Raw genomic sequence first — 230,686 nt, forward strand, 5'->3', positions numbered from 1 at the left:
ATCGCCGCGATCGCGGCCTGAGGCCGGCCCAGTTTTGGCTTCAAGACTCGCGGTCCTGTAAGGCTGTTTTTACACGACCAAGACCCAAAGCGGACATCGCCCTAGTCGGGAGGCGCTCAACATGCTTTGATGAGCCCCAAAGCGAACGCCGGGGCAAGCAAATGCGGTACCTAGTGTTGGGCGCTGGAGGCACCGGTGGCTATTTCGGCGGCCGCCTCGCCGAGAGTGGGGCTGATGTTACGTTTCTCGTCCGCGATGGACATCGCAAGAGCCTTTCTGAGCAAGGGTTGCGGATCGAGAGCCAATTCGGGGACGCACAAATAGCAGTCAAAACGGTGGTCGCGGCGGAGGTAGCGCCGGTTTATGACGCGGTGATCCTGACCTGCAAGGCATATGATCTCGATACTGCAGTCGCGGCAATCGCGCCCGCCGTAGCATCTAACGGCTATGTCCTTCCATTCTTGAACGGCATTGCGCATATCGACGTGCTGAATAAGAAATTTGGCCCGCACCGAGTGCTTGGTGGCACGGCAAAAATACAGGCGACGATCTTGCCTGATGGTGCGATCCGGCAGTTCAACGACTGGCGAACGCTTACCTTTGGCGAGCAATCGGGGGAGATGACGGAACGCGTGAGAGAATTGGCCACGCTGTTCGAGACTGCGAAGGGCGTGGAGGTCCTCGCGGTCGCCGATATCGTTCAACGAATGTGGGAAAAGCTGGTCCATCTCTCGACTGCAGCCGCCATGACCTGCCTCATGCGGGCAAATGTCGGCGAGATTATTCGCACCCCATATGGCCGGGACCTTTTTCTCGACCAGCTTCGTTGCGGCGCTGCCATCGCTGCGGCCAACGGGCACGCGCCCAGCGCGGCCTTCATGAAATCGTGGGAGGACACGTTCTCCCAGCAGGACTCTATGTACTCCACGTCGATGTTGCGCGACATCGAACGTGGCGGGCAGACCGAGGTGGAGCACATCCTCGGCTTCATGCTTGGCAAGGCGGAGAAGGCGAAGATACCGTGCAACACGCTGTTGCTCGCCTACACCAACGTCAAGGCTTTCGAGCAACGGCGCGCTGCAGGGCGCTCGTCCTGATTGCTTTACCGATGTCCGGTTCTGGCCCTTACCCGAACAAAGGTAATCCCGTCGTGATGGGCCGCGCTCGCCGCCGACCGCTTGTGACCTAAAGCGGTCGTTTTGATTTAAATCAACGCCCATCAACCGGCATCTCCTTTCTTGCTCCTGATGACGCAGTCACACAAGAGATTCAACGTCACGCTTGCGGTTCGTCGCGCGATGATCGCGACGAATGACCAGAAAGTGTTTCGCACTTATGGGCCGAACGGTAGCGCCTGGAAGTGCGAGCGCAATGGCGTCTCGCCGCGCATGCTCTGGAAACTGCTCGCGAACGAACTGATAGAGGACGAGCCACAGAGGACAGTCACGACAGCCGCACCCGCAACCATCCGCATGCGCTTGACTAAGGTTGGACTAGATATTTTAAAAGCGAGCTTAGACGGGAAAGCGCCAAAGAGCTCATAATGATCTTCGACACGTGCGAGTCGGACTGCCGCAGGTGCCGGTATTTGCTGCAGCACCATTTTCACGTTTCGGTCGTGTCAGGCTGTCGTCAGCTTTCTAAGATTGAAAATTGGCTTCAGCTGCAGAGTGTTAGCTAGTTCATAATTTTGTGGTGCCTGCGAGCTTAAGCTTTTCGAGACAAACGCTCGGGAGGCAACGATGACACCCGGCTGGCTCATTGTCCTTGTGACGATCGCCTCTATCTCCTTTCTGACCGTTGTGACTTGATCATTCTTGGTGCTTGGTAGGCAGCTGAAGAGTATCGTCGAGAGCGCTCTGAAGGGGCGCCCACGGACCGACGCGACCTCATATTGGTCGAAGCTCGATTGGGTGCGGCATGGATTGCCCGAAGTGCGGCAGATTCAACCTAGAGGGAAAGAAGGTCTGCGGCGATTGCGGCGCGGCGCTATCCTTTCGCTGCCCCGCGTGCGGAGCCGACAATCCGAAAGGAAAGAACTTCTGTGGTGACTGCGGTGCGGCGCTCACGCCAACAGTACTGCCGCAAGTCACGGCGGCTGCCGGCGCATCGACCTCGATAACGTCACGGGTCACCGAGCGTTCGAGCTTATCACCCGTACCAAGTTCTTCCGCCGAGCGCCGCCAGCTCACAGTTATGTTCTGCGACCTTGTCGGCTCGACAGCGCTTGCGACGAAGCTCGACCCAGAAGATCTACGGGACATAATCGCCAAGTACCGCGATAGCGTAGCGGCGGTCGTCCGCAAATACGGAGGAACCATCAGCCGCTACATCGGAGATGGCATGCTCATCCTCTTCGGCCATCCCTCTGCGCATGAGGACGATGCCGAACGCAGCGTGCGCGCTGCGCTTGAGATCGCCGCGACCAGGCATGTGCCTGGAGGGCCGCCCGAGTTCGAGCTGCGGGTTCGTCTTGGACTCGCGACTGGTCTCGTCATCGTAGGTGATCTTATCGGCAGCGAGGCTGCAGAAACACAGGCGGTCCTTGGCGAGACGCCGAACCTTGCTGCTAGGCTGCAGGCGCTCGCTGAACCAGATGGCGTGGTCATCGCTGAGGACACGCGACGGCTCATCGGCGGGCTTTTTGACTATGAAAACCTCGGCGCGGTGACTCTGAAAGGCTTTGCCGCCCCAGTGCAAGCCTGGCGGGTGCTTCATGAGGGAACGGCAGAAAGCCGCTTCGAGGCGTTGCACCCTTCGATGCTCGCTCCGCTGACAGGGCGTGAGGAAGAACTGGCGCGACTGGAGCGGGGCTGGGACCTTGCGAAGGCGGATAGCGGCCAAGTAATGCTGCTCGTCGGCGAGGCTGGCATTGGCAAGTCGCGCCTCGTTGCGGCTCTCCAAGAGCGTATCGAGCGCGAGCCGCACACCTTCTTGCGATATTTCTGCTCGCCTCATCATCAGGAAAGTGCGCTCTATCCCTTCACCGCTCAACTCCAGCGAGCTGCTGGTTTCGATCGTGAGGACGCGCCAACAGTGAAGCTCAAAAAGCTCCGGCTGCTACTATCCCCAGCATTGCCGTCCGACGAGGACGTGGCGATCCTGGCCGAGTTGCTGTCGATTCCCAGCGGTGACCTGTATCTGCCGGTTGCTGCTACGCCGCAACAAAAGAAAGAGAGAAGCTTCGCCGCTCTGGTCCGCCAGCTTGAAGTTCTTGCAGAAAAACACCCAGTCATGGTCGTGTTCGAGGACATGCAGTGGATCGATCCGAGCTCGCGCGAGCTGCTGGACCGGACGGTCGATCGCGTAGCAAGCTTGCCAGTTTTGGTCCTGATCACCTACCGCCCCGAGCTCCAGTTGATATGGAGCGGAAAGCCGCACGTCAGTTTGCTTGTGATGAACCGGCTGGACCAGAAAGCGGGTGCCTCGCTGATCCGAAGCGTGGCCGGTAGCCGGACGTTGCCGACCGAAATTGTTAATGAGATTGCTGAACGAACGGATGGCGTGCCGTTGTTCGTTGAGGAGTTGACCAAAGCGGTGCTCGAGACAAGCAACGAGGGGATCCCGCGAGCCATCTCCTTCGCGCCGCTACCCGGACTTGCTGTGCCGGCCACGCTCCATGCTTCATTGATGGCGCGGCTCGACCGGATCGGTCCGATAGCCAAGGAAGTGGCGCAGATCGGCGCGGCCATCGGCCGCGAGTTCTCCTACGACCTGCTTGCCGCCGTTGTACAGCGATGCGACAATGAGCTGCAGGCTGCAATTGATCGGCTAATCAATGCCGAGCTCATGTTTGGGCGCGGCGAACCGCCTGACGCCAATTTCTTGTTCAAACACGCACTGATCCAAGATGCGGCGTACGGCACGCTGTTGCGCAGCCAACGCCGCGAGCTGCACGCCCGAATTGTGGGCGCGCTTGAGGAGAGGCTCTATAAGGGCATTCAAGAGCGACCGGAGATCCTAGCCCATCATTGCACGCATGCAGGTCTGATCGAAAAGGCAGTGTCGTATTGGCAGGAAGCCGGTGAGCGCTCAAAAGCTCGATCGGCAATGACAGAAGCAATCGCGCAGATGCGAAAAGCGCTCGATCTGCTATCCCATCTGCCCGATACCGCCGGACGCCAAGGCATCGAAGCCGACCTCCAGCTCGCACTCGGCGGCGCACTGATCGCTGCGAAGGGACATGCGGCCGAAGAGACCGGCAAGGCTTATGCCCGGGCTCGCCGCCTTTGCGAGTTACTGAACGATAGGCCGAACCTGCTCAAGACGCTTTGGGGGCAGTTCGTGCACTATCATGTGCGGGGCGAAACGGACCGATCGCATCGCATCGCTGAGGAACTGCTAGATTTGGCCGGACGACAGAACGATGCGGCCATTCTTGTCGCCGGTCATCGGGCTGTCGGCGACAGCTGCCTTCATCGCGGGCAATTGGCCTTGGCGCGCGTCCATCTCGAGCGGGGGCTTGCCCTTTACGATCCGTCGCAGCAGCGCTCTTTGACGGCACTGTTCGCAGAAAACGCCCGCGTGGCGATGCTTTCGTTCCTCTCGCTAACCTATAGCCTTCTTGGATTTCCCGATCAGGCGCTTGTTCAGAGCAGTGAGGCAATCTCGGAGGCGCGCGGGTCGTCCCATCCGATCAGCCTTGCCTTCGCGCTGAGCGTCGCTTGCCGGTTGCATTTTGTCCTCGATGACGCGGGTATGGTCGCGCAACTGGCAGAGGAGCTAGTTGCGCTAACCTCGGAGCAGCGATTTGCCTTCTTTCTCGCGATGGGGACCGCCTATCGCGGTTGGACGATGGCCGAAGCCGGCGACGCCGAGGCCGGGGTGAATTTACTGCGACACGGTATCGAGGGATTCCAGGCGTCCGGCGCAGCATGGACTCTTCCGTTCTACCTTGCGCAGCTCGCGGCAGCCGAGGCAAAGAGAGCACGATTTGAAACCGGCCTCGATCAACTCTCCGACGCCTTAGCACTAACCCAGAAATTGGGGGTGCGATGGTTCGAGGCCGAGCTGCATCGGCGACGAGGCGACTTGATGCTGACGGCTCGGCCGGACGCCGAGGCCGAGGCTGAGGCCGAGTTTCGACGCGCCATTGCTATTGCTCGCCAACAGGAGGCGAAACTCTGGGAGGTCCGCTCTGCCGTCACTCTCGCCCGACTCTGGCGCCGCCAGGGCAAGGGTGATGAAGCACGCGACCTTCTCGCCCCGGTCTACGATTGGTTCGACGAGGGCTTCGATGTTCGCGACTTGAAGGACAGCAAGGCACTCTTAGAAGAACTCTGCACCTAGCACGAAGCTATCTCCGAGCTCGCAGGCACGGCATCTCAATACCTTCACTCCTCACACGCAAGGTTGTGCATCGAGCTGCCCGGAGCAGGGGCAAGTGGTGAAATGCTCCATGAACGAGTCTGCGCGCTCGCCAGCCGCGAAAATCGTGCTGCAGTAGCTAGGCGGCTATCTGGGGTATAGCGGACGTGGCGCCAACCTATTCGCAAAGGCAACTTGTGAACCCATCTGCGAAGTTGAGCATCGGCGGACGAAGGTCCGGTCATTACATTACAGCGCGCCCTGAGCTCAACCTGAGTTCTTCGCAGTTTGACCTTCAACGGACGTTTACCTGGGGTCGCTTCCCGCCAATTAACTTAAGGATATAATCTGGCCAGCCTCCAGTCGGACTGCTGCCAGGTTCAGACCAATGAAGCGGTGGCGCTCAGTCAGAATTATCTGCACGGTTGTCACTGCGGGCCTGCTGGGTGCCGGGGCCCTTGTCGTCGGCCAGTCACGCGTGCCGGCAGAAGCCATTGCATTCTCGGTAACACGTACACCGGAGCTTATGGAACGCGCGTGGGACCTGCCGGTGGCCTCCACATTCCACAGGAACGTGAACTGGCAATCAAATAGCTCTCGTTGCGGACCTGCGGCTGTTGCGAATGCGTATGGGTCACTCGGCGAGACGGCAAACACGGAGGGTAAGGTGTTGGCCGGCACCGGGCGGTGCTGGACGGGCTTATGCATCCTGGGTCTCACGCTTGACGAACTGGCCGAGGTGGCGCGGACCAACACAAGCCGCAAAGTCATGGTCTTGCGTAATCTCAGCGAGGCCCAGTTTCTGGAACATTTGCGTCGCTCCAACGATCCTGGCCGACGCTACATCGTGAATTTCAATCGCGCGCAAATTTTTGGGGCTGGTGTTGGACACCATTCGCCCATTGGCGGCTATCTGGAAGCCGAAGATTTAGTTTTCGTGCTCGATGTCAATTCCAATTACCAGCCATGGCTAGTCGAGCGAAAGCGGCTGTTCGCAGCTGTGAATACGTATGATGGCGATAAGAAGCGCGGGCTGCTGCTGATCGAGTAATTGAAAATTCCTGCGACCTGTCACGTACAACCCTGGGCTGAAGAAGGCGAACGAGGCGGTGGAGGACCAGGCGCGCCCATTAAAGTGTGCACGCCGAGCGTTGCTGCCCCTGCGGCGGCCAGCTGACTCCTTTGTCGCGCGAAATACTCAAGCGCAACATCGCGGCGGTCGCGTTCGGAAACAACTTCGAACCCTGCCGTGTTAAGCGCATTCCGATAATGCACGGAGGATGCGATCGCGTTGGTAGCCGAAGTGCCTGCCCATGGATGCGGATAGGACAGCTCGCCGTCGCCGGTTAACATCACGTCGTAGATGGCGAAGCGCGCGCCTGGGCGCAGCACCCGTGCTATCTCTTCGAAGAGCGCACTCTTGTCGGTGACATTCATTCCGACATGCAACATATATGCGGCAGAGAAAGACCCGTTTGAAAACGGGAGCGACAAAGCATTACCTTGTTGCAATGACACACGATCATGGAGATGAAGCCATCCGGACATTCCGGTTTCGATATAGTCGCGCGCATGCCGGTCACACGGCAGTCATAGCGGGCGGCGATTTGGTGGGTCCGCCAAGCCGACTGAACGTCGGCTGTTGGCCCACTTGGACCTCCCGTTAGGTCCGGTATTCCGCTGCTATCAGGGGCACAGCGGACCTCGCGCGCCCGATTCCGACGAGGGCTGATGAGCAAATCTGGTTCACTGCGATTTTACGCAAGCGGCCTCGGCCAAGTAGCGGCGACCGAAAACCTCACCAGTGGCCGTTTACGGCCGAGGCCGTTGAAAGTCCGCCTTATCGAGCGACAAGGTCGGAGAGCCTTGATACCCTCGCGCCATCGGCGCCGCGGGCATGCTGCCGCACCACAACCTCGCGTTCTCGGCCATAAGCGTCGCGGAGCATAATCAGAAACCGAGCCCGATCGGCTCGCGAAAGCGCTTGCCATCCTCGCCAAACCTGCTCCAGCGCGGTCATGGGCGTCTATCCTACTGAACTCCCAACCATATCTCACCGAACAAAATCGAAAAAGCCGCAGCCAGATATGCGGAAAGCAGAGAGGTTTATCGGAGCTGTTCATCCTTCGAGCGATGGGCCCCGAAGATCCAATTGAGAGCCTCGGGCGGCCGGACATCTTGACGGTACAAGTCCAGACGCAGGTCGTCGTGCGTACCGTCTAGGCTAATCGTTCCTTCCCTAAGGCGGATCACGATTTGCACGTCCGCACCATCGGCTTGGAGACAGGCAACATAGGCATCGACGCGCTGCTGATCCATGTGGAGCTTTGCCTCGTCTAACCACGGTCCTATTGCGGCAATTAGGTTTTCGGTTGCAGTCATGCCCGTTCTCTCCCCGATGAGGGTGCGGCCGTTGCAGCCCGCGGCACGCGATGCAACGCCTGACCTTAGACTTCGAAACGTAGGCCTTCGTTCCAAGCTCGCAGGGCCGTTTTCGGCTCGAAGTCTACCGATAGGCCAGAGGGTATTTCTTAATGGATCATCGCCGCCGCACGGCGCGACACGCTGGCTGCGGCCCGCGCGCGTCTGCTAGGCGATCTTCGTGGCCCCGTAGTTGCCCAGGTAAACCGCGTCTCAAGCTGCGCTTCGGAGGACCCGCCAAAGCGCCAACACAAATTTCCAGAGTGGCCGGGACGGCGCACCGTCCTGGCGATCCGGCGCGGCCGAGGGTACGTCGCCGTCCAATTCGGTCAGGCGCCCCACCATGCCTTCCAGCCGCGATGGTAGCGGGGTGAGATCGTCCGTGAGGGTGCCGCGAAGTCGCTCACCAATTTCGTTGCAGATCGCCCGACGATGCTCCACGGGCGCGGTCGAAGGGGTATCTGTCATGGCTGCCACCGTTGGCCTTGACGTGCACCGCCTCCTTGCCGTGCACGGATATCCTGCCGCCACCGTAGTAACGAGCGACATGCCACCTTGATCCCGGCTTCGCACTAATACCGCTGCTCCGAACGTCCAAAGTTCTCCGATCGGCAATCGGGCTCCCGTGCTATCATGTTCGCCCGCGTGGGCTTAGGAGGCAAGAAATGTCTACCTACCTGCGATTACAAACCGTCGATTTAAAGCCGGAAATGGTCAGCCGCATCACGGCAGCTTACGAGCAGGCGCTCCATACGCTTTGTGTCCAGGATCGCGACGACCCACTCACGGAAATGGTCGCAAGCAAGATCATCAAGATCGCGCAAACGGAGGTCCTCGCCCCGGCACAAATTGCGACTTTGGCGATCAAGGAACTCGAAATGCGTTAGGCATCTTTGCCTAACGCGCTTGGAACTGAAACATTCCCGACTTCGGCAGGTTGGCTATTGGGCTTCGGGGCTTCGCAATATGCGAGGCACGCTATGACGCCTCTACCACCGGGCGAAGCAATTCTCACTGTCGGCATTATGAGCTGCCCTAATCGAGGTTGCGCTTTTCGCCTCGATCGGGATGTTCTGATAGACGCGCGCGGCGGTTTGGCCGGGAGGACGACTCAATCCCGGCCAACATTTTTGCATCGTTCGCAACCACGGACCTGCCCGCAACGGAACCAATTTTCAGCGAAAACAATTGTCTTGTCGTCAGCGATGGGAGGATCATCGCCATGAGGATCAAATATCTCTCCGCGATTGTAATAGCTGTTCTTGCCGCTGGTACCGGGCTGGCCGTCAATTCTCTCGGCTCGCTGCCTACCGAAACGCAGTCCACGCCGAACACGCAAGTGGCAGACCGACTAGCTGCCTCGGTTGATCCATTCTTGCTTCGGTACGGTGGCTAACAGGCGGCGTTGCAGCCAACAGTGCTTGCATCCAGTGGTAATTCATTTCGCGCTGTGGTTGGATTTTTATTCGCGCAGCAGCGATCTTGAGTTGTTTGACGAAGTTTTGCTGAAACAGAAGGCTGCTATGCTAGATTTTAGGTAACTAGCCCTGTTCCGTTTTTGCACCGACAAGCAAGTTAGCTGATCATCCTTTGAAGTTTGACGCAGCCTGTGGATGGGCTCACATCGGGCAGCATCGCTGGGGCTTAGAAACTCGGAATATCTCATAGCGATACTCAAACGATGGGGGCCCCCATGCCCGCCATATTCAACCTGCTCTATCGCGAATACTGCCGCGCCCGCCTCGCTGAAATGCGGAAACAGCTTCTGATTGCCAGACAAAGTCCTGAAGGCTTGCAAGCCGATTATGTTCGTGCTGATCAGGATAGCGTTGGCAGGACAGACACGCAGCATGAAATCTATTACGGCGCGCCGAATTGAAGCGGCCGCGAGACATGGACTCTCCTTGACGTCGTTGCGCTCGTCCCTGACCATTTTCGTTTTGCTGGCTCTCGGGGTTTGGTAGGCGGCGCAGTGCGCGCTTGCGTCATGGCTACGCTGGCTGCGCTTGGGCACAGGCAAATGCGACAGCCGTGAATTTCAAGTATGTCCTTAGTCCCGCAGAGGCGCGGAGACGATACGCTGGCATGGAAAGCACTTGTAGACCCGTACAGCCTGCCGATCCACGATTGCGCGCAACGCTCCTACCGGTACCATTTCACGTCAATTCTCGCAGACAGGAGGTGGCGGGGCGTTGCAGTCGGCTCGATTCATGCGACTAAGCGCATACCCGAAGCCGGGACCGGCGAACACTTGGGAAAATACGGGTGGCAGAAGCCGCGGTTGGCACTTCAGCTATTGAAGGGAAACCGGACGGTGGACGCCGCTTGCTTTTGCCGCCGCTTTTTGACCCCAAGCGGACCTTGCTCGCCGCCGCCCCGCAAATGCAGCTATGCCGCTCACACAGTCATATGACAAAGTGATAGATTGTTCGCGCCCCGCGTGATCCTTGGAGGGCACATGCGACGGCGGGAGTTCATCGCGGGTACGGCGATCACCGCAGCCCTGAGCTTCGCAAAGCCTGTTTACGCTCAGACCGATGCTCGGTCGCCGGGCATAAAACGGATCGCGATCGTCCATACCGCCGAAAAGCCCGAGGGAATGACTATCAACGGTCGCCTGACGTTCAAAGCCTATTTTGGGGAGTTGAAGAGGCTTGGCTATGTTGAAGGACAAAACCTGCTCGTGGACCGGTATTCGGCGCTCGGACAGTCCGAACACTATGGAGACTTGGCTCGCACAATCGTTGCCAGTCATCCTGATTTGATCATCTCGCTTTCCGGCCCGATTGCACGCCAGTTGAAGCCCCTGACCACTACAATTCCAATATTAGTTAGCAGCGGTGACCCGGTCGCCGGCGGAGTTGTGACGAACCTGGCCAGACCGGATGGAAATATCACTGGAGTGAGTGTTGATGCGGGATTGGGAGTATACGACAAGCGTCTGCAATTCCTTAGCGAGACGGTGCGAAACCTACGCAATGTGCGGGTGCTCATTCCTTCATCTGCGACGATGTTTTGGGAAACGGGTCTCGCACCGCTCCGAGAAGCCGCAGGCCGGGTTGGTATTCGGATTGCCGCTGTATTGCTCAGCGAGAAGCTCGACGGAGCAGCGTATGAGCGGGTGTTCGATGAAATGGAAACAGACCGCGTTGACGGTCTCATGGTTGCGCATCAGGGCGAACACCTTACGAACCGTCAACTAATCGCTGATCTAGCTGCCAAACACCGTCTGCCTGCTGTCTACCCTCATCGTGAATTCGTCGATGTGGGCGGTCTGCTGAGTTACGGCACTGACCTTGGGGACGCCATGCTTCGCCTTGCCGATATGACCGATCAAGTGATGAAAGGCGCAAAACCGGCTGGCATCCCGTTTTACCAGCAAATCAAATTCGAGCTGGTGCTCAATCGAACAACGGCAAAGTCGCTTGGGCTGGAATTTCCGGTGAGTTTGTTGGCTGTCGCCGACGAGGTGATCGAATAGCGCTTCATATCTGCTGCAGCGGCACTGGAGGCGGGCTTAGCGAGCGCTGCAAGTTTCAAGGATTGGGCGCAAGCCGGTTTGCTTTTAGCATACGGCGCTGACACCCGAGATCTCTTTCGCAGACCAGCTAGTTTCGTTGACAAGATATCAAAGGAGCAAAGCCCGCCGAACCGCCCGTCGAACAACCAATCAAGTTTGAATTGGTCGTCAATTGCCAAACTGCCGGAGCGCTCGGTCTGACCGTGCCACCGTCCGTGCTCGCCCGTGCCGACGAGATAATCGAATGAGCTCTGCGTGCATGAGTCAGTTGAGACACCTGAGTTCCGCTTAGCGGGTCGGTACGGACCTTGATTGCTCAGGCCAAGTTTTCGCCTTTTGACCCTAAGCCGACTTGGGCGACGGTCAGTGGCCCGCCTTAGATTTGCGAGTGGCTCAGTTTGAGTAAGTTACTCAAAGAATAATTACTTCTCGCTGCGTATCAAAAGATACAGAACCAAATCCAGGCTGTGTCATTATCCCTTCATCACGGACCGGACCTCGGCTTTTATCCGTGACGAGAACGCCGATTGCGCTCCCGCCTTCCTCCAATGGAAAGGAGCGCGTTATGACGGTCATTCGTCGGCGTCGTTTCAAGCAAACTAAGGCACTTAAAGAACGGCTTCTCGAAGAGGCTCACAAACTCTTGGAGGAGGCTAGGTTGCTGCCGCACGGACCGGTGCGCGACGCGGCATTAAGAAGAGCGAGGCAAGCAGAGACAGCCGCTCACATGGACGATTGGCTTAACTCGCCCGGCCTACAGCCGCCGAAGAAGGACGATCTCCCGGGGCCGACGTAAGGCCTCCGACCACGACGCTTTTTCAATCCAGCGGCGGCCGTTCTTGTAGTGTGGTAGCGGATGGACCGCGGCATGCTTCAAGAGCACTTAGCGATAGCGGAGCGCCACATTGCCCTTGGCGTGAAGCTTCTTGCCAAACAAGGAAGCGCTGATCGCCGAGCTGGAACGGCATAGCCATGATACCAAGGGCGCAAGGGACGTGCTGGCCACAATGGTGGAAAACGCAGTCCCTCCATATAGACGACCGGGACCGCATCTTGAGGGAATTGGGACAGTAGGCCCCTTGATCTAGATCAAGGGCCACCAGCGTCTCCGGTCAAGCTTGAGGCATGGATGACCCTAAACCAGAGGCACATGCCGCCCCCAAGCCGACGCGATTGGAAAAGGCCCGGCGCATCATCGAGGAGTACGCGGCCGAACTCGGCGAGATGATCAAGAAGCTCCGCCAAAAGCTGAATTAAGCCGCTTAGGTCGGAGCCAAGGCCCGCGCGAACTTCCGCTCATGGCCCGATGGCGAAGTTCGGTTTGGCTCAGATATGGTCTGCTGATCGGGGCACACCCGAAGTGACACGGCGCCGTTCAAACCGGCGCTTTTGACCCTAACCAGACGTCAGCTCGGCTAATAACTTCTTGCCCGCCCCTAAGCTAACCTCCGCTCCGTTTCGGCCGCGCCTCTTTGCGTCGGCCTCCATTTGCAAATGGCTGATCTCCCGACGTTCGAGAGTCCAATGCGGACGCAGAGTCTTTGCGCCTCGATTAAATGTGCGGTAGTAGGGAATGCAATCTATCGAAATTGAAAAAGGCCGCCGGTATATAGCCGGCGGCCTCCGCGCTAACGTGGTTTGCTGGGCGACGCGCAACTACAGATCGATGCTAACTGCGATATTGCGGCCCGTTAGTTCGGCAATCTTCATTCCGTCAGCCTGGATCTGCGCAAACTCCGGGTCCTTTGCCACGGCTTCCTGCACTCTGCCGTAGACTTCCCAATTGGCGTAGCGTGTCGAGACCAGCAACTCGCCTGCCCAAGGGCCAGTGTGGAAACGAGACAGCCGAAGAAACTCGGCACCGTGTTTCTCGAAGATTTTCTTCGCCTGCCGTACAATCCTGGTCATTTCCTCGGCCTTGTCGGTTTTGAAGCGAGTGAATTGAACGATCGGCATTGGCTACCTCCATCGTGGTGTAAAATGTAAGAGGCATGTATCGAGCTAGGTTTGAGGAGCGAACCTCATCGCAATCTCGATGAGAGTTAGTCTTCATCACTTGATCTTGGTTCAAGCTCCATAAGCGACAACAATTCTGCCCCTTCCTTGACGGGTGGGCTCGCATCCATGCAGCCTGAGGCAGGTGAGCTGAAATCAGATCTGCCGCTCAGCCTAACTATTTGCCGGGATGGCGCAGGCGTTTGTTGAGGTTCGCCGCTTGACGAAGTCATCCTCGCAGGGAAGAAGGCCCAACGTCAGTATGCCTCCACCGAGCCTGACAGCGCAAAACGCACGAGCGGCTCTTAAAAATCGAGCTCGACGGCGGCGAGGACTTTTTCAACAGAATCGGCCCGTAGCTGACCTTTCACGCGAACCACAGTCGCGGCCGCTATTCGGCGTAGACCGGACCAGTCCTGAAAGAGGGTTGAAGTCGCAGCTTGACCCGTAGCGGGCACTGTCGAACAAAATTCGTCCCTCCGCTTCCGGTAGTTCGTTTCTAATAGACTCCGGTCGCTCGTAAGAGTTCTAATAGCGCGTTGCTCTACTTCACAATGGGAGGAACTCACATGAGAGAACTCTTGGTGATAGCGGGCTTGATTGCATTCTCATTGCCGGCGTCGGCGCAAGACACGCCGACGCGGGTTACGCCAGATGCGCTTACGTGGGCGGAGAACCCGGCCTTTCCGAAGGGCGTCCAGATTGCAACTCTTGTGGGCGACCCGACGAAAGCAGGGGATGTGGTCGTCTTGCGGATCAAGTTTCCCCCCAACTTTCAAATGCCGCCGCACACTCATCCCTATTCCGAAGTTGTGACGATCATCAGCGGCAACGTCGGGACCAGCCATGGCGAAAAATTCGAGAAGAAAGGCGAGCTGTTAAAGCCCGGCTCGTTGTGGGTTTATCCGGCAAAACACGCTCACTACGCCTGGACCGGAAATGAGGAGGGGATTCTCCAAGTTCAGTTCGTCGGTCCTGGAGGCATCGATTACATCAACCCAGCAGACGATCCGCGCAAGAAGTAGTCGCAGACCCAGCGTCTGATGCGACCCGGCGCTTCCGAAATCGAGGATGCGCACAGCTGACTCATGCCGACTCGTGGCCCGACCGGGAAGTTCGGTGCGCCTCTAAGAAGGTCGGCTTGTCAGGCAGACAGGAAATCGGCGGCCCCCGGTCCGACCGACGCAAATGACCCATAACGGAACTGGGAATCGCACTACGGATCGGATGACCATCGGCGCGTCGTCGGCTAGACTGGTTTCCCAGTTACCGAACCGGAACGGGTGTGGGCATGGCCCGGACGCTCGCCGCCATCGTCGCCGCCGACGTTGTCGGCTATAGCCGACTAATGGGTGACGACGAGGCGAAGACTTTGGCGGCGCTCAAGACGCATCGACGAGAATTGATCGATCCCAAGATTGCCGAGCACCAGGGCCGCATCGTCAAGACTACGGGCGATGGCCTTCTGATCGAATTCCAGAGCGTGGTCGAAGCCGTGCAATGCGCCGTCGAAGTTCAGAGCGCAATGCAGGATCGCAATAAGGACTTGCCGGATGACGGTCGCATCGAATTTCGCGTCGGCATCAAGCTCGGGGACATTATCATCGACGGCGACGATATTTATGGCGATGGCGTCAACGTCGCGGCAAGGCTCGAAGCGCTCGCATTAACGTATGTAGCTCGCGATCTCGGAGGAGGCGCGGCCTTAATCGATCGCGCGCTAGTGCTCAATTCCAATTTGGCCCAGGCGTGGTTTTGGGGTGGTTGGGTGAAAATCTGGCTAGGTGAGCCCGAGGCAGCGATCTCTCGCTTCGAGCGCGCAATGCGTCAAAGCCCACTTGATCCGTGGGCCATAGGAATGAGGGCCGGAATGGCGCATGCACATTTCTTTCTCGGCCGTTGGCCGAAGCGGCATCGTGGGCGGCAATGGCATTCCAAGACAATCCAGACTTTCAACCCGGGCTACGGATCAGCGCTGCAAGCAATGCAATGGCCGGACGGCCGGAGCAGCAAAGGCAGTGGCGCGGCTGCGGCAATTACATCCCGCGCTACGGGTTTCCAATCTCAGAGAGGTACTTGGCCTAATCGACGCGCCGAAGACATCTCGCGATACGAAGAAGGATTGAGAAGAGCCGGGCTACCGGAATGACATAGCTGTTGGTGACAACGAATAACTGCAATTTTCGCAGTTGGCCCATCGCTTCCGTTAGGGTGTCGCGGCGAGATGTCCGGAGTGGCGGGTAAACCGGGAACGCCCGACCGCCGGTCAAAACGGCGCTTTTGACCCGAATGGAACTACTGGAAAGTCCATTAATCATCAAGGATGCTCCAGTCGGGAGGCGGAGTTATGGGGCGCGCGTATGCACTCGCCCAGATACTGGCAGATGCGAGCGGAGGAGTTTCGCACCAAAGCGGACAATGCCGAGCATGGGCAGACAAAGGCGCGCTGCGCAAGGTCGCTAACAACTATGACGAACTAGCCCGACGGGCCGAACGTATTCGCACAGTTCAAGACGCAGCAGAGTAGCTGCGTCGCCAGCAGCACATCTCAGTATTGCGAGCGCATCTAGAGGCGGAGCTTGAGGCTGAGCTTCGACTCGCCGAACGCTGATACAGAACCGGTGAGCACCGCACGGTGTTAACGATTCATGCCGAGGGAGATCGCCATAACACTGTGGTCTCTAGCCGCCGCCGGCGTCATGGCGTTCGGCATGGCTGCATTCGTAGCTTTTCGCTAACTCCTCCAGAGCGAAGCATGGATCGCGCGATGCTCCAGCAGCACTTGGCTATCCGACGCGAGCCGCGCTCGGCGGCGCACTCCGCCGCCTCCGCGCCGCCGCAGTACAGCTCGCCGACGCCAGCGACCACGGCGGTACGAAGGCCCTTTATCTCCGCGATCCCGACGGCAACGGCGTCGAACTCTACTGGGATCGACCAGAAAAGGAATGGCCGCGCAATCCTGGCGGCTCGTTGAAGATCGTCAGCAAGCCGCTCGATGTCGAAAATTTGGCCGCGACCGGAGCGTCCGGCACCAATGTTCAGCAAGGATAGTCTGCGTCTGGACGAGAGAGGCGCTTGGCTGATCTGTCACTCTGAGGATTTGGTCGTCCCGTCAGCTTTGGGCCATAGCGGAATCACAAGCCGGCGATCCCCGGTCTATCGCCTCACCCCCCATCGCATCAGAACGTACGGGACAGCGAAACTGAGCACGACCAGAGCCGTTCCGAGGTTCTTCCATTCCCGAGGGCTATAGCCCCAGAGTACATACTCGACGTGAGACGCATAGTAGACAAGAGGGCATACAACGGCGAAGCCAATTACGCCGGCTAAGACTGCCTCGCGCGGCTCCAATACCTCATACCACTCTGGCTCTTTCATCGCCGGCCCTGGTAACGAGTACTTCTTGCGTCAATTACGATACGATATTCGCATGAATGTAGGCCAAATATGCTTGCCTTCAGGGTGAGCAGATCTAGTCCGTTATGCCTCACAGAGCGGAAGTCACTCCGACGAGGCGTCACTTCGCTGATGGGCCCATATGAGGAGTCATCAGTTGGAGAAAGCGAGGGAGTGGCGAAAATGAAACAAAAGCGCAAACTGCCGCCGCAGCCAGAGCACACGCTGCTCGCGACTGTGAAATCGGTCACGGTAAGTTACTACGTGGGAAACCACGGCGATGGTGTCTCCGACGAAGCCATCACCGATGTGCTTTGCGACATCCTTGCGATGACGCCAAATATGCCCGACAATCTCCGCAAGGAAGTGACCTGCTCGCTCATGTGCTCGCGCCAATATGGTCGCGCATGATCCTGACGAAAAAGGGCTGGCCGAGCATTGGCAAAGGGCAGACCGTTCCGGAAATGCCTTTCTTACTCAACATGCGGCTCGGCAAGGAAGGAGGATTGTTCTCCGCCTACCTGCCCGAGGCTGCATACTGGGCGTTGCAAGCCGACTTGAAGAGCGGGCGGTTGAAGTTCATTGAGGCGAATTTCATCAGGCCGCGGCATGGCTATGGTGAACTGACGAGTATCTACTTCTCGGAAACCCCGCCGGAGAAACCGTGAGCAGCATCCGCAAGCATGGCCGTGCGGCCGCCACTTGCTCTTCGCCCCGGTAAATGGGTGCGAGCCGTTTACCGGCCAATACGCGAGCCTGCGGGGTCCTCCAATTGGCCTCGCTGACAGCGCACAGGCGGCGCTCCTATCAAATCAAACCGGAAAATCACCCGGGCGAAATATCCTCGAAGGGAGCGGTCGCGCGTCCCCGCCTCTCAAGGGCCGTGTCGGAGGACCCGCCAAAACGCGGATACGAAATTCCGGAATAGTGGGGGTCGCGCATCGGGCACGGCCGACGGTGCGTCACCATCCAATTCGGTTAGGCGTTTTAACATGCCTTCCAGATGCGATGGTAGCGGGTTGAGATCGTCCGTGAGGGTGCCGCGAAGGTGCTCACCAATCTCATTGCAGATCGCCCGGCGATGCTCCGGATGATCTAAATCGGGGGAATGGACCAGGGGCGCGGTCGGAGGGGAGTCCACCATGTCTGCCACCGTTGGCCTTGACGTGCACCGCCTCCTTTGCCGTGCACGGATATCCTGCCGCCGTGGTAACGCGCGACATGCCCCCCTTGATCCGGGCTTTGCACTGACACCGCCGGGCGTCCGAAGTTCTCCGATCGGCAATCGGGTTCCCATGCTATCATGTTCGCCCGCGTGGGCTTAGGAGGCAAGAAATGTCTACCTACCTGCGATTACAAACCGCCGATTTAAACCCGGAAATGGTCAGCCGCATCACGGCAGCTTACGAGCAGGCGCTCCATACGCTTTGTGTCCAGGATCGCGACGACCCACTCACGGAAATGGTCGCAAGTAAGATCATCAAGATCGCGCAAACGGAGGTCCTCCCCCCGGCACAAATTGCGGCTTTGGCGATCAAGGAACTCGAAATGCGTTAGGCGTCTTTGCCTAACGCGCCTGGAACTGAAACATTCCCGACTTCGGCAGGTTGGCTATTGGGCTTCGGGGCTTCGCAATATAGGCCGCAAACCGGACGCAGGGCTGCGCTTGCCACGACCACCGCCGCTTGTGACCCACAGCCGTCGCTCCCCGGTTGCCGGCACCTGTTCCGATGGCTTTACGGTACTGGCTGCCCCAGTGCTAATTTGAATTTCGGCAGTGGCCTAAATCACTTAGGGAACAACTTATGATACATTGTCGCCTAATCTATGAAGGCAATTGCTAGGTGCAGAAGGTGCGATCAGCTGGACGAGAAGCTCCAGCACTACCGCAGGATTGCGAACGGGTAGGCGACAAGCTTACTACTGCAGCCCTCGAAAATCTGGCCGAGCAATACGCGGCCCAAAAACTGGCGATGCACCCGAAGGCCGAGGAAGCGATCTATCGTCCCTAGCTAGGAGGGCGGAACACTTGGATTGAATGTACATTAATTAGCATGAACGGACCAATTCAGGGGATTGGCGTAATGGGTATCGAGCGTATGCACCCGCCGAGCTACTGGCAGATGCGAGCGGAGGAGTTTCGAACCAAGGCCGACAATTGCGAGCATCCTGAGACAAGGAAGAGCTTACGCAATGCCGCCAAGACCTACGAGGAACTCGCCCGCCGTGCCGAGCAGATCCGCACCGTCCAAGACGCAGCGGAGTAGGCGGTTAGGAACAGGGACGACTAACCTGTGTTAATCGGCAATGCCGAGATACTTTTTCAACGTTCATAGCGCAGAGCCGATGACACAGGAGAGGATTTGCCGGACGACGAAGCGGCGTGGCACGAGGCTACGGCCTTTGTTGCTGAAGTCTTGAAGGACATCTACGGGAGGTTTCGCCCCGTGGCAAGAATGGTCGCTTGAGGTGACGGACGAAGCCGGGAGGCCGATCTTCTTCATCAACATTGGATCTAGGAAAATAAATTAAGGCTGCGTCAGCTTAACGGCCTCGCCGTTTTTAGAGGAATTCCGCTCGTGGCCCATCTGCGAAGTTGCGCCGCGGAGGTCCGCTCATCGCGCCAGAGCGGACCAGATTTGCTCACCTGAGTTCTTCGCATTTTGACCCATGGCGGACGTTCGCTCCCCGGAGCATCGCCCAGCCTCGAAGCATGTGGAATGTGACGGATATCACAGAGCCTCTGCTTGCCTTTCGGTAGGTTATGCTAGGCTGCGCACATATTATCGGGGACTGTAATGGGCGCTCTTCGTTGGTTGTCTTTGTTCGTTTCCATCTGGCTCGTGTGCGGTTCAGCCAACGCCGAGCGTCGTATAGCGCTGGTGATGGGCAACTCGGCCTATAAAAGCGTACCAAAGCTCTCCAACCCGGCGAACGATGCCGCCTTGGTCGGCGGCATGCTCAAGAAGGCCGGGTTCGACTGGATCGACATCAGAACCGATCTCAATGCGGCCGAGATGCGCAAAGCCCTGCGTGACTTCGGCGGGCGAGCGCGAGATGCAGAAGTTGCCGTCATCTACTACGCTGGTCATGGCATCGAGCTAGACGGAACAAACTACCTCATTCCGACTGATGCGGCTCTTGAGACCGACAGTGACGTTCTCGATGAGACGGTAGCGCTTGACCGAGCGCTGTTCGCCGTCGAGCCTGCCAAACAGCTTCGGCTCATCGTTCTGGACGCTTGCCGCGACAATCCCTTTGCCAAGTCCATGAAGCGCACGGTTGCTGCCCGTGCCATTGGCCGCGGTCTCGCCAAGGTAGAGCCGACCAGCCCAAATACAATGATAGCGTTCGCCGCGAAGGCCGGGTCTACGGCTTCTGATGGCGATTCCAAGAACAGTCCGTTTGCGGCAGCGCTTGTCGAGCGACTGCCAACACCGGGTCTCGACCTGCGCAAGGCGTTCGGCTTCGTCCGAGACGATGTTTTGAAGAACACCAGCTATAAGCAGGAGCCGTATGTCTACGGCTCGCTTGGCGGCGATGATGTGCCGCTAGTTGCAGCGAAACCGACAGCTACCGGACGCGCGATGTACGTTGTCGCCCGCATCTTAGGCTCCCGGGAGCGATGACCAGACCCATACAACGTGGAACTGTGTTTGCTGTTCCGCCACCTTGAGATAGTATACTATTCTTAGTTGTGCGCCTTAAGAAGCAGTCCGACGTGGCTTGGGGCGTTGGTCTTTTCGTACTGCCGCCGGAGCGCCAATCTTCATTTCTACCGCAAATCTGACGCAGACGCTGGCAGTCCAGACGGCGCACGATGGCAAGGTTCACGGTGAGCAACGCTTAGCGCGAGGCGAGATACTGTTTACGGTCGTGCAAGCAGTAGGAGCTGTCCTGGCCCGAGGCGGTCGTTTTGATTTAAATCAACGCAAGCCAATTGGCATCGCCTTTCTTGCTATTGATGAGGCATTCGGAGCCCAAGAGATTCAACGTTACGCCTGCGGTTCGCCGCGCGATGATTGCGACGAATGACCCAGAAAGTGTTTCGCATTTATGGACCGAACGGCAGCTCATGGAAGGGCGAGCGAAACGGCGTCTCGCCGCGCGTGCTCTGGAAACTGCTCGCGAACGAACTGATAGAAGACGAGCCAATGCCCCGCCGGTCGTAGCCGCAACCATCCGCATGCGCCTGAGTAAGCTTGGGCTCGACACTCTAAAAGCGAGTTTAGACGGGAAAAATGAGGGGAGTACTGCGAAAAAGCTGATAACGCTCTTCGCCATGAGAGTCACTTTTGCAGCCGATCTATGCTTCAGTTCATATGCCCGCTCGTGGCCAATCAGCGAAGTTGCGCGTGGTCTAACGGAGATCCGCTCATTGCGGCAGAGCGGACGAGATTTGCTCAAGACAGTCTGAGCCTGCACTCAAACCCCTCAACCGCCCGGGTCGAAATCATCCTTGCGGTCGCCAGCGCCTGAGGCGGGGATGTGAGCACCGTCGGCGTCTGTGATCTCCTCAAGCATCGACGTGGTCAGCAACCACGGCAGAACGAAATGTGTAGCAGTAATGCTGTCGCAATTTGGCTTGCCATTTGGAATTTTACGAGCGAGATCAAAGTGTTTCTCGCTTCGTGGAGCTGGGGGGGCAGGCAGAAGTCTGTCGCGGATGGCGGATGCAACACTTTTGATCTAGCCACTTTCAATGAGCCCGACTGAACCGCTACGATGCCTTCACCAGAGAGCTTAGGAGCGCACATGAGACGGCGGGAGTTCATCACGCTTCTTGCCGGCGCGGCACCTCTGTGGCCGCTTGCGGCGAGCGCGCAACGTTCAGCGGCACCTGTTATTGGTGTGCTGTCGGTGGGTTCCCCTGACGTGGCGAGTCCCTATGACGCAGCATTCGAAAGAGGTCTTGCGGAGAGGGGGTACGTAGTTGGAAGAAACGTTACGATAGAGCGTAGGTGGGCACGAGGAAACCACAGTAGGCTTCTGGAGCTCGCTCAGGAGCTCTTGCATTTCAACCCAGCGCTGATCATCGGAGGGGGCAATGTGGTTGCGCTCGCGGCAAGGAAGGTAACTTCAACCACTCCGATCGTATTCATAATCGCGTCAGACCCCGTGAAGCTCGGACTCGCAAAGAGCTTCGCTCATCCCGGCGGCAACGCCACGGGCATATCTATGATGACAGCGAGACTTGTCCTCAAGCGTCTCGAACTGATCCAGGAGATGCTCCAACAAAAGGCTACCGTCGGATTTTTGGTAAACCCTGACAATCAAGACTTGCTTCAGGAAATTGACGAAATTGCCCGCTCGACCGGGCGGACCTTGAAAGTAGCCAAGGCGCGCAACCAAGATGAACTAGAACCCGCTTTCCGGCACCTTGTTAGTGCTCAAGTCGGGGCGGTCCTCGTCGGCAACGATGCGATATTTTTCAACCTGCGTGCGCAACTTGTCGCATTGGCTGATCGTCATTCGCTTCCGGCGTCCTATGAATTCCGCGAATTTCCGGCCGCCGGTGGCCTGATGAGCTACGGGCCGAGCCTTGTCGCAACTTTTGAAAAAGCCGGCACTTACGCCGCGCGAATCTTAGGAGGCGCTCGGCCGGAGGATTTGCCCATTCAGCAGCCCACGGAGTTCAGTTTGGTTCTCAACTCAGCAACCGCGCGCTCCCTAGGTATCAAAATCCCGCCATCACTGCTCGCCCGTGCAGACGAGGTGATCGAATAAGGCTCTACGTCCGATGTCGGCCTGCAGCGATCTTGTCGCGCGTCCGCCGACCTTCTGCTTTTGACCTTGGCTGTGTGAAAACGCCGAGATAGATGAGAGCGATAGAAGAAGTTGTTCGTCCAAGGCCGATCTAGCGCTCATGTTCGCAAGCGACTTCGAGTTAGACGGCGAACTGAAGAACGCTATTCTATCCGTCTTTCGCATTCTCGCGTTTTTACACAGCCAGGACCCAAAGCAGAACAGCTCCTCATCTTAGCGGCTTACGACGGGCAGTGTGACCTCGAGCGTCGAACCCCGAGGCCCTGATTTGGCAAGAACGAGGCGGCCCTCATACCTCCGATGATCGTGCGGCAGATCGCCAATCCCAATCCCATGCCCTCCGGCTTGGTCGTGAAGAATGGATCGAAGATGCGGTCCTCGTTCTGTGGGGCCACTCCGGTGCCGGTATCCTGAATGGACAAGAGAACGGTCCCGTTTCGCACAACCCGCGTGCCGATGTTCAATCGGCGGCCGTCGCGAAGGGTGGATGCCATCGCCTCGATGGCGTTCTTGAGTAAGTTCAGAATGACCTGCTGCAACTGTACCGGATCGGCATTGACGAAGGATTCTTCGACCTCAAACTCCGTCATGACGATCACCTCGTTGGCTCGCAAGTCGTGTTGCAAAAGCCGCAGCACCTGGCCTACGACGTTGTCGATGCTGATCAGGGCGGGCTTGTCGATCGCATCCTTGAACAAGCTGCGAACGCTTGTGATAGTCTCGTTGACCCTTAGTCCGGCTTCTACGATTTCCCTGAGGATCGCTCTGACCTCTTCCAGCCAGGGACGGTGCGCGTCCAGCTCCCGCTGAGCGGTTTCTGCATTCAGTGGATCCAAGCGGCGAATTGATCTCATGAGCAATCGCGGCAGTGGCAGCATCGATGCTCACGAAGCGGTTTCCGCGCTCGCGGCGCTGCATCACCAAGGCACTGGCCAGCCGCGAATAGAGCACTGTCATTTCCGTGACCAGGACGGACAGCAGCAGGCAGCTTGCAACCAGGGCAAATCCACGAGCGGTGTACCAACCTACGGAAAATCGAGCAGCGCCCGCGTAAGCCGCAACCAAAAAGTTAGGAATCGCCGCGAACACTGTCACCATCAACCAGAGATCGAGCACCGTGCGCCTGCGGATGAAAAGCACCAGGAGTACGGTGCTCCCCAGTATCGTGAGGCCGATGTTGATTTGATTGCTAAGTCGCGTCTGCAGCATGAGACCCGTGGTGAAGAACTGCGGCAGATGCTGGACTTCGTCTATCGCCAGCCATGACAACAGAGCTATCGTTCCTAACACACATGCGAGCGTGATCGCGATGTCGGCCATTCTCCATTCTAACGACAGATTGCCTCTTTCCTTGAGCAGCGCATAGGCAAGAATGCTGAGGGGAAATGTTGTGTGCCAAAGCACGAAAAACCAAGCCGGCGTGGTGTAGGTGTCGCCGATAAGCCCGTTGGGTGCATAGCTGCCTGTAAAACTCAGTGTTTGCCGAAAGGCAAACGAGCTGGCGAAAATGTATCCGCTAGCAATGAGCAACAAAGCGCGCCGCGGCCGCACCCAATATTGAGCGAACAGGAGGGTTGCAGTCAGCAGATCTGCTGCACTCATGACCGTCTGAACAAGGGGAAGAAAACTATCTATCCGACCAATTTGTACATTCGCCAAGGGAGTGACAAACACCCAGACGATCAGCATGGCGGCCACGACAGCCAAGGCCACCGCTCGATGTCGTGGGGTATATGGCATCAAAGCGACCACCAGCGGCAGCTCGTGGTCTCCGGCTATCGTAAGTTGGCGCGGATTCGCGTTCACATCTCACCTTCGTGACGGATGTTCGCACCTATCGGATGTTTGAGAGGTGGCCAAATGTCTACAACGCCGCCGCTTCTGACCCATCGCGAACGACAAGCAGCAAAGCGCCGCGACGAAAAAGTTCGACTGCAGCTCTATCATTTGTTAAGGCTCGGGATAAAGTAGTAAGAGTCGCCGGTAGAGGCCGCTATGCAGGTGATCTGGTAATGATCCGCGTTCGTTTCCTGCGTAATGCGCAGGAAAAAACACAATGAATACGTCAGATGAGTGTCGGGCGCTGGCTGCGAATTATCGGCTGCGGGCCGCCGGCGACGCGGTGTCTCTGAGGAGAGCCGCTGTGTTGAGGAATATTGCAAAAAGCCTTGCGGCGCTCGCGAGCCAATACGAGATATTAGAGAGCATCATCGCGGAGGAGAAACCTTAGAGAGGAGCAACGGGCTCTTCTGCTTATGGCCCAACTGCGAAGTTGCGCCGCATCTGCCGGACGTCCGCTCACCGCTCCTCAATGGACATCGCGCGATAGCACAGGGCGCTGGGCTCCGTTGCTTTTGGCACTCTCACGGGATTGACTGCCAAGCCAATGAGGAACAGGCTGTATTACGTCATCACCCGCCACCTGCCTTCAATGTTACCGCGAGAAGAACATCTCAAACTGAGCAAGGAAGCCGCGCTCGCGCTTCTGAGCGCAGGCCGTATGCGCGAGGCGGTTTCTTCGATGATGACGAATATCGTCAAGAGCCCGAGCAGCGCATTGCCTCATGAAATCCATGCATTCGGCATCTGTGCTGCTGCGGCTGGCGACACAAGGGCGGTGCGAGAATACATTTTCTTCAAAATACCTGCTGGTCATTGGTCAATCCTCCTGCACCATGGCCGCAATCCAACACCACGGTAGATTGTAAGACGGTTCAGGCGGCGGCACCAAATGGACTTTGGCAAGGAGGCCCGGGATGTCGCTTATTGGCCCGTGCTGACCTTAGCCTGAAGCGCAAGGGTGTCCGCTTCCGACAGGTGACCCGACCAAGTTCATGCTGGTCAACGAGGGCTGCCTTTGACCCGGAGCAGAAGTCAGCCTCCACATAGGTCAATTGTTGAACCAACACCTAATCGGCTCGCTTCCTACAATTAGCTCGGACAGAGCGGATGGAAAGGAGCGCTGAAATGCAAGTTCTCTTTGGCACTTCCGTTCAAGCAAGTACGCAAAGGATAGCGCTAAGATGATTGATGCAACGCCGGCAAAGTACGGCCACCGTTCGCCACTCATTGAGCACTCCGTAGCAGAAGCGTTGGCAATCGTCGAACGGGGCTGATCCGGCTGTCAGCCCGTGCTCGTCGATCCAGGCTCCAATGCCAGTATCGCCGTTCGGGCGTGAATTATTCCCCGGCCTTGGTTCTGATAATGTACCGCTTTGATACTGCCGCCGCCCGGCCTCGTCAGATGTGAATTGGTTCACGTCCTGGCAAATGTTTTTGCTCGCCTCGCTCAACCTGAGCGGTCGCTTCTGCGACGGCGCAAGTGGCCTGTGTCGGCCTTGCACCGGCAGACCTCCTTCATGAAGCTGCCAAGGGTCGCCTTTGCCCCAGCGGTCCCTCTCAGGTTGGATCCGGAGCAAAATTGAACTAAGCTAACGGCCCCTTTGGGGACACCGCATGAAACGCCGACATTTCATGACGCTTGTGGGAGGAGCGGCATTGATTTGGCCGGCGCTGTCGCTTGGACAGCAATCGCCAAGGGTTTGGAAGATCGGGTATCTGGGATTTGGCGAAGCATCGAGCTGGGCGAGCGAAGTGAAGGCTTTCCGCGCCGGTCTTCGCGATCTAGGATACGTCGAGGGCAGGAATCTCAGAATTGATTTTCAATGGGCTGATCGAGTCGATCAAACCTTTGATCTCGCAAAGCAACTCATCGACAGGAAGGTCGACGTCATTTTCGCGCCTGCGTCCACCCAGGTAGGGCCCGCCCGGCGCGCAACTGCCACTATTCCCATCGTTTTCGCTCAGCACGCAGACCCGGTCGGGCTTGGAGACGTAACGAGCCTCCCGCGGCCCGGTGGCAATATAACGGGCATGTCCATGCTTCTCACAGAAGTGTCCGTGAAAGAACTCGAGATCTTGAAGGAAATACTTCCCGGTGCCAAGCGCGTCGGCTTGCTCTGGAATCCAACCACACCTTCGCATCCGACCGCTGTTGAGGCGGTCGATCGCGCAGCACGAACGCTCGGAGTGGAGCTCGTGCCTGCTTCAGCCAGCACCGTCTCAGAAGTTCAGGACGGATTTCAAGCCATGGCGCACAATCAATGCAACGGCGTTCTAGTCCTGTCATCGCCTCTATACACCGTGCAAGCTGAGCTGGTGGCCGAACTTCAAATGAAGCATCGGTTGCCTGCCATATTCGCAAATAGGGCCAACGTGAAGGCGGGCGGCCTGGCCAGCTACGGGGCGGATCTAGACGATCTCTATAAGCGTGCCGCCTTCTACATCGACAAAATCTTTAAGGGAGCTACGCCTGCTGAATTGCCGGTGGAGCAAGCTTCGAAATATTTCATGGTTCTCAACTCAAAGACGGCGAGGGCTCTGGGCGTCAATGTTTCCCCTATGCTGTTGGCCCGCGTAGATGAAGTAATCGAATGAGTCGCAAAGTTGCGATGCACGAGTCTGCTTGTGGCCCTTAGCCGAACGATGGTAATCCCGTCGTGATGTCCGTTATCGTCGGTAGAGCAGACGCGGGGCCGCGCTCGCCGGACGACCGCTTATGACCCCGTTGCAGAAGAAAGTCGGAGTTCTCTAAGCTCATGGCAGAGGCATTATTTGATTTAGATCAATTGGCCAATCGGTACCCGTCGAACTGTCGAGCCATGACGCCAACCGACGAACGAGGCCCAAACAGGGAGACACCTCCCGAACCTACGCGCCTTCAGGAGGCACGACGGGTCATCGAGGAATACATGGAAAGTCTGCGGGAGGTCATCAAGAAGCTCCGCCGCAAAATGAATTGAGGTGCTGTCCGTCCTAAGCCAATGGCCCAAGCGTCATTTGGTGCGGCGCAGTCAAGTCGCTCAATGACTTTGAAGATCAAATGCGTGCAGCTTTTTCCGGTTTAGAATGTTGATTTCGCGTTGGTTGGCCTCAGTAAACTCGAGTACGCCGGCCCGACGCAGTCGCGACAATGCACGGGAAACAGTTTCAATGGTCAGCCCAAGGTAGTCCGCAATATCACGGCGCGTCATTGGCAAGGCCATCACGCCGGTAGGGATGCTTCGCTGATCCATTTCTATTAAGAATGCCGCGACGCGCTCGACGGCATCCTTGCGACCCAGAAGAAGCATGTGATCTTCAGCATGTTGCAGATTTTTCGTGGTTAGGCCGAGTAGCTCTCGCGCGAGTACGCTGTCACTCTGAGCAGCATCATCAAGCCTGTGGCGCTTCAGGAGCCGTACGGTGGTCTGAACTATGGCTTCTGCTGTGAACCGGTGGAAATCACCGTTCACCAATCCAAAGATGTCCCCAGAGAGATGAAATGCGCCTATTTGTCGCCGCCCATCATTGAGCATTTTGTAGCTCCGAGCGGCTCCTAGCTTGATCTGGTATATATACTCGGCAGGCTCTCCCTCGCCGAAGATTTCAGTGCCTTTTTGGTAGGTGAACTCGCTCAGGCAAACGAGCTGGTTCGAACTGCTCGATATACCGAGATCACTGAGCGTGGTTGGCCGATTAGTCCCATCGGTTGAAGTGCGCACAAACATCGGCCCCCCAAATGTGCATGCTCTATACATTTCAGAGGCTAGTTCACGCCTGTCCTTATAGTCATTGTACTAAAGGACAAGACCCGATTGCTGCGCTGTTTGAGAGAAGTCCGAGAACTCTCGTAGCTAAAGTTTGGGATCATACCTTCGCGGCTTTCGGCACAAGGCAGAAGATGGCGTCCGAGGGGATGGAAGACGTCTGGTCATTGATGAGGGGCCCGACGGTCGCGTTACTTTGAGCCTCGAAAACTTACGATACGGCTCAAAGACGTCGTCCAGCCAAGCCAGTCCGAACGCAGTGATGCCACCTCTAACAAGCCCAACTGACGGACGGCGGACGTCTGCAATTGGCCCGATGGCGAAGTTCGGTTTGGCTCAGATATGGTCTTCTGATCGGGGCACACCGGAAGTGACATGGCGCCGGACGCGGCGGCGAGGTCAATATTATGATCAGTCGATTTCCATGTCCGCACTTCCGGCGTCGGCTGGGGCCCGCGAAATCCGCAATCGGCTTGGCCACGATTTTGGCCCGACGCAGTTGGACCATATCCGGCAACACGCGCCGCGACTGATACCGATCATGATCAAGTTCATCCATAACGATATCACCCCCGTGCTGGAGCAGCTGCGCATCCTCTGGACGACATCCAACGCGCGTCCATAATTTTACGCTGCCGCCGCGCGATCCTCTTTGTTGGCCCCGCGCATCGTCCAGATACCAGCGAAGGCGAACAGCGGACGATCCCCGCTAAGCGCGGACCAGACAACGGCCCTTCTTCTTGGTTTCGGGGTTCGGCTCCGAAAGTATGGGTCGGGAACTCTACTACTAGCAGCAGGGCATTGGGGCGTAGGCGCTACGAGCATCAAGCGTGGCGCGGCCGGCTTGTCAGAGTAGCCTATGCTCGGGGCTGCGCAGCGGTGAATGCCCATGAATCGCATTTTCCTCGCCATCATCGCTTTGACGTTGATATTACTTCTCGGCGCAATCAGCCGTCGTTGATCAAGTATGCTGACCTGTCTCACGACCGCACCGTTGGTTTCGTCGGCTCACGACAGAATAGCCGGCGAGAGCCCTCTGCTGCTCTTCTTGAGCAACATACGTTGCGGCGGGAACGAGGTGCAGTAAACCCTCGCTTATAATTCCGAGCGAGATCGGCCAAGCTGGAAGATTGGGAAGTCTCAGGAACGGTCTCATCAGGGTGGCGTTTCTGCACAATAGGCTGAGGGAGTCATCGACACAAACGTTGGAGAACCAAAGATGGCAAACCCGCGTCCGGAAGAGAGATCGACGCAAAACATGGAAGAAGCAGCCCGCCGTACAGGCGAGAGGGCTGCGGAGCAGACTACGCGCATCGGGCAAGCGCGGCTGAAGCCGGCGAAGAAGTGGCACGGGCCAGTGCTGATATGCTCAAGCAAAATGTTGAGACGTTACAGCAGACCTGGCGCTCCAGCCTCGAGGCGGCGACCTCACTAATGGGACGGTCAAGCCAGCAATTTAGCCGCACGCTTGGCTTATCTGAAGAAGATGCGCAAAAGGAAACGGCGGCAACCGAACGGTCAGCTCGCAACGCGCAGACGCTCCTTTACAGTGGTACAGCCGCCGCCAAATTGATGGGGGAATGTCCCAAGAGTACCTCCAGATGGTTCGTCAACAATTTGAGAAGCACATCGAGCACTTGAACAGGTTGTGGACCTGCCGAACTCCACAGGACTTTGCGGCGGTGCAGAGTGACATGGTACGGGAGACAGTGGAGACCGCTCTGGAAAGCAGCCGTCGTATTGCCGACTTGTCGCTCAAAATGGCTGACGATACCGGGAAGCAGATTAAAAAAACTATGGATCAGATCCCACGCTAAGCAGGGCGGACTTGTTCAACGGAGAGAGCGGCAGGGGGCAAGCCGCTCTTGCCGCCCCGGCGAATTCAGCGCGATTTTCGTTTGCGCGTTCGCTTGCGACTGAGGCGTTTGGCACGACGCCGGGTGGAAGCTGCGGCTTCAGCGCGATCTCTGCCGGGGCGAACTCGGCGTCGGCGATGGACATTCCGGGGCTTCCAATACTCAAGGCCCGCAGTGATTGCGGACGTACCGGGTCACACCCTACCGCGCAGGGGTCGCCATCTCCAGTATTTAGTTAAAAGAGAGTTAAGATTGATCGGGCCGGCTTCAGGCCGACTGCAGCAAGGGCGTGCGGACGATCAGGCGGACGAGATCATCGCGTGACGGATCTCGACCTCGGCGGCTCATTGATTTGACTCCAGGTAAGATTGCCGGCGTTTGCCGCGGCCTTCCTTCGGTATTGCTCAACAATCTTGTCTCCCGATGCGCCAGCCATCAGGCTTGTACCGGCCTTCGCTGCCGCCAGCACTTTTTCACTTACCATGCGCTGGGCTTCACGTTGGGCCGCTTTGCCACCGCGCATCAACTTCGCTAGGCGCAGTCCGATCACGCGATTGCTTTCTAGCCCCAGCATCATCCAGTTCCACATGCTGCGATATTCCTAGCAAGGCGAATAACTTCGGATCACATCAACGACCACGGTGTGCGCGGTGTTCAAAGCCGGGTGGCTTGCTACGGCGATGGTTCTAGGTTTCCTCGAGGGCGCGTGCGGGGCCCCGGTTATTTTCGTCCTCGAACTGATTAGGAGAAGGCGAGAAGCGCCCTCGCGCCGGACAACTGCGCGCTCAGGATCATCAACGCGATAGGGAGCAGCGGCCTCTGCCGAAAGGAATAAACATTCCAAATCTTCTGAAATTCGCACTCCTTTTGCGGGTTCGCTCCACGTCCCGCTCATATTTGAACCATTAAAGTGCTCGCGACGGCCTCCACAACTGGAGGAAGCGAGCACGTGCAAATGAGGACCAGATCGAAATGCGGGTACTAATCGTCGACGACCATCCCGTTGTCCTGACCGGCTGCCGGGCCTTGTTCGCTTCGGACCCTTCCGTCACGATCCTGGAGGCTTCCGATGCAAAGGAGGGCCACCGTGTGTACTTGCAGAAGCATCCCGACGTCACCGTGGTTGACGTGTGGCTTCCCGACCTTACCGGCTTCGAGTTGACCCGGCGAATCCGCTGGGATGATCCTGCCGCCAAAATAGTCATGCTCAGCGAGAGTGAGGATCCGGCGTTCGTGATGCGCGCTGTGGAGATGGACATTCAGGGATATGTCTCAAAGAGCGATGATCTCCGGCTCCTGGCCAAGGCCATTCGGAAGGTTGCAGCCGGGGAGCGCTTCGTCTCACCGCGTCTGGCGGAAGCGACGACGTTCGCGGGCGCGGCGATCAAGGCCAGTCCCTTGACGCAGATGAGCCCACGCGAACTTGAGATCCTGCGGCATTTGGGGCGTGGCGACCGCATTTCAGAAGTCGCGTCCGAACTCGGCATCTCCTATAAAACCGTTGCCAACACGACCTCCATGCTGAAGTCCAAGCTCGGCGCTAGAAATCACTCCGACCTGGTCCGGATCGCAGTCGAGATCGATTTGCACCGGTGACCGGGATTCTGCTTTTGGCAGTTTTCACGCAGCAGCGACATCGGAGAGAGTCCTGCTCACTGTTGGCACTTGAGCGGCACGACCTCTGACGCGCGCGCGCGACGGCGAAGAGGGCGAGCCATATGAAGTTATCCCCACGAACTGATTGAACTCATCGTCAGAAGCGTCCGCACGACCCCCATTAGACAATTTGGAACCCAATCGGCCGAGCGGAGTTAAGTCGCCGCTTCTCATGTTGTGTTGCGAGGCCGAGCGAGGGAAGCCCATGCGTCGCATTCGACTTGTAATAGCAGATCGACGTCCCATTGTTCTGCAGGGTTTTGCATCGCTACTCGGAGCGCAGCCCGATTTCGAAGTAGTTGCGTGCTGTCTTGATGGAGCTAGTTGCCCTGCGGCGATTCGTAGCTTGACGCCCGACGTGGTGTTACTGGAGGACGGGTTCACCGATGTAACCGCGTCCGATATCCTCGCTGTCGTGGACGACGAAGCCCTTTCCTCCCGGCTGGTGTTCTTCACTGCGACTGTCGCCTGCGGCAATCTTGCCAGGGCACTGGCGACCGGTACTTGCGGTGCGATTTCGATGAACGCCAAGCCAGAAGCGCTGGTGCAGTTCCTGAGGCTGGGAAAACCGGGGTCAGACCTGGCGAGTGTCGGCAACGAAGCTAATGGTATCGCCTCGTTCGGCAATAATGTTCTGGCGCTTCTGACCGTCAACGAGCGGACGATCATGGATCTCATCGCCGAAGGTTTGTCGGACAGTGAAATTGCTCGGGTGTTCGGTGTCTCTTTGGGGATCGTTAGGACTCACATCGACCACGCGCGCCAAAAGCTTGGAATCAACAGCCGGCACGAGCTCGCCGCGCTGGCACTGTCGCGCCGTTATGGCGCGATGAGTATTCTGACAGTTGCGATCCTGGCAGCGTTGGATGTTCGCCCGGTCACGCCGCAACCGAAAGTTCCACGATCAAGGTCGCAAATGGCGGCGCGGAGATCGTCACCTTTAAAATCAGCCGCAAGGAAGCTGTATCAGGTGGCACCCCGGCCAGAGGCGCGAGCAAGGACCGCGCCGGCGCCGCAACTGGGACGTCATCGTCGACCGGCAAACTCGTCGACCCCGTGGCCGAGGTTGCCGCGAGCCAATTTGCGCAGGCAGCACTCAACGCGCCGAGGCCGGGTTCGAGCAGCTACAGCATCTTCATGGTTGCAGCTTTCGCCGCCTTGATCTACGAGCTCGATGGTGTCAGCCACGCCGCGCAGGCGTTCGATTTCGGCGATGACATTGTCACTTCATCTACCGCAAGCGACGCCAACGGACTGACATCCGCACTTCCCGGCTTCGCAAATTCCGGCGGCACGGCCGTGTACGATAGGGCATTCGAGTTCGCCCAAGGCGATACAATCGCCACAGACGGCAGCGAGCTTTATGTCGGCAATGCCCATGGGGAGGATAGCGGCAGTGCCCGAGAAATTCCTATTCCCCGAGGTTCCGGAACCGTTGATGTTGTTGCGGCGGCCGCGAGCGAAGCCTCGCAAAGTGACCCAACGCAGACAGGCCGGGATAACGGATCAAATCAGGGAACCGATTTGCGCGCTTCCGACAACAGCTCCGAAGCCGCTAAGCGTGAGGCCCCGGGAGACGATTTAAATCACGGTCAATCGCAGAAGGCCCTGCATGAATCCGACAACGCCTCCGGAGCCGCCAAGGGGCACGCCAAGCATGAGGCCCCGGGAGAAGATTCGAATCGCGAACAGGCGTACGGCGATTTGCAGACTTTTGAAGATGGCTCCGCGGCCGGCAAGCAACACGCACAGCATCCACAGGCAAGTGATTTAGATACTGGCAAACCGCAGCAGAATATACCAACGGCGTTGGTAAATTCTGCCAACGACGCACATTCGGCCTTGAAGATTAAGACTGAAGGAAGGGGCGGGCCTTCTTCCGAAAACGCAGATCAGGCCAAATCAGCCGTTGGGACCGAGCTTGGCGATTCCTTTCGTTTTAAGAGTGGCGCCGACAATACGTCTTCAGAAATGTATGACCTTCAACAACTGAGCCACGGAAATCGCAAAGCCTATGGAGATGGTCAGCATTCCGTTGCACGCGAGGGGCCGGAGCTGGTCCAGGATGCTGACGGAATTGTTATTGCAGATGCGCACCACGATCACTCATGGCACGCCAATCTCCATGCGGCTCACGATCTGATTGTTTAGCAATTCACTAATCCCACGGCCGGGTCGTGGTTCAAACGCTTTTTTGCCCTGCTGACATCGCAATGCGCAGTTGACGCGATCATCCCCGAGACGCTCAAGTGCTACGATGATGGAGGAATCGAACAGTAGGAAATCGCTGCATTCTGTCTAGTGCTCGACCTGTTCAATCATGCCGCCGCCGAAAGGCGAGCCGGCGCTGCAGAGCGGCACCTCCGATCAAGCGCCGACGGAAGTCCCAACCCCAAGCTTAGAGGGGCCCAGAAAACTTGACCTGGACGTGACAGAAAAGAAAAAAGCCGCCCTGCGGCGGCCAGTTTCAGAAACTTCCTTCTTCTATTTATTTCTTGAGGGCGTCAGCGGCATCCCGCGCGGCGTCCTTCACGTCTCCCGCAGCGTTGTGGGCGGATCCCTTGGCCTTATCCATCTTGCTTTCGGCCTCCAGGTCCTTGTCGCCAGTAAGCTTGCCTGCACCCTCTTTGATCGCGCCTTTTGCCTTGTCGGCGGCGCCCTTTACATGTTCACGGTCCATGATCGTTATCCTTTCTTGCCCGAAGACGAACACAACGAAACCGTTGCGCGGTCGTTCCTGCGAGACGCGCACCTCTCGTGCACATCAAGATTTGGCCGTGCCGGCGGGCGAAGAACATAGATTGCGTTCGATCCTGCAAGCTTCTGCGTGAAATGTGTCAACGCTGCGGTCGCAAGTGTTCACCAGTGCGGAAATGTTCGGGATGCGCACGTTGATGAAGCGGCGGGGCCTGGGAGAAACAGCCACGCGATACCTATCTCTGGTATTGCTCATCGTACTGCCAGTTATATCGATACCTGCTGCCGCCCAGCAGAAAACCGAGGCGACGTCACAATCCGGTGTTGCTCAAAATGTGCAAACTGAAGCTGATAAAGGCGTAAAAGCCCGCAATTCCGGCAAATCCGGCTATGTTGGCGATCAGGACCTGCCTGGCGCGGCTTCTCATGCAGCGGGCGAGACAACCAACACGGGCGGACTACAACGGGTAGCAGTGCGCCAGTTAGTCAATCAAACATCATAGCTCGCAGGCCGACTACAACGCTTCCTTGAAGGATGGCTCTGCGCCAAAGAAATAGCCGCCTTTGACGACCGCCTTGGAAGAGAGATCGCCGGCCATCTGTCAGCGGCACCATGAACCAGCTATGAGCGAAGATATAGCGGGGAGAGAGGCGAAATGCTTCTTTGAAGTGGGCTTCAGTCTCAGCCCTGCGACCCATATACAGCTTGGCGCCGCCAATTTGCGCCTCGGCCAAATTGCAATCCAGCGCCAACGCTCTTTCAAACTCAGCGATGCCCTGAACCACGCGGTTGGTGCAGACTAGCACGCACCCCAAGGCCAGGCATAGGCACGCAAACTTTCGGACTACTTTCTATCCTGGTTCGAGCCCAGGCCTGGTCTCCAGTCGCTTGGGGCGTGTTCATCCCTTCTGGAGCACAGCCGACAAGCCTGGACCATCGTTCAAGATCGAAAAAACTTCCCGCGGCGACAGATGGGCAGCCGCCTGCTCGAAGCTATCGCTCGCATCGATCTTAGCGCGGCCGACCGCCAGGTTGGCGTCGATCATGTCGGGACGGGCGGCGCGAGGAGGCGGCAACTGCGCGAGGTGGAAGGCTAAGAGCGCGGCGCTTTCGCGCAGCTCCACCAAAGCGGGTTTGATGCCGATCTCCGCCACCGCGCCCAATTCGTTGGCCCGGAGCAGCACCGCAGGCGGCTCTCGGTCTTCAGGAGTGACAAACAGCTGGCTGGACGCGGGCTTGGCCGTCAGCGCTCCGATGGGAACGGCGAACAGCAGTCCAATGATGACTGGCGACATCCACAGCAGAAGGGGCAGCGAAACGGCGTATGCGCTTGCCGCCATCGCAATGCCGCACAAGGTCGGGATGCCGTACCTCCGATAGAGCTCGCGGCGCTCCACCGTGCCGTCGTCCCGCCTTTGCGTCTGCCAGCCGGCGTCGCGGCCGGCCAGAATCTCTACGACCGCGATCGATTGAAAGATCATCATCACTGGCGCCATCAATGCGGAGACGATCACCTCCGCGAAAACTCCGGCCGAGGCACGCAACGCGCCGCCGAATTGACGTCTCACCGAGCCTCGCATCCAAACGAGCGCAAGGCTGAGCAGCTTCGGCAAGAGCAGAAGTCCCATCGTTGCGACGAACACCCAAATGGCGAGCACGGGATCCTGGGCGGGCCAAGTCGGAAACAACGAGAAACCCTTCGGAAAATACTCCGGACGCACGAAGCGAGCCTGCAACGAGGTCAGCATCCCTAGCAGCAGGAACAGCAGCCACAGAGGTGCTGTCAAATATGCCCCGATCCCCACCATAAAATGCAGGCGCGACACCCAGTGGAGACCGCGAGCAGGCACGACAGCGAGATGCTGAAGATTGCCCTGACACCAGCGTCGGTCCCGCGCCGCGAAGTCGAGCAGCGAGGGTGGTACCTCTTCGTAGCTTCCGCCGAGCGTCGGCTGCATGTAGATGCCCCATCCGGCCCGCCGCATCAGCGCAGCCTCGACGAAATCATGGCTTAGGATGTGCCCACCGAACGGCTTGCGCCCGCGCAGCTGTGGCAGCGCCGCCGCTTCGGCGAACGCCTTCACCCGGATGATCGCGTTGTGACCCCAGTAGTTGCCTTCGGAGCCGTGCCACCAGGCGACGCCGGCGGCGATCATCGGCCCGTACAGCCGGCCCGCGAATTGCTGGACGCGGCTGAACAGACTTCGCGCGTTGACGATCATCGGGAGTGTCTGGACGAGCCCGGCGCTCGGATTGCTCTCGATGGCATGGACCAATCGGACAATGGTCTGCCCGCTCATGAGACTATCAGCGTCGAGCACGATCATGAAGTCGTAGACGCCGCCGAACCGCGTGATCCACTCGGAGATGTTGCCGGCCTTCCGGGCCGTGTTGTCGGCGCGGTGACGATAGTATAGCCGCGTTCCCACGGCCTGACGCAGCGCGAGCAGAGCTTTCTCTTCCGCGACCCAGATATCCGGATCAGTGCTGTCGCTCAGAACGTACCAGTCGAACAGCTTTCCGTGCGAGGTCGTCTCCAAGGATTCAAAGATCGCACGAAGCCGCGCGGCCAATCGATGCGGGTCTTCGTTATAGGTGGGAAGCAGCATGGCGGTGCGGCTTGTGATGGTCAGCAGTTCCGCGCCGGGCACCAAGGCGCCTTCGTCCCGACGATGGGCCAGCAGCACAAAAAAGCCGGCGAGTGAGGAGGCGAACGAAAACGCAACCCAAGCGAGCAAGACCAGGAAGATCGCCAGCACCATGGCTTCGAGGACCGTGACGCCGCCGACCTCCAGCACGCGATACATCTCGTACCCGCCCGCGCCCGTGAGCACCGCCGTCGAGAGCAGAATCAGGCCGCGCCGCCCAGCCATCGTGGTGGCAATCGGCGCAGGAGCACGGTCCGAGGCCGGGTTCTTTCCGAGGTCGCCAGGAGCCATCGGAAGCGGCGACTCGCGCGGCAGCAGGCGTTGGTTCGTGATATCGCCCCCTGTCGATCGCGTGGCTCGGCTCAGGGTGCCCATCGGTAGACCCAGACTTCGGACAAGGGCTTGTCGCCCTCGGTCAGAAACGCCCGCAGTTCGATCGGCTCTCCTTTCACTTGGCACTGGAAGCTCAGCCGCCATCCACCCGTATAGGGGTTGGGCTGCGTGACGATGTTCTTCACCTCGGACTTATCAGCCTTCACCACGCCTTTGACGCCGGCAGGATCGATGCCCTTCAGATTCTCACCGACCAGGTCGAGGACGAAGAGGCGCGTGTCCTCGCCCCTCGCGCCTATCCCGCTTCGCGTGAAGCGGGCGAGCGAATGCGCCTTCGGGCTATCCGGCCCCCAATGCAGTCGATAGGTGTAGTTGTGTTCGCCCTTGGCCTGAAGCGGGTTCTTTGGCCACCAGAATGCGGCGATGTTGTCGTGGACCTCTTCCTTGGTCGGGATCTCGAACAGCATGACGCCGCCCTCGCCCCAATCCCCGATCGGCTCCATCCAGAGACTCGGGCGTTTTTCGAAGCTGGACTCGATGTCCTGATAAGCGAAGAAATTTCGCTCTCGCTGCATCAGCCCGAATCCGCGGGGATTGAGATCCTTAAAGGTGCTGATCTGCAGATCGCGGGGGTTGCTTAGCGGCCGCCAGAGGCTTTCGCCCTTCCCATTGAAGATCGCAAGGCCGTCGGAATCGTGGACCGATGGCCGGAAGTCGTCGATGTCGTTGCGGTCGTTCGGACCGTAGAAGAACATGCTGGTCATGGGCGCGAGCCCGGCCCGCTGAACTTCGACGCGCGGGTAGACCGACATTTCGACGTCGAACACAGTGGTTTCGCCCGGCCGCACGGTGAAGCGGTAGCTCGCCGCGCAACTTTTGCTATCGAGCAAGGCATGGACGACCATCGAGGTCGCGCCCGGCGCCGGCCGCTCGAGCCAGAACGCCTTGAACAGTGGAAATTCCTCCCCCTTGGCTTCGCCGGTATCGATCGAAAGTCCTCGGGCGGAGAGCCCGTACGTCTGCCCCTTGGCCACGGCTCGGAAATAGCTCGCGCCCAGGAAGACGCAAACCTCGTCGTAATAGTCGGCGCGATTCAAGGGCACGTGGATGCGGAAGCCGGCGAACCCGAGGTCAGCCTCCTCGAACGCCGGGACCTTCTCGCCAAATGAAAAGTCTTCCTTGCGGTACTTGAGTTCGGTGGCCCTTCCGTCCACGACCTCGAAGATGGTCACCCGGTTTTTGTAGAAGAAGCCGCGATGGAAGAACTGCGCTTCGAACGGAAGTTTCTTACCGCGCCAGAGCGCGCGTTCGGGCAGGAAACGGATGGAACGGTACTGATCGTAATCGAGATCCTTCAAGCCGCTCGGCAGCTTCTCGTCCGGCGCCTCGTGGGGTTTGCCCGCCAGCATACGGGCGAGGTCCCTCACGGTGGAGGGACCGAACGCGCCCTCCGGCAGGCCAGCAGCAGCGAAACTGCTCCGCGAAGCGAGCAACAACGCCGGCAGCAACGCCGACCCTCGAACAAGCTGGCGTCGGTTCACGGGTTCTCCTACTCGCTACTGCTGTTGCGGCCAAGCAACGGCCACCGCGCCCGCGAGTTCCACCCGACCGGCCATCCCTGGCGGGAAGCTGCCCAATCACGGGCGTCCGCCGGAAGCCGGGGTTCCGGGTGCCTCAAAACGAGCTCCTTGATCAAGTTCAACGGCTGCGCGCCGCGATCAATGCGGCAGGCGCCGCGATCGCGCGGGGTCAATTACCGCCAGAAACGGGACTCGCGCATGCGTTCGCGATTTGCCCGGTCTCTTGCTATCAACGTCCTTGACTTCCGACGCGGTCGCGCAGTCTGGCGTGAGGGCTGTCCACGGTAACAATGGCTGATGGCAGCCCCAACGGTAAGAGGGACAGAGGCCGTTGAGCCTGTAGTGGATCGATAACGGGCGCGGAACTGGCCGATTGCCAAGTTTCCAGTGCCATTCATCAACGTCTGATCAAGCTGCCTTGGCCCCCCTGCCAGCGGCCCCAGCTCCACGCACCTCTGGAGTTGGGGCTTTTTTTAACCGAGACTAGCGCGCACCTGTTCGAATGGATCCCTTCGCCAAGCTTGCAGGCACCAAAGTTAGGTCAACCGCGATCCTGAGCGGACATGTCGTTTCTGCTCCCCTTTCGGCGAACGCCTCTGACCTTCACGGATGCCCGCTGAGCGCCGCTTGACCCATTGCAGACATGCTCCCCTATCATCCTAAGGGAGTGGACGATGTGTACACTTTAGCACTTTAAGTCAGCGGCCCATTCGGAGGAGTAGGCTCTTCTCATGGAAAGAGAACTTCGCCGCCTCGAACGGAACGCCCGTCATCAAGCAGCTATGTCTGCTGACGAGCGCACAAGGGCTGCACTACTAGAAATCGCTGAAGAATACCGTTTGCGCGCGGAATTCTTGGAATCGGGGAACCGCCAGCCGGGTTGACTCCCCCGCGCCTGAACAACACTATCTGCCATCATCGCCCGGTCCGTGGCTTCAATCGGTGACTGAGAGACCCGTTGTGCTCCCTCCTACTCAGATAGGGAGCAGAGGGTCATGCCGATTTCACGCATGGTTACGAACATCGATCTCACCGGCGAACAACAACACGTTCTTGAACTGGCCTTCAACCACGCCCTCCGCAAGTTGGAATTGGTAGATCGAAGCGATCCGCTCTGTGATCTCCTCGCCAAGAGGATGATCGAAATTCATATGCGCGGCGTTACTGATGCGGTAGCATTGGCCGAAATCACCGTTCGAGAAATCAGAGCGTCGAAACCGTAGGAACTCTTGGCCCGCGGCTCAGATTGGCCGCCTCCCTGGGGCCAAGCGCACGTCAGTCAACGTATCTCGTCTCGGTTAGATCGGTTTTGTAACGTGACGCCCCGCATTAGCGCGGGTAACCTCGCTCTATGAGCGAAACATGAGCAACCTCCTCGAACGAGCCGACGAAGCCATTGCTGAGAGCCGAAGGCTGCAAAGGCAGAACCAGTCCCTCATTGCAGAGAGCCGTTACTGGTTTCAGCACCGAGCGGGTGAAGGTCCACCCCCCAAGTAGTCCTGAGAGGACCGAGTGAAGGTCCGCTTGTGGCCCTGAGCCGAACAACGAACGCGCCGTCGCCACGTCGGCTGTTTAAGGGAGACCTGACCTTGCGCGAGTGCTGAGCAGCTTTTGACCCCAGCCGTCCTGCGCCACGCTCCGCATTTGCGACGCAGCATTTGCACACGCTGTGGGTACAACCATCGAAACGTGATACTCTGCGGAACCGGCGGGAGTTCATAGCGGGCACCGCGGCAATACTCGTTTCGCCAAGGCGTTCGGGGGCGCAGGGGATACCTCGGCGAATTGGTTTCCTCGGCGCTTGGGCGGATGAGCCGGCTAGCGATCCAGCTCACGCCGCATGGCTCAGGGGCTTGCGCGAGAAGGGCTGGATCGAGGGCAAGAACCTGCTTGTCGAATATCGTTATGCCCGGGATCGACTGCCAGCTTTAGCCGCCGAATTGATCGCTCTAGCTCCCGATCTGCGCGAACTGGTCTCTGGCGCCTCGAAGGTTGCGATCCTAGTCAATCCGGATAACCCCATACACCGGTTGGCATTAGCCGAGGAGATACCCCGCACAGCGCGAGGGTTAAGCATGGCTCTGCCGATTGTCGAGGCAACCAAGGCCGAAGAACTCGACACCGCCTTTGCCTCGGCCTCCGCCCAGCGCGCCGTTGCAATCATTGTCCTTGGCGATTATTTGACTGTTTTCGAGTCTCCGCGAGTGATCGCACTTGCGGCCGAACCTCAACTGCCCGCGATTCATCTCTTTCGGCAATTCGCCAATTTGGTCGTCTACGGTCCTGATTTAGCCGACATCTGGCGTCGTGCAGGCAGCTATCTCGATAAGATCCTCAAAGGCACCAAGCCTGCCGATCTGCCGGTAGAGCAGCCAACCAAACTCGAACTCGTAAGAAGACTGCCAAGGCGCTTGGCCTCACTGTGCCGCCCTCGCTGCTGAGCCGTGCTGACGATGACGAGGTGATCGAATGAAGCGCGGTTTGCTGCGATGCGTGAGTCCGGAAGTGGCCCATCGGCGAAGTTGCGTAACTTGCACGACAACAGCGCCCGTTACAGCGCTAAAATTTTTCGTCACCCTCCTGAAACTTTTTTGCTCGTGGCAGATTTTTTGATCGCCGCAGACATGGCGGCGGGGGCGCCTTCGGGGCCCCGCAATCAAGGCGGGCGCCGGAAGGTGTCCGGGGCCAGCTCGTATCCAACTTGCTCTTTGGAGGACTTGGCTATGAGGTATGATTGGACTCCCCTGTGGAGGTCGACCATTGGGTTCGACCACCTGTTTGACGTTCTCGACGAGGTCCAGCGGACCGCCGAAGAGACTTATCCCCCTTATAACATCGAGCGGCTCGACGAGAACCGCTTCCAAATCTCGGTGGCGCTCGCCGGCTTCTCACCGGACGAGGTGGGCCTTACGATGGAGCGGAATGTCCTGACGTTGGAAGGCCATAAGGCCGAGAAGGACGAGAAGACCTTTCTGCATCGCGGAATGTCGACACGATCGTTCAAGCGCCAGTTCACCCTGGCTGACCACGTCGAGGTCAAAGGCGCGCACTTCGAGAACGGTCTGTTGGTCATCGAGCTTCAACGCGAGATTCCCGAGGCCATGAAGCCGCGGCGCATCGCCATCGCTGGCGCAAGCGCCGGGCAAGTCAAGCAGATCGAGGGCAAGGCCGCCTGACCTACCCGCGGCTGGGTTCCGACCGTCGCCGCGCGGGTGCGCGGCCACCTTAATGCGTCTTATGATGGGAGGTTAGCCATGCGGACGACGCCCGCACGCGACAACGTCTTCGATTTCAATGCTCTTCTTCACCCCGGCGCGGTGTTCTCGCATCCGGGCGAGGTCGTCGCTGACCCGAATTTGAGTCTGGCCGAGAAGCGCGCCATCCTTGCGTCATGGGCCTCTGATGCCTCGGCGATCGCGTCCTGTCCAGCGTTACGCTCGCCGGACGGACTAACGGAGCCGGTTCATATCGACGAGATTCTGGAAGCGCTACGCGCGCTAGACGGAAACGGACCGCGCAACCCAAACCGCCGGGGGTAAGCCGATGCGTCTGCGCTCGACCGAACGTTGCGCAGCGGCGTGAGCGAGGGTCTGCAAATGATTCCATGATTGACGTCACACAGTTGCTTCCAGGTCGCTTCTATTGGGTCCTTGTGCGCTCAAGCACGAAAACTCCCGAGTGGCAGCCGGCACGCTTCACCGGCGCTACTTGCCAAGGCGACGGCGCCACGTGGGACTTCATCGGCTTCAATCGCGACGTCGGTCATCATTTCGTCGAGGTCGTCGACATCGGCGCAGAACTACTGTCCCAAACGGTCGCGTTAAGATGCCTACGAAGCCTAGCGACAGCGCAGCTATCGATCCGCTGCGCGGATTCCCTATGTCTGTACAATCGCTGCGGCCCTGGCCTTTCTGCGGCGGTTCGGAGGTTTGAATCAACGGCGACATCGATCCAAAATTCGTAGTATGTAAGGAATGTTCAGCTTTCGGGCCCAATGCGCCGACCGTTAGGCAGGCGGCCGAGCGCTGGAACAAACGCATCAGCCCCTAAGGCGAAGTCAACCCTCCGGCTATCTAGCTCTCAATCAGCGGCCGAACAACCAGGCTTAGAGCGTGGCGGTCGCCGCTGCCGCGCGCTGTGCCAAGAGATCATCTCGTCCATCACCTGTTTGCCACGCGCAAATCCGCCAACGTGCCTGCTCCGCGCCGCTCAATCTCCGCATACGGGATTCAGCCGCAGCGATGTCCGCTCGTGGCTCGTGGCTGACCTTCGATTACGGCCCAGAGACGTCCGGTTTTGGTAGATGCCGAACTTCGTCGAGCGAGCTGCCGAGAGCTGGATTTTCCGCAAAGGCGACGTGATGCGTCGCAGTTTGACTGCGCCAACTTGCGCAACATCTTCTGCGCTTCGGCGACGAGCTTGGCGCAGGTCCAATGTCAGGACAGCTGACGTGCCACGCCGGCCAGGTCCGTCTCTGGTTTTTTCCGAGACGGAATTCCATAGTTGGCCTGAGTGAACAGGTCTAGAATGCGCGCCTCGCAAGGTTAGTTCTCGCGTGGAGGCAGGTCATGATGAAGACGCCATTCGCACTCGTGGCTACGGCTGTGCTGGGCTTTTCGTTTGCGCAACCTTCGTTGGCAGAATCGGACAGCGATCAGCTCGGCACGGTGCATTTCGAAACGTCGTGCAAGCCAGAGGCGCAGAAGCTTTTCGACCGCGGGATGCTGTACCAGCACTCGTTCTGGTACCGCGCGTCGCAGCACGCGTTCGGAGATGCTCTGAAGGCCGATCCGGAGTGCGGCATCGCCTATTGGGGCATTGCCCTCAGCCTCTTGTGGAATCCTCACGTTCCCACCCCCGCGAAAAACCTCGCCGAGGGCGCTGACGCGATCGCAAAAGGGAAGCTCATGGGCGCGAAGACCCAGCGCGAACGTGACTACCTCGATGCGCTCAGCGCCATGTACGCCGACCACGACAAGGTCGATCATCGTACGCGCATGCTGGCTTACGCCAAGGCCATGGAGCAACTTGCGCACCGCTATCAAGACGATGACGAAGCGCAGATCTACTATGCGCTGGCCCTAAACACCTCGGCGTCGCCGGCCGACAAAGCCTATACCAACCAGCTCAAGGGTGCGGCAATCCTTGAGCCGATCGCAATACGTCAGCCCCAACATCCCGGCGTGGCGCACTATTTGATCCATCTTTACGATTATCCGCCAATTGCCGAGAAAGGGCTCGAGGCTGCGCGACGCTACGCCAAGGTCGCACCAGCGGCCGCACACGCCCAGCATATGCCGTCCCACATCTTTACCCGCGTCGGTTACTGGAAGGAGTCGATTGCTTCCAATATCGAATCGTCGCGTGTGGCGAGAGCGGACAAAGAGGGCCACGATCAGCTGCATGCAATGGACTACCTGGTCTACGCCTATCTGCAACTCGGGCAGGACGAGAAGGCAGCAGCCGTTGTCGAGGAGATGAAGGGGGTCACGGGCTTCACCGAGACTTTTATCGCCGGGCCATACGCGCTGGCCGCCTCGCCGGCACGCTATGCAGTGGAGCGCGGCGATTGGAAGGCTGCTGCGGCGCTTGAGGTTCGTCCCAGCCCGCTGCCTCACGTGCAGGCGGTAACCTATTTCGTGCGGGCGCTGGGCGCCGCCCGTGCGGGCGAACCAGAAGCCGCCAAGGCCGATATCGCCAAACTCGCCGAACTGCGCGACAAGTTGCGTGCCTCCAGGGACACCTATTGGGCGGAACAAGTCGAAATTGAGCGGCAGGTTGCGACGGCCTGGCAGCTTTACGCCGAAGACAAACGTGACGCTGCGCTGAACGCGATGAGTGCCGCCGCCGCTGCCGAGGACAAGACGGAGAAGCATCCGGTCACGCCGGGAGTGCCTAAACCGGCGCGCGAACTCTATGGAGAAATGCTGCTTGAGAGCGGCAAGGCCAATGAAGCACTTGGGGCATTTGAAGCAACGCTGGGGAAGGAGCCAAACCGGCTCGGCGCTTACGTAGGCGCAGCCAGGGCGGCGGAAAAGTCCGGCGAATCCAACAAGGCTCAGCAATACTATAACAAGGTCATAGCGATCGCTGATGCAGCCGATAGTACCCGAACCGAAGTTGCCGAGGCGCGGGCATTTGTGATGAAGCGCTGAGAAACGGGCACGTGAGGCATGGGAGCACACGTGAAATCAATATTGCTGGCGATCATTCTGGGCGCTCTTGCGAGTGCGGGACACGCTCAATCGCTCCAGCTTGTCGGATATTCCGGCCACCTCGGCGAATGGGAGTTGACAGCCACCGTCACGGAAGCGGGCTCCGACCACGTCATAAAGGAATACTCCGGACCATTGACGATGAAGCACGTCGGATTGTGCACTCAGGATGGTCCGGAGGAGAGGGTCGGCGAAATACGCCTTCGCATGTCAGTGTTGACATCGCAATTGAACGCGACGTTTTCGTTTTCTGGTGTCGAATGCACCTATAGCGGACGGCTGTCAGATTACTACACAGGCACAATGAATTGCCCTGATCAGCAGCCGGTTCCGCTCAAGCTCTGGGTAAAATAGTTGCGTCGGGAAATAGCCTGGTTCTTGGGGGAAGGAACGGGCACTGCGCTGATCGCGAGTTAAGAGAAGTCACACCTCGGCAGTTGCAGAACGGCGCGTCGGAGCGCTGACGAACGATTTTGCGATCGCATGTGCCCGGTCGATGAAAAGCTGAACAACCGGGCTGACGGTGCGGTTCTTCAAACGAAAGATGGCGATCGGCATTGGTTGGATAAGCAGATCGATCGGCAGCACCTTGAGCGAGCGATGCTGGGTGGTAAACCACAGCACCGAGTCATGGAGAATTGTCAAAAACCGTCCGGTCCCCAGCAAATGCAAGCGCAGCTGCGTCGAGAATGAGGTGATGCTCGGCTTGGGTAATTCCAAACCATGTGCGCAGAAGCCTTTCTCAATATATGAGTTGACGACACTGTTCGTGGGGAAAGATATCCAGGGTTCGTTCATCAATTCGGTTAGCGTGATCTTGCGGCGGCGAGCCCATCGACTATCTGCACTTGCCACAAGGCGGAAGGCGTCCTGGCAGAGAACGTCCACGGCCACGTCCTCCTCGGACACTGGCTTGAAGAGGCGCCCCAGCAGCAGATCAACGCTGCGCTCCCGCAACTCTCGAAACTCCTGTTCGCCGGGCTGCGCTGCGATTACAGACACGGACACTTTGGGATATCGCCGGGACAGCTCATCGAGAACGGCAGGCACAAATCCGGCCATCAATGACTCTGGAACGCCGATCCGGACTTCTCCGGCTGTCGGATCGGCCAAAAATTCGATGTCTTTAATTCCTTGCTTCAGCTCATCGAAGATTACGTCCCCGCGCTTAAGTAATGCACGAGCGTAAATCGTAGGCTCGACACCTCTTCGGCTTCGATCAAGAAGGCGTACTCCCAACGTGCCCTCCAGGCTAGCGATCGCCTCTGATACTGCAGGCTGAGACATTCCGAGATAAGCCGCACCCTTGGCCATACTGCCTCGGTGAACCACGGTAAAAAGGATGTGCAGGTCCCGCAATTTGAGCCGACGACTGAGGCGGCTCTCCCAGTTCAGGATCGGGCTGGCCATCGACCTTCCCTATACCGATAGAGGAAAATTCCCGGTTCTCTTTATATCAAATCGCGCGGACTATGCAGCCGCACTCTCGCGTGCCCCCGTTCAGCGAGGAGGAAAGCGCCATGAGCCGGCTTGGCACATTCGCATTGACCGCTATCGCGCTTCTATGGCTTGTCTTGCCCTCGGGCGATGCGGCCGGACAGCACGAAGCGTTAAAAGAGCAACTCGTCGGCACTTGGGCCTACGTGACGGTCGATGTTGTCCGTCCCGAGGGTAGTCGAGTGCCGCTGTACGGCCCAAACCCGTCAGGCCTCGCAAGCTTTGATGCCAACGGCCGCTATCTGCTGCTCACTGCCCGCACTGGCATACCCAAATTCGCTTCCAACAATCGCAATGAAGGCACCGCCGAGGAGAATAAGGCCGTTGTGCAAGGCTCAATTGCTCACTTCGTCTCGGAGAGAATGCCCACCTGCGGCGCGCCGATGCGCGCTTGCCACTGCCCGCGCGAGGCGCTGTGCCGCCACTGCTGGAGGCCGTAGGCCACCGCATCCGCGGCGCTGCCGAATTGATGAATCGCTGGCTTGAGCTCCCTGACGTTCTTCCCAAGCGAAGCGCCCATTGACTAAAGGCGGCGGGGTCGTGCGGATCGATTGTGGGATGCGGCTCGTGCAAATGTCTCGGCTGCGCCTCAATTCGTGTGTGTGCTGTTAAAACAGCGATTGTGAATGGTTGCTCTGCTTAGATCTGTTGACCATGAGGCGCCGTTAACTTTCGTTATGAAGCGGATCTTCGGGCGACAGCCGAAGTACGCAACGAGCATCCAAAACCGGGCGAGGTCGTCAGAGTAAACTGAGTAAGCAACTGGACAAGGCCAAGCTGGGCCGACATTCCTCGCCGCGCGCCTCTGCCCATTCAACGATCGTCCGAGATCAACCTTAGTTGTTGCATATCCTCATCAAATTAAGAAAAGAAACGCGATGGGATTTAAGCGCAGGCGGACCCTCGCAATAGCGGCCGGTTTGCAGCGAGCCGCTGCGCTCGATGCCCATAAACATGTATCTGGACTCAGTCGCTTCCTTGCTGCGATCGAAGCTGTTCGGGATCGGCAGGATGCTTCGGCTCCCATCTCCTCGATCACCGCAAGTCACTGCTGCTGGTGCATCGTGTCGTGCGCAATGAGGTAGCTCAGCATGTCCTGCATGCCGGTGTCGCTCGTCGAATTGTAGAGACGTCCGACGAGCGTGCGTCCGGTGGATTTGGCCGCGACGTTGCAATACATGTCGGCCCGAGATTGCAGCTGGCGTAGATGTGCGAGCAGTCGAACGGCACGCCTTCGCAATTGGCTGGGACCGACAGGCCGGTCGAGAGCAAATGCCGATGCAACATTCCCTCAACGACGACGCCTCGGGTCGTCACCGACTTTTAGCTGGGATGCGAAGACAAGTAGCAATCGGTTGCCCAGCAATCGACCTTGAATATCGACGAACGTCTTATGTATGCCGTGAGGAATCCAGGTTAGCAGTTTCGATGTCGGTCCTGATCTTGTCGCAGGCAAAGCTCGACAACGAAGAGGCGATAGCGAACCACGTTGAGGACTGTTTTCATTTGAAAACAGCCGCTAAATTATTGAACTTATTAGAAGGCATTTGAGCCCCTTTTCCAGACCCGCTTTGAAGTCATTGAAATCACGCAGGTGTTGGTTCCGCCATTCGGAGGTTCGATCCTTCCCGCAGCAGCCAGCCTCGAGGTCGCGGCTCTATCTTGTAGCTCCATCTCGCCGAGGTCTTGCACGCCGGACGTCGGCCTCGCGGTAGTCAATTGCGCGACGTCGGGGCAGCCAAGCTATAGGAACCGCTCGCCGGGGCGCCGGTTTCCACGTCATGAAGAAGCCCTTAGCGCCCCGTCCAAAAGCTGCACCCGGGCTGACGCCGGCTCTCGAGCGGAATATCCACGCTCTGGTCGAACGAAGGAAGCGCGAGCAATCCGACGCGTCTATTCAGCAAAAGGTCGCCGATGCGATTACTTCGTTCACCGGCAGCATGCAGTTTGTTTACCTGCACTTATTCGCTTTTGGATTTTGGATAGCCGCAAACCTCGGATGGCTTCCAGGAATTGTGCCATGGGATCAGAGCTTTGTAGTGCTCGCTATGATTGCCTCTGTAGAGGCAATCTTTCTTTCGACCTTTGTTCTGATCTCTCAAAATCGTATGGCGGCCGAAGCGGATAGAAGAGCGGAGTTGGATCTGCAGATCAGTCTCCTCACCGAACATGAGATCACGAAGGTGGTCGCGCTCCTGGATGAAATGGCCCGAAAAATGGAGATAGATTCCCGGCAGAACGAAGAGCTTCAGGAAGCCGCCTCAGATATCGCGCCGGAGCGCGTTCTCGACAAGATCGAAGAGAGCAAGGACTAAGCGGGCGCAACAGCGCTCCTGCCGCAAGCCGCCAGAGCCGGAATGAGCGCTTCTGGCTCTCAGCTGGCTATTCGGGACTGAGCAGGCTGCGCGCCGGACCTCTCTTTCGCTGCGCGAGAGCTGGCACGAGCGCCGGTGGCTCGCCCGCGATGCGCATTGCGAAATAGGCGATCGTGGCTTGAAGACCATCCTTCAGTGCCACCCGCGGGCGCCATCCCAACAGCCGCATAGCGGTGTCAATGACGGGCTTGCGGCGCTTTGGATCGTCTTTTGGCAGCGCCTCGAAGCGGAGCGGCGAGGCCGAGTCCGTATACGTCAGAACCTCTCGGGCTATAGCTTCGATCGTCACCTCGTGCGGATTGCCGAGGTTGCAGGGACCGGTCACCGATGAGGAGCTTTCCATCAGCAACTGGAGGCCTCGCACGAGATCATCGACGAAGCAGAAGCTTCTGGTCTGCGTACCGCCACCATAGATCGTAATCGGCTCCCCGCGCAGGGCCTGCACGATGAAGTTGGAGACGACACGGCCATCGTTCTCCAGCATGCGTGGGCCGTAGGTGTTGAAGATGCGCGCCACCTTGATCTCGGTCTCCCGCGTGCGGTTATAGTCGAACATCAGTGTTTCGGCGGCGCGCTTGCCCTCGTCGTAGCAGGCTCGTGGCCCGATTGGGTTGACGTTACCGAGATAGGATTCCGGCTGTGGGTGCACCTCCGGATCACCGTAGACTTCGCTCGTGGAAGCTTGCAGGACGCGGGCACCCTTCCGGTGCGCGAGCTCGAGCAGGTTGATGGTACCGAGCACGCATGTCTTCATCGTGCCGACCGGATCCTTCTGATAATGCCGGGGCGAAGCTGGGCAGGCGAGGCTGTAAATGCGGTCAATTTCCCCGTCGATCTCGATCTCCTCCTGCACGTCATGCTCGATGAACCGGAAGTTCGGATGGTTCAGCAGTGGCCTGATGTTGTCGATGCTCCCCGTGAAGAGATTGTCAAGGCAGATCACGGCGTTGCCATGTTGCAAAAGAGAATCGCAGAGATGAGAGCCGATGAAGCCGGCACCGCCAGCAATGAGCGCGGTCGGCGAGCGGCGGAGCGTAGGAATGCGGGTCTGGAGTTTCATTGCAGGCTCTCTTCGGCGACTTGAAAGGGACGGCTGGCGGCAGGCCGCGAGGATTTGCGGCGGCGGTGCGCGGCTGCTTCGGCGTAGTAATCCTCCAGCTGGCAGGCCCGGTGATCGGCGGTGTGACCGGTCAGAACGCGTCGGCGAGCGCATTCCGCAATAGTGCGCCGACGCTCCTCGGGCATGTCGCGCAGGATCTCGATGACGTCGCGCGGGCTTGAGGCCAGCAGGATTTCCCGCGACGGTGCGAAGATTGTTTCGATACCCGGCCAATGGTCAGAGATCACGGGCGTGCCGCAGGCAGCGGCTTCGAACAGGCGAACGCTCGGCGAAAAACCCAGCGCACGCATGTCGGCGCGGGTCGCGTTGAGGGTGAATCGCTGTTCCGCATAGAACCCCGGGTGCTGTTTTGGCGCGAGGTGCTCGATCCGCACGACATTATCGGGCCAGACGATATCAGCGGGATATTGCGCCCCTGCGACCGCGAACTGCTCTGACGACAGCGTGCGCGCCGGGGACAGGAGCAGCTGTTCGAGGATGGACTGCCGGTCCTCACTATAGGTCCCGAGATAGCCGAGGGCCCATCTAACCTCCGCCTGTTGCGGAGCGTAAGCCACAGTGTCGGCGCTGCAATAGAGAACCCGGGCCATCGGGCTTCCATACCGCTCCTCGATCATGTTGGGCACGGGCCCGCCGGCGAATGACAGATAGAGGTCGAAGCGTGGGATCATTGCGGCTGACAGGTAGTTCAGGCCTTCGTCGAGCCTCGCGAGCGTTACGGGCGTGTCGATGTCATAGAACGCGGTGATTCCCCGCGCCTGACTCGTGATCCACTCGGAAACGGCAATGCCGTCGGGCACATAAGAACCGATGATGACGAGGTCGGCGCCCCGGATCAGCTTACCGAAGCGGCGAGGCACGTCCTTCAGCGACTGGTAAAGCTCGACCGTCCACGACGACGGCTTGGTCAGATCGCGATGCTCGCGATACCAGGGGACGTCGCGCTCGAGGAAGGTGACATGGTGACCACGTCGCGCCAGGCCCTCGATCAGGGCGCGATAGGTCGTGGCGTGACCATTGCCCCACGACGATGTGACCGAAAGACCGACGACGACGATACTGAGGTTCATTCTGCTGCCTCGATGCGCGAGCTGCTTCCGACAAAGAGTTGGTTGAACTGGCGGGCGCGATGCCAATAGGTGTGTTGGCTCAGGACGCGTGCGCGGGCACGGTTGGCGATCGCGGCGGCGCGATCGGCGCAGAGCGCGCTGAGATGGCCCGCCACCTCAGCTCCACTCGCAGCCACCAGCACCTCGCGATCCGGCTCGAGAAAATGGTCGATACCCGGCCATTGATCGGTGATCAGGCAGGCGCCGGCCCCGATCGCCTCGAACACCCGCGTCGGCGGCGAGAAGCCGTAGCGCGCCATGCTGTCGCGATTGACGTTGAGGGTGGCAAGTCCGGAGCCGAAGAAAGCGTTGTGCTCGCCGGTGCCGACATGACCGATCTTGCGGAGATTGCTTGCCGTGTCCTTGGTCTCCCAGCCGGAGCCGCCGAGCAGGAACGACTTGTCCGGCAGCGCGAGTGCGACGTCGAGAAAGAAGTGTTCGACCCGCTGTTCGCGATCAGGCAGGCGGTTTGCCAGCAGGCTGAGATCGCAGGCGAAGTTCGGTCTTGGCGGGAACGGAAAATGCGTCTCAGGATCAAGCGCGTTGTAGATAGGTACGCAGTCCCGCACGCCCATGGCGCGGTAAGCCGACACGACGCCGTCGCCGCCGCCGTAGGTCAGCACCATGTCGTAGGAGGGAATCGCACCGCGCAGATGATGGCTCGGATCGTTCGCCATCGCTTCGAGAGTGGCGGGGGCATCGACATCCCAGTAGATCCGTAGGGTCCGGGCGGGCAGGGCCGCAACCGCGATCTCCAGCTCCTCATCGAAGACGCCGACGCCGCTGGCCTTGATCAGCATGTCGGCCGATCGCGCCGCCGCATCGAGAGAGCCGCGCCAGCCATCGGACGTTGCGGGGTAGACGACGACCCTAGCCCAATCGGGATCGGCGATGTCGCGATGGGCCTGCCGCTCGAACGCGTCGGGCTCGAAGAAGGTGATGTCGTGTCCGAGCGCCGCAATCTGCTTGAGCATGCCGCGATAATAGGTGGCGGCACCGTTCCAGTAGGACGAGACGAGGCTGGATCCGAAGAAGCAGATCTTCATGCGGAGGCTCCACTGTATCGCAGAGGCCGGGACGAATCGTCAGAGGCGCGAATGGCCTCCACAATGCCCACGAGCTGTTGCGCGCGATGACGGCAAGTATGGCGCTCGCGGATCGTCCGCAGCCCCGCGACCAGCATGGCGGCGGACATTTCCCGATCATCGAGCACGGAACGGAGCGCGCGCTTCATCTCTTCGCCACTGGCGGCCTGGAGATAGGCGCCGTCAGGAAACAGGCCTTCCACGTCGGACCAGGGGGCCGAGACCAGGGGAATGCCGCAGGCGAGCGCCTCGAACACCCGAATGGTGGGGATGCCCGGAAGCGAGCGCACATAGGGCCCGCGAGGAACGTGAACGGTCGCGCGCGCTCCCGCGAAGGCGACCGGCGCCCAGTGCGCCGGCAGCCAGCCTCCATAGCGGATGCCCGCGGCCTGGATGGTCTGGAGAGCGGCATCAGAGTAGCGAACGCCGTAGACGCTCGCGCTCAACTTCAGTTCAGCAACGGGCTCGACCAGAAACTCGTTGAGTTCGGCGCTGCGTTCGCCGTCGCCCCAATTGCCGATCCAGACCAGATCGTCGGTGCGCTCGATATGCGGCAAGGGGTGATACATGGTCGTGTCGGCTGCCTCGTGCCAGGTATAAGCACGGTCTGCCCAGCCGAGATTCATGTAGATCTGACGAAGCACCTCGCCGAAGGCGAGCACGCCGTCGAACGCGTCGAGGTCGAAGTGCGCGAGCTCGTCCGGCGCGGTGACCGCCCGATGATGGGTGTCGTGGAACAGCAGCGTGAAGGGGGCGCCGTGCGCGCGGCTATATCCGATCTGCCCGATCACGTCGGGCGAATTCCATTCGTGCACGACGACGAGATCGGCACCATCCAGAGCCTCATCGAAATCGAGTGAAGCATCGTAGCGACGAATGGAGATGCCGGGGAAGAGCCGGCCGATGTCTTGCAGGGCCTGACTGCCGCTTTCGCGGATGGCATTCAACCGGCTCCAGCCATCGACCGGCTCGAACACCACGACCTCGTGGCCGAGTGCATGCAGCTCGCGGGCATAGCCGCGCAGGAAATGGGCGTTGCCGTTGTTCCAGCAGGAGGTGAATGCGTGGTAGAACAGAACGCATTTCATGCGCGCACCTCGATCTGACCGGCTTGCGTTGACCTGCGATCAGAGGCGTGCAGCCCCTCGTAGAGCTTGAGATAGGCGCTGGTCGTGCGCGCCAGGGAATAGGTCAGGGAATGTTCATACGCCGCGCGTTGCAGGCGCGTCCTTTCGAGATCATCGGCGCAGAGTTTGACGAGGATTCGGTGCAAGGCCTGACTGTCGCCGGCATCGAAGAACAGCGCTGCTCCGCTCCACAATTCCCGGAACGTTGGAATATCCGACAGCACGAGCGCGCAGCCGGCGGCGGCCGCCTCCAGAACGGAGAGGCCGAACGGCTCGTACAGCGCTGGGCTGACGAAGATTGCTGCGTGTCGGAGATGTTCGCGCAGGGCGCTGTGCGGCAATGGACCAAGCCAGGCGATGCCGAGGGGATCCATCTCGGCCGGGCCCGCGACCTCGACCGGCCAATCCAGTCCTGGCGCAGCCTCAGCCAAGACTTCGATATTCTTGGCACGATCCCACAGGCGGCCGGCCGCGAAGATCAGCTCCCGCTTTCGGCTTGGCGCGGCGCCAGCCGCAATCCCATTCCAGATCACGGCGCCGGGAGAGCGCGGGTGATAGATCTCAACGATGTCATCGTGAAAGGACTGGCTCGGGCAAACCCATGCCTGCGTATTGTTGAGCGCAGCGGCCACCCGGTCCGTGTAACGCGCCCATCGGGGCTCCCCGAGCCATGCCGAATCCTGGCAGGCCAGCGCCCATGAGTTGACGCAGGAATGCGCGACGAGAACGGTCGGCGCATGCCACGGCAGGGTTGCCTCCCGAAAACTGTTGAGGTGGGCGACGTCGGGCCTGAGCCTCGCTTCGAGGCCGGCGAGGACACGTTCGGCCTTGGGAAAGTCGCGTCCTTCCGGATCTTGCCACTCCAAAGCGAGGTCGGTTTCGACGAGGCGGACTCGAGAGTCGCGCAGCATCTCGCGCTGGTCGGCGCGCGCGGGCGGGCCCATGGTTGCCAAGGTAACTTCGGCGCCCGAGGCGGCAAGGCTCGCGGCGAGGGCGCAGGAATAGGTCCATACGCCCCCGACGGTGTCGGTCGTCATCAGGATTTTGATGTCCGCATCTCGGCTCATGGCGCCACCGGATGTTCGAGGGCATCGAGGGGCATCGGCCGATCGTTCTGCACGTCGCTGAACTGGTCGTACATTCCGAGATAATGCCGGTGCGCGCGCTCCCAGGCGAAATCGTCGGCTTCGCCCCACAGCTTTCGGTAATCCGGCGAGCCGGGATAAGGGTAGAGCGGGACTGGGTCGTTGGCCCAAATGCCGGCATCCTGCATCTTGCGGCGCCAGCGCTGCACCACGGGATCCTCGTCCTCGGGCACCTCGATCAGATTGGCCTGTACGAAGGGGACGTGGCGCCGGGCCTCGACCAGCCGGTCAGCAAGCTGATCGGTGGTCATCTTGCAGTTCTTGGCGAGCGCCGCCCGTCCCTCGACCGTGAGGCTCTCGATTCCAGCCTCGATCGAAACGCAGCCGGCGCGGCCGAGCAGCGCGAGCATGTCTGGCTTCCAGAGATCGATCCGCGTCTGCACGCCGAATTTGATGCCGCGCGTGCTCAGCCCTTCCAGCAGTTCTGCATTCGGAAGGAATATCTCGTCGATGAAGTAGATATATTCGACGCCTTGGCCGCGCAGGCTGTCGATCTCATCAAGGATGATCGCGGGAGGGCGCTTGCGGTAGGCGTTGCGGAAATTCTCCTTGGCGCAGAACGTACAGTTGTAGGGGCATCCCCGCGAAGCCTCGACCTCCGCGCCGGGGCCGACCGGCTCGGCGTCGAAACGGTGATGGTGGTGATGATGACGCCGGATCATCTCGTCCGGCCAAGCGAGCGCCGGCTGATCCCTGAACTCGACAGCTTGAGGACCGCCATTGACGCGGATTGAGCCACCGTCGGCAAAGCACAGACCGGGAAAGTCTCGCTCGCCGTTTGCGAGCCTCAACAAGGATCCTTCGCATTCGCCCATTACGACCAGGTCGACGCCGAGCTTCCTGAGCGCCGCCCGTGGGGTCGTTGAGCCGTGCGGACCTACTGCGGCCAGGACTGGCGCGAGATCCCGCGCCGCCGATGCGAGCTCCTGCGGAACGCGCAGCTCCGGTGGCGCGCAACGCCAGAACAGATAGGTCGGCGCCGTCGTGATGACGATCATGTCGGGCTCGAATGCACGCAGTTCGGCCTCGATGTCCCGCAACGACAGATCGAACATGTGCGCATCGAGCAACAGCGTCCGGTGCCCGGCCGCTCTCAGATAATCCTCGGAGATGCCGAGCTCGAGCGGAAGGTGGGAGGACCGGCACCCGAAATAGATGCTGCCGCCGAAATCCCAATTCGGATTGATCAGGGCGACGCGCCTCATGCCAGGGCCTCGCGGTTACCCCGAGCTGCTCCAAAACGACTGTCGAGCCAGGCGTGGAGCGAGCGGAGGCCCTCCGTCAGCGAAACCCGCGGTGCCCAACCGAGTGCGGTCGACAAAGCACGGTTGTCGGTGACGTACCAGGGCTGATCGCCCGGACGCCAATCGGCAAAGCTGTAAGCGATTTCACGACCGGCCAGTTCCGTGATATGGTCGATGAGCTCGCGAAGGCTGACCGCGTTGGCGGGCCCGCCGCCGAGATTGAATACGCGTCCCCGCGCTAGCGCGATGCGATCGAGCACCGCGAGCCAGGCCGCGGCGGCATCCGACACGTGCAAGGCGTCGCGAACCTGATAGCCATCACCATAGATCGTCAACGGCTTGCCGCGGATCGCGCTCAGCAGGAAGTGCGCGATCCAGCCCTGATCCTCAGTGCCGAACTGGCGGGGGCCGTAGATGCAGCTCATGCGCATCACCACGGTCTGGAGCCCGTAGACTCGCGCATAGTCATGGACGTACTGATCGGCGGTTCCCTTGGAGCAGCCATAGGGGCTGTAGAAGTCGAGGGGCGCGTTCTCGGAGATGCCGTCCGCCAGCAGGGCGCTAGTGGGCGTATAACGACGGCCGGTGAGGGCGATCTCACTGTCCTCGATCAGGCGGCCATAGACCTTGTTGGTGGACGCGAATACGATCGGCGCGGTGCTGTTGTGAAGCCGAACCGCTTCGAGCACGTTCAGGGTGCCGCGTGCGTTGATCTCGAAATCGGCAGCGGGATCGCTCACGCTGTCCGTGACGGCGACCTGAGCTGCCAAATGCAGCACGGCGCGGGCATCGCGTACGGCGTCGATCACCGGGATCAGCTCGCGGACGTCGGCCACTGCGATGGTGATGAGGTCGCCGTGCCTTGATTTCAGCCATTGCGCGTTCTCGCGCACGCCCGCGCGAGCTAGATTGTCCAGCACCAATACACGCTCGCCGCGCTTCGCCAGCCGGTCGGCAAGATTACAGCCGATGAAGCCGCAACCTCCGGTGATTAGCACGGGCCTGCTATCTTGCTCATTCATCACGCAACCAACCCTCGTTGTAGCAGCTCCTGCGTAGCCCGCTCGGCCTGGTCGTCGGCAACCTGGTCTGCGAGATAATCCGCGAGTTCCTCCAGGCCGTCCTTGAAGGACACATGCGGCTCGAAGCCGAGAAGGTCGCGCGATTTGCCGATGTCTGCGAAGCAGTGCCTGATGTCGCCGGCGCGGTATTTGAGCGTGATCTCGGGCGCGATATCGCTGTGTCCCATGACCTCGGCGAGGTCCTCGGCCACCGACAGGATGGTGCGGCTTTGGCCCGAGCCGACGTTGAAGACATCAAGCGCATGTTCGGCTTCCAGCGCGATGCGGCAGGCACGGGCGACATCATGCACGTGAACGAAATCGCGACGTTGCTCGCCATCCTCGAACACGAGCGGGGGGCGCCCGTTGAGGAGCCGCGCGGCGAAGATGGCAAGCACGCCGGTATAAGGATTCGACAGGGCCTGACGGGGGCCGAAAACATTGAAGAAGCGCAGCGCGACGGTCGGAATACCGTAAGCCTTGCCGGTGATCAGGCACATGCGTTCCTGTGCATACTTGTTCAGCGCATAGATCGAGCTGAGTGAAGGCAACTTGGTCTCCGGCGTAGGCACCGGCTCGAGCGGATGCCCGGCCGTGTCGCGCAACCCCCATTCCCCTCGGCGGAGCTGTTCGATTGATCGTTCGTCGCAGGCAACGACGCTTTGATCGGGCCTGCGATAGAGGCCTTCGCCATAGATGCTCATGGACGAGGCGACGACCAACCGTTCGACGGGGCGCTTCGACAAGGCTTGGAGCAGTACGGCGGTGCCCAGCTCATTCGTCCGCACATAGGGCTCAATGTCGTACATGCTCTGGCCGACGCCAACGGCGGAAGCGAGATGCAGCACCATGTCGGCGCCGCGCAGCGCGTGGTCCACGGCAAGGCTGTCGGTGACGTCGCCAACGACGAGTTCGGCATCGTCGGCGAGATAGGTCGGGCGCTGGCGGTTGCTGCCGTGAACCTGCGGCGAAAGGTTGTCGAGCAGACGGACTTCGTAGCCCGCCGCCAGCAGAATGTCCGTCGCATGAGAGCCGATGAAGCCCGCGCCCCCCGTAATCAATACCCGCGTCATTCACCGCTCCGTGCAACCTTAAGACCGATCCGCTCGGATCGGTCGATGATGTCTGGTGAAGCGCACCTTGCTGACTGGTCGGATGACCTGCGCGCCGGTCACGTATGGACTCAGAAGCAATGCGAGGAATGTTCGTTCCTCGGAATTGTACAAACGAATATTTCTATAACCTGGATCAATAACCCAAGTGAATCGGTGTGCTGACGACGTCTAGAAATGCACCCCGTGAAGCGGCTGGGGCAGGTCAAGATGCCTTGCCGCGGTGGCGCCGATATCGGCAAAGCCGGCGCGGCGGCCGACGGGAGAAGAAGATTGCGTCGTCCAGGCCAGGATTGGCACCTGCTCGCGAGTGTGATCGGTGCCGCTCCAGGTGGGATCGCAGCCGTGATCGGCGGTGATGATGAGAAGATCATCGCTGCGCAATCGGGACAATAGTTCGGGCAGGCGATCGTCGAAGGCTTCCAGTGCCGTGGCATAGCCGGTAACGTCTCGGCGGTGGCCGTAGAGCGTGTCGAAGTCGATGAAGTTGGCGAACAGCAATCCGCCATCCGCAAGGCTCGCCAGTCCCCTCAGTGTGGCATCGAAGAGCGCCATGTTGCCATCGCCGCGCAAGTTTCGCCCTGTCGCGCGATGAGCAAAGATGTCGTCGATCTTGCCGATGGTCACGATGTCACGGCCGGCGCTCGCGGCGTGGTCCAGGATGGTGTTTTCAGGGGGCAGCACGGAAAAATCGCGCCGGTGCGCCGTCCGCTTGAAGTCGCTCGCGCTTGTGCCGACGAAAGGGCGGGCAATGACGCGGCCGATGTTGAGGGGATTGATCAGTCGTCTTGCGATTGCGCAAATCTCGTACAGACGTTCGAGCCCGAAAGTCTGCTCATGCGCTGCGATCTGGAACACGCTGTCGGCTGAGGTGTAGCAGATCGGCATTCCCGTTCGCATGTGGCGCTCGCCGAACTCTGCGATGATCTCTGTACCGGACGCGTGGCAATCTCCATGGATCCCGGGTAGCGCGGCCTGATCGCACAATGCGTTCGTCAGATCCGCGGGAAAGCAGGGCTTGGTTCGGGGGAAATAGCCCCATTCGAACGGGACCGGCACTCCGGAGATCTCCCAATGGCCCGACGGTGTATCCTTGCCCTTCGAGATTTCGCTTGCGCAGCCAAATTGCCGGTGCTCGACCGGACCGTCCAGGCCCGGCGGCACGCGACCGTTAGCGAGGCTGCAGGCTTGGCCAAGGCCCAGCGCGACGAGATTCGGCAGATAGAGCGGACCCTCGCGGGCGTTGCTGTCGGCCCGCCCAGCCGCGCACGCGTCCGCGATGTGACCGACGGTGTTGGCGCCATCGTCGCCATAGCGTGCGGCATCCGGCGCACCGCCGATGCCGACGGAGTCCATGACCAGGATCAGGGCACGCATGTTGGCTCTCCGATGGGAGGATCGGCCGATGCTGGCGAGGCGGCAAGACCGGTCTTCGAGCAGTAACGATCGACCATCGATGCGCAGAAATCGGCGAATTCATTGACATCGAGCGGCGGGCTGGTGTGATGCGGCTCGATGCCTCGATGCTCAGGCGTGAAGCAGAACGTGACGGTGACCTGAAATTCCGCCAGCGTCTCCATCTGGCGGTCGAACCAATCTAGCGCATTCGGACGGAAACTGTCAGCCCATGACAGGCCAGTCCTGAGATGGGTCACGCCGAGACGGCGCATCCATTGCACGGCATTGTCGAGGCGATGATCCTCAAAGTGAAACCACTGGCACAGCCCCATGGCCGGGGCATAGGCGCCGAACAGGTTGGCGGCCGCCTTCGGCGTGCCATCCTCGCGCAGCAGGCCCATGTGGAAATGCCTGTAATAGGACGAGCCCTCAGCTTCCTTGTGCCGCGTCGTGGCTTCCCATGCGGAGGGAAGGTCATAAAGGCTGTACCAGTGAATGCGCGGCGCGCGGCCGATCAGGAGCTCGGCGGTGCGCAACAGGCCCCAGGCCTGCACCTCTTCGGCGCCGAACGAGGAGACGCCGACCTCGGTGACCCAGACGGGAAGCGCGGTGACCGCCTTGATCTCCTCGATCTTGGCCGGCCACTCGCCGATCCGCCACAGGTTCCAGTCGAGCGGAAAGCCGTGTACGGCGACCGCGTGGAAATGGTCGAGAACGTCGCGGCTCTGCATTTTCCGCATGAAGGAGGGGTCGATCGGCGAGATGCCGCCAAGCACGATGGGCAGCGCGGGCCGAGTACTGCGGATCGCCTTGCCGGCCGCAATGGCAAGGTCCGCGAACATGGACCAATCCGGATCGATCTGAAGATCCCAATGTGATTTGTTGTTCGGCTCGTTCCAGATCTTGGCGGCCTCGATCATCAGCTAGTACTCCGGGATGGATAGACGGGACCGTCGATTTGAGGCCGATCGGTTCGCCTGCAGAGGTAGACTTCCTCCTCAGGATGTGCGGTGATCGCGAAGCCGGCGCTGCGCAGCATGGCCTCAACGCAGGCCCGGTTCGGCACCCACCAATTGGTGGGATCGTCGGCATATTTGTGCTCGATGAAGTGCAGCTTGGGATAGCCGGCGGAATCGAACTGGTCGGTGGTCCAGAAATCGTAATTCTTGTCGATCGTATCGACATGGCTGGTGCCGCGCTGCATCGACTGGAACAGCAGGAGATCCGTGGCGACGTGCTCATGGATGAGATCCAGCGCCAGCAGCGGATGACGCAGATGATAGAGCACGCCCATGAAGATCACGAGATCGAACTTCTCGCGGAGCTGTCCGACGTCGTAGGTCGACATCTGGCGGAATTCGATCCTGAGGCCGTTCACCTCGGCGGCGAAGCGGGCCTGAGCGAGGTACTCCTCGTCGGTATCGAGGCCAAGCACGCGCTCGGCGCCCCGCCGCTTCATCTCCATGGCGTAGAAGCCGGCATTGCAGCCGATGTCGAGTACGCTCTTGCCGTCGAGCCGGTCCGGTATGATTCCCGCGAAGCGGCGCCATTTCACGTTGGGATAGTCGCCCAGGAAGTGGGTGGGGGCGGTCGGCACACCGTTGAGGTCGAGATTGTGAAACCACGGCCCGAGCGCGTCGATGCGCCTGCGAATTTCCTCGCGCGTGAGTAGCGCTCTCGTCATGCAGTCGCTCCATTCTCCATTGCAGCGATCGGTCGAGTTCCATCCGCGGCGTCAGCCCGCAATCTCGATCGACTGTCGGCGCCTGTGCTCTCCGCAAGGAGCGCCATTGCCGTGCGATAGCCGCCGACGGTCCCGATATCGACATAGGACTCGCCTGCCTTGATCCCGATGCCACTGCCGCCGGCCTGGAGATAAGCATTGACCAACGTGCCGAAATATTCGTCCCGCTGGTCCCGGTCGATCCAGAGTTCGTGCAGTTCGCGGAAGCCGTGGGCGGACATCCTGAATGCGCCCCAGATCCATCGCGATGATGGGTTCGATTGCTTGACCTGGATCTCCCGCACGCTATCGCCGTCGAGCACGACGGCGTCGAAGAATTCCGGACGCTCGACGGGGAAGAGCAGGAAGGAGAGGTGGGTCTCGGGCAGCGCCCGCAAGGCGGCTTTTGGAAACCACACGGTGTCGGGCAGGCCGACGACGATGTCCTCCTCTTGGCCGACCACGGTACCGGCCCTGAAGACGGCGTCACATAGGCCGGATGCGTCGGGCTGGACGACATAAGCGAGCTGGGCACTGCCATAATGATCGCCGAAATATTCCAGAATGTCGGATTTTCCCGGCGAGATCACGAAGCAGATCTTGTCCGCGCCGCCGAGGATCAGGCGCTCCAGCAGATACTCGGAGACCGCGCAGGGCCGCTCGGTGCCATCGTCGCACCGGCTGCCGACGGGCAGCAACTCCTTGGAGAAAGCCAGCGGCTGGATACGACTGCCGCGGCCCGCGGCCGGAACGATGCCCCACATGTCAGGCCTCCTCGGATTGCTGGTAACGCGCACCGCTGGATACCGCCTGCTCGAGCAGCGCCACCAGCTCGCGCGCCCGTATGTCGGATGTATGCTGATCCATCGTCCGCTCATAGGCGTATCTGGCGATGGTTTGGAGCTCGGCGCTCGACATCGCCAGCACGGCCAAGGCGTCCTTTGCGCCGCGAGCGATCAGGATCTCCCTGCCGGGCGTGAAGAACTCTTCGATGCCCGGCCAGTCGTCGCTCAGGAGCGGGACACCGCAGGCCGCGGCCTCGAACAGACGGCCGGAGGGGCACCAGCCCATTTCAGCCATGGCTTTGCGCGTGACGTTGAGGGTCAGGCGCGAGGACGCGAAGAACGGCGCATGCTCCGATGGCGGCAGATGCCGCACGAAGTAGATGTTTGGCGACCACGGAAAGTCGTCAGGATATTGGGCTCCGCCGATCAGGAAACGCAGGTCATGCCGCGCTCGTGCCGGTTCGACGAATAGCGCTTCGAGCCCGTGCTGGCGGTCTTCGGAGTAGGTGCCGAGATAGGACAGATCCGCGCGGTAGTGCGGTTGAGGCGGCACCGGTCGATGAATATCGCTATCGACGTGGCCGTATAGAGGGCGGATGTCGCGGGCGCCGAGCCGCTCGCGGAATTCGTGGATAACGCGCGGTCCGCCCGTGAAGCTGAGGACGAGCGGGAAATCACGTAGACCTCGCGCCCCGATATAAGGAACGGACGTTCCTGCCATGAGCCGGGCCAACGTGATCGGAGTGTCCAGATCATAGAAGACGGGAACGGCGCGCCCTTCGGACATGATCAGGTCGGTCGCCGCAATTGCGTCGGGACAGTAGGACGTCACGATCGCGATATCGGCATCTCCTATGTCGCTGCGGGCGAGGGAGCGGGTCTCCTCCCAATTCGAGAACAGCTGCAGTTGGCCGCCCGGCAATTCATTGTAGTCCCGGGCGCCGGCATAATAGGGCACGTCGCGCTCGTAAAAGACAACAGTGTGGCCGAGACGCGTCAGATGTTTGCAGAGGCCGCGCCAGAGTGTGGCGTGGCCGTTGCCCCAGGAGGACGAGATCGTCAGTCCAAAAATGACGATCTTCACGCCGGCACCCGTTGGTTGATCCCGGTAATCCTGAACCCGCCTCTGTCAGCGCTGAGAGTGCTGATGCTGGATGGATCGATCTTGATCGAGAGGAAGTCGTCAAGACGCCTGCGTGCGTAATGCAGCAGCGCCGCACGGATCGGCTCGGCATGACTGACGGCGATGACGGCGCCAGTCGAATGGTCGTTGCGCAATTGCTCCAAATGGCCGACGACACGCTTCTGGAGCGACCGCATGCTCTCGCCTCCGGGTGGGCGGGTGCTGCCGCGCCGCCTGTTCCAGCGTGACCATCGCGGATCCCTGCCGAGTTCCTCGAACGATCGTCCGGTCCATTCGCCATAGTCGAGCTCGTCGAGCGCGGGGACGATCTCGATCGGCGATCCGAAGTGCGCCGCAAGAATGGAGGCCGATTGCATGCAGCGCCGCTGCGGGCTCGACTGGATCAAGGCAGGCTGCGGACTGACGTTGGTCGCACAACGCGCGACTTCCTCGCAACCGATGTCATCAAGTGTGACGCCGTTCATCCGGCCGCACAACGTGTGGCCGAGCAGGGCGTGGTGACCATGGCGGACAAGATGGATGATCCCGACCATTAGCTGTACGCCTTGTCGTCGATGAAGGCGCGCGTCCGCCGTCCAGCCTCTTCGTCGGTGAACTGCTGCGGCGGCGATTTCATGAAATAGCTCGAAGGGCCGGTCAGGGCGCCGCCCTGGCCGCGGTCCATGGCGAGTTTTGCGCAGCGGACCGCGTCGATCACGACGCCCGCCGAGTTCGGTGAGTCCCACACTTCGAGCTTGACCTCGGCGCTCAGCGGCACGCCGCCGAACGTCGTGCCTTCGAGCCGGATGAAGGCGAGCTTGCGATCGGTCAGCCAGGGTACGTGGTCGCTCGGCCCGACGTGAATGTTGTCGGGATCCATCGGGACGTCGAACTGGCTGGTGACCGCCTGGGTCTTGGATATCTTCTTCGAAGTCAGCCGCTCGCGTTCCAGCATATTCTTGAAATCGGTGTTTCCGCCGATATTAAGCTGATATGTGCGGTCCAGCCGCACGCCGCGGTCGCGAAACAGATTGGTAAGCACGCGGTGCACGATAGTCGCGCCGACCTGGCTCTTGATATCGTCGCCGATGATCGGAAGGCCGGCATCGTCGAACCGCCGCCGCCAGTCCGGATTTGAGGCGATGAAGACAGGGATGCAATTGACGTAACCGCAGCCGGCTTCGATCGCGCGTGCCGCATACCATTCGCTTGCGCGTTGTGAGCCGACGGGCAGGTAGGACACCAGAACGTCGGTGCGCGACATCGCCAGGACTTCCGAAACATCGGCCTCCGGCACGTCAGCGACCGGAACGTCATCTTCGAGATAATGACCGATGCCGTCCATCACCGGGCCACGTTGAACAACCACGCCAGTCTGATCGACATCAGCGAAGCGATGCGTGTTGTTTGGCTTGGCGAAGATGGCATCGGCGACGTCGCGCCCGACCTTGCCGGCGTTGACGTCGAAGGCCGATGCGATCTGGATATCGTTGATGTGGTACCCGCCGAGGTCGACGTTCATCAGGCCGGGCACAGGCTCGTTCGACTTGGCGTTCCGATAGTAGGTGAGACCCTGGACGAAGGAGCTTGCGCAGTTGCCGACGCCGACGATACCGACGCGTACGCGCCGCCTGTCCTGAAGACGGGAGTGCATGGACGAAAACCTCCGGAAAAACGCGCTGCGTCAGCGTAAGTAGGTCGGCGAACGTGCCGGAAGGTATATTCGTTCCTGCTTCCAAGCCGCTATGCCTGCGCGCGGATCGATTCCGGGCAAGAAAATGCACCGGGCTTAACCTGGGATAGAATCCGGGGCTGCATGAAAGGAACGAAGATCATCTTGGATGAAGATGAAGAAGATGATGCAGGTCGTCTCGCATCAGCCGCCTCGCGCCGTAAAGAACAAATCTTGCCGACCCGCGTTTCACGGCAGATGGTTCGATGCTATGCCGTGACATTGCCGGACCTACCAACACGCGAGGTGCCGCATGACATCCAAAAGCCAGAGCAGCGAAGCCCAGCAGACCACCGACCACGCCGCGATCCGCAAATGGGTGGATGAGCGCAGTGGCCAGCCGGCGACGGTCAAGGCAACCGAGGAGGACGGGCATGCCGGCATCCTGCGTATCGATTTCGATCCGCCGGATGAGGGACCCGACCGTATCGGCTGGGGCGAATTCTTCGAGAAATTCGATCAGGCTGATATTGCCTTCCTGCACCAGGACCGGACCAGCGACGGCAAGCTGAGCCGTTTCCACAAATTCGTCCGCCGCTAGCCGGATCGCCGGCGATGGCGAACGACTGGGTGGAGGCGATGCGCGCGGGCGATTTCGCGCGCGCCTGGGCCATTAACGACCGCGATCTGGCAGTGCTGGCCTATCCGCCAAAGCACACCGGCCCGCGTCATCTCCAGCGGATCTGGCGTGGAGAGCCGCTCACGGACAGGCACGTGCTGGTGCGCTGCTACCACGGGCTCGGCGACACCCTCCAGTTTCTGCGCTTCATGCAGCCTCTCCGCGACTTGGCGCGCAGCGTCACGGTCTGGTGTCAGGCCGGACTGTTGCCGCTGGTGGAGCGCACGACAGGCGTCGATCGCGCACTTGCGCTCCATGAGGGGACGCCCGAAACAGATTTCGAGGTGGATATAGAGATTATGGAGGTACCGCACGCTCTCAAGGTCGGACGAGAGCAAGTCGAGATGCCCGCGCCATATTTGACCCTGCCGGCAAGGAGCACGCCTGTTTCAGTCGACGGCGAAGTTCTGGCCGTCGGCCTGGTCTGGGAAGTTGGCCAATGGGACAAGCGACGGGCGATTGCGCCCGCAATGCTGCGACATCTCGCTGTCCCTGGCGTAGCGCTTCACTCGCTTCAGAGGGATGCGCCAGCTGAAGATCTCATCCCGATCGGCGCATGCGACATCAGTACGCCGGACATCCCGACCCTTGGCCATCTTCTGTGCCAGCTCGATCTGGCCATTTGCGTAGATACCATGGTCGCACATCTCGCGGGCGCGCTCGGATGCGAGGCCTGGGTGCTGCTGCACGCCGACTGTGACTGGCGGTGGCCGTCATCAGGGTGCCGTTCACTTTGGTATCCGAGCTTGCGGTTGTTTCGTCAAAAGGCGGCCGGCGACTGGGGCGCTGTGATCTCTGAAGTGGCCGAAGCATTGCGGGGGCGTGCGAACTGCAGCAAAGGGTCGCATAAATACCGTCAGGCCGGCACGACGGCGGCTTTAGCCGATTCCAATTGGGCCGGCCGCGCGCTTTGATCGCACGGCCGGATGCCGAGATAGTCGGGCTCGAAGCCCGCCAGCCGAACCAGCCCGGGCCAGTCCGAGATCACCAGAGTCTTGCCCTGCCATTTCAACAGGTTGCCTTGCCGTAATTCCTGGATGGTACGGTTGGCGTGGACGGGAGAGATGCTGCAGGCCGCGGCGAGGTCGGATTGGGTGAAGGGCGAAGACAACCTCAAATCCTTGGCGAGCCCGACATTTTGCAGTCGCGTGGTGATCTCGCAGAGCAGGTGGGCCACTCGTGTCAACGCATCCCGGCTGCCGAGATTGATCGTCCAGTTGCGCTGTATGGCGTGGTCACGAAGCAGTATCAGCAGCAGGGTACGCGACAACGCAGACGAGCGAGCTGATAGTTCGCGGAAGAAGCGATGTGGCACGAGCGCGACAACGGCGGGGCCGAGCGCAATGAGGTTGCCGTTGATGCGGGGCCGGTAGAGTGTCTGGAGGTCAGCGATGTCGCCGGGCACAGAGATCGATGTGATCTGCCCGTTTGCTCGCTGGGCATCCTGCCAGGACAGATAACCCTGGAGCAGCACGCAGCATTGATGGCTGTCATCGCCGTGGCGCAGGATCGCCTGATGTGAATTGAGGTGCGCGATTGTGCTCGGCATCTCTGCCAGCAGATCGAGATCGTGGGCGGTCACGTCACCGAGACTCGCCAGGTGATCGGCGAGCCTGGAAAAGGCAAATCCAGTCTGCATTGGTCTTCCGATCGCCCGCGCCTCCACCAACTCTGACTCAAATGGAAAAGGGCAGGCAATAACCTGTGATACGGTCTATCGATTCATGCGTATTCGACCTTCGACGATCTTCAATGTTCCCACTGAAACGAGATCACACTAGGAGGCCGCTGCGAGCCACGCGAAAATTTATCTACGGGTCGCTCGATCTTTAACAATGTTTAATCTCCCCCGTCCCCGTTGCCTTAGTCGGGGGTCTTTCAGTGGAGGCGGCTTCGATGTTAGACACCGATACGACGGCGATTTTGCGCGCCATGCTCGAGGAAGTTGCGAAAGCATCTCCCGTCGCGAGATTGGTGCCCGGACTCACGTGGCCTCGAAGCTTCTGCTCTTGACGACCTCAGGCAGGCCGGTTCCAGGGCTTTGTCCGAAGCCTCCGTCGCGCGGAGGTAAAGGTGAGAGGAACGAGCGTCCTATCTGGAAATTTGAGCAAGGTCTCCATCGGAAGACGCTCATGCACGAAGTTGATGCCTCCTCACTCACTGCTACCCTGACGAGGGCCACGGACGACATCTGGATCGTCGACGATGCACCCATCAGTGCAGCGGGCTTGCGCCTGCCTGTTCGCATGACGGTCATCCGGTTGTCGAACGGCGACCTTATCCTGCACTCGCCGGTGCGATATTCGCGAGCTCTGCGCGATGAGCTGGAACGTCTGGGTTCGATCGAATATTTGATGGCGCCGAACGTTGCGCATTGGACGTTTTTGCCTGCTTGGCAGAGAGAGTTGCCGCAAGCACGGACCTTCGCGGCGCGCGGACTTTCGGCGCGGAAGCAGGCACGCGAGGCCGGCCTTCGCATTGATCGCGAGCTTGGCGAGACCACCCCTGAAGAGTGGGCGGTCGAGCCCGAGACCGTCTCGTTGCAGGCCCCGATATTTTCCGAGGTGGAGATATTCGACAAACGGAGCCGCACATTGGTCCTGACGGATCTCGTGCAAAATCTCGATCCTCATCATCTTCCTCCCTCAAACCAGACCGCCGCAAGCCTGCTTGGCATCGCCAAGCCGGACGGGATGGCACCGATCTATTTGCGGATGTTGTTGCGCCTGGGCGGCCGTTCCGTCCAAGCCGCGGCAGAGCGGCTCGTGGGCCTTGCGCCCGAGCGGGTCATTTTTGCCCACGGCGACTGGTTCGAAAACGGCGGCACACAGCGTCTCGGCCGGTCACTGCGATGGCTGCTTCCTAGGAGCACTTCGCGATCGCCGACCCGGTCAATGGCAGGCACGCGCGTGGTCATTACGGGGGCATCCAGCGGAATAGGCCGGGCTGCGGCGCTGGCATTTGCGCGGGAAGGGGCGAGCGTGGCGCTCGCCGCGCGGCGCGGCGAGGTCCTGAGTGGCCTAGCGGCGGAGTGCGAGGCGCTGGGAGGCCGCGCCGTGGAAGTCCCGACCGACGTTAGCGATGCCGAAGCGGTGCAGCGACTGGCCAGGCAGGCGGAGGACGCCTTCGGCGGGATCGACGTCTGGATTAACAATGCCGGCACGGGTGTGTTCGGCGCCTACCAGGACGCCGATCTTGCACTTCATCGCCGTACTGTTGAGGTCAATCTGCTGGGAGCCATGCACGGCGCCTTCGCAGTGCTTCCGATCTTCCTGCGCCAGAAGCGAGGCATCCTGATCAACAATATCTCGCTTGGGGGATGGGCGCCGACACCGTTCGCTGCGGCCTATACCGCAAGCAAGTTCGGCCTGCGGGGATTCACGGCAAGCCTGCGGCAGGAGCTCGGGGCACATCCTCACATCCATGTCTGCGGTGTGTTCCCGGCGATGGTGGATACGCCGGGATTCGTCCACGGCGCCAACATGTCCGGGAAGAGGCTCGATCCGGGCCCGTTGTTGTACCAGTCCGAAGACGTTGCCCAGACCTTTTTGAACTTGGTTCGCGCGCCACGCGATGAAATGGCCGTCGGGTGGCCGGCCCGTGCCGGTCAGATGGCCTACGCCGTGGCGCCGAAGCTGACCGAGGATTTGCTCGGAGGCGCCTTCCGGTTTCTCTTGTCGCGCGCGCGACGGGCTCCGATCAGCGAGGGAAGCATGATCGAGGCATCTCCGCCGGGCACGTCGGTCGACGGAGGTTGGCTGGCGCGGAAGCAGCTTCCGCCGGCTGGGGTCATCAGCACAGGGCTAGCTGTGCTTGGAATAGCAGCGTGTGCGGCCTTCGCAGCCTTGGCAGTTGCTCGTCCGCGCCGGCAGAACAGGATAAGACGTCGCCGAGCATACACGCATCGTACCGACGGGCATCATGGCAGCGCGTAGGCCCGCACGTAGTCACCGAGCTTGGTGCCGAACGAGCCGTGCCCGCCATCGACCGTCACGACATATTGCTTGCCGCCTGCCTCATATGTCATCGGCGTGGATTGACCGCCGGCGGGAAGGCGATCCTGCCAGAGCTGCTTGCCGTCGCGGACGTCGAACGCCCTGATGTAGTCGTCCATCGTCCCCGTGATGAAGACGACGCCCCCCCGCGGTCACGGTCGGTCCGCCCAGCATGGGAACCCCGAGCTTGAACGGCAGCGGGAGCGGGGCCTGGTCGCGGATCGTGCCGATGCGGTGCTGCCACACCACCTTATGCGTCTTGAGGTCAATGGCGGCGATATTGCCCCAGGGCGGGGCAAGGCAAGGGATGCCGAGCGGCGACAGGAAGATGCCGAGATCGATGCCGTAGGGTGCGCCGTACATCGGCTGCACGCCGAGCTCGGTGCCAGGTGGATGCGCCGCGTTCGGCGCGGCGGGATTGTCCTTCTCGCGCGGCACGAGGCGCGAGACGAAGGAAATGGATTGCGGATTTGCGATGGCGATCTGGCGCTGCGGGTCGACTGCGATGCCGCCCCACTCGAACATGCCGAAATCGCCGGGGAACACCAGCGTGCCTTGCTCCGAGGGTGGCGTGAACGGTCCCTCGTAGCGGAGACGCCCAAACTTGATGCGACAGGCCAGCTGGTCGAACATTGTGCTGCCTCACATCTCCGCGCCCGTCAGCACGCCGGGCGGACGGAAGCTCAGCCCCGAGAAGGGTTGGGTAGGAGACAGCCTGTCGCCGGGCGCGGCGCCCTGCGGCACCGGCTTCTCCGGCGCGGGCACCAGTTGATGTCCGTCGCGACGGTCGAGCACGAAGATGTCGCCGGTCTTCGCCGGAATGTAGATCGCAGGCGTGGTGCCGCTATTCGAACGCAGATCGACCAGGCTCGGCTGCGAGGGCATGTCCATGTCCCAGAGATCGTGATGCACGTTCTGGAATGACCAGCGCAGCTTCCCGGTCGTGATGTCGAGTGCGATCAGCGCTGAATCGTAGCGCTCCTTGTCAGGCGAACGGCCACCGCCCAGATATCCGGAGAGCTCGAGCCGAGCGGGATATAGACGAGCCCGAGATTTTCATCGACCGCCGAGATGCTCCACGAATTCGGTGAGCCCGCCGTGAAATGGTGTGAGGCCGACGGCATCTCGTTCGGATCGGGATTGCCTGCGTCGAAGGCCCAGATCAGCCGTCCCGAATAGATGTCGAAGCCGCGGATCACGCCTGACGGGACCTTGTCGGAATAATTGTCGATGACGGCACCACCGACGATCAGCACCTTGTCGGTCACGACAGGCGGCGAGGTGCCCTCGTTGAAGCCGAGCGTCTGGACCTCGCTACCTTCCTTGAGGTCGATCTGCCCATGATCGCCGAAGCTGGCACAAGGCAAGCCACTCTGCGCATCCAGCGCAAACATCCGGCCGTCATTGGTCGGCACGAAGATGCGTTCCAGACAATCACCTGGCGCCTGGCGCCGTCGGCCGTCACGGCGCCAGGCTTCGTGGCGTGATAGGACACGCCGCGGCAGGTCATGTGCTGGAAGGCCTTTGTGCTGGACCTGTGGATCGAACTTCCAGCGCAACTGGCCGGTCGCCATCGAGCGCGAACACGATCTGGTGCGGCGAGCAGGTGTAGAGCAGGTCACCGATCTTGAGCGGCGTTGCCAGGTTGGTGATCTCGTCGGGATCATCAGGACCCCTGTGATCGCCCGTGCGGAATTCCCAGGCGAGCTTGAGATGCTTTACATTGGCTATAGTTATCTGGGAGAGCGCGGAATAGCAACCGCTGCCGCCATAAGCCGTCCAGTCCGCGCCGGCGGTGGGCGGGGCTGCTTCGGAGGAGACAACGGCGCCGGTGTTGCGCTGTCCGCGATGGTGCCGGCAAGGTCGTGACGATCGCGCGTCAGGGAGAAAGCGAGCACGCCGGCGGCCACGATCGGCACCAGGCCGCGCGCCCATCGCGCGGTCCGCATCCGCGGTATCAGGCGGCCCGCGATGAACGGCAACAGCAGCCAGACGCCCAATGGTGCAAGCACGTCGCCGCGCGGCGCGAGCGACCAGAAATCCAGCCCGGCTTCCCAGATCGCCCACGCCAAGGTGCCGAGCAGCAGCGGGCATAGACCCGGAGCGCCTCGGCACGCCGGCGCGCGAGCAGCCAGCTCGTGAGGAGGAGCGTGATGCCGGCAACGAGATAGTAGACGGAGCGGCTAAGCGCCGCGAGCCACGCACCACCGGCAACGAGACCAACTCCCATGATGGCGACGACCACAACGGTCATGGCCAGCAACGGCGTATCACGGAACAAGTTTGCAGAGCGGGATGTGGAGTTCATATGGTCTACTTCAGCGTATAGAGAAACGCGGCGATATCGCGCGCGTCCTTCTGCGAGATTCCCATTTTCGGCATGGCGTTGCCGGGCAACGCACGCTGCGGATCTTCGATCCAGTCAGCCATGTTGTCCGGCGAGTTCTGGATATAGCCGGCGATGTAGGTGCGCGTGCCGATCCGGTGCAGAGGCGGGCCGACATTGCCGTCGGCACCAGCAATGCCGGGAATGTCATGACAGGTGCCGCATTGATATTGCTTGACGAGGTCGCTGCCTCGGCGCGCATCCCCGGTGAAATTATCGGGGCCGGCGGCCTTGCCCGGCTCGCAGGCAGCGGCAGTCACGGCGAGCAGCGCGACGATTAGCAATTGTGTCGTTGGACGGACCATCGGCTGCTCTGCACTCCATCAGGGCTTTTGGCCGAAGTTGAAGGTCTTGGTGGCAGACCATGGATCGGTCGTCGAGACCTGCTCGCTCGGGACCTGCTCCACCTCAGGCGACAGGGGATTTGCCGAGAAAGTGCGGCCCCATTGCCGGCTTGGGTCGTTGCTGATCTTGCCGATATAGGTCACGAGGTCCCAGATCACGCTGTCGGGCAGCACGCCGCCCCACGCCGGCATGCCATTGGGCCGACCCTGATAGATCGACAGATAGATGTTCTCGGGCTGAGAGCCGTATGTGAAGAGGTTGTTGCTCAGCGCCGGTCCCATGCCGCCGCCGCCATTCGGAGCATGGCAGCCGACGCAATTGAAATTGACGAAATAAGTCATCCCGCGCTGCTCGGCATTGGGGTCGCCCTGGACCGGGTTCTTGATCACAGGCGGATCCGGCTGTGCGCCCGGGAACAACGTGGTCACGGGGACCTGCATGAATACACTCGGCCTGCCGTTGCCAACGCTGCCGCCGAAGTTCGGCCGCGGCGCCAGCGTCGGCATCTGCGCCTCCTGGGATTGCGGCAGGGTCTGCTGGGCGAGCACTGCGGTGTTCGGCACCACCGCCAGTATTAGCGATAACGCGCTCGCGCGCAGTGGTAAAGCAGACATCACTCGTGTCCTCCCGAGGCCGACACGCGCTCGTCGAACAGAGGTACGCCGTAGCTCCGCAACAGTGCAGCAATGTCGGATCGATGTGCGTCGATGAACGCGTTCAGCTGGTCGCGCAGTGCGTGGTCGCCCTTGCGAACGCCCATCGAAATGGCGAACTGGAATTGTTGAGGTGCGAAGCGTTCGCCGTCCCGGATCGGGGCGACCGACAGCGGCACCTTGGAATGCGCGGCGAAATAGCCGCCCAGCGGACCCCAGGCGGCGGCGACGTCGATCTCGCCGTGTTCGACCGCCTCGATCAGGCGCGCAGGCGGATCGGCCTGACGATAATCGCCATAGATCGAGTATCCCCGGACATTGTCGACGATTCCGAGCTGGCCAAGCGCCTGCGCCGGGGGCGGGTTGTTGCCGTCGTCGCCGACAAGATGGACGCCGATCGTCAGACGATGCAGGCGGGGGTCGAGCAGGGACGAGAGATCGAGATGCTCGTCCTGGCGGCTCACGAAAACATAGGTCGAGCGATAATAGGGCTTGGTGGTCTCCACAAGCTCATAGCCGGCAGGCACGCCCATCACGACGTCGCATTTGTCGGCCTTGAGCGTGTTGCGGACGAAACCGCGACGCTGTGCCCACCAGGTGTAGGATACCGACCGCCCCAACGCCTCAGCCACCATCGAGGCGAGCTTGTTCTCGAAGCCCGCATCCGTGTTGTTGGAAAACGGCAGATTGTTCGGATCGGCGCAGACACGAAGCTCGCCATTCGACGCGGCAGATGCCGGCGAGGCGATCCCGATCGAGCCGGCGAGGGCAAGAGCGAGAGCAACAGTGAGGGCGGCCCAATCACTGCTGAGGCGCATGGCTGCCATCCTGATTGCTGGTGCCGCCGAGCTTGAACACCAGAAGCTCGCTGCCGCCTGCGGTGTAGAACGGCAAGTCCTGCATGGCACCGGCGAAGCCGAGCGCGCCGTTGCGCACCCGCTGATCGACCTCTGCATTCGCGACCGCGCCAGGCCAGCCGCCGACGCCCGAAAGGATTGCGATGTACTGCTGCCCATCCGAGCCGCGGTAGGAGATCGGTTGGCCGATGAACCCGGAGCCTGCCCGAAACTGCCAAAGCAATTTGCCTGTTTTTGCGTCCACCGCCTTGAACAGGCGGTCCATCGTGCCGTAGAACGCGACATCACCCGCCGTCACCAGCGCGCCGCTCCAGACAGGCAGCTTCTCGTGGATCTCCCAGACCTTTTTGCGCGCGACCGGGTCCCACGCCATGAACTCGCCGCGATGGCCGCCCGGGCCGGCATACATATCGACATCGGCACCGACATAGGGAGTGCCGGCGATGTAGCCGACCTGCGACGCCTTGAAGTTCATGCAGAGATGCTGATGCGGAACGTACAGAAGCTTGGTGCGCGGTGACCAGGCTGAGGGCTGCCAATCCTTGGCGCCCGGCGCAGTCGGGCAGATATCCTCGACCGTCTTGCCAACCAGCGGGGTCTTCTCCTCATTGGGGATGATCTTGCCGGTCTTGAGGTCGACACCCTTATAGGCATTCACGAACTCATAGGCGTCCGCCGAGATCACCTCGCCGGTGGCCCGATCCATGACGTACATGTAGCCGTTGCGCCCGGGGTGGATCAGCACCTTGCGCGGCTGGCCGTTCAGTTCGAGGTCGACCAGCACATTTTCATTGATTTCGTCATGGTCGAACAGATCGTGCGGATTGACCTGATACGCCCATTTCGCGTGCCCGTTGTCGGGATCCCGCGCGAAGATGGTGGTGCTCCAGAGATTGTCGCCGCTACGCTGGTTCGCATTCCACGGGCTGGGATTGGCGGTGCCGTAATAGATCAGGTTGAGATCGGCGTCATAGGAGATCCATCCCCACATGGTGCCGCCGCCGACCTGCCAGCGGTCGGCGGGCCAGGACTTGACGCCGAGATCCTTACCTTTGAGGTTGTCGTAGAACGGCTTGAAGTCCTCGCCGATCAAGACGTCCTTGTCGGGGCCGGTGGCATAGGCGCGCCAGGCTATGGCGCCGGTGTTCTCGTCGAGTGCGGTGACCCAGCCGCGCACGCCCAGCTCACCGCCGCTGTTGCCAATGAGCACCTTGCCCTTCACGACGACGGGCGCCATCGTGATGGTCTCGCCCTTGTTGATCTCACCCAGTTTGGTGTGCCAGAGCTCCTTGCCAGTCTTGGCATCGAGTGCGACCGAGTGGTTGTCCAGCGTGTTGAGGAAGATCTTACCGTTGTCGAAAGCGAGCCCGCGATTGACAACGTCGCAGCAGGCAACGCCTGCCGCGGCGGGTTCAGGTTTCGGTGCATACGACCATTTCAGCTCGCCCGTCGTCGCATCCAGCGCGAACACGCGGTTCGGGTACGGGCCCGCATAGGGGCTGACCACATACATGGTACCGTCGACGACGAGAGGTGCCGCTTCCTGACCGCGATCGACCCCCACGGAGAACGTCCAGGCGAGCCGCAGGCCTGAGGCGTTGCTGGCGTTGATCTGGTCGAGCTCGCTATAACGGGTGTTGGCGTAGTCGCGCGCAGCCATCGGCCATTGGCCAGGATCCTTCATGCGGCTGGCGAGATCAGTCTGCGCAAGGCTGGGTGAAAGCAACGCAAGGCTCACGCAGAGCGTACTCGGTATTCCCCACAGCAACCGCCTGAGGCCGAACATTAACATGAGTGAAGATCTCCACGGCATTGAGGAGGCCGTGCCGCGTTGCAGGCCGGATTGCAGAACGTACAAACGTTGCGGGCGTGCTTGGTTCCTGAGTGCTCGAGAGGGAGCTATCTCACGACATTTCCCGATACGCCCGCGCCGAGGTCGACGGCAATCTGATCCTCCTTGCCATTGCACTTGGGATGACCGAAACCCGACGGGCTTTTGCCGTCCGGACCGATGTCGTAGATAATCGCATCTTTCATGTTCGGGCTGACGCCGGCCGGAACGTGATCGAGGCCGAGGAAGTGGCGCACGCGCCAGGCCACATTGTGATCCGCACAGGAGCTGTCGCCACTGACGCCGAGCGCGCCGGCGATGCCGTTTCCGTCGTAGAGCGCCAGCCCGCCTCCGAACACGATCGTGCCGCCGACCGGCTTGCCAACCATCGGATCATGAGCGGTGCCGAATTCGTCCGGTGTGCCCGCGTAAATGGCCTCAGGAGACGGCGGGTTACCGAGAGCCGCACCGAACAAGAAGCCGCCGGGCTGGGCGCCCGCATAGAGATTGGCGGTCGCCATCGCCTTGTCCTTCAGGCTGAAGGCGTTCGCCGTGTTGGCCTTTTCGGCGGCGATGGCGCGGCTGCCGAGCCATTGCTCGTCCACCTTGCTGCCGCTATAGGCGACGGCACAGACCACGCCTTGCCGGTTCACGACAGCAGCCCACTCGTTGTTGTCGAGGCCGCCATTGCTGGGACCGCCGCCGGGCTTGACGCTCTTCTTCAAGATGTCCGCGAGCTGATCATGGTCGACCGGACACGACATTCCTGTGCGCGGCTGATCTTGCGCGCTTGCGCCTTGCAGCGTCGCAAGGGCGGCCGCGATGATAACGGTCGCTCGGACGGTTGGTTTGCCCATATGGCCTCCACGCGATGGTCGAGAGTCAGCTGGCGAACGTTGCATCACAGTTGCGGTTCCTATGTTCGCCCTGAGTCCATGATTCAGCCGGCGTGCCGGGCCACCGGCATGGAGGAGCGCGCAGGAATCGTGATGAGCCACCGATAGGCGAAGAACAGCGCAGCGCCGGTGTAGAGCATACCCATGGGCACCCACATCAAAATGCCCGCGAGCTGCTGATCCTCCAGGGGAGACAAGTCGAACTCGCCGGCAAGCGCGCCTTGGCCCGGAATCCATGTGCGCGTCGACAGCGTCAACAGCGCTCCGAGCACACCGGAATGAAGGACAGTGACGAACAGGCAAGCGATCGCGATGCCGTCCCGCAGCCGCAGGCTGCGTCCGACGCCGCGGCCATGGAAAAGCACCCACCAGAACAACAGCGCGGTGGCAAAGAAGCTGATGTGCTGAAGGCGGTGGATAGCAGTACTTTCCAGCGCCCTTGCATAGAGCGGCGGCGCATGCCAAGCCCAGAGCGCCAAACCATGCAGGGCCGTCGCGCTGACAGGATGGCTGACGGCAGCCCAGGGCTTGGCTACCATTGGCCAATTCAGGAAGCGACCTGCAGCCGGACGCAGCGAGGCGGGCAAGCTCCACATCACCGGCCCGTTGATCCGCGCGTAGGCCATCAGCGGCGCGCCGACCACCATCAGCAATTCGTGCTCGATCATATGCGCGGTGAACAGGCGCTCGCCGAGCCAATGCAGCGGCGAGGTGAGGGCGAGCGCGACGATCAGCCAGCCGGTCCAGAAGGCGCCGACCTGACGGAAGCTGACGCCGCGGCCGCCGCCGGCATGGCGCCAGAGCCGTTGTGTGCCGATGTAGAAGGAAATACCGACGACGTAGAGCGGCGCCAGGAGCCAGGGATCGGAGCTCCAGAGCGAGCCTGTGTCGACCTCGGAGATGCCGTGCGCTGACGCAGGCGTTGCCAGCAGGCCGAGCAGGATTGCCAAGAGGCTCAGCGCAGGCATGGGCTGATCAACAGCGAGGCCGCGAGCTGGTCCGCGATGACCAGCGCGAACAGAACGCCGGAGCCGACGCCGAGCCAGGCCATGAACGTCCGGGGGCCACCGCCATGCGCATCGCTCCATTCCGCACCGGCGCCACGACGGACGGCACGGGCGGAAATCGCGGTGCCGGCCAGGGCGATGCCGGCGAGCACCGCGCTCATGATCGCACCGCTGAACCTGGTCGACTCGCACGAGAAATGCGCGAGCGTGTAGATCCCCTGCAGGTTGATACCCCAAGCCAAGGGGCCGAGCGCGACGCCGGCCCAATAAAGCAGTTTCGTATGTCGTTCCGTATCGGTCATAGGCGTGGTACCCAGTCGAGCAGCGCGTAGAGCGGCAGCCAGGCCAGCACGACGAAGTTCCAGTAAAACACGTTGTCGGTGACGTCGCTGAACCTGCGTGGCTTCGCGTGCCGCGTGAACATCAGCACCGTCAGCACCACGGTGTCGCCGAGATCGGTGACGAGATGTGTCGTGTGCAGCCCGAGGATCAGCCAGACGATCGATCCGTAGGCGGAATTGTCCCAGCGCGTGTTGAGATGGGCGAATTCGAACCCGCGCAACACCAGCAGGGCGATACCGATCAGCGACATCACGATCAAGCCTGTGCGTACCCTAGCAAGATCCTGCCGGTGCGCCGCGCGGTTGGTCATCTCGTTGGGGATGATGCTGAGGAGATAGACGATGACCTCGGCCGTGCCCGGCCAGAGATCGGGCGGGGGAGCGCCAATCGGCCAGTTGGGGTTGACGGCGTAGAGATAAAGATAGGCACCGATGGCGAGGGCGAACCCCATGCCCTCCAGCGCCATGAAGCCCATGGCGCCCCACCACGGACCGCTTCGGGGACCGTAACCAAAGGTCGGCAAGTCGCCGACATTGCGGACGATGGTCTGCCTCACTCCTCGTCCTCCTTGTGACCGGCGGGCCAGAACCAGCCGATCAAGGCGACCGCCATTGGTGGGGTGCCCCACAGCACGGCCCACGGCGTAAAGATCGAGCCGATGAAGAAGACGGTCGTCGCGATGGCTGTCAGCAGAGGCCAGATGCTCGGTTCGGGAGACGCCTCGCGGACCTGCGGCTCTGCTTCGGCGAGCGACGTCAGCAGCACCTCACGGCGTTCCACACTCAGACCTGCGACCACCGGCATGCTCTCAGTGTCGAACCACAGGGGATCGCGATGCTTGACGACAGGAATGCGGTCAAAATTCTGCGGCGGCGGGGGTGAGGATGTCGCCCATTCCAGAGTCGAAGCATCCCAGGGATTGTCTCCCGCCAGCGTGCCGCTGCGAAGACTCTGGATCACGTTGACGAGCAGCAGCGCGAAGCTGAGCGCGAATATGAGGGCGCCGCCGCTGGAGAGTAGGTTCAAATGCGCCCAGTCCATATCCGCGGTGTAAGTGTAGACGCGCCGCGGCATCCCGATCAGTCCGAGGATGTGCATCGGGAAAAATGCGACGTTGAAGCCGACAAAGGCGAGCCAGAAATTCCAGCGTCCCAGCCTCTCGCTGAGCATCCGGCCGGAGATCTTAGGAAACCAATAATAAACGGCCCCGATCAGCGGGAAGACGGCGCCGCCGATTAGGACATAATGGAAGTGGGCGACGACGAAATAGGTGTCATGCACCTGGGTGTCGATCGGTACCGAGGCGACCATCACGCCCGACAATCCACCCATGACGAAGATCAATATGAATCCGATCACGAACAGAAGCGGCGTGCGGTAGACCGGGCGACCGTCCCAGAGCGTGGCCAGCCAGCAGAAGATCTGCAGGCCGCTGGGCACCGCGATCAGCATGCTGGAAGCCGTGAACAGGCCGGCGCCGAGCTGCGGCAAGCCCGTGACAAACATGTGGTGGACCCACAGGCCGAACGACAGGAAGCCCGTTGCGATCAGCGAGAGGATGACGACAGGGTAGCCGACTACGGGACGTCGGGCAAACGTTGCGAGGATCGCCGAGACCATGCCGGTGCCGGGGATGAAGATGATGTAGACCTCGGGATGGCCGAAAAACCAGAACAGATGCTGCCAGAGCAGGGGATGCCCGCCCGACGAGGAATCGTAAAAGCGCGTGTTGACGAGGCGGTCGAGGATCAGCGAGGTCGATGCGACCATGATGGATGGCATGGCGAACATCACCAGGAAGCTGGTGACCAGCATCGCCCAGACGAAGAGGGGAATACGGTCGAGCGTCATGCCGGGCGCGCGCTGCTTGAAGACGGTCACGACGATCTCGACGGAGACCGCAAGCGCAGCCACTTCAGTGAAAGTGATCATTTGCGCCCAGACGTCGGGCCGTTTGGTCGGTGTGTACTGCAACGAGGACAGCGGGACATAGGCGAACCAGCCGACATCCGGCCCCACGTTAAGGGCGAATGACAACCAGAGGAAGCAGCCTCCGAACAAGAACATCCAGTAGCTGAAGGCGTTCAGACGTGGGAAAGCGATGTTCCGGGTTCCAACCATCAGCGGCACGAGGTAGACGGCGAAGGCCTCCATCACAGGCACGGCGAACAGGAACATCATCGTCGAGCCGTGCATGGTGAAGATCTGGTTGTACTTGTCCGCCGAGAGAAACGTGCTCTCGGGTTTGGCAAGTTGGACGCGCATGAGCACCGCGAGAATTCCGCCGAGCAGCAGAAATGCGAATGCCGTGACGATGTAGCGGCGTCCCACGACCTTATGATCTACCGACATCAGCGCGCCGGAAAAGCCGGATGGCGTGCGCCAGATGCTGTCCATGCGCGTCGAAAGCTGAAGGCCATTCAGCGAGTCATCACGCAACTCGCGTTGCTCGGCCACCATGCTCACTTGAGCTGCTCCAGATAATGAATGATCGCGATGAGCTCGCCCGACTGCAGCGGCATCCTCGGCATGTTGTTTCCGGGCTTGATGTGCTGCGGATCGGCAATCCAGGCGCCGAGGGTTGCCGAGGACATCGGCAGCGTTCCGGCTGCGACCGTCGTCCGGCTGCCGATATGCGTGAGATCTGGGCCGAGCTGGCCGCCGGCGAGCGTGCCGCGGATCGTATGGCAGAGCGCGCAGCCTCTTGCGCGAAACAGCTGCTCGCCCTGCTTGCCGAGCGGGTCGGTCGGGCTGGTGCCGCTCTGGTTTTCATGATCCCGCCAGCGCCCGTACTCATCGGGCAATAAAGCGAAGACGGCGAAGGCCATATGGGCGTGCTGAAGGCCGCAGAACTCAGCACACTGGCCGCGATAGACGCCGGCGTTTTTCGCGGTGAATTGAAGCTCGTTCTTCTGCCCTGTGATCAGATCCATCTTTCCGGTCAGGCTCGGCACCCAGAAGCTGTGGATCACGTCGGCGGATTCAAGCTCGACTTTCACCGGCTGGCCGGTCGGAATGCGGATTTCGTTCGCGGTCACGAAGCTCTGATGGGGGCTATCGTCCTCGTAACGAACTTCCCACCACCATTGATGCCCGATGATCTTGAGGGTGAGCGCATGCTCGTTCTTGGCGAACACGGTGCGCTGGCCAGCGTAGCTGACGATCGAGAGACCGAGCACGATGATGAGGGTGGCGAGCCCCAACCCGAAGACGACGTGACCACTGGTCCGTTCAAAGCCCTGGTGCAGCGCGAGGGGCTGGACGGCCGAGCGCTTTCGGCGCAGCAGGCCGACGCACAGCACGACGACGACTGCGGTCCAGACGACAGCTGCGACAATCAGGAAGATGAACAAAGTCTGGAGAATGTGGTTGGATTGAAGTCCCTGCGGATCGAGCGCCGACTGCCGGCCGGCGCAAGCGGCCAGCGGCAACGTCGCAAATGGCACCAGAGCCGTTCGCATCCGGACAGGCATCGATGTTCGCCGTGCTCCCTTGTTGGAGGGCGAACCGGTCAAACCTATGAAGGTTCCTATTGCAGCGAGGCGGCCGGTTTCTCGAGTCAGAAGGGCCAGCCCCTGGCTGCGATGAAGATTGCCCCGTCAGCCACGGCCATCAGGAGCAAGACAAGGACTATGGCAATCATCGCTCCGGGCTGGGCGATCGCGCGAAGGTCTTCGAACATATATCGTCCTCCGCGTTCGATCACCTTGCCATCAGCTTTTGTGGATCATCGCGGCGTTGCGTTGCTTCGATGTTACGGTCAAGCTGGGCGTTCGCTACGGCGCAAACTGCGAGCATGCTGCCGTGGTTCCTAAGCGCGGGAACGCGGCGGGGTGTCAGGAGAGTGCTGTGATCAGAATTGGGGTCATCTCGGAGACGCACGGGCTCCTACGGCCAGAGGTGGCGCATTGCCTTAACGGAGTCGCGCATATCATTCATGCCGGCGATATCGGTGCCGAGCAGGTGCTCGAAGGGCTTCGCAGGATTGCGCCTGTCACCGCGATTCGGGGGAATGTCGATATCGGCGATTGGGCGCGGGACTATCGGGATGCGGAGACCGTGCGTCTCTGCCGGTACGACTTCTACATCCTGCATGATCTGAACGAACTCGGGAGCAAACCTGCGCCTGAGGGCGCCGCTGCCGTGATTTGCGGTCATTCGCACCGGGCGAGCGTCAAGACGATTGACGGGGTTCTTTATCTCAACCCCGGGAGCGCCGGCCGCGACGCTTCAAGCTCCCGATCAGGCTTGCGACGCTCGATCTCGACGAGAGCGGCGAGCGCGACCGATCGTGCACACGCTCGGTGGGTCCTAGCGGCGACATCGGGCGCTTGGACCAAGAGGTGTGACTTCAGGTCAGGAACGCTTGCGGTCGCCTTCCGTTATCGGCGTAAACTCCGGAGCCGCTCCCGGGCCGATCTGGCCCCCCTCATTTCGTCGACCGTGCCGGAGAACTCCGTCAAAAATTTCGGCAAGCAGGTGCCGATGCAGCGCGCCGGAAAGCCCTCCGAGCTTGCGGTAGGGGTATTTGCCCGACGAGCCAAGCTGGATTCGAAAAAACCGAGGGATGTCGCGGACGGCCGCCAATCCATTGATTCCATTGTCCCCGGTTACTGTGCATCGGGTTGTTTTCGCGCTTTTATTGCTGCAAGCCGATCGATAGGAACCGCACGGACAGGGAACGGTTGCTTCGAACCTGCCACACGAGGTTTCCCATGGACCTGAAAGACGCTTCCGCAATGACCGAAGCATCCGGCCTTTCTGATGATCCCAGCGTTGGAAACGCCTCGGTAGCAACCGGCGCCCGGAGAGCGGAAACGCCGCGGCATGGACCACCTGCGAAGGCAGCCACAGCGCTCATCGCCCAGCAACTGCGGGAGATCGCCATGGCCGCACCGCTCCGGTCCCTGGCCGCGGCATTCGTGATCGGCGTTATGGTCGCGCGCCGACGCTAGGCATCCGATGCATCGTCGACTGCATCCTGTCGCTCGCCGGGCGGCGAACCGATGCGTCTTCGATCGGTAGATCGTTGTGCCACGACCGAGCAAGCCGAGTTAGGAACATCTCTCCCGGCGACATGTTTTCGAGGCAGTCAGGGAGAACAACATGGATCAAAACGACCAGACCATCGTTCGGTCACGGCAGAACAGCGCAGTCGGCTGGATGGTCGGCGCAATCTTCGTCATCGCGGTCGTCGCGGCCGTCTTCTTCTACAATGGACGCGATGTCGGTCATCAGACCACCACTACGACTCCGAACAACGCCCCGAGCGTCACGACGGGCTCGACCTCATCCAGCAAGTGAACGCGCGCTACGCCGTTTCGAGACCCGAACTGAAAGACGAGGAAGAATTCCCTTGGGGACCGCGCCAGCAAGGGCGCCTTCCGCAATCAGTGAGAACGCTGTCACGATCTCGGCTGCAATGGGGCCGCTCCTCATAGCATCGGGTTGTGGATCGTCGTCCTGTACGGGGGAGCGCCAATACTGTTCTCGATCACGCAAGCCGAGCTCGCCGCGTTGATTCAGCGAAGGAACCTCGCGGACTTGTCGTGCTTATCAGCGGAGGAGGGATTCGCCCCGGCGAGTGAAAATACAGAGCTTCGGCAGCAGATGGCCCAGCGCATCGCTGGCGCAAACTGTCGAAGTGGTCGCGATTAGCCGATACTCAACCCACGATCCCCCACAGAGTTGCAGGAAGTCGTGGTGGCCCAACCGGACCGAAAAGGAAATCGAGAAGCGCACCTATGAAATATGGGAGCGGAAAGGCAAACCTGAAGGCAGGCGACGAAGAATTCTGGCAGTTGGCGGACCAGGAGTTGCGAAATGAGGACAAGTCATAACTCCTCGGCACCCCAGACAGCCTGTAGAGAACAGCCTGTAGAGAGGAGAGCGCTTACCGAATGTCTCATTTCGCAGCAGCCGAAACCATATTGCTGTACTTTGTGCTGCCCCTTTGGCTATTGGCCGGCTTTGCTGATTACCTTTGCCATCGCGCTTCTCGGATTGAGATAACGAGCGGTTATAAGGAAACTCTGCTTCATCTATTGATGTTGATCGAGCTGGCGATACCTATGCTGGCGGCGATTTTTTTGGAGATTAACGCTCTTATTATCGCGACTATGATCGCGGGCTTTGTTACGCATCAGCTGACAGCCCTCTGGGACACAACATTCGCTAGCCATAAGCGGCTCATCACGCCCATCGAACAGCAGGTCCATAGTTTTCTTGAACTGATGCCCCTCATGGCGATGGTCATCGTAATTATCTTGAACTGGCCGCAATTCCTTAGCCTCTGGGGGATGGGGTCTGAGCCCGCACGCTACGAACTCGTCTTGAAGCGAGAGCCATTACCCTGGACCTACGTGGCTGCATTCTTATTCGCAGTCCTGCTGTTTGAAGTCCTTCCCTATATGGAGGAATTCGCTCGAGGTTTGCGATCGCGGAACAGGGCTTAGCTCCGAACGCGGAGGACCATCAATGAAGGTTGCTGTCATCGGAGGAACAGGACTATTGGGATCCGCGATCGTGGCTTACCTATCCTCGCGCGGCCATTCAATTGTTTCTATGAGTAGAAGCGTGGATTTTGGGGGTCCGAGTGCTATCTCGGTCGACCTTAACCAGGCAACGTCTCCGTCTTATTGGCTGCCCCACCTCGATGGCGTAGAGGCCGTAGTGAATTGCGCCGGGGTACTCCAAGATAGCCCAAAGGATTCCACGTCAATGGTCCATCATCAGGGCATTGCGAATCTTTTTGCCGCCTGTGAGCAACTCAAAATCCGCCGCGTCATCCATTTCTCCGCAATCGGGGTAGACCGGCAAACTCCCAGCGCGTTTTCAGAAACCAAATTATCTGGCGACAAGGCCCTGATGGGCCGTGACCTCGACTGGATCATCTTGCGACCGTCTGTCGTGATCGGTCGGGCGGCCTATGGGGCCAGCGCGCTCATGCGGGGCCTGGCAGCCCTTCCGGCTTTGCCGGTGATGCCGAACACGGGACAGCTCCAGATCGTCCTGCTTGAGGACGTCGTGCAAACCGTGCAGCATTTTCTGGAGCCCGGTGCGCCCACACGGACAATTGTCGAACTGGTCGGCCCGCATCGCCATTCTTTCCCCGAAGTCATCGCACTGATCCGCCGTTGGTACCGTTGGCCTCCGGCGCACGAGATCCGCTTGCCGAACTTTGCTTCAAGCGTGATGTACAAGTTCGGTGACATTATATCGCTTTTGGGCTGGCGGCCTCCCGTACGGAGCACTGCCGAGCGGGAGATTAGGCGAGGCGCGGTCGGCGATGTTGGAGACATGCGGCGGCTTGGGCTGCATCCAAAAGGGCTTCCGGAGTTCTTCGCCTCCGAACCAGCTTCAGTGCAGGAACGCTGGTTTGCGCGGATGTACTTGCTTAAACCAGCGATATTTATCGTGTTGTCTCTATTCTGGATCTCGACCGCCTTTGTCTCGCTGGGGCCGGGCTGGGGCTACGGTCTGGGTCTCATGGGCGAGGGCGGTGTCGAAGGAACGAGTGCGGCGCTCACGGTGATCGCCGGCGCATTATCCGATCTGCTGATTGGACTCGCGATTGCCTATCGACCAACCAGCCGGTACGGGCTCTATGCCGCCATCGCGATCTCCTTCACTTACGCGATCATCGGGACCATCCTTGTGCCGCGCCTATGGGCCGATCCTCTGGGGCCGATGTTGAAAATCTGGCCGATTATCGTCCTGCATTTCGCCGCGCTAGCTGTTCTTGAAGATCGATGATGCTGTACTTCGTTCTCAAATACTTACATATCGTCGGCGCTGCGGTCTTACTTGGCACAGGATCCGGCATTGCGTTTTTCATGCTTGCAGCTCACCTCGGCGGAAAGCCCTCCGTCATCGCGGGCGTCGCCCGAATTGTCGTGATTGCGGATTTTATCTTCACAGCCACCGCTGTCGTTGCACAGCCCGTCACAGGCTCGCTGCTTGTGCTGCACGTCGGCTACTCCTTCTGGGAAGGATGGATCATTTGGTCGATCGTGCTGTATCTCATCACGGGGGCACTATGGCTGCCCGTTGTTTGGATGCAAATTCGCCTGAGGGATCTTGCCTCAATCGCAGCGGCAAAAGGCTCGCCTTTGCCGCCTGAATATCACCGAATGTTTTGGCTGTGGTTCGCCTTCGGCATTCCAGCGTTCACTGCCGTAGCCGCTATACTCTGGCTGATGATAGCCAAACCCCAACCTGCGGTTTTTTGAAAGATGGGAGCAATTGCCGAGCTAGACTCAGGATTTCGGTTTTTCTATGCCAATTTGCTGCAGCCGCCGCGACACGCGCAGACCTGGCACTGGGGCATCACGACCATTGGGCCGCCCGACAACACGGCTGCCGACGAGGGACTCACCCGGTTTTTCTCGACATTCGCCAGCTTCTTGATCGCGAGGAATAGAGCCGCGCGGCAGCGGCGCTAGCGTGTTGATCGCAATGCCTATCGAGGGGGAGGGGAGGCGGTAGGAACCTACGCGGCCGCGAAGGCTTGGCACCTCACCAAGGGTCCGGTCGAGGTACAGGATGAGCGAGGCACCGAAGTGTGCGACACGCCTCTCGAACCAGCCACCACGTGCGAAGATGACCTTTGCTGCGGGAGGCAACGGTTTACCCGACCCAAAGCTCTTAGCTCGAAGCGGACGATGTTTGGGCCAAATCGCCGGCCAGCCATTGTCCCGCGACGTACCCGATCTCCGTGAGATATTGTTTCTTCAGTCCGGGATCGTGGACGCTCCCATGCGCGCCCGCCGCCACCCTGTTGGTGGCCGAACCGAACAGCGGATCCATCGCGCGAAACACGATCCACATCAGACAGTCTTCGATGAGATCGAATGGCTTGCCGGTCACGTGCGCTTTCAGATGCGTGACCAGTCGCTGAGTTTCTGGCAGCGTCGGCTTCAATGCGTTCAGCCGCGCATCAAGCAAAATCTTGTCGGCATCGTAGGTGGGGCCGGGTTCCATGGCGATCAGATAGTGGCCGGAAGTCAGGTTGGGCGCATGGGCGGTGTTCGAGAAGCTTCGTGGCCTCGTCATCACATCTCTGACGGCGCTGGCGCGCCGCTACGCCGCACCATCCGCCCACGAAAGGCCAACACCGAAGCATTGCGCCGATTCCGGGCAGACGATGATGTGACGATTCAGCCAACAAAAGAGTCCATAGGAGAGGCGGCGTACGCCCGGCGGCAAAGCGTCGGGTTGGCTGTTCGAGGCTCTCATGCTTGGTCGTAGCGGCGATGCGCGAGGGCTGCTGCCGCACGCTTCTCGTAGTAGGGCATTCCCAACCGACGTGCCGCCTCGTAGGTCTGAATGAAGCAGTCCTCCGCGTCTGGCGCATCGCCGGCACTCCGCAGCGTCTCGGCTAACTCGAAAAGGGCTTCCGTCTTGTGTCCGTACTCTTCGTCGGCCTGGTCGACGGCCTTGCGTCCGACACGGATTGCATCTTCCAGCCTTCCGATGGTGCGATAGGCGACACCCAGGCCGATCCGCATGAAGGTCCTGCCGTAGGTGCCGGCTGCGTCGTAGATGCGGTCGTCGAAGCCCCTTTCGAGCAGTGCCGCAGCCTCGAAGGCTTTGCCATTGCGCGCGAGCGCGCTACCGAGCACTCCGGTGCACATGGCCAGCGTAGTCGGCACCTTGTAGGTCAAGCAGTGCTGCACAGCCGCGCGGAGCAAAGCTTCCGCCTTGTCGAGCTCCCCTTCCTCGATCCAGATCTGCCCCTGGACAGTGTCGATCAGTACACGTGAGTACGGGTGGTTGACGTTCGATAGAATTTCATAGGCCTTCGCGCAAGTTTTGTGCCCACCTCCGCGATCGCCGAGACGCCACAGCGTGCTGGCATAGAACGAGTACACGCTGATGATCGGGATGGCAGCCCATCCGGGTGGGACAGAGTGCTCGGCCAATTCGGGCTCGTAGTCGGCGAGCACGATACTGGCTTCCGCGGCTGCCTCGGTATACCGCCCGAGCGCGTGAAAGTTCATCAGGCGTGTCTGATGCGCCCCCATCATCATGTGGCGCCGTTGCGCAAGGCGGGCGGCGTCCAGCCCTCGTGAAGCGTGTTGCAGACTTTGGTTGAAGCGCCCGCGCATCCAGAGAAACAACGCCGTTTGGTTCGAAACCGATGCGCGTGCGGGTTGGTCGTTCAGTTGGGCCGCGATGGCTTCGGCGCGCTCCATGTTCTTGAAGATCTCGTCGATCTGCCCGAGCGCCATCATGGCGCCGATGGCTTCCAGCCGAAGCGCAAGTTCCAGGGCTTGTGCCGTCGACTCGTCCCCGGCGTGACGGGATGCTTCAACGCCCATCTCGAACAGTTGCAGGGCCTCCTGATTGGCTGAGCGCGAGATGGCGCGCACCATCGACCTGACCGCGAATCTTGCGGCATGCTCCCATTCCTCGCCCTTGAAGGCGTGATGAGCAAGCGCTGGCGCGGCATCCGCGTCGCCAGCACCTGGTTGCGAATGCAAGACCAGAAAGGCCTGTCGGTGCAGCGCCTTGAGGCGGCCGCGGGTAAGGGTTCCGAGCACGACATCCCGCACCAGTGCGTGACGGAACAGGAACGCGCACGACTTGGATGAACTGCGCTCTTGATCGGGTGTCGTCAGCAACCCGGATGAGAAGCAAAGACCTAGCAATTCTTCCGCACGCGCAAGATTCACCCCCTGCATGTCCGCGATCAGTTCCCGCGTGACGGGGTCACCCAGAACGCTGGCGGCCTCCAGTGCCGACTTCGCGGCGTCCGGCAGCCTGTCGACCCGCGCACTGATCACGGCGGCGATGGAGCCCGGGACCCGCAACTCTCCGAGAGGCCTTCGCAAACGGTATGCGCCCGGGATCCCTTCGAGCGATCCGTCATCGATCAACGTGATGACCAGTTGCTCCAGAAAGAAGGGATTGCCGTCGGCACGACGGATCAGCTCGCTGGTCACGTCGCGCGCGGAAGGATCATCGCCGAGCAAAGCACGGGCGAGGATGAGCATCTCGCCGTCTCGCAGGGGGCCGACCAGATGTTCTGCGAACCACGGAGCCTTTCCCCATTCATGCTGGAAATCCGGCCGATAGCTGACACAGACCAAGATCCGAAGCCCCTGGAGCTTGGGAAGCAAAGCCTCGAACAGCCGCTGGCTTTCGCGATCGGCCAGGAAGACATCCTCGAGCACCAGCACGAAAAGGCCTGCCTGCAGACGACGGCGGACGAGCCACAGCAGGGCGTCGCCGATGCGGCGCCGCCTTTGTGACGGATTCAGTGCCAGCCATGCTTCTGCTGGCGCTTCCAGTCCGAGCAGGTCACTCACCGCGGCCAGATGCTCTGCACCTTCGGCGGGCCACTTCGCGACCAGGGCCTGCATCGCAATTTGCTTCACTTCGGTCACGCCAGTTCGGGGCAGGCCGATCATGCTCGCGATCAGGTCGGCGGCGGTGCTGTAAGCTCTCGTGCTCGCATATCCCCAAGCCTGGGTGATGCAAACGTCCACACCCTGGGTCAAGAGCGCGCCCGTCCAGTCGGCGATCAGTCGGGACTTCCCGATCCCCGCATCGCCTCGTAGTGCGATCAAGCACATCTCGCCCTTTTGAGCCGTCGCGACGGCCCCCTCCAACACCTGCAATGAACCTTCGCGTCCGACGAGAGGCGCCCATCGCTGCTTTCTCGTCAAAGGCGCGGCCGCCGAACTTTCGGTTCCGACTACGATTTCATGGAGCTCGATCCGGGCAGCCAATCCTCGTACAGTGCGCTCCCCGACTGGCCGCGTGTCGATCTGCTGCGCTACCAGGCGTTGCGTCGAGGCGCTAATCAGTATGCCGCCCGGGGGCGCCAACTTCTCCAGCCGCGACGCGATGTGGATGGTCTTGCCGTCCGCCCCGTAGTGTGACCACTGGTACTGCCCGACGATGCCTACCAGCACCTCACCGGAGTTGATGCCGATGCGAATCTTGGGGCTGGGGACGCCGCGCGCTTCGTAGCCGGGAATGGTGGCCCGCTGCATCTTGAGCCCAGCCATGCAGGCCCGCAAGGCATGATCTTCCTGCGCCAACGGAGCACCGAATAACGCAACAAGACCGTCCCCGAGCAATTGGCTGATGGTGCCTCCAAAGGTTTCGACCGCGTCGACGAGTTGGTCGAGTGCCTTGCCGAGGTATTCCCGAGCCTCTTCCGGGTCTACATGCTGCAACAGGGAGGTCGAGTCGCACACGTCGACGAACAGGGCGCTCACCTGCTTGTTCTCCGTCAACATCTGCGCTGTCCGCGACCTGGAGCGATGCTGTCGTCGAAGAGATGACTGATCGCGAGCCGATCCGCCGGGAGGTGGGAGCGGAGAAGGCTTTTCGGCGGTACCTTTGAGGCTGGCGCCGCATTGCGGGCAGTACCGGTGCTTGCGGGCGACGCTGGTTGAGCAAACGGGACACGTGGTCATGGCTGGGCATACTCATCGAGGGCTTCAACGAAAAAACGGAGGCGCATGGGCGTGATCATCGTTTCCTCCAGGAGATTCTCGGTCGTGTGGTCTTCTATTGGCTGTTCATCGGCAGCCTAGGCATCAGAGCGCAATCACGGAATCTCTCAACGTTCCCCGATGCTCTAAAGAGATGATGCATTTCGGACTTCGCGAGAGCGAACCTGCACAGGGCGCAATAGCGGGAGAGCCCAGCGCGTTTTCGTTCGACGAAATTCGAGCCGTTTAACTTTCAATAGATTACGAACATTCTCCGATGCCCATTAACCGGACCAAGAAATATAGCCCGTCTACCTTTCGTGCGGATCGAGCACAAGCGCTGCTGTTGAACGTCTCTAACGAGATTGTCGCGGGGGCATGCTTACTCCGACCGCAAGACCGTCGACCATTCCCTGGCGCGAGAGGTTTGATCCGAACATAAGGAGGCTCCCTTGGATCAACCAGCGACAATATACGCTTCTACCAACGATTGAAAAGAGTAAGTTGCTGAGTGCATCCGGCAAGGCCGATGGTCCGAGACGCGCAGCGGTTACCAAAAAACTCAATGTTTCTAGGGGCGCTCTTATAAGCCCTTACCTACGGCCTCCGACTTCTTGAGGTCCCACGGGAGCTGCGTCAAATGGGTCATGTGGCTGGCCTGCCGAAATCGCGAGCGCATAGGCGGCAATGCCATTGGTTGGGAAGTGTGCGCCGCACCACAACCGAGGCGCATTCTTAGCTGGATTGCTGGATATCCTGACCGACCAACGGGCTATCTGGGGTTTGCGAAGCTTTGCGTTGGTCGAGGCCACGGGGGGCTCGCGTCCGGGGGATGTCTCGGGCTTTCGCCCTTCGACAAGCACTAATTCGGTGGGATGCAAATAATCGATGCCGCAAAGCTAATTAGCTATCTTCGTAATGCTCACCGGGGAGACCTGGTCGATCCGGAGGACGTGCGGCGCGCCATTACTCCGCAGACGCTGTTGATCAGCATCATGCACGCCAACAACGAAGTCGGCACCATACAGCCCATCGCGGAAATTGCCGCAATCGCGCGGCAGCACGGGATCCGTTTCCACACCGACGCTGCTCAATCGGTCGGAAAAATTCCGACCAAGGTGGACGAGCTCGGTGTCGATATGCTGACGATCGCCGGTCATAAGCTCTACGCCCCAAAGGGCGTAGGCGCGCTGTATGTCAGGCGAGGCCTCGAGCTTGAGCCGTTGATCCACGGTGCCGGTCACGAATCGGGCCGACGCGCCAGAACCGAGAGCGCGCTGTTGGTAGTCGGGCTTGGGGCGGCCTGTGCGCTGGCCGCGGATATTGTCCCCATAAACCACGTCCAAGTTCTGCGCGAGCGTTTATGGCAGGCTCTGCAAGACAGGTTCGGTGAAGGCGTCGCGCTCAACGGCCATCCCACGCATCGCTTGCCCAATACCCTCAACGTGTCGTTCGTTGGCAGAATAGGCGCGGACATCCTGGCCCAGCTACGCGATGTCGCAGCGTCGACAGGTTCGGCGTGCCATTCGGGTCAGATCGAACTCTCACCGGTTCTCGCGGCCATGCGCGTGCCCGAAAGGACTGGAATGGGCGCGATCCGCTTCAGCCTGGGAAGGCACACGACGGTCGACGAGATCGACCAAGTTGTCGCACGCCTGTCTACGAACGCGGCGGTCTGATCGTTTCACCTACCGCTTCGTCGCCAGCACGAGAGCTGGCTGGTTTGCGCTGTCGTCCGCAACGAGGATGTCCATGCCGGCATGTTCGAGCGCTGCGGATACGTCCACCAGCGCGGAGAAGCTGTAGATGTCCCGTGGGAACGAGGCGATCGCTTTCGGGTCTGCGTTCGTCCGGAACAGTAACGCGAGACGGCCGCCCGGCTTCAGCACGCGGGCGATCTCGCCCAGGGATGTTTCCATATTTTTCCAGAAATAGAGCACGTGGATACACTGGACTTTGTCGAACATGTCGTCGGAAAAAGGCAGCATTTCCACGCTCGAACGAATGACGTCCACGCGAGTCGATTCGATCAGGCGTCGGTTTCGCTTCTTTGCGATCTCGACCATCAGCTCAGAAGAGTCCACCCCGACGATGTGGCCCGAGGAGCTCGCGCGGCCAATTCCGTGAGGCTGCGGCCGTGGCCGCACCCCACGTCAAGAACATGATCGGCCTGCTCGATGCGGAGCGCATCCATCACGCGCAAGTTCTGGCGCCAGGTTTCGCGGGCCATGATGAAAGCAATGAACCGGCCCAACAGGCCGTGAGCATTCCGAGCGTGCTCGGCAATAAAGTGAGGACGACGCATCATCGACTCCGTGACTCAGCAACGCGATCCAAATGCTTGGCTCTGAAAAGTGCCTTGAATCCGGGGATCTGGCTCGCCGAAAATGAAAGGCCAATCGCCGTTTCCGAAATGTAGCGATTTTTCAGATCTTTGCCCGGCTGAGCAGCAAGCAGTAACATTGAGGAGCAGCCGGTTGCCCTCGTTAGCAGTCCTACACTTTGGGCAGGTCCGCTAGGGGGCACGAACCGAGCTGACGGAGAGAGCGGCTTTTGAATGCGGAGCGGACATGCATGGCTGCCGCACAGCGACGGGAGGAACGGCGCCGGGACCAGGTCTCTTCTTGATCTTTGACGGTATGGGAAGCTCTGTGCCAGTGCGAGCCGTGTCAGTCTTGATTGCGCACGCGGCGCGTCGGCCAGTCGATAGACTCCGATAGCAGCGGAATTGCCAGTGCTTCGTGAAGAGCAATTTTTTCTGTGAATTCCAAGACCGAAAAATTGCGGCGGGTATACCGTCGGCATTTGTCCGTCAGAGTTTGAAAGTTTGTGCTTGTAAATCAACGACGAAACGTCGTTCGAAATGATAGAGTGGGATAGGGCAATCGGCTGGTACGCGCGCTTTAGCGTAGCTTCGGTGTGGTGGGTCTCACTCGCATAAGAGCTGTTCGTCCCGACTTAACTCGAACGAGCTCAGCGTTCCAGCGCGTTTTTGCTGGCGGAGTACCGCGTCGCACCACAGCGTGCAGAAGAGCTGGAGCTGCTAAAGAGGCCGCCCGCGATTGGCGTTGTGCCTACGAACTTAGTTTTCTCGCACAGCGCTGAGGCGTACCGTTTGCCGCCCTGCATTACTTTCCTGTCAGGCCGAACAATCACATTCTGCCGGTTCGATTGCCGCCGAGACTGGTCGCCGAGTGGTCGCATTGGCGCCTGTTGCGACCGGCCTATGATGAACAGCGCCGAGCCCTAGGGCTTCCGCACTCCAGAACTCGTGCTTGCCCGCGGCATCGTCGAGTCCAAAGCTTTGGAAATTCAAGCCTATGACAAGGTGTTCTTTCCAGGGCTTGAGGCGGAATGGAGCTGGGGGAGGCCGTTGGTCGGCACGATGACCTTGGAATCCGCCACTGACTTCCATGATTCCGTGGTTTCCTGGATCGGCGCCGGCCGTCGGCCAATTTACTTCGGGTTCGGCAGCATGCCAGTCGACAGGCCGGCCGAGACCGTTGACCAGGATGCTCACTCAGGCGCGCGAGGTGAGCAATCAGATGACCCCGCCGAGCCGAAGCTTGACGGCCACCGTAGCGCATCTCGAAGGGCTGGCCGCCACGGGCGCGTGATGTTGGTCTCAGGCGCCGCGCTCGAAGCATGGGCTGCGAGCTGGTACGGAATGCGATCTTCGATGATCGCAGGACCTTATGAGGCTGCTCGAAATCAAAGGTTGCCCTCGCCAACATGGACTTGAGCGGCGTGCCGCCCCTAGGGCACTTCCCTCAATCCGCTAACTTTCGATCGAGATCCGATCGCGACGTGGCCGGCGTCCCAAAAACTCTCGTCGCAGATCACGAGGTGCCCTTCGATGCCGACGGCGGCAAGCGCTTCAAAGACGTCGACGATGCTGCCACCTTTCGGGGCCGCATCTCGACGTGCGACGGCGTCTTCTCGCGAGAGGATGGCAAAGTACGTCGAGGAGTCGGGCGATTTTCGGTGTCCATGCGCAAGCTCCTCGTTTTGCGTGCTGCTCAGAGCCTGGACCGAAGTCCCGCGGAGGGCTGCTTGTCCCCGTCCAATCAGATAAGTGAGTTCGGACGGACGTTTCAAAACGCTCTGGAGCCCTCTCGTTCCACTTGGCGTCTACCATCTCACCAAGTACAAATCGCGCTAGAAGGGGCAAGCTACGTGACGTGTTTCGTATGGGGTGACCAAAGCCGTTGTGATTCCGTGGCGCCCGCAACTCGCATTTGAACCTGCCGACCGCTCACGTCACTACTAGTCAAGCCGTGGTGGGAGCCGACGCTCCCTCAGTCCTCAGCTTTGAACGGGCCAGGCCAGCAACAGGAGAAATTGCGATGGGACGCGCGCCGCAACCTCTGCCTCAATACATGCCGCCCGGTCCCGTGGAAAAGATGCCCAATTTGGCGGCCCCGGAACGACAGTGCGCGCCACTTGCCAAGGTTCGCAGCGCCGACGTCTTTCCCTACCAGGCCAATGAAGTTGCGACGTCCCGCACCGAGGTCGGCCACATCGGTGCGGACGTTAGTCTGGTCCCGCCGGTGGGTGCCTGCCAATATCTCATCATATGGGATTTCGGCGTCGACTGGCGGCATCTCAAGACCATCGCCAAGCGCGATCCGCTGTTGGCAGCGCAGCTCATGCGTTTCGAGACTGACAAGTCGCTGCAGTTTCAGATTATCGGATACAGCGACAGTACCGGCAATGAACGGAACAACATTTCCCTGCGCACGGGCCGGGCGAGGAATGTCTTTCACTTGTTCGGCCCCAGCGCCCGCTCGCGCGTCTTCTCCGTTAAGCCAGCTCCACACTACGAGTACCTTCAAGACAACACGACAGTGATCAACAGGGCCGCCAATCGGGCGGTGGTCGTCGAAATCTTCGTTGGCGGCGGAACGATCTAGCCACCTTCCGACAACAAGCAGGGGAGAGTACCGGATTGAACGATTTGTGCGGCCGATCACACTTGCACGCAGGCTGCCAGAATCTCCGTTATCTCTATCGTTAAAGCACCGGTTCCTCGACGGAGTGGAACTAACAAGTGTGTTCAAAAAAAGCGGCGTTACCGAACCCGACCGCCTTTCGCTGTGACCAATAGCGAATTGCCAGGTGCGAAAGCCGGACTCACCGAGGTGCGAGGCCGTCGGCGTTCATGGTCTTAGTCTGAATGCCACTTGCGCGTTAGAAATTGAGGAGGGGAGATATGGCGCCGCTGCCCATCGATCTGATCAAGCCGTTCCTGCCGCCTGGAACGACGCCTCGTGCGCAGCGCGAGGACTCGCCTTCCGGCCGACCCAGATCAAACAGGGAGAGAGATCCCAAGGTCGTATACGAACGTGATCTCGGCGATTACGGCTGGAAGCTGCTTGATGGCGTGTACAAAGACTACGAGGCTCAGATCAAGGTGTGGAAGAACGCATTCAAGGATGTCACGGCCGCTTACGCGACCGCCGTAGCGATGCGCGCGAAGACATTCACAGAGGTTGAAGAGCAGTACAAGGCAGACGCGGCCCGTTTTGCTTTCATCTTTTCTCTTGTGACGAGCGGAGCGATGACATTCCTCGGTGCTTGGGTTCAATATAAGTTCGTTCCAAGCTTTACCGTCCGGAAATACAAGTGGGACTTGGCTTCCGTGATGCAAATGAATGAACCTCAGACCCTCGACCGATTTTCAAAGATGCAGGCCGCAATATTTGGCAACCTTGTCAAGGACGTTGGCAAAGAAATCGGCAAAAAATTTCCAGCCCCGGATCGCAGGGGCTCCTATCCCATGGATCAACCGTCTGTTGCGGCAAATATGGACGCAGACTTCAGCAGGCTCGTTGACGAATCAGCCGAGGTTGTTCTGTCCCAACTGAGGGACGTTCAAATGTGGATGAACCAAGGGACCGAGTTCGGCGCAGCCTGGTTGGCGCGCGAAAAGGGCAATGTCGAACAAGCGAGAACGGCGGTCCGCCAGCACATCGACACGATCCGAATGCGATGGGCCGCCGAGTGGGAATTCTTCGGCAAGACCCCGGTGAAGATTGCACGCCATTTTCTGGCCGACCATTACGAGAGGGCGCTCTGGGCCGACTACATCCATGAGGTCTTTGATCGCGCGATGGCGGCTATGAGCAAATCCCCGCGCTACAAACGACGCGTTGAGGAGCTGGCAAAGGCCGGTCTGAGCGATCTCGAGCAGCTAGAAAACCTGGAAGAGGATTGGCGGGAAGGATTCGGTCATCATAACTGGATCGAATCGCCGATCGTCAATCGGTTGAAAGAACTTAACGTTGTCTTCGCCGAAACAAACAAGGGTTCGCTCGACCAGGCAAACCGGATGATCGACGGGTCTCCAAGGCCCGAAGCGCGCGTGAAGGGTGCCGTAGATACCGGCAAGGAAATTGACGAGATTTATGGTTGGGCGGACATGTTTCTGATGGGCGTTCGCGACACGACCGCGCATCGGTTTTTTCCCGAGTCGAAGCCTCGACGTCTGGATCCATTACCGTCGTACAGATGATGCAACTGTGCCACGTTACAAGCCCATACGCGGTGTTGAGATCTTGCTGGCCTTTCGCTGGGATCGTCGGCGGGCCCGCCTTTAATGCGGCAATCGCGGATCCTCGGCGTGAGAGTCTTGTAGGCGCCCGATCCGCTTTAGCGGGCGCCCTTCGGCTTCGAGCCGAGCAAATTGTGCGTCCCACTGATGCTCACCGTTCCCGAGCACTCGAATCCGCCGAAAATTCCGCAGGAGCCGGTGACCGTGACGCGCAAGTCCTTGCGCCGGTAGATGTCGGCCGAAATGCCCAAGCGCGAAAAGTCATTCGCACTGTTCGGCAGGATGAGGTCGATATGTTCGGCTGCCCAACGCGGCAGATGTGGGTTGCTCTTCCAGAATAATTCGTTGCCGGCGTGGTGCGCGAAGTTCGGCCCGACCGTGAGGGCGCCGTCCGCGCCCTCGAATACGAAGCCTGTTTCGTCGATGTGGACGTTGACCCGATCGGGCGCCACTGCGAAATGCAGCGAGGTAATGTCTTGCGGTTGCGGGTCCTTACCGAATTGCGAGCTGTAGGCGTCGCTCCACTGTCCGCGGTCGCGTCCAAGCCCGAAGCCGTGCCGGCCGGGGAGGTCCCGCGTTGAGAGTGGCCTGTCGGACAGCTTCGGACGCCAGATCTCTCGAAAACCCTTGCCGATCGTCGCAGCCATCGACAGATCGAGGGCCCAATGCGATGATTTCTCCGGGCTGCGCCCCTCGGCGAAAGCGTCGAATCCGTCGGGTGTCTTGGCGATGCGTAGCTTCTTGATCAGGTCGTACCAGTTCGTTGGCAGGAAGGTGACGCCATCGAGTGTATTCGTTGCGGCCGCCACGCCGTACTGCTCGAGCTGATGCCTGATGTAGGGCTTTTCGTCATAAAGGCGGACATCCGGGTTGCGACCGGCGAAGTATTGCGTCAGATCGATCTGCGGGCGAAACATGGTCAGCCGCGCCGCGATCTTGCGGAAAGTGTCGGTCGTCGTCGGGTTGCTGGTCATCGCAGGGCCGCCCTCCGCGGGCAAGACTAATCTCAGATTGGTCTGCCCCAAGCGGGGCGGGTTCAAAATTTAGTTCGCTCAATTGTGCTGCCGGCAGCCTAAGTCATCTCCAGTGACCGAGTTCCCGTCACGCTGACGCATAGACTGTTTGAACCTCCCAACCGGCAGCGCCGACCACGTTACATGGGGTGGTCTCGACAGCCAGGACAATCCAATGTCACTGCGGAGCAAGGTGCTCGACGTGCTCAATGGCCCAGCGGTCGCACGCATTCGGTTCCGGTTTCCGATCCGCGGCAGTCACGTGACGATAGCACCGCAAACGTTCCATCATGTCGCTCGCGCCATCCGGTTGGGACAAGTCACCGTCCGGGTTCCGACCGATCTCGCGGCCGGTGTTGCTGCGCAATATAACGACGTCGCGCGAACGCGAGCCGACGGTACTGCGGTTGCCGCGAATACTCTTGAGGTCGTATCTGCGACGGGGCGGATGGATGGGGCTTATATCGTCCACGAAGCCCTGCATGCCGCTTACGATCTCTTGCGCACCGGTCTCGACGCCAATGCGGAAGAGGCGTCCGCCTACGTCTGCACGGCCCTCTATTGCCGCATGACGGGCCTGCCCCGACCTCGCTGGGCCAACGGGCCGATCTATGCAAATGCCGCAGAGGTCGCCCGAACGCTGCTGTCGCAATATCAGAAGGGTGATCCTGGAATTCCGTGGGTCGGCGAAAGTGAATGGCGAATGCTGCGCGCCGGCGTTGGCCTTAATGGTGTCTACACCAGCGGTCCGGCCGGCATTGTCACTGGATGGCTTCTTGGCCAGCAATACACTCACGACGGCTGATCGACCTAAGCTGTTTTTCCGTTAGAGAGCAGGAGCTCTCGCCTCCATGCCGTGACCTCTTTCTCGGGCAGGCCAACCCGCTGGACCCTCAGGCGCCCAGCAAACCCAGCTTGCCGACCATCGCAAGCGAACGCTGAACGCTTTCTCGTGTTGACAGCAGCAACGGCTCCGCGGGGTGTCCGGCGCTATCCCTCTGATCCATCCGGATGGTCTCGCCGAATCTTTTGGTCATTTCGGTCGTGATCTGGTCGATGGTCCGGGTACCGTCGAGCAATTGCACAAAGTCCCGGGTTCGGTCATCCTCGAGCTGCACCGTCTGATGGAGAAGGTTGGTGACCAGGGGACCTGTCTGTGCTTGCTTGCGGGCGAGAAGACTCGCCTGCGGACGGTCCGACGCGCCTTGCAAAAGGAACGGCCGCGACAGCAGGAAGGAGACCTCGCCGCTGCAAGCCAGGATGAACATCGCCTCAGTCAGCGCCCTTCTGTCATCATCTGCCATTCGGCCACCAAGCAGTGCCCGGGCGCCAGCGAGCAATTCGTCAAAGGACAGTGCGCGAGGCCAGGTGCGGCCGAGACACAGGTGCGCGGCCTTCAGGAGCGGATTGGTCACCTTAATCGTGCTACCGTCCTGATTCTCGAATTCCATCGCTGAATCGTCGGTCACGCAGGCGTCCGGATCAACCGGGCTCGTCGTGCTCAGCAAATGAAAGCGGGTGATGAATTCGAGGTCGATCTGGCGGGAGAGCGAGACGTCGTCGTGGCAGAGCAGGGTACGGCGAAAGCCGTTCCCGTCGATGAAATCCTGATACTGGTCGCGCGCCATGAACTCGCTGTCCGGGAAGCGTTGCAACGTTGCGCGCACCTCCTCGGAATAGCCTGCCAGGTTGCGTCGCGAGAAATCGGCGTCACTCAGATATTGCAAGCCACAGGAGCCTGCGCGCTCGACAACTTCGTGCAGCAGGAATGCCTCGGCGCCGTCGTCGAGATCGTCGTGAAACAACAGCTCGTCGGGAGACTTGAGGACGCGGTTGTACTGGTCGCGCATGACCGCACCGTGAACCGAGGTAACCTTCGAGCCCTCACTCAGGAACTTCAGGATTGCGCGGGCCTGACCTACCTTCTCTTTCATGCTGGTGAGGCGGCGGGTGTGGTACCGCATCATGTCGCGGGCCATGTCCCGCATGTGCGAGAACGGGTGCGCATTGTAGCTGACATAGCAGACCCCTTGCGGCGCGAGGTTCTGCTTGAATATCATCATCATCTTCTCGCGCACTGCCGGCGGCACCCATGAAAACACGCCGTGGGTAATTATGTAGTCGAACTCTCCGAAATTTGCGTCGACATCCATGATGTCGCGGTGCAGGAGTTCGATGTTGCTCAAGCCCAAGGCTGCGATATTTCGCTGACCGCGCTCGATCGTTACACCGCTCAGGTCGATACCGACGAATTCGCTGGCCGGATATTGAAAGGCCATCGGCAACAGATTGCCGCCAACGCCGCAACCGAGCTCCAGCACCCGGCAGCGTTCCACCCGAGCGGGTTGCATGCCATAAACCGCAGCGATGGTTGCGAGATGGTTCGGATGAGTGAGGCCGTAGACGTGGCCGGGGTAGAAGACCTCGTCATATGGTGTGGGACCGGTGCTCGCGGCGCGATGTTCGGTTTGAATGTTCATCGTCCTCAATTCCACAAATATACGAACTTGTCGTTTTCGATCGAGACTCGCGCTTGCTTGACCTCTTCCTTGGCGAGCGACTTGCTGAGGAATTGGCGCGACAGCTCCGGGAGCAAGGTGTTGGTGATGATGTTGTCGATCATGCGCCCGCCGGAATCCGGATCGTTGCAGCGTGCGACAATGTGCTCGACAACGACATCGTCGTAGCTGAAGGCCGCGTTATGATTGTCGCTGAGCCGCCGTCCGATCCGATCGAGCTGCAATCGAGTGATCCCGGCGAGCATCTCGTCCGACAGCGGGAAGTATGGGATCGAGACGATGCGTCCGAGGAGTGCTGCGGGAAACACCTTCAACAATTCCGGTCTCAGCATCTTGGCGAGCTCTTCCGGCTCGTTGCGATACTTGGGGTCACGCGAGAGGCCCATGATCAGATCGGTGCCGACATTGGTCGTCAAAATGATCAAGGTGTTCTTGAAGTCGATCCGCCGGCCGTTGCCGTCCTCCATGGTCCCCTTGTCGAACACCTGGAAGAATATCTCATGAACGTCGGGATGGGCTTTTTCCACCTCGTCGAGCAGGATGACACTGTAGGGCTTGCGCCGCACCGCCTCAGTCAGGCGGCCGCCCTCGCCATAGCCGACATAGCCGGGAGGTGCGCCCTTCAAGGTCGAAACGGTGTGCGCTTCTTGAAACTCCGACATGTTGATCGTGATCATGTTCTGCTCGCCGCCGTAGAGGGTCTCGGCAAGCGCCAAGGCGGTTTCCGTCTTGCCCACCCCGGACGGTCCGGCCAGCATGAACACTCCGATTGGTTTCGACGGGTTGTCCAGTTTGGCTCGGCTGGTTTCGATTCGCTTGGCGATCATCGTCAGCCCATGGGACTGGCCGACCACACGGCGGTTGAGAATCTCCGGCAGCTTCAGGACAGTTTCGATCTCGTCCCGCATCATCCGGCCGACCGGGATGCCGGTCCAGTCGGATACGACGGACGCGACCGATTGCTGATCCACATGGGCATAGACCATCCGCTTTTCCGGATTGATGCCCTCTAGCGTCTCGAACTTACCGCGCAGCTCCGCGCGTCTGGAAGCTGGGTCCTCGCCTTCCTTGGCCTCCGACAGGATCTCGCGAATGCTGCGGATGTCCTTGACCAGCACCTGCTCGGCGGCCCAATCGGCCTCGTGGTGCGCCAGCTTGTCCTTCAGAGCTGCGATATCGTTGTCGATCGCGGCAATGCGCTCGCTCTTCGTGATACCGAGGTCAGCGTCGTTGACCAGCGCGGACCGTTCAGCCTCGCGAGCGGTAATCGAAACACGCGTGTCCTCGATCAGAGCCGGCGTCGCGCTCTGGCTGATGGCCACACGTGCCGATGCGGTGTCGAGTAGGCTGACTGCCTTGTCCGGGAGCTGTCTTGAAGGAATGTAGCGGTGCGAGAGGTTGACGGCTGCAACGATCGCGGCATCGGAGATGCGAACACCATGGTGCTTTTGCATCGGACCAAGAAGTCCGCGCAGCATGATGCAACAGGTCTCGACGTCGGGTTCATCGATCTGGATCGGCTGGAAGCGTCGTGTGAGAGCGGGGTCCTTCTCGATATACTGGCGATACTCCGCCCATGTGGTGGCGGCGATCGTACGGAGCGTGCCACGAGCGAGGGGAGGTTTCAGGAGGTTGGCCGCGTCTCCCGTGCCGGCCGCGCCTCCGGCTCCGATCAGCGTGTGGGCTTCGTCGATGAAGAGGATGATGGGAGTGGGTGAGTTTTGGACCTCATCGATCACCGAGCGCAGACGCTGTTCGAACTCGCCCTTCATCGAAGCGCCGGCCTGCATCAGGCCGATGTCGAGCGCGCAGAGAGTTACATTGCGTAGCGGTGGTGGTACATCGCCAGCGGCGATGCGCTGCGCGAAGCCCTCGACCACGGCGGTCTTGCCGACGCCGGCCTCGCCGGTGAGGATCGGGTTATTCTGCCGCCGGCGCATCAGCACGTCGATCAATTGGCGGATTTCGTCGTCCCGGCCGAGGATCGGATCCATCTGGCCTGATCTGGCCTTGGCGGTGAGATCCTGGGCAAACCGGGCGAGCGGCGTCGTTCCTTTGGGACCTGTTTGGTCCGCACCCTCCGTACCGGCGCCGACCAGTCCCGAGCCGTCCATCGGCCGCATGGTCTCCTCATCGGAGCCGGACCAGATCGCGCGGCGCTCGGCGGCCAGTGCATCGACGTTGACCTTCGCGAATTCCTGCGAGAGATTGTTCAGGGCACGACGGACATCGTTCGACTTCAGGCCTGCCACAAGCAGATGGCCGGTGCGGATCTGAGTTTCGCCGAAGAAGAGCGTCGCATAATGCCAACTCCGATCGAGGAGATCGATGACCGAATTGGCGACACCTGGCATGTCGGTCTCGTTCTTGCGAAATCCATTGATGACTCCCGCAAGGTCCGACAACAAGCGCGGGCGGTCGAGCTTGTAGTGATCCAGGGACAGGCTCAGATCCGTGCGCTCCTGCTGCAGGATATGAAACAGCCAATGCGCGAGCTCCACATTGCGGTTACCGGCGCTCTTGGCATGGCGCAAAGCCTGTATGAAGGCATCATAGCCGGCCCGGTTCAGTTTCCCCGTTACAGCTTCCAGGCTGATGTCTGTCACGGCGGCCCTCCTGCTCAATTCCTCCGCGGTGCCCGGCACCATGCGGAAAATGCTTCAAATCCCTAGTGTTGTGGCGGTCGGTGCGGTGGATAGGTTCAAATCGCAGCCGCATCGACCGCGGCGCCGCGACGGGCCCTCAGGCGCTCACCGAGCTGAAAGCGGGCATCGCGGCGAAATTCTTCCGTCGAGCTCCAGTTCGGCGACACCCAGGTGGTCCAACCAAGCCGACCGCTCTGCCCAAGCCTGACCGGGACAACCTCTCCCGAGGGAATGGCGAGTTCCACCTCCCATTCGAGTTCATCGCCAATGTAGAAGAACACGGCGTCTGCCAGTGGCTCCGACAGATTGGGTGTTTCGGTCGGCAGGAACTGCTCGTACTGAGTAAAGTTCTTGACGAAGACTCGAACCCTGATCTTGTCCTCAACGCTGAAGACGCGTGAGCCCAGAAGGGCGTCCCGGCCGAGCCTCGCATGCGTCCCGCCGAGACGGCTGCAGTGACTCGGATCGAAGGAGAGCCAAGTTCCGACAAATTCGTCGATCTCGACCTTGACGTCGAACAACCCCTGCAGAAATCGCGTCAGCCGTGACGCGCACTTGGCCCTGGGAGCGATCAGACCGGCGAAGCTGAGCTTCGCCATGTCCGGTACGGTGTCCCGATCGACGAAAACGTCGGAGCCGAGACCAGCAAAGGAGCCGACATAGGCGATGAAGCGATCCTCTGCCGGCCTGTCATGCTGCGCGATCGGTCGCGCGTCGGCCCAGGCGCGAAAGAAGAGTTGCAGGAAGCGTCCGTTGAGGAGGTCGAGGAAACGCGGGAATGCGTCGTCCCGCATGAGCCACCAACCAAGGCTTTCGTCGGTGGTCGCAAGCGGCAGTGCGCCCTGTGGTCCCAGGAGGCCGAGAAACTTGACGAGTATCCGGAGCCGGCCGGACTGGTCATCGACCGCCGCGAGGTTGGAGGCGGGGAACTCCAAATAGGGCACTTGGCCGAGGTCGACGTATTCTTCTCGCCGTGTGGCACTGTCACCGATCCGCGGCCGATCCGGATTGGCCCGCTCGAGCTGGCGCAACGTATTGAAGAAATCGAACCGCCAAGGCTCGGCCTTCATCTCTTCGATCAGCGTCACAGCGGCCTCCGTGTGCCCATGCGCGGCGGCCACCGCATGATCTCACCGCGTTCCGGCGTCGAGATCACCGTCTGCGTGAACGTATTGAAGCCCGAATAATCGGCGAAGAAACGCTCCAGCACAGCGCCGAGCAAAAACACCCCGCTGCCTTCAAATGCTTTCTCGTCGAGAATGACGGTGATCTCCAGACCACGTGCCGCGCCGCTGCCCGCGCGCTCACGCACTCGCCGTACCACCGGCCGGCTTTCAATGCTGCGCACGCCGCGGATCTTACGTTCTGTGGCGTCGTCGAACTGGTCGGCGAACAAGGACAGCATTTCGCGCAGCGCTCCGGCATTCTTGCCGCCGCCGCGCTCGACGAGGCCAAGATAGCTCAGGCTCAGCATGTTGATGAGCCGCCAGCTGACAATCCCGCTATTGGCGATCTCGCTGCGGCTGCGCAACTGGGCAACCACCGGCTCGCGCGGTGGGGTGGGACCCGCGACGCATATGAGATCGAGGGAGGTATCATCCAGCAGGCGGAAATCGGCGCCGCCCTGGCCGACCGGCAAATGCTCGGTCAAATGGCGATTGGAACACAATGCCCGGACGCTGAGTTCGGCAACCGGGCCTTCGCCACTCAATTGACCGGGCTCGAGCAGTGACAGGAACATGTCCGTCCCCGTGTAGTCGGAGGATGCGCCGTACGTCTTCTCTTCCACGGTGCGGCGCCGAGGCAACCGGCGCACCGTGAAATAAAGCCCTTCGACCGATCCGCTGGTCCGGTCGACAGCCGCCGAATACAGCGGACGCACCGGCCGCTTGTCCTTTTCTGCCGAAAAGTGGGCGTAGACTTCGAGCACTTGGTGGGGCTCGTATTCCAGATAGCGGCTGCGATCCGGCACCACATGGTACTCGTGCGTATTCGACTTGACGACGATGCGATCGCTCGTCTTCTCGAACAGGTTTATCGCTGGCGCCGTATAGAGCATGAAGATATCAGGACGCACCGCGGCGGCCAGACGGGAATTATGTTCATCGAAGGCAAAGACGATGTCGATCGATTTGCTGCGCAGCCGTGGCATCACGCTGCGCAGTCCCGTCAGGTTGATGCCGAGGAACTTACGCGGGAACATGAAATATTCGCGCAGCAGTTCCGAACCGCGAAACACCCGATTGTCGCTGGGAAAGAGCAGCTCGTTCTCGTCGAAGCCGATCTGCTGCACGCAGTCATCGGGTGCACGGGTCACCACCGGGTCGCCGAAGTCGTCGAGATGGCGGAAGTAGACGCCCCGGCAATTCGAGATCAACTGCTCGTAAAGCGCGATGGCGTCGGATTCCGCGCCGGACAGATAGATCGGGAGTTCGCTGACGCGGCAGCCTGCAAACCAGGTTTCCGGCTTGGTCCGGTTCTCTGCGCCCGGCGGTTCCTCATCGAGCCGAGCCGCAGTGCGATGCGTCAGTGACAGTCTCAGTCCGGCGATGACGTCGCTGCCGACCGAAATCCCAAGCGCTTGCAGCGCGCCTGCAGTCGAGAAATACTCGGCGCCCGTGACGTCGAACGGCCAGAGCGCAATATCGCGGCAGAGTCGAAATCGGCAGGAAAGACTTCGCTCTCTTTCGCGATAGGTGGCGTCGAAATAGGCGCCGCGAACGATCTTCTTGCCATCGCGCAGCGCCGGGTCGGCATAGGATGGTCGTGCCGTGACCAGCATGGCCGATGGGGTAGGGGCGAGGTAGTTTGGAACCAGCTGCTCGAGCAGGTTGGCCGTGAATTCCGGAAATTCATGCTTGAGTTTGAGCTGAACACGGGCGGCGAGAAACGCTGCGCCTTCGAGTAACCCGGTGATCATCGGATCCGACCGATCCCGAACCAGGCCGCCCAGGCGCTCCGCGATGCCAGGATATTCTTCGGCGAAATCGCCGGCCTGCTCGTAGAGCAGCGACAGTTCGCGGTTGTAGAAATCCAGGAATTCGCGATTCATGCTACAGTCGGTTGATCTGAATGTCGCCGCTGTCGAGATCGACGTCGGCGACGAATTCCACAGGGACGTTGAGCGGCTCGGTCTTCAGGTCTGCGTGAACGATGAAGCGCAGCTTAAGTTGTTCGGGGCCGACCGAGCCGTCGCGGCGGATCCGGATCGACTTGCGATCAAGCCTCGGTTCATAAGTCGTCAGCGTTGCGCGCAGCGCGTCGGTGAGTTCATCGTCGGTGACCTCGTCGATCGATCTGTGGGCGATATCGGGGAAGCCGTAGTTCAGGATCGACGTTCGCACGCAATCCCGGCCGTTCAGGTCCAGGATCGATTCCAGAGCGATGGTATTGAGGAGCGTTTCGAGGTCATGCGAGACCTCGCGCCGCAGCAGGGTTTCTGAGATCGGAAAGCGACCCGCGCTGCGCCGCCCGGCAATGACCCGTTCACCGAACTCATCGCGCAAATTGAGCTTCTTGCGCGCATCGCGCGCTTCATGGGCCGAGCGAAACGCCAGCATCAATGGAGGAGAGAGCCGATCCCTCTTTGGTGCAATGGTCATTTACGGTCCCCATGACGCCTGACTCAAACGGCGCCTGGCCCAAACGCAATTCGACAGGGCGCTAGTCGATCTCCGAGGTCGCTTCAGCAGGCGTCGACTTACGATGGGCCGGCCAAAAGCTACGGATCAAAATTGCAACGCTGGCGCCGGTTCGCGCTGTTCGCAACCGGCGCCAAGCAGAGGCCGAAAATCAGGCCCATTCCTTGTTGGCTGGCACGTCCCAGCCGAACGTCGGCGAAGTTCCGCCAGCGCCTTTCTCCGTTTGGGTCCTGTAGGTCATCTTGACCTTCGCGAAGTTCAGGCTGACGTTTTCGGTGAGACGGTCCTCGCCGTGCGATCCGCCCGTCGATACGCTGCTGACCATGACGTGTTTCATCTCGATCTTGAGATATTCCAGCGGATTTTCTCCGGCCTTGCGGACAGTGAGGATCGCGGTGTCGATGTGCTTGCCATTGGCGCAGACTTTGAAGAGTTCCGGCGTGGCTTTGTCGACGAAGTGCGTGAAGTGGAGATCCTGAATGCTGACCTTGCCGGCGCCGCCGCCCGAGCCGCTGTGGAATGTGCCGGTCTGACTCTCGCCGAACGACCAGCTCAAGATATCGATTTCGTCCTTGTGCTTGTCGTCCAGCGACTCGCCTTTAATCGGATCGAGTTTCAGGAAGATGTCGACAGCCATAGCATAGTCCTTTCAAAATTCTGCATGTTTACGGTTGCGATGCTGCGGCGTCATGAGCTGGGGCCCGGCAGGCGCGAAACCAGACTGAGGCCGACGTCCATCGCCTCCAGTTGAAAGTGTGGACGAAGAAAGAAGCGCGCGTTGTAGTATCCCGGGTTCTCCTCGTTTGCTATGACCTCTACCTTCGCAGCGGCCAGCGGCTTGCGCGCCTTCTGAGCTTCTGACGACAGGGCTGGGTTGGCATCAACGTACTCGTTGATCCAGGTCTGCAGCCAGACCGTCAGCTCATCCTTCTCCTTCATGGATCCGATCTTGTCGCGAACCATGCACTTCAGATAGTGCGCAAAGCGAGACACAGCGAACATATAGGGCAGTCGTGACGACAGGTTGTCGGACGCGGTTGCATCCACGCCCTTCTCGCCAAAATATTTCTTCGGCTTGTAGAGCGACTGGGCACCGATGAAGGCGGCTTTGTCGGTGTTCTTGCGATGGATCAGCGGGATGAGGCCCGCTTTTGCAAGTTCGTGCTCGCGGCGATCGCTGATGGCGATCTCGGTCGGGCACTTCAGGTCAACGCCCCCGTCATCGGTGGGGAACGTGTGCGTCGGCAGGTTGATAACTTCTCCGCCGGACTGCACGCCGCGGATGCGCGTGCACCAGCCGAACTCCTTAAAGGCGCGATTGATGTTGACGGCCATCGCATAAGCGGCGTTGATCCAGCCATATTTGTCGCCAGTGTGTCCGTCCGTCTCCTCCTCGAACGCGAACTCTTCCACGGGCTCCGATTTCGCCCCGTAGGGAAGGCGACCCAGGGCGCGCGGCATGCACAGACCGAGATAACGCGAGTCATCCTGATCGCGCAGCCCCTTCCAGGCGGCATATTCCGGCGTGTCGAACACCTTGCCGATGTCGCGTGGGTTGGACAGCTCGGTCCATGAATCCATTCCCATCAGTGTCGGCTCGGCGCCGCTGAAGAAGGGAGCGTGAGCGGCGCCTGCGATCTTGCTGAGATCGCGCAGCAACTGCACGTCAGTGGGCAGGTGGCTGAAATAGTAGTCGCCGATCAGGCAGCCGAACGGCTCGCCGCCCAGCTGGCCGAATTCGTACTCATAGATTTGCTTGAACAGCGGGCTTTGGTCCCAGCGTGCATCGGGGTAAAGCCGAAGGTTCCGATACAGCTCGTTCTTCGAGACGTTCATCACCCGGATCTTGAGGTTGGCGTCGGTCTCGGAATTGAAGACGAGGTAGTGGAGGCCGCGCCAGGCACTTTCGATCGCCTGGAACTCGGGCGCATGGAGGATCTCGTTCATCTGCGCGGTCAGCTTCTGGTCGATCCGCGAGATCATTTCCTCGATGGTGTCGATTACGTCGGACTTGATGACGCTCGTGTCTTTCAGCGCTTCCTGCACGAGCGTGGATACCGCATTTTCGACTTCGGTCGCTGCGCGTTCAGTGCGCGGCTTGAAGCTTTGCTTCAACAAAGCGGAAAATTCGTCGGCCTCGACGGTGCCGACCTGGGTGCTGGTACCTTTTTGAACAGCTTCTTTTGCCATGGTCCCCATCCTTCCCTTAGCTCTCAGTGCCAGGTTCGCTCGGTTGGCTCGCTCGGTCCCGTAGCGCGGCCATCAGTTGAGGATCGGTGAGAAGCTTCTTCAACTGGTCCTCGGCGGCTACCTTGCCATCCATGTAGCGCAGCAGGTTGGCAAGCTGTTCGCGCGCCTCGAGCAGCTTGGCAGTAGCCGGCACCTGACGGGCGACTGCCACTGGTGTGAAGTCGGACATCTTGTTGAAGCGCAGGTTGACGGCGAGCTTTTCGTCCGACCCGTCGGTGAGGCGATTGGCGACGCGTGCCGTCACACCGGGCTGGATTGCAGCCATGCGGTTGTCAAAATTGTCCATGTCGAACTCGACGAATTTGCGTTCCTCGACCTTCGTCTTCTCGACGCCCGGGTTGTTGCCGGAGAGGTCCGAAAGGACGCCCATGACGAACGGCAGTTCTATCAGGCGCTCTGCGTCGTATGGATCTTCGTATGTGATATGCACGCGCGGAGCGCGGTTTCGGCGAATGAATTTTTGACCGCTGTCTGTAGCCATGGTGTCCTCACTACGAAATCGCTTAAGACGCCGACACGGAATCGACTGGCGCTTTGAGTTGCGGTCGGCAAACAGCCTCGTGTCCAGTTAGTGCCCTCAAGCGAAAGCTCGGTTCAATGTGACCTGTCGATTGTTTTAAGCGTTCCTTCGGGTAAAACATCATTCAAAAGGCTGATAAAATCACGTTGCGCGAGCTCTCGCGCGCGATCGAGCAAAAGAGGTACGGGGCTGGATGGCTCGGCGCTTCGGAAGAACGACGCGACTTTTGCCATCAGGCCCAATGCCTGCGCTCGGTTTTCCGCTGAAAATACAACGTCTTGATCGTTGCTGTCGGTGCCCGCGGAGGGTGGGGCAGCAAGTTCCGCCATCCGTTCGATCGGCAAGTCGAAGACCTTGTCGCGCCCGATGTTGATCGCGGCGCTCTCCACGTGCGATGGCACGAGCATCCGCATGACCTCGATAAACGATTTGCCGATCATCTCCTGTGCCTGACGCACCAGGAGCAGCGCCGGGTTGGATGGTTCCATTCGGGCAAAATAGTCGGTCACTGCTGCAAGCGCCGCGGAGGCTTGGGCGGAAGAAGCTAACTCCCCGGATGTGGCCGGCTGCGCCTCTGTCTCCACGGCTTCGGTGCTCTCCGCGCTTGCCGCAACCACCGCCGCCGGATCGCGCGACGTGACCAGACCTGCAAGCCAAGCGGCCATGCCGTTCGCCAGGCCGGACACTCTGTCCAGGCTGATGGAAGGACCCCTGTTCAACTTTTCGTGCCAAGCCTGCTTGATGCCCGAGATTTCGGCAGCGACTGCGGAGCATCGCGCGCTGGTTGCCTTTAGAATACCGAGATCGGTCTCGCTGACGATGCGCTCGATGGTTGCAACATCGGTCCCCTCGGCGTCGCCAGCGCCCGCGGGAATTTCGCCCATTGCAATTTGATAGGCACGGTAGGTCAGGGTGCCGTATCTGCGGTTCTCGATGAGGGGAAGGAACTGCAGCGGGTTGATGACCGTCGGGAAGACGTCGAGCGATTCAACCGTAACGGCGCGAAGCGCGTAGTTGCCGTCTTCGCTTCTTGGATGCACTGCTTCCCACTGCTCGTTCAGCAGCAAGTTGGTTGCCTTCAGGTAGCAGAGGAAACCGTCGAGATCGCGATTGAGAATGGAAAATTTGGCCAGCAGCATGTTCAGGCGCAGATCGCGGGTACGCGCAAGAAGGGATTCCGCGGCGGCAAACTGTCGGGCAAAATCGACCGCCTTCGGATCGAAGCGCCCACGCTCTCCATTGGCGTTGACGACGTCAAAGAACGACATCGGGAGCAGAGATTCCGCACCTGCGAAGAAGTTGAGATACTCGACGTCCCCTATGGCGTCGAGATCCGGCCCGCAGGGATCGTCAGCGGAAATGGGCTGCGTCAGTAAAGCGACATCAAGCATACGAACCCATCCAACCACCCGATCGCGTCCCGCTGCCTGCCAATGACGACTTGCGGATCATGCAGCGGATTATGATCCGATCGTCTCTTGTAAGTGAGACACCTTCTGATCCCGGTTCATTCCCGAGATCATGCCATTTTTGCGTGAACCGGCAAGCTCTTGTAGTCGACTACTTGATAGCGGGGGTGGCTCTTTGGGCCATTCGGGTGGACGCGTGAAGGCTTGCGCCGGGGCGGGCTTGCCAACGCAGCAAGTGGCGCGCAGGATTCAGTGGCTACCATATAGCGTTTGATCAGCTCTCCGCGGCGGGTCATTCGATCGGAGGAGGGAGTTTAGGCGCCACATGGGCCAGCTTAGTCAGGATACCCGTCTCTGCGAACTCAAGACGCCTCTCGGCAAGGACGTTCTGGTTTTTGCCGGATTCGAGGGCTCGGAAGGTCTCAGCGAATTGTTCGAATATCGTATCGAGTGTCTCAGCGAAGATGCCGATCTCGACTTCGATCGCGCGATCGGTCAGCAGTGCACGTTGACGATAAAGCTGCATGAAAAGGAGCGCGAGTTCAGTGGCATTCTGACGGAGGCTCAGTGGCTCGGGATGAAGAACGACTATTTCAGCTACCGGATCGTGCTGAGACCCTGGTTATGGTTGTTGTCGCGCACCACCGATTGCCGGATCTTTCAGGACAAGAAGGCGCCTGACATCATCAAGGAGGTCTTCAATGAACGCGGCTTCACCGATTATGAATCCAAGCTGACCGAAGAGGGCTCCTGTCCGAAGCTCGAATACTGCGTTCAATATCGCGAAACTGACCTGAACTTCGTCTGCCGCCTGATGGAGCAGCATGGCATCTACTACTTCTTCAAGCATGAGGGGGGTAAGCACACGCTCGTGCTGGCGGACTCCAAATCCTCGCACAGCCCGATCAGCGGCCTCGCCACGATCCCCTACATCCCGCTGACTGGAGCCGATCGTCGCGGCGAGCAGCATATCTGCGAGTGGGTTTCGGAGCGCCGGTTTCGTACCGGCAAGATCGAGCTCAACGACTACAATTATCAGAAGCCCAACGCGAAGATGATCAGCGACGCCAAAGGCACCGAACATTACACCCGATCGGAGATGGAATTTTACGACTTTCCCGGTAAGTTCAAGGAGAAATCGGACGGTGAGCGCTACGCGAAGATTCAGCTGCAGGCCGAGCAGGCGATGGATCGTCGGCGGCGTGGCAACGGCGACGCCGTTAACCTGTTCCCGGGAGGGTTGACCAAGCTCGAAAAGCACACAAAGGATTCGCAAAACATCGAGTATCTCGTGGTGCGCTCCACGCATTCGTTCTCGATCGAATCCTATCGCACCGGCGGTCCGAGCGACGCCGGGCAGCACGTCTATTTCGGCAGCTACGAGTTTCTGCCGAGCGATCGGCCCTTTCGAGCGCTGATGATGACGCCCAAACCAAGGATCAACGGCATCCAGACCGCCAAAGTGGTGACCAAGGACGACAATTCGAGCGAGGAAATCGACGTCGAGTCGCTCGGCGAAATCTATGTCCGCTTTTTCTGGGATCGCAAGAAGAAGCGGTCGTGCCGATTGCGCGTGGCCCAGGTCTGGTCCGGCAAGCGCTGGGGCGGTCAGATCATTCCGCGTGTCGGACAGGAGGTCGTTGTCGAGTTCCTGGAAGGGGATCCCGACCGGCCCCTGGTGATTGGCACCGTGTACAATGACGAATACAAGTTGCCTTACGACCTGCCGTCGAAAAAAACGATTGGCGGCTTGAAATCGGACTCCACCAAAGGAGGCGGCGGCTTCAACGAGTGGAGCTTCGAGGACAAGAAAGGATCCGAGAAGATCACGGTGCATGCCGAGAAGGACCACGATGTGACGGTCCGCGACACCGAGACAAGGACCATCGGCGAAGCGGCATTTGGCGGCGACACCCGCAAGACGACGCTCAAGAATGGCAATGACAAACTCGATATCGAATTGGGCGGTCAGCACGTCACGCTGGCCATGGATCAATCCGTCAATGCAGGCCTCAGCATCACGCTGACGGCCAATGCGACCATAACCCTGCAGGTGGGTCCCAGCCAAATTATCCTGACCCCGGGCGGCATCATCATTAACGCGCCGACGATCGCGATGACGGCGCAGGCAGCCATGGCGCTATCAGCCGGCGGTCCGTTGGTCGCCCACGGCACTCCAACCCTTGTCGGCTGATGGTTATGGGTCAGGCTCGGTTCGGTACGGTTCAGGATCTGCTTCAAGCCTATCCCATGGCGCGCTATGATATTGGCAAGGCCGAGGCCGACAAGCCATCGCTGGATTTCCTTCAGGAGGCCGCCGACGCGGGCAACTGGCACCAGGCCGTATCCTTCTGCGCCTACCTGCTCCCCCGTCGTGTGGCCGTCGCGTGGGGGTGCCGCTCGCTGCGACGGATGTTCGACCATTTCGACGCCGACGACAGCAGGTCGCTGAATTTCGCCGAGACCTGGGTCCACCAATCGGATGAGCAATCCCGGAACAAGGCCCTGGCCGTCGGCAATGCCAACGACCCCGAGCAGCCTGCAACATGGCTCGCGCTGGCGGCCGGCTGGTCTGGGGGAAGCGTGGTTCCCGCGGAATTTGCACCGGTTGAAGCCAAGCCCGATCAAGCCGCGCGGGCTGTGCGGGCTGCCGTGCTGATCGGCCTTTGCCGGCTTTCCCGTGACTCCCGGGACCGAATAATGACGACGTGCCTGAAGGATGGTATTCAATTGGCACGCGGCGAACCGCGCCCTCCACGCTAGCGAGACGACGTGATGGTGCTTCGCTTCAATATCGAGAATGAACCGAATCTTCCGGATGGCGGACCTGTATCATTTACGGTCTCCGGCAGGCGTTCGGTCGATATTGGCCGGGACCGTCACCTCGACTGGACGCTGCCGGATCCGGCGCGGACGATTTCCGGCAAGCATTGCGAGGTGCAGTTTCGCGACGGCGGCTATTGGCTGCACGACGTCTCGACGAACGGCACTTTTCTCAACGGCGCCGACCAGCGCATGCGAGGGCCGCACCGCCTGCGCGACGGAGACCGGCTCACGATCGGCCATTACATCATCGCCGTTTCGCTCGAGGATGACGCCGGCGGGCGCGCACCAAACCATGAGGCGCAACACCAAGGATCTCTCGTCCAGCAACACGCCGACTACGGTGAGCTCTGGACCGCAGGTCGGGACGTACCTCCGCCGATCGACCCGCAGCAATTGAAGAAGCCGCGTGAGGCTGCGCGGCCCGTGAATCCGGAGTTTCTCGATTGGGCGGCCAGCGTCCCGGCACCGGGTGTGGATCCCGTCCGACGTTCGTCACCGATGCCTTCCTATCAGCCCTCTACGCAGGATGACATGAGCTGGGCGGCCGGTCCGGTTGCCGCCCCGAGACCGCAGGTCGAGCGACCGCCGGCGGTGCCGACCCCGCGCCGGCCGTCCGTGTGGACGGATGACGAACCCGCCGTTGCCCAGCCGGCGCAATCGCGGCAGCATGCGGAGGCGTCCCACCCGCCGCAGGCGCCAGAGGATGAACCCGTCAGGGCCATGGCAGCCGGCGGCGTGGAGTTCACGCGGATGGTGGCGCGCGCTGCCGGATTGCCCGACAATTTCTTTGCTCACCAGAGCGATGCTGAACTCGCCGAACAGCTTGGCATCATCTTGCGCATGACTGTGGATAATCTAATGGCGCTGCTGCAGGCGCGAACCCAGGCCAAGCAGCTGACACGCAGCACCAGTCAGACCACGATTCAAGCCATCGAGAACAATCCGTTGAAGTTCTCGCCGAGCTCGGAAGAGGCATTGCGCATTCTGTTCGGACCACAGACGCGAAGTTACCTCGATGCGCAACGCGCTTTGGCGCAGGCCTTCGGCGACCTCAAATCACATCAATTGAGGACGTATATGGCGATGCAACACGCTGTCCATGAGCTGATCGCCGATATCGACCCCACGCTGATGGCGCGCGAACTGGAGCTTCAGCGCGGCGCAAACTCCTGGTTCGGAACGAACAAGAGCAAGCTCTGGGACGAATTCCTGGCGCGTTGGAAGGCGCGTCTCGGCCGTGACGGCGGCGCGCCGATCGAGATCTTTATGTTGCATTTCGCCGACTATTACGACCGTGCGAATAAAGCTGATTCAAAGTGACCGACTGGCGGCCGTGCGGTCGCTGCAATTTGTTGAGTGGATGCAGGAATGTCTTGGTACAGCAAGGTTTTTTGGTCGGAAGGTCTGTTTCTGCGACCGCATCATTTGCAGCAGAACGACCGCTACATTGAGCATTTGCTGGAAAAGCGCGTTCGCTACACCACGCCGTACCCTTGGGGCTTCGCCCAGCTGGAGATCGACAAGGATCTTACCGAACAGAGCAAGTTCGCGGTGCGCAATGCGTCCGGCGTCATGCCGGACGGCACGCCGTTCGATATTCCCGCGGATAGCCCGATGCCGGAAGCGATCGAGGTGCCGGCAACGGCTGCGGGCCAGATCGTCTGGCTGATGATGCCGGTGGCGGCGCCAAATACCCGCGAGGTCGACGAGGACCGGACCGATAGCGCCAGTCGCTATGTTCGTACGTCGGAGACCTTCATCGACTCGACCTCGGCGCTGCGCATCGAGGAGGAGATCGACATCGCCTATCCACGGCTGTCGTTCGAGCTGCGCAAGACCAGCAAGCCGGGATATATGGGCCTCGGCATAGCGCGCATTCTGGAGGTGCGCGACAAGAACATCCTGTTCGATGACAAATTCGTGCCGCCGATGCTGGTCTGCGCCGCGCACCCGATCATCGAGGGTTGGCTCAACCGGGTCATCGGCTGGGTCGAGACCAAGCTCGACGAGCTTGCGCGTTACGCGGTCGATCCGTCGTCTGGAGGCGGCTTGCAAAGCGTCGACTATCTGGTGTTGCAGGTGCTGAACCGCACCATTCCCGTCCTGACCCATTTCCAGCGTTCCGGCAGCGTGCATCCTGAGCGGCTGTACGAGGAACTGCTGAGGTTCGCGGGCGAACTTGCGACATTTGCGACGGCCGAGCGCCGCGCGCGCAACTATCCGACGTACGATCACGACGATCTCGAAAACGTGTTCACGCCCCTGGTGAGCGACATCCAGGATTTCCTGAGCGCGCGGCTCGGCCGGCGGGCGATCCGTCTGGAGATCATCGAACGCGCTCAGAACGCCTTCGTATCGCCGATCCGGGATCGGGCGCTGTTCCGAACCGCGACCCTGGTGCTGGAGGTTGCCGCGCGGCGACCGCTCGTGGAGATCCAGAACGATTTCCCGCACCTGTTCAAGGTCGGGCCGAACACGAAGATGAACGAGATCGTGCACGCAAACCTGCCGGGTCTGACCCTGGTGCATTTGCCGACGCCGCCACCGCACATCCGTGCCATCACCGATCACGTCTATTTCTATCTCGACCGCAAGTCGCCGCTATGGCCTGAGTTCAGCACGGCGGCCTCGATCGGGATGCACTTTTCCGGCGACTGGCCGGAGCTCGAGCTGTACCTTTGGGCCATCCTGGAAGACAGGCCATGAGCGACAGGGACAAGCCGGTCAATCCTTTCGGTCGGGGCGAACGGACGATCATTCGTCCCAACCCGGGCGGGAAGTTGCCGTCGGCGCCGACCCCTCAGCCTCCGGCGGGCGAGTTGCCTGCGGCACGTCCGGCTTATTCGCCTTCGCCCGTGCCGTCGCGCGACACGCCAGCACCGCCGTCGTTTTCTCCCGTCCCGCAGGGCTCGAATTACGCCGCCCCGCCGGTCAGCCATCCGACCGAGGAATGGATCTCGACGCCGGCGCAAAACCAGACGCCACAGCCTCTATTGCCGCCGGGACCGCCGCTGCGCGTTGACGATCTGGTCGCGCCAAATGCCAATCCGGTGATGCGCGCTGCGGGCCCGTTGCTCCAACTGCTTGGCCGCCTGCGGGTGGCGCTCATGCGTGCGTCATTCGCCAGCCTGATGGAGCAGGTCGCAGATGCCATCAAGTTCTTCGAAAAGGACATCCGTTCAGCGGGCATTTCCGAGTATCAGGCCAATACCGCGAAATACATCCTGTGTGCGACGGCCGACGATATCGTGCAGCACATCCCGACCGAGGAGCGGCACGTTTGGACACAGTATTCGATGCTGAGCCGATTCTTCGGCGAGCGGGTCGGTGGAGTCCGCTTCTTCGAGATTCTCGACCATTTGAAAGTTGATCCGTTGATCAACTATCCGGTGCTCGAACTTCAGCACGCCTGCCTGGCGCTCGGCTTCCAGGGCATTCACCGTACATCGGCTGGCGGGCTTGCGAACCTGCAGCTGGTCCAGCGTAACCTTTACGAATTGCTGCGCCGGGTCCGGCCCAAAACGATGAGTGACCTGTCGCCCAATTGGCGCGGGCAGGCGCTGGCGAGCCGCCGGCAGCGTTTGCGTGTTCCGGTCTGGCTGGTCGCGGCTGTAGTTGCGGCGCTGCTGACCGGGTCCTATTTCGTGCTACGGACGCTTTTGGCCGGCCGGGCGGAGAATGCTGCCGAGGTCGCGCTCGCGCTCCATCCGGACGGTCCAATCGAACTCAAGCGCCGGGTCATTGCACCACCGCCACCGCCACCACCTCCGCCGCCGCCAGACCGCATCACCCAGTTGCAGCGCATCCGAAACGCCTTGGCGAAGGAGAACACCGCCTGCGCCATGACGGCGGACCAGACTGCGAGCTTCATCGTGATCAGGGTTTGCGACCTCGCGTTGTTCGCCTCGGGTCAGGCGACCATCCTCGACGGCTTCAAGCCGGTCGCGCTTCGCGTCGCGGCAACGCTCGACAAGGAGCCGGGACGCATCCGGGTCGTCGGCCATACCGACAGTTCACCGATCCGCACGGTGCGCTTCCCGTCGAACTTCGAGTTATCGGTCGAGCGAGCCAAGGCGGTGGCCGCCGCACTCAAACCCGGCATGACCGATGGTTCGCGCGTCGACATCGAGGGTAAGGGAGCCGATGCGCCGATCGCCAGCAATACGACACCTGAAGGGCGCGCTAAGAACCGGCGGGTCGAGATCTTTATCGAGCGCAGTGAATAGGCAGACACCGCGGGCTCTCGCGGTTTGCGACAGGTACGGTTAGATGCTTGCCAAGGACATTATCCGCATCATTCTCTACGGGGTCGGGCTCAGCTCGCTCGGAGCGGTGATCTACTTCGCCGGTCCCTTCATCGCATTCGGTGACTGGCGGCCGCTCGAGAACCATATTGTCCGGCAGATCGCTATTCTGCTGCTGACCACGGCCGTGGCGGCTGCTGTCGGTCTCAATCTGTTCAAGCGGCGCAAGAATGCCAAGGAGATTGCCGACGGTATCGCAGGTGCGGATCAGCCGGTCAGCGACGAGCCGGTGCTCAAGGAGCGCATGAAGGATGCGCTCGCGACGCTGAAGACCGCCAGTGGCAACAAGTCGGGCTATCTCTACGATATACCCTGGTACGTCATCATCGGCCCGCCCGGCGCCGGCAAGACCACGGCGCTGGTCAATTCTGGCCTCAAATTTCCACTCGCGCGCGGCGCGACGCCGGCGGCGATCGCCGGGGTGGGTGGTACCCGCTATTGCGATTGGTGGTTTACCGACGAAGCGGTACTGATCGATACGGCCGGCCGCTACACCACCCAGGACTCCAACAGCAAGGCCGACAAGGACAGTTGGCTGGCGTTCCTTGATATTCTGAAGAAGAGCCGGTCGCGCCAGCCGATCAACGGCGTTCTCGTCGCCATCAGTATCGAAGACATCCTGACGCTACCGAAGCAGGAGCTCGCACTCCACGCTGACGCCATCCGGATGCGCCTGCTCGAGCTGCACCAAAGGCTGAAGGTCAGCTTCCCGGTCTACGCGCTCTTTACCAAGGCCGATCTCGTTGCCGGGTTCACCGAATATTTCGCATATCTCGGCGAGACTGGTCGCCGTCAAGTCTGGGGTGCCACGTTCCAGACCGCAGACAAGAACCAAAATCTGGTGGGGCAGGTCCCGGTCGAGTTCGATCGTCTGCTGGAGCGCCTGAGCGAGGAAACGCTCGATCGTCTGCAGGACGAGCCGACGCCGCAGCATCGTGTGCAATTGTTCGGTTTCCCGGCGCAGATGGCGCGGCTCAAACCCCAGATTCACGACTTCCTCAACCAGATCTTCGAGCCGACGCGCTATCATGTCAATGCGAACCTGCGCGGGTTCTACTTCACGTCCGGCACACAGCAAGGCACGCCGATCGATCAATTGATCGGATCGTTGGCGCGTACGTTCGGCGCGGAGGAGGTTGGTTCCGGGTCCTATTCGGGCACAGGCAAGAGCTACTTCCTGGCAGATCTGATTTCCAAGGTCATCATCGGTGAGGCCGATTGGGTCTCGACCGACCGTGCCGCGGTACGCCGTGCACTGATCCTGAAGACCGCGGCGCTGTCGTTGATCGGACTGGTCTCGATAGGGCTGATCGCAGCCTGGCTGACGAGCTACAAGCGCAATTCCGATTTGATCGCGCAGAGCCTGCAGGCGGACGGGGAATATGCGACAGCCGGAGCGCCACTTATCAAGGAGACGCTGATCGCCGATCGCGATCTCGACAAGGTGCTGCCGCTGCTCTACCGGCTGCGCAATGCACCGGCGGGCTATGCATCGCGCAACGAGTCGGTGCCTCTGTCGGCCCGCTATGGCCTCAGTCAGCGCGCCCGGCTGCAATCGCCTGCGAATGCAGCCTATCATACGGCGCTCGAGCGCATGTTCCGGCCGCGCCTTCTGTATCGCCTGGAAGAGCAGCTCAACGCGCGCATCAACGAGCCGGCCTTCGTTTACGAGGCGCTGAAGGTCTACCTGATGCTTGGTGGTCTGCAGGCGCCGGATCGTCAGCTGATCCGCTCCTGGATGCATCGTGACTGGGCGGACAACCTCTATCCCGGCGCGACCAACGCGGAAGGTCGACGTCTGCTCGACGACAATCTCGCTGCGATGTTCGACCTCGAGACCGAGCAGCCGCCGCTGGTCGAACTTGACGGCCGACTGATCAAACAGGCCCAGAGCTCCCTTGCGCGCCTCAGTGTGTCGCAACGCGCCTACGAGTTCTTGAAGTCGGAGGCGCGTGCGTCGACGGCCGGCGATTGGATCGCCAGCCGACGCGGTGGTCCGGACATGGCCGTCGTGTTCGAATCCACGACGGGGCAACCGCTCGAGGCCCTGCGTGTGCCCGAGTTCTTCACCTATAACGGCTTCCATCAGAAATTCGTGGCGCGGCTGCCCGGACTGTCGGAGCGGATGAAGCGGGAACGCTGGGTTTTGGGCGAGGCCGGTCAGCAGTCGGCCGTCGACCAGCAATACGATAATTTGGCGGGCGATCTGCTCAGCATCTATTCCAACGATTTCGTGACGACCTGGCGAACGGCGCTCGGAAGCTTGCGTCTGAAGAAGCTGCTCGCTGACAAACCCAAATACGAGGTGCTGCGGGCGCTTTCTGCGCCGACCTCACCGATGCGGCAGATCCTGGAATCGGTTCGCGACGAAACAACGCTGACAAAGGAACGCCCGAAGACGGCGGGGAATTCCGTGGCACCTGCGGCGGCCGCCGTTCCGCCGGCCCCCGCACTCTTCACCAACGCCCAGGACGGTCCCCTTGGCGCGACAATCGAGGCCCAGTTCAGACCTTACCACGCCGTGCTCGAAGGCGAGAGTACCCGCCGCCCGATCGACTCGACCATTGCGAACCTGAACGACATCGCGCAGAGCCTCACGCTGATCATCGAGAATCCGCAACTGACCGCGCAGGCGGCTGCCGCGCTTCAGACCCAGGTCGCAGCCCTTCGCAACAATGCCTCGCGGATGCCTCCGCCGTTCTCCGACATGCTGCGAGCGGCGGCTGCTGAGTTCGAAGGGAGCATCGCAGCCTCGACCGCGGGACAGATTCTGCAGACGCTGCGCGATCAGGTCACGGCTGCCTGCCAACAAGCAGTGACCAACCGCTATCCGTTCGTCCGGGGCAGCACCCAGGAAGTTCCGCTCGCGGACTTTGCCAAGGTATTCAGCCCGAACGGGATCATGGATAGGTTCTTCGCCCAATATCTCGCCCCTTACGCCGACACGTCCCGGCCGGAGTGGGTCTGGCGGAAGGAAAGTCCTGTCGGACGGTCGTTTTCTCCGGATACGCTCAAGCAATTCCAGAACGCTGCCCATATCCGGGATGCCTTCTTCCAGACGGGCGGGGCCGTGCCGGCGGTATCGTTCGCAATCCGGCCGCCCGGTTCAGCCGGACCGGGTGTGACCGTTAAGACCGAGATCGGCGGTACCACGATTACGAGCCCGACCAGTCCCGGACCAGCGACGACATCGTTTTTCGGCGGTCCGCAGCCTGCGCCTGCGCCTCAACCGCAGAACAACGCGCCGACGACGGTCTTATGGCCCGGGCCGTCGCCGCGAACGGCGATTTCCGTGAGCAACGACACGGGTCCGCCTTCCGTTCTCGAGCGAACCGGTCAATGGTCGTTGTTCCGGATGCTGGAAGCAGGTTCATTGGTGGCGAAGGCGGAAACTGCCAGCGCGACTTTCATCGTCGCCGGACGCGAGCTCCACTATCAGATCTCAACCGGATCGTTGCGCAATCCTCTGAACATGTCAGTGCTCCGCGAGTTTCGCTGCCCGACGGGAATATGACCATGCGTTGCGGTTTATTCGGCAAGATCGGCGCAAAACGCGACTTTATCGCAATCGCGACCCCGCGCAGCTTCCTTGAAGCCTGGGAGCCCTGGCTGCAGGCTGCGCTGTCCGCAAGTCGCCACCGACTGGGCGCAGATTGGCGGCAGGCTTTCGTGACCGCACCGGTTTGGCGATTTTGGCTCGGCGCCACGATCTGCGGCAGCTCGGTCACAGGGGCGATCATGCCATCGCTCGACGGGGTCGGGCGGTACTATCCATTGACGCTGCATGCAGCCGCGCGCGAAGGCGAGGTGTTGCCTTCACCGAACATCGATCCGCAGGATGAATGGTTCGGGCAAGCGGAGGCGTTTCTGCTTTCGACCTTGGATCAGGCCGCAACCTTTGAGCAGATATCCGATGCACTGGATCGTCTTGAGGCGCCGCGATTGCAAGAGGCTGCGGCCTGCGACCCATCGATCACGTTGCTTGGTACCGGCGCAGTAGCAAGTGGTCCGGCGGCCGATGCATTCCCGGGAATGTTTGCAGCGCTTTGCGCCGCCGCCCCGGAAGTCTACGCCGCGGCCAGCTTCTGGTGGACGGCCGGAGGCGAGGGGTTTCCGTCAATGGCGCTAAGCTACCGCGGATTGCCGGATCCGTTTCACTTCGCGATGCTGTTGACCGGCGATCTTGCCTCGGCGGGACGGGATGACGCGCGATGACACACGTCCCAACCTCATTCGATGTCGGCAGCGTCACTCACGCCGGACGGGTGCGAGAGCGTAACGAAGATTCATTCCTGGTACGTACGGACGTCGGCCTCTGGGCTGTGGCCGACGGGATGGGTGGTCACGAGGCCGGCGATCTCGCCAGCCGCGTTGTGGTTCAGTCGCTTGACGCGATCGGATCGCTGGAGTCCGCTGCCGATCTGCTGGCGGAATGCGAGGTGCGGCTGTTCAGCGCAAACCAGCAGATCCTGGCGCTCAGCCAGGAGCGACAGGGGGCCACCGTCGGGACCACGGCGGCGGTTCTGCTCGTTCGCGACGGCTATTATGCCTGTGTATGGGCGGGCGACAGCCGGGTCTATCTGATCAGTCGCGGGATCATCAACCAGGTGTCGCACGATCATAGCGAACTTGAGGAACTCATCGCCGAGGGCGCGCTGTCGCGCGAAGACGTGAAGGATTGGCCGAACAACGCCATTACGCGCGCGGTCGGCGTCGCCGATGATCCGGAGTTCGAGGTGGTGACCGGCCCGGCCGCGCCGGAAGACATCTTCGTGATCTGCAGCGACGGCTTGACGAAGCACGTGCAGGACGAGGAGATCCTGCAGCATGCGGCGACGCGGCGCGCACAGGCTGCTTGCGATGACATGCTCGCGCTGGCTCTTGATCGCGGCGGCCTCGACAACGTGACGATCGTCATCGTGCGCCTGCTGGCGCCACAATCACGCGAGCCAACAAGATCGCCGCTCGATTGGAAGCCACAATCATGACCCCAAACGATCCGTTCCGATCGTCCTACAGAGGCGTGCCGACCGGCACCCGCCTCAACGGCATCTACGAAATCGAAGCGGTGATCGGCGCCGGCGGCATGGGTGAAGTCTATAAATGCCGCGAGATCCAGACTGGATCGCCTGTTGCGGTCAAAATGCTGCTGCCCGATATGGTCGAGAACGAAGCCGCTCTTGCGCTGTTCCGTCGAGAAGCCGCAGCGCTTCACAATCTGCCGCACGATGCGATTGTTCGCTATTTCCTGTTCACGGTGGAGCCCGTATTACAGCGGCCGTATCTCGCGATGGAGTTCGTGAACGGCCGCTCGCTCTCGAACATGCTCGATGACGGCCCCTTGACCCTCGAGGCGCTGATCAAGTTGATGCAGCGCGTCGCATCGGGGCTGCATGCCGCCCATGAGCACGGCATCATCCATCGCGACGTTTCGCCGGACAATATCATCGTGCCGCTCGACGACGTCAGGCGGGCCAAGCTCATCGACTTCGGCATTGCCCGATCGACCCAGCTGGGGGACAAGACCATCATTGGCTCGGGCTTTGCCGGAAAGGACAATTACGCATCGCCGGAACAGGTCGGACTCTACGGCAACGAGGTCACGGCCAAATCCGATGTCTACAGCCTGGGGCTCGTCCTGTTTCACGCGCTGACCGGGCAAAAGCTCGACATGGGCGGCAGCCAGTTTCAACTGGTGGAGAAGCGCCGGCGCGTACCCGATCTCGGAGCCGTGGACATGCGCATCCGGCCTTTGCTGGAGCGGATGCTGCAGCCTGATCCGGCATTGCGTCCGAGCATGGCGGAAGTCGCGAACTGGACGCCGGGTGGTTCGGCGGAGACATCAGCTACGCCATTGTACGGATTCGATCCGCTGCGGCGACCGGAAGGTGAGGCGCCGACGCCACCGGACCGGCTGCCGGTACCGGCGCGCGGGCGGGGTCATCTCTGGTACGGGGCGGGCGTGGCATTGATGCTACTTCTCGTCGGCGGAGGAGGATATGCCTTTTACAAGCTGATCTGGTCGGGGCCGGGCACCACGGTGTTGCCGCCACCTCCGAAACTTGCTGGGACCCCGGCGCCGCCGAAGGCCGAGCCAGCTGTCCCGCAGGTGGGACGCCAGGAGCCGGTCAAGCTGCCGGTGGCGCCTGCGGTTACGACGCCATCTCCAACACCGGATGGGGTCGGGCGAGCCGATCGCATCCGCAAATATGTGGCGCAATATTCCGGCGGCGACTGCTTCTTCATCCTGCCGGTGGCCGTCAGCCAGAACGCCGCCGTCATCGAAGGCTTCGGCGCCTCGACCGTCCCATTCGACACTTTTGACAAGGCGTTCCGGCGCGAGCAGGGCTTCGAAGCTTCCGTTGGCGTCAGGCAGGTGACTCCCGCGCAGTGTCCAGCCGTCAAGTTCTTGAGAGAGGTCGGGAACGAACAGGCGCGAGCGCCGCGCATCAATCTATCGGCGACAGAGCTGAAGGCCGACGAAACCCTTAGCGGCACAATTGAGAACTTCGCCAACCGCGTAGTGGAACTGCTGATGGTGTCGGATCGTGGCGAGGTCCAGAGTCTGACTTATCTTCTGAAGCCGGGCATCGACTCGCTTTCGTTTGCCCTCCCGCCAGCACGCGGCAGCGGTCCGCAACTGCTGTTGGTGGTGGCGACCCCGCAGGTCCTGGATTCCCTGCGCCAGCCGAAGCCGACCCCTGCCGACACGTTTTTCCTTCAGGCGCTCAGCGAGTCTCAGCGGAACAAAGTCGCCATCGTCGCAGCCGCACGTTACGTGCTGCTCACGAACTGATCGGCATGCTCAAAACGTTCCGATGACCAGGATCTTCAGATCTGCATCAGGCGTGAAATCGTTGGCGGTATATTCAAGCGTGCTGCCGGTGGAGGAGGTTTTGAGCCGCCCTGGACAGAAACTCACCAGGCGATCGCTGCCGCCCGGTTCGATCGTCAGCTTGAACGACCGGATCGGACCTGCCCAATTTGATCCGGTTTTCAGGACGTATGATATGCGCCGCTCCTGCAGCTTGCTGGTGTTGGCCTGATTGCTGCCTGCGCGCTTGTCGAGTTCTGCGAGGAACGCGTCCTGAATGCAGTACTCTTTCCGGTAACGCTGGACTTCCTGACTGAGGGCGCCGCTGCGACGCAAGCCGGAGCGCAAGATCGTGTCCGGACTAGTGCCGACACTCGGCCGATATTGGTGTTCAACGGTCACCTTTTTCGCGGCCGGAAATACCTGCTGACGGACTGCCGAGGTCTTCAGGACCCAGCCGGGCGCATATTGCTGGCGGCCGTTGTCGCTCCTTCCAGCAGGCAGCAGAAGTCCGTCGTCTACGAGCTGGGTTCGGATCGCATCGGGCAGGTCGGCTGCCCGGATCTCGCGGCTGCCGATCGGCAGCAGCGGCACTTTCAGTTCGCGCAGCAAGGCACTGACATCCTTGTTGCCAACCATGGCTCGCTGATCAATGGTTAGCGGCGTCGGGTGGCCGTCGACCTTGGTCGTGAAGTCGACAAAGTTGACCGGATCATCTGACGGCAGAGCAATGTTCTCGGCCTCCGAGAGGTCGATGTCGGGCAGCGGAAAGGCGACAGTCATGGTGACCGGCTTGGCCGTGACATTGGTGAACTGGTAGCGGACCGTGACGCTGTCCAACGCGATACGAAGGTTCTCGCTCTCCATGGCAACGTCATTGGTGCGTACGAATTGGAGCCCGCCGATGGATAGTTCCGCGGCTGAATCGTTGGCGCGGGCCGGCCACACCGTCGCAACCAAAAATGCCAACATCAAAGCCGGTGTTCGGAAGGTCAGTGGGGCAGAAAAGCCGTTCACCATGCTTGTCTCCATGTGGCGGCGCAGCATATGGTCGTAGCGCAGGTGCGCCTCATTCGATCGGCTGATAAAGATCGCCCCACTCGGATTTCCAGACCCCTTCCGGGTCGCAGACCACGATCGCAAGCTTCAAATCGTTCGCCAGTCGGATCGCCCCACGAAAGGCATCCTGTGCCGGCAATTGTGCGCTGGTCTGGTCGGCGGTCAGTCGCCCTCCGCTCACTGCCGCCGGCAGCACGATTGCTCCAGAAGCGCCGTCATTGTCGCGCTTCAGGACGAGTGTGATCGCGTCGGGCTGGACTTCATTCACTTGCTCAAATCTGTTCCGGGCCATAGTTTGCACCGCGAGTTGGAGAAGGTTCGGACGATCACCGTCCAGTGATGGAATTGAACGAGATTGAGAGTGCTCACCACTAATTGAAGCGCCGCGTTACCGGCATCTGGGATTAGTCGATCTGACGCGGCGATTGGTTCGGGATACATTGAGAACATGCTTCGTCCAAAGCGTTTTATCTGGGCCGTCATCGTTGGCGCTGGCATCTGCGGAACCCAGGCGCACGCCGACGATGCCGTCGTACGCAGCTTTGGCGACGGTTCGGCTGCTTCTATGGTTGGCATTGTCCCGGCCAGCGAGGACGTAGAACTCGCGGGTCCGCAAGCGATCAGCGCCGACGGGCAGGGAAATCTGTTTGTGCTTGATCAGGTTAACGGCCGCATTCTTCAGTTCGATCCCAAGCAGCCGAATTCTGATCCAGACATCCTCAAGATGCCCAAGGACGTCCAGCCGACAGATCTTGTCGTCCGCAACGATGACATTATGGTTTGGGACGGCGGCGTGCGGACGCTGAAGGCGGCGGCGGGACAATCCACGCGCGGACTCGGCGACGTGATCCAGCTCGAGGAAGTCTCGACTCGTGGTGTGGACGATCGGCTTGCCGTCTCCGCTTTCTCCCAGATGGGGTCGCAGGCGCCCGGCAGCGCAGCCGACTTGCTCGACCAGAATACCCGCGCAGCCATCATCAAGACGACGCGGCAGCCCGACCGGCAATACGTGGCTTCACGAGGCAAGGGCTCCGTGATCGCGGATCTCATTCCGGACAAGGGCAATGCGAGCGTGCGGGTCGAGATCCAGACTATGGTTTCCAACGAGACGATCGGTCAGCTCGCCCTCCGGGTTCGCAACCAACTTGGCGCGGTGGAATTTCTCGAGATCGACAACAGCGACCGCTTTTATGTGCTGGCTGAAGACGTTCCGCCGTCGGGCAAGAACCCCTCCACGTTCGTGGCGCGCTACGCCGCGAACGGCCGTCTGGAGGGAATTTATGAGCTTCCCCTCGAAAATGCGCCGTTGACCAGACGGTTCGTGACGGTCTCGGGGGACGGCGACGTCTATTTTCTACGGACCAAGCCCGATGGCATCGACGTGGTCGGCGTCGGTTTCAGGCCTCTCAATAATGTGTCGATCATCGACGTGCGGCCGTCGCGAACGGCAAATGCGCCTGCATCGCAACCCAGTTTCAAATTCGACGCCTCGGCCGCGGTGAGGCCGTCCAACCGACAACAGGCGATCGAGACCGCGTTTGCGTTCGAGGGCATCCAGTGGAAGCTGACGCAGGCGAACTACGGCAGCGATCCCGACAGCCAGTGCAGCGGCTTCAGCCGTATCCGGCGACCCTGGTATTTGCAGGGCAAGGTGAACCAAGAGGTGCGCGGCGTACCCTATTGCTGGGGCTGCCACGGTTCGCTCGCGAACTTCCGGCAGCGGATCGAGAGCGGAATGCTGGCTGGCAATGTGTGCACTCGCAACGCGCCGCGACCGGATGTGGCTGGCGTCGACTGTTCGGCATTCGTCAGCGCCACGTGGGGGCTCTCCGTCCACTACACAACTGCCGCAATTCCCGCGATTGCAGCCCCGGTGGCAAATCCGTGGGACCTGAAGCCTGGCGATGCGCTGAACAAGCCGGGCTCGCACGTGATGTTGTTCCTGCGATTCACGCCCGATCGCAAGGCCGAGGTGATGGAATCCTCGACTGGCGGCTGCAACGGCCGCGTCTGCCGTAACGTCTATCCGCTGGCGAGCCTGCTCTCGCGCGGCTACGTTCCGGTCCGCTTCAAGGCCTTCGCGGATGACCAGGCAACGGTTTCTGCAAACGCCTACCACGAAACCGAACCACCGGCGGGGCGCAAGACGGCAAGCAAAAGGCGCTGAACCGGCCGTGTCGTTCGCGCTACAAAATGATTAAGCGGGATGTCGAGGTGGATTACGATGCGAATGCCCAAGCGACTTGGTTGGAAGATCAGGCGGCTATGCGCGACGATCGGTCTGGCCGGGTCGATCGGACTGACGGCCCCGCAGGTGCATGCTGCCGGCGGCTTGGCGATCAGCAACCCGGAGGGAGCTGCGGTACGCGCGCTCGTCATCGGGATTGATGACTATCAGCACGTACGCAAGCTGAAGGGCGCGGTCGCCGACGCCACGGACATTGTCGGCAGCTTGAAGTCGATGGGGGTCGGAGACATCGTCGAACTTGCGAACGCGCAGGCCGACAGGGCGAGCGTTTTGCGCGAAATCAGCGCGCTGGTGGAGCGGACCGGAAACAACGACCTCATCTTTCTGTCGATCGCCGGTCACGGCACCCAAGAGCCGGAGCGCGTCAAAGGCTCGGAGCCGGACGGGATGGAAAACGTGTTCCTGCTGCCAGGTTTCGCAACCACGCCGACCGGCTCAGTCGAGCGCATTCTGGGGAGCGAGTTCAACCACTTCATCCGGCAGTTCGAGCTGCGCGGAGCGAAGGTGATCTTCGTGGCTGACACCTGCCATGGCGGCGGCATGGTGCGCGATATCGATCCGCGTGCCGCGGAAATGAGCTTCAGGCAAGTGCCGCGCTATACATTGCTGGTCGACGAACTGAAACCGGTCTCTGACAGCAACGATCCGAAGTCCGAACTCGACCTCGACCGCACGGCATTCCTTGCCGCGGTGGACCGTTACACGAAGGCGCCGGAAGTCCGCATTCCCGGGGTCGATGGCCTCCGCGGGGCTCTCAGCTATGCAGTCGCGCGTGCCGTGGAAGGGAGTGCGGACATCAATCACGATGGGAAGGTGACGCTGAAGGAGCTCTTCAGCAATGTTCGGCAGGTGGTCTACCAGCTATCGGACCAGCGTCAGAACATCGTGACGATATCATCGCCGGCCCAGGCACCGGACACCGAGGTTGCCTTCGGCTTGACGCGCGGCGTCGTCTTGATTCAGGGGCCGGCCGCAAGAGCAGCCTCTGGCTCTGCCGGGACCGGCGCGCCAGCCGAGGCACAGGCGCCGCCGCCGCCGGCTATCACGGCCAAGGCATCCACTGCTCCGAGCCTCGCCGCGGCCCCGACCAAGGACCTTCCGATCGGTCAAACGCCGCCGCTTCGCCTCGCTTCGCCCATCCGGCTCGCGGCGCTCGACGGCAAGACGAGCTACTTTGCGAGCGTGACGACCAAGGATATTCCCGTGCAGGCCGTCCAGCCGACGGACAACCCGGATCTCATCTGGGATCCCATGTCGCACGATGTGATCGCATGGGGCGACGTGGTTGCGTACGGGATGGACATTGCCAGCCTATCAACGGTCGTTGACCGGACGGCGGCGATACGTGAACTCAAGCGCATCGCGGTTCGGTCGCCTCAGATGATGCGCATATGGCCGGACGACCGCCAGCAGCGTGCCGGCCAGACCGTCCAGGTTGACCTGTCTGATGTGGCATCGCGGGCCGTGTTGTTGTTCAATGTGTCCGGTGATGGCACCATCCAGATGTTGTATCCGGTGGGCTCCGATCCTGCATTGGTCCGATCGGCGAACTTGCGGCTGCCGCTGAAGGTCGGTGAACCCTTCGGTGCGGAACAGATTATTGCAGTGACCTCGCAGCAACGCATGGGCGAACTGGAGACAGCCTTGATACAGCTCAACCGGCGTCGCGCCTCGGGGCAGATGATCAAGAGCCTCGAACGCTACTTGCCCGTGGACGCCCGGATCGCCTCGATCGGCTTCTTCAGTGCTCCCTAGGGGAGAGCAGAAGCTGCCCAGTTTGCGAGCGATCCGCCGGCAGGGACCGCGGCTCCCGGTACTTCTGCTCCCGCTACTGGTTGGTGGCGGACCTGTCTGCGCGGCACCGCTGCCTTGGGTGTCGCTGCCTACTGGCATGCACGCACGGCTTTGGTCGGTTCAGGCGGCGCGTGGCCAATCCAACAGTGCAGGGGTGTCGCTCCAGATCCTGCCGGGCCAGACCGTCACTCTCGGCAGCAAGGTGTCGTTCGGCGTCACCGCCAGGAAGGCTGGATATCTCATTCTAGTCGACATCGATGCGGAAGGACGGATGTCCCAGATCTTTCCGACACCCGAACTGTTGGCGCAGTCGGACGGCCGCGAAATCAATCTCGTCAAGCCTGGCGTCGAATTTGTCGTTCCGAGCCCGGCCGCACGGCAGAGAGGTTTTGAGTTTGTCGTCGCACCGCCGGCTGGATCTGCAGTGATGATCGCCATCTTGAGCGAGCGACGCGTCCATTTGCTTGATTTGCCGGACTTGCCGCGCAAGCTACAAGATCAAGCCGCAGCGTTGAGCTATCTATCGGCCTGGACCAGTGAGTTGCGCGTGCCGGACAACGCCAGCGGAAGATTGTTGCCGAACAATTGGTCGTTCGACGTCAGACCCTATTCCATCAAGTGAGCTCGCGCGGATACGCCGCGAGGTCAAAGCTTGCTGAGGCGGCTGAAGAAGCCGCCACGGGCGATCATGTAATGAATGTCGTTGGGGAAGGGAAATGCGCTGCGAACATTGGAAATCGCGCGTTGGAGAAACTCACCAGTCGATGATGCGGACTTCTGCTGCGACCGTGGTTGGTCAGCGACCTGAGGTATCATGAACCGATCAACAAAAGCTTCGTCCAGATCGTTGACTCTGACCATCTGACCGAATGCCGGGAACAGATCGTAGTGACCTACGGTCACGCGGAGGTTCTTGAGGGCAGGGCGCTGAGGCTGCGCTCGATTGCCGTCGGAGGTCGCCAGCCCGCGGCCTATCAGATCCAACTTCACGGACTGCGGCAGCGTTGAGGGACCATAAACGATCTCTAGCGCAGTGCCGCTCTGCCCAGACAGCCACTGGTACCAGAAGGTCGCATCGTCGGGTCGCGCCTTGGCCCCGTAAAGGCAGTCAAATCCCCAACAAGCACTCAGCTTGGCCTGATACTTTCCGAGAGTTCCGACCAGATTGCGCATGCCGTTGCCGCCGCCGGAGTGGCAGGCGATGATGATTTTGCCAATCTGGAGTTGAGGAATGGACGTCGAAGAGCCTCCCAGGAACTTGGCCAGAGCTCCGAGGATTTCCTCGAGGTACCGTTCCCCCCAGTTCGACGTGGCCAGATCCTTGACGCTGTAATTTCCAGCAAAGGCGTCGCCAACGGCATATTCATATCCCAGGAACGGCGCGATGAGCACGACGTCCTTGCCGGAATCCCGAACCTGTTCACGAAGGCGCGCTGGATCGTTGTGAAACAGGAATTCATGATCTTTGACGTAGAAGCCATGCAGCCAGATCACGATATCCAGTTTGGTGGTAGTCGTTAAGTGCTTTGGCGGAAGATATGCCGCCGTCGGCTTCATGCCGGGCGCCAGCCGCTTCGTAAAGAGAGTCACTCCTGGAAAGGACTTGGCGTCTTTCTGTTCGAACTCGCACGCCACCACGAAGGTCGCTCCGCATCGACCGGGTCGGGCGTGGACTTGGGCCGACCCGATGTTACATGTGATTGTCCGCCAAATCCTCGATAGGCTTCCTATGACGGCTGGCGAATTCGCACCTTGCTAATTGCAGACTTCGACATTCCCGGTGTTGCCGCCGGGACCTCCCCCGCCCCGGTAGTCGAGGTGGCAGCCGCGACGGACCTGGCGGCACAAATATGCGTCGCAAACGACCTGGCCGCTGCCGCCGCTGGACTTCGCGGTTGCCTGTCGCCGCGGAACGTCCGCCACGGGCTCGGATATTTCGCGACGCGAACGGTCCGCACGTGACGCACCTTCGTTCGCGTTGCGCTTGGCAACGGGCTTCTTCCCGCGCCGCTTCTCGCATTCGTTGTCATCGTTGAGGAACGAGCCCTCGGCGCAAGTGATCCTGACGCACTGGTCGCCACTAGCCTTGTAGCCATGATCACAGATCACGGGACAGACCCGGGCCGGCTTGAGCTTGATCGCGTCAAGCGCATCGAGACTTGCGAGCTTGGTATCGAGTTTTGTTCCCGCGTACCGGTTGAACAGACTCAGCGAACGCTGTGACGCCGTATTCCAGCGGCCATCGACGGCACCGGTGAAGCAGCCGACGCGGTTTAATTCGCCTTGGACCGACTTGGCGATATCGGCTTTTGCGATATCGGTCTGGCGCGGCTCGGCGGTCAACGCCGCGAGCCTGGGCGGGCTGTTGGCGTCGGCGGACATCGCTGCTGTGGAACCATCCGCAGCCGTGCTCCCAACTGCCGGCTTATTCTCGGAAAGCGCAGCAACGATTGTGGATTCTGATGCAGTTCGTTTCCGTTCCGCTTCAGTAGCTTGCTCAAGCGCAGTTTGCTTCGCTTTCTCGGCGGCTACACGGGCCTCTTCGGCAGCCTTCAGATCGGCAGCGGCTTTCTCCCGCTCGACACGCTGAGCCCCCTGGGACATCAGGCGAGCCTGTTCCTGCTCGGCCTGCTGCGCCTTCGCTGTTGCCGCGACGCGTGCCTCTTCGGCCTCGAATTGATTCAGCTGCAGCTTGGCGAGGTTTGCATAATATCCGTCCGGATGCTGGCTCAGGAATGCGTTGAGAGCAGGCTTGTTGCGCAGCTGCAACGCCAATTCGTAGTCACGGCGGATTTCGGACTGGGGATTGGCAGCTTGTGCCGGCTCTTCTGCCTTGGCGACCGGAACAAGCGCAACGTCTTCGCCGCCCAGCGAGCCGTAAACGTAGGGCTCCTGCCGGTTGCCCGTGGCTTGCAAGACGTCATCGCGCACGAATCCGAAGGCCCTGCGCAAGTCGAGCCCAGGCTTTGCGATGTATTTCACGAGAGCTGTCGCGTACGGACTGTTCTTGCTGTTGCCGTCCAATGCAGTCAGTCCGGCTTTCGCGGCAAACGCGATCAGCGTGTTTGAGACGGTGGGCTCGACCCTGGCGAGCCCGCGGCTGATGGATCGCGAGGCAACGGTCCGTTTCATCGAATCCGCGAACGGATTGTTCCGGCACGCATCGACGATCACGACGCGCAGCTGCTTTGCGGGCTCGATCGCCAGCAAGACGCGGTCGAGCGAAAATGCCTCGTCGTAAATGTCGGTGTCCCGCTCGAGCCTGGCGTCTGTCGGGATCAGATAGTTCGTTCCGTCAATCTCGATCCCGTGGCCCGCATAGTATACGACGGCAATGTCGGCGTCGCGGGTCTGATCGGCGAACTCTCTCAGAGCCCGCCGCATATCTGCCGCGGCGAGGTTGAGCCGGGAGTCGACCACGTCGAAACCTGCGCTCTTCAAGGTCGCGGTGATGGACGCGGCGTCGTTGGCCGGGTTCGGGAGCAGGGGAGCATTCTGATAGCTGGAATTGCCGACCACCAGGGCGACCCGCTTGATGGCCCAAGCCGGCTGACAGGTCAGGAACAGCGCAGCAGCAAGGAGAAGACAAACTTGGAGGTGCCTGTACGTTCTCATGGCGAAACACCCGCATCTGCCCGAAGGATAGTAGTCACGTCGCTAAAACGGCCGCATAGAACGCGATATTGCTCATCAAGCAATTCTTACGTTATTGGCGGCCACCCATCTGCGTACACTAACAGTTCGGAGGCTGATCCATTCCTTATATTGTCGTTGCCCAAAGCGAACGCGTTCAAGTTCGCACCCAAAGTTTCGGACGACCACGGGCCCAGCCAATAGGGCAATCCGCGGCCGCGTGAGTTTCAAGCTACTGATTTAATTATCTATTTTTTCGCCTCACCATCGTCCCGTCGAAACGGAGGGGGTGGGACCGTTTGAAGCAACATTTCGGGAGCGCGGCGTGAAGGGCGGGAACCGACCTCCGGCCCGGAATGGAGCAACCGAATAGGGCTTTCGGACGATCGGAGCGATTAAGCCAATGTGTCCAGAAGATCAAGGACCTCAGACAGAGGAATCACCGCAGCTTGATCATGAGGTCGTTCTCCAGCATCAGTTTCAGGAGAATAGCACCAAGGAGATCGTAATAATCCTTCTTCTTTCGAACCGACCATTCTTTGGCGTCACCGTTCCAATAGCGCGAATCCGCGTCGGAGAGGCGACCGCGTAGCAGAAGGAAGAGGCTTTTCTTGTCGACAGTATTCAGCCGAGAGCCCTGCAGGCGGCCCAGTCGAAGTCCGAAATTATGGAGCTTGCGGAATGTTTCGCGCTTTTCGGGAAAGACGTTGTCGAGCGGAGGGTAGGCGAGCGGGGGATAGAAGTCGCTGACCGTCGCGGACGACCAACCGTCGGCTTGCATGACAAAGGATGAGCAAAATGCACCGAAGAAGTGTCGCCTCGATTTGTATTGCAAGGCATCGTTGTAAGGTGCACCCAGCGCAACGAATGGACCGACGAGAGTGGCGAGCGTACCGACCGCGATCATTCCACCTTCGGCAAGCGCACCAAGTGGAATTTCCGACATGCTGATGCCCATGTCTGCAATGCCATAGACATCCAGCGCCTTGGATATCACATCGTATGCGTTCTGATCGCTGTATCCGGGAGCGCTAATTACACCCACGCCCTTTGTGCCGGTGATGGCGATCGCGTCTTGATAGTACATCGGGTCCGGAAGAAAGATGTATCCCGGGTCGGCGTCGTCCGTAAAAGCCCAGTTCCGACCTCCGTCGAGACTATGGCGGCAACCGACATATTCGCGCAGGTACCAATTGACCTGGTCGGTGTAGAAGCGGTCGAGCGGGCTGAGGCGAAAATTGATCCAGATGATGTCGTGCTCGGAGTACTGATGATGGTTTCGGGCCGCCAGGGTGAACCAGGTCTCTCCGGTCCTGACTTTGTACTTGGTGGTGTTGGCAGGCTGAGTCCAGGGCTGCAGCGGCTTCAGGGGGCGCCTTTCGTTGCGCAACGGCTGCACGGCCATCCTATATCTCCAGATTTGAACCCATCGAGACGTCCGGTCGCCAACCAACTTCAAGCAGGGGCTTGCAGCCTTGCTCTTGGTGCGGTTCTACTTGGACGACGTTCAATAGCCGTCTTGATACGGAGGTCGTCATTCGATCGAATGATATCTGGACGCCTTGCCCGGTTCGGAAGGCGCAGTGCAAATTGCCGCGTTTGGCGGAATGAATTCGAAAATCGACTTAGAGACCCTCATGCCCATTCCAGTGAAAATTTACATCACGCCATTTGCCGAAAAGGGTGTTCTGGAGCCCGTGAAATGGGATTGTGATGCCGCCAAAAAGGCTCTGGATGTGGTGAACAAGATCTGGTCGAAGGCCAAGATCACTTTCGTGATCAATGATTGCCTGACAGACAGGCCGCTTGACATGGCAAAGAACGCCCGCGGCAACGACAAGCAGGTGCTTGATGTTCTCAGCCTCCGCCATGCGGCCGATAATGCGATCCACGTTTATCTGGTCAATCCGATTCCAAACCTTTCAGCAGGCGGCGGCTCATACCTTCATGGCGATCCGGAGCCGGCCAGCTTCGTGCAGTGGTATGGCAACGACTTTGCCAGTGGACGCGCCTGGGCCCATGAACTTGGCCATCTGATGAGTGTCGACCACGTCGAGATAGACTATACCAACGAGAGACAGGCGGCGGCGCTGAGCAGCAACCTCATGACGAAGGGCCTGAACGTGGGCAGCGAGTTGACCAAGCAGCAAATTGAAACAGCCAGGGGCTCTAAGCTCGTCAAGCGGTTTGGCGGCTGACGTCGCCCGGATATAGTTGATTCTTTTCCAGCGGTGAGCGCGCCGAAGGGACGGGTGTTCACTGCGGTGCTCAACATTTGCTTGGTACGGCAGCAACATATGGAGCCGAGATCGAGAAAGTGGAGCGCGCCGCATATGTCCGGCGCCACCACGGATCCCTCGGTACCTTTGGTATCTAGGCAATCGTTTTCAAATACAGGCTCGGATCGAAGTATTTGCTCGCCGGCGTGAAGTCCTTGATGCCCGCATTAGCCATGAAAAAGTCTGTCGACTGCTGCAGCCAGTTGGTGACGGTCCCGTCCGAGTACATCCGCTTCCAATCCTTGGATGTGAACATTTTCTGAGCTTTGAAGGACTCGTTGATGTCGGACAGTGGCGTCTGACTGTAATGCCCCTTTTGCAGCTTCTCCATCGCCTCGTTGCTGTTCGCGACCATATAGTCGTTGGCATCAGCCCAGCCGCGAATCAGCTTGGCCAGGGTTTCCTGGTTGGGTTCATAATAGTCGTTCGCCGCAGCCCAGCCGCCAATTATGGCCGCCTTTGGATAATAGGCTGACGCATCGGCCAGCATGGTCGCGCCCGGCACCTTGTCGCGAACGGTGACGTTGAACGGCACCCAGAGCGCCACGGCCGGCACGGCGCCGGAGATGAAGGCGGTCACAGCCGCTGGCATGGTCTGGTTGACGAGCTCGACCTCCTTGGGATCGACCTTGTTGGCCCGCAGCGCGGTGTCGAGGAACACGTGCGCCGTCGTGCCGGTCGCGGTCGCGATGCGCTTGCCCTTCAGTTCCGCGAACGACTTGATGCCCTGATCGCCGCGGACCCACAGCTGCGCGGTTGCGACCTCGATGTCGTTGATCAGAAACACCTTGCCTTGGCCGCGGGCCGGGAAGTTCGAGAGGACGGCGCCGGTCGCCAGCACCTCGAGGCTGCCGCCGATCAAAGCCTGGAAGATTTCGAGGCCGGTGTTGAACTGCCGCAGTTCCAGATCGAGGCCTTGCTTCTCGAAGGACCCACGGTCCATACCGGTCCAGATCTGGCCGTCGACGGCGACGGTGTGGAGATAGCCGACCCGGACCTTCGTCTTCGCTTGCGCGATCGCCGGTGCCGAGGCCGTGAAGGTGCCGAGCGCAAGGCCCGCCGTCGTGGTCAGAAATTGCCGCCGATCCATGATGTGTCCTCCGTTTTGCTTGTTATTCCGAGAATGAGACCGGACGCATCTGCGCTTGCTGGGCGCGATATTCGTCCATCACCAGTTGCCTGATATGGCTTCGCAGTTCCGCGAATTCTGGCCGCTCCTGGATCGACTCGTCGCGCGGGTAAGCGAAGGGAACGTCGATGATCTCCTTGATCCGCGCCGGCCGCGCCGTCACCACCACGATGCGGGATGCGAGGTAGATCGCCTCCTCGACGGAATGGGTGATGAGCATGACGGTCTTGCCTTCGGTCTCCAGCACCTTGAGCAGAAGGTTCTGCATGTTGGAGCGGGTCTGGGCGTCGAGCGCTCCGAACGGCTCGTCCATCAGGAGAAACTGCGGCTTCACCGCATAGGCCCGCGCGATCGCTAGTCGTTGCCGCATGCCACCGGACAGATGCTTCGGATAGGAATTGGCAAAGTCGGACAGGCCCATCAGGCCGAGATAGTGATCGCAGATCGCATCGCGCTCGGCGGTGGGGGCATGGTTGGCGTTGAGCGTCAGGCCGAAGGCGATGTTCTGCTTCACCGTCAGCCAGGGGAAGACGCCATACTCCTGGAAGATGACGCCGCGCTCGGGGCCGGGGCCGGCGACGGGACGGCCGTCGAACAGGACCTTGCCGGTCGTAGGCTTCTGGAAGCCGGCGAGCATGCTCATCATCGTGGTCTTGCCGCAGCCGGACGGCCCGATCACCGCGATGAAGTCGCCGTCGTTGATGTCGTAGCTGACGTCCTCGACGACGTTGAGACGACCCTTCGGCGTCTCGAAGGACAGCGACACCTTGTCGAACTGCGCGCGCTTGTTCATGCGATGGCCCGATCCTGCCAGACCAGCAGCCGCGCGGTGATCTTGCGCAGGATCAAATCCATGATCAGCGCGATCAGGCCGATGCAGATGATGCCGACATAGATGACGTCGAGCAGGAAGTAGGTCGAGGCATTCTGGATCATGGCGCCGAGCCCGCGCTGCGCCGCGATCAGCTCGGATGCGACCAGCGTCGCCCAAGCGACGCCCAGCGCCACGCGCAGCGCCGTGAGAATGTGCGGGACGGTGAGGGGAATAATGACCTTGCGAAAGATCTCGGTCTGGTTGGCGCCGAGCGTCTGCGCCACGCGGATGTAGAGCGGCGTGATCTGGGAGACGCCCTCATACATCACGATCACGCCGGAGAAGAACGATGCGTAGAACAGGATGACGAGCTTTGCGAGCTCATCGACGCCGAAATAGACGATCACCAGCGGGATCAGTGCGATCGGCGGCAGCGCGCGAAAGAAGTTGATCATGGGGTCGGCGAAGGTGCGGGCGGGGCGATACCACCCGAGCAGAAATCCAACCGGCACGGCCACCAGGATGCCGAGCGCGACGCCGAGAAAGACGCGCCGGGTCGAGGCGAAGATGTCGATCAGCAGGCCTTCCTTGGTGAGAAGCTCGAAGAATTTGGCGGCGACCTGGTGCGGCGCGGGAATCAGAGAGACGTTGACGAAGCCGCTCCAGCGCACGGCGTACCAGAGCAGGATTGCACCGATCCACGGTATCAATCCGAGACCGAAGCGTCTCAGGCCAGCTCCGTTCATTCGACGCGTCCACCCAGATTGCGGTTGATGTTTTCAAAGGTCATATTATAAATAGGATGACCATACAAGTGGCGCCTTTGGTAGGCGTCGCAGGCTTTCCCGCATGACACCGCAGTCTTTCACCATCCGAAGCGTCCAGGCCTTTGGCTATCGCTACCCGCTGACCTCGCTCGTCATCACATCCTTTGGGCGGATGAAGGATCGGCCGGCCCTCTTCGTCCGCGTCGAGGACGGCGATGGCAATATCGGCTGGGGTGAAGTGTGGTGCAATTTTCCAGCACCGGGAGCCGAACATCGTGTTCGGCTCGTCAACGAGGTGCTTGCGCCAGCTCTGGTCGGATTCACCGCCTCCGAGCCGTCCGCCGCGTTCGAGCATCTGACGAAGGGAACCTGGGTGCTTGCGCTGCAATCCGGCGAGACCGGCCCGTTTGCGCAGGCGATCGCCGGCATCGATCTCGCCGTCTGGGATCTCCACGCGCGCCGTCAGAGGGTTGCGCTGTGGAAGCTGCTCGGCGGGGCGGTGCGCACGATCAAGGTCTACGCCAGCGGCATCAACCCGGTCGGCTCCGAGCGGACGGCGGAAGCTGCGCTCGGCCGCGGTTACCGCGCGTTGAAGCTGAAGATCGGCTTCGATCCGGTAACCGACCGCGCCAATCTCGCCGCGCTGCGCCGTCTTGTGGGCGAAGGTCTGCTGGCCGCCGACGTCAATCAGGGCTGGACCATTGCGCAGGCATTGGAGCTCGCGCCGCAACTGGAGCACGTCGGTCTCGCCTGGCTCGAGGAGCCGATCCGCGCCGATCGTCCCCGGCGGGAATGGGCGCAATTGCGCGAGGCCATCCGCTTTCCGCTCGCGGCCGGCGAGAACATCGCGAGCCATGCCGGCTTTGCCGAGCTGCTGCGTGAGCCGGTGCTCGGTGTCGTCCAGCCGGACATCGCCAAATGGGGCGGGCTGTCGGCTTGCGCTAGCATCGCGCGCGATATCCTTGCGTCGGGAAAGATGTTCTGCCCGCACTATCTCGGCGCCGGCATCGGCCTTCTGGCATCAGCGCATCTTCTCGCCGGCGTCGGCGGCGACGGGTTGCTCGAAGTCGACTGCAATGAAAACCCGCTGCGCGACCGCTTCTGCGGTCCGGTGCTCGACGTCCACGACGGCATGATCACGCTCGGCGACGAGGCAGGTCTCGGCATCACGCCCGATCTTGCCGCCATCGAACAATACCGGACGATCTGATGCCAGCACGCGGCTACGACTACATCATCGTCGGCGCGGGCTCGGCCGGCTGCGTCGTTGCCAACCGGCTGTCGGCCGATCCGTCGTGCCGCGTGCTGTTGCTGGAGGCCGGCGGATCGGATCGGAATTTCTGGCTGAAGCTTCCGGTCGGCTACTACCGGACCATCTACAACGAGCGATTCTCGCGCCTGTTCAGGACCGAGCCCTCGGAGGGAAGCGGCGGTCGTGCCATCGGCTGGCCGCGGGGCCGCGTGCTCGGCGGCTCGTCCTCGATCAACGGTCTGATCTTCATCCGGGGCCAGCACGAGGATTTTGACGATTGGCAACGCCTCGGCGCCGATGGCTGGAGCTATCGCGAACTCCTGCCGTACTTCCGCCGCTACGAGCGCTATCGCGGCGGCGAGAGCCAGTTTCATGGCGGGCTCGGGGAGTTCGAAGTCTCGGACCTTCGCAACGACAATCCGGCATCGAAGGCCTGGGTCGAGGCGGGTGTAGAGTTCGGCCTACCGCGCAATCCCGACTTCAACGGCGCCACGACGCTGGGCGTCGGCACCTACCAGCTCGGCATCGGGCGGCACTGGCGGACCAGTTCGGCCTCTGCGTTTCTGCGTCCCGTCGCCGGCCGTCCCAATCTCACCATCATCACCCATGCGCAGGTCAGCAGGGTCGTTTTCAACGGTCGCGTCGCCACCGGCGTCGAGTGGATCAGCAAGGGGCAGGTTCACAGCGCGACGGCTGATCGTGAGATCATCCTGTCCGGCGGCGCGCTGCAGTCGCCGCAGATCCTCCAGCTCTCCGGCGTCGGTCCGGCCGATTTGCTGCGCGAGCTTGGCGTTCCCGTCGTTGCCGATTCTCCGGACGTCGGCGCCAATCTCCAGGACCACTATCAGGCCCGGCTGATCGTCCGCCTCAAGGAGCGAATCTCGCTCAACGATCAGGTCCGCAATCCCATCGAGCTTGCCAGGATGGGCTTGCAGTGGATGCTGGCGGGCAGCGGTCCGTTGACGGTCGGCGCGGGGCAGGTGGGCGGCGCAGCCTGCACGGAATACGCAGTCGGCGGAAGGCCGGACGTGCAGTTCAACGTGATGCCGCTCTCGGTCGACAAGCCCGGCGAGCCGTTGCACAGCTATTCCGGCTTCACCGCCTCGGTCTGGCAATGCCACGGAAAGTCGCGCGGACGGCTTGCGATCCGCTCGACCGATCCGTTCGAGCAGGCGCGTATCGTACCAAACTATTTTGCCGAGGAGATCGACCGCAAGACCATTGTTGCAGGTCTGAAGATTCTGCGCGAGATCTATCAGCAGAAGGCCTTTCGCCCGCTCTGGGATATCGAGATGGTGCCGGGTGAGGCAGCAAGGGATGATGCCGGACTGTGGAATTTTGCGCGCAACACTGGTGGCACGGTGTTTCACTGTGTCGGGACCTGTCGCATGGGGCGGGATGCGCAGGCCGTGCTCGATCCGCAGCTGCGCGTGCGCGGCGTCGAACGGCTGCGTGTGATCGACGCGTCGGTGATGCCGCAGATCACCTCGGCGAACACGAATGCGACCAGCCTGATGATTGGCGAACGCGGTGCCGCACTGGTCATGGCTTGATCGCGCGGCCTGAATTCCGGAGGGCGAGATGGAATTGAGTTCCGATAGTCACGTCCCCAAATACGCGCAGATTGCCGACATCTTCAGGCAGCGGATCGCACGCGGCGTCTGGACCCAGGGGTTTCGCCTGCCGGCCAACGAGGAACTGGCCGCCGAGTTTGGCGTGTCGCGCGTCACGATCAGGCAGGCAGTGGAGCTGCTCGCCCGCGGCGGCGTGATCGAGGCACAGCAGGGCCGCGGCACCTTCGTCACAGGGACCGTGCGGCAGGATCGCTGGCTCAAGGTCGAGACGACGCTATCCGATCTCGCCGACATGTACCGCGACACTTCGCCCGAGATCATCAATATCTCGGAAAGCCGCACCAATGCGCCGCTGCTTCCCGGCGACGGCAAGCCGGCCGAAAAATATGTCTTCATGCGTCGGCTGCATTCGCGGGAGAAGCAGCCGTATTGCGTCATTTCCATCTATCTCGACGAGAAGATCTTCCGCAGGTCACCGAAGCGTTTTCGCAACGAGACCGTGATTCCGATCCTGAACGATCTCAGGGATCCCGCCATCGCCAGCGCGCGCCAGACCCTGACGATAGGTGCCGCGGACATCGAAGCCGCGCGGCTGCTGCGCGTGCCGCTGAATTCGCCGGTAGCAGAAGTCCGCCGCATCTTCACGACCGCGGACTGCACCGTGATCTATCTCGGCGAAGTCACCTATCGCGGCGACTTCGTGCGGATCGACATGGATCTGCGGCCCTAGCCCTCTCAACGCGAGAACAGTTCCTGGTTCCGGCGCTCGAGCTCCTCCCCGTAGGTGCGCAGGACGTGGGCTTCGCTTAAGGTGCCGATCGTCGCGCGATGATCGGTGCGATCGACGACCGCGAGCACATCGGCCTCGCTGCGTTCAAAGGCCTTCAGGATCTCGCGCACCGGCGTGGTCGGGAGCAGGCACTCATCCTGTTGCTGGGCCAGTGACCCCAGCTGCTCGTCGTCCTGGTTGGCGACGGAATGCAGCGTCGCGGCGGGCACGATGCCCGCATAGATGCCGCTGGGATCGCGGAGCACGATCTGGCGAACTTGTGCCGGCGAGAACAGCTTTTGCGCCTCGCCGATCGGCATCGTCGTCAGCGCGTTCTCGAAGTCGGTGCGCATCAGCGAAGCCGCGCTCATCTGCCGGACCCAGCCGATGTCTTGCGGGCCGCGGATCACCTCGCCGCGCAGATGGAAGCGCCATGTGGCGAAGCTGTAGCCGAACAGCTCGCGCACGATCAGCGCGCAGACCGACGACGCGACCACCGCCCCAACGGTGACGGAGAAATCGCCGGTGATCTCGAGCGCAAGACACACCATGCTGAACGGCGCGCCAAGGACGCCCGTCCCGAGTGCAGCGAGCGCCGCGATGGCGGCCGTGCCGGGTTGAAGCGCCAGCGTGGGAAGAGGGCCCGTCAGCACGATGCTGTAGAGCTGCCCGATCAGCGCGCCCAGCAACAGCGAGGCGAAGAACAGGCCGCCGCGGAAGCCGGAGTCGAGCGAGATAGCGGAGGCCAGGATCTTGAACACGATCGTGGTCGTGAGCAGAAGCCAGGTCGGATTGCTGACCAGGAGGATCTGCATCGCGCCGTGACCGGCGCCGAGCACAGTGGGCGTCAGCAAGGCGAGGCCGCCGAGGAGGAGGCCGCCGAGAATTGGGCGCAGGAAGCCCTTGAACACCGTGATGCGCTGAAAGCAGCGCTCGGAGAATGCGACGGCGAGCATCACGAGGATGCTGACGAAAGCGCAGATGATGCCGATCAGCACGGTTTGCCCGATCATCTCGACGGAGACCGGCGAGGGGAAGCCGGGCACCATCAGGAAGGACTGGTGCGTCAATTGCCGCGCGACGAGCCATGCGGTGACGGCGCTGGCGATGACCGGCACGAGACCGGCGGACGTATAGGCGCCGAGCACGACCTCGAAGGCGTAGAAGGCGCCCGCGAGCGGTGCGGAAAACGCGGCGCTGATCGCCCCCGCGGCGCCGCAGGCCACCAGTAGCCGCATGTCGTTGCGACGGCAGCCAGGCGCTGGCCGACATGGGAGCCGAACATCGAGCAAATCTGGTTATAGCCGGCCTCCAGACCGACCGATCCGCCGAACCCGTTGGACAGCAGCGTCTGGATCGAGATCAGCAGGCTGCCGCGAAAGGACACCCGGCCGCCATAGAGCGCATTGGCCTCGATTGCGTCGGCGAGCTGCTGTCCCTTCACGCGCCGGGCGAAATACAGTCCGATCAGCGCGAGCACCAGGCCGCCGATCATCGGCACGAGCAGCGTGCGCTGCCAGGAGATCACGCCGGTGGCGCTGAGATGTGCATCGAAAGGAATGTCGAACAGCAGGGCGTGAGAAACCTGGCTGAGGCTCGAGATCGCAGCCACCAGCACGCCACTGAGCAGTCCGACGACGATCGCGACCAGCACAAGGCCGATCTCGCGATTGCGCACGAAGTTGCGCAGGAACAACGGCAGCAGGCGGATGCCGGGAGCCGCGGCCGGCTTCGCAGGATGTGATGCCGGCGCCATCCTAGGCCGGATCCCGCAGCGATTCGGCGCGCACGACGCGGAAGCCGATATTGCTGGACGCGGAGTCGGGCGTGTTGGAGCTTCGCGCCGCGACGCGGTAGCGATTGCAGTAGGATTCGTGGCAGAGGAAGGATCCGCCGCGCATCGACCGGTTGGGAGCAGGCTCGCGGTTCAAGGGATCTCGCGATGGCGTGAGGCGGTGATAGCTCGGGGAAAAATAGTCTTCGCACCATTCCCAGACGTTTCCGGCGACATTGTGCAGGCCATGTCCGTTGGGCATGAAACTGTGAACCGGCGCCGTACCAAAATAGCCATCATCGACAGTATTGCGGTCGGGAAAGTTGCCCTGCCAGATATTGCAGCGATGCTCGCCCCCGGGCTTCAGCTCGTCGCCCCAGGGGTAGGTGGCCCGGTCCAGTCCGCCGCGCGCAGCCATCTCCCATTCCGCCTCGGTCGGCATGCGCGTGCCGGACCATCGGCAATAGGCCTGTGCGTCGTTCCAGGAGACGTGGACGACGGGATGATCGAGCCTGTCCAGGATGCTGCTCGCAGGTCCTTCCGGCTGCGCCCAATAGGCGCGCGTCACCGGGACCCACCATGGCGTTTCCTGAACGCGCGTCGTGCGGGCCGCACGTGTCTCTTCCGGCAACAGCCCGTCGAAGACAAAGCTCCAGCCGTAGCGTTCGGCATCCGTCGTGTAGCCCGTGGCCCGGACGAAGTCGCCGAATTGCAGATTGCTCACGGTGTGGCAGGCAATGGCAAACAGCGACAACGTCACCAGCCGTATCGGGCCTTCGCCGTCCTCGACGAAGCCGATACCGGCGGATCCCATGTGGAAGGTTCCGCCGATCAGCGAGCTCCAGCGGCGCAGGATCGGAGTTGAACTGGGAGTGATCGCCGCTTGCGCATCCTCGCCCATCGCCGGCCCGCTGCCGGCGGCGCGCTGGGTGCAACAGTGTGAGCGATCCCCGGTCATGTCCTATTTCTGCTTCTCTTCCTCCCAGAAGGCTGTGCCGCCTTCCGCCTTCATCAACTCCAGAATCTTCTCGCGCGGGATCACGCCGCAGCGATTGGCCCATTGCTGATACTGCGCCGTCATCTCGCGGACGCGATCCGGATGCTGCGCGGCGAGATCGTTCATCTCGGTGCGGTCCGTCTCCATGTCGTAGAGCTCCCAGGGGCCGGGATACTTCCGCACCAGCTTCCACTTGCCGACGCGAACGGCCGCGTTGCCCTCGTGCTCCCAGAACAGCGGGCCACGATTGCCATAGGCCGAGGCGAATGACGGCACTAGGCTCTCGCCTTCGCAGGGCAGGATGGCGTTGCCGTTATACTCCTTGGGATAGGTGGCGCCGGTGACGTCGAGAATGGTTGCCATCACGTCGGTGAGCTGGCTCGGATTGTGCCGCAGGCCGCCTCTCTCGGAAATGCCGCGCGGCCAGTGCACTATGAACGGGGTTGCGATGCCGCCTTCGTGGATCCAGTGCTTGTAGAGACGGAACGGCGTGTTGGAGAGGTTGGCCCAGGCGGTGCCGTAGCTCTGGTAGGTGTCCTCGTCGCCGGGCATCAGGGTCGGGTCATTGCCGAAGCGCACCGGTCTGCCGTCGCGCGTCTTCGCCTGCGCGATCATGAGCTGGTCAACCAGCTCCTCTGCCGTGACACCTTCCGGAATGTCCTCGGCGCAGGCGCCGTTGTCGGAGAGGAAGATGATCAGCGTGTTGTCCATCTGGCCGGTCTCGTCCAGCGCCTTCAGGATGCGGCCGATGCCCTGGTCCATGCGGTCGATCTGGGCCGCGTAGACCTCCATGCAGCGCAGCGTCCATTCGCGCTGCTCCGCGTCGGTCCACGGCGGTTGGGTCGGATCGCGATCGGTCAGGCGCCAGTTCGGATGGATGATGCCGTCGTCGACGAGGCGCTTGAGACGCTCCTCGCGCAGCCGGTCCCAGCCCGCATCGAAGCGGCCCTTGTACTTGGCGATGTCCTCGTCACGGGCATGAAGCGGCCAATGCGGCGCCGTATAGGCGACGTACTGGAAGAATGGCGCGTCGGGCTTCTGCGCCTTGTGCTGGCGGATGAAGGCGGCAGCCTGATCGCTGATCGCATCGGTGTAGAAGAACGAGGGATCCTTCACCGCCTCGTGCTCGATATTGTCGTTGCCGCGGGTGAGCGTGTTGGGATGGTAAAAGGAGCCGGCGCCGATGATGGTGCCGTAGAAGTGGTCGAAGCCGCGCTGCATCGGCCATGCGTCGGTCGGCTCCGTCAGGCTGCTGGCGATGTGCCATTTGCCGCTGAGGTAGGACGTGTAGTTCTTGCTCTTCAGGGCTTCGGCGATTGTCACGCAGCTCTTGTTGAGATTGCCGGAATAGCCTTCCGGGCCGTTGCTGTAGGTGAGGATGCCGATGCCGGTCTGGTGCGGATGCAGGCCGGTGAGCAGCGAGGCGCGTGAAGGGCTGCAGCGGGCGGTGTTGTAGAACTGCGAATAGCGCAAGCCATTGGCCGCGAGGTGATCGAGGTTCGGTGTCTGGATCTCGCCGCCGTAACAGCCGATGTCGGAGAAGCCCATGTCGTCGTTGAGGATGAGCAGGATGTTGGGGGTGTCAGGGGTCTTTGCGCCATTCGGCATGTTCTTGTCCTCGTGATTGACGTGTGGCGGTTAGTGGCGGCGCGTCAGGCTGATGCTGAGGCGGAAATATTTCGGCAAGTACACGGCGCGCAGCAGCTCGAGCGCCCGTCCGTCCTTGCCGAAGGTGACGCGCTCGATGGAGAGCAGGGGCGAGCCGACCTTGACCCCCAGCAGCTTGGCGCTGCCGGCGTCGGCGAGGTCGGCGCTGATGGTCTGCTGGGCGTCCTTGATGGCGAGACCAAGCTCGTCCTCGAAGACGCGGTACATGATGATCGAGACCAGATCGCGCTTCTCGAGCTCGAGACCGATATCCGGGGGATAGAAGGCGTGCTCGATGGCGATCGGCGTGTCGTCCGCGAGCCGCAAGCGCCGGAGCTGCCAGACGGCACGCTCGCGCAGCTGCTCGCGAACGGCGGCATCGTGCCGGTTGGTCATGCCCTGCTGCAGGATCGTGGCGCCGGCCTGGTAGCCGGCGTCGCGGATGGTTTCCGAGAAGCCCATTAGGTGGCCGACCCAGTTCTCGGGCTGGTTCGAGCGCAGGAAGGTGCCGCGGCCGCGCGAGCGGTCGAACATGCCTTCGTTCACGAGGGGGGCTATAGCGTTGCGGATGGTGATGCGGCTGACGCCGAAATGGCGGCCGAGTTCGGCCTCGGTCATCAGGCGGCCGGTCCCGTCGATCAACTTGCCGTCGCGCACCTGGCTGCGAATGGATTCACGGATCTGGATATGCAGGGGCATCGAGCCTTCCGCAACGACATCGCTGCCGAGCGGCGCGGGCTTCTTCTTGCGTGTTTGAATAGCCATGGTGTCAGAGCCGCATGCGTGTTGCTGGATCGAACAGATGAATGTCTTGCGGTCGGGCCGTGATCGAGATCGTGTCGCCCTCGCCGGGAATGTTGCCGTCGGCGACGCGCATGCGGATCATCGTGCCGGCGCAGTCGAGGTCGAGCACGGCGGTATCGCCGAGATCCTCGATCAGATCGACGCGGGCACCGAGGCCACCCACCGCCATGCGCAGGGCGCCGGGCCGAAGTCCAACCACCACATCGCGCTCACCTCGGGTCGTGGCCGTCGTCTTGAGGCGATGGCCGGCGATGATGACGTCGCCGTCCACGTAGCGGGCGGGAACGAGGTTCATCGGGGGATTGCCGATGAAGCCGGCAATGTCGATCGAGTTCGGGCGGGCGAACACCTCTGCGGGCGTGCCGACCTGCTGGATCTGGCCTGACATAAACACCGCCATGCGGTCCGCAAGCGTCATGGCCTCTTCCTGGTCGTGGGTGACGTAGACCGCGGTGACGCCGAGCGAGCGCTGCAGCTTCTTCAACTCGGCGCGGGTTTCCAGCCGCAGCTTTGCATCGAGGTTCGAGAGCGGCTCGTCGAGCAGAAACAGGCGAGCTTTGCGCACGATGGCGCGGGCCAGCGCACAGCGCTGCTGCTGGCCGCCCGAGAGCTGGCCCGGCTTGCGATCGAGCAAATGGTCGATCTTCACCTTGCGCGCCGCATCCTTCACGGCGGGCGTGATCTCGGCCTTCGGCAGCTTGGCCATCTCCAGCGGGAAGGCGATGTTCTCGGCCACCGTCATGTGCGGGTAGAGCGCGTAGCTCTGGAATACCATGGCGATGTCGCGGTCCCGCGCATCGGTCGAGGTGACGTCCTGGTCGTCGATCAGCACGCGGCCGGCGGTCGGCGCATCGAGGCCTGCGAGGATGCGCAGCGTCGTGCTCTTGCCCGAGCCGGACGGACCGAGCAGGGCAAAGAACTCGCCGGGCTTGATGTCGAAATTGACGCCCTTCAGCGCGGCGAACTCGCCGTGCATCTTGACGATGTTGCGAAAACTGACCTGACCCTGGCCGCTCATCGGCGTCCTCCGCCCTTGACTGCACCGACCGTCAGGCCCTTCACGATATGCTTCTGCGCGACCACGCCGAGGACGACGACAGGCAGCATGGCGAGAACCGAGACCGCGGCGAGCTTGGCCCACAGCGTCTGCTCGACGGAGACGAAATTGAACATGGCGACCGTGACCGGGCGCACCGTGTTGCCGCTGAGTACGACGGCGAACAAGAATTCGTTCCACGCATTTAGAAACACGAACACGACCGTCACGGCGATGCCGCCACGGACCTGCGGAATGATGATCCGCCACAATGTCTTCAACCGGCTGGCGCCATCGAGATAGGCGGCTTCCTCCATCTCGAAAGGAATGTCCTCGAAATAGGAGACCAGCAGCCAGATCGCGAAGGGCAGGGAGAACGACAGATAGATCAGGATGATGCCCTGATAGGTGTCGATCCAGCCGATGTTCCGCAACACCAGGAAGTACGGGATGATGATGCCGACCGGCGGCAGCATCTGCGTGGCCAGCACGTAGAAGCCCGCGAACTTCTTGCCGCGAAAGCGCAGGCGCGCCAGCGCATAGGCCGCGGGCACCGCCATCAGCATGGTGACCACGGTGGTGCCGACGGAGATGATGACGCTGGAAAGCAGGTTCGGCAGGAGTGATCCCGAGCCGAACAATACGTCGCGATAGGCTTCCCACGTCGGCGTGAACACCAGCTTGGGCGGATAGGCCAGCACGTCCGAATCGGTCTTGAGCGAATTCATGACGCTCCAGACGATCGGAAACGCCCAGGCGAGCAGGAAGACTGTGGAGATCGCGAGCAGGGCAATGATGCGGAGGCGCTTGGCGGTCATTTCGCCCTCCGGATCGCGAACAGGATGCCGGAGATGATGATGGTCACGACCAGGAGCGCGACCGCGAGCGCCGAACCGTAGCCGATCGACAGCTCGGTGAAGGATTTCCGATAGGCATAGAGGTTGAGGATCTCGGTCGCGGTGCCGGGGCCGCCGGCGGTGACGGTGAAGATCGCTGCGAACGCGGTCAGCGCCACCATGGTCCGCATGATGATGACCATCACGATCGCCGGGCGCAGCAAGGGCAGGGTGATGCGGCGGAAGCGCTGCCAGGCCGAGGCGCGGTCGAGCCGCGCGGCCTCGTAGATGTCCTCGGGCAAGGAGGCCAGCGAGGCCAGCAGCACCATGAACGCGAACGGCGTCCACTGCCAAGTGTGGATCGCGATCACCGAGACCATCGCAAGCATGGGATCGCCGAGCCAGTTCTTGCTGCCGACCCCTGCATTTATCGCGAGGAAGTCGACGATGCCGAATTCCGGCGCCAGCATGAAGGTACGCCAGATCATGCCGACCACGGCCGGGGAAAGGACCACGGGCAGGATGGCGATGACCCTGAACCAGCCCTGGCCGCGCTTCATGTCCATGACCAGCAAGGCGAGCGCGAGGCCGATGATGACCTGCAGCGCGACGGTCGAGCCGGTATAGACGAGGCTCACCAGCAGCGAGGTCCAGAAGCGCTCGTCGGAGAGCAGAACCTGATAGTTCTCGTATCCGACGAAGCCGTTGGTGAACGGCATCGCCAGATCCATCCGGAATGCACTGGTATAGACCAGGAAGAGCAGCGGAAACGTCGTCGTGGCGAGCAGTGCAAGAAACGCCGGTGCAAGCAGGGCCGCTGCAAACCGGCGCTCGCGCTGCGCCAGGACGCGTCCGAAATCGCTGCGAGGCGCCTCGCTCGCGATCCCGGCCGATGTCACCGCTGTCGTCGCCATGCTCACCCGCGCATCATGGGTTCGATGCGGCGCTGCGCATCGTCCAGTGCGGCCTTGATCGAGGCCTGGCCGGAGAGGGCCGACTGAATCGCGGTCGCCATGGTGTCGCCGATCGCCGGCCATTGCGGCACGCGCGGACGCCAGTCGACGTCGGTGTCGTCCTGCAGGGCGCCCATCGTGGCCTCGACGAAGTTCTCGCCAAAGCCATTCATCAGCTTGATGTAGTCGGGATCCTTCCACACCGAGGTGCGGTTGACACCCGAGCGCTTGGTGGGACCGGCGAACTTATGCGCGGTGCGCGCCTGGGTCTCGGCGCTCGCGGCCCACTGGATGAACAGCCAGGTCGCTTTCCGCTTCTTCTCCGGCAGCGCGGAATTGATCGGAAAGCCCCAGTTCCAGATCGACGTGGTGCGCTTGCCCGAGGGCCCCTTGGGCCAGCGGGCATAGGCGACCTTGCCGATCACCTTGGACTTCTCAGGATTGTTGATGACCGAAGCCGACGAATGCGCGTCGATGTAGCTGGCGACGGTGCCTTGCGAGAAGGCGTCGGCGATATCCGGCCAATTCCAGTTGGCGGCTGCCGTCGGCGCGTACTTCTTCATGATGTCGACGTACCAGGCGAGCGCCGCCTCGGCCTCGGGGCCATTGACGGTGAGCTTGCCGCCCTTCATCCAGTCGCCGCCGAACTCGCGGAAGATCGACGGATAGATGTACATGTTCTGGCCGGCACCGGCGACGCCGCGCAGCGCAGCCCCCCAGACGCGATCGTTCGGCGTGTTCAGCGCCGCGGCATTGGACATGTAGGCTTCTAGCGTGTCGGCCGGCTTCAGGCCTTTCGCGTCATAGAGGTCCTTGCGATAGACCTGAATGGTGACTTCACCGTCATAGGGCATGCCGTAGAGCTTGCCGTCGATGCCGTTGGCGCTGCGCCAGGCCGGAATGATGTCGTCGAGCTTGAACCAGGCCGGATCGGTCAGCGATTTGTCGGCGAGGTAAGTGTCGAGCGGCTCGACCCATTTGTTCGCGGCATAGAGCGCGTAATACATGGGATCGGCAGCGTGGGTTGCGTAGGTGCCCGTCTTCGAGGTCAGGTCGATGACGCTCTTCTGCCGGATCTGCGCCGGCGGGATCTTCTCGAAGCGGACGTCGATGCCGGTGAGCGCCTTGAACTGCGGCGCCAGTGCAATGAGGTTTTCGAAATAGCTCGCCGGGATCACGGCGACCGTGATGGTCTCGCCGGAAACCTGCTGCCAGTCGATCTGAGCGGATTTGTAGGGCGCGAGGTTGGCGTCCTGCGCGGCAGCTTGCCGGAGAAAGGCCGGGCCAAGTGTCGCGAAAGCGGCGGCGACGGTTCCGGTCTTGAGTAGCGTTCGTCGCGTCGGCTTGAATGACGTCATGCTGTCCTCCCGAAAATCCGGATTTATACTTCCGGTTAGTTAGGACATTTTCCTAAATGTTATAACAAGTCAACCGCGACAAATTGGGTGTTCTCCGGCCGTTTGACGCGGGCCGGGAACGACCGCGGATCTCGCCTCCGGGAGGCGCGATCGGGCCGAGCGGCGATCAGATGCAGTGTCGGCTAGATGTCGCCGAGGAGCTCGAAATCTGCGCGAGCGTCGCCGGCCGTATGGATCTGGCCGCTATATCGTTGTGCGCTCAGCTCGAACGCTGCCGGCAATCGGTCGTCGATAACGAGATGGTGGCACTCGTCGAGGTGGCCGCCGCGAACCGTCGCATTGCGCCCGAATTTGGTGATGTCGGCCACGAGCACGGACGTTCGTGAATTGGCGGCGATGGATTGGCGTGCCTTGACTTCATCGACATGGAAGTCGAGCAGCGAGCCGTCTGCATCGACGCCGCCGACGCCGAAGATTCCGAAGTCGGCGCGAAATCCAGAGAAGAAATGCACAGCGGCCTCGCCGATGATGTCGCGGTCGAGCGGCCGCAGCGTGCCGCCGGCGATGGTGATCTCCACGTCCGGATTGTGCGAGAAGGCTGCGGCCACGTTCAGGCTGTTGGTGATTACCCGCAGATCCCGTCGGCGGGAAAGTGCCTGCGCGACATATTCGGGGGTCGTGCCGAGCCCGATCATCAGCGACGTCCCGTCGGGAATGAGTTTGGCGGTCGCAAGCGCGATCCGCCGCTTGGCTTCGGCGTTCAGCCTGTGCCTGCTGCTGTAGGCGAGGTTCTGATTCTGGACGGGGAGGCTGACCCCACCATGCACGCGGCGAAGCAATCCCTGGTCGCAGAGCGCATTCACAAGGCGGCGGATAGTCTGCTGGGTCACTTCGAAACGCGCCGCAAGCTGCTCGATGGAAGCGAAGCCTTGCTCGCGCACGATCTCCAGTATGTGGACCTGACGTGTTCTGGCGCTCCTGGCCATGAGCCCTCCGTTCGCGACAAAAATATCATTTGAAGGGGCAAGAGGCAATTTTCTGTTTCATATGGTGTCACACTATGTTCATATGAACATAATAGTTGCTACGCCGATGAATGAGCGTGGCTCGAGGGAGGACGCATGTACTGGTCTTTGACCGGCACTGTGCTGCTCCGTTGGAGCGAGCCGCCATCGGCGTAGCTGCATCATGCTGAGAGCGAACCGGCCATGTCGGCGATTACGCTGAATCATGTCTCCAAGTCGTGGGGCGCGATGCGCGCCGTCGATGACATCAGTCTGACGGCGGACGAGGGCTCGCTGCTGGTGCTGCTGGGGCCGTCCGGCTGCGGCAAGTCGACCACATTGCGGCTGATCGCCGGGCTCGAGGAGGCCGATGCCGGCACGATCGCCATCGGCGGCGTGGACGTGACCCGCCTGTCGCCGGCGGACCGGAAGATCTCCATGGTCTTCCAGTCCTATGCGCTGTTCCCGCATTTGAGCGTGGCCGAGAACATCATTTTCGGCCTGCGCGTGCGGCGGGTGTCGCGCGCCGAACGCGACGCCCGGCTTCGTCGCGTCGCCGACATCGTTGGTCTTGCGCATCTGCTCGATCGCAAGCCGTCGCAATTGTCGGGAGGGCAGCGCCAGCGCGTCGCGCTGGGACGCGCCATCATCGCCGAGGCGCGGGTCTGTCTCATGGACGAGCCGCTGTCCAACCTGGACGCCAAGCTGCGGCACGAGATGCGAACGGAAATCCGCGCGTTGCAGCAGCGCCTTGGCATGACGATGGTCTACGTGACCCACGATCAGACCGAAGCCATGACGATGGCGGACCGCGTCGTCCTGATGCGCGATGGCCGTATCGAGCAGAACGGCTCGCCGGAAGAGCTCTACAACAGGCCGGCGACGGCGTTTACGGCGCGTTTCATCGGCACACCGCCGATGAACCTGGTGCGTCAGGGCGATCATCTGATCGGCATCCGGCCGGAGCACATTCGCATCGTGTCCGGTGGCGATCATGCGGCGCGGGTCAAGGCCGTCGAGCATCTCGGAGCCGACAGCATCGTGCTGTGCGACATCGACGGTCAGCCGATCTCGGTGCGGCTCGACGGGTTTAGCAAGGTTCAGCCCGGCGAGGATGTTCGGCTCGCCTGGGAGGCCGGTCACGAGCATCGGTTCGATCCGGCTACGGAATGCCGATGGGAAACTTCAGCCAGGGAGGGCCGGCTGGCGACCTCCGCTGGATAGCAGCGGTGGTTTCAGGCGCTCGGCGGATCACAGAGGGAGAGAGAGATGTTTGCGCGACGAACGATGCTGATGGCGGCCGCACTTGCCGTGCTCTCGATGGGAGCACGTCCCTCTGCCGCGGTGGATCTGACCATGTACTATCCGGTCGCGGTCGGCGGTCCCGTCACCAAGATCATCGACGACATGGTCTCACGTTTCGAGAAGGACAATCCGGACGTCAAGGTAACGGCAGTCTATGCCGGCAACTACACGGACACGATGACCAAGGCGATGACCGCCATGAAGGGCGGACAGCCGCCGCAACTGTCGGTCCTGCTGTCGACCGACGTCTTCACCCTGATGGACGAGAACGCCATCGTTCCGTTTGATGACCTCGTCGGCGACAAGGCCTGGTTCAAGGAATTCTATCCCGCGTTCATGGCCAACGGCCAGGTGGACGGCAAGACCTGGAGCATCCCGTTCCAGCGTTCGACCATCGTGCTGTACTGGAACAAGGACGCCTTCAAGGAAGCCGGCCTCGATCCCGAGAAGGCGCCGGCGTCCTGGGACGAAATGGTCGAGATGTCGAAGAAGCTGGTCAGGAAGGACGGCGCCAACACGACGCGTTGGGGCGTCGAGATCCCGACGACCGGCTACGGCTACTGGATGCTGCAGGCGCTCGCCATTGAGAACGGCCAGAAGATGATGAACGAGGCCGGCACCGAGGTGTATCTCACCGCGCCGAAGACGGTCGGCGCTCTCGACTACTGGGTCGACCTGTCGCGCAAGCGCAACGTCATGCCGACCGGCAGCATCGACTGGGCGACGCTCCGCACCGACTTCCTCGAAGGCAAGACGGCGATGATGTGGCACACGACGGGCAACCTCACGGCGGTCAAGGACGCCGCGAAATTCCAGTTCGGCGTGGCCATGCTGCCGGCCAAGGAGCGGCGGGGATCGCCGACCGGCGGCGGCAGCTTCTACATCTTCAAGAGCGCTTCGGCCGAGCAGCAGAAGGCCGCCGTCAAGTTCATCCAGTGGATGACGGCGCCCGAGCGTGCGGCGGAATGGAGCATGAAGACCGGCTACGTCGCGGTGTCGCCGGCCGCCTACAAGACCAAGGCGATGGAAGACTACGCCAAGGGCTTTCCGCAGGCGACCGTCGCGCGCGATCAGCTCGAGCATGCCGTGCCGGAGCTCTCCGTCCACGAGAACGGTCGCATCTACAAGTTCGTGAACGATGCCGTGCAGGCTGCGGTCACGGGCTCGCAGAAGCCGCAGGAAGCGCTGGCCGCAGCGCAGGCGCAATCCGACCGCGTGCTGCGCGCCGCCAAGTAAGCGCAAAGTAAGGGACATGGCGGGGTGGCGGTTCGCCGCCATTCCGCCGACTCTAGAATGACCGACTTCGCCGCCTCATCGCCAATCTCCGAACGCCGCGCCCGGTCGCAGGCGTGGTGGAATGCCGTGAATGCGTGGCTGCTGCTGTTGCCGGCGGCGGTGCTGCTGGTTGCGTTCACGCATTGGCCGATCCTGGCGACGATCCGGCATTCGCTGTTCATCACCAAGCGGAACGGCACCGAGGTCTTCGTCGGGGCGGACAGCTACCGGGCCATGGCGGCCGATCCGATCTTCTGGAAGGCGCTGGTCAACAATTTCTGGTTCGCGCTCGGCACGATCCCGACGTCGATCGCGCTCGCGCTGATCATGGCCGTTTGGGTCAATCGCAACATGCGCGGCCGCGGCTTTCTGCGGCTGGCGTACTTCACGCCGACCGTGCTGCCGATGATCGCCGTCGCCAACATCTGGCTGTTCTTCTACACGCCGGATTACGGCGCGCTCGATCAGCTGCGCGGGCTGTTCGGCCTCGGCGGCCGGAACTGGCTCGGCGATCCCTCGACGGTGATGGGCTGCCTGATCGTTATGGTGATCTGGAAGGAAGCCGGCTTCTTCATGATCTTCTATCTGGCGGCGCTGCAGCAGCTCTCGCCGGACCTCGATGAGGCCGCCTCCATCGAGGGCGCGAGCCGATGGTACACGTTCCGCCGGATCACTTTTCCGCTGCTGATGCCGACCACGCTGTTCGTGGCCATCAATGCGGTCATCAACTCGTTCAAGCTGGTGGACCATCTGGTCATCATGACCAAGGGCGGTCCCAACAACGCCAGCACGCTACTGCTCTATTACATCTATGAGGTCGCCTTCACGTTCCAGGATTCGTCCTACGCGGCAACGTTGACGGTTGTGCTTCTCATGCTCCTGAGCGCGATTGCGCTGATCAAGTTCGGCTATCTCGATCGCAGGATCCACTACCAATGAGAGGCCGGACACACCCCGTCGAAGCCGTCGCAGCATGGCTCCTGGCTTTGATTTGGCTCGCCCCGCTGGCCTATGCCTTCTGGAGCGCGCTGCATCCGGCTGCCTACGCCACCTCGTTCAGCCTGTCCGCGCCCTGGACGCTGGAGAATTTCACGCGGGCCTGGAAGCAGGCGCCGTTCGCCCGGTACTATCTCAACACGGTCGTGCTGGTGACGTTGGTCCTTGTTGGCCAACTCATCCTGTCGACGCTGGCTGCGTATGCCTTTGCGCGCTTCAGGTTCAAAGGTAGCGGCATGGCGTTCGCCCTCGTGCTGCTCCAGCTGATGATCATGCCCGACGTCCTCATCGTCGAGAACTATCGCGCGATTGCCAAGCTGGGCTTGCTCGATACGATCCCTGCCATCGCGCTGCCTTACATGGCGAGCGCCTTTGGCATCTTTCTGCTGCGGCAGACCTTCAAGAGCGTGCCTCAGGAGCTGGTCGAGGCCGCGCGGGTCGAGGGAGCAGGCCCACTCGTGATCCTTTGGCGGGTCTATGTGCCGTTGGCACGCCCCACCTACGTCGCCTTCGGCCTCGTCTCCGTCAGCTATCACTGGAACAACTTCCTGTGGCCGCTGATCGTCACGAATTCGGTGGAAGCGCGTCCGCTCACGGTGGGTCTTGCCGTGTTCGGCGCGCCTGAAACTGGTGTGGATTGGTCGGTGATCACGGCCGCGACCGTGATGACGATGGCCCCGCTGCTGATCGCGTTCCTGCTGTTCCAGCGTCAGTTCGTTCAGTCATTCATGCGCGCGGGTATCCGGTAATGCGGCTTCTCACCTGGAACATTCAGTGCGGCAAGGGGTGCGACGGCGTCACCGATCTGTCCAGGATCGTTGCCGTCGCCAGGCAGTCGCTCGATGCCGACGTGTTCTGCTTCCAGGAAGTGAGCGCCAATTTTTCGAGATTTGGCGATGGCGCGGATCAGAGCGCCCAGCTCGTGGCCTTGCTGCCCAGCTACTCCGCGATATTCCGGCCGGCGATCGAGACGGTGGATCGCGCGGGCAGTATCCACTGTTTCGGCAACATGACGCTGTCGCGGTTGCCGGTGCTGCAGATCGCCAATCACCTCTTGCCGTTCCCGGGCGCGGGTGGGGTGCGCAGCATGCGCCGTCACGCCCTGGAGGTGACGGTTCAAGCCTCGTTTGGCGCGATCCGCATCGTCAACACGCATCTCGAGTTTCATTCGGCCGATCAGCGTCAGGCGCAGATCACGCGGCTGCTCGACCTGCAGCAGGACGCATCGGGGAGTCCCAAGCAGGCCAGCTCCCGGCACGATGAGCCATATGGGAGCCAGACCGTCGCGGCGTCGAGCCTGATGTGCGGCGATTTCAATTTCGACGTGGCCGATCCCCAGCACGCCCTGATCGACCGCGCCGGCCGGCCCGGCCTGAATTACCGCGATGCGTGGACCGCCAATCGTCCGGGTCGCCCGCGGGCGCCGACATGCGGCATCTTTGATCGCGCGCAATGGCCCGACGGGCCGGACTGTCGCGACTTCATCTTCGTCACGGAGGATCTGGTCCGTCGCGTGCGCAGCATCGAGGTCAACGCAGCAACCGATGCGTCCGACCACCAACCCCTCGGGATCGAAGTGGCGGACTAGAGAATGGCGAAGTCATCAAAGCTTGTTGTGGCAAGGAAGGGCAGGGTGCTCCTCGTCAGGCGGCGGCGCGACAAGCGCTGGATGTTTCCGGGCGGCCGCAGGCGTGCCGGCGAGAGTGAGAGAAAGTGCCTCGATCGCGAGATCATGGAGGAGCTGCCCAAGCTCAGGCTTGGCGAGTTGAGGCTGTGGAAGGAAGTCAACGGCAAGAACCGCAGGTCCGGCCGAAGGATGAGCGATGCGATCTTCCTGGGCAAGAAGGCCTCGGGTCCCCTGAAGATCGGCGACAAGAAGGAGCTCGACCGGGCGGAATGGCGCAAGCCGCGCGGACTGAAGCTGACCCCAACCTCGCGCTACATTCGCGACAAGCTGTTTCCGAAATAGGCGGGGGCCTGGCTGTTCGCTGTGCGGAGCAGTACAGGCAGTCTAACCAGTTGCGCGCGGGAGCACGCCCCTGGCAGTGATCTCCGCCGAGAGTTCTTCGATCGTCTTGCGCTGCTCCATCGCGGTTCTGCGGATCAGGGCAAAGGCGGCAGGTTCGGCGAGCGCATGCGAATGCATCACCTGGAGAACGGCGGCGAGCACGACGCGACGCGACCGCAGGCGCTGCTCGAGCTTGAGAATCTGCTGCTTCAATTCGCCTGTGCGTTCGTTGCGCTCGAATGCCATGACGAGCGCTGCGTAAATGCCGGCGGACCGCAGCGGCTTGATCAGGAACGATGCCGGGTCGAGCTCGAACACCAGCTTGAGGCGGCTCGGCGTTTCGGTGCCGAGCAGGGCGATGACGGGCGATCGCGCCAGGTACGCGCGTTGCGCCGGTTGCAGCAGGGGCAGGAACTCGTCGTCGATCAGCGATAGATCAGGGGCGAAGCCGACGGGCTCCGCCGGCGTCCATGCGACACCCTCGATCCCGAGACGTTCGAACTGCCGTCGCACGATGGTTGAGTCGCGCTCGTCCTTGATGGCGACGAGCGCCTTGCGTCCGCGTAGCGAAAATGAAGACGGTCTGCTCATTTCACAACCCGCAAATGCGGCGCGTTCGGCAATGCGCAGCCCGCCGAGGTGTCTTTCGACGGGCTGACGGCAACGTCGAGCTGCGTCAGGTAGGGATCAGGCTTAACAGGCGCGTCGGCTTCCCAGAAAATATCAAACTGTCCTTGCGGATTGGATACGGCAAGCCGTGGTGTAAGGACGCAATGATTGTTGCCGCCATCGATCCACACCGGTCCTTGCGGCGAATTGTAGCGATAGCCCGCCGCGGCGCGCCGCACCTCGGCAATGTCGGACGTCCCCGCGCGCTGCAACGCGCGGGCCAGCAGATAGACCGCGACATAGGCGGACTGCCCGTCCACGGAAGGACTGCTGTCCGCGCCGTAGCGCGCCTTCCAGCGTGCGACGAAGGCGCGGTTCTCCGGCAGGCGGATGCTCTCGAAATAGGCCGACGAGGTGATGCAGCCGGCCGATGCCGGACCGACGATCGCCAGTTCCGGCTCGCAGAGGCTGCAGCTCAGCATGGGTATCTCGAGGCCGGCGGCTTTGGTGCCGGCGTCAAAGGCGCGGATGAAGTCGTAACTCGAGCTTCCGACCAGCGTGTTGAACACGATCGGCGGCTTGCGGCGGACGATCTCGTCGACGATGTGACCGACGGCGCTTTCGCCGAGCTCGAGCAGCCGTTCGGCGAGGATGTGGCCATCTGCCGCGCTGACCAGCTCACGGGTGACGCGATTGGTCTCCCAGGTCCACACATAGTTGGAGCCGACACAGAAAAACTCTCGCGACAGATTGTCGAGCACGTAGCGGACCAGCGGCAACACGTTGTGATTAGGCGAGGCGCCGACATAGATCACGTTGTCCGAGCACTCGAAGCCCTCGTAGCGGGCGGGATACCAGAGCAGGCGATCGGTGCGCTCCACGATGGGGAGGATCTGCTTGCGCGAGGCCGAGGTGTAGCAGCCGATGATGTGCTCGACGCCGACATTGCGGATCAAATCGTCACAGACCGTGTGATATTCGGAGACGATGCCGCGGGGGTCGCGGATGTGGGGCGTGATCGAGAAGGCGAACTCGGTCTGCGTGTTGATCTCGTCGACCGCCATCATCGCGCTCTTGAGGATCTCGCGGCCCATTGCCTGATAGGGCCCTGACTGCGAGCAGATGATGCCAACGGGAACAGACGGCTTTGTCATTGGCGGCTTTCGATCGCGAAACGCGAAGATGAAATCATCATCGCCGATGAGAGCGCAAGGGGCTTAGAGTCGGCTTGCCGTTTTGCTGCGCAGCACTCTCGAAATTTAGGCAGGGAGTATCGTTGACAACACGATGGTCAGTTACTTAGACTTTTCTCCTACAGGGCGACCTGTCGAACCTCGCGTGCGCTGATCTGGCCGATGACGTCCAGCTCTTTGCTAACCAAGTGCTTCGTTCGATCACGGCCCCTAAGCGATAGATCATAGCCGCGGCATTTGAGCCATTCGTTACCTCATTCGGGAGGGGCGGGTGGCTTTTTTCGTTTTGCCGCCAGGACAGCTGGCGATGCGTCCGCGTCGCCAGAACGGTGACGCATGTCCGCGCGCGAGCGTGCGTGTGCGTCACATCGCGTGGGAGGATAGGAACGATGGCGGCAACAGATCTCCACTATCTCGGTCTCGTCGACGTCGGACGGAAGATCCAGGCGGAGGAGCTGTCGCCGGTCGAAGCCACCAAGGCGATGCTCGGCCGGATCGAGAAGCTCGACGGCAAGCTCAAAAGCTTCGCCTATGTCATGGCCGACTCGGCGCTCGCGGAAGCGGCCGCGGCCGAGAAGGAGATCGCTTCCGGCAAGATCAGGGGACCGCTGCACGGCGTGCCGGTCGCTGTGAAGGATCTCTGCTGGGCCAAGGGCGCGCCGGCCGCGCATGGCATGACGATCCATCGCGACTTTCGCCCGACCGAGGACGCCACGGTGGTTGCGCGGCTGAAGGAGGCCGGCGCGATCATCCTCGGCAAGCTGCAGCAGACCGAGGGCGCCTATGCCGATCATCATCCGAAGATCGACCCGCCGAAGAATCCGTGGAACGCGGATCTCTGGCCCGGCGCATCGTCGAGCGGCTCGGGCGTGGCGACCGCGGCCGGCCTCTGCTTCGGCTCGCTCGGCACCGATACCGGCGGGTCGATCCGCTTTCCGTCCGCGGCCAATGGTGTCACCGGGCTCAAGCCGACCTGGGGACGGGTCAGCCGCTACGGCGCGTTCGAGCTGGCACCGACGCTGGATCACATCGGCCCGATTGCGCGGAGCGCGGTCGATTGCGGCGCGATGCTTCGCGTGATCGCCGGGCAAGATCCCAAGGATACGACGGCGGTTCCGCTGTCGGTACCCGATTATCTCGCCGGCCTGACCGGCGATCTGCGCGGCGTGACCATCGGCCTCGACCGGCGCTGGACCAGCGAAGGCACCGACGGCGATGCCGGCAAGGTGCTGGCCGAGGGGTTGCGGGTCGCGGCCGATCTCGGTGCGAAGATCAAGGAAGTTGCCTTTCCCGATCCCAAAGCGATCATCGACGACTGGTTCCCGCTCTGCGGCATCGAAGTCGCGGTCGCGCATGAGGAGACCTATCCAGCGCGCAAGGACGAGTACGGCCCGGCGTTGACCGGCCTGCTCGATCTCGGCCGGCAACAGTCCGGCATGGATTACCAGAAGATCGCGCTCCGACGCGAAGCGTTTCGCGGCGCCGTGCGTGTGCTGTTCGAGACGGTCGATCTCCTCGCGATCCCGGCCCAGGCGTTCGCCGCGCCGACGCTTGCCAAGATGGCAGCGCTCGGTGAGGACGCCTCGCTGATCGGAGGCCTGCTCCGCTTTACATGCCCGTTCGACATGACGGGAAGCCCGACCGTGACGTTGCCCGGCGGCTTCGCGGCGAACGGCGGCCCGATTGGCTTCCAGTTCGTCGGCCGTCATTTCGATGAGGCCGGTCTCGTTCGCGCGGGCGATGCGTTCCAGCGCGTCACCGACTGCCACAAGCGTCATCCCGCGATCTGAGTCGAGGAGCCGATCTCATGTCTGAAGACTGGTTGAAGACATCCATCATGGCCAAGCGCGCCGTCGCCAAGGGCGCGACCGGCACGACACATAGCCTGACCATCGAGCAGCAGGGGGACTTCCACTACGTCTATGGTCCCTATGCCAAGCCGACCCTGTCGATCGACCCCGGCGGGGTCGTCGTCGTCGAGACCGAAGATGCGTTCGGCGGCGTGTTGACCAAGGACACCGACAGTCCCACCGCCAAGTTGAACTTTCCCTATCTCAACCCGCAATGCGGGCCGATCGCGGTGAAGGGCGCCAAGAAGGGCGATTGCCTCGCGATCTATATTCGCGACGTCGAGACACGGGGCGAGCAGCCGGCCGGCACGACCTGCATCATTCCGGAGTTCGGTGGGCTGGTCGGGACCGGGTCGACGGCACTGCTCAATCCGCCGCTGCCGGAGCGCGTAAAGAAGCTGCATGTCGACAGGAGCGGCGTGCGCTGGAACGACAAGCTCACGCTGCCCTACGAGCCCTTCATCGGCACCATCGGCGTCTCGCCGGAGATCGAGGCGATCTCGTCGCTGCAGCCGGACTATCACGGCGGCAACATGGATTTGCCCGATGTTGCGCCCGGCGCGATCATCTATTTCCCGGTGCATACCGACGGCGGGATGCTCTACGTCGGCGACTGCCACGCAACGCAGGGCGACGGCGAACTCTCCGGCGTTGCGCTCGAGCAGCGTGCGACTGTCACGCTCCAGGTCGATTTGATCAAGAATTGGAGCTTCGCCTGGCCGCGGCTCGAGACCAAGGACTTCATCATGACGATCGGCAGCGCGCGTCCGCTCGAGGACGCCGCGCGCATCGCCTATCGCGAACTGGTGCGGTGGATGGCGGCCGATTACGGCTTCGACGAGATCGACGCCTACATGCTGCTCAGCCAGGCCGGCCGCATGCGCCTCGGCAACATGGTCGACCCCAAATACACGATGGGGGCGTCCATCTTGAAGAATTACCTCAAGCCATGACACCCAGCCGCTTTCCATAGAGGGGACATCACGATGAATTCGGGACACAAGCTACGGATGGTTTTGCTCGGCGCCATGTTCGGAACCGCGGCGTCGATGAGTATTGCCAACGCCGCGGAGCCGCCGCTGAAGGTGGGCCTGCTCGAAGACGTGTCCGGCGATCTTGCCTTCATGGGCATGCCGAAGCTGCACGGCTCGCAGCTCGCCGTCGAGGAGATCAACAAGAGCGGCGGCATTCTGGGCCGGCAGATCGAGCTGATCCACCTCGATCCCCAGGGCGATAACGCACGCTACCAGGAATTCGGCCGGCGCCTGCTCAATCGCGACAAGGTGGACGTACTGATCGGCGGCATCACTTCGGCCTCGCGCGAGGCGCTGCGTCCGATCGTCGATCGCACCACGACGCCGTATTTCTACACCAACCAGTACGAAGGCGGCGTCTGCGATGCCAGCATGATCAGCATGGGCGCGGTGCCCGAGCAGCAATTCTCGACGCTGATCCCCTGGATGGTCGAGAAGTTCGGCAAGAAGGTCTATGTCATCGCGGCCGACTACAATTTCGGCCAGATCTCGGCGGAGTGGAACCGCAAGATCATGAAGGAACTCGGCGGCGAGGTCGTCGGCGAGGAGTTCATCCCGCTCGGCGTGTCGCAGTTCGCGCAGACCATCCAGAACATCCAGAAGGCCAAGCCCGACTGGCTGCTGACGATCAATGTCGGCGCTGCCCAAGATTCGTTCTTCGAGCAGGCGGCGGCGGCCAACCTCAATTTGCCGATGGGCTCGTCGATCAAGGTCATGCTCGGCTTCGAGCACAAGCGGTTCAAGCCGCCGGCCCTCAACAACATGCACGCGACTGCGAACTGGTTCGAGGAGATCGATACGCCCGAGGCCACCGAGTTCAAGAAGCGCTGGCACGCCAAGTTCCCTGACGAGCTTTACATCAACGACATGGGGTACAACGCCTATAACGCGCTCTACATGTACAAGGCGCTGGTCGAGAAGGCGAAATCGATCAAGCTCGAGGACATGCGGAAAGTGATCGCGACCGGCGATGCCTGCATCGACGCGCCCGAGGGCAAGGTCTGCATCGACCCGAAGAGCCAGCACACCTCTCACCGCATGCGCCTGATATCGGTCGGGCCGAAGCACGAGGTGAAGGTCGAGAAGGACTACGGCACGATCCAGCCTTACTGGCTTGGCGAGATCGGGTGCGATCTCACCAAGAAGAACGACAAGGATCAGTACACGCCGAGCCATCTCCCCAAGAAGTCCTGAGGCGGGCACGGATCTTGCTCGTGTTTGATGTCACGTTTCTGAACAAGACCGGCGCCGCAACGACGCGGCGTCGGGATCGGCAAGGGGACCAAGATGTCGGCTGAAGTGTTCTCGCTGTTCTACCAGTTCGCCGACGTCTTCGCGTTCCTCATTCTCTCGGCCGCAGGCCTCGCCATCGTGTTTGGCATGATGGGTGTCATCAACATGGCGCATGGCGAATTCATAATGTGCGGCGCCTATGTGACCGTCGGCTTGGTGAATCTCGGCGTGCCGCTCGCGATTGCCCAGATGCTGGCCGCGGTGACGGCCGGGCTCATCGGTGTCCTCGTTGAATTCCTCGTCGTGCGGCGGTTCTACAAGCGCCCCCTGGATTCGCTGCTCGCGACCTGGGGACTTAGCCTGATCGTGACGCAGTCGATGCTCCTGATCGTCGGTTCCGCCGTGCGCGGCATCGGGACGCCCGAGGGGAGCTTTGCGATCGGCGGCTATACGTTCTCGACCTACCGCCTGGTGCTGTTCGGTTGCGCCGTGGCGGTGCTGGCCGGCCTCTACACCATCTTCATGAAGACGCGCTTTGGCGTGATCGCGCGAGCGACGATGCAAAATGCGGCAATGGCCAAGGCGCTGGGTGCACGCACCGGCCGCATCTATGCGATCAGCTTCGGGATCGGAACCGGCCTTGCCGGGCTTTGCGGCGCGCTCTACGCGCCGACCATGACGCTGATCCCGACCATGGGCGCGACCTTCGTGGTCGAGAGTTTTGTCACCGTCGTGATCGGCGGAGCCAACGTGCTGCTCGGAACGGCGCCGGCCGCCGTGTTCCTGGCGATGATCCGGATGGCGTTGAACGCGAGCTACGGCCAGATCATCGGACAGATCGGCATGCTGGTCGCCGTCATCCTGATCATCCGCGTCTTGCCCGAGGGACTCTCCAGCGTGCTGGTTCGCCGTGGACGCTAAAGGGGAATCTGTGATGTTCAAGCTGCTCGAAGGTCCACAGACGCTCGGACGCGGCAAGATGTTCTGGTCGTGCTTCCTGGTCGTGCTCGCGGGCGCGCTGGCCTATCCGCTGTTCGCCGATTCCTACGATGTCGGCAATTTCGCCTACTTCCTGATCTGGATCTTCATGGCGCTCGGCCTCTGCCTGATGTGGGGCTATGGCGGCATGCTGTCCTTCGGCCAGACACTTTTCTTCGGTATTGCCGGTTACAGCTACGGCGTGCTCGCGATCAACATGGGCGGCGACACCGCGACGATCGCCGCGCTCGTTCTCTCTGTCGTCCTGGCAATGATCGCGGCCGGCATCCTCGGCTATTTCATGATCTGGGGCGGCATCAACGGCATCTTCTTTGGCATCGTGACGTTGTCCGCGACGTTGGTGCTGGCTTTCTTCCTCGGCCAGACGGCCGGGCCGGAATGGCATATCGGGCCGGCGCGGCTGAACGGCTTCAACGGCATGAAGGGCATGGACCCGCTGACCGTCGGCGACTTCTATATCGAGGGCTCGGCGCTCTATTACGTCATGATCGCCCTAATCGTGATCGTCTATCTCGCGCTGCGGATGCTGGTGAATTCCGGCATCGGCAACGTCATCGTGGCGACGCGCGAGAATCCGCAGCGTGCCGAGATGCTGGGTTACGACGTCCGCAAATATCAGCTGCTGACCTTCGTGATCGGAAGCGGTCTCGCAGGCCTCAGCGGCGCGCTGTACACGTCCTGGGGACAGTTCATCACGCCGTCCAGCATCGGCTTGCCGGCCGCCGCGATGCCCATCGTGTGGGTGGCGTTCTCCGGGCGCAGCGATCTGACCGCGACCTTGGTCGGGTCGTTCCTGCTGCTGTTCGGCTTTCAGACCATCACGGTCTACAGCCAGCAGGCGGCGCTGGTGCTGATGGGCGCGCTGCTGCTCGCGACCGTGATGCTGGCGCCGCAAGGCTTCGTGCTCGGCATCGGCAAGCTCGCCGCCGACTGGTGGCAGGGGCGCCGGCGACGCAGCGACGTGGTGGCTGAGGCCGGCCGCTTGCAACCGGAAGAGTCCTGATCATGGCGCTGGTCGAAGTCAAAGGCGTCTCGAAGCGCTTCGGCGGATTGACGGCCGTCTCCGGCGTCGACCTGACGGTCAATGCCGGGGAGATCCACTGCCTGATCGGCCCCAACGGTGCCGGCAAGAGCACACTGTTCAAGCTGATCGCCGGCCTCTATCCGCCGACCGAGGGCAGTATCCTGTTCGACACCGTCGATATCACGGCCGAGCGGCCCTACGCGCGCGTGCAGCGGGGCATGAGCATCAAGATGCAGGCCCCGAGCGTGTTCAAGGAATTGCCTGTCCGGCAGAACATCCAGACCGCGCTGCAGGAGCGATTGTCCGGCTCGGAACGCATCGCTGAGGAAGATCGCCTGCTGACGCTGCTCAATCTCGCGGCGGACGGCGACAAGCTCGCGGGCGCGCTGTCGCATGGCCAGCAGCAATGGCTCGAGATCGGGATGGCGCTGGCGTTGAAGCCGCAGCTCCTGCTGCTGGACGAGCCGACCGCGGGCATGTCGCCCGAGGAAACCTTCAGGACCGGCGAACTGATCAGGTCGTTCAATGCCGAGGGCATGACGGTGCTCGTGGTCGAGCACGACATGGCCTTCGTCCGCCAGGTCGCCCGGCGCGTCACGGTGCTGCATCTCGGCAGGATTTTTGCGCGCGGCACGCTCGAAAGCATCCTGCAGGACGAGAAGGTCGCGGAAATCTATCTGGGTAAGACCCATGCTCACTAAACCGTCGTCCTCTGAGCCGATCATCGACGTTGCCGAGTTATGGGCGGGATATGGCGCGACGCCGATCCTGCAGGGCGTCACCATGTCGGTCTCGCGCGGCGAGATCGTCGGCGTGATCGGCCGCAACGGCGTCGGCAAGTCGACCCTGATGCGCTGCCTGATCGGCCTGCTGCAAACTTGGCGCGGGACGATCAGCTTCATGGGGCAGGACGTCACGGCGCTGGAGGCCGACGCACGGGCAAGGGCTGGCTTCGGCTACATCCCGCAAGGGCGCGACGTCTTTCCGCAAATGACCGTCGAGGAGAATCTTCAGGTAGGCGAACTGATCGGCGGTCCTGGCGGCAAGAAGCTGCCGGAGCTGATCTACGAATATTTCCCGCGGCTGAAGGAGCGCCGGCGGCAGGCCGCAGGCACCATGTCGGGCGGCGAGCAACAGCAGCTCGCCATCGGCCGCGCGCTGATCGGCAATCCGTCCCTGATGATCTTGGACGAGCCGTCCGAGGGCATCCAGCCTTCGATCGTGCAGCACATTTGCGAGGCGCTGCGATCGTTCCGGAACGAGCTCGGAACCACCATCATCTTCGTCGAGCAGAACCTCGACACGATCCTGGCGATCGCCGAGCGCTGCTACATCATGGAGAAGGGCAAGATTACGCGGTCGCTCGCTGGCGGCGAGGTCAGTGAGGACAACGTGCGCGAACAGCTTCTGCTCTGATGGGCCTCGGGCGTGCTTTCAAGTCGTCAATAGGGAGGGAATGAACATGGATCTCGGACTCAAGGGAGCAAAGGTTCTCGTCACCGGCAGCACCAAGGGCATCGGCAGGGCGATCGCCGACACCTTCGCGGCGGAAGGGGCCAATGTCGGAATCTGCGCGCGCAACCAGGCGGACGTCGACGGCGCCGTCACCGCGATCAAGGCGAAGGGCGTCGCCGCGTTCGGCAGTTCGGTCGACGTCTCCAATGGTCCGGCGCTCAAGGCCTGGGTGGAGGATATGGCCTCCAAGCTCGGCGGCATCGACATCGTCGTCGCCAATGTCAGCGCCCTGTCGATCGGGCAGGACGAGGAGAGCTGGGAGAAGGAGTTCTCCACCGACATGATGGGCACGGTGCGGCTGGTCAATGCCGCGATGCCTTATCTGGAGAAGAGCAAGGCCGCTGCGATCGTCACGATCTCCAGCGTGTCGGGCCGCGAGGTCGATTTCGCCAGCGGTCCCTACGGCACGTTCAAGGCCGCGATCATCCACTACACGCAAGGGCTCGCCTTCCACCTGGCCGGCAAGGGCATCCGCGCCAACTCAATGTCGCCCGGCAACACCTATTTCGAGGGCGGTGTCTGGAACCAGATCAAGGACGGCAATCCCGAGCTGTACAAGACCGCGCTGGCGCTGAACCCGACCGGCCGCATGGGCACGCCGCAGGAAATGGCGAATGGCGCGGTGTTCCTTGCCAGCAAGGCGGCGAGCTTCATCACCGGGACCAATCTCGTGGTCGATGGGGCGCTCACGCGCGGGGTGCAGTTCTAGGCGCATCCGGAGCCGCGCCGCTACGAGACCGGGCCGTCGCGGCGCCGGTGAGCGAAGCCGTTTCGACAACAACAGGGCTGTCAGATGTCAGCAGATCCAATTCACTACAAGTCGATCACAGAGCTCTCCGAGCTGTTCCGCCGTGGTGAGCTGCTGCCCTCGAAGGTCACCGAGGCCATGCTGAGCCGGATCGCCAAGCTCGATGGCAAATTCCATGGCTATGCGCTTCTCCTCGCTGAGCGCGCCATGACGCGGGCGAAGCGCTGCGACGCCGAGCTGGCCAGGGGCATCTGGCGCGGACCGCTGCACGGCGTGCCGATCGGGCTGAAGGACCTCTGCTACACGACTTTTGCGCCGACGGCCGGTGGCACCACGATCCACGCGAAGTTCATTCCGTCCTTCAACGCCACGATAGTGGATCGGCTGGAGCAGGCCGGCGCCGTCACGCTCGGCAAGTTGAAGATGACCGAGGGGGCCTACACCAGCCATCACCCGAACGATCAGGCACCGCTCAATCCCTGGGGCGTCGATTACTGGGTGGGCTCGTCCTCGAGCGGATCGGGCGTGGCGACGTCGGCGGGGCTCTGCTTCGGCTCGATCGGCAGCGACACCGGCGGCTCAATCCGGTTTCCGTCGGCCACTTGCGGGCTGACCGGGATCAAGCCGACTTGGGGACGCGTCAGCCGCCACGGCGTCTTTCCTTTGGCCGACTCGCTCGACCATGTCGGGCCGATGTGCCGGAGCGCGGCCGATGCGGCCGCGATGCTCGGCGTCATCGCCGGCGCAGATGTCAACGATCCCACCGCGCTGCAGGCGCCGGTGCCGAACTATCTCGCAGGGATCGTCGACGGTGTCCGGGGGTTGCGGATTGGCGTCGACCGCAGCTACACCCAGGACGGAGTCGATCCGCAGGTGGTCGCCGCGTTGCTGGAAGCCGAGCGGACGCTCGCGGCGCTCGGGGCCGATATCCGCGATGTCAAATTCCCGGCCTACGAGAAGCTCGTGAGCATGTGGATTCCGATGTGTTCGATCGAGACCGCGGAGGCGCATCTCGAAACCTATCCCGCGCGGAAGTCGGAATACGGCCCGGACCTGGCGCAGCTGATCGAGCAGGGCAGGTCGGTGAGCGGCGTCGAGATCGCGCAGATCCATCACGAGCGGCTGAAATTCTGCGGCAGCCTGACCGCCCTGTTCGGCGATATCGACCTGCTGTTGATCCCCACCATGCCCGTGCCGATCCCGACGCTGACCAGGATGGGCGAGTACGGCGCCGATCCCAACGTGCTGCTCAGCATCCTGCGCTTCACGGCAGTGTTCGACTTCTCGGGCAGCCCGACCATCACGCTGCCGAATGGCGTGGCGTCGGACGGCCTGCCACTCAGCATGCAGCTCGTCGGCCCGCATCTGTCGGAGGATGTGCTCGCGCGCGCCGGGCATGCCTTCCAGTCGGCGACGGACTGGCATACCCGGCGCGCTCTGATCGATTGAGCCAGTGTCGGCTCGGCTCGTGGACTGGACCACCGCTTTCCTGATCACTGGCGGTATGTGAAGTATACTGTGGCAGTACAAGCGGTGGCGAGTTGCTCTACCTTTGTAAGACAATTCAGTTGATTGATCCCGATAGGTAAAAAAATTCGAGTATTACGAACGGCGCAAATTATCCTGTGAATCCAAGATCGAAAAATTGCGACGAATAGCTCTCACTTTTCCTTGACGTTCTCACCCGCTTCCAAAGTAGAGCTTTGCCGATAAGGGTAATGATCGATCGAAGATGGTTGCGTTGGTTTACAATGCCTGGCCCCACCTGAAGCTCGCCCATGATGGACTGGGCTGACCCACGCTAGCTGACGTTGGCCGTCGCTGGATAGAATTGACCGGCCCGGCCCAGCAGCGTGGGCGCGAGATACCGTGCTCACTTCCGGGAACTCAAACTGAGGTGTAGCGCCATTGCGCCCATGAGCAGTCAGCATTGCAGCGCCGGAAGTCGGCGACTGGCACGAGAGTCATTCTGGCAGGAGAAAATTCTGTAACGATCTCACCAGGCGCAAAGGCTGTGAATTGTCAGAACGAGCCTTGAGCAGGCACAGGAAAACTCGAGGAATCGATCTGCGTCTCCAACAGATCATCTCAGCGCGCGGAATTCCAGTCTGCGCAACACAAGCGTATCGGGAAGAGAGCCAGGAGATTTGAATTCCGGCCTCCTACGATCTGGTCTTATTCTGGTGTCAAAAATAGATCGCTGGCTGAAAGCTTTGTGCGCCTCTTTACACGACAAGTCTGAGCTTCTGCCGCTTCCTTCCGACCGGCTGTTGGCCGGACGGATCTTTGCGCGGCTTGATGAAGTCAGCCCACGCCTGGAGCACCTCGCGTCGCCGTTGGATCATCTCGCTGTCCCAATACGACAGTTCTGCCTCATCGCCGACACGATGCGACAAGCAGAACTCAAGCACTTCACGGCGGAAATTGTGCTCCTTATTGTCTGCGCCCCAGTTTCGGAAGGTCGTGCGGCAGCCATGCATGGTAGATTTGATGGCAGTGCGCTCGATAGCTCCAACAAGGGCGTTCGCGCGGAACGGCTGATGTCCCTCAGCGTGGTCGGAGGGGAATACGTATTTATCTGTGCGCCGCATCGATTGGATGATCTCGATGGCCTGATCTGACAGCGGAACGAGATGCGGTTTGGGTTCTAGGTCGCCCTTTATCTTCATCTTCTCAGCTGGAACCATCCAGGTCTTTGCTTCGAAGTCGAGCTCGGTCCATTCCATGAGCCGGATTTCTTGGCTGCGTGAGACCGTGAGGATGCCGACTTCGGTGCAGCGCGCGGCATTGCCGGGATCAGAGCGCAGCCCTGTCATCATTTGCTTCATCTTCGTGTAAGGGGCGGACCGATGTCCCTTTTTGCGATTTAGCTTGCGGGGAGACGGGAGCAGGTGTTTGAGGTTGCCGCGCCACGCGGCCGGATTCTCACCCGTGCGCAACTTCAACGCCTTGGCTGCGTCCATCAGCCGCTCGATTCGCTGGCGTGTTCGCGACGCTGTGACCGGCTTCACGGTCCAGATCGCTTTGAGAGCATCCAAGACGTGCTCGGTGGTGATCTCATGGAGCTTTTTCTCGTGCAAGCTCGGCACGTCGCGGATGGAGCGCTGCCATTGGGTTAACTCCTCTTTGGACAAGCCCCGGCACCAACCAGGGTACTGCTCGTCTGCAAATTCTTTGAACGTCTTGCTGCTCTGAGCAGCGGCCCGCTTTTTGACGCGCGGATCGATGCCCTCGCGCTTCAATGCAACCTTGTAATCGCGGGCCTTCTCGCGCGCGCTGCTTAGGGTCAGAACGTCCCCCCCTGCGCTGTCGCGGTCGCCAGCCCTGGCGAACTCCATCTGCGCCCGTTTGCCCTCGGGGTCGGTGAAACGGAAGGCCCACACCCGATCTCCGCTCGCGCGTACCACCAGGTAGAGTCCCGCACTGTCCGCATGAACGCCAGCTTGCAGGGATTTAACTTGGTTCGAATTGAGCGCCACTTTAACGTTCCCTTTCGCTTACCACTTACCGTCACGGATCCTTTTTTGCGTCATGGTCAGTGATTCCACGGGAACCGGTGCAGATGTGTGGCCGTCACGGATACTTTCAAATGGACGTATGTGCCTCCTTACCACTTTTTTGCCTGGGCCGCCTGGCGTTCGGCGATTTTAAGCGAAGATAGACGATAGCTTATAAACCCAAGATGCTGTAAATAAAGTAGAATACGAAGAGTGACGATGCTTGGTGATAGTAGACGCGCTACTGAAATTGGATACATGATCCGTGACGGCATTCGGTAAACTGGTCCGCACCACGGCGTTCCGGCTGACGCTGGTCTATCTGCTGCTGTTCGCGATGTTCGCGGCTTCGCTGCTGGCCTATTTCGCCTGGAATACGCGGCGGCTGATCACCGAGGAAATCACGCAGACGGTCAATGCCGAGACCTCGGAAATCAACGAGATCTACGGCCGCGGCGGCATGTTTCGCCTGGTGCGCACGATCGAATACCGCGCGCTGCGCCCGGGCGCCAACCTCTATCTCGTGACGACGCCGACAGGGCAGGCGATCGCCGGCAATGTCGGCTCGCTGGCGCCCGGCGTGATGGCGACGCGGGGCTGGTCGGAGACGGCCTACCGGCGGATCGAGGACGCGGACGACCGCGACCATCGCGCGCTCGTGCGCGTCACCGAACTGGAAAACGGCTTCCGGCTTCTGATCGGCCGCGACCTCGCCGAACGGCGTCGCCTGTTCGGCATCGTCGCCAAGGCGGCGCAATGGTCGATCCTGATCGTCGTCGTGCTCGGTCTCGGCGGCGGCATCTTCGTCGCGCGCCGCGTGCTGAGGCGCATCGACGCGATGACCGGGACCGCGCAGCGCATCATGACCGGCGATCTCAGCGGGCGTCTCCCGGTGGGACGCAGCGGCGACGAGCTCGACCGCCTCGCGGAAAATCTCAATGCCATGCTGGAGCGGATCGAGGCGCTGATGGCCGGCTTGAAGGAAGTCTCCGACAACATCGCCCACGACCTCAAGACGCCGCTGACGCGCTTGCGCAACCGCGCCGAGGAGGCGCTGGCGAAATCGGGCTGCGAAGCCGATTACCGTGCGGCGCTGGAGCGGACCATCGAGGAATCCGACGGATTGATCCGCACCTTCAACGCGCTGCTGATGATCGCGCGCGCGGAGTCAGGGCAGGCGCGCGGCAACATGGATGATTTCGACGCCGCAGAGGTCGCCAACGGCATCCACGAGCTCTACGAGCCGCTGGCCGAAGACGACGGCATGACCTTGAAGGTCAAGGCCGAGCCGACGCCGGTTCACGCCAATCGCGAGTTGATCAGCCAGGCGCTCGCCAATTTGGTCGAGAATGCGATCAAATACGGCAAGCCGGTCGGGCAGGCCGGCGGAACCGTGGTCAGCATGGACGCGAGGCCGATCACCATCGAGGCCCGACGCGATGGCGACAAGGTGCTGCTCAGCGTCACCGATCGCGGTCCCGGCATCCCCGAAGCCGATCGCGCGCATGCCGTCGAACGATTCGTTCGCCTGGAAGCGAGCCGCACGTTGCCGGGCTCCGGCCTCGGTCTCAGCCTCGCTTCTGCGGTTGCGACATTGCACGGCGGTGAGTTGAGGTTGGGCGATGCCCAACCCGGTCTCGTTGCAACGCTGGCGCTGCCCGCGCGCGCCGGGGCCGGCGACAGGGTTGCTCCGCCAATACCGGATGTGCCACAGAAGGTGGCATGAACCACTCCGCGCCGGGAAACGCGGACAAGCATGGTGAGAGGCTGGCCGCGCGCTTCGCGGAGGCTCCCCATATTGCCGCTTCCACAACCGACGAACGACGTCTTGAAAGCTGGCTGTCCGAGCTCGAGCCGACCCAATCGGCGCGTCTCGAAACGCTGCTGACGCAGCCCTTCGCCCGGAACATCCTGGCCGGTATCGCGGAATTCTCGCCCTATCTGTTCGATCTGGTGCGCGCCGATGCCTTGCGCCTGATCCGATTGCTCGAATGCGATCCGGATGCGCATCTGACGGCGCTCATCGCGGAGGCGAGGGGGGCGGTGCTCGCGGCCCCTGACGAGGCCGAGGTGATGCGACTGCTCCGCCGCATGAAGGCTGAGGCCGCGCTCCTGACCGCCTTGTGCGACATTGGCGGGGTCTGGCCGGTGATGCGGGTGACGGCGGCGCTGACCGATGTCGCGGTGTCCTCGGTGCAGGCGGCGCTCCAATACCTGCTGCGGCAGGAAGCCGCACGTGGCAAGATCTCGCCGCCCAATCCCGAGGCGCCCGAGGAGGGCTGCGGCCTGATCGTGCTCGCGATGGGCAAGATGGGGGCGGGCGAGCTGAACTATTCCAGCGATATCGATCTCATCGTGTTCTTCGATCCCGACGAGACAACGCTGGCAGCGGACATCGAGCCGCAGCCGTTCTTCGTCCGGGTCACGCAGGGGATGGCGCGCATCCTGCAGCAGCGCACCTATGACGGCTATGTGTTCCGCGTCGACCTGCGCCTGCGTCCCGATCCATCCTCGACCCAGGTCGCGATCTCCCGTGACGCCGCGCTGAATTATTACGAGCGGGAAGGGCGCACCTGGGAGCGCGCCGCGATGATCAAGGCGCGTGCCTGCGCCGGTGATGCCAGGGCGGGCGAGGCATTGCTCGCCGAGATCGCGCCCTTCGTCTGGCGCAAGCATCTCGATTTCGCCGCGCTCGCCGACGTCCACGACATGAAGCGGCAGATGCAAACCTATCGCGGCCAGAGCGAGGTCGCGGTGGAAGGGCACAACGTCAAGGTCGGCCGCGGTGGCATCCGCGAGATCGAGTTCTTCGCGCAGACCCAGCAATTGATCGCCGGCGGCCGCCATCCGGAATTGCGGGTGCGGCCGACACTCGAGGCCCTCCATATTCTCGCCTCCAGCAACTGGATCACCGTTGCGGCGCGTGACGAGCTGACCATTGCGTACGAATTCCTGCGCCGGGTCGAGCATCGCCTCCAGATGATCGCCGACGAGCAGACCCACGCATTGCCTGAAGACAAGGACGCGGTCGAGCGCTTTGCGCGCTTCTTCGGTTATGCGGATCGCGAGGCCTTCGCGGGCGAGCTGCTGCGACAGCTCAAGATCGTGCAGGGGCACTACGAAAAACTGTTCGAAGGCGACGATCCGACCGGCACGGCAAAGCTGCCGACGCTCGACTACCGTGTCGGTCCCGAGGATCCGCGCCTGCTCCAGCACCTCGCGACGCTCGGATTCAAGAAGCCTGCCGCGGTCGCGCAGACGGTGCGCGACTGGATCACCGGCGACTATCGCGTGTTCCGCAATGAGGCGACGCGCAGCGCCTTCGTCGAGTTCGTGCCGGCCCTGATCGACGGCCTTGCCCATGCCGAGGAGCCGGATCGCGCCGTCGTGGCGTTCGATCAATTCCTTGGGGCGCTCCAGCGCGGCGGCCGGCTGATCACCCTGCTCGGCCAGAACCGCGAGCTCGTCGCGCTGGTGGCGCTGGTGCTGGGTGCGGCGCCGCGGCTCGGCGAGATGCTGGCGCGGCAGCCGCAGCTGATGGATGGCCTGATCGATCCGCGCTTCTTCGGCGCCATGCCGGACAGGCAGGAATTGTCGGGACGGTTGGCTGCGACAGTGCAAGACGCTGGCTCATACGAAGAGTTCCTCGATCGGCTGCGCCTGTTCGGGCAGGAGAGCCTGTTCCTGATCGGCACGCGCATTCTCTCCGGCACCGTCTCGGCGCAGCAGGCGAGCACGGCCTTTGCCGACGTCGCCGAAGGAATCGTCCACACCGTGCACGGCCTCGTTGCCGACCGCTTCGCGGCCCAGCATGGCCGGATCAAGGGGCAGGAGACCGCGATCATCGCGATGGGCCGGCTCGGCAGCCGCGAGATGACGGCCTCATCCGATCTCGATCTGATCCTGCTCTACGATTTCGACAGCGACAATCCGGACTCCGATGGGCCGAAATCGCTGCAGGGTCCGCATTATTTTGCGCGTCTGACCCAGCGCCTGATCAGCGCGTTCACGACGCGCACCAATTATGGCGTGCTCTACGAGATCGACATGCGGCTGCGTCCTTCAGGGCGCGCCGGTCCCGTAGCCTCGAGCCTCGTCTCATTCGCGGATTACCAGGCCAACGAGGCCTGGACCTGGGAGCACATGGCGCTGACGCGCGCGCGCGTGGTGTCGGCTTCGCCCGAATTCCGGATGCGGATCGAACGCGTCATCCGCGGCGTCCTGACCCGCCGCCGCGATTCCGCAATCACCGCCAACGACGTCGCCGACATGCGACGCGCGATCGCCCAGGAGAAGGGCGAGGCCGATTGCTGGGATCTCAAACATGCCGCCGGCGGCATGGTCGACATCGACTTCATCGCGCAATATCTCCAGCTCGTGCACGCGCACGATAAGCCGGAGATCCTCGACGTCAGCACGATGCAGGTGCTCGACAATGCATGCAGGCTCGGCGTCCTCCCGCAATCGGAGACCGAGATATTGCGTGCCGCCGCACGGCTCTATCACGACCTCACGCAGATCCTGCGGCTCTGCGTCAGCGACCGCTTCAAGCCGGAAACCGCGGGCACCGATCTGCAACGCGTGATGGCGCGGGCCGGCGACGCGCCGGATTTCTCGTCGCTGGAGGCGCGCGTGAAGGAGACGCAGAGCGAGGTGCGGCGCGTGTTCAGGGCGCTGCTGGAAGGGACGTTGCCTTCAACGAGCTGAGCGCCTCGCGGACGTCAGGCTCGAGCCCCGCGCCGCCGGCATCGAGATGGGCGAAGATCGCGCGCTTCATCCTGGGATCCCAGAACTTCTTGATGTGCTCGGCAATTCCCGGCACGGCCTTGCCGTGGCCCTGGCTCTCGAAGAACTTGCCGATCTGGTTGGCCATGTAGATCAGGCGGTCAGGCGACATCGGCAACCTCCGTGGCATGGCGACCGACGATCCGGTCACCATGCGAAAACACCTCGAACCCATCCTGGCGGGCAATGGCGATCAGCGTGATGCCCGCGGCTTCCGCGGTACGCACCGCGAGCGCGGTGGGCGCGGAAACTGCGATCATCACCGGCGCGCCGATCGCCGCAGTCTTCTGCACCATCTCGACCGAAACACGGCTCGTCAGCAGCACCATGCCGGCGCCTGCGTCGGTGCGGCTGCGCGCGAGGGCGCCTGCGAGCTTGTCCAGCGCGTTGTGGCGGCCGACATCCTCACGCAGCGCGACGATGTGGCCGGCAGGGGACCAGAACGCGGCGGCATGAACCGCGCGGGTCTGCAGATTGATCGATTGCAGCGGCGCGATCGCCTGCATCGCCGTCATGATTTCTTCCGGCGTGAAGCTCTGCCCCTGCGGCACGACCGCAGCGGGTCGCACGGCTTCGGCAATCGACTCGATACCGCAGATGCCGCAGCCGGTGGGACCGGCGACGTGGCGGCGGCGCTCGCTGATCAGTGCCGCGTCATCCGACGCCAGCCACATCCGCAGCTCAATGCCGTCGTCGAGGCGAACAATTTCGAGCGAGCGGATGTCGTCGACCGATTTAACGATGCCTTCGCTCAGGCTGAAGCCGACCGCAAAATCTTCCAGGTTCTGCGGCGTTCCCATCATGACGGCGTAAGTGCCGCCATTATAGGTCAGAGCCAGCGGCGTCTCCTCCGGAATGAACCGCGTTCCTTCGGACGCGACGCCGTTGCGCCAGATTCCGCGATCGATTGCCTGGACAGCTACATGCATGCGGTTACTCCGCGGCCTCGGCCGGCGCAATGCGCCGCGACTGGCGCGCCTGGGCGTCATAGGCCTTCTGCCAGTCGGACGGGCCGTTCGAGGGCGAGACCTCGACCGCCGTCACCTTGTATTCGGGGCAGTTGGTCGCCCAGTCCGAATAGTCGGTCGTGATGACGTTGGCCTGCGTGTCCGGATGGTGGAAGGTGGTGTAGACGACGCCGGGCGCCACGCGATCGGTGATCTCCGCACGCAGCGTGGTCTCGCCGGCGCGGCTCTTCAGCCGCACCCAGTCGCCGTCGCGCACGCCGCGCTGTTCGGCATCGTGCGGATGAATCTCCAACCGGTCCTCGGCGTGCCAGACCACGTTGTCGGTGCGCCTTGTCTGCGCGCCGACATTGTACTGGCTGAGGATGCGGCCGGTCGTGAGCAGCAGCGGATAACGCGGACCGGTGCGCTCGTCGGTCGCGATATATTCAGTGACGACGAACTTGCCCTTGCCGCGGACGAAGCCGTCGATATGCATCACCGGCGTGCCTTCGGGTGCCTTCTCGTTGCAGGGCCACTGCACCGAGCCGAGCTCGTCGAGCTTGGCGTAGGAGACGCCGGAGAAGGTCGGCGTCAGCGCCGCGATCTCGTCCATGATCTCGGAAGGATGGCTGTAGTTCATCTCGAAACCCATCGCCTTGGCAAGGCCGATGGTGACCTCCCAATCGGCCATGCCGTTCTTCGGGGTCATCACCTTGCGCACGCGCTGGATGCGGCGCTCAGCGTTGGTGAAGGTGCCGTCCTTCTCGAGGAAGCTCGAGCCGGGCAGGAAGACATGGGCGTAGTTCGCGGTCTCGTTGAGGAAGAGGTCGTGGACGATGACGCATTCCATCGCGGACAGTGCAGCCACCACGTGCTTGGTGTTGGGATCGGACTGCAGAATGTCCTCGCCCTGCACGTAGATCCCCATGAAGGTGCCCTCGACCGCGGCATCGAACATGTTGGGAATGCGCAGGCCCGGCTCGGGGTTGAGCTTGACGTTCCACAGCGCCTCGAACTGATCGCGCACTGCGTCGCCGGAGATGTGGCGATAGCCGGGCAGCTCGTGCGGGAACGAGCCCATGTCGCAAGAGCCCTGCACGTTGTTCTGACCGCGTAGCGGGTTCACGCCGACGCCGGGACGGCCGATATTGCCCGTGACCATCGCAAGGTTCGCGATCGCGATCACGGTGGTCGAGCCCTGGCTGTGCTCGGTGACGCCGAGGCCGTAATAGATCGCGCCGTTGCCGCCGGTGGCGTAGGTGCGGGCGGCTTCGCGCAGATCCTTCGGATTGACGCCGGTGAGGATGGCGGTGGCTTCCGGGCTGTTCTTGGGCTGCGCGACAAAGGCCGCCCATTCCTCGAACTCGCTCCAGTCGCAACGCTCGCGCACGAAGGCTTCGTTGACGAGGCCCTCGGTGACGATGACATGCGCCAGCGCGGTCATGACTGCGACGTTGGTGCCGGGCATCAGGGGCAGGTGCAGCGCCTTCACATGCGGCGATTCCACCATCTCGGTGCGGCGCGGATCGATCACGATCAGCTTGGCACCCTGGCGCAGCCGCTTCTTCAGGCGGGACGCGAACACCGGATGAGCGGAGGCCGGATTGGCACCGATCACAAGGACGACGTCGGTGTCCTCGACCGAGTCGAAATCCTGCGTGCCTGCGGAAGTGCCGAAGGTGGTGGCAAGGCCATAGCCGGTCGGCGAGTGGCAGACGCGGGCGCAGGTGTCGACATTGTTGTTGCCGAAGCCGGCGCGGATCAGCTTCTGCACCAGATAGGTCTCTTCATTGGTGCAGCGGGACGAGGTAATGCCGCCGATGGCATCGCGGCCGTATGTCTTCTGGATGCCGCGCATCTTGGCGGCCGCGAACGAGAACGCCTCGTCCCAGGACACTTCGCGCCAGGGATCCTCGATCCGTTCGCGGATCATCGGATTGAGGATGCGTTCGCCGTGGTTGGTGTAGCCCCAGGCGAAGCGGCCCTTGACGCAGGAATGGCCGCGATTGGCCTTGCCGTCCTTGTACGGCACCATGCGCACGACTTCCTCGCCGCGCATCTCGGCCTTGAAGGTGCAGCCGACGCCGCAATAGGCGCAGGTGGTGACGACGGAGTGCTCGGGCTGGCCGATTTCGATCACCGACTTTTCGGTCAGCGTTGCGGTCGGGCAGGCCTGCACGCAGGCGCCGCAGGAGACGCATTCCGAGCCGAGGAAGCTTTCGCTCATGCCCGGCGAGACGCGGCTGTCGAAGCCTCGGCCGGAGATGGTCAGCGCGAAGGTGCCTTGCACCTCCTCGCAAGCGCGGACGCAGCGCGAGCAGACGATGCACTTGGAGGGATCATAGGTGAAATAGGGATTGGATTCGTCCTTCGGCATCCAATGGTCGTTGTCGCAGCCGTGGCTCTTGCCAGGTGTCTTGGCGAAGACGTGGTTTTCGCCCTCATAGCCGTAGCGCACGTCGCGTAGGCCCACGGCGCCGGCCATGTCCTGCAACTCGCAATCGCCATTGGCACCGCAGGTGAGGCAATCGAGCGGATGGTCGGAGATGTAGAGCTCCATCACGCCCTTGCGAAGCTTCTTCAGCCGCTCGCTCTGGGTATGGACGACGAGGCCGGGCATCACCGGCGTGGTGCAGGACGCCGGCGTGCCGGCGCGGCCCTCGATCTCGACGAGGCAGAGACGGCAGGAGCCGAACGCGTCGACCATGTCGGTGGCGCAGAGTTTTGGGATCTGGTGGCCCGCGTCCATCGCGGCCCGCATGATCGAAGTGCCCTCGGGCACCGTGACCTCATTGCCGTCGATGGTCAGCGTTACCATCGTTTCCGATTTGGAAGCCGGCGTGCCGAAGTCGATTTCTTCGATCAGAGACATTGTCGTTCTCCTATTCCGCGGCCTGAAGCGTGGTCGGTGCCGGAATGAAATCCTCCCGGAAGTGCTTCAATGCGCTGAGCACGGGGTAGGGCGTGAAGCCGCCGAGTGCGCAGAGCGAGCCGAATTTCATGGTGTTGCAGAGGTCTTCGACCAGCGCGAGATTTTCGCTGACGCGCTCACCGTTGATGATCTTCTCGATGGTCTCGACGCCGCGGGTCGAGCCGATCCGGCAGGGCGTGCACTTGCCGCAGGATTCGACGGCGCAGAACTCCATTGCGAAGCGCGCTTGCCTGCGCATGTCGACGCTGTCGTCGAACACGACGATGCCGCCATGGCCGATCAGGCCGTCGCGCGCGGCGAAGGCCTCGTAGTCGAACGGCGTGTCGAACAGGGCACGGGGGAAATAGGCCCCTAACGGCCCGCCGACCTGCACGGCGCGGACCGGCCGGCCCGTGAACGTGCCGCCGCCGATGTCGTCGACGAGCTCGCCAAGCGTCACGCCGAACGCGGTTTCATACAGCCCGCCATAGCGGATGTTGCCGGCGAGCTGGATCGGCATCGTGCCGCGCGAGCGGCCCATGCCGAAATCCGCATAGGCATTGGCACCCTCGGCGAGGATGAAGGGGACGGCCGCGAACGACAGCACGTTATTGATGACGGTCGGCTTGCCGAACAGGCCGTGATGCGCCGGCAGCGGCGGCTTGGCGCGCACGATGCCGCGGCGGCCTTCGAGGCTCTCCAGCAGCGAAGTTTCCTCGCCGCAGACGTAAGCACCGGCGCCGACCCGGACTTCGAGGTCGAAGCTGTGGGTGGATCCGCCGATCTTGTCGCCGAGATAACCGCCGCGCTTGGCAGCCCGGATCGCAGCGTTCATCGCTTCGACCGCATGCGGATATTCGCTGCGGATGTAGATGTAGCCCTTGGTCGCGCCGACGGTGATGCCGGCGATGGTCATGCCCTCGATCACCAGGAAGGGATCGCCTTCCATGATCATGCGGTCGGCGAAAGTGCCGCTGTCGCCTTCGTCGGCGTTACAGACGATGAACTTGCGGTCGGCCTTGGCCTGCGTGACCGTCTTCCATTTGATGCCGGTCGGGAAGCCGGCGCCACCGCGGCCGCGCAGGCCCGAGGCCGTGACTTCGTTGAGGATCGCATCCGAGCCGAGTGACAGCGCGCACTCCAGCCCCTTGTAGCCGCCATGGGCGCGGTAGTCGTCGAGCGAACGCGGGTCGATCACGCCGCAACGGGCGAAGGTGAGGCGGGTCTGGCGCTTCAACCAGGGAATCTCGTCGGTCGCCCCCAACCGCAGCAGATGTGGCGTGTTGCTCGCGAGCGCGTCGAGCAGGGAGGGCACATCGGCTTCAGTAACCGGGCCGAAAGCGATCCGGCCCTGTGGCGTCGCCACCTCGACCAGCGGCTCCAGCCAGTACATGCCGCGCGAGCCCGTCCTGACGATCTCGACTGCAATGCCGCGCCCGGCTGCTGCCTGCTCAAGCGCCAGCGCAACCTGATCAGCACCAACGGCGATCGCGCCGGCGTCGCGTGAGACGAACAGACGCAAGCTCATCGCTGTGCCTCCACAATCAACGCATCGAGGCGCTTCTGATCGAGCCTGCCGATGAGGCGGCCGTCGAGCATTGCGGACGGGGCGGTGGCGCACAGGCCGAGGCAGTAGATCGGCTCCAGCGTGACACGATCGTCGGCCGTCGTGTTGCCGAGCGACACGCCGAGTTTTGCTTCGGCGCGCGCCGCCAAGGCATCGCCGCCCGCGGCCTGGCAGGCCTCCGCGCGGCAGAGCTTCAGCACGTGGCGGCCGGCCGGCTTGTGGCGGAAATCATGATAGAACGTGAATACGCCGTGGACTTCGGCGCGCGACAGGTTGAGCGCCTGCGCGACCATGGGAATGGCGGCCTCCGGCACGTAGCCGAACGCCTCCTGCAGCGCGTGTAGGATGACCAGCGTCGCGCCCTCCTGGTTGGCGTGCTCGGCGATGATTTCGGCGCCGCGCGTCTCATTCCAAGGCTCAAAAACCGCTGTCATTCTTCGTTCTCAACCAGAGCGTTTCCTTAGGCGCAAACTAGTTGGAATCATTCGAAGATCAATAAAGCTGTCCCGTGCTGCGATTGCGAATTCGGATCGATTTGCAACCGCAATCGACCGATACGAATTGGTAATGGAAGTTGGATCGGATGCCGGTTTTTGCGTGTTGGCGCAGGCCCGGCGTGCTAGCTTGCATGCCACGATGGAATTCGAGGGGACGGCCGGTTGATCGACAAACTTGAACTATTGCTGGCGCTGGCGAAGGAGCGGCATTTCGGACGCGCGGCGGAGGTCTGCGGCGTGACGCAACCGACGATGTCGACCGGGCTCAAGCAGCTCGAGGAGATTCTCGGCGTGATGCTGGTGCAGCGCGGCTCCCGTTTCCAGGGGTTCACCCCGGAAGGCGAGCGGGCGCTCGACTGGGCGCGGCGGATCGTCGGCGATGCCCGCGCGATGCGTGACGAGATCAACGGGCTGAAGCATCAGCTCTCCGGCGAGATCCGCATCGCGGCGATACCGACCGTGCTCGGCATGGTGGCCGCGCTGACGACGCCGTTTCGCGCAAGGCATCCCGAGGTGCGTTTCAGCATCCGCTCAACGACCTCATCGGAGGTGCTGGGATTGCTCGAAAATCTCGAGGTCGATGCGGGGCTGACCTATATCGAGAACGAGCCGATCGGCAAGGTGCGGACCATTCCGCTCTACAACGAGAGCTATCGTTTGCTGACGTCGCCGGACGGAATGTTCGGCGATCGCGAGACGGTGACCTGGAAGGAGGTCGGGCAGGTGCCGCTATGCTTGCTGACGCCCGACATGCAGAACCGCCGCATCATCGACCGCGCGCTGCGTTCGGTCGGCGCGGAGGCGACGCCGACGCTGACCTCGAACTCGTTGCTGGTGCTGTTCACGCATGTGAAGACGGGGCGCTGGGCGAGCGTGATGCCGGCCAAGCTTGCCGAGACGCTCGGCCTGTCCGACACGGTGCGCTCGATCCCGATCACCGATCCCGACGTCAATTACAGCATCGGCATGGTGATCCCGCAGCGCGATCCGATGACGCCGCTGATCGCAGCGCTGGTCAATGTCGCGCGGGAAGTCGCGCCGTCGCTGCAGCTGTAGGGATCACGCCGCCGCCGAAATCCCGGACGCCGCCTTGATCGCGTCGCGCGGCAGGGTCACGCGGACGACGGTGCCGACCTCGATCTTGGAGCGCAGCCGCATCGAGCCGCCGTGGAGCTGCGCCAGCGAGCGGGCGATCGCAAGGCCGAGGCCCGAGCCGTGATAGGTCTTGGTGAGCTGGCTCTCCACCTGCTCGAACGGGCGGCCGAGCCGCGCCAGCGAATGCGGCGCGATGCCGATGCCGGTGTCGGCGATCATCAGCACGATCCGGTCGTCGAGTTGCCGGCTGCGCACCACGACGCGTCCGCCGTCCGGCGTGAATTTCACGGCGTTGGAGAGCAGGTTGACGATGATCTGCTTGGTGGCGCGGCGGTCGGCGACGACGGAGATGGATTTTGCGATGTCGGCATCTAACGTGATGTGCTTGTCCTGGGCCCGGCCGGTGACGACCCGTAAGGATTCCGCCAGCGTCCGCGACAGGTCGAGCTCTTCCATGTCGAGCTTCATGCGGCCCGCCTCGATCTTGGACATGTCGAGGATGTCGTTGATGACCTCGAGCAGATAGTGGCCGCTGGTCAGGATGTCCTGGCAGTATTCCTGGTACTTTTCGCTGCCGAGCTCGCCGAACATGCCCGAGCCCATGATCTCGGAGAAGCCGATGATGGCGTTGAGCGGCGTGCGCAGCTCGTGGCTCATATTGGCGAGGAATTTCGACTTGGTCTGGTTGGCTTCCTCGGCGCGGGTCTTCTCGCGCTGGTACTTCTCGGCGAGGTCGGCAAGCTCGACCGCCTGGCGCTCCAGGGCCGCCTGCGAGCGCTTCAGGTCGATGACGGTGGCGCGCAGGCGCAGATCGTTGTCGACCAGCTTCTGCTCGTGCTCCTTGATGCGGGTGATGTCGGTGCCGACCGAGACGTAGCCGCCGTCCTTGGTGCGGCGCTCGCTGATGTGCAGCCAGCTGCCGTCGTCGAGCTGCGCCTCGAAGGTGCGCGCGCCGGGGCCTTGGGCAGCGGTCTCGTTGTGGCGGGTGCGCACCTCCGGCATGCGGCCGACCTCGAGCACGGTCTCGTAGGAGGTGCCCGGAATGACGGCGGTGTCGGGCAGCTTGTGCAGGCGCTGGAAGTGCGAGTTGCAGAGCACGAGGCGGTCGCTCGCGTCCCACAGCACGAAGGCTTCCGGGATGGTCTCGATCGCGTCGCGCAGGCGAAGGTCGGCTTCCACGGTCCTCTCGGCAAGGCTCTTCTGCTCGGTGATGTCGACGGCGATCCCGATCAGGTGCACGCTGGAATCGGTCGCCCCGCGCGTCTTCTCGCAGCGGACGCGGAGCCAGATCCAGTGGCCGTCGACATGCTGCATCCGGAAGGTCTGGTCGATGTGGTCGATCTTCTCGGAGATGAGCTGGTCGGCGATCGCGAACAGGTCGATGTCGTCGGACTTCACCAGCGCGTTGACCTCGCCGAAGGTGAGGAGCTCGTTGCGGCCGTCGAGGCCCAGCATCGAGAACATCGACTGCGACCAGAAGATCCGGCCGCGCGACAGGTCCCAGTCCCACAGTCCGCAACGGCCGCGGTTGAGCGCGGTGTCGATCCGGCCGCGCACGGCGTCGTTGATGAGGTCGCCTTCGCGGGCGCGGGTGGACTGCCAGTGGAAGGCGAAGCCCAGGATCAGGACGACGAATCCGGTGGTCGCCGACAGCGTCACCGAGAGCGCGGCGTCCGAGCCCCAGATCGGCTCGTTGCGCTCCTGGATCACGGTGACGAAGCCGGGCAGCGACTTGATCTGCCGCGAGGTCGCCATCGCGGCGTTGCCGCTCGGCAGCGTCATGTCGGAGACGTTGCCGTCGCGTGTCGGCGCCGCGAGCAATTGTGCTGTCGTGATGGCATCGAGCAGGCGGTCGTTACCGGAAGGGTCGCTGTCGACCGGGACGCGGGCGAGGAGACGGCGATCGACGCCGGCCGAGGTGACGATGACGTGGCGGCCCGAGGCCGTGCCCCAGGACGGGATCATATCCGGCAACAGCGCCGGCAGGCTCTCGATGTTCTTGAGCCGCTCCTGACGGGCGGAGGTCAGGCGGTCGATGCGTTCGGCGAGCAGGTCGGCCAGCGCCGAGATGTCGTGCCGGATCACCAGCCGCTTCTGACGCGTCTGATCGACGACCTGCACGAAGGCGCCGAGGCAGATCGTGATCAGGAACGCGATGATGAGCGTCGGCACGGCGCGACGAAGCGCCGGCTCTGCAATCAAGAGCCGATGATAGGCAGGTTTCGCGATCGATTGCGCCAATCCCTTGATCGAATCGGATTGGACGCACGCGTTCGCGGCGTCTGCACGCGACATGCCTTCGGCCCCCTAAAAACCTAGCTTGCAACTGAAGTTCGGAGGCAGCCCCACATCGCTTCCGAATCACAGCGATTTGAATCCAGTTTTCGCGGGGTGTCGAGAGTCAATGAATCGTTAACGCGAAATTATTCTTATCCCACGCGCAGTTTGCGCATCGCGCGTCCGCAAACGCACGGGCGCGAGGAGTCCGAAACGAGAACGTGTGACTCCTCGCACGCTCTCCGTCACGCACGCGGCGGTTCGGCGTGGCTGATCACGCGCTTCACGCTCGGGAACGCGCGCCGCAGCGCGCGCTCGATGGCGTCGACGTGCTCGTGCACCTTGATCACGCTCATCGACGGCGCGGCGCGGCAGTGGAAATTGACGATCTCGCCGGCGTCGGTGTTGCGGACGCGCACATTATGGATGTCGTGGATCTCGCCGCCAGCGGCATATTCGGTCAGCGCGGCGGCGATGGCCTGGACGCGTTCCGGCGCGGCATCGACCCCGAACGGCAGTTCCGGTTCCAGCGGCTCGATGTGGACGTCGACCTCGACGTCCTCGCCGAACTCCTCCTGGATGTTGCGCTCCAGCGTGTTGGCGACGTCGTGGGCGGCCTCTAACTGCATCCCGGCGTCGACCTCGAGGTCGATGCTGACGATCAGCTTGGCGCCGAGATCGTGCACCGTGACGTGGTGGACGGCGAGGCCCGAATTGCGCGCGATCACCATGATGCGGTCGCGCACGGTCTCGTTGTCGCGTGCGACGGGAACGGCGGTGAAGGAGAGGTCGGTGTCGCCGAATGCCTTGGCGACGGCGGCTTGCGCGTTGTGCTTGATGTCCTCGACGCGGTCGATCGGATAGGTCCGCGGCACCTTGACGATGGTGTCGATGAACGTGGTCGCCCCGACCATGCGCACCCGCAGTCGCTCCACGTCGATCACGCCCGGAACGCTTCGGATCGCGGCCGTAGCCTTCTCCTGCGCGCCCTCCGGGGCGCGGTCGACCAGCGTCTGCACGGTCGAGCCGGCCATGCGCAGGCCGAGCGCTGCGATCATCACGGCGACCGCGGCGGCCGCCGCGGCGTCGCCCCACCAGAAGCCGAGGGCGGCGAGGATCAGGCCGATGATCACGGCGAACGAGCCCATCACGTCGGAGGCGAAATGCAGCGCGTCGGCCGCGAGCGCCTGGCTCCTGGTCTCCCGCGCAGCGCGATGCAGGGCGCGGGCGCGCCAGAGATTGACGACGATGTCGATCACCAGCACGACGAACGGCACGGCAGAAATGGTCGGCGGCGGGGTTCCCTCGCGCAGCCGGCTGTAGGCCTCGACCAGGATGCCGCCGGCGAGCACGTAGAGCAGCGCTGTGACGCCGAGCGCCGAGACGCTCTCCAGCTTGCCGTGGCCGTAATGGTGCTCCTCGTCGGCCGGCTTGTCCGACACCCGCACCACCGCCCAGGTGATGATGGTCGCGACCAGGTCGATCGAGGAGTGCAGCGCCTCGGAGATCAGCGCGAGCGAGCCGATCGCGATGCCGACCACGAACTTGGCCGCCGCCATGCCGCCGCTGGCGAAGATCGAGATCGCGGCGACCGAGGTTTTGTTGTGCTGGGAGGTCATGGCGGGGATTTAGCAGCCCGGGGGTGAACATCAAGCGGCGATCCACAGCTGTTGTCGCTAGTGATTTGCAGGAGCGATCCGCGTCTTGCTCCGGCCTCCTAGGGTGGGCAAAGGCGCGTTGGCGCCGTGCCCACCATTCGTCCGTGATGGATACAGATCGTGGGCACGCTTCGCTTTGCCCACCCTATGGGACCGCTGTCGGCGCTCTACGGCACCGTCACCACGATCTTCCCCAAATGCTTGTTCGCCTCCATGTGCTCGAACGCCTGGTCGATGTCGTCGAATGCGAACACCCGGTCGATCGGCAGCTGCAGTTTTCGCGACTCCACCGCGCCCCAGATGTCCTTCCTGACCTCCTCGAAGATCTCGCGGACCTCCTCGATGGTGCGGGTGCGGAAGGTGACGCCGACATAGTCGATGCGGCGCGCGGCGTGCAGGTCGAAGTTGAAATCGGCATGGGTGCCGAGCCGGCCGACATTGACGATGCGGCCCTTCACTTTGGTCGCCGCAAGGTTCTGGCTCGCGACCTTGCCCGAGACCTGGTCGACGATGAGGTCGACGCCTTCACCGTTCGTCGCCTTCAGCACCTCGTCGACCCATTTCGGATCGGAGCTGTCGACGGCGAGGTCGGCGCCGTGCTCCTTCAGCCGGCCGCGGCGCGTGGCGTCGGTCGACGAGCCGATCACGAGCTTTGCGCCCTTGAGTTTTGCAATCTGCATCGCCATCAGGCCGACACCGGAGCTGGCGCCTTGGATCAGCACGCTCTGGCCCGCCTGCACGCCACCGACGGTGACGACGGCGTTGTGCATGGTCGCGAGCGCGACGGGCAGGGTGGCGGCTTCCTCGAAGTTCATGTTCGAGGGCGCGCGGAACAGCCGGCCGTGATCGGCCAGTGTGTACTCGGCAAATGCCGCGCCGCCCGAGCCCATGATGCGGTCGCCGATCTTGACGCCCTTGGCATCCGGACCGAGCTCGGCGACCTCGCCGGCCCATTCCATGCCGAGCACGGTGCCGGCGCCGCCGGCCGCGCCGTGGGCGTGCCCCTTGCGCATACCGGTGTCGGCGCGGTTGAGCCCGCAGGCACGGACGCGCACCAGCACCTGCGTGCCTTTCGGCTTTGGTTGAGCGACGTCGGAAATCCTAGCGCCCTCAGGGCCGTAGACGTAAGCCTTCATGGATTGCTCTCGCTTCTTGCGGTGATCATTCCGCGGCTTCGCGTTGCGGCTGAACGATCATGCCCTCGAGCCGGCTACGGATGATCGCTTCCGCCTCGCGCACGATGCGGGAGATGAGCTCGGCGCAGGTCGGGATGTCCTGGATCAGGCCCTGCACCTGGCCGGCCGACCAGATGCCTTCGTCGGAATTCCCAGTCGCGTAGACCATCTTGCCGCGGGCACCGGCGACGAGCTCGCGGATGTCCTCGAACTTGGCGCCTTCCTTCTCCATCGCGACGACCTTGGTCGAGATCTCGTTCTTGGCGACGCGCGAGGTGTTGCGCATGGTGCGGAAGATCAGCTCGGTCTCGCGCTCGTCATTGGCGACGATTTTCTCCTTGATGAGCTGGTGGATCGGGCTTTCCCTGGTCGCCATGAACCGCGTGCCCATGTTGATGCCGTCGGCGCCCAGCGCCAGCGCGGCGACGAGGCCGCGGGCGTCGGCAAAGCCGCCCGAGGCGATCATCGGGATCTTGATCCTGTTGGCGGCGACGGGGATCAGGATCAGGCCGGGCGTGTCATCCTCGCCGGGATGGCCGGCGCATTCGAAGCCGTCGATCGAGATGGCGTCAACGCCCATGCGTTCGGCCGAGAGCGCGTGGCGGACGCTGGTGCATTTGTGCACGACCTTGACGCCGTGCTTCCTGAACTCGTCGACGTGCTCCTGCGGCTTGTTGCCGGCGGTCTCGACCACCTTGATCCCGGCCTCGATGATGGCGGCGCGGTATTCGGCATAAGGCGGCGGCTTGATCGCGGGCAGGATGGTGAGGTTGACGCCGAACGGCTTGTCGGTGAGGTCGCGGCAGCGCGCGATCTCCTTGGTTAGATCCTCCGGCGTCGGCTGGGTCAGCGCCGTGATGAAGCCGAGCGCGCCGGCATTGGCGACCGCGGCGACCAGCTCGGCGCGGCCGACCCATTGCATGCCGCCCTGGACGATCGGGTGCTCGACGCCGACGAGTTTCGTGAACCGTGTCTGCAACATGATGTGTTTCCCCTGATATGGCCCGCAGGCTCTGTTGTCGGTTGATGGCGCAAGGATGCCGCCCGGGTCGGGAAATGTCTATTGCGCGGGCGTGCGGTGGGGGCGGGGCTTTCATGCGGGCGGTGGGGATGATTCCGCGGGGCGGATAATTTTGTTCCGTCATCCCCGCGCAACCGCGAAGCGGTTGTCGCTGGAGGTGCGAGCTGCACGGTGCGAAGCAAGGTGCAGCAAGCCTCGAAGGATGAGTGGCCACGCTGCTAAAGCCGGGCTGTCGCCCTTCGAGGCTTGCTCGGTGGCGCGATGCGCCCCTGAGCGCGCACCTCAGGGTGACGATTATAGATTTGGACCCGCGGCAATAAGCAGTTTGTGCTCATCGCAGACACACCTTCGCGCTCTCGCGGCATCTGCGCCCGAGCTTTGCTTCGTCGCGTTGCCCTCATGAAAGACAAGGGCGCAGGGAAGGCCGGGCGCCGGCTGGCACCCGTAAGTCCGTGCGCGAAAAAGATGCACACGGGGTGGACCACAGGTGAGCCGAACGCCCGGCCTTCCCTGCGCGATGGTTTACGGCGTACTTCGTGCTCTCCCCGGGGAGCGATGCACTATTGCCCCCGTCGCCTTGCGGATGACTGATGCGCGCACCGGTTGGCCGCCACATCACCGCAGGACTTGACGCACAGACCCCGGGCGTCAGGACCACACGACTTGACCGTCCGCGCACGTCTTCGCATGTCGCTTCGAGTGCTGGCGCGTGCTCACGCCCGAAGCCATGCGAAGACGCTGTCGGCGCCGTGTCGTATGCGCGAAGCGCTTTGCTCACGGTTTCCCGCCCTGCAATGCTGCTCGCGCCCGACGCCGTCGCGTCCATCGCACCCCGGCCCGCGGTTCGTGACGATCGCGATCCGCCCCTTGTCTCGGGCCAGGGTGGCTTGTGTGTACGACAAATCCGAATTTCGGTAAAGTGGAATATTTTGGCGGGTGAGGCTTGACAGGCGGGGTGGAGAAATTGGCAGGGTGTTTTGCCCGACGGGCGAGGGTGCTCCGAACGTGCCGGAGCGCTATGCGCACCGCTGCGTCAACCACCGTCATTGCGAGCGCAGCGACTTGTCCGCCGAAGCCTTTGGCGAAGGCGGAAGCAATCCAGAATCCCTCCGCGGAAACACTCTGGATTGCTTCGTCGCAAGGGCTTGCCTCGCAATGACGCCGGAGGTGACGGCGGCGGTTCGTAGCCCGGATGGAGCGTAGCGCAATCCGGGGCCTGTGCGACAAGCGAAGGCGGTCCCGGATTTCGCTTTCGCTCCATCCGGGCTACGAGGCCGCCGCTACAGGGCAGCTACTCCGCCGACAACCGCACCATCTGGCGGCCGCCGTTCATGTCCTTCAGGCTGTTGACGAAGTTTTCCGGGCGCTGCCAGCGATACGGGACCTTCAGGCCCATGAACTCGGCGATGTCGCCGATGAAGCCGGTGCAATTGGTGGTCTCGGCGTTCCAGACCGGCGAACTCGCCTGCAGTTTCTTGATATAGGCGAACACGCGCTTGGCGTCGGCCTCGTTCAGATAGACCCGGTAGCTCGCGGTCAGATATTCCGGATCGAGATCGCCGTAGCTTGCACCGGTCTCCGACGGCACGAAGGTGATGTGGCCGAGCACGTAAGCCAGCGTGTCGCCGGCGGGCGTGAGGCCTGCGACCTCGACCGCCTTCTCGCTGGACTTGCCGTACCAGACGAAGGCGTGGCCCCAGCTCGCGGCCGTGCGGGCGCGGAAGTCGACGTAATAGGGACCTTTCTCCACGCGCGCGACGGAGCGCCGCGCCGCTTGCGGCTGAGGCCGCGATGTGGAGTCGGTCGTGGCAAGCGCGTTGGCGTCAGCAACGCGCTTGTTCGCTTCGTGGGCCGAGGCCGAGGGCGTCGTACACGCGATCATGGCCGCGAGGGCGAACCCCGCAAGGATGCAGGGTCCCGATCGATCAGGTTTGTTCGTCACGCTGTGCCCCTCGACTGTCAGCCGCTTACGCTAGTCTTGCTTGCGTTTCAGTAACGCGCAGCGACCGGGCCGGGCGCCTTGCCGATCGGGGCCTTTCCAACCGGGCTCTTGCCAATCGGCATCTTGCCGATCGGCGCCTGCTCGGCCGGATAGACCGGCACGGGCTGGCGGCGCGGCAGATCCGCAGCGTTCGCAGCCGTCACCAGAGCAAGCGTGGCACCCAGAGCAATTACAATCTTCTTCACAGCGATACCCCTAGAAGGTTTGGTCCAAACACGGCAGTGCCGTGCCCCCCAGACACGCCTCACAGAAGGGCGGCCGAATGCGACCAAGTTGCGGCGCGCGCGGGACATGTTGGCGGCATATCTCTGACGCGCACAGATGTGATGTGTCTGGATGTTTCGGAGTGCTGCTGTCAGTCCTACGCGGCAACTCACCCGATCCGGTTGAGGCTATTCCTGATCGTCGAGAAGATGCCGCCGATGTCCTTGCGCAAGGCATCGAGCGCGTTGAAATTGTCGAAGATGCGGGCGAGGCGGTCTTCGACCTCGCGCTTGCTCTTGGTGAGCGCGTCGACGCGCGAGGCGAGGGTGACGTCGCCGTTCGCCTCGATCTCGCCGACGGTTTTGGCGAGGAGGTCGCGGGTGCTGCCGACCTCCGCGATCAGGGCCTCGATGCCGAACACCGGCGCCTTCAGCGGGACGAGGTCGGCCTGCGATTTCGACAGCTCCGCCTTGAAGGCGTTCAGCGTCGCCAGCGTCTCCTGCAGGGCGCCGAGGCGCTGGCGCGACTGCAGGACGAAATCGTTCAGCGCGTTCTGCCGGTCGGCAAGGGTCTTGCCGTCGGGGTCGGTCTCGACGTCGGCGAGCGAGCGTTCGAGCTGGGCCTGGCGCTGGCCGAGCTCTTCGAAGTCGAGCCGGATGCTTTTGAGAATGCTGAAGCTGTCGTCGATGCGGGCGAGGCGCTGCTCGATCTCGATCTTGTTCTTAGACAGCGTCTCGACGCGCGTGGGAAGCGGCGTCTCGCCGCCGGTCTCGAGCTCGTCGATGGTCTTGGCAAGGCGCTCGTGGCCGAGGCTGAGCTCGCCGATCAGGGCGTTGATGCCGGCGTCGGTTGACCGCAGCGGCACCAGCTCCGCGTGGGATTTGGCCAGATCCTCCTTGTACTGGTTGAGGGTCGCAAATGTCTCCTGGACGCTGTTCACCCGTCCTAGAAGCGCCGCCACGTCGCGCGCGATGTCCCTTTGCCGGTCGGCAAGGTTGTTCTTGCGATCGTCGGTCTCGAGATCGTGCAGGGAGCGTTCGAGCTGATTCTGGCGGTCGCGGATCTCGGTGAAGACCGGCTCGACCGCGCGGCGCTGCTCGGCGATTTTGCCGACCATGTCGCGCAGGTGCTGCTGGCGACTGCGGATTTCGGCGAGCTGGTCGTGCATGTCGGTGGATTGGTTGCGCCCCTGCTGGAGCAGCGTGCGCTGCTCGGTCTCGCCCAGCTTGTCGTGGAGCGCGGAGACCGCCTCCCTCGGGTCGCTCTCGATCAAATGCTGGACGGTGGCGTCGAGATGGTTTTGCAGGGCGTGGGCGACGACGACGTCCTCGCGGGTTTTCTTGAGCCGGTCACGCAGCGTCTTCAGGCTGCGGTCCTGGCGCGACAGCCGCCAGGCTGAAGCGCCGATCAGGGCCAGGGCGAGGGCGGGGAAGACTCCGGTCGCGACGCGTTGCGGCACCGGCAGGCCCGCGAACCAGGCGGGCAGGTGACTGAAGTCGTGACCGAGCGCCTGCTGGGCGAAGACCGCGACGATGGCCAACAGGCCGAACCAGGCAACCAGGAAAAACAGCCACATCGTGAATTCCACACGCCGGCGCACATTTTCGCCATGATTGCCAAGAGCGGAACCGAGCGCAAGGGGCGGGGAGGCTTGTAGGCTGTTTCGGGCGGCGTGATCCACGGCTGGTTGCGTTGGGCCTATGGGTGGAGGCGGCGCGGGGAGTGCCGGGTTTTCCCGGATAGACGTTCCCCACACGCGTCATGCCCGGGCTTGTTCCGCCTGCGCGGCCGAAGCCGCTTCGGCGCGGCGAAGGCCCGGCCAACCTGTCAGTGATGTGTCCGAACAGGTGTCAGCCATGTCCCCGGACTCTAAACAACAAACGCGGCCATGACGGAGCGAGCAGCATTAGTAGCCCGCATGAGCGGAGCGACATGGGAGACCATGCGAAGAATCGTCCCGGATGTCGCTTGGCTCATCCGGACTGCGGCGCCGTGCGCGCTATCATTTCCCGAGGAAGTTCGAGCGCATCTTGTCGGCGAACCAGACCGCGAAGATCGCACCGAACGCGAGAGCAAAGTACAGAGCTGTCCACAAAAGTGCATTACCTGCATTCGTCATGGCATCCTCCCTGGCGTCAGAAATTGACTGCCGGGAAGGATAAGGCGGTCGTGCTGGCGCGATTTGCGCCGGATCAATTTTGCCGCGCTGCAGCGAGAATAAGTGAGTAGCCCGCACGAGCGTAGCGCATGCGGGACCAAGCGAAGAGCCGTCCCGGATGTTGCTGCGCTCATCCGGACTACGGGACGGTGTTCGCGGCTACAGCCGAAACTCGTTGGTGAGCTCGCCGATGCCGTCGATCGCGACGGTGACGGTGTTGACCGGCTCCTTCATCACGCCGACGCCGACCGAGGTGCCGACGGCGATGAGGTCGCCGGGGAGCAGGGTCATGTCGTGGGAGATCTTGCTGACCAGCTGCTGCGCCGAGAAGATCATGTCGGAGATCGGGTAGTTTTGCCGCTCCGCGCCGTTGAGGATGGTGCGGACGGTCAGCTTGGCCGGATCGAGGCCGGTTGCGATGACGGGACCGAACGGGCCGTAATCGTCGATGCCCTTGGCGCGGGCCCATTGCGGGAAGGTAGGGTCGCTGGTCAGGATGTCGTTGGCGGTGATGTCGTTGACGCAGGTATAGCCGAAGATGAAGCTGTTGGCTTCGCTGGGGGAGACACGCGCGCAGGTCTTGCCGATGACGATGCCGAGCTCGCCTTCATAGGTGGTCTTGCCGTCGTAATAGGAGGGACGGCGGATCACGGCGCCCGGCGTCGTGATGGTGGTGGTGGCCTTGAGCAGATAAAGCGGCTCCGGCGGCTCGGGCTGGTTCAGCTTGGCGGCGAGCGCGTGGAAATTATTCCAGAGCGCGACGATCTTGCTGGGCGCGCAAGGCGCCAGCAGCTCGACCTCCGACAGTGCCAGGATCTTGCCGGTGGCGGTGTTGCGGCCGAACATCTCGCCCTCGTGCACGCTGATGCCCGATGGCGTCAGCGTGCCGAAACCGGTCGCGCCATTATTCCGGAAGCGCAGCCACTGCTTCATCTCGCCCGCCATCACGCCACCGCCAGTGCGCGGGGATCTGACGGCGTCGAGACGCCGTCATAGAGGCCGGCGATGCGGGCGCGCTGGGTCACCATCGCCAGCACCGAATCGAGCGCGGGCGTCGCGATGCCGGTGAGGCGGCCCATCTCCTGCACCACGGTGACGAGCGGGTCGATCTCCATCGGGCGGCCGCGCTCGAGATCTTGCAGCATCGAGGTCTTGTGCGCGCCGACCTTGCGGGCACCCTCGATGCGGCGCTCGACGTCGACGCGGAATTTGACACCGAAGGTCTCGGCGATCGCTTGTGTCTCCACCATGATCGCGCGCGACAGCGCACGGGTAGACGGATCGGTGCAGATCACGTCGAGCGTTGCATGGGTCAACGCGCTGATCGGGTTGAAGCAGACATTGCCCCACAGCTTGAGCCAGATCTCGTCGCGGATGCGGTCGAGCACCGGCGCCTTCAGCCCGGCCGCGACGAACAGATCGGCGAGGCGCTGCACGTCGCTAGTGATCTCGCCGGAGGGCTCGCCGAGCGGGAAGTTGTTGCCGTAGACGTGGCGGATCACGCCGGGCGCCTCGATCTCGGTGGCGGGATAGACGATGCAGCCGATGGCGCGCTCGGCGCCGATCTCGCGCCACTGCCGCCCGCCGGGGTCGATGCTCTCCAGCGTCGAATTCTCGTATTGGCCGCCGTGCTTGTAGAAGTACCAATAGGGGATGCCGTTGACGGCGGTGACGATGCGGGTGTGCGGCCCGAGCAGCGGCTGCATCTTCTCGATCACGCCGGTGATGGAATGGGCCTTCAGCGTGATGATGATGTAGTCCTGCACCCCGAGCTCGGCGGGATCGTCGGTGCAGCGCGGATGCACGGTGTGCTTCTCCTCGCCCGCGAGCAGCGTCAGGCCGCGCTCGCGCATTGCGGCAAGGTGCGCGCCGCGCGCGATGAGGCTGACATCGGCGCCTGCGCGCGCAAGCTGAACCCCGAGATATCCGCCGATTGCGCCGGCGCCGTAGATGCAGATCTTCATGAAATCCTCGCGGGAGACCGGAATTTTGGGACGAAAGATCCGGTCCGGCTCGAACGCGTCCGAGCCGGCCGGTAGTCACAGGGGAAGAGTGCGTCGCTTCAGGCTGCCGCTTGCGGCTTGCCGTTGATGGCCTCGTCCATGGCAGCTGCGATGTCGCGCATGCTGATGACGGAGACGAGGCTGTAATCGTCGATGACAGGCAAATGGCGGATGTGATGCCGGTTCATCAGATGCCGGACCTGCTCGATCGTATCGCTGGAGCTGCAGGACACCAGCTGCTGCACCGAGACGAGCTGCGAGACCTTGACGTTGACGGCGTTCGCGCCGTGCTCGGCGACGGCGCGCACCACGTCGCGCTCGGTGAACATGCCGACGGCGGTATTGCCCTCGGAGCGGACCACGTCCTTGACCACGAGAGCGCTGATGTTGTTGGCGCGCATCAGCTTGGCGGCGATACCCACCGTTTCGTTCATCCGCACCGTGACAACGCGCGGCGTCTTCTTGCGCAGAATGTCTCCGACCAGCATTGCAACCTCCCTAGGTGAATGTTGCGAGAAGTGTGGTATACATAATGCCAATCGTCAAGCGCTGGTTTGGGCGATCCGAAAAATCTTGCGACAGCAATACTGACGTTTGCCGTGCGCGAAAAAGAAAAGGGGCGCATCGCTGCGCCCCTTGGTCGATCCCTGCAATGTAAGTGGCGGCTACGCCGTCTCGGTCTTTGCAGTGGTCTTGGCGCTGCCGGTTGCGGTGTTCGCGCTGTCGACTTCCTTGCCGAGGATGAAGGAGCGGCGCATCGGCTTGATCACGAACAGCGCCGTCAGCGCCGCCGTCGCGTTCAAGGCGACGGCGACCACGAACACGGCCTTCCAGCCGTAGGTCGCCGAGATCACGCTGGCGAGCGGGACGAGCAGGGAGGCGGTGCCCTTCGCGGTGTAGAGCATGCCGTTGTTGGTGGTCGCGAATTTCGAGCCGAAGGTATCGCCGCAGGTCGCGGGGAACAGCGAGTAGATCTCGCCGAACACGCCGAAATACACCGCGGTCGCGAGCACGAACACGACCGGGACATGGCCGTAAGCCGACAGCGTCAGCAGCATCAGCGCCGCCGTGCCGAAGGCGATGAACATGGTGTGCTCGCGGCCGATCGTGTCGGAGACCCAGCCGAAGAAGGGGCGTCCGAAACCGTCGAGGATGCGGTCGAGCGAGATCGCGAAGGTCAGTGCCGCCATCTGGAAGCCGGCCAGCGTGACCGGGGTGTCGGCGATCTTGAAGTCGTGCGCGATGGGGCCGATCTGCGCCGCTGTCATCAGGCCGCCGGATGCGACCATGACGAAGACGAGATACATCACCCAGAAAATAGGGCTGCGCAGCACCTGCGGCGGGGTGAAGTCGATCTTGGTCTGCGGCAGGTTGAGCTGCTTCTTCTTCGGCGGGATCGAGAGCCGCGGCGGCTGGATGAAGAAGGCGAGCACGAACACGATCACGCCCTGGCCGATGCCGAAGGTGAAGAAGGCGTGCTGATAGCCGCTCGATGCGATCATGGTCGCGATCGGCACGATGGTGAGCGCGGCGCCGGCGCCGAAGCCGGCGGCGGTCGCGCCGGCGGCAAGGCCGCGGCGGTCGGGAAACCATTTCAGCGCGTTGCCGACGCAGGTGCCGTACACCGCGCCCGCGCCCATGCCGCCGATGATCGCGGCCGCGTAGAGCAGGGTGAGACTGTCGGCATAGGAATTGAGAATCCAGGACAGCGCGATCATCACGCCGCCGAACATGACGACGATGCGCGGGCCGTATTTGTCGACGAACCAGGCCTCGATCGGCACCAGCCAGGTCTCGGTGACGACGAAGACGGTGAAGGCGAGCTGGATCGCGGCGCGTCCCCAGTGGTGGGCCGCATCGATCGGATCGACGAACAGCGTCCAGCCATATTGCAAATTGGCGATCATCGCCATGCAGACGATGCCCATGACGAGCTGGAGCCAACGGAAACCGGTGCGAAGAGGCGCGGCCGTGACGGCGCCGTCCGTGCTGGAAATCATCAAGAAACCTCCCAACGCGCCTGATTGATCGCGACTTTGGATGGCAAGATGACCCAGTGTCGCAAATGTTGTGGCTTATCGTCGCAAGCGCGGCACGGAGCTTGGTATACCATATTCCAGAATGCAAGCCCTAACTGCGGCGGATTGTCACAAATCTGCGGTTCCATTGGAGGGGAACGGCGCTGCAAGAACGTCGCCAAAACGAAAACGCCCGGCCGTGAGGCCGGGCGTCTGCTTGATGAAGAGCTGTGATGGAGCGTGTCAGATGGTCGATTTGGCCACCACGACCTTGCGCCAGGGCTTGAGCACCGCGATCGCCAGCAGCGAAGCCAGGATGTTGGCGCCGGCCGCGATGATGAACACGCTGTCCCAGGTGCCGGACGATTGCTGCATGTAGTTGCCGATCGGGACCAGCAGTGCGGCGGTGCCCTTCGCAGTGTAGAGCAGGCCGGCATTGGTGGTCGCGAACTTGGCGCCGAACGTGTCGGTGCAGGTCGAGGGGAATAGCGAGTAGATCTCACCCCAGGCGAAGAACACGAAGCCCGAGAGCAGCACGAACCAGATCGGATCGTGGCCCCAGAGGTAGAGCATCCAGATGCCGAAACCTTCCATGCCGAAGGCGATGAACATCGTGTTCTCGCGGCCGATCATGTCGGAGATCCAGCCGAAGAACGGACGCGTCAGGCCGTTGAGCACGCGGTCGATGGTGGCCGCGAACGTCACTGCTGTCATCGTCACCGCCATCAGCGTGACCGGCACGTTGTCGACCTTCCAGTCGGCCGCGATGGGCTTCAGGTTGGCCGTCACCATCAAGCCGCCGGCGCCGACGATCACGAACATGAAGTACATCAGCCAGAAGATCGGCTGACGCAGCACCTCGGTCGGCTGGTAGTTGCGCCGGGTCTGCAGCAAGTTGGCATTGGCCACCACGGTCGGCACCTGGCCTGCTTTCGGCGCGAGCAGAAAGAAGGCGAGGATGCAGATGATGATGCCCTGTCCGAGGCCGAAATAGAGGAAGGTGGTCTGGAATCCACTGTCCTTGATCATGGCCTGGATCGGCGCGACGGTGAGCGCGGAGCCCGCACCGAAGCCCGCGGCGGTGATGCCCGCGGCAAGACCGCGCTTGTCCGGAAACCACTTCAGCGCGTTGCCGACGCAGGTGCCGTAGACGCCGCCGGCGCCGATGCCGGCGATGATCATGCCGAGATAGTAGCCGTTGAGCGTGGTGGCCTGGGCGTTGATCGCCCAGCCGATGGCGCAGAGCACGCCGCCGACCAGCACGACGATGCGCGGACCGTATTTGTCGACGAACCATCCTTCGACCGGGACCAGCCAGGTCTCGAACAGGACGAAGAGCGTAAAGGCCCATTGGATCGACGCGCGATCCCAGCCGAACTTCTTCTGGATGTCAGGGACGAAGAACGTCCAGCCGTACTGATAATTGGCGATCATCACCATCGCGGCGACGCCAACTGCCAACTGCGTCCAGCGATAGGCGTCGCTGACGCGCGCGACGCTTGGGGCCGCTGTTGACTGCACCATGTCTGTCATAAAAAACCCTCCCGAAGGCGCCGATCATTTTTATGCGTGCGCTGGTCGCATCCTGGTATTCATTATGCCAAGATTCAAGCGAAGGACTGGAGGGTGCGGCGAAATATCGCGGCTTTATCACATGCGCCATGGCTGGGCGATTGTAAAGCCCAATTCGCTTTCGGCCTGCGATCAACGCATTGATTTCGTGAGAAGTCTTCCCCGTTGCGGCGAAGCCGCAAGCAGCTGGTGGGAACCTACGCATCCACAATTTTCAGCTTCTGGGTCGGTCGAGCGCGCGGCCCCCTCGCACATCGGTGCGCGGCTGCGTCGTGACTGCTCAGTCGTGGAATTCTGTATTCCAGAAGTTTGGCCGCATGGCGCCTCACGCCATCGACATGCGCAGCCGGCTGTAGCCTTCCTGGATCGCGGACCAGAACAGGGCGACCAGACCGAGCGCCATGATGGTGCTGACGAGGCCGTTGGAGAAGAACACCCCAAGCGAGCCCTGCGATCCCAGCAGCGATTGCCGGAAGGCTTCCTCCGCCTTGTCGCCGAGCACGATGGCGAGCACGAGAGGTGCGAGCGGGTAGTTGCACTTCTTCAGGAGATAGCCGAGCACGCCGAACACCAGCATCAGCATCACGTCGAAGGTGCTGTTGTGCACCGAATAGGCGCCGATCGCGCACAGCACCAGGATCAGCGGGGCGATGATGCCGAACGGCACGCGCAGGATCGCGGCGAAGAGCGGCACGCAGGTGAGCACGACGATGAGGCCGGCGAGATTGCCGAGATACATCGAGGCGATCAGGCCCCAGACGAATTCCTTCTGCTCGACGAACAGCATCGGGCCCGGCTGCAGGCCCCAGATCAGGAGGCCGCCGAGCAGCACGGCAGCCGTCGGCGAGCCGGGCACGCCGAGCGACAGCATCGGCAGCAGCGCCGAGGTGCCCGCCGCATGCGCGGCCGTCTCCGGCGCGATCACGCCTTCGATCTCGCCCTTGCCGAAATTGTTGCCGCGCCGCGCCAGGCGCTTGGCGATGCCGTAGCTCATGAAGGAGGCCGGCGTCGCTCCGGCGGGCGTGACGCCCATCCAGCAGCCGATCAGGCAGGAGCGTAGCGAGGTCATCCAGTAGGTGGGCAGCTCGCGCCAGGTCTGAAGCACGACGCGAAGGTTGATGCTGGCATTGCCGCCGCGGAAGGCGAGCCCTTCCTCCATGGTCAGCAGAATCTCGCCGATCCCGAACAGGCCGATCACGGCGATCAGGAAGTCGAAACCGTTGAGCAGCTCGGTGACGCCGAAGGTGAGCCGCAATTGCCCGGTGATCGAATCGAGGCCGACCGCCGCGAGCGCGAAGCCCATCATCATCGCCGCGATGGTCTTGAAAGGCGGCTCCTTGCTGAGGCCGACGAAGCTGCAGAAGGCGAGGAAGTACACCGCGAACTTCTCCGCCGGACCAAATCGCAGCGCAAAGCCCGCGACCAGCGGCGCGACCAGCGTGATCATGATGACGGCAAACAGCGCGCCGACGAAGGAGGAGGTGAAAGCGGCGGTCAGGGCTTCGCCGGGCTTGCCCTGCTGCGCCATCGGGTAGCCGTCGAAGGTGGTCGCCACGGACCAGGGCTCGCCGGGGATGTTGAACAGGATCGAGGTGATGGCGCCGCCGAACAAGGCGCCCCAGTAGATGCATGACAGCATGATGATCGCCGATGTCGGCGGCATGCTGAAGGTCAGGGGAAGCAGGATCGCCACGCCGTTGGCGCCCCCGAGCCCCGGCAGCACGCCGATGATGACCCCGAGCGTGATGCCGATGATCATCAGCATGATGTTATAGGGCTGCAGGGCGACCGCGAAGCCGTGAAATAGATTGGCCAACTCTTCCATATCGATACGTCCTGCAGCAGCAATTGAATGAATGCGTGGCCCTTACAGACCGAGCCATTCCTCGAACGGCCCCTTGGGAAGCGGGACCAGGAACCAGCGCTCGAAAACGAGATAGGTCACCACCGGCATGCCGACCGCCACCGCGATGACCGTCAGCCAGCGATAGCCGCCGAGCCAGCGCATGAACCAGGCGATGAAGACCATCGAGGCGATGTAGAGGCCGATGAACGGCATCGAACCGACATAGATCGCGGTGGGCACGACGACGCTCATGACCTGGCGAAGCTGTCCCCATTCCGCGAACAGTCGGCCGTCGTCGTCGCGTCGCGCGTGCCACAGGTTGATGGCGCTGGCGCCGACGATTGCGGCGCCGACATAGAAGGGGAAGAACCCGGCTCGCGGACCCTCCGCGCCCCAGTTGATGCCGGCCTTCAGGCTGCCGAAGATCACGACGAGACCAAAGGCGCCGATCAACAGCGCCATGCCGATTTCCATCGTCTTGTGTGCCGGGCCAGATTCGGATCCGGATCGTTCAGTCATGAGACCTCCGCGCAGAAATGCAGTCGTCGCATTCGCCGACGGCCTGAGGACGACAGCATCCTCGGCCGTCATCGATGCCGTGGCTCAATTCGATGCGAGGAAACCGGCTTCCTTCATCAAGCCCTCGTGCCGCTTCTCCTCCGCCTCGATCCACTTGGCGTAGTCAGCCCCGGTCAGGAAGGTCGTGTTGAAGGCGCCGCTCTTCATGAAATCCTGCCATTCCGGCGTGGCGCGAACCTTCTTGAACAGCTCGACGTAATACTCGACCTGATCCTTGGTGGCCTTGGGCGACATGAAGATGCCGCGCAGCATGAGATATTCCATCGCGAGGCCCTGCGACTTGCAGGTCGGAATATCCTTCCAGGCCTTGCCCTCGGCGATCGGCTCGTCATAGGCCATCGGCTGGGCGTCGAAGACGCAGAGCGGACGGAGCTTGCCGCCGCGCCATTGCGCGACCGCCTCGATCGGATTGTTGACGGTGGAATCGACGTGATTGCCGACGAGCTGAACCGCGACCTCGCCGCCGCCCTTGTAGGGGATGTAGGTGAACTTCGCGTCGATCGCCTTCTCGATGCCGACCGTAATGATCTGGTCTTCCTGCTTCGAGCCGGTGCCGCCCATCTTGAACGAGCCGCTTGGTGCCTTCTTCGCGGCGTCGACATAATCCTTGACGCTGGTGTACGGCTTTTCGGCATTCACCCAGAGCACGAATTCATCCAGCGCCAGCATCGCGACCGGAGTCAAATCCTTCCAGTTGAACGGAATCCCCGTTGCCAGCGGTGTCGTGAACAAGTTCGAGAGCGTGATGATGATCTTGTGCGGATTGCCCGACGACGTCTTCACGTCGAGAAAGCCTTCGCCGCCTGCACCGCCGGCCTTGTTGATGACGACCAGCGGCTGCTTCATGAGATTATGCTTGGTGACGATGCCCTGGATGGTTCGTGCCATCTGATCGGCGCCGCCGCCGGTGCCCGCGGGCACGATGAACTCGACCGGACGAACCGGCTCCCAAGCCGCAAAACTTGCGGTGCTGCCTGCGCACGACATCGCCATTGCCGCCAAAGCGACATTCAGAATGAATGACTTCATCTCGTTTCACTCCCTGTCGAAACGCGGCCGTTCTTTGCCGGCTCGCGTCAGCCCATCCGGATTCACACGCTTGGGGTCACCTTTGCGGTCGATCTCCCATTGCAGTCTCACCAACCAGAAGTTTATGAGCGGGGACAAGGCGCGACATCCGCTCCTTTGGGCTAAGGCTCCGCCATGATTGGCAAACGTGCCATGTCCTTGGCCGTTCCTGTCCCGCGCTCTGCATCCCCATCTAGCACCTTGGTCGTGCAATCGTTTTTGGTTGTCGAATGGTATGCGAGATACCAGATGGCTCACAATTGGACAGCTGGCCAGATCGGCGGACCAATCGTCGCAGTTGTGTCCGCGGGCGAAGCGGGACCAAAAGAAAATGGCCCCGACGAGGGGGCCATTATCAAACTTAGCGCCTGCGATTGCCGGCCGCGCGCCGTTTCGGCTGCGCGAGAAAGGCCTTTCTTACAGGCCGAAACGCGGCAGGTCGCCGTTGTGGTTCGAGATCGCGGCGCTCGCCATCAGGAAACGATCGACCGCAGCCATAAAGCGGCTGAACAGCGAGGAGGAGGGGGCGAAAGCGACGGAAGCGGTCTTGGACATTGGAATTCCCTTTCTTGAGACGATCGGTCTTGGCGTCTCGTCTGGGGATGAAACTATGTATACCAGATGCCACTGTCTACGCGTTTGTTTGCATAGCAGCATACAAAGTCCCGCATCGCAGCATAATGCCGGGTTAATCCTGCCGGTTCGGGCTTAAAAGGCCCACCAAAAGAGGCGTTTCCGTCTTAGACGCCATCTTCGGACGCCGAAAGCACACCGATCAGAGGCAAATTCAGACGATTGAAGCGGAAAACGGTGCCCTCCGGCGCGAACCTGACGCGAGCCTCAATGGCCGAGGGCTTTGCAGGGCAAGGGCTTTCTTGGCGGGGCAAGGCTTGGCAGGGCAGGTCAAAGTCGCTAGTGGTCTTCCCCCTTCCAATCATCTGTCAGAGTGGTTCATGTCGAGCGCCTCGCCCGCCGTCTCGATCGGCATCGATTTTGGGACCAGCAATACGGTCGTCGCCCTTGCCGCGGACGACCGCCGGGTCGAGGCCATCCGCTTCGACCACGGCGGACAGCGCCATAGCGTCTATGTATCGGCTTTGTGCTTCTGGGAGGACCGGCCGGGCGCCGGTGCCCAGGCCGAAGGCGGCCCCTGGGCGATCGAGCAATTCCTCGAAGGACGCCACGTCTACCGCTTCCTGCAATCGTTCAAGACGTTTGCGGCGAGCAGCAGCTTCAACACCACGCAAGTGTTCCGGCAGCGCTTCAAGTTCGAGGATATTCTGGCGGCGTTCCTGCGGACGTTGGCGCGCCATGGCGGCGACAGGTTCGGCTTCGAGACCTCGACCATCACGGTCGGCCGCCCGGTGCGCTTCGCCGGCGGCAATCCCGATGAAGAGCTGGCGATGCAGCGCTACCGCGCCGCGTTCGAGCGCCTGGGCGCCGGCCATGCGCGCTACGTCTACGAGCCCGTGGGCGCGGCGTTCTCCTTTGCCCGAAGGCTGGAGCGCGATGCCACCGTGCTGGTGGCGGATTTTGGCGGCGGCACCAGCGATTTCTCCGTGATGCGCTTCTCGCGCGCGGGCGGCAGCCTTCGCGCCGAGCCACTCGGCCACGCCGGCATCGGCATCGCCGGCGACACGTTCGATTACCGGATCATCGACCACGTCGTCTCGCCGCGGCTCGGCAAGGGCTCCAGCTTCCGCTCCTTCGACAAGGTGCTGCCGATCCCCAGCGGCCATTACACCAACCTCGCGCGCTGGCATCAACTGGCGATGATGAAGAGCAACGGCGATCTGCGCGAGCTGAGGGAACTTGCGCGCACCGCGCTGAAGCCGAAGCTGCTCGAGGATTTCATCACCATCGTCGATCTCGACCTCGGCTTTTCGCTGTACCGTGCAGTGTCAAATGCCAAGGTCGCGCTGTCGGCCCAGGAGGAGGTGGATTTCCGCTTCAGGGGCGGCGGCGTCGACATCGGCGCGGCCATCACGCGGAAGAATTTCGAATCGTGGATCGCCGACGACATCGCCCGGCTCGGGGCCACCGTCGACAAGGTGCTGGCCGAAGCCGGCATCACCGCGCACGAGATCGAGAAGGTGTTCTTGACCGGCGGCACGTCCTTCGTGCCGGCCGTCCGAAAACTGTTCGCCGAGCGGTTCGGCAACGAACGGCTGATGTCGGGCGATCAGTTCGAGTCGATCGCCTATGGGCTCGCCTTGATCGGGCACAGCCCCAACCCGGACCGCTGGACCGCCGGCGGCGGGCTCGAGGCGAAGGCGGGGGCTTAACGATTCTCCGTCATTGCGAGCGCAGCAAAGCAATCCAGAATCCCTCCGCGGAAAGTCTCTGGATTGTCGCTACGCTCGCAATGACGGCGTGGGTAGAACGGCGCATCGGCTCGACCAGTGCCGTAGGGTGGGCAAAGCGAAGCGTGCCCACGCGTCTGTCGCCGTATCGGAAAGAGCGTGGGCACGGCGCAGTTGCGCCTTTGCCCACCCTACGGCACCAACGCCGTCGCTACTGATTGATCTCCGGCTCGACGAGCTTCGCCAGATTGCGCAGCGATTCCTGCCAGCCGAGATAGCAGGCCTCCGGCGGGATCACGTCGGGGATGCCGGCCTGCGTGATGTCGATCTCGGTGCCAACCGAGACCTTCTTCAGGATCACGGTGACCTGAATTTCGCCGGGCAGGTTGGGATCGTCGAACCTGTCAGTGTAGCGAAGGCGTTCGCCGGGCACGAGCTCGACATATTCGCCGCCGAACGAATGGCTGTTGCCCGTCGTGAAATTCCGGAACGACATCTTGAACGTGCCGCCGACCTTGGGCTCGAAATGATGCACGGTGCAGGTGAAGCCGTTCGGCGGCAGCCATTTCGCCATCGCATCGGCCTCCAGGAAAGCGCGATAGACTTTTTGCGGGCTGGTGGCGAGAACGCGATGCAGGCGGATCGTGCTGGGCATGGTTGTTATCCTCAGTGATTGATGGGCCCGAGATTGGCGTCTATGGCCCATTCATGTCACGAGGACGACCGGGAAGGCGCCGATCCGACATGGCATCTCGTTTTTTTGTCGACGGTCCTTCTGGCCGGGTTGCTAGGTCGCTGCGACATCCTGTGGCGTCATCGTGAATGCAAGCCTGTAGCGGCCGATCGTCGCATTGGTCTGTGCGCCGAGATCGCCAAGCGATCCTGGCGAAAGCGGGCTGGCGATCATAGCCTCAACCACATCGGCATCGTAGCCTGAGAGCAGCACGATCCAGTCGGCAGCGCCGTCCTTGCCGCGGATCTGTTGTTCAGTCGTGGGCGCGCTCGTGCGAGGCGTGTCGGTGAAGAGGAGGTGGGCGCCTGTCAGCCCCGGCTGCAGCGCCAATGCGCTGAGCGTTTCCGACAGGCGCGTCTGCAATTGCGCATCCCGTCCGGTTTCCGGCGACAGCCTGATGGTGGCAAGCGAGGTCGCGACACCTCCGCCAAAGCTCGCGACGATCCGGCATTGGCTGCGGACCATGCCAAGATGATGCGGCATCATCCTGGTCGACCACGGCGTTGGCGCGTTGAGCCGGTCGAGATATCCCTTCGACGTGAGGACCTCGTATTGTTCGAGCTCGTAGAGCACGAAGAAACCTACGGCGTCCGTCGTGCTGGTCCAGCGCGACCCGCGCCGGAAGCCGGGAATGCTCATCCGCTCCTGGAAGTGTTCATGCGAATGCCAGTCGCCGAACTCGGTGCGCTGCTCGGGGCGAACGCTCCACCACATCGCGACGGCGGCCTTGCCCAGTAGTGACATGGTGACCTCCCATCCTGAGCAGCAAGATCAGCCCGAATGTCTACGCCGCGTCAACGGAAGCCACAATTCCGCAGCCGTTCCTCGTTCAGACCTAATCCGTTTCGCCAGAGGGAGGCTCCGCGTAGTCGCCTCAAACCTGGGACTGTTCCGCCGAGGTCCCTGGTGCAATTAAGCTTGGCCAAGCCTTGCAAGTGGGGATGGTGGGGTATACCCTGAATTCGTTCGTTCAGCCGCTGTGCCTTGTTGAATGCGCCCGCGGGCTCCTTTTCCATAGACATCGACGAATTGAATTGGTTCTGCGTGAGCGTCACGCGGAATGTGCGCTTGCGCGCTTTGGAGAAGAAAATGACGACAGGTACCGTGAAGTGGTTCAACGGCCAGAAGGGCTTTGGATTCATTCAGCCCGACGACGGCGGCAACGATGTGTTCGTTCACATCAGCGCGGTCGAGCGGGCTGGTCTTGCGGGTCTCGCTGAAGGCCAAAAGGTCAACTTCGAGGCCAAGACCGACAAGATGCGGGGCAAAGTCAGCGCTGAGAATCTCTCGCTGGCTTGAGCTCGCTAAAGCATGATCCGGAAAACTGCGCAGCGGTTTTCCGAAGGGATCATGTTAGACAACAATCTAGAAGCGCGATGACGGTTCATCGTGATCGCATCGCGCTTTGGTACCGTTTCACGGATGTACTGAAACGGTTACGCTGCCCGCTCGATCGTAAGGATTGAGCGGGTTTTGTCTATTCGGAGCAGGGTGAAGGATGAGCGCCAGGAAATCGGCAGAACCGTCACCCGAAGGCATCGCGCGTTCCAACCGCCAGCGCCTGGCGGCCGAGGAAGGAGCACGCGCGATGGCGGATGCCGAAAAGCAGGCGGTGGACGTTCGCAAGAACATGGCAAGGCTTCGCGAACTGCGCGAAGCCAAGGAAGCGGCCGATGCAACTCTTCGCGCATCGTTACCGGCACCAACCCCGACGAAGCGCAAGAAGAAGCCGCCGCAATAGTCGACTTCAGCAGCGCCGCCGACGAAATCTGGAGAGGACCGGTCACATGCCGAAGAGTGCGGGTCGTGCCTAGAGCCAAGTCGGACGGCGGTGGCACAATCACCTTTTTCCTGGCGCTTGGCGCAGGCCGGCAGATGTGCCGGCTCGCGACCACGTTCCAAACGCAGAAACAGGCTTTCAGCTATCTTCATAAGCACCGCACCGAGTTCGAGCGCATCGCGCGAACCCGGCTGGCGTCCGGGGAGCTCGAAGACGGCATCGTCGTTCTCTCGATGCTCTAGGTGGCTATCCGGCGCCGATTTCGGCGGCTTTCAACCGGCCGGATGTCAGATCGTAACCAGCGACGGGGCGCTTCCTATTCGGGCAAGCCTTTTCCGAGCAGCTCTTTCGACTTTGCCTCGCGGGCCAATCGCTCTGCTTTGAGCCGCTCGCGGTTCTCGTTGAGGGAGTGCTGGTGCTTCGCATAGTCAGTCATGGGCTTCTGCGTCTTGACAGGCTTGAACGCCTTGTTGGCTTCACGCCTGGCCCGATCAGAGGATTGATCTCTCAACATTTCGACCTCACTTCGATCAATGGGCGTGGCCCGCGAGCGCCGAACGCGACGCCACCCGCTCGCGAGCGGATTAGTCACCCTCTGAACGGGAGGGTGGACAATCCTTCAGTGTTGGGCGGTTTGGCGCGAGGTTGGTCACTCGCCGTGGAGGCGGCAGGTTCGCACTTCTGAGAGCATGCCGGTCGAAGGAGTAACGGCCGGCGTGTGGTTCAGTTCCTTCGGTCCGAAACAAAAAGGCCGCCGAAACCGGCGGCCTTTCGTCGTTCACTGATAGGTCCGCTTACTCCGCGGCCTGCTTCTGCGGCGGGTCGAGCGCGCCGGACTTGTGGATGTCGGCGACCTGGTGGTCGGAGAAGCCGAGCACGGAGCGCAGGATCTCGTCGGTGTGCTCGCCGAGCAGCGGGGAGCGCTCGACGTCGCTCGGGCTATCCGACAGCTTGATCGGGTTGCCGACCGAAATGTACTTGCCGCGGGTGGGGTGGTCGACTTCGACCAAGGTACCGGTGGCGCGCAGCGACTGGTCCTCGATGATCTCTTTCATCGACAGGATCGGGCCGCAGGGGATGTCGTCCTTGTTGAGGATTTCCATCGCCTCGAACTTGGTCTTGGTCATCGTCCACTGCTCGATGCGCGCAAAAATCTCGTTGAGGCGCGACAGCCGGGCCGGCGGCTTGGCGTAGTCGGGATGGGTCTTCCAGCCGGGTTCGCCGATCACGTCGCAGATCTTCTCCCAGACCGGCGCCTGGGTGATGAAATAGAGGTAGGCGTTGGGATCGGTCTCCCAGCCTTTGCACTTGACGATGCGGCCGGGCTGGCCGCCGCCGGAATCATTGCCGGCGCGCGGCACGGCGTCGCCGAACGGAATGCCTTCGCCGTACTGGCTGTATTCCTTCAGCGGGCCATGGGCGAGGCGCTGCTGGTCGCGCAGCTTGACGCGGGCGAGGTTGAGCACGCCGTCCTGCATCGCAGCCGTAACCTTCTGGCCCTTACCGGTGACGGTGCGCTGGTAGAGCGCGGTGACGATGCCGAGCGCGAGGTGGAGGCCGGTGCCGCTGTCGCCGATCTGCGCGCCGGTGACGAGCGGAAGACCGTCGCGGAAGCCGGTGGTGGAAGCGGCGCCGCCGGTGCACTGCGCGACGTTCTCATAGACCTTGCAGTCTTCGTACGGTCCGGGGCCGAAGCCCTTGATCGAGGCGACGATCATCTTCGGGTTGATGGCCTGGATCTTCTCCCAGGGGAAGCCCATGCGGTCGAGCACGCCGGGGCCGAAGTTTTCCACCAGCACGTCGCACTTCTTGATCAGCTCGGTGAGGACTTCCTTGCCCTTGGGGTTCTTGGTGTCGAGCGTAATCGAGCGCTTGTTGTGGTTGAGCATGGTGAAATACAGGCTGTCCACGTTCGGGATGTCCTGCAGCTGGCCGCGGGTGATGTCACCCACGCCCGGACGTTCCACCTTGATCACGTCGGCGCCGAACCAGGCGAGCAGCTGCGTGCAGGTCGGTCCTGATTGAACGTGGGTGAAGTCGAGAATGCGAACGCCCGTAAGCGCTTTGGTCATCGTGTTGCTCCGTACTCTGTGTCTGCCCCCGCCAACCGCAGGGAATTAAGGGTTGAGGGGTGGACTTACTTCTTCTTCTGCAGAACGCTCTGCGGATTGAGGTTGCCGATGCGGCCGCTCTCCGAGCCCGCGGCCGGATCGATCACCGCGTTGATGAGCGTCGGCTTGCCGGACTTCATGGCTTCGTTGACGGCACGCTTGAGCTCGTCCGGCGAGGTGGCATTCACGCCGACGCCGCCGAAGGCTTCCATCATCTTGTCGTAGCGCGCGCCCTTGACGAACACCGTCGTCGCCGGATCGGCGTTGGCGCCGTTGACGTCGGTGCCGCGATAGATACCGTCATTGTTGAAGATGACGACGCAGATCGGAAGGTTGTAGCGGCAGATGGTCTCGACCTCCATGCCGGAGAAGCCGAAGGCCGAGTCGCCTTCCACTGCGAGCACGGGGTGACCGGTCTCGAGCGCGGCGGCGATCGCCTGGCCCATGCCGATGCCCATCACGCCCCAGGTGCCGACGTCGAGACGCTTGCGCGGCCGGTACATGTCGATCACGCCGCGGGCGAGATCGAGCGTGTTGGCGCCTTCGTTGACGAGGATCGCCTCGGGGTAGTCCTTGATGACGTTCTTCAGCACGCCGAGCGCGCCGTGATAGTCCATCGGCGATTTGTTGTTCATGAGCTTCGGCGCCATCTTGGCGACGTTCTCTTCGCGCTTGGACGAGATCGCCTTGGTCCATTCGGCGGGCGGGGCGGTCCAGCCCGTACCCATCGCCTGATTGAAGGCAGAGACGACCGAGCCGATGTCGCCGACGACGGGCGCGACGATTTCGACGTTGGAGTCCATCTCGCGCGGCTCGATATCGACCTGGATGAACTTCTTGGGCGCTTCGCCCCAGCTCTTGCCCTTGCCGTGCGAGAGCAGCCAGTTCAGCCGCGCGCCGATCAGCATGACGACGTCGGATTCCTTCAGCACGGTCGAGCGGGCCGCACCGGCGCATTGCGGATGGGTGTCGGGCAGGAGGCCCTTGGCCATGCTCATCGGCAGGAAGGGCACGCCGCTCTTCTCGACGAAGGATTTGATCTCTTCGTCGGCCTGCGCGTAGGCCGCGCCCTTGCCGAGGATGATGAGCGGACGCTTGGCGCCCTTCAGCACGTCGAGCGCACGCTTGACCGAAGCGGGCGAGGGGATCTGCGCGGGCGCAGCGTCGATCACCTTGACCAGCGATTTCTGGCCGGCATCGGCGCTCATCACCTGGCCGAACAGCTTTGCCGGCAGGTCGAGATAGACGCCGCCCGGACGGCCCGAGACCGCAGCGCGGATGGCGCGGGCGAGGCCGATGCCGATGTCCTGGGCGTGCAGCACGCGATAGGCCGCCTTGCACAGCGGCTTTGCGATCGCGAGCTGGTCCATCTCTTCGTAGTCGCCCTGCTGCAGGTCGACAATCTCGCGCTCGGACGAGCCCGAGACCAGGATCATCGGGTAGCAGTTGGTGGTGGCGTGGGCGAGCGCGGTGAGACCGTTGAGGAAGCCGGGCGCGGAGACCGTGAGGCAGACGCCGGGCTTCTTGGTGAGGTAGCCGGCGATGCCTGCGGCGTAACCGGCGTTCTGCTCGTGGCGGAACGAGATCACGCGGATGCCCTCGGCCTGCGCCATGCGGCCCAAATCCGTGATCGGGATGCCCGGCACATTATAGATGGTGTTGATGCCGTTCAGCTTGAGCGCGTCGATGACGAGATGGAAGCCATCCGTCAGCTCCTGCTCGGTGCCCGGTGCCTCGGACTTGGTCGCGGTATTCAGCATGGGCCTTGTCTCCCTGGTCTCATATAGCGGGGCGAATTGTTCGCCCTTCTGGTGAACGTTGCTTGGTTACGTGAACAGTTCCTGGCCGTGCGCTTCGACGTAAGCGGCAAGGCCGAGAGTGTGGTCGCGGGCGCGCTTCTCGGCGAGCTCGGTGTCGCGCGCCTCCAGTGCTTCGATCATGCCGAGATGCTCGGGCAGCGAGGTCGCGGTGCGGTCCTTGCGTCCGATGGTCAGCTGGCGATAACCGCGCACGTGCAGCAGCAGGTCGTTGGTGAGATCGACCAGCACCGGAGATTCCGACAGCGAGATCAGCGCCTGGTGGAAGGCGATGTTGGCGCGCGAATATTCCTCGACGTGATCCTCGGGCAGGCGATCCTTGCCGAAGTCCTTGAAGTAGTCGCGCAGCGCCGTGATGTCCTTCTTGCGCGCAGTGGTGGTGATGAGGCGCGCGGCCATGCTCTCCAGCGCCGCCCAGGCGCGGATCATGTCGACGATCTCGCTCTTGGTCCTGCGCACCACCATGATGCCGCGGCGCGGCACCGTCTTCACGAAGCCGTCCTGCTCGAGCATCGCGATCGCTTCGCGGATCGGGGTGCGGCTGACACCCAGACGTTCGGACAGCGCGCGCTCGTCGAGCATCACCGGCTCGGGCGTCGAATAGATGTCCATCCTGAGGATGGCTTCCTTCAAGGCGTCATACGCCTTGTTCTTGAAGCTGCTCTCCGGGGCAATACGAACGATTGCGATATCTGCCTCGGCCATGTTCGGCAACGCCTTGGTTGGTTTCCGCAGTGACACGACGAATCTCCTCCAGTGGGAGTCGTCTTTTACAGGATTATTAACGGGAAAGTTTTTGGCATACCACATGCCAGAATGTCAAGCTGGCTATTTTTTGCGGCGTTCCAAGCAATGCTGCAGCTTGACAAGTTGGCTTCTGGCATACCAAATGCCATCGCCAGCCATTTTTGATCCACGGCGGCGGAGTAGTCTGGCGCTTATGCCGCTCCGTTCCGCGGAATGGAACAGAGCGCGGCGAATGGCAAGCAACACGGGCAGCCGCAAAACCACGCGCGCGCTTTGAAAAGAACGAACTGAGGTCAAGGGAGAAGCCACATGTCCAATTCCAAAGAAGCCGTCCGCAAGGTGCTTGACCAGGTCAAGGCGGACAACCGCACCAGCCTGACGGCCCCGGAAGGCAAGCTGGTCTGCGACGCCTATGGCATTCCGGTGCCGAAGGAGGGCGTGGCGAAGTCGGCGGGCGAGGCCGGCAAGATGGCCTCGTCGATGGGCTTCCCGGTCGTGATGAAGATCGTCTCGCCGGACATTCTCCACAAGACCGAAGCCGGCGGCGTCATCGTCGGCCTCAAGACCGCCGAAGAGGCCGAAAAGGCCTATGAGACCATTCTCGGCAACGCCAGGAAGTACAAGGCCGATGCCAAGATCGACGGCGTCCAGGTGCAGCAGATGCTGGCCGGCGGCACCGAGGTCATCGTCGGCTCGATCACCGACGGCTCGTTCGGCAAGCTCGTCGCCTTCGGCCTCGGCGGCGTGCTGGTCGAGGTGCTCAAGGACATCACCTTCCGCCTCGCGCCCGCGACCAAGGAAGACGCGCTCTCGATGCTCGACGGCATCCAGGCGCATGAGATCCTGAAGGGCGTGCGCGGCGGCGAGCCGGTGAACCGCAACGCCCTCGCCGATGTCATCGTCAAGGTCTCGCAGCTCGTCACCGATTTCCCTGAAATCGTCGAGCTCGACCTCAATCCGGTGTTCGCGACGGCGAAGGGCGCGACCGCCGCCGACGTGCGCATCGTCGTCGACTTCGCCTATGTGCCGAAGCCGAAGCCGCGCCCGACCGAAGAGATTGTCGCGGCGATGAGCCGCATCATGCAGCCCAAGGCGGTCGCCGTGGTCGGCGCCTCCGCCGAGGACGGCAAGATCGGCAACTCCGTGATGAAGAACCTCATCAACGGCGGCTACAAGGGCGACATCTATCCGATCCACCCCAAGGCCGCCGAGATCCTCGGCTACAAGGCCTATAAGAGCGTCAAGGACGTGCCTGGCGTGATCGACACGGCGGTGTTCGCGATCCCCGCGAAGTTCGTCGCTGCGGCGCTCACCGAATGCGGCGAGAAGAAAATCCCGGGCGCGGTGCTGATTCCGTCGGGCTTCGCGGAGGCCGGCGCACCGGAGCTGCAAGCCGAGATCGTCGAGGTCGGCAAGAAGTACGACATCCGCCTGATGGGGCCGAACATCTACGGCTTCTACTATACGCCGGCCAATCTCTGCGCGACCTTCTGCACGGCCTACGACGTCAAGGGCCACGCGGCGCTGTCGTCGCAGTCGGGCGGCATCGGCATGGCCATCATCGGCTTCTCGCGCTCGGCGAAGATGGGCGTCTCGGCCATCGTCGGCCTCGGCAACAAGTCCGATATCGACGAGGACGATCTGCTCGCCTTCTTCGAGCAGGATCCGAACACCAATTTGATCGCGCAGCACTGCGAAGACCTCAAGGACGGCCGCGCCTTCGCGGAAGCCGCCAAGCGCGTCTCCAAGAAGAAGCCGGTCGTCGTGCTCAAGGCCGGCCGCACCTCGGCCGGCGCCAAGGCGGCCTCGTCGCACACCGGCGCGCTCGCCGGTAACGACAAGATCTACGAGGACGTCCTGGCGCAGTCCGGCGTGATCCGCGCTCGTAGCTTGCGGCAACTGCTCGAATTCGCCCGCGGCGTGCCGGTGCTGCCGACGCCGAAGGGCGAGAACGTGCTGATCATCACCGGTGCGGGCGGCTCGGGCGTGCTGCTGTCGGACTCCTGCGTCGACAACGGCCTGTCGCTGATGTCGATGCCGGCGGATCTGGACGCGGCCTTCCGCAAGTTCATCCCGCCGTTCGGGGCTGCCGGAAATCCTGTGGATATCACCGGCGGCGAGCCGCCGATCACCTATGTCAACACGGTGAAGCTCGGCCTCTCCGATGAGCGCATCCATTCGCTGATCCTCGGCTACTGGCACACCATCGTCACGCCGCCGATGGTGTTCGCCCGCAACATGGTCGAGGTGAAGAAGGAGATGGAGGCCAAGGGCTTCGTGAAGCCGATCGTCGCCTCGCTCGCGGGCGACGTCGAGGTCGAGGAAGCCGCCGAATATCTCTACCAGAACGGCATTCCGGCCTACGCCTACTCGACCGAGCTGCCGGTCGAGGTCCTCGGCGCCAAGTACAAATGGGCGCGCGGGGCAGGGCTGCTCTGAGTATGACGACCTTCGCCTCTCCCCGCACGCGGGGAGAGGCCGGAATTTGCGCAGCAAATTCCGGGTGAGGGGGACTCTCCGCGAGTCTGACTGCTGCCGTCCTTGCGGAGGCTCCCCCTCACCCTGACCCTCTCAGAGCGAGCGGAGCTCGTCTCGGCCCCGCAAGCGGGGAGAGGGGAAGAAGAACGAATGCAGGTCGCGATGAACAAGAACGTGATCCGGCGCAAATCGCTCGAGCCTCGATCGACATCGGAGGCCGATAACGACACGCGCGACGGCGGCGTGCAGTCCGTCGATCGCGCGCTGTCGATCCTGGAAACGCTGGCCGAGGACGACGAAGGCTATCGCCTCAGCGATCTGGCGGTGCGCACCGGCCTGTCGGCTTCCACGGTGCACCGCCTGCTGGCGACGCTGGAAAGCCGCCGCTTCGTGCAGTTCGACCGCGCCGAATCCAAATGGCACGTCGGCTCCCGCGCCTTCACGGTCGGCGCGAGCTTCGCGCGGCGGCGTAATTTCTCCGCGCAGGCGATTCCCTACTTGCGCAAGCTGCGTGATCTCACCCGCGAGACCGCCAATCTCGCCGTGGTCGACGATGAGTTCATCATCGTGCTGACCCGCATGGAGAGCCGCGAGATCATGCGCTCGCTGACCCAGGTCGGCGGCCGCGTTCCCATGGTGACGTCGGGCGTCGGCAAGGCCGTGCTCGCAACCTATTCCGATGAGGACGTCGGCGCCGTCATCCGCCATCACGGCATGCCCCGGCTGACCGAGAAATCGATCGTGCGGCCGAGCGACCTGTTCAACGAGCTCGAAAGAATCCGCAAGCAAGGTTTTGCGCTCGACGATGAAGAGGCCTGCATGGGGCTGCGCTGTATTGCCGCAGTGGTCTACAACGACTGCGCCGAGCCGCTCGCGGCGATTTCCGTCTCCGGCATGACCAGCCGCCTGACCGACGACAGGCTGCCGGAGATCGGCCAAATCGTGCGCGAGGTCGCCGGCGAGCTGACCGTCGCGCTCGGCGGGGTGATGCCGATACCGCGCTAATTGGGGAACCCGGGCGCTGTCGCTGGACAGCATCGGCCGTTTTGGCTGATATGCGACCAAACGACACAATGCGGCAAACGTCCGCATGAGCCTGGAGAGCGTCCTCATGTTCCAATTTTCCGCGCGCCTTGCCGGCGCAGCCGTCGCGCTGACCCTTGCGGCAGCGACGCCGTCCCTTGCCCAGCAGCTCGAGCTCAAGTTGATGGCGCCGGCGGCCCCGGGCGGCGGCTGGGACCAGACCGCGCGCTCGATGCAGCAGGCGCTGGTGGCTGCGGGCGTCGCGCGCAGCGTGCAGGTCACCAACGTTCCCGGCGCCGGCGGCAGCGTCGGCATCGCCCAGTTCGTCAATGGTGCCAAGGGCGACGGCAACCAGCTGATGGTCAACGGCTTCGTCATGGTGGGCGCGCTCGCCATGAACAAGTCGCCGGTGACTCTCGAGCAGGTGACGCCGATCGCGCGCCTCACCGAGGAAATCCAGGTAATCGTGGTTCCCGCGAATTCGCCGATCAAGACCGCGCAGGATCTGGCCGCCGCGGTGAAGGCCGATATTGCCAAGGTGACTTTCGCCGGGGGCTCGGCCGGCGGCGTCGACCATGTGATGGCGGCGTTGTTCGCCGGCGCGGTCGGTGCCGACGCCAAGAAGATCAACTACATCCCGTTCTCCGGCGGCGGCGAGTCGCTGGCTGCGATCCTCGGCGGCAAGGTCACCGCGGGCATTTCGGGCCTCAGCGAATATGAAGGGCAGATCAAGTCCGGCAAGCTGCGCGCGATCGGCGTGACCTCGGAGAAGCGCATCGCAGGTAGCGACATCCCGACCTTCAAGGAACAGGGCATCGACCTCGTGATCGCCAACTGGCGCTCGGTGGTGGCGCCTCCCGGCATCACGCCGGAGCAGCGCAAGACCTTGAGCGATGCGGTCGAGAAGATGGTGAAGTCGGACGCCTGGAAGGAAATCCTCAAGCAGAAGGGCTGGGAAGACGCCTATCTCGGCGGTGACGCCTTCGCCGATTTCCTGAAGAAGGAAACCGTGCGCGTCACCGACGTGCTGAAATCGGTCGGTCTGGTCAAGTCATGACCTCGGGCGATCCGGCCCAGCCGCCGCGGCGCGTCGATCGCGCCGGCATCGTCATCGCTGCACTGCTCGCAGGCCTTGCCGCGGTGCTGGTCTTCGATGCGCGCGGCCTGTCATCCACCGCGATGTACGGCATGGGGCCGGAGGCGATGCCGGTCGTAGTCGCCAGCGGCCTCGCGCTGCTCGCGATCGGCAATTTCATCGACGCGCTGCGCGGCAATTTGCCGGCGCGCGAGAGCGCCGATCCGGTGCCCGTGGTTCTGATCCTCATCGGCCTTGCGCTGCTGATCGCCATCATCGGCTTTGGCGGCGGCTTCATCCTGGCAACGTCGGCGCTGTTCGTGACGACGTCGGCCGCCTTCGGCCGCCGCGCCATCCTGGTAGATTCCATCATCGCCCTCGTGATGTCGACCCTGATCTATCTCGCGTTCGACCGGCTGCTCACGCTCAGCCTTCCGACCGGCCCGCTGGAGCGACTGCTGTGATGGACACTTTTGCCGCGCTGGCCCACGGCATGGCGGTCGCCGTTCAGCCGATGAACCTGCTTTACGCGCTGATCGGTGTGTTCCTCGGCACTGCCGTGGGCGTGCTGCCCGGCATCGGCCCCGCCCTGACGGTCGCGCTGTTGCTGCCCGTCACCTATAAGCTCGACCCCGGCGGTTCGCTGATCATGTTCGCCGGCATCTATTATGGCGGCATGTATGGCGGCTCGACCACCGCGATCCTGATCAACACGCCCGGCGAGAGCGCCTCGATGGCGACTGCGCTCGAAGGCAACAAGATGGCCAAGGCCGGCCGCGGCGGGCCAGCGCTTGCGACATCCGCGATCGGCTCCTTTGTCGCCGGAACCATCGCCACCATCGGTCTGGCCTTCCTCGCGCCGTGGCTGGTCGATTTCGCAGTGCGCTTCGGCCCTGAGGACTATTTCGCGCTGATGTGCGTCGCCTTCGTCACGGTGTCGGCGACCTTCGGCGATTCCCCGGTTCGCGGCCTGACCAGCCTGTTCATCGGTCTGACGCTCGGTCTCGTTGGCATCGACAAGCTGACGGGGCAGGCGCGGCTTGCGTTCGGTGTCCCTGAACTGCTCGACGGCGTCGAGGTGACGACGCTGGCCGTCGGCCTGTTCGCGGTCGGCGAGGCGCTCTATGTCGCGTCGCGACGCCACCACAGCGAGGAGAAGCTCGAGCCGGTGCGCGGCTCGCTGTGGATGACCAAGGAAGACTGGAAGCGGTCGTGGAAGCCGTGGCTGCGCGGCACGATGTTCGGCTTTCCGATCGGCGCGCTGCCGGCGGGCGGCGCGGAGATCCCGACCTTCCTGTCCTATTCGACCGAGAAGCGGCTGACGAAACACCCCGAAGAGTTCGGCAAGGGCGCGATCGAAGGTGTCGCGGGGCCGGAAGCCGCCAACAACGCCTCCGCCGCCGGCACGCTGGTGCCGCTGCTGACGCTCGGGCTGCCGACCTCGGCGACGGCAGCGATGATGCTGGCGGGCTTCCAGCAATACGGCCTCAACCCGGGGCCGCTGCTGTTCGCCGAGCGGCCTGACTTGGTGTGGGGCCTGATCGCCAGTCTGTTCATTGCCAATTGCATGCTGCTGGTGCTGAACCTGCCGCTGGTCGGCCTCTGGGTGCGGCTGCTCGCAATCCCGCAACCATGGCTCTATGCCGGCATCCTCGTGTTCGCGACCATGGGCACCATCGCCGCAAAGCCGTCGGTGGTCGAATTGTCGATGCTTGCCGGCTTCGGCGTGCTCGGCTTCCTGATGCGCCGGTTCGATTTTCCAATCGCGCCGGTCGTGGTCGGCCTGATCCTGGGCCCGATCGCCGAGAGCCAGTTGCGCAGGGCGCTCGCGATCAGCCTCGGCGATCCCATGACGCTGCTGCAGAGCCCGATCTCGGCGACGCTGCTGGCGCTGGCCCTGATCGCGCTGCTGGCGCCGTTTGTGCTGAAGGGGCTGGGCCGGTTCAAAGCGACCGAAGATTAGTCATCCCGGCGCACGCGTCTTTTGATGCCGCGTCCATCCGTAGGGACATGCCCCATGCCGTCAGAACTTCGCTCGCCCCGTCTCGCCGTCCTGATCGATGCCGATAATGCGTCGGCGAAAATCGCGGACGGACTGTTCGAGGAGATCGCCAAGATCGGCGAGGCCAGCGTTCGCCGCATCTACGGCGACTTCTCCAATGCGCGGTCGAAGGGATGGGCCGACATTCTGTCCAAACACGCCATCATCCCGCAGCAGCAATTTGCCTATACGACGGGAAAGAATGCATCAGACATCACGCTGGTCATCGACGCCATGGACCTGCTTCACAGCGGCCGGTTCGACGGCTTTTGCCTGGTGTCATCGGACAGCGATTTCACCCGGCTTGCCGCCCGCATCCGGGAGCAGGGCATCGATGTCTTTGGGTTTGGCGAGCAGAAGACACCCGAAAGCTTCAGGCAGGCCTGCCGCAGATTCGTCTATACGGAGAACCTGCTCGCCGGCACTGCGACCACCCAGGACGCATCCTCACGCTCAGCGCCGCTTCAGCCGCCCGATGCCGCCACGCCCATCATCAAGAAGGTCATCACCCAGATGGAGAGCGAGGACGGCTGGGTCGCGCTCGGTGAAGTCGGACGGCAGCTCGCCAATCTCGCTTCCGATTTTGATCCGAGGACCTACGGCTTCCGCAAGCTGAGCGACCTCGTGCGGAAGACGAATTCGTTCGAGATCGATGAGCCGAAGGGCCGGTCGATGCGGATTCGGGTCAAGCCCATTGCTGCACCGCCGGCAAGAACGCGGAACCCGCGCCGGTCTGCCAGGTCGGGGGCAGGCGGCGCGGCGCCTAAGGCGTAAGCAGGGCGTGCCGTCATATTTGCACTTGCCCGGTTTGGTGCAGGGCGTAACCATCGCCGGGAAACGCCGCGCGAGGGTCCCGATGCCCAAACTCACCCGCTTCACCGTCGCCCCGCTGCATGCGATGACCCGGCGCCTTGCCGACGTCGCTTCCGCTCGCCTCGCGCCAGATTTGGTCATCACCGGCGCGCGGGTGCTCTCGACCTATTCGGAACGCATTCATCCCGGTCGGGAGATCTGGATCACCGGCGGGCGCATCGCGGCGGTGAAGCCATCAGGTGCGGCGAAGAAAGTCTGGCCCAGCGTGCCGCTCTACGATGCCGCTGGCGGCATCGTCGCGCCGGGCCTGGTCGATCCGCACATCCACATCGAATCCTCGATGGTGACGGCCTGCGCCTATGCCGAGGCCGCGCTGCTCAACGGCACCACCACGATCTTCTGCGACAGCCACGAGATCGGCAATGTCATGGACGTCGCCGGCGTCGAGGCGATGCTGGAGGACGCGCGCGAGGCGCCGCTCTCGATCTTTTTGACGGTGCCGAGCACGGTGCCGGCAACGTCGGCCGAATTGGAAACGGCCGGCGGCGACCTCACACCGGACAAGATCGCCGGCCTGTTCGACCGCTGGCCCGAAGCCGTGGGGCTTGGTGAGAAGATGGATTTCGTGCCGGTCACGATGGGCGACGAGCGCAGCCATGCCATCCTTGCGGCCGCCTTGAAGCGGGGACGTCCGGTGTCCGGCCACGTCTACGGCCGCGAATTCGTCGCGGCCTATGCGGCGTCAGGCGTCACCGACACCCATGAGGCGATCGAGCGCGACATCGCCGACGATCTGCTCGACGCCGGCGTCTGGGTGTTCCTGCGTGGTGGCCCCCCGACGACGCCGTGGCATTCGCTGCCGCAGGCAATCCGCACGATTACCGAGCTTGGCGCCTCGCACAAGCGCGCGGCCGTCTGCACCGACGACCGCGACGCCGACGATCTCCTGATGTTCGGTCTCGACTGGGTGGTGCGCGAAGCCGTGAAGGCCGGGATGTCACCGGAGCAGGCCTGGTCGATGGGCTCGCTGCATGGCGCGACGCGCTTCGGCATGGATGGCGACATCGGTGGCCTCGGCGGCGGCCGCCGCGCCGACCTCGTGCTGATGGACGACCAGCTCAAGCCACAATGCACCTGGTATGGCGGCGAGCTCGTGGTCGAGAACCGCAAGATCACCGGGCTGCTCGATCAGGCGCTGTCGCACCGCTATCAATATCCAAAGGCGGCTTACGCGACGGTGAAGCTGCCGAAGAAGGTCAAGCTGACGCCGGATCTCCCGGCGAAGGCCTGCACCGTCAATGCCATCAAGACGGCGCTGCCGGGCATCACGCTGATCCATGACAAAGTCGCGATCGAACCCGCCAATGACTGGCCGTCCTTGTTCGCGCGCTACGGCCTCTGCTTCGTCACGGTCATCGAGCGCCACGGCAAGTCGTCCGGCAACGTCGCTTATGGACTGCTGAAGGACTTTGGCCTCAAGCGCGGCGCGGTCGCCTCCAGCGTCGGACACGACAGCCACAACATCATTGTCGCCGGCACCAACGAGCCCGATATGCAAGTCGCGATCGCGGCCATCAAGGACCTGCAGGGCGGCGTCTGCGTCGTCGCCGATGGCAAGGTAAGGGCGCTGGTTCCGCTACCGATCGCGGGGCTGCTCTCGGACAAGCGCGTCACGGAGGTGGCCGAAGAGGTCAAGGCGTTGAAGAAGGAATGGGCCGAGGCCGGCTGCACCATTCCCTATATGGGCTTCAATTTGATTCCCCTATCGGTCATTCCGGAAATTCGCATCACCGACAAGGGCCTCGTGCTGGTGCCGCAGATGGAACTGGCGCCGCTGTTCGAGTGATCCGCTTTCACGCGACTCTCGATCTAACCGTTTGAGACGCCCAAGATTTTTCCGCGGCTGCCACATCGTGGAAAATAAAATCGATCTCGTTGAGATCGCATCACGCGCACCCGATGATCTCGCTCGCTGACTTGAACCGAGCGAGGTCCGATATGGCGAAGATGCGAGCTATCGATGCTGCCGTGCGAATTCTGGAAAAGGAAGGCATCTCCACCGCCTTCGGCGTTCCCGGGGCCGCGATCAATCCGCTTTACTCGGCGCTGAAGAAGCGCGGCTCGATCCACCACATTCTGGCGCGGCATGTCGAGGGTGCCTCGCACATGGCCGAGGGCTATACGCGCGCCAAGGCCGGCAATATCGGCGTCTGCATCGGAACCTCGGGGCCGGCTGGCACCGACATGATCACCGGGCTCTATTCGGCGATCGCCGATTCCATTCCGATCCTCTGCATCACCGGGCAGGCGCCGCGGGCGCGGCTCTACAAGGAAGATTTTCAGGCCGTCGACATCGAGTCGATCGCAAAGCCCGTGACGAAATGGGCCGTTACCGTGCGCGAGCCGGCGCTGGTGCCGCGCGTGTTCAGCCAGGCGTTTCATGTCATGCGCTCGGGCCGGCCCGGGCCGGTCCTGATCGACATGCCGCTCGACGTGCAGCTGGCCGAGATCGAGTTCGACGATGAGACCTATGAGCCGCTGCCCGTCTACAAGCCCGCTGCCACGCGAAAACAGGTCGAGAAGGCGCTGGAGATGCTCAACGCCGCCGAGCGTCCGCTGATCGTCGCGGGCGGCGGCATCATCAACGCCGATGCGTCCGACCTCCTGGTCGAATTCGCCGAGATCGCCAACGTTCCTGTGGTGCCGACGCTGATGGGGTGGGGCGCGATCCCCGACGATCACGTGCTGATGGCGGGCATGGTCGGCCTTCAGACCAGCCACCGCTACGGCAACGCCACCATGCTGGAATCCGACTTCGTGCTCGGCATCGGCAACCGCTGGGCCAACCGCCACACCGGCTCGGTCGAGACCTACACCAAGGGCCGCACCTTCGTGCATGTCGACATCGAGCCGACCCAGATCGGGCGCGTGTTCAATCCGGATCTCGGCATCGTCTCGGACGCCAAGGCCGCGCTCGAGCTGTTCGTCACCGTCGCCAGGGAGTGGCGCCGGTCAGGCAGGCTCCGCGAGCGCCAGGCGTGGCCCGCGGCCTGCCGCGATCGCAAGAAGACGATGCTGCGCAAGAGCCACTTCGACAACGTCCCGATCAAGCCGCAGCGCGTCTATGAGGAGATGACCAAGGCCTTTGGTCGCGACACCTGCTATGTCACCGTGATCGGCTTGTCGCAGATCGCCGGCGCCCAGTTCCTCGGCGTCTACAAGCCGCGCAACTGGATCAATGCCGGGCAGGCGGGTCCGCTCGGCTGGACGCTGCCCGCCGCGCTCGGCGTGCGTGCGGCGTGCCCGGATCGCGACATCGTCGCGCTCTCCGGCGACTACGACTTCCAGTTCCTGATCGAGGAGCTCGCGGTCGGGGCGCAGTTCAATCTGCCCTACATCCACGTCGTCGTGAACAATTCTTATCTCGGCTTGATCCGCCAGGCCCAGCGCGGCTTCGAGATGGACTATCACGTCCAGCTCTCTTTCGAGAACATCAACGCGCCCGAGATCGGCGTCTACGGCGTCGACCACGTTGCGGTCGCCGAAGGCCTCGGCTGCAAGGCGATCCGCGTCACCGATCCGAAGGACGCGCAGGCCGCGTTCGCGACCGCGCGCGAGCTGATGGCCAAGCACCGCGTGCCCGTGGTGGTCGAGTTCATCCTCGAACGCGTCACCAACATCGCGATGGGAACGGAGATCGACAACATCGTCGAGTTCGAGGAGGTGCTGGACCTGCCGCTCGACGAGGTCGAGCGGGCGCGCCCAGGCGTGCTGCAGCCGGCGGAATAGGGAAGGACCTCATCATGCCGAAATTCGCCGCCAACCTCACCATGCTCTTCAACGAGATGCCGTTCCTCGACCGCTTCGCAGCGGCGAAGGCGGCGGGCTTTTCCGGGGTCGAGTATCTCTTTCCCTATGATTTCGACAAGGCGCAGCTGCGCGAGCAGCTGGAAGCCCATGGTCTGACGCAGGTGCTGCACAATCTGCCGGCCGGAAATTGGGCAGGGGGCGAGCGCGGCATTGCGATCCTGCCCGATCGCACCGCTGAATTCCGCGACGGCGTGTTTCGCGCCATCGACTATGCCAAGGCGCTCGATTGCGAGCAGCTCAATTGCCTCGTGGGTATTGCACCTGTGAATGCCGATCCGCGCGAACTGAACGAGACGCTGGTGGGAAATTTGCGCTTTGCGGCCTCGACGCTGGCGCGCGAGAACATCAAGCTGCTGGTCGAGCCGATCAACACGCTCGACATTCCCGGCTTCTTCCTCAACGGCACCGAGCAGGCGATACAGCTGATCTCCGAGGTGCGGTCGAACAACCTGTTCGTCCAGTACGACATCTATCACATGCAGATCATGGAGGGCGATCTCGCCCGCACCATGCAGGAATATCTGCCTGAGATCGCGCACATCCAGCTCGCCGACAATCCGGGCCGCCACGAGCCCGGCACCGGCGAGATCAACTATCCCTTCCTGTTCCGCCATCTCGACGCGATCGGCTATCGCGGCTGGATCGGCTGCGAATACAAGCCGCGCACCACGACGCTGGAAGGGCTGTCCTGGCACGCCGCGCAGACCTTTGAGACCTGAGAACGCACCCACAGCGACGGTGCGCTCCCTCTCTCGCTTGCGGGGGAGGGCTGGGGTGGGGGTATCTCCGCGAAAAGATTCGATCGAGATGCGCTGAAAGACCCCAAGCGGATAGAGCCCCCACCCGGCGCTACGCGCCGACCTCCCCCGCAAGCGGGAGAGGTGCACCGAGCTTGTGGATCGACTTGGCCTAAATCTGGAGGAATGAGACATGACCAACATCGGCTTCATCGGACTTGGCACCATGGGACGGCCGATGGCCGGCCATCTCCTTAGCGCTGGCCATCGTGTTCTCCTGCACGATGTTGCGCCGGTTGCGGCTGAGCTGATTTCCGCGGGCGGCATCGCCTGCAAGTCGGCCAAGGAAGTCGCGGAGGGCGCGGATGCCGTCATCATCATGGTGCCGGATACGCCGCATGTGGAAGCGGTGCTGTTCGGCAAGGATGGTGTTGCGAGCGGTATCTCGAAAGGCAAGATCGTCGTCGACATGAGCTCGATCTCGCCACTGGCGACGAAGGAGTTCGCCAAGAAGATCGAGGCGCTCGGGGCGGATTATCTCGACGCGCCGGTGTCGGGCGGGGAGGTCGGCGCCAAGGCGGCGAGTCTCACCATCATGGTTGGCGGGCCGGAGCGGGCCTTTGGCACCATGAAGCCGGTGTTCGACAAGATGGGCAAGAACGTCACTCACGTCGGCGCCAATGGCGACGGGCAGACGACGAAGGTTGCCAACCAGATCATCGTCGCGCTGACGATCGAGGCGGTGAGCGAGGCGCTGTTATTTGCATCCAAAGCCGGGGCCGATCCGGCGCTGGTGCGCAAGGCGCTGATGGGCGGCTTTGCCTCCTCGCGCATCCTCGAAGTGCACGGCGAGCGCATGGTGAAGCGCAATTTCGATCCTGGTTTCCGCATCGAGCTGCACCAGAAGGATCTCAATCTCGCGCTCGAGGGCGCGCGCACGCTCGGCCTGTCGCTGCCGAGCACGGCGGTGGCGCAGCAATTGTTCTCGGCCTGCACCGCGCATGGCGGCAAGGGCTGGGATCATTCCGCGATGGTGCGGGCATTGGAACTGATGGCAGGCCACGAGATCGCGGCGGCCTGAACTGTTACGCGGTAACACTCTCCAGTTTTGAAGCCTCTTCGCCACGGGGGAACCGGAACAATGCTTCGGCCCCGCGGTTGAAGGCGCAGGACAATCACTGGAGACAAAACAACATGAAAACCCGTCTTGCGATTACGTTGGCTGCAGCGTCGCTGCTGGCGTCGAGCGCAGCCTTTGCTCAGTCGACGACCGAACAAGGCGCCAGGGACGGCGCGCGTGCTGGTGGCGACATCGGCGGACCGATCGGCGCGATGGTTGGCGGCACCGTTGGTGCGGCCGTCGGAGCCGGCCTCGAGATTCCGAATGCGGTGCTGGGCGGAATCCCGCGGAGTGACTCCGTCGTGGTCGAGGAGCGCGTCGTGGTGGGCGAGCCGCTGCCGCCGACCGTGGTGCTCCGCCCCGTACCGAACTACACCGAGTATCGCTATGCGGTCGTGAACGATCGCCGCGTGATCGTCGAACCGCGCACGCGTCGCGTCGTCAAGATCATCGACTGATCCAGGCCGACCACAGGCGTGGAGAGAAAAGGGCCCTGCGGAGTTCTACTCCGCGGGGCTTTCGCTTGCTGCAGAGGGGCTTGCGAGAAAGCGTGTCACAACCCAATCGGTGATCGCCGCGAGCGCAAAGCCAAGGCAGGCCGTCAGCGCGTCGACCAGAAAATCCTCCAGCCGGGCGTGGCGTCCGGGTGCCCAAAATTGCATCAGTTCGAGCACGCCAATCAGGACGACTGCGGCCCCCGCGCCCAGCAGGCGCCGCCGCGGATAGGCAAGGCCGAAGGCCAGCCCCACCAGGATGAATGCGAGAGCGTGTTCGCCGTCCTGGCCGAGGTCGGAATGGGGCCGCAGGCCAGGGGGACCGAGGGTGGCGAAAGTAACGGCGGCCGCGAGCAGCCAGGCAAAGGAACGGATCAAAATGGACATCCGGTTCGCTTAGCACAGATTGGCAGCGGGCCGGTACAGTCCCTCCATCAGATCGCTGTGTAGTTAATGACAAAAAGTTAAAGCGGCTCGCGCACGCCGAGCCCGTGCATGAAGCGCTCCCGGATTTGTACGGGATCGCGCCTTGTGGTGCCGACGCCCGGCTTGTCGTCGATGCGGACCGCGATCAGGCTCGGCTCGGCGGCGGACATCGCCGTATCGACCAGGCGCTCGAAATCCTCCTCGTCCGCAGCCCAGGCGCTATTCGCAAGGCCGGAGCCTGCTGCGATGGCAACGATATCCGCGACGCTGGCCGCGGGTGTCGGCTGTGCGCCGGTAATCTGATAGATGCCGTTGTCCATCACGATCATGATGAGGTTCTTCGGCTTCAACGTCGCGATCGTCGAGAGCGCGCCGAGCTGCATCAACAGCGAACCATCGCCTTCGAGCGCGAAGACGCGGCGGTCGGGCTGCGCCAGCGCCACGCCGAGCGCGATCGGGAAGGCGAGTCCCATGCTGCCCAGCATGTAGAAATTCTGCGGGCGATGCCCGGCGGCCCAGAGGTCGAAATTGGTGTTGCCGATGCCGCCGATCACGGCTTCCTCGTGCTTGAGCTTTGCGATCAGGCGCGAGGTCACATCGAACCGGTTCATCACCTTGGTATTGCCAGTGTTCATGGCGGCGCTCACTTGTCGAAAACCTTGCCGCCGGTGAGCAGCGGGTTGAGGATCAGGGCCACCGGCGCCTGTGTCGTGACGGCCTGCTTGATCGAACGGTCGGCGATGAATTCGAGCTCGTCGAGCCGGGTGATGGTGTGGTGCTCCAGCGCCAGCGAATCCAGCACCGGACGCATGGTGCGGCAGACCAGCGACTGGCCGTAGTTGAACTCGCCGAGCGTGCCGCGCTCGGACACGAACATGATCAGCGGGATCTGGTAGGGCACCGCGAGCGAGGCGAGCACATTGGCGAGGGTGGCGAAGCCAGAGGTCTGCATCAGCACCGCGCCGCGCCGCCCACCCATCCAGGCGCCCGAGACGATGCCGACGGCTTCCTCCTCGCGGGCAGTGGCGAAGGTGGTGAAGAAAGGATCGGCGTGCAGGTTCTTGATCAGGGGCGTCAGCACCCGGTCGGGCACGTAGGGAATGAGGCTGATCTCGTTGCGCTTCAGGGTTTGCAGGACGATGCCGTGCCAGCTCTGGTCACCGGACGCCTGTCCCTGCGTTTGCTGTTCCGCAATCGCCATTGCGTTCTCCCTTGGCGTATTTTCTTGGGCCGCGCATGCTTCTTGGTTCTGGCCGTCGCGGCGATCGGTCGAACTTGACGGAGCAGGCGGGATTGTCAACATGTCCGGGCCGCACCGTGATCTGCGCTGGACGGCCTGCCGCGGTCGGCGCCGCCATGTCATAAGCGGCGACAACGAGAAAACGGGAGGGGGCACGGACGGGCGCGCATCGCGCCGACCTTGCGGATCTCCCTGGAGAGCCGGAAGGGTCCTGATGTCCGTCAACAGCAAGCGCGTCTTCTACTCCAATTATTTGGCCAATCCGATCTATGTCGACATCCTGAAGGCGCGGCCCGACGTCCGGCTCGACCGCATCGGGAACGGGAGTCCCGAAGATGTCTACGCACCGATCCTGAATGCGGCGCACGTTTACCAGATCGGAGCCGCCCGGGACGAGCTCGCCCCGCATTTCCACGTCGATGCCACCTTCCTGAAGCGGACGCCGAACCTGCTGCTGGTCTCCAGCAATGGCGCGGGCTTCGACCCTGTCGACGTCGAGGCCTGCACGGATGCGGGCGTGCTGGTCGTCAACCAGTCCGGCGGCAATGCCCATTCGGTTGCCGAGCACGCGCTGGCGATGATGCTGACCTTGTCCAAGCGCATCATCCAGTCCGACCGCCGCCTGCGCCGCGAGCGCGACGTCAACCGCAATGATCTGGTCGGCAACGAGGTCGAGCACAAGACCGTCGGCATCATCGGCCTCGGCAATGTCGGCCGCCGCATCGCCGCGCTGTGCAAGGGCCTGCTCGGCATGAAGGTGCTGGCCTACGACCCGTATTTGTCGGCCGAGGTGATGGCCGAGCGAGGCGGAGAGAAGGTCGAGCTCGACGAGCTGTTGCGCCGCGCCGATTTCGTTTCGATCTCCTGTCCGCTCGACAAGGGCAGCCGCAACATGATCAGCACGCGCGAGTTCGGGCTGATGCAGCCGCATGCGTATTTCATCACCACGGCGCGCGGCTTCATCCATGACGAGGATGCGCTGCTCCAGGCCCTGCGCGACAAGCGCATCGCCGGTGCCGGCCTCGACGTCTGGTCCAAGGAGCCGCCACCGCCGGAGCATCCGCTGCTCCAGTTCGACAACGTGCTGGCGAGCCCGCACACCGCGGGAGTGACCATCGAAGCGCGCCAGAACATGGGGCGGATCGCGGCCGAGCAGGTGCTGGACACGCTCGACGGCAAGCGCCCGCCGCGCATCATCAATTCCGAGGTCTGGCCGCGTTATGCGGAGCGCTTCAAGCAGGCTTTTGGCGTGACGCCGGGGTAGGGCGCGAAGGCTCGGCGCGCTCCGATCATTGGTTACCACGACGGAAAGGCAAAGCGCCGCATCTTATCGAGCGGGTAAGTGAACGCGTATCACTTGTCCTGTAGTTGAAAGTCCATGAGCATATTTTCGATTGCGACATCCGGACTTTCGGCGGCGAGTTTGCGCGTGAACGTGGCCGCGAGCAACATCGCGAATGTTCAAACGACCGGCCCGCTGCCGGGGTCGGGCGGGTCGAGCCCGTCGGCCGTTACAGGCAGTCCGGGCATTGCTCCGACGTTTCCTGCGGCTTACGTGCCATTGCGCGTCGACCAGGTCGACCAAACGCCGGGCGGCACGATCGCGAAGGTGTCGACGGTATCGCCGAGCTATACCGCGCAATCCGACCCAAGCGCTTCCTTCGCAAACCAGGATGGGCTGGTCGCAGCGCCGAATGTCGATATCGCCGGCGAATTCGTTCAACTGGCGGCTGCCAAGTACAGCTTCATTGCCAATGCGAAAGTCATTCAGGCTTACGCGGAAACGACAGAGTCGCTTCTCGACATCACCACATGAGGGCGGACTGCCGCCCGGATGGGCGGCGGGAACCTTGCCGGTCCTTGATCCGCGTCAAAATCTCCTTCCCCGGTCCGGCTTAAATGGGATTAGAGTGCGGCCGGGGCAGCAGGGAGGTCCCATGTCAACCTATGTCGTCAAGTTCATGAAAGATGTGCTCGGCGAGTACGGCCGGCAGAGCGAGATTTGCCAGGGTACGCTGGAAATCGACGCCTCCGACGAGGACGAGGCCAGGGAGCGGGCGAAGGCCAGGTTCTGCAAGGACCAGGCCCTGCATCACTGGTCGCTGCATGCCGACCGCATCCATGTGAGAGCGGCCGACTTTCCGTCCTGAGGTCTACCGGCCCGGCGCCACGACGGGTGGGGGCGCCGTGGTCCCCGCGCCGAGCGAACGCTGCACCATGACGGTGTCGGACCAGCGGCCGTGGCGATAGGCCACGCCGCAAAGCAGGCCGGCGCGCGCGAAGCCGAACTTCTCGTGCAGCGCCAGCGAGGGCGCGTTGTCGGCGTCGATATAGCCGATCATCTGGCGGAAGCCGGCCGCCGCACAAGCATCGATCAACTCGTGCAGCAGCAGCCGTCCGACCCCGCGGCCGAGCTGCTCGTGGTGGACGTAGATCGAGTGCTTGGCCGTGTAGCGATAGGCCGGGCGCTTGCGGAACAGCACGGCATAGGCATAGCCGACCACCTCGCCGCGAAACGTCGCGACCAGATGCGGCAGGCGGGTCTGCCTGAGGTTCTTGCGCCGGTCGCGCAGATCGTCCGGCTCGGGCGCACCGGTTCCCTCGATGTCGCGCGTCACGCCGCTGCGGACGTGATGGCGGTAGATCGCCAGCATCGCCTCGACATCGCTGTCGCGTGACGGCCTGACCAGGACGGCTTCGTCGCTCGCGCGCGCAGCTGTTTCGTTCATTCGCACCTACTCGGCAACGACGTAAGTATAGAGCCCGATGCGCCCCTGGGCATCGATCTCCTTGTAGACGCCCTGGATCTCGACGTCGAAGCCCGGAAACGTGTTGAAACAGGTTTCGAACATCTTGAGATAATCGACCATGGGCTTGGCCCGTTCCGTCAGCCGCTCGCCGGGCACGATGGTGGCGATGCCGGGCGGATAGACCACGAAGGGCGTGGTCGCGATGCGGCCCGCGATGGCCTCGATCGGCAAATAGTCGACATC

At 62.0% G+C, this 230,686-nt stretch carries 201 protein-coding genes and 9 pseudogenes (1 of these 210 cut by a window edge); 101 read left to right on the plus strand and 109 right to left on the minus strand.

What is annotated here, in order from left to right; all coding sequences use genetic code 11:
• Positions 1–161: 161 nt before the first annotated feature.
• The 3 genes from GGD67_RS27310 to GGD67_RS27320 all read left to right on the plus strand — a co-directional run bounded on the left by GGD67_RS27310 (position 162) and on the right by GGD67_RS27320 (position 6,358).
• On the plus strand, positions 162–1,097 hold the full coding sequence (locus GGD67_RS27310) for a 2-dehydropantoate 2-reductase (protein ID WP_179737209.1): 936 nt from the start codon (positions 162–164) through the stop codon (positions 1,095–1,097).
• Positions 1,098–1,920: 823 nt separating this feature from the next.
• The gene (locus GGD67_RS27315; protein WP_179737211.1) at positions 1,921–5,289 is read left to right on the plus strand and encodes an adenylate/guanylate cyclase domain-containing protein; all 3,369 of its coding nucleotides are present in this window, start codon (positions 1,921–1,923) and stop codon (positions 5,287–5,289) included.
• A 406-nt stretch (positions 5,290–5,695) separates the two neighbouring features.
• Positions 5,696–6,358: a phytochelatin synthase family protein gene (locus tag GGD67_RS27320; protein ID WP_179737213.1), complete on the plus strand. Its 663-nt coding sequence runs from the start codon at positions 5,696–5,698 to the stop codon at positions 6,356–6,358.
• A 20-nt stretch (positions 6,359–6,378) separates the two neighbouring features.
• Here the strand turns inward: GGD67_RS27320 and GGD67_RS27325 are convergent, their stop codons facing one another.
• Together GGD67_RS27325 and GGD67_RS27330 are read right to left on the minus strand one after the other, a co-directional pair.
• Entirely contained in the window at positions 6,379–6,855 is a 477-nt protein-coding gene (locus GGD67_RS27325; protein ID WP_179737215.1) for a methyltransferase domain-containing protein, read from the minus strand.
• A gap of 558 nt (positions 6,856–7,413) precedes the next feature.
• The gene (locus tag GGD67_RS27330; protein WP_179737217.1) at positions 7,414–7,689 is read right to left on the minus strand and encodes a hypothetical protein; all 276 of its coding nucleotides are present in this window, start codon (positions 7,687–7,689) and stop codon (positions 7,414–7,416) included.
• A 704-nt stretch (positions 7,690–8,393) separates the two neighbouring features.
• Here GGD67_RS27330 and GGD67_RS27335 point away from each other — a divergent pair.
• A complete protein-coding gene (locus tag GGD67_RS27335; protein ID WP_179737219.1) occupies positions 8,394–8,615 on the plus strand; it encodes a hypothetical protein in 222 nt (73 codons plus the stop codon).
• 148 nt (positions 8,616–8,763) lie between these two features.
• On the opposite strand, the gene GGD67_RS27340 is transcribed toward GGD67_RS27335, so the two are convergent.
• Positions 8,764–8,952: a hypothetical protein gene (locus tag GGD67_RS27340; protein WP_179737221.1), complete on the minus strand. Its 189-nt coding sequence runs from the start codon at positions 8,950–8,952 to the stop codon at positions 8,764–8,766.
• Between the two features lie 469 nt (positions 8,953–9,421).
• Between GGD67_RS27340 and GGD67_RS27345 the strand changes: the two genes are divergently transcribed.
• The 3 genes from GGD67_RS27345 to GGD67_RS39805 all read left to right on the plus strand — a co-directional run bounded on the left by GGD67_RS27345 (position 9,422) and on the right by GGD67_RS39805 (position 12,505).
• Positions 9,422–9,607 carry a hypothetical protein gene (locus GGD67_RS27345; RefSeq protein WP_179737223.1) on the plus strand — a complete coding sequence of 62 codons (186 nt, stop codon included), beginning with the start codon at positions 9,422–9,424 and terminating at the stop codon, positions 9,605–9,607.
• Between the two features lie 579 nt (positions 9,608–10,186).
• Positions 10,187–11,209: an ABC transporter substrate-binding protein gene (locus GGD67_RS27350; RefSeq protein ID WP_179737225.1), complete on the plus strand. Its 1,023-nt coding sequence runs from the start codon at positions 10,187–10,189 to the stop codon at positions 11,207–11,209.
• A 1,164-nt stretch (positions 11,210–12,373) separates the two neighbouring features.
• The gene (locus tag GGD67_RS39805; protein ID WP_283814151.1) at positions 12,374–12,505 is read left to right on the plus strand and encodes a hypothetical protein; all 132 of its coding nucleotides are present in this window, start codon (positions 12,374–12,376) and stop codon (positions 12,503–12,505) included.
• A 399-nt stretch (positions 12,506–12,904) separates the two neighbouring features.
• On the opposite strand, the gene GGD67_RS27355 is transcribed toward GGD67_RS39805, so the two are convergent.
• Positions 12,905–13,204, minus strand: a complete 300-nt coding sequence (locus GGD67_RS27355; RefSeq protein ID WP_179737227.1) for a hypothetical protein — start codon at positions 13,202–13,204, stop codon at positions 12,905–12,907.
• 608 nt (positions 13,205–13,812) lie between these two features.
• On the opposite strand from GGD67_RS27355, the gene GGD67_RS27360 reads away from it, so the two are divergent.
• Positions 13,813–14,268: a cupin domain-containing protein gene (locus GGD67_RS27360; RefSeq protein WP_179737229.1), complete on the plus strand. Its 456-nt coding sequence runs from the start codon at positions 13,813–13,815 to the stop codon at positions 14,266–14,268.
• Between the two features lie 266 nt (positions 14,269–14,534).
• A pseudogene (locus GGD67_RS39535) lies at positions 14,535–14,939 on the plus strand (adenylate/guanylate cyclase domain-containing protein); the annotation flags it as partial.
• A 1,001-nt stretch (positions 14,940–15,940) separates the two neighbouring features.
• Here the strand turns inward: GGD67_RS39535 and GGD67_RS39990 are convergent.
• Positions 15,941–16,288, minus strand: a complete 348-nt coding sequence (locus GGD67_RS39990; protein WP_179737233.1) for a hypothetical protein — start codon at positions 16,286–16,288, stop codon at positions 15,941–15,943.
• Between the two features lie 534 nt (positions 16,289–16,822).
• Here GGD67_RS39990 and GGD67_RS27375 point away from each other — a divergent pair.
• The 7 genes and pseudogenes from GGD67_RS27375 (at position 16,823) to GGD67_RS27400 (ending at position 22,366) form a co-directional block, all read left to right on the plus strand.
• On the plus strand, positions 16,823–17,050 hold the full coding sequence (locus tag GGD67_RS27375) for a hypothetical protein (RefSeq protein ID WP_179737235.1): 228 nt from the start codon (positions 16,823–16,825) through the stop codon (positions 17,048–17,050).
• Positions 17,047–17,307: a hypothetical protein gene (locus GGD67_RS27380; protein ID WP_179737237.1), complete on the plus strand. Its 261-nt coding sequence runs from the start codon at positions 17,047–17,049 to the stop codon at positions 17,305–17,307. The genes GGD67_RS27375 and GGD67_RS27380 overlap by 4 nt, the downstream gene beginning before the upstream one ends.
• A 667-nt stretch (positions 17,308–17,974) precedes the next feature.
• A complete protein-coding gene (locus GGD67_RS27385) occupies positions 17,975–18,196 on the plus strand; it encodes a hypothetical protein (protein WP_179737239.1) in 222 nt (73 codons plus the stop codon).
• Positions 18,197–18,723: 527 nt separating this feature from the next.
• On the plus strand, positions 18,724–18,906 hold the full coding sequence (locus tag GGD67_RS27390) for a hypothetical protein (RefSeq protein WP_179737242.1): 183 nt from the start codon (positions 18,724–18,726) through the stop codon (positions 18,904–18,906).
• 87 nt (positions 18,907–18,993) lie between these two features.
• Positions 18,994–19,107, plus strand: a pseudogene (locus GGD67_RS40205) (DUF6894 family protein); the annotation flags it as partial.
• Between the two features lie 330 nt (positions 19,108–19,437).
• Positions 19,438–20,262, plus strand: a pseudogene (locus tag GGD67_RS27395) (caspase domain-containing protein); the annotation flags it as partial.
• Between the two features lie 1,132 nt (positions 20,263–21,394).
• Positions 21,395–22,366 (plus strand): ABC transporter substrate-binding protein, encoded by a 972-nt coding sequence (locus tag GGD67_RS27400; RefSeq protein ID WP_179737244.1) that lies wholly within the window; start codon positions 21,395–21,397, stop codon positions 22,364–22,366.
• Positions 22,367–22,626: 260 nt separating this feature from the next.
• Here the strand turns inward: GGD67_RS27400 and GGD67_RS27405 are convergent, their stop codons facing one another.
• Together GGD67_RS27405 and GGD67_RS27410 are read right to left on the minus strand one after the other, a co-directional pair.
• Positions 22,627–22,995: a sensor histidine kinase gene (locus tag GGD67_RS27405; RefSeq protein WP_179737246.1), complete on the minus strand. Its 369-nt coding sequence runs from the start codon at positions 22,993–22,995 to the stop codon at positions 22,627–22,629.
• The gene (locus tag GGD67_RS27410; protein ID WP_179737248.1) at positions 22,982–24,211 is read right to left on the minus strand and encodes an MASE4 domain-containing protein; all 1,230 of its coding nucleotides are present in this window, start codon (positions 24,209–24,211) and stop codon (positions 22,982–22,984) included. The genes GGD67_RS27405 and GGD67_RS27410 overlap by 14 nt, the downstream gene beginning before the upstream one ends.
• Before the next feature lie 250 nt (positions 24,212–24,461).
• Here GGD67_RS27410 and GGD67_RS27415 point away from each other — a divergent pair, with 250 nt between their 5' ends.
• The 3 genes from GGD67_RS27415 (at position 24,462) to GGD67_RS27425 (ending at position 26,842) form a co-directional block, all read left to right on the plus strand.
• Positions 24,462–24,635: a hypothetical protein gene (locus tag GGD67_RS27415; protein WP_179737250.1), complete on the plus strand. Its 174-nt coding sequence runs from the start codon at positions 24,462–24,464 to the stop codon at positions 24,633–24,635.
• A gap of 156 nt (positions 24,636–24,791) precedes the next feature.
• A complete protein-coding gene (locus GGD67_RS27420) occupies positions 24,792–25,106 on the plus strand; it encodes a hypothetical protein (RefSeq protein WP_179737252.1) in 315 nt (104 codons plus the stop codon).
• Positions 25,107–25,861: 755 nt separating this feature from the next.
• Entirely contained in the window at positions 25,862–26,842 is a 981-nt protein-coding gene (locus GGD67_RS27425) for an ABC transporter substrate-binding protein (protein WP_179737254.1), read from the plus strand.
• A 425-nt stretch (positions 26,843–27,267) separates the two neighbouring features.
• On the opposite strand, the gene GGD67_RS27430 is transcribed toward GGD67_RS27425, so the two are convergent.
• Entirely contained in the window at positions 27,268–27,954 is a 687-nt protein-coding gene (locus GGD67_RS27430; RefSeq protein ID WP_179737256.1) for a helix-turn-helix domain-containing protein, read from the minus strand.
• A gap of 355 nt (positions 27,955–28,309) precedes the next feature.
• Between GGD67_RS27430 and GGD67_RS27435 the strand changes: the two genes are divergently transcribed.
• Entirely contained in the window at positions 28,310–28,618 is a 309-nt protein-coding gene (locus GGD67_RS27435; RefSeq protein ID WP_179737258.1) for a hypothetical protein, read from the plus strand.
• A 976-nt stretch (positions 28,619–29,594) separates the two neighbouring features.
• A complete protein-coding gene (locus GGD67_RS27440; RefSeq protein WP_246784196.1) occupies positions 29,595–29,810 on the plus strand; it encodes a phasin family protein in 216 nt (71 codons plus the stop codon).
• Here the strand turns inward: GGD67_RS27440 and GGD67_RS27445 are convergent.
• Positions 29,788–29,994 (minus strand): hypothetical protein, encoded by a 207-nt coding sequence (locus GGD67_RS27445; RefSeq protein WP_179737205.1) that lies wholly within the window; start codon positions 29,992–29,994, stop codon positions 29,788–29,790. The genes GGD67_RS27440 and GGD67_RS27445 overlap by 23 nt on opposite strands.
• 168 nt (positions 29,995–30,162) lie before the next feature.
• Positions 30,163–30,438, minus strand: a complete 276-nt coding sequence (locus GGD67_RS27450; RefSeq protein WP_179737261.1) for a hypothetical protein — start codon at positions 30,436–30,438, stop codon at positions 30,163–30,165.
• A 383-nt stretch (positions 30,439–30,821) separates the two neighbouring features.
• On the opposite strand from GGD67_RS27450, the gene GGD67_RS27455 reads away from it, so the two are divergent.
• The 3 genes from GGD67_RS27455 to GGD67_RS27465 all read left to right on the plus strand — a co-directional run bounded on the left by GGD67_RS27455 (position 30,822) and on the right by GGD67_RS27465 (position 33,656).
• Positions 30,822–31,445, plus strand: a complete 624-nt coding sequence (locus GGD67_RS27455) for a response regulator transcription factor (protein ID WP_179737263.1) — start codon at positions 30,822–30,824, stop codon at positions 31,443–31,445.
• Positions 31,446–31,851: 406 nt separating this feature from the next.
• Positions 31,852–32,667, plus strand: a complete 816-nt coding sequence (locus GGD67_RS27460; protein ID WP_179737265.1) for a LuxR C-terminal-related transcriptional regulator — start codon at positions 31,852–31,854, stop codon at positions 32,665–32,667.
• Positions 32,562–33,656 carry a hypothetical protein gene (locus GGD67_RS27465; RefSeq protein ID WP_179737267.1) on the plus strand — a complete coding sequence of 365 codons (1,095 nt, stop codon included), beginning with the start codon at positions 32,562–32,564 and terminating at the stop codon, positions 33,654–33,656. The genes GGD67_RS27460 and GGD67_RS27465 overlap by 106 nt, the downstream gene beginning before the upstream one ends.
• A 337-nt stretch (positions 33,657–33,993) precedes the next feature.
• Here GGD67_RS27465 and GGD67_RS27470 read toward each other — a convergent pair whose 3' ends face one another.
• Positions 33,994–34,185: a CsbD family protein gene (locus GGD67_RS27470; protein ID WP_179737269.1), complete on the minus strand. Its 192-nt coding sequence runs from the start codon at positions 34,183–34,185 to the stop codon at positions 33,994–33,996.
• Between the two features lie 202 nt (positions 34,186–34,387).
• Between GGD67_RS27470 and GGD67_RS27475 the strand changes: the two genes are divergently transcribed.
• Positions 34,388–34,705: a hypothetical protein gene (locus GGD67_RS27475; RefSeq protein ID WP_179737207.1), complete on the plus strand. Its 318-nt coding sequence runs from the start codon at positions 34,388–34,390 to the stop codon at positions 34,703–34,705.
• Here GGD67_RS27475 and GGD67_RS40210 read toward each other — a convergent pair.
• The 3 genes from GGD67_RS40210 to GGD67_RS27490 form a co-directional block, all read right to left on the minus strand.
• Complete coding sequence (locus GGD67_RS40210; protein ID WP_179737272.1) at positions 34,689–34,988, minus strand: hypothetical protein; 300 nt, start codon at positions 34,986–34,988, stop codon at positions 34,689–34,691. The genes GGD67_RS27475 and GGD67_RS40210 overlap by 17 nt on opposite strands.
• Positions 34,989–35,102: 114 nt before the next feature.
• Entirely contained in the window at positions 35,103–37,226 is a 2,124-nt protein-coding gene (gene mdoH / locus GGD67_RS27485) for a glucans biosynthesis glucosyltransferase MdoH (protein WP_179737274.1), read from the minus strand.
• Positions 37,214–38,725 (minus strand): glucan biosynthesis protein G, encoded by a 1,512-nt coding sequence (locus GGD67_RS27490; RefSeq protein ID WP_179737276.1) that lies wholly within the window; start codon positions 38,723–38,725, stop codon positions 37,214–37,216. The genes mdoH and GGD67_RS27490 overlap by 13 nt, the downstream gene beginning before the upstream one ends.
• A gap of 1,034 nt (positions 38,726–39,759) precedes the next feature.
• On the opposite strand from GGD67_RS27490, the gene GGD67_RS27495 reads away from it, so the two are divergent.
• The 6 genes and pseudogenes from GGD67_RS27495 (at position 39,760) to GGD67_RS27520 (ending at position 45,333) form a co-directional block, all read left to right on the plus strand.
• Positions 39,760–39,987, plus strand: a complete 228-nt coding sequence (locus GGD67_RS27495; protein ID WP_179737278.1) for a hypothetical protein — start codon at positions 39,760–39,762, stop codon at positions 39,985–39,987.
• A 630-nt stretch (positions 39,988–40,617) separates the two neighbouring features.
• Positions 40,618–41,205: an ABC transporter substrate binding protein gene (locus tag GGD67_RS27500; RefSeq protein WP_246784197.1), complete on the plus strand. Its 588-nt coding sequence runs from the start codon at positions 40,618–40,620 to the stop codon at positions 41,203–41,205.
• A gap of 282 nt (positions 41,206–41,487) precedes the next feature.
• Positions 41,488–41,940: an Hsp20 family protein gene (locus GGD67_RS27505; RefSeq protein ID WP_179737541.1), complete on the plus strand. Its 453-nt coding sequence runs from the start codon at positions 41,488–41,490 to the stop codon at positions 41,938–41,940.
• A 78-nt stretch (positions 41,941–42,018) separates the two neighbouring features.
• Positions 42,019–42,346: pseudogene (locus GGD67_RS27510) on the plus strand (hypothetical protein).
• 986 nt (positions 42,347–43,332) lie between these two features.
• Positions 43,333–44,919, plus strand: a complete 1,587-nt coding sequence (locus GGD67_RS27515) for a lipopolysaccharide assembly protein LapB (protein WP_179737280.1) — start codon at positions 43,333–43,335, stop codon at positions 44,917–44,919.
• A gap of 30 nt (positions 44,920–44,949) precedes the next feature.
• On the plus strand, positions 44,950–45,333 hold the full coding sequence (locus tag GGD67_RS27520) for a hypothetical protein (RefSeq protein WP_179737282.1): 384 nt from the start codon (positions 44,950–44,952) through the stop codon (positions 45,331–45,333).
• Positions 45,334–45,402: 69 nt separating this feature from the next.
• Here the strand turns inward: GGD67_RS27520 and GGD67_RS27525 are convergent, their stop codons facing one another.
• Positions 45,403–46,389 carry a LysR family transcriptional regulator gene (locus GGD67_RS27525; RefSeq protein ID WP_179737284.1) on the minus strand — a complete coding sequence of 329 codons (987 nt, stop codon included), beginning with the start codon at positions 46,387–46,389 and terminating at the stop codon, positions 45,403–45,405.
• 110 nt (positions 46,390–46,499) lie between these two features.
• Between GGD67_RS27525 and GGD67_RS27530 the strand changes: the two genes are divergently transcribed.
• A complete protein-coding gene (locus GGD67_RS27530; RefSeq protein ID WP_179737294.1) occupies positions 46,500–46,916 on the plus strand; it encodes a lipocalin-like domain-containing protein in 417 nt (138 codons plus the stop codon).
• Positions 46,917–47,372: 456 nt separating this feature from the next.
• On the opposite strand, the pseudogene GGD67_RS27535 reads toward GGD67_RS27530, so the two are convergent.
• A pseudogene (locus GGD67_RS27535) lies at positions 47,373–47,775 on the minus strand (manganese catalase family protein); the annotation flags it as partial.
• A 482-nt stretch (positions 47,776–48,257) separates the two neighbouring features.
• Here GGD67_RS27535 and GGD67_RS27540 point away from each other — a divergent pair.
• Positions 48,258–48,791 (plus strand): DUF1003 domain-containing protein, encoded by a 534-nt coding sequence (locus GGD67_RS27540; RefSeq protein ID WP_179737296.1) that lies wholly within the window; start codon positions 48,258–48,260, stop codon positions 48,789–48,791.
• A gap of 67 nt (positions 48,792–48,858) precedes the next feature.
• Here the strand turns inward: GGD67_RS27540 and GGD67_RS27545 are convergent, their stop codons facing one another.
• From GGD67_RS27545 to GGD67_RS27615, 15 genes are all read right to left on the minus strand, one after another.
• Positions 48,859–49,911, minus strand: a complete 1,053-nt coding sequence (locus GGD67_RS27545; protein WP_179737299.1) for a UDP-glucuronic acid decarboxylase family protein — start codon at positions 49,909–49,911, stop codon at positions 48,859–48,861.
• Positions 49,908–51,041 (minus strand): glycosyltransferase, encoded by a 1,134-nt coding sequence (locus tag GGD67_RS27550; protein WP_179737301.1) that lies wholly within the window; start codon positions 51,039–51,041, stop codon positions 49,908–49,910. The genes GGD67_RS27545 and GGD67_RS27550 overlap by 4 nt, the downstream gene beginning before the upstream one ends.
• Positions 51,038–52,126 carry a glycosyltransferase gene (locus tag GGD67_RS27555; protein ID WP_179737303.1) on the minus strand — a complete coding sequence of 363 codons (1,089 nt, stop codon included), beginning with the start codon at positions 52,124–52,126 and terminating at the stop codon, positions 51,038–51,040. The genes GGD67_RS27550 and GGD67_RS27555 overlap by 4 nt, the downstream gene beginning before the upstream one ends.
• Complete coding sequence (locus tag GGD67_RS27560) at positions 52,123–53,253, minus strand: glycosyltransferase (protein WP_179737305.1); 1,131 nt, start codon at positions 53,251–53,253, stop codon at positions 52,123–52,125. Before GGD67_RS27560 ends, GGD67_RS27555 begins: the two co-directional genes overlap by 4 nt.
• Positions 53,250–54,359: a glycosyltransferase family 4 protein gene (locus GGD67_RS27565; protein WP_179737307.1), complete on the minus strand. Its 1,110-nt coding sequence runs from the start codon at positions 54,357–54,359 to the stop codon at positions 53,250–53,252. The genes GGD67_RS27560 and GGD67_RS27565 overlap by 4 nt, the downstream gene beginning before the upstream one ends.
• A complete protein-coding gene (locus GGD67_RS27570) occupies positions 54,356–55,642 on the minus strand; it encodes a TIGR04295 family B12-binding domain-containing radical SAM protein (RefSeq protein ID WP_179737309.1) in 1,287 nt (428 codons plus the stop codon). The genes GGD67_RS27565 and GGD67_RS27570 overlap by 4 nt, the downstream gene beginning before the upstream one ends.
• Complete coding sequence (locus tag GGD67_RS27575) at positions 55,639–56,703, minus strand: NAD-dependent epimerase/dehydratase family protein (protein WP_179737311.1); 1,065 nt, start codon at positions 56,701–56,703, stop codon at positions 55,639–55,641. Before GGD67_RS27575 ends, GGD67_RS27570 begins: the two co-directional genes overlap by 4 nt.
• On the minus strand, positions 56,703–57,815 hold the full coding sequence (locus GGD67_RS27580; protein ID WP_179737314.1) for an NAD-dependent epimerase/dehydratase family protein: 1,113 nt from the start codon (positions 57,813–57,815) through the stop codon (positions 56,703–56,705). Before GGD67_RS27580 ends, GGD67_RS27575 begins: the two co-directional genes overlap by 1 nt.
• Positions 57,816–58,025: 210 nt before the next feature.
• A complete protein-coding gene (locus GGD67_RS27585) occupies positions 58,026–59,231 on the minus strand; it encodes a phosphopentomutase (protein ID WP_179737316.1) in 1,206 nt (401 codons plus the stop codon).
• A complete protein-coding gene (locus GGD67_RS27590) occupies positions 59,219–60,172 on the minus strand; it encodes a beta-xylosidase (RefSeq protein WP_179737318.1) in 954 nt (317 codons plus the stop codon). Before GGD67_RS27590 ends, GGD67_RS27585 begins: the two co-directional genes overlap by 13 nt.
• Positions 60,172–60,936 carry a TIGR04290 family methyltransferase gene (locus GGD67_RS27595; RefSeq protein ID WP_091963023.1) on the minus strand — a complete coding sequence of 255 codons (765 nt, stop codon included), beginning with the start codon at positions 60,934–60,936 and terminating at the stop codon, positions 60,172–60,174. The genes GGD67_RS27590 and GGD67_RS27595 overlap by 1 nt, the downstream gene beginning before the upstream one ends.
• On the minus strand, positions 60,933–61,739 hold the full coding sequence (locus GGD67_RS27600; RefSeq protein ID WP_179737320.1) for a sugar phosphate nucleotidyltransferase: 807 nt from the start codon (positions 61,737–61,739) through the stop codon (positions 60,933–60,935). The genes GGD67_RS27595 and GGD67_RS27600 overlap by 4 nt, the downstream gene beginning before the upstream one ends.
• 1 nt (position 61,740) lies before the next feature.
• Positions 61,741–62,844, minus strand: coding sequence for a glycosyltransferase (locus GGD67_RS27605; RefSeq protein WP_179737322.1), 1,104 nt, complete (start codon positions 62,842–62,844; stop codon positions 61,741–61,743).
• Positions 62,841–63,437, minus strand: a complete 597-nt coding sequence (locus GGD67_RS27610) for a histidine phosphatase family protein (protein ID WP_179737324.1) — start codon at positions 63,435–63,437, stop codon at positions 62,841–62,843. The genes GGD67_RS27605 and GGD67_RS27610 overlap by 4 nt, the downstream gene beginning before the upstream one ends.
• A complete protein-coding gene (locus tag GGD67_RS27615) occupies positions 63,437–64,537 on the minus strand; it encodes an inositol-3-phosphate synthase (protein ID WP_179737326.1) in 1,101 nt (366 codons plus the stop codon). The genes GGD67_RS27610 and GGD67_RS27615 overlap by 1 nt, the downstream gene beginning before the upstream one ends.
• Positions 64,538–64,868: 331 nt before the next feature.
• On the opposite strand from GGD67_RS27615, the gene GGD67_RS27620 reads away from it, so the two are divergent.
• Together GGD67_RS27620 and GGD67_RS27625 are read left to right on the plus strand one after the other, a co-directional pair.
• On the plus strand, positions 64,869–65,156 hold the full coding sequence (locus GGD67_RS27620; RefSeq protein ID WP_179737328.1) for a hypothetical protein: 288 nt from the start codon (positions 64,869–64,871) through the stop codon (positions 65,154–65,156).
• A gap of 14 nt (positions 65,157–65,170) precedes the next feature.
• Complete coding sequence (locus GGD67_RS27625; protein ID WP_246784198.1) at positions 65,171–66,148, plus strand: hypothetical protein; 978 nt, start codon at positions 65,171–65,173, stop codon at positions 66,146–66,148.
• Here GGD67_RS27625 and GGD67_RS27630 read toward each other — a convergent pair.
• A complete protein-coding gene (locus tag GGD67_RS27630) occupies positions 66,091–66,873 on the minus strand; it encodes a Crp/Fnr family transcriptional regulator (protein WP_179737330.1) in 783 nt (260 codons plus the stop codon). The genes GGD67_RS27625 and GGD67_RS27630 overlap by 58 nt on opposite strands.
• A 493-nt stretch (positions 66,874–67,366) precedes the next feature.
• Here GGD67_RS27630 and GGD67_RS27635 point away from each other — a divergent pair, with 493 nt between their 5' ends.
• Positions 67,367–69,169 (plus strand): SDR family oxidoreductase, encoded by a 1,803-nt coding sequence (locus GGD67_RS27635; RefSeq protein WP_179737332.1) that lies wholly within the window; start codon positions 67,367–67,369, stop codon positions 69,167–69,169.
• Here the strand turns inward: GGD67_RS27635 and GGD67_RS27640 are convergent.
• The 11 genes and pseudogenes from GGD67_RS27640 to coxB form a co-directional block, all read right to left on the minus strand.
• A pseudogene (locus tag GGD67_RS27640) lies at positions 69,154–71,537 on the minus strand (membrane-bound PQQ-dependent dehydrogenase, glucose/quinate/shikimate family). The gene GGD67_RS27635 and the pseudogene GGD67_RS27640 overlap by 16 nt on opposite strands.
• Before the next feature lie 5 nt (positions 71,538–71,542).
• Positions 71,543–71,920: a c-type cytochrome gene (locus GGD67_RS27645; protein WP_092258748.1), complete on the minus strand. Its 378-nt coding sequence runs from the start codon at positions 71,918–71,920 to the stop codon at positions 71,543–71,545.
• An 18-nt stretch (positions 71,921–71,938) separates the two neighbouring features.
• A complete protein-coding gene (locus GGD67_RS27650) occupies positions 71,939–72,574 on the minus strand; it encodes a c-type cytochrome (protein ID WP_092258751.1) in 636 nt (211 codons plus the stop codon).
• Positions 72,574–73,431, minus strand: a complete 858-nt coding sequence (locus tag GGD67_RS27655) for a substrate-binding domain-containing protein (protein WP_179737334.1) — start codon at positions 73,429–73,431, stop codon at positions 72,574–72,576. Before GGD67_RS27655 ends, GGD67_RS27650 begins: the two co-directional genes overlap by 1 nt.
• Positions 73,415–75,262 (minus strand): methanol/ethanol family PQQ-dependent dehydrogenase, encoded by a 1,848-nt coding sequence (locus GGD67_RS27660; protein ID WP_179737336.1) that lies wholly within the window; start codon positions 75,260–75,262, stop codon positions 73,415–73,417. The genes GGD67_RS27655 and GGD67_RS27660 overlap by 17 nt, the downstream gene beginning before the upstream one ends.
• A gap of 107 nt (positions 75,263–75,369) precedes the next feature.
• Positions 75,370–76,158 carry a heme-binding protein gene (locus GGD67_RS27665; protein ID WP_179737338.1) on the minus strand — a complete coding sequence of 263 codons (789 nt, stop codon included), beginning with the start codon at positions 76,156–76,158 and terminating at the stop codon, positions 75,370–75,372.
• A gap of 83 nt (positions 76,159–76,241) precedes the next feature.
• Positions 76,242–77,165 carry a cytochrome c oxidase assembly protein gene (locus tag GGD67_RS27670; protein WP_092258765.1) on the minus strand — a complete coding sequence of 308 codons (924 nt, stop codon included), beginning with the start codon at positions 77,163–77,165 and terminating at the stop codon, positions 76,242–76,244.
• On the minus strand, positions 77,153–77,506 hold the full coding sequence (locus GGD67_RS27675; RefSeq protein WP_092258769.1) for a hypothetical protein: 354 nt from the start codon (positions 77,504–77,506) through the stop codon (positions 77,153–77,155). The genes GGD67_RS27670 and GGD67_RS27675 overlap by 13 nt, the downstream gene beginning before the upstream one ends.
• Positions 77,503–78,102 carry a cytochrome c oxidase subunit 3 gene (locus tag GGD67_RS27680; protein ID WP_179737340.1) on the minus strand — a complete coding sequence of 200 codons (600 nt, stop codon included), beginning with the start codon at positions 78,100–78,102 and terminating at the stop codon, positions 77,503–77,505. Before GGD67_RS27680 ends, GGD67_RS27675 begins: the two co-directional genes overlap by 4 nt.
• Positions 78,099–80,006 carry a cytochrome c oxidase subunit I gene (gene ctaD / locus GGD67_RS27685; RefSeq protein ID WP_177237235.1) on the minus strand — a complete coding sequence of 636 codons (1,908 nt, stop codon included), beginning with the start codon at positions 80,004–80,006 and terminating at the stop codon, positions 78,099–78,101. Before ctaD ends, GGD67_RS27680 begins: the two co-directional genes overlap by 4 nt.
• Before the next feature lie 2 nt (positions 80,007–80,008).
• The gene (coxB, locus tag GGD67_RS27690) at positions 80,009–80,899 is read right to left on the minus strand and encodes a cytochrome c oxidase subunit II (RefSeq protein ID WP_246790874.1); all 891 of its coding nucleotides are present in this window, start codon (positions 80,897–80,899) and stop codon (positions 80,009–80,011) included.
• Between the two features lie 547 nt (positions 80,900–81,446).
• Here coxB and GGD67_RS39995 point away from each other — a divergent pair.
• The 8 genes and pseudogenes from GGD67_RS39995 to GGD67_RS27725 all read left to right on the plus strand — a co-directional run.
• A pseudogene (locus tag GGD67_RS39995) lies at positions 81,447–81,725 on the plus strand (metallophosphoesterase family protein); the annotation flags it as partial.
• Positions 81,726–81,948: 223 nt separating this feature from the next.
• A pseudogene (locus tag GGD67_RS39110) lies at positions 81,949–82,064 on the plus strand (NAD(P)-dependent oxidoreductase); the annotation flags it as partial.
• Positions 82,065–82,261: 197 nt separating this feature from the next.
• Positions 82,262–82,501, plus strand: coding sequence for a hypothetical protein (locus GGD67_RS27700; RefSeq protein ID WP_179737344.1), 240 nt, complete (start codon positions 82,262–82,264; stop codon positions 82,499–82,501).
• Between the two features lie 151 nt (positions 82,502–82,652).
• Positions 82,653–82,850, plus strand: a complete 198-nt coding sequence (locus GGD67_RS27705; protein ID WP_092258786.1) for a hypothetical protein — start codon at positions 82,653–82,655, stop codon at positions 82,848–82,850.
• Between the two features lie 340 nt (positions 82,851–83,190).
• A complete protein-coding gene (locus GGD67_RS27710; protein WP_312009910.1) occupies positions 83,191–83,373 on the plus strand; it encodes a DUF2934 domain-containing protein in 183 nt (60 codons plus the stop codon).
• Between the two features lie 73 nt (positions 83,374–83,446).
• A complete protein-coding gene (locus tag GGD67_RS27715) occupies positions 83,447–84,001 on the plus strand; it encodes a hypothetical protein (protein ID WP_092258792.1) in 555 nt (184 codons plus the stop codon).
• A 22-nt stretch (positions 84,002–84,023) separates the two neighbouring features.
• Positions 84,024–85,301, plus strand: a complete 1,278-nt coding sequence (locus tag GGD67_RS27720) for an SDR family oxidoreductase (RefSeq protein WP_179737346.1) — start codon at positions 84,024–84,026, stop codon at positions 85,299–85,301.
• Positions 85,301–85,777, plus strand: coding sequence for a DUF2269 family protein (locus tag GGD67_RS27725; protein ID WP_092259296.1), 477 nt, complete (start codon positions 85,301–85,303; stop codon positions 85,775–85,777). The genes GGD67_RS27720 and GGD67_RS27725 overlap by 1 nt, the downstream gene beginning before the upstream one ends.
• Before the next feature lie 415 nt (positions 85,778–86,192).
• On the opposite strand, the gene GGD67_RS27730 is transcribed toward GGD67_RS27725, so the two are convergent.
• Positions 86,193–86,600 carry a hypothetical protein gene (locus tag GGD67_RS27730; protein WP_092258800.1) on the minus strand — a complete coding sequence of 136 codons (408 nt, stop codon included), beginning with the start codon at positions 86,598–86,600 and terminating at the stop codon, positions 86,193–86,195.
• A gap of 179 nt (positions 86,601–86,779) precedes the next feature.
• Entirely contained in the window at positions 86,780–89,797 is a 3,018-nt protein-coding gene (locus GGD67_RS27735; protein ID WP_246784199.1) for an adenylate/guanylate cyclase domain-containing protein, read from the minus strand.
• Between the two features lie 1,073 nt (positions 89,798–90,870).
• Here GGD67_RS27735 and GGD67_RS27740 point away from each other — a divergent pair.
• Positions 90,871–91,674, plus strand: coding sequence for a cysteine desulfurase family protein (locus GGD67_RS27740; protein ID WP_179737350.1), 804 nt, complete (start codon positions 90,871–90,873; stop codon positions 91,672–91,674).
• A 9-nt stretch (positions 91,675–91,683) separates the two neighbouring features.
• Here GGD67_RS27740 and GGD67_RS27745 read toward each other — a convergent pair whose 3' ends face one another.
• Positions 91,684–92,142 carry a class I SAM-dependent methyltransferase gene (locus GGD67_RS27745; RefSeq protein WP_312009883.1) on the minus strand — a complete coding sequence of 153 codons (459 nt, stop codon included), beginning with the start codon at positions 92,140–92,142 and terminating at the stop codon, positions 91,684–91,686.
• Here GGD67_RS27745 and GGD67_RS27750 point away from each other — a divergent pair.
• The 3 genes from GGD67_RS27750 to GGD67_RS27760 all read left to right on the plus strand — a co-directional run bounded on the left by GGD67_RS27750 (position 92,133) and on the right by GGD67_RS27760 (position 96,509).
• Positions 92,133–92,414 carry a hypothetical protein gene (locus GGD67_RS27750; protein WP_179737354.1) on the plus strand — a complete coding sequence of 94 codons (282 nt, stop codon included), beginning with the start codon at positions 92,133–92,135 and terminating at the stop codon, positions 92,412–92,414. The two genes, GGD67_RS27745 and GGD67_RS27750, sit on opposite strands and share 10 nt — an antisense overlap.
• A gap of 1,927 nt (positions 92,415–94,341) precedes the next feature.
• Entirely contained in the window at positions 94,342–94,908 is a 567-nt protein-coding gene (locus tag GGD67_RS27755) for a hypothetical protein (protein WP_179737356.1), read from the plus strand.
• 299 nt (positions 94,909–95,207) lie between these two features.
• Complete coding sequence (locus tag GGD67_RS27760; protein WP_179737358.1) at positions 95,208–96,509, plus strand: hypothetical protein; 1,302 nt, start codon at positions 95,208–95,210, stop codon at positions 96,507–96,509.
• 137 nt (positions 96,510–96,646) lie between these two features.
• On the opposite strand, the gene GGD67_RS27765 is transcribed toward GGD67_RS27760, so the two are convergent.
• Entirely contained in the window at positions 96,647–97,522 is an 876-nt protein-coding gene (locus GGD67_RS27765) for a hypothetical protein (RefSeq protein ID WP_177237209.1), read from the minus strand.
• A gap of 232 nt (positions 97,523–97,754) precedes the next feature.
• On the opposite strand from GGD67_RS27765, the gene GGD67_RS27770 reads away from it, so the two are divergent.
• The gene (locus GGD67_RS27770; protein WP_244550695.1) at positions 97,755–98,366 is read left to right on the plus strand and encodes a hypothetical protein; all 612 of its coding nucleotides are present in this window, start codon (positions 97,755–97,757) and stop codon (positions 98,364–98,366) included.
• A gap of 88 nt (positions 98,367–98,454) precedes the next feature.
• On the opposite strand, the gene GGD67_RS27775 is transcribed toward GGD67_RS27770, so the two are convergent.
• From GGD67_RS27775 to GGD67_RS27815, 9 genes are all read right to left on the minus strand, one after another.
• A complete protein-coding gene (locus GGD67_RS27775) occupies positions 98,455–100,041 on the minus strand; it encodes a methyltransferase regulatory domain-containing protein (RefSeq protein ID WP_179737360.1) in 1,587 nt (528 codons plus the stop codon).
• 5 nt (positions 100,042–100,046) lie between these two features.
• Positions 100,047–102,686: a type VI secretion system ATPase TssH gene (tssH, locus tag GGD67_RS27780; RefSeq protein WP_179737361.1), complete on the minus strand. Its 2,640-nt coding sequence runs from the start codon at positions 102,684–102,686 to the stop codon at positions 100,047–100,049.
• A gap of 95 nt (positions 102,687–102,781) precedes the next feature.
• A complete protein-coding gene (gene tssG / locus GGD67_RS27785; protein ID WP_179737363.1) occupies positions 102,782–103,846 on the minus strand; it encodes a type VI secretion system baseplate subunit TssG in 1,065 nt (354 codons plus the stop codon).
• Complete coding sequence (gene tssF, locus GGD67_RS27790) at positions 103,810–105,777, minus strand: type VI secretion system baseplate subunit TssF (protein ID WP_092258826.1); 1,968 nt, start codon at positions 105,775–105,777, stop codon at positions 103,810–103,812. The genes tssG and tssF overlap by 37 nt, the downstream gene beginning before the upstream one ends.
• 1 nt (position 105,778) lies before the next feature.
• Complete coding sequence (gene tssE / locus GGD67_RS27795) at positions 105,779–106,327, minus strand: type VI secretion system baseplate subunit TssE (protein WP_092258829.1); 549 nt, start codon at positions 106,325–106,327, stop codon at positions 105,779–105,781.
• 190 nt (positions 106,328–106,517) lie between these two features.
• Positions 106,518–107,003 carry an Hcp family type VI secretion system effector gene (locus GGD67_RS27800; RefSeq protein WP_092258832.1) on the minus strand — a complete coding sequence of 162 codons (486 nt, stop codon included), beginning with the start codon at positions 107,001–107,003 and terminating at the stop codon, positions 106,518–106,520.
• 50 nt (positions 107,004–107,053) lie between these two features.
• Positions 107,054–108,556 carry a type VI secretion system contractile sheath large subunit gene (gene tssC / locus GGD67_RS27805; protein WP_177237211.1) on the minus strand — a complete coding sequence of 501 codons (1,503 nt, stop codon included), beginning with the start codon at positions 108,554–108,556 and terminating at the stop codon, positions 107,054–107,056.
• A 16-nt stretch (positions 108,557–108,572) separates the two neighbouring features.
• Positions 108,573–109,097 (minus strand): type VI secretion system contractile sheath small subunit, encoded by a 525-nt coding sequence (gene tssB, locus GGD67_RS27810; RefSeq protein WP_179737372.1) that lies wholly within the window; start codon positions 109,095–109,097, stop codon positions 108,573–108,575.
• A gap of 113 nt (positions 109,098–109,210) precedes the next feature.
• On the minus strand, positions 109,211–110,527 hold the full coding sequence (locus GGD67_RS27815; RefSeq protein WP_092258842.1) for an ImpA family type VI secretion system protein: 1,317 nt from the start codon (positions 110,525–110,527) through the stop codon (positions 109,211–109,213).
• Between the two features lie 343 nt (positions 110,528–110,870).
• Here GGD67_RS27815 and GGD67_RS27820 point away from each other — a divergent pair, with 343 nt between their 5' ends.
• Genes GGD67_RS27820 through GGD67_RS27860 form a run of 9 tightly spaced genes read left to right on the plus strand, consistent with a single transcriptional unit; the run spans position 110,871 to position 124,471 of the window.
• Complete coding sequence (locus GGD67_RS27820) at positions 110,871–112,739, plus strand: type VI secretion system Vgr family protein (protein ID WP_092258845.1); 1,869 nt, start codon at positions 110,871–110,873, stop codon at positions 112,737–112,739.
• Positions 112,740–112,795: 56 nt separating this feature from the next.
• Positions 112,796–113,308: a DUF6931 family protein gene (locus GGD67_RS27825; RefSeq protein ID WP_244550696.1), complete on the plus strand. Its 513-nt coding sequence runs from the start codon at positions 112,796–112,798 to the stop codon at positions 113,306–113,308.
• A 12-nt stretch (positions 113,309–113,320) separates the two neighbouring features.
• The gene (gene tagH, locus GGD67_RS27830) at positions 113,321–114,691 is read left to right on the plus strand and encodes a type VI secretion system-associated FHA domain protein TagH (RefSeq protein ID WP_179737374.1); all 1,371 of its coding nucleotides are present in this window, start codon (positions 113,321–113,323) and stop codon (positions 114,689–114,691) included.
• A 48-nt stretch (positions 114,692–114,739) separates the two neighbouring features.
• The gene (tssK, locus tag GGD67_RS27835) at positions 114,740–116,077 is read left to right on the plus strand and encodes a type VI secretion system baseplate subunit TssK (RefSeq protein WP_177237212.1); all 1,338 of its coding nucleotides are present in this window, start codon (positions 114,740–114,742) and stop codon (positions 116,075–116,077) included.
• Positions 116,074–117,597 carry a type VI secretion system protein TssL, long form gene (tssL, locus tag GGD67_RS27840; protein ID WP_092258854.1) on the plus strand — a complete coding sequence of 508 codons (1,524 nt, stop codon included), beginning with the start codon at positions 116,074–116,076 and terminating at the stop codon, positions 117,595–117,597. The genes tssK and tssL overlap by 4 nt, the downstream gene beginning before the upstream one ends.
• 43 nt (positions 117,598–117,640) lie before the next feature.
• Entirely contained in the window at positions 117,641–121,189 is a 3,549-nt protein-coding gene (gene tssM, locus GGD67_RS27845) for a type VI secretion system membrane subunit TssM (protein WP_179737383.1), read from the plus strand.
• The gene (tagF, locus tag GGD67_RS27850) at positions 121,186–121,890 is read left to right on the plus strand and encodes a type VI secretion system-associated protein TagF (protein WP_092258861.1); all 705 of its coding nucleotides are present in this window, start codon (positions 121,186–121,188) and stop codon (positions 121,888–121,890) included. Before tssM ends, tagF begins: the two co-directional genes overlap by 4 nt.
• Complete coding sequence (locus tag GGD67_RS27855; RefSeq protein WP_092258864.1) at positions 121,887–122,663, plus strand: PP2C family serine/threonine-protein phosphatase; 777 nt, start codon at positions 121,887–121,889, stop codon at positions 122,661–122,663. Before tagF ends, GGD67_RS27855 begins: the two co-directional genes overlap by 4 nt.
• Complete coding sequence (locus tag GGD67_RS27860) at positions 122,660–124,471, plus strand: serine/threonine-protein kinase (RefSeq protein WP_179737386.1); 1,812 nt, start codon at positions 122,660–122,662, stop codon at positions 124,469–124,471. The genes GGD67_RS27855 and GGD67_RS27860 overlap by 4 nt, the downstream gene beginning before the upstream one ends.
• Before the next feature lie 9 nt (positions 124,472–124,480).
• Here GGD67_RS27860 and GGD67_RS27865 read toward each other — a convergent pair whose 3' ends face one another.
• Both GGD67_RS27865 and GGD67_RS27870 read right to left on the minus strand, forming a co-directional pair.
• Positions 124,481–125,509 (minus strand): DUF4424 domain-containing protein, encoded by a 1,029-nt coding sequence (locus GGD67_RS27865; protein ID WP_246784201.1) that lies wholly within the window; start codon positions 125,507–125,509, stop codon positions 124,481–124,483.
• A gap of 49 nt (positions 125,510–125,558) precedes the next feature.
• Positions 125,559–125,840: a hypothetical protein gene (locus tag GGD67_RS27870; RefSeq protein ID WP_177237213.1), complete on the minus strand. Its 282-nt coding sequence runs from the start codon at positions 125,838–125,840 to the stop codon at positions 125,559–125,561.
• 156 nt (positions 125,841–125,996) lie between these two features.
• Here GGD67_RS27870 and GGD67_RS27875 point away from each other — a divergent pair, with 156 nt between their 5' ends.
• Genes GGD67_RS27875 through GGD67_RS27885 form a run of 3 tightly spaced genes read left to right on the plus strand, consistent with a single transcriptional unit; the run spans position 125,997 to position 130,212 of the window.
• Entirely contained in the window at positions 125,997–127,715 is a 1,719-nt protein-coding gene (locus GGD67_RS27875; RefSeq protein ID WP_092258876.1) for a hypothetical protein, read from the plus strand.
• 57 nt (positions 127,716–127,772) lie between these two features.
• A complete protein-coding gene (locus GGD67_RS27880; protein ID WP_244550700.1) occupies positions 127,773–129,551 on the plus strand; it encodes a caspase family protein in 1,779 nt (592 codons plus the stop codon).
• Positions 129,552–129,573: 22 nt separating this feature from the next.
• Positions 129,574–130,212, plus strand: coding sequence for a DUF4384 domain-containing protein (locus tag GGD67_RS27885; RefSeq protein WP_246784202.1), 639 nt, complete (start codon positions 129,574–129,576; stop codon positions 130,210–130,212).
• A gap of 23 nt (positions 130,213–130,235) precedes the next feature.
• Here the strand turns inward: GGD67_RS27885 and GGD67_RS27890 are convergent, their stop codons facing one another.
• The 3 genes from GGD67_RS27890 to GGD67_RS27900 all read right to left on the minus strand — a co-directional run bounded on the left by GGD67_RS27890 (position 130,236) and on the right by GGD67_RS27900 (position 134,628).
• Entirely contained in the window at positions 130,236–131,228 is a 993-nt protein-coding gene (locus GGD67_RS27890) for a hypothetical protein (protein ID WP_179737388.1), read from the minus strand.
• A gap of 117 nt (positions 131,229–131,345) precedes the next feature.
• Complete coding sequence (locus GGD67_RS27895; protein ID WP_092258885.1) at positions 131,346–133,205, minus strand: caspase domain-containing protein; 1,860 nt, start codon at positions 133,203–133,205, stop codon at positions 131,346–131,348.
• A gap of 457 nt (positions 133,206–133,662) precedes the next feature.
• Entirely contained in the window at positions 133,663–134,628 is a 966-nt protein-coding gene (locus tag GGD67_RS27900; protein WP_179737390.1) for a hypothetical protein, read from the minus strand.
• A gap of 178 nt (positions 134,629–134,806) precedes the next feature.
• Between GGD67_RS27900 and GGD67_RS27905 the strand changes: the two genes are divergently transcribed.
• Positions 134,807–135,421: a hypothetical protein gene (locus GGD67_RS27905; protein WP_312009885.1), complete on the plus strand. Its 615-nt coding sequence runs from the start codon at positions 134,807–134,809 to the stop codon at positions 135,419–135,421.
• Positions 135,422–135,596: 175 nt separating this feature from the next.
• Here GGD67_RS27905 and GGD67_RS27910 read toward each other — a convergent pair whose 3' ends face one another.
• Genes GGD67_RS27910 through GGD67_RS27920 form a run of 3 tightly spaced genes read right to left on the minus strand, consistent with a single transcriptional unit; the run spans position 135,597 to position 138,191 of the window.
• Complete coding sequence (locus GGD67_RS27910; protein WP_179737392.1) at positions 135,597–136,592, minus strand: ABC transporter substrate-binding protein; 996 nt, start codon at positions 136,590–136,592, stop codon at positions 135,597–135,599.
• A gap of 22 nt (positions 136,593–136,614) precedes the next feature.
• The gene (locus GGD67_RS27915; protein ID WP_179737394.1) at positions 136,615–137,424 is read right to left on the minus strand and encodes an ABC transporter ATP-binding protein; all 810 of its coding nucleotides are present in this window, start codon (positions 137,422–137,424) and stop codon (positions 136,615–136,617) included.
• Positions 137,421–138,191 carry an ABC transporter permease gene (locus tag GGD67_RS27920; protein ID WP_179737396.1) on the minus strand — a complete coding sequence of 257 codons (771 nt, stop codon included), beginning with the start codon at positions 138,189–138,191 and terminating at the stop codon, positions 137,421–137,423. The genes GGD67_RS27915 and GGD67_RS27920 overlap by 4 nt, the downstream gene beginning before the upstream one ends.
• Before the next feature lie 103 nt (positions 138,192–138,294).
• On the opposite strand from GGD67_RS27920, the gene GGD67_RS27925 reads away from it, so the two are divergent.
• From GGD67_RS27925 to GGD67_RS27935, 3 genes are read left to right on the plus strand one after another with little or no spacing between them, the layout of a single operon-like run.
• Positions 138,295–139,422 (plus strand): mandelate racemase/muconate lactonizing enzyme family protein, encoded by a 1,128-nt coding sequence (locus tag GGD67_RS27925; protein ID WP_179737398.1) that lies wholly within the window; start codon positions 138,295–138,297, stop codon positions 139,420–139,422.
• Positions 139,422–141,017 carry a GMC family oxidoreductase gene (locus GGD67_RS27930; RefSeq protein WP_179737400.1) on the plus strand — a complete coding sequence of 532 codons (1,596 nt, stop codon included), beginning with the start codon at positions 139,422–139,424 and terminating at the stop codon, positions 141,015–141,017. The genes GGD67_RS27925 and GGD67_RS27930 overlap by 1 nt, the downstream gene beginning before the upstream one ends.
• A 28-nt stretch (positions 141,018–141,045) precedes the next feature.
• Complete coding sequence (locus GGD67_RS27935; protein WP_179737402.1) at positions 141,046–141,768, plus strand: GntR family transcriptional regulator; 723 nt, start codon at positions 141,046–141,048, stop codon at positions 141,766–141,768.
• A 5-nt stretch (positions 141,769–141,773) separates the two neighbouring features.
• Here the strand turns inward: GGD67_RS27935 and GGD67_RS27940 are convergent, their stop codons facing one another.
• The 10 genes and pseudogenes from GGD67_RS27940 to GGD67_RS27980 form a co-directional block, all read right to left on the minus strand.
• A complete protein-coding gene (locus GGD67_RS27940; protein ID WP_283814152.1) occupies positions 141,774–143,045 on the minus strand; it encodes a chloride channel protein in 1,272 nt (423 codons plus the stop codon).
• A gap of 83 nt (positions 143,046–143,128) precedes the next feature.
• A pseudogene (locus GGD67_RS40000) lies at positions 143,129–143,563 on the minus strand (chloride channel protein); the annotation flags it as partial.
• 1 nt (position 143,564) lies between these two features.
• Complete coding sequence (locus GGD67_RS27945; protein WP_179737404.1) at positions 143,565–144,539, minus strand: formylglycine-generating enzyme family protein; 975 nt, start codon at positions 144,537–144,539, stop codon at positions 143,565–143,567.
• A gap of 3 nt (positions 144,540–144,542) precedes the next feature.
• The gene (locus GGD67_RS27950) at positions 144,543–146,186 is read right to left on the minus strand and encodes an arylsulfatase (RefSeq protein WP_179737406.1); all 1,644 of its coding nucleotides are present in this window, start codon (positions 146,184–146,186) and stop codon (positions 144,543–144,545) included.
• A 30-nt stretch (positions 146,187–146,216) separates the two neighbouring features.
• Positions 146,217–146,990 carry a GntR family transcriptional regulator gene (locus GGD67_RS27955; RefSeq protein ID WP_179737408.1) on the minus strand — a complete coding sequence of 258 codons (774 nt, stop codon included), beginning with the start codon at positions 146,988–146,990 and terminating at the stop codon, positions 146,217–146,219.
• A gap of 4 nt (positions 146,991–146,994) precedes the next feature.
• Positions 146,995–148,047 carry an ABC transporter ATP-binding protein gene (locus tag GGD67_RS27960; protein WP_179737410.1) on the minus strand — a complete coding sequence of 351 codons (1,053 nt, stop codon included), beginning with the start codon at positions 148,045–148,047 and terminating at the stop codon, positions 146,995–146,997.
• Positions 148,044–148,883, minus strand: a complete 840-nt coding sequence (locus tag GGD67_RS27965) for a carbohydrate ABC transporter permease (protein WP_179737412.1) — start codon at positions 148,881–148,883, stop codon at positions 148,044–148,046. The genes GGD67_RS27960 and GGD67_RS27965 overlap by 4 nt, the downstream gene beginning before the upstream one ends.
• Positions 148,880–149,815 (minus strand): carbohydrate ABC transporter permease, encoded by a 936-nt coding sequence (locus GGD67_RS27970; protein WP_179737415.1) that lies wholly within the window; start codon positions 149,813–149,815, stop codon positions 148,880–148,882. The genes GGD67_RS27965 and GGD67_RS27970 overlap by 4 nt, the downstream gene beginning before the upstream one ends.
• Before the next feature lie 2 nt (positions 149,816–149,817).
• Positions 149,818–151,212, minus strand: coding sequence for a sugar ABC transporter substrate-binding protein (locus tag GGD67_RS27975; RefSeq protein ID WP_179737417.1), 1,395 nt, complete (start codon positions 151,210–151,212; stop codon positions 149,818–149,820).
• 182 nt (positions 151,213–151,394) lie between these two features.
• Positions 151,395–152,198, minus strand: coding sequence for a DeoR/GlpR family DNA-binding transcription regulator (locus tag GGD67_RS27980; protein WP_018321022.1), 804 nt, complete (start codon positions 152,196–152,198; stop codon positions 151,395–151,397).
• A gap of 222 nt (positions 152,199–152,420) precedes the next feature.
• Here GGD67_RS27980 and GGD67_RS27985 point away from each other — a divergent pair, with 222 nt between their 5' ends.
• From GGD67_RS27985 to GGD67_RS28010, 6 genes are all read left to right on the plus strand, one after another.
• Positions 152,421–153,440: an ABC transporter ATP-binding protein gene (locus GGD67_RS27985; protein ID WP_179737419.1), complete on the plus strand. Its 1,020-nt coding sequence runs from the start codon at positions 152,421–152,423 to the stop codon at positions 153,438–153,440.
• A 63-nt stretch (positions 153,441–153,503) separates the two neighbouring features.
• A complete protein-coding gene (locus GGD67_RS27990; protein ID WP_179737547.1) occupies positions 153,504–154,757 on the plus strand; it encodes an ABC transporter substrate-binding protein in 1,254 nt (417 codons plus the stop codon).
• 57 nt (positions 154,758–154,814) lie between these two features.
• Positions 154,815–155,735: a carbohydrate ABC transporter permease gene (locus GGD67_RS27995; RefSeq protein WP_018321019.1), complete on the plus strand. Its 921-nt coding sequence runs from the start codon at positions 154,815–154,817 to the stop codon at positions 155,733–155,735.
• Positions 155,732–156,541: a carbohydrate ABC transporter permease gene (locus GGD67_RS28000; RefSeq protein WP_018321018.1), complete on the plus strand. Its 810-nt coding sequence runs from the start codon at positions 155,732–155,734 to the stop codon at positions 156,539–156,541. The genes GGD67_RS27995 and GGD67_RS28000 overlap by 4 nt, the downstream gene beginning before the upstream one ends.
• Complete coding sequence (locus GGD67_RS28005) at positions 156,430–157,380, plus strand: endonuclease/exonuclease/phosphatase family protein (RefSeq protein WP_244550701.1); 951 nt, start codon at positions 156,430–156,432, stop codon at positions 157,378–157,380. The genes GGD67_RS28000 and GGD67_RS28005 overlap by 112 nt, the downstream gene beginning before the upstream one ends.
• Before the next feature lie 3 nt (positions 157,381–157,383).
• Positions 157,384–157,761 carry an NUDIX hydrolase gene (locus GGD67_RS28010; RefSeq protein WP_018321016.1) on the plus strand — a complete coding sequence of 126 codons (378 nt, stop codon included), beginning with the start codon at positions 157,384–157,386 and terminating at the stop codon, positions 157,759–157,761.
• A gap of 42 nt (positions 157,762–157,803) precedes the next feature.
• Here the strand turns inward: GGD67_RS28010 and GGD67_RS28015 are convergent, their stop codons facing one another.
• Positions 157,804–158,391: an ANTAR domain-containing response regulator gene (locus tag GGD67_RS28015; RefSeq protein WP_018321015.1), complete on the minus strand. Its 588-nt coding sequence runs from the start codon at positions 158,389–158,391 to the stop codon at positions 157,804–157,806.
• Positions 158,388–159,563 (minus strand): transporter substrate-binding domain-containing protein, encoded by a 1,176-nt coding sequence (locus GGD67_RS28020; protein WP_179737421.1) that lies wholly within the window; start codon positions 159,561–159,563, stop codon positions 158,388–158,390. Before GGD67_RS28020 ends, GGD67_RS28015 begins: the two co-directional genes overlap by 4 nt.
• 428 nt (positions 159,564–159,991) lie before the next feature.
• Between GGD67_RS28020 and GGD67_RS28025 the strand changes: the two genes are divergently transcribed.
• From GGD67_RS28025 to GGD67_RS28065, 9 genes are all read left to right on the plus strand, one after another.
• Positions 159,992–161,392: an amidase gene (locus tag GGD67_RS28025; protein WP_179737423.1), complete on the plus strand. Its 1,401-nt coding sequence runs from the start codon at positions 159,992–159,994 to the stop codon at positions 161,390–161,392.
• Positions 161,393–161,409: 17 nt separating this feature from the next.
• A complete protein-coding gene (locus GGD67_RS28030) occupies positions 161,410–162,405 on the plus strand; it encodes an acetamidase/formamidase family protein (RefSeq protein ID WP_018321012.1) in 996 nt (331 codons plus the stop codon).
• 57 nt (positions 162,406–162,462) lie between these two features.
• Positions 162,463–163,680 (plus strand): urea ABC transporter substrate-binding protein, encoded by a 1,218-nt coding sequence (locus tag GGD67_RS28035; protein ID WP_018321011.1) that lies wholly within the window; start codon positions 162,463–162,465, stop codon positions 163,678–163,680.
• Between the two features lie 93 nt (positions 163,681–163,773).
• Positions 163,774–164,640 (plus strand): ABC transporter permease subunit, encoded by an 867-nt coding sequence (locus tag GGD67_RS28040; RefSeq protein ID WP_018321010.1) that lies wholly within the window; start codon positions 163,774–163,776, stop codon positions 164,638–164,640.
• A 13-nt stretch (positions 164,641–164,653) separates the two neighbouring features.
• Positions 164,654–165,721, plus strand: coding sequence for a branched-chain amino acid ABC transporter permease (locus GGD67_RS28045; RefSeq protein ID WP_179737425.1), 1,068 nt, complete (start codon positions 164,654–164,656; stop codon positions 165,719–165,721).
• Between the two features lie 2 nt (positions 165,722–165,723).
• A complete protein-coding gene (locus tag GGD67_RS28050) occupies positions 165,724–166,443 on the plus strand; it encodes an ABC transporter ATP-binding protein (RefSeq protein ID WP_179737427.1) in 720 nt (239 codons plus the stop codon).
• Complete coding sequence (locus GGD67_RS28055) at positions 166,433–167,158, plus strand: ABC transporter ATP-binding protein (RefSeq protein WP_179737429.1); 726 nt, start codon at positions 166,433–166,435, stop codon at positions 167,156–167,158. The genes GGD67_RS28050 and GGD67_RS28055 overlap by 11 nt, the downstream gene beginning before the upstream one ends.
• A gap of 46 nt (positions 167,159–167,204) precedes the next feature.
• Entirely contained in the window at positions 167,205–167,966 is a 762-nt protein-coding gene (locus GGD67_RS28060) for an SDR family NAD(P)-dependent oxidoreductase (protein WP_179737431.1), read from the plus strand.
• Positions 167,967–168,050: 84 nt separating this feature from the next.
• On the plus strand, positions 168,051–169,454 hold the full coding sequence (locus GGD67_RS28065; RefSeq protein WP_179737433.1) for an amidase: 1,404 nt from the start codon (positions 168,051–168,053) through the stop codon (positions 169,452–169,454).
• Between the two features lie 776 nt (positions 169,455–170,230).
• On the opposite strand, the gene GGD67_RS40005 is transcribed toward GGD67_RS28065, so the two are convergent.
• Positions 170,231–171,484, minus strand: coding sequence for a site-specific integrase (locus tag GGD67_RS40005; protein ID WP_179737435.1), 1,254 nt, complete (start codon positions 171,482–171,484; stop codon positions 170,231–170,233).
• 283 nt (positions 171,485–171,767) lie between these two features.
• On the opposite strand from GGD67_RS40005, the gene GGD67_RS28075 reads away from it, so the two are divergent.
• On the plus strand, positions 171,768–173,228 hold the full coding sequence (locus tag GGD67_RS28075) for an ATP-binding protein (RefSeq protein ID WP_092256474.1): 1,461 nt from the start codon (positions 171,768–171,770) through the stop codon (positions 173,226–173,228).
• A complete protein-coding gene (locus GGD67_RS28080) occupies positions 173,225–176,209 on the plus strand; it encodes a bifunctional [glutamine synthetase] adenylyltransferase/[glutamine synthetase]-adenylyl-L-tyrosine phosphorylase (protein ID WP_179737437.1) in 2,985 nt (994 codons plus the stop codon). Before GGD67_RS28075 ends, GGD67_RS28080 begins: the two co-directional genes overlap by 4 nt.
• Here the strand turns inward: GGD67_RS28080 and GGD67_RS28085 are convergent.
• From GGD67_RS28085 to GGD67_RS28105, 5 genes are read right to left on the minus strand one after another with little or no spacing between them, the layout of a single operon-like run.
• A complete protein-coding gene (locus GGD67_RS28085) occupies positions 176,169–176,399 on the minus strand; it encodes a formate dehydrogenase subunit delta (RefSeq protein WP_018315834.1) in 231 nt (76 codons plus the stop codon). The genes GGD67_RS28080 and GGD67_RS28085 overlap by 41 nt on opposite strands.
• Positions 176,389–177,216 carry a formate dehydrogenase accessory sulfurtransferase FdhD gene (gene fdhD, locus GGD67_RS28090; protein WP_018315835.1) on the minus strand — a complete coding sequence of 276 codons (828 nt, stop codon included), beginning with the start codon at positions 177,214–177,216 and terminating at the stop codon, positions 176,389–176,391. The genes GGD67_RS28085 and fdhD overlap by 11 nt, the downstream gene beginning before the upstream one ends.
• A gap of 4 nt (positions 177,217–177,220) precedes the next feature.
• Positions 177,221–180,106 (minus strand): formate dehydrogenase subunit alpha, encoded by a 2,886-nt coding sequence (fdhF, locus tag GGD67_RS28095; protein WP_179737438.1) that lies wholly within the window; start codon positions 180,104–180,106, stop codon positions 177,221–177,223.
• Between the two features lie 10 nt (positions 180,107–180,116).
• Positions 180,117–181,673: an NADH-quinone oxidoreductase subunit NuoF gene (locus GGD67_RS28100; protein WP_179737440.1), complete on the minus strand. Its 1,557-nt coding sequence runs from the start codon at positions 181,671–181,673 to the stop codon at positions 180,117–180,119.
• Complete coding sequence (locus GGD67_RS28105) at positions 181,670–182,146, minus strand: formate dehydrogenase subunit gamma (protein WP_018315838.1); 477 nt, start codon at positions 182,144–182,146, stop codon at positions 181,670–181,672. The genes GGD67_RS28100 and GGD67_RS28105 overlap by 4 nt, the downstream gene beginning before the upstream one ends.
• Before the next feature lie 225 nt (positions 182,147–182,371).
• Here GGD67_RS28105 and GGD67_RS28110 point away from each other — a divergent pair, with 225 nt between their 5' ends.
• A complete protein-coding gene (locus GGD67_RS28110) occupies positions 182,372–183,265 on the plus strand; it encodes a LysR family transcriptional regulator (RefSeq protein WP_018315839.1) in 894 nt (297 codons plus the stop codon).
• A 3-nt stretch (positions 183,266–183,268) separates the two neighbouring features.
• Here GGD67_RS28110 and GGD67_RS28115 read toward each other — a convergent pair whose 3' ends face one another.
• The 16 genes from GGD67_RS28115 to GGD67_RS28190 form a co-directional block, all read right to left on the minus strand.
• The gene (locus tag GGD67_RS28115) at positions 183,269–185,599 is read right to left on the minus strand and encodes a PAS domain-containing sensor histidine kinase (RefSeq protein WP_092256462.1); all 2,331 of its coding nucleotides are present in this window, start codon (positions 185,597–185,599) and stop codon (positions 183,269–183,271) included.
• A 227-nt stretch (positions 185,600–185,826) separates the two neighbouring features.
• The gene (locus tag GGD67_RS28120) at positions 185,827–187,200 is read right to left on the minus strand and encodes a cation-efflux pump (RefSeq protein WP_018315841.1); all 1,374 of its coding nucleotides are present in this window, start codon (positions 187,198–187,200) and stop codon (positions 185,827–185,829) included.
• A 206-nt stretch (positions 187,201–187,406) separates the two neighbouring features.
• Positions 187,407–188,375, minus strand: a complete 969-nt coding sequence (locus tag GGD67_RS28125) for a zinc-binding dehydrogenase (protein ID WP_179737441.1) — start codon at positions 188,373–188,375, stop codon at positions 187,407–187,409.
• Positions 188,376–188,400: 25 nt separating this feature from the next.
• A complete protein-coding gene (locus GGD67_RS28130; RefSeq protein ID WP_179737442.1) occupies positions 188,401–189,396 on the minus strand; it encodes a nitronate monooxygenase family protein in 996 nt (331 codons plus the stop codon).
• Positions 189,397–190,726: 1,330 nt separating this feature from the next.
• Positions 190,727–191,377 (minus strand): hypothetical protein, encoded by a 651-nt coding sequence (locus tag GGD67_RS28135; RefSeq protein WP_179737443.1) that lies wholly within the window; start codon positions 191,375–191,377, stop codon positions 190,727–190,729.
• 47 nt (positions 191,378–191,424) lie between these two features.
• On the minus strand, positions 191,425–191,622 hold the full coding sequence (locus GGD67_RS28140) for a hypothetical protein (RefSeq protein WP_018315845.1): 198 nt from the start codon (positions 191,620–191,622) through the stop codon (positions 191,425–191,427).
• Positions 191,623–191,810: 188 nt separating this feature from the next.
• Positions 191,811–193,217, minus strand: coding sequence for a hypothetical protein (locus GGD67_RS28145; protein WP_179737444.1), 1,407 nt, complete (start codon positions 193,215–193,217; stop codon positions 191,811–191,813).
• Positions 193,218–193,958: 741 nt separating this feature from the next.
• On the minus strand, positions 193,959–194,732 hold the full coding sequence (locus GGD67_RS28150) for a fumarylacetoacetate hydrolase family protein (RefSeq protein WP_049814768.1): 774 nt from the start codon (positions 194,730–194,732) through the stop codon (positions 193,959–193,961).
• Positions 194,733–194,743: 11 nt separating this feature from the next.
• Entirely contained in the window at positions 194,744–195,763 is a 1,020-nt protein-coding gene (locus GGD67_RS28155) for a 2-dehydropantoate 2-reductase (protein ID WP_179737445.1), read from the minus strand.
• A gap of 98 nt (positions 195,764–195,861) precedes the next feature.
• On the minus strand, positions 195,862–196,290 hold the full coding sequence (locus GGD67_RS28160; RefSeq protein WP_018315849.1) for a CBS domain-containing protein: 429 nt from the start codon (positions 196,288–196,290) through the stop codon (positions 195,862–195,864).
• A 177-nt stretch (positions 196,291–196,467) separates the two neighbouring features.
• On the minus strand, positions 196,468–197,802 hold the full coding sequence (gene oxlT, locus GGD67_RS28165; RefSeq protein WP_179737446.1) for an oxalate/formate MFS antiporter: 1,335 nt from the start codon (positions 197,800–197,802) through the stop codon (positions 196,468–196,470).
• A gap of 261 nt (positions 197,803–198,063) precedes the next feature.
• Positions 198,064–199,353 carry an oxalate/formate MFS antiporter gene (gene oxlT / locus GGD67_RS28170; RefSeq protein WP_179737448.1) on the minus strand — a complete coding sequence of 430 codons (1,290 nt, stop codon included), beginning with the start codon at positions 199,351–199,353 and terminating at the stop codon, positions 198,064–198,066.
• Positions 199,354–199,717: 364 nt separating this feature from the next.
• Positions 199,718–201,217, minus strand: a complete 1,500-nt coding sequence (locus GGD67_RS28175) for a tripartite tricarboxylate transporter permease (RefSeq protein ID WP_028143032.1) — start codon at positions 201,215–201,217, stop codon at positions 199,718–199,720.
• A gap of 42 nt (positions 201,218–201,259) precedes the next feature.
• The gene (locus tag GGD67_RS28180) at positions 201,260–201,757 is read right to left on the minus strand and encodes a tripartite tricarboxylate transporter TctB family protein (RefSeq protein ID WP_092256893.1); all 498 of its coding nucleotides are present in this window, start codon (positions 201,755–201,757) and stop codon (positions 201,260–201,262) included.
• Positions 201,758–201,841: 84 nt separating this feature from the next.
• Positions 201,842–202,846: a tripartite tricarboxylate transporter substrate binding protein gene (locus tag GGD67_RS28185; RefSeq protein WP_179737450.1), complete on the minus strand. Its 1,005-nt coding sequence runs from the start codon at positions 202,844–202,846 to the stop codon at positions 201,842–201,844.
• A gap of 456 nt (positions 202,847–203,302) precedes the next feature.
• Complete coding sequence (locus GGD67_RS28190; protein WP_018315855.1) at positions 203,303–203,440, minus strand: hypothetical protein; 138 nt, start codon at positions 203,438–203,440, stop codon at positions 203,303–203,305.
• Positions 203,441–203,838: 398 nt separating this feature from the next.
• Here GGD67_RS28190 and GGD67_RS28195 point away from each other — a divergent pair, with 398 nt between their 5' ends.
• Positions 203,839–205,170 carry an Hsp70 family protein gene (locus tag GGD67_RS28195; protein WP_179737452.1) on the plus strand — a complete coding sequence of 444 codons (1,332 nt, stop codon included), beginning with the start codon at positions 203,839–203,841 and terminating at the stop codon, positions 205,168–205,170.
• A gap of 229 nt (positions 205,171–205,399) precedes the next feature.
• Here the strand turns inward: GGD67_RS28195 and GGD67_RS28200 are convergent, their stop codons facing one another.
• A complete protein-coding gene (locus tag GGD67_RS28200) occupies positions 205,400–205,843 on the minus strand; it encodes an SRPBCC family protein (protein ID WP_091953031.1) in 444 nt (147 codons plus the stop codon).
• A gap of 132 nt (positions 205,844–205,975) precedes the next feature.
• Positions 205,976–206,665 carry a hypothetical protein gene (locus GGD67_RS28205; RefSeq protein WP_179737454.1) on the minus strand — a complete coding sequence of 230 codons (690 nt, stop codon included), beginning with the start codon at positions 206,663–206,665 and terminating at the stop codon, positions 205,976–205,978.
• 345 nt (positions 206,666–207,010) lie between these two features.
• Between GGD67_RS28205 and GGD67_RS28210 the strand changes: the two genes are divergently transcribed.
• The 3 genes from GGD67_RS28210 to GGD67_RS28220 all read left to right on the plus strand — a co-directional run bounded on the left by GGD67_RS28210 (position 207,011) and on the right by GGD67_RS28220 (position 207,943).
• Positions 207,011–207,220, plus strand: a complete 210-nt coding sequence (locus GGD67_RS28210) for a cold-shock protein (RefSeq protein WP_026201564.1) — start codon at positions 207,011–207,013, stop codon at positions 207,218–207,220.
• Between the two features lie 199 nt (positions 207,221–207,419).
• Positions 207,420–207,662 (plus strand): hypothetical protein, encoded by a 243-nt coding sequence (locus GGD67_RS28215; protein ID WP_018315860.1) that lies wholly within the window; start codon positions 207,420–207,422, stop codon positions 207,660–207,662.
• A 56-nt stretch (positions 207,663–207,718) separates the two neighbouring features.
• A complete protein-coding gene (locus GGD67_RS28220; RefSeq protein ID WP_179737456.1) occupies positions 207,719–207,943 on the plus strand; it encodes a hypothetical protein in 225 nt (74 codons plus the stop codon).
• A 74-nt stretch (positions 207,944–208,017) separates the two neighbouring features.
• On the opposite strand, the gene GGD67_RS28225 is transcribed toward GGD67_RS28220, so the two are convergent.
• The 4 genes from GGD67_RS28225 to GGD67_RS28240 all read right to left on the minus strand — a co-directional run bounded on the left by GGD67_RS28225 (position 208,018) and on the right by GGD67_RS28240 (position 212,334).
• Positions 208,018–208,215 carry a hypothetical protein gene (locus GGD67_RS28225; RefSeq protein ID WP_179737458.1) on the minus strand — a complete coding sequence of 66 codons (198 nt, stop codon included), beginning with the start codon at positions 208,213–208,215 and terminating at the stop codon, positions 208,018–208,020.
• Between the two features lie 280 nt (positions 208,216–208,495).
• Positions 208,496–209,773: a formyl-CoA transferase gene (gene frc / locus GGD67_RS28230; protein ID WP_018315863.1), complete on the minus strand. Its 1,278-nt coding sequence runs from the start codon at positions 209,771–209,773 to the stop codon at positions 208,496–208,498.
• A 65-nt stretch (positions 209,774–209,838) separates the two neighbouring features.
• Positions 209,839–211,572 carry an oxalyl-CoA decarboxylase gene (oxc, locus tag GGD67_RS28235; protein ID WP_179737466.1) on the minus strand — a complete coding sequence of 578 codons (1,734 nt, stop codon included), beginning with the start codon at positions 211,570–211,572 and terminating at the stop codon, positions 209,839–209,841.
• A gap of 66 nt (positions 211,573–211,638) precedes the next feature.
• Positions 211,639–212,334, minus strand: a complete 696-nt coding sequence (locus GGD67_RS28240) for a GntR family transcriptional regulator (protein ID WP_161966556.1) — start codon at positions 212,332–212,334, stop codon at positions 211,639–211,641.
• Between the two features lie 351 nt (positions 212,335–212,685).
• Here GGD67_RS28240 and GGD67_RS28245 point away from each other — a divergent pair, with 351 nt between their 5' ends.
• The 11 genes from GGD67_RS28245 (at position 212,686) to GGD67_RS28295 (ending at position 225,991) form a co-directional block, all read left to right on the plus strand.
• Positions 212,686–214,815 carry an acetate--CoA ligase family protein gene (locus GGD67_RS28245; RefSeq protein ID WP_179737468.1) on the plus strand — a complete coding sequence of 710 codons (2,130 nt, stop codon included), beginning with the start codon at positions 212,686–212,688 and terminating at the stop codon, positions 214,813–214,815.
• Positions 214,816–215,016: 201 nt separating this feature from the next.
• A complete protein-coding gene (locus GGD67_RS28250) occupies positions 215,017–215,859 on the plus strand; it encodes an IclR family transcriptional regulator (protein WP_179737549.1) in 843 nt (280 codons plus the stop codon).
• Between the two features lie 106 nt (positions 215,860–215,965).
• The gene (locus tag GGD67_RS28255; RefSeq protein WP_179737470.1) at positions 215,966–216,934 is read left to right on the plus strand and encodes a tripartite tricarboxylate transporter substrate binding protein; all 969 of its coding nucleotides are present in this window, start codon (positions 215,966–215,968) and stop codon (positions 216,932–216,934) included.
• Positions 216,931–217,416: a tripartite tricarboxylate transporter TctB family protein gene (locus GGD67_RS28260; protein WP_179737472.1), complete on the plus strand. Its 486-nt coding sequence runs from the start codon at positions 216,931–216,933 to the stop codon at positions 217,414–217,416. Before GGD67_RS28255 ends, GGD67_RS28260 begins: the two co-directional genes overlap by 4 nt.
• The gene (locus GGD67_RS28265; RefSeq protein ID WP_026201567.1) at positions 217,416–218,915 is read left to right on the plus strand and encodes a tripartite tricarboxylate transporter permease; all 1,500 of its coding nucleotides are present in this window, start codon (positions 217,416–217,418) and stop codon (positions 218,913–218,915) included. The genes GGD67_RS28260 and GGD67_RS28265 overlap by 1 nt, the downstream gene beginning before the upstream one ends.
• A gap of 54 nt (positions 218,916–218,969) precedes the next feature.
• The gene (locus GGD67_RS28270) at positions 218,970–219,767 is read left to right on the plus strand and encodes an NYN domain-containing protein (RefSeq protein WP_179737474.1); all 798 of its coding nucleotides are present in this window, start codon (positions 218,970–218,972) and stop codon (positions 219,765–219,767) included.
• Positions 219,768–219,849: 82 nt separating this feature from the next.
• Positions 219,850–221,652, plus strand: coding sequence for an adenine deaminase (locus tag GGD67_RS28275; protein ID WP_179737483.1), 1,803 nt, complete (start codon positions 219,850–219,852; stop codon positions 221,650–221,652).
• 152 nt (positions 221,653–221,804) lie between these two features.
• Positions 221,805–223,595: a glyoxylate carboligase gene (gcl, locus tag GGD67_RS28280; RefSeq protein ID WP_018315873.1), complete on the plus strand. Its 1,791-nt coding sequence runs from the start codon at positions 221,805–221,807 to the stop codon at positions 223,593–223,595.
• 14 nt (positions 223,596–223,609) lie between these two features.
• Entirely contained in the window at positions 223,610–224,395 is a 786-nt protein-coding gene (gene hyi / locus GGD67_RS28285) for a hydroxypyruvate isomerase (protein ID WP_018315874.1), read from the plus strand.
• Between the two features lie 211 nt (positions 224,396–224,606).
• Positions 224,607–225,494: a 2-hydroxy-3-oxopropionate reductase gene (locus GGD67_RS28290; protein WP_018315875.1), complete on the plus strand. Its 888-nt coding sequence runs from the start codon at positions 224,607–224,609 to the stop codon at positions 225,492–225,494.
• 113 nt (positions 225,495–225,607) lie between these two features.
• Positions 225,608–225,991: a DUF1236 domain-containing protein gene (locus tag GGD67_RS28295; RefSeq protein WP_018315876.1), complete on the plus strand. Its 384-nt coding sequence runs from the start codon at positions 225,608–225,610 to the stop codon at positions 225,989–225,991.
• Between the two features lie 45 nt (positions 225,992–226,036).
• Here the strand turns inward: GGD67_RS28295 and GGD67_RS28300 are convergent, their stop codons facing one another.
• From GGD67_RS28300 to GGD67_RS28310, 3 genes are all read right to left on the minus strand, one after another.
• On the minus strand, positions 226,037–226,414 hold the full coding sequence (locus GGD67_RS28300; protein WP_018315877.1) for an antibiotic resistance protein VanZ: 378 nt from the start codon (positions 226,412–226,414) through the stop codon (positions 226,037–226,039).
• 77 nt (positions 226,415–226,491) lie between these two features.
• A complete protein-coding gene (locus tag GGD67_RS28305) occupies positions 226,492–227,088 on the minus strand; it encodes a thiamine pyrophosphate-dependent enzyme (RefSeq protein WP_026201568.1) in 597 nt (198 codons plus the stop codon).
• Positions 227,089–227,096: 8 nt separating this feature from the next.
• The gene (locus tag GGD67_RS28310; protein WP_018315879.1) at positions 227,097–227,654 is read right to left on the minus strand and encodes a thiamine pyrophosphate-binding protein; all 558 of its coding nucleotides are present in this window, start codon (positions 227,652–227,654) and stop codon (positions 227,097–227,099) included.
• A gap of 253 nt (positions 227,655–227,907) precedes the next feature.
• On the opposite strand from GGD67_RS28310, the gene GGD67_RS28315 reads away from it, so the two are divergent.
• From GGD67_RS28315 to GGD67_RS28325, 3 genes are all read left to right on the plus strand, one after another.
• Complete coding sequence (locus GGD67_RS28315) at positions 227,908–228,957, plus strand: hydroxyacid dehydrogenase (protein WP_179737485.1); 1,050 nt, start codon at positions 227,908–227,910, stop codon at positions 228,955–228,957.
• 114 nt (positions 228,958–229,071) lie between these two features.
• Entirely contained in the window at positions 229,072–229,509 is a 438-nt protein-coding gene (locus tag GGD67_RS28320; protein WP_179737487.1) for a flagellar basal body rod protein FlgC, read from the plus strand.
• 121 nt (positions 229,510–229,630) lie between these two features.
• Positions 229,631–229,843 (plus strand): hypothetical protein, encoded by a 213-nt coding sequence (locus tag GGD67_RS28325; RefSeq protein ID WP_018315882.1) that lies wholly within the window; start codon positions 229,631–229,633, stop codon positions 229,841–229,843.
• Positions 229,844–229,846: 3 nt separating this feature from the next.
• Here GGD67_RS28325 and GGD67_RS28330 read toward each other — a convergent pair whose 3' ends face one another.
• Positions 229,847–230,422: a GNAT family N-acetyltransferase gene (locus GGD67_RS28330; RefSeq protein WP_179737489.1), complete on the minus strand. Its 576-nt coding sequence runs from the start codon at positions 230,420–230,422 to the stop codon at positions 229,847–229,849.
• 6 nt (positions 230,423–230,428) lie between these two features.
• Positions 230,429–230,686, minus strand: partial view of an Orn/Lys/Arg decarboxylase N-terminal domain-containing protein gene (locus GGD67_RS28335; RefSeq protein WP_179737491.1) — the 3' portion only. The gene runs 2,097 nt beyond the window's last position; 258 of the gene's 2,355 nt are visible here — the last part of the coding sequence; its start codon lies beyond the right edge, outside the window; its stop codon occupies positions 230,429–230,431.

This window comes from Bradyrhizobium sp. IAR9 (genome assembly GCF_013408065.1).
Classification (GTDB): domain Bacteria; phylum Pseudomonadota; class Alphaproteobacteria; order Rhizobiales; family Xanthobacteraceae; genus Bradyrhizobium.

Bases quoted from the DNA above. Each gene is read 5' to 3' on its own strand.
- GGD67_RS27515 (WP_179737280.1), top strand. From the start codon at position 43,333: ATGATGAAGACGCCATTCGCACTCGTGGCTACGGCTGTGCTGGGCTTT.
- GGD67_RS28190 (WP_018315855.1), bottom strand. From the start codon at position 203,440: ATGTCCAAGACCGCTTCCGTCGCTTTCGCCCCCTCCTCCTCGCTGTTC.
- GGD67_RS27630 (WP_179737330.1), bottom strand. From the start codon at position 66,873: ATGCAGACTGGATTTGCCTTTTCCAGGCTCGCCGATCACCTGGCGAGT.
- GGD67_RS28215 (WP_018315860.1), top strand. From the start codon at position 207,420: ATGAGCGCCAGGAAATCGGCAGAACCGTCACCCGAAGGCATCGCGCGT.
- GGD67_RS28300 (WP_018315877.1), bottom strand. From the start codon at position 226,414: ATGTCCATTTTGATCCGTTCCTTTGCCTGGCTGCTCGCGGCCGCCGTT.
- GGD67_RS27390 (WP_179737242.1), top strand. From the start codon at position 18,724: ATGGGTATCGAGCGTATGCACCCGCCGAGCTACTGGCAGATGCGAGCG.
- fdhD (WP_018315835.1), bottom strand. From the start codon at position 177,216: ATGCATGTAGCTGTCCAGGCAATCGATCGCGGAATCTGGCGCAACGGC.
- GGD67_RS27340 (WP_179737221.1), bottom strand. From the start codon at position 8,952: ATGGCGATGATCCTCCCATCGCTGACGACAAGACAATTGTTTTCGCTG.
- GGD67_RS28080 (WP_179737437.1), top strand. From the start codon at position 173,225: ATGAACCACTCCGCGCCGGGAAACGCGGACAAGCATGGTGAGAGGCTG.
- GGD67_RS28315 (WP_179737485.1), top strand. From the start codon at position 227,908: ATGTCCGTCAACAGCAAGCGCGTCTTCTACTCCAATTATTTGGCCAAT.
- GGD67_RS27720 (WP_179737346.1), top strand. From the start codon at position 84,024: ATGAAGGTTGCTGTCATCGGAGGAACAGGACTATTGGGATCCGCGATC.
- GGD67_RS28255 (WP_179737470.1), top strand. From the start codon at position 215,966: ATGTTCCAATTTTCCGCGCGCCTTGCCGGCGCAGCCGTCGCGCTGACC.
- GGD67_RS27930 (WP_179737400.1), top strand. From the start codon at position 139,422: ATGCCAGCACGCGGCTACGACTACATCATCGTCGGCGCGGGCTCGGCC.
- GGD67_RS27865 (WP_246784201.1), bottom strand. From the start codon at position 125,509: ATGGTGAACGGCTTTTCTGCCCCACTGACCTTCCGAACACCGGCTTTG.
- tssK (WP_177237212.1), top strand. From the start codon at position 114,740: ATGTCTTGGTACAGCAAGGTTTTTTGGTCGGAAGGTCTGTTTCTGCGA.
- GGD67_RS27615 (WP_179737326.1), bottom strand. From the start codon at position 64,537: ATGCACTCCCGTCTTCAGGACAGGCGGCGCGTACGCGTCGGTATCGTC.
- GGD67_RS27675 (WP_092258769.1), bottom strand. From the start codon at position 77,506: ATGACCGATACGGAACGACATACGAAACTGCTTTATTGGGCCGGCGTC.
- GGD67_RS27960 (WP_179737410.1), bottom strand. From the start codon at position 148,047: ATGAGCGGCCAGGGTCAGGTCAGTTTTCGCAACATCGTCAAGATGCAC.
- GGD67_RS27860 (WP_179737386.1), top strand. From the start codon at position 122,660: ATGACCCCAAACGATCCGTTCCGATCGTCCTACAGAGGCGTGCCGACC.
- GGD67_RS28000 (WP_018321018.1), top strand. From the start codon at position 155,732: ATGAGAGGCCGGACACACCCCGTCGAAGCCGTCGCAGCATGGCTCCTG.
- GGD67_RS28085 (WP_018315834.1), bottom strand. From the start codon at position 176,399: ATGTCGCCTGACCGCCTGATCTACATGGCCAACCAGATCGGCAAGTTC.
- GGD67_RS28240 (WP_161966556.1), bottom strand. From the start codon at position 212,334: ATGGCCGAGGCAGATATCGCAATCGTTCGTATTGCCCCGGAGAGCAGC.
- GGD67_RS27345 (WP_179737223.1), top strand. From the start codon at position 9,422: ATGCCCGCCATATTCAACCTGCTCTATCGCGAATACTGCCGCGCCCGC.
- GGD67_RS27715 (WP_092258792.1), top strand. From the start codon at position 83,447: ATGTCTCATTTCGCAGCAGCCGAAACCATATTGCTGTACTTTGTGCTG.
- GGD67_RS27875 (WP_092258876.1), top strand. From the start codon at position 125,997: ATGCTTCGTCCAAAGCGTTTTATCTGGGCCGTCATCGTTGGCGCTGGC.
- GGD67_RS27350 (WP_179737225.1), top strand. From the start codon at position 10,187: ATGCGACGGCGGGAGTTCATCGCGGGTACGGCGATCACCGCAGCCCTG.
- GGD67_RS27825 (WP_244550696.1), top strand. From the start codon at position 112,796: ATGGCGCGCTATGATATTGGCAAGGCCGAGGCCGACAAGCCATCGCTG.
- GGD67_RS28045 (WP_179737425.1), top strand. From the start codon at position 164,654: ATGTTCAAGCTGCTCGAAGGTCCACAGACGCTCGGACGCGGCAAGATG.
- GGD67_RS27985 (WP_179737419.1), top strand. From the start codon at position 152,421: ATGTCGGCGATTACGCTGAATCATGTCTCCAAGTCGTGGGGCGCGATG.
- GGD67_RS27315 (WP_179737211.1), top strand. From the start codon at position 1,921: ATGGATTGCCCGAAGTGCGGCAGATTCAACCTAGAGGGAAAGAAGGTC.
- GGD67_RS28205 (WP_179737454.1), bottom strand. From the start codon at position 206,665: ATGTCACTACTGGGCAAGGCCGCCGTCGCGATGTGGTGGAGCGTTCGC.
- GGD67_RS28155 (WP_179737445.1), bottom strand. From the start codon at position 195,763: ATGAAGATCTGCATCTACGGCGCCGGCGCAATCGGCGGATATCTCGGG.
- GGD67_RS28055 (WP_179737429.1), top strand. From the start codon at position 166,433: ATGCTCACTAAACCGTCGTCCTCTGAGCCGATCATCGACGTTGCCGAG.
- tagF (WP_092258861.1), top strand. From the start codon at position 121,186: ATGACCATGCGTTGCGGTTTATTCGGCAAGATCGGCGCAAAACGCGAC.
- GGD67_RS27895 (WP_092258885.1), bottom strand. From the start codon at position 133,205: ATGAGAACGTACAGGCACCTCCAAGTTTGTCTTCTCCTTGCTGCTGCG.
- GGD67_RS27310 (WP_179737209.1), top strand. From the start codon at position 162: ATGCGGTACCTAGTGTTGGGCGCTGGAGGCACCGGTGGCTATTTCGGC.
- GGD67_RS27800 (WP_092258832.1), bottom strand. From the start codon at position 107,003: ATGGCTGTCGACATCTTCCTGAAACTCGATCCGATTAAAGGCGAGTCG.
- GGD67_RS28015 (WP_018321015.1), bottom strand. From the start codon at position 158,391: ATGAGCAGACCGTCTTCATTTTCGCTACGCGGACGCAAGGCGCTCGTC.
- tssC (WP_177237211.1), bottom strand. From the start codon at position 108,556: ATGGCAAAAGAAGCTGTTCAAAAAGGTACCAGCACCCAGGTCGGCACC.
- tagH (WP_179737374.1), top strand. From the start codon at position 113,321: ATGGTGCTTCGCTTCAATATCGAGAATGAACCGAATCTTCCGGATGGC.
- GGD67_RS28030 (WP_018321012.1), top strand. From the start codon at position 161,410: ATGTCTGAAGACTGGTTGAAGACATCCATCATGGCCAAGCGCGCCGTC.
- fdhF (WP_179737438.1), bottom strand. From the start codon at position 180,106: ATGTCTCTGATCGAAGAAATCGACTTCGGCACGCCGGCTTCCAAATCG.
- GGD67_RS28010 (WP_018321016.1), top strand. From the start codon at position 157,384: ATGGCGAAGTCATCAAAGCTTGTTGTGGCAAGGAAGGGCAGGGTGCTC.
- GGD67_RS27380 (WP_179737237.1), top strand. From the start codon at position 17,047: ATGATCCTGACGAAAAAGGGCTGGCCGAGCATTGGCAAAGGGCAGACC.
- GGD67_RS27445 (WP_179737205.1), bottom strand. From the start codon at position 29,994: ATGTCCATCGCCGACGCCGAGTTCGCCCCGGCAGAGATCGCGCTGAAG.
- GGD67_RS27325 (WP_179737215.1), bottom strand. From the start codon at position 6,855: ATGTCCGGATGGCTTCATCTCCATGATCGTGTGTCATTGCAACAAGGT.
- GGD67_RS27650 (WP_092258751.1), bottom strand. From the start codon at position 72,574: ATGTCTGCTTTACCACTGCGCGCGAGCGCGTTATCGCTAATACTGGCG.
- GGD67_RS27600 (WP_179737320.1), bottom strand. From the start codon at position 61,739: ATGTGGGGCATCGTTCCGGCCGCGGGCCGCGGCAGTCGTATCCAGCCG.
- GGD67_RS27945 (WP_179737404.1), bottom strand. From the start codon at position 144,539: ATGACCGGGGATCGCTCACACTGTTGCACCCAGCGCGCCGCCGGCAGC.
- GGD67_RS27455 (WP_179737263.1), top strand. From the start codon at position 30,822: ATGCGGGTACTAATCGTCGACGACCATCCCGTTGTCCTGACCGGCTGC.
- GGD67_RS27965 (WP_179737412.1), bottom strand. From the start codon at position 148,883: ATGACCGCCAAGCGCCTCCGCATCATTGCCCTGCTCGCGATCTCCACA.
- GGD67_RS27645 (WP_092258748.1), bottom strand. From the start codon at position 71,920: ATGGTCCGTCCAACGACACAATTGCTAATCGTCGCGCTGCTCGCCGTG.
- GGD67_RS27725 (WP_092259296.1), top strand. From the start codon at position 85,301: ATGCTGTACTTCGTTCTCAAATACTTACATATCGTCGGCGCTGCGGTC.
- GGD67_RS28270 (WP_179737474.1), top strand. From the start codon at position 218,970: ATGCCGTCAGAACTTCGCTCGCCCCGTCTCGCCGTCCTGATCGATGCC.
- GGD67_RS27755 (WP_179737356.1), top strand. From the start codon at position 94,342: ATGGGACGCGCGCCGCAACCTCTGCCTCAATACATGCCGCCCGGTCCC.
- GGD67_RS27590 (WP_179737318.1), bottom strand. From the start codon at position 60,172: ATGATCGAGGCCGCCAAGATCTGGAACGAGCCGAACAACAAATCACAT.
- GGD67_RS27975 (WP_179737417.1), bottom strand. From the start codon at position 151,212: ATGACGTCATTCAAGCCGACGCGACGAACGCTACTCAAGACCGGAACC.
- GGD67_RS28225 (WP_179737458.1), bottom strand. From the start codon at position 208,215: ATGTTGAGAGATCAATCCTCTGATCGGGCCAGGCGTGAAGCCAACAAG.
- GGD67_RS28040 (WP_018321010.1), top strand. From the start codon at position 163,774: ATGTCGGCTGAAGTGTTCTCGCTGTTCTACCAGTTCGCCGACGTCTTC.
- GGD67_RS27995 (WP_018321019.1), top strand. From the start codon at position 154,815: ATGACCGACTTCGCCGCCTCATCGCCAATCTCCGAACGCCGCGCCCGG.
- GGD67_RS27595 (WP_091963023.1), bottom strand. From the start codon at position 60,936: ATGACGAGAGCGCTACTCACGCGCGAGGAAATTCGCAGGCGCATCGAC.
- GGD67_RS27915 (WP_179737394.1), bottom strand. From the start codon at position 137,424: ATGAACAAGCGCGCGCAGTTCGACAAGGTGTCGCTGTCCTTCGAGACG.
- GGD67_RS28130 (WP_179737442.1), bottom strand. From the start codon at position 189,396: ATGTTGCAGACACGGTTCACGAAACTCGTCGGCGTCGAGCACCCGATC.
- GGD67_RS27660 (WP_179737336.1), bottom strand. From the start codon at position 75,262: ATGTTAATGTTCGGCCTCAGGCGGTTGCTGTGGGGAATACCGAGTACG.
- GGD67_RS27585 (WP_179737316.1), bottom strand. From the start codon at position 59,231: ATGCGTGCCCTGATCCTGGTCATGGACTCCGTCGGCATCGGCGGTGCG.
- GGD67_RS28305 (WP_026201568.1), bottom strand. From the start codon at position 227,088: ATGAACACTGGCAATACCAAGGTGATGAACCGGTTCGATGTGACCTCG.
- GGD67_RS28310 (WP_018315879.1), bottom strand. From the start codon at position 227,654: ATGGCGATTGCGGAACAGCAAACGCAGGGACAGGCGTCCGGTGACCAG.
- GGD67_RS27635 (WP_179737332.1), top strand. From the start codon at position 67,367: ATGCACGAAGTTGATGCCTCCTCACTCACTGCTACCCTGACGAGGGCC.
- oxlT (WP_179737448.1), bottom strand. From the start codon at position 199,353: ATGACAGACATGGTGCAGTCAACAGCGGCCCCAAGCGTCGCGCGCGTC.
- GGD67_RS27405 (WP_179737246.1), bottom strand. From the start codon at position 22,995: ATGACGGAGTTTGAGGTCGAAGAATCCTTCGTCAATGCCGATCCGGTA.
- GGD67_RS27610 (WP_179737324.1), bottom strand. From the start codon at position 63,437: ATGGTCGGGATCATCCATCTTGTCCGCCATGGTCACCACGCCCTGCTC.
- frc (WP_018315863.1), bottom strand. From the start codon at position 209,773: ATGACCAAAGCGCTTACGGGCGTTCGCATTCTCGACTTCACCCACGTT.
- GGD67_RS28295 (WP_018315876.1), top strand. From the start codon at position 225,608: ATGAAAACCCGTCTTGCGATTACGTTGGCTGCAGCGTCGCTGCTGGCG.
- oxc (WP_179737466.1), bottom strand. From the start codon at position 211,572: ATGCTGAATACCGCGACCAAGTCCGAGGCACCGGGCACCGAGCAGGAG.
- GGD67_RS28125 (WP_179737441.1), bottom strand. From the start codon at position 188,375: ATGAAGGCTTACGTCTACGGCCCTGAGGGCGCTAGGATTTCCGACGTC.
- GGD67_RS27420 (WP_179737252.1), top strand. From the start codon at position 24,792: ATGAGGAACAGGCTGTATTACGTCATCACCCGCCACCTGCCTTCAATG.
- GGD67_RS27530 (WP_179737294.1), top strand. From the start codon at position 46,500: ATGAGCCGGCTTGGCACATTCGCATTGACCGCTATCGCGCTTCTATGG.
- GGD67_RS27550 (WP_179737301.1), bottom strand. From the start codon at position 51,041: ATGAACCTCAGTATCGTCGTCGTCGGTCTTTCGGTCACATCGTCGTGG.
- GGD67_RS27970 (WP_179737415.1), bottom strand. From the start codon at position 149,815: ATGGCGACGACAGCGGTGACATCGGCCGGGATCGCGAGCGAGGCGCCT.
- GGD67_RS28060 (WP_179737431.1), top strand. From the start codon at position 167,205: ATGGATCTCGGACTCAAGGGAGCAAAGGTTCTCGTCACCGGCAGCACC.
- GGD67_RS27565 (WP_179737307.1), bottom strand. From the start codon at position 54,359: ATGAGCCGAGATGCGGACATCAAAATCCTGATGACGACCGACACCGTC.
- GGD67_RS27540 (WP_179737296.1), top strand. From the start codon at position 48,258: ATGAAGAAGCCCTTAGCGCCCCGTCCAAAAGCTGCACCCGGGCTGACG.
- GGD67_RS28035 (WP_018321011.1), top strand. From the start codon at position 162,463: ATGGTTTTGCTCGGCGCCATGTTCGGAACCGCGGCGTCGATGAGTATT.
- GGD67_RS28260 (WP_179737472.1), top strand. From the start codon at position 216,931: ATGACCTCGGGCGATCCGGCCCAGCCGCCGCGGCGCGTCGATCGCGCC.
- GGD67_RS27360 (WP_179737229.1), top strand. From the start codon at position 13,813: ATGAGAGAACTCTTGGTGATAGCGGGCTTGATTGCATTCTCATTGCCG.
- gcl (WP_018315873.1), top strand. From the start codon at position 221,805: ATGGCGAAGATGCGAGCTATCGATGCTGCCGTGCGAATTCTGGAAAAG.
- GGD67_RS27575 (WP_179737311.1), bottom strand. From the start codon at position 56,703: ATGAATGAGCAAGATAGCAGGCCCGTGCTAATCACCGGAGGTTGCGGC.
- GGD67_RS27545 (WP_179737299.1), bottom strand. From the start codon at position 49,911: ATGAAACTCCAGACCCGCATTCCTACGCTCCGCCGCTCGCCGACCGCG.
- GGD67_RS27560 (WP_179737305.1), bottom strand. From the start codon at position 53,253: ATGAAATGCGTTCTGTTCTACCACGCATTCACCTCCTGCTGGAACAAC.
- GGD67_RS27505 (WP_179737541.1), top strand. From the start codon at position 41,488: ATGAGGTATGATTGGACTCCCCTGTGGAGGTCGACCATTGGGTTCGAC.
- GGD67_RS27430 (WP_179737256.1), bottom strand. From the start codon at position 27,954: ATGTTTGTGCGCACTTCAACCGATGGGACTAATCGGCCAACCACGCTC.
- GGD67_RS27440 (WP_246784196.1), top strand. From the start codon at position 29,595: ATGGTTCGTCAACAATTTGAGAAGCACATCGAGCACTTGAACAGGTTG.
- GGD67_RS27910 (WP_179737392.1), bottom strand. From the start codon at position 136,592: ATGGATCGGCGGCAATTTCTGACCACGACGGCGGGCCTTGCGCTCGGC.
- GGD67_RS27525 (WP_179737284.1), bottom strand. From the start codon at position 46,389: ATGGCCAGCCCGATCCTGAACTGGGAGAGCCGCCTCAGTCGTCGGCTC.
- GGD67_RS28180 (WP_092256893.1), bottom strand. From the start codon at position 201,757: ATGACTGAACGATCCGGATCCGAATCTGGCCCGGCACACAAGACGATG.
- GGD67_RS28160 (WP_018315849.1), bottom strand. From the start codon at position 196,290: ATGCTGGTCGGAGACATTCTGCGCAAGAAGACGCCGCGCGTTGTCACG.
- GGD67_RS28025 (WP_179737423.1), top strand. From the start codon at position 159,992: ATGGCGGCAACAGATCTCCACTATCTCGGTCTCGTCGACGTCGGACGG.
- GGD67_RS27815 (WP_092258842.1), bottom strand. From the start codon at position 110,527: ATGCTTGATGTCGCTTTACTGACGCAGCCCATTTCCGCTGACGATCCC.
- GGD67_RS28175 (WP_028143032.1), bottom strand. From the start codon at position 201,217: ATGGAAGAGTTGGCCAATCTATTTCACGGCTTCGCGGTCGCCCTGCAG.
- GGD67_RS27470 (WP_179737269.1), bottom strand. From the start codon at position 34,185: ATGGACCGTGAACATGTAAAGGGCGCCGCCGACAAGGCAAAAGGCGCG.
- GGD67_RS27870 (WP_177237213.1), bottom strand. From the start codon at position 125,840: ATGGCCCGGAACAGATTTGAGCAAGTGAATGAAGTCCAGCCCGACGCG.
- GGD67_RS27355 (WP_179737227.1), bottom strand. From the start codon at position 13,204: ATGCCGATCGTTCAATTCACTCGCTTCAAAACCGACAAGGCCGAGGAA.
- GGD67_RS27435 (WP_179737258.1), top strand. From the start codon at position 28,310: ATGGCGAAGTTCGGTTTGGCTCAGATATGGTCTTCTGATCGGGGCACA.
- GGD67_RS27925 (WP_179737398.1), top strand. From the start codon at position 138,295: ATGACACCGCAGTCTTTCACCATCCGAAGCGTCCAGGCCTTTGGCTAT.
- GGD67_RS27665 (WP_179737338.1), bottom strand. From the start codon at position 76,158: ATGGGCAAACCAACCGTCCGAGCGACCGTTATCATCGCGGCCGCCCTT.
- GGD67_RS28120 (WP_018315841.1), bottom strand. From the start codon at position 187,200: ATGACCTCCCAGCACAACAAAACCTCGGTCGCCGCGATCTCGATCTTC.
- GGD67_RS27735 (WP_246784199.1), bottom strand. From the start codon at position 89,797: ATGTTGACGGAGAACAAGCAGGTGAGCGCCCTGTTCGTCGACGTGTGC.
- tssM (WP_179737383.1), top strand. From the start codon at position 117,641: ATGCTTGCCAAGGACATTATCCGCATCATTCTCTACGGGGTCGGGCTC.
- GGD67_RS28185 (WP_179737450.1), bottom strand. From the start codon at position 202,846: ATGAAGTCATTCATTCTGAATGTCGCTTTGGCGGCAATGGCGATGTCG.
- ctaD (WP_177237235.1), bottom strand. From the start codon at position 80,006: ATGGTGGCCGAGCAACGCGAGTTGCGTGATGACTCGCTGAATGGCCTT.
- GGD67_RS28245 (WP_179737468.1), top strand. From the start codon at position 212,686: ATGTCCAATTCCAAAGAAGCCGTCCGCAAGGTGCTTGACCAGGTCAAG.
- GGD67_RS27320 (WP_179737213.1), top strand. From the start codon at position 5,696: ATGAAGCGGTGGCGCTCAGTCAGAATTATCTGCACGGTTGTCACTGCG.
- GGD67_RS27700 (WP_179737344.1), top strand. From the start codon at position 82,262: ATGGACCTGAAAGACGCTTCCGCAATGACCGAAGCATCCGGCCTTTCT.
- GGD67_RS28050 (WP_179737427.1), top strand. From the start codon at position 165,724: ATGGCGCTGGTCGAAGTCAAAGGCGTCTCGAAGCGCTTCGGCGGATTG.
- GGD67_RS27760 (WP_179737358.1), top strand. From the start codon at position 95,208: ATGGCGCCGCTGCCCATCGATCTGATCAAGCCGTTCCTGCCGCCTGGA.
- GGD67_RS27570 (WP_179737309.1), bottom strand. From the start codon at position 55,642: ATGAGGCGCGTCGCCCTGATCAATCCGAATTGGGATTTCGGCGGCAGC.
- GGD67_RS27425 (WP_179737254.1), top strand. From the start codon at position 25,862: ATGAAACGCCGACATTTCATGACGCTTGTGGGAGGAGCGGCATTGATT.
- GGD67_RS27580 (WP_179737314.1), bottom strand. From the start codon at position 57,815: ATGACGCGGGTATTGATTACGGGGGGCGCGGGCTTCATCGGCTCTCAT.
- GGD67_RS27980 (WP_018321022.1), bottom strand. From the start codon at position 152,198: ATGGCCAGGAGCGCCAGAACACGTCAGGTCCACATACTGGAGATCGTG.
- GGD67_RS27990 (WP_179737547.1), top strand. From the start codon at position 153,504: ATGCTGATGGCGGCCGCACTTGCCGTGCTCTCGATGGGAGCACGTCCC.
- GGD67_RS27415 (WP_179737250.1), top strand. From the start codon at position 24,462: ATGAATACGTCAGATGAGTGTCGGGCGCTGGCTGCGAATTATCGGCTG.
- GGD67_RS28150 (WP_049814768.1), bottom strand. From the start codon at position 194,732: ATGAAGCAGTGGCTGCGCTTCCGGAATAATGGCGCGACCGGTTTCGGC.
- GGD67_RS27335 (WP_179737219.1), top strand. From the start codon at position 8,394: ATGTCTACCTACCTGCGATTACAAACCGTCGATTTAAAGCCGGAAATG.
- GGD67_RS27670 (WP_092258765.1), bottom strand. From the start codon at position 77,165: ATGCCTGCGCTGAGCCTCTTGGCAATCCTGCTCGGCCTGCTGGCAACG.
- GGD67_RS28325 (WP_018315882.1), top strand. From the start codon at position 229,631: ATGTCAACCTATGTCGTCAAGTTCATGAAAGATGTGCTCGGCGAGTAC.
- GGD67_RS28250 (WP_179737549.1), top strand. From the start codon at position 215,017: ATGAACAAGAACGTGATCCGGCGCAAATCGCTCGAGCCTCGATCGACA.
- GGD67_RS27880 (WP_244550700.1), top strand. From the start codon at position 127,773: ATGCGAATGCCCAAGCGACTTGGTTGGAAGATCAGGCGGCTATGCGCG.
- GGD67_RS39805 (WP_283814151.1), top strand. From the start codon at position 12,374: ATGGATGACCCTAAACCAGAGGCACATGCCGCCCCCAAGCCGACGCGA.
- GGD67_RS27940 (WP_283814152.1), bottom strand. From the start codon at position 143,045: ATGCGGCTACTGGTGGCCTGCGGCGCCGCGGGGGCGATCAGCGCCGCG.
- GGD67_RS27385 (WP_179737239.1), top strand. From the start codon at position 17,975: ATGTCTACCTACCTGCGATTACAAACCGCCGATTTAAACCCGGAAATG.
- GGD67_RS27740 (WP_179737350.1), top strand. From the start codon at position 90,871: ATGCAAATAATCGATGCCGCAAAGCTAATTAGCTATCTTCGTAATGCT.
- GGD67_RS27555 (WP_179737303.1), bottom strand. From the start codon at position 52,126: ATGAAGATCTGCTTCTTCGGATCCAGCCTCGTCTCGTCCTACTGGAAC.
- oxlT (WP_179737446.1), bottom strand. From the start codon at position 197,802: ATGATTTCCAGCACGGACGGCGCCGTCACGGCCGCGCCTCTTCGCACC.
- GGD67_RS28020 (WP_179737421.1), bottom strand. From the start codon at position 159,563: ATGACAAAGCCGTCTGTTCCCGTTGGCATCATCTGCTCGCAGTCAGGG.
- GGD67_RS27950 (WP_179737406.1), bottom strand. From the start codon at position 146,186: ATGCCGAATGGCGCAAAGACCCCTGACACCCCCAACATCCTGCTCATC.
- tssE (WP_092258829.1), bottom strand. From the start codon at position 106,327: ATGACCATTGCACCAAAGAGGGATCGGCTCTCTCCTCCATTGATGCTG.
- GGD67_RS27935 (WP_179737402.1), top strand. From the start codon at position 141,046: ATGGAATTGAGTTCCGATAGTCACGTCCCCAAATACGCGCAGATTGCC.
- GGD67_RS28100 (WP_179737440.1), bottom strand. From the start codon at position 181,673: ATGAGCTTGCGTCTGTTCGTCTCACGCGACGCCGGCGCGATCGCCGTT.
- GGD67_RS27855 (WP_092258864.1), top strand. From the start codon at position 121,887: ATGACACACGTCCCAACCTCATTCGATGTCGGCAGCGTCACTCACGCC.
- GGD67_RS28115 (WP_092256462.1), bottom strand. From the start codon at position 185,599: ATGTCGCGTGCAGACGCCGCGAACGCGTGCGTCCAATCCGATTCGATC.
- GGD67_RS28200 (WP_091953031.1), bottom strand. From the start codon at position 205,843: ATGCCCAGCACGATCCGCCTGCATCGCGTTCTCGCCACCAGCCCGCAA.
- GGD67_RS28210 (WP_026201564.1), top strand. From the start codon at position 207,011: ATGACGACAGGTACCGTGAAGTGGTTCAACGGCCAGAAGGGCTTTGGA.
- tssB (WP_179737372.1), bottom strand. From the start codon at position 109,097: ATGGCTACAGACAGCGGTCAAAAATTCATTCGCCGAAACCGCGCTCCG.
- GGD67_RS27920 (WP_179737396.1), bottom strand. From the start codon at position 138,191: ATGAACGGAGCTGGCCTGAGACGCTTCGGTCTCGGATTGATACCGTGG.
- GGD67_RS28145 (WP_179737444.1), bottom strand. From the start codon at position 193,217: ATGTGGCTGTTTTTCCTGGTTGCCTGGTTCGGCCTGTTGGCCATCGTC.
- GGD67_RS27330 (WP_179737217.1), bottom strand. From the start codon at position 7,689: ATGACTGCAACCGAAAACCTAATTGCCGCAATAGGACCGTGGTTAGAC.
- GGD67_RS27625 (WP_246784198.1), top strand. From the start codon at position 65,171: ATGGCGAACGACTGGGTGGAGGCGATGCGCGCGGGCGATTTCGCGCGC.
- tssL (WP_092258854.1), top strand. From the start codon at position 116,074: ATGAGCGACAGGGACAAGCCGGTCAATCCTTTCGGTCGGGGCGAACGG.
- GGD67_RS27955 (WP_179737408.1), bottom strand. From the start codon at position 146,990: ATGGCTATTCAAACACGCAAGAAGAAGCCCGCGCCGCTCGGCAGCGAT.
- GGD67_RS27620 (WP_179737328.1), top strand. From the start codon at position 64,869: ATGACATCCAAAAGCCAGAGCAGCGAAGCCCAGCAGACCACCGACCAC.
- hyi (WP_018315874.1), top strand. From the start codon at position 223,610: ATGCCGAAATTCGCCGCCAACCTCACCATGCTCTTCAACGAGATGCCG.
- GGD67_RS28290 (WP_018315875.1), top strand. From the start codon at position 224,607: ATGACCAACATCGGCTTCATCGGACTTGGCACCATGGGACGGCCGATG.
- GGD67_RS27375 (WP_179737235.1), top strand. From the start codon at position 16,823: ATGAAACAAAAGCGCAAACTGCCGCCGCAGCCAGAGCACACGCTGCTC.
- GGD67_RS28065 (WP_179737433.1), top strand. From the start codon at position 168,051: ATGTCAGCAGATCCAATTCACTACAAGTCGATCACAGAGCTCTCCGAG.
- GGD67_RS27775 (WP_179737360.1), bottom strand. From the start codon at position 100,041: ATGAACATTCAAACCGAACATCGCGCCGCGAGCACCGGTCCCACACCA.
- GGD67_RS27495 (WP_179737278.1), top strand. From the start codon at position 39,760: ATGCCGATTTCACGCATGGTTACGAACATCGATCTCACCGGCGAACAA.
- GGD67_RS27730 (WP_092258800.1), bottom strand. From the start codon at position 86,600: ATGACGAGGCCACGAAGCTTCTCGAACACCGCCCATGCGCCCAACCTG.
- GGD67_RS27475 (WP_179737207.1), top strand. From the start codon at position 34,388: ATGCGCACGTTGATGAAGCGGCGGGGCCTGGGAGAAACAGCCACGCGA.
- GGD67_RS28105 (WP_018315838.1), bottom strand. From the start codon at position 182,146: ATGACAGCGGTTTTTGAGCCTTGGAATGAGACGCGCGGCGCCGAAATC.
- GGD67_RS27820 (WP_092258845.1), top strand. From the start codon at position 110,871: ATGGGCCAGCTTAGTCAGGATACCCGTCTCTGCGAACTCAAGACGCCT.
- GGD67_RS27655 (WP_179737334.1), bottom strand. From the start codon at position 73,431: ATGCGCCTCAGCAGTGATTGGGCCGCCCTCACTGTTGCTCTCGCTCTT.
- GGD67_RS27450 (WP_179737261.1), bottom strand. From the start codon at position 30,438: ATGTGGAACTGGATGATGCTGGGGCTAGAAAGCAATCGCGTGATCGGA.
- GGD67_RS27900 (WP_179737390.1), bottom strand. From the start codon at position 134,628: ATGGCCGTGCAGCCGTTGCGCAACGAAAGGCGCCCCCTGAAGCCGCTG.
- tssF (WP_092258826.1), bottom strand. From the start codon at position 105,777: ATGAATCGCGAATTCCTGGATTTCTACAACCGCGAACTGTCGCTGCTC.
- GGD67_RS28275 (WP_179737483.1), top strand. From the start codon at position 219,850: ATGCCCAAACTCACCCGCTTCACCGTCGCCCCGCTGCATGCGATGACC.
- GGD67_RS28195 (WP_179737452.1), top strand. From the start codon at position 203,839: ATGTCGAGCGCCTCGCCCGCCGTCTCGATCGGCATCGATTTTGGGACC.
- GGD67_RS27705 (WP_092258786.1), top strand. From the start codon at position 82,653: ATGGATCAAAACGACCAGACCATCGTTCGGTCACGGCAGAACAGCGCA.
- GGD67_RS28265 (WP_026201567.1), top strand. From the start codon at position 217,416: ATGGACACTTTTGCCGCGCTGGCCCACGGCATGGCGGTCGCCGTTCAG.
- GGD67_RS28320 (WP_179737487.1), top strand. From the start codon at position 229,072: ATGAGCATATTTTCGATTGCGACATCCGGACTTTCGGCGGCGAGTTTG.
- GGD67_RS28330 (WP_179737489.1), bottom strand. From the start codon at position 230,422: ATGAACGAAACAGCTGCGCGCGCGAGCGACGAAGCCGTCCTGGTCAGG.
- GGD67_RS27400 (WP_179737244.1), top strand. From the start codon at position 21,395: ATGAGACGGCGGGAGTTCATCACGCTTCTTGCCGGCGCGGCACCTCTG.
- mdoH (WP_179737274.1), bottom strand. From the start codon at position 37,226: ATGGGCACCCTGAGCCGAGCCACGCGATCGACAGGGGGCGATATCACG.
- GGD67_RS27765 (WP_177237209.1), bottom strand. From the start codon at position 97,522: ATGACCAGCAACCCGACGACGACCGACACTTTCCGCAAGATCGCGGCG.